This window comes from Vibrio sp. T11.5, assembly GCF_027587155.1.
In the GTDB taxonomy this organism is placed as follows: Bacteria; Pseudomonadota; Gammaproteobacteria; order Enterobacterales; family Vibrionaceae; genus Vibrio; species Vibrio neptunius.
This window is the reverse complement of sequence record NZ_JAPPTP010000005.1, coordinates 57,672-269,437: the sequence shown is the minus strand read 5'-3', so window position 1 is coordinate 269,437 and position 211,766 is coordinate 57,672. Positions and strand designations below refer to the sequence as shown.

At 44.6% G+C, this 211,766-nt stretch carries 173 protein-coding genes and 2 pseudogenes (1 of these 175 only partly in view); 102 read left to right on the top strand and 73 right to left on the bottom strand.

Annotated features, from left to right (window positions below):
• A partial coding sequence (locus tag OH455_RS08195) for a hypothetical protein (protein WP_269981027.1) occupies positions 1–652 on the bottom strand: 652 nt, incomplete at its 3' end.
• Between the two features lie 697 nt (positions 653–1,349).
• Between OH455_RS08195 and OH455_RS08190 the strand changes: the two genes are divergently transcribed.
• The 6 genes from OH455_RS08190 to OH455_RS08165 all read left to right on the top strand — a co-directional run bounded on the left by OH455_RS08190 (position 1,350) and on the right by OH455_RS08165 (position 7,201).
• Positions 1,350–2,078, top strand: a complete 729-nt coding sequence (locus OH455_RS08190) for a 4'-phosphopantetheinyl transferase family protein (RefSeq protein ID WP_269981026.1) — start codon at positions 1,350–1,352, stop codon at positions 2,076–2,078.
• A gap of 515 nt (positions 2,079–2,593) precedes the next feature.
• Positions 2,594–2,731: a transposase gene (locus tag OH455_RS08185; RefSeq protein ID WP_269981025.1), complete on the top strand. Its 138-nt coding sequence runs from the start codon at positions 2,594–2,596 to the stop codon at positions 2,729–2,731.
• A 1,141-nt stretch (positions 2,732–3,872) separates the two neighbouring features.
• Positions 3,873–4,856 (top strand): hypothetical protein, encoded by a 984-nt coding sequence (locus OH455_RS08180; protein WP_269981024.1) that lies wholly within the window; start codon positions 3,873–3,875, stop codon positions 4,854–4,856.
• Positions 4,853–5,464: a hypothetical protein gene (locus OH455_RS08175; RefSeq protein WP_269981023.1), complete on the top strand. Its 612-nt coding sequence runs from the start codon at positions 4,853–4,855 to the stop codon at positions 5,462–5,464. The genes OH455_RS08180 and OH455_RS08175 overlap by 4 nt, the downstream gene beginning before the upstream one ends.
• Before the next feature lie 399 nt (positions 5,465–5,863).
• Positions 5,864–6,475, top strand: coding sequence for a hypothetical protein (locus OH455_RS08170; RefSeq protein WP_269981022.1), 612 nt, complete (start codon positions 5,864–5,866; stop codon positions 6,473–6,475).
• A gap of 366 nt (positions 6,476–6,841) precedes the next feature.
• Positions 6,842–7,201, top strand: coding sequence for a hypothetical protein (locus OH455_RS08165; RefSeq protein WP_269981021.1), 360 nt, complete (start codon positions 6,842–6,844; stop codon positions 7,199–7,201).
• A 380-nt stretch (positions 7,202–7,581) separates the two neighbouring features.
• On the opposite strand, the gene OH455_RS08160 is transcribed toward OH455_RS08165, so the two are convergent.
• Positions 7,582–8,148 carry a hypothetical protein gene (locus tag OH455_RS08160; protein WP_269981020.1) on the bottom strand — a complete coding sequence of 189 codons (567 nt, stop codon included), beginning with the start codon at positions 8,146–8,148 and terminating at the stop codon, positions 7,582–7,584.
• A 485-nt stretch (positions 8,149–8,633) separates the two neighbouring features.
• Here OH455_RS08160 and OH455_RS08155 point away from each other — a divergent pair, with 485 nt between their 5' ends.
• A complete protein-coding gene (locus OH455_RS08155; RefSeq protein ID WP_269981019.1) occupies positions 8,634–9,446 on the top strand; it encodes a lysozyme inhibitor LprI family protein in 813 nt (270 codons plus the stop codon).
• A 122-nt stretch (positions 9,447–9,568) separates the two neighbouring features.
• On the opposite strand, the gene OH455_RS08150 is transcribed toward OH455_RS08155, so the two are convergent.
• The 3 genes from OH455_RS08150 to OH455_RS08140 form a co-directional block, all read right to left on the bottom strand.
• Positions 9,569–9,907 carry a cytosolic protein gene (locus OH455_RS08150; protein WP_269981018.1) on the bottom strand — a complete coding sequence of 113 codons (339 nt, stop codon included), beginning with the start codon at positions 9,905–9,907 and terminating at the stop codon, positions 9,569–9,571.
• A 263-nt stretch (positions 9,908–10,170) separates the two neighbouring features.
• On the bottom strand, positions 10,171–12,603 hold the full coding sequence (locus OH455_RS08145) for a ricin-type beta-trefoil lectin domain protein (RefSeq protein WP_269981017.1): 2,433 nt from the start codon (positions 12,601–12,603) through the stop codon (positions 10,171–10,173).
• 1,065 nt (positions 12,604–13,668) lie between these two features.
• The gene (locus OH455_RS08140) at positions 13,669–14,556 is read right to left on the bottom strand and encodes an NmrA family NAD(P)-binding protein (protein WP_269981016.1); all 888 of its coding nucleotides are present in this window, start codon (positions 14,554–14,556) and stop codon (positions 13,669–13,671) included.
• A 93-nt stretch (positions 14,557–14,649) separates the two neighbouring features.
• On the opposite strand from OH455_RS08140, the gene OH455_RS08135 reads away from it, so the two are divergent.
• Complete coding sequence (locus tag OH455_RS08135; protein WP_269981015.1) at positions 14,650–15,567, top strand: LysR family transcriptional regulator; 918 nt, start codon at positions 14,650–14,652, stop codon at positions 15,565–15,567.
• A gap of 81 nt (positions 15,568–15,648) precedes the next feature.
• Here OH455_RS08135 and OH455_RS08130 read toward each other — a convergent pair whose 3' ends face one another.
• The gene (locus OH455_RS08130; protein ID WP_269981014.1) at positions 15,649–15,921 is read right to left on the bottom strand and encodes a winged helix-turn-helix transcriptional regulator; all 273 of its coding nucleotides are present in this window, start codon (positions 15,919–15,921) and stop codon (positions 15,649–15,651) included.
• Between the two features lie 146 nt (positions 15,922–16,067).
• Between OH455_RS08130 and OH455_RS08125 the strand changes: the two genes are divergently transcribed.
• Positions 16,068–16,364, top strand: a complete 297-nt coding sequence (locus tag OH455_RS08125) for a YciI family protein (protein ID WP_045975623.1) — start codon at positions 16,068–16,070, stop codon at positions 16,362–16,364.
• A 355-nt stretch (positions 16,365–16,719) separates the two neighbouring features.
• Positions 16,720–17,187 (top strand): hypothetical protein, encoded by a 468-nt coding sequence (locus OH455_RS08120; protein WP_269981013.1) that lies wholly within the window; start codon positions 16,720–16,722, stop codon positions 17,185–17,187.
• A gap of 129 nt (positions 17,188–17,316) precedes the next feature.
• Here the strand turns inward: OH455_RS08120 and OH455_RS08115 are convergent, their stop codons facing one another.
• From OH455_RS08115 to OH455_RS08100, 4 genes are all read right to left on the bottom strand, one after another.
• A complete protein-coding gene (locus OH455_RS08115) occupies positions 17,317–17,808 on the bottom strand; it encodes a hypothetical protein (RefSeq protein ID WP_045975621.1) in 492 nt (163 codons plus the stop codon).
• A 222-nt stretch (positions 17,809–18,030) separates the two neighbouring features.
• Positions 18,031–18,597, bottom strand: coding sequence for an imm11 family protein (locus OH455_RS08110; protein WP_269981012.1), 567 nt, complete (start codon positions 18,595–18,597; stop codon positions 18,031–18,033).
• A gap of 271 nt (positions 18,598–18,868) precedes the next feature.
• The gene (locus OH455_RS08105; RefSeq protein WP_269981011.1) at positions 18,869–19,225 is read right to left on the bottom strand and encodes a hypothetical protein; all 357 of its coding nucleotides are present in this window, start codon (positions 19,223–19,225) and stop codon (positions 18,869–18,871) included.
• Complete coding sequence (locus OH455_RS08100; protein ID WP_269981010.1) at positions 19,222–19,779, bottom strand: imm11 family protein; 558 nt, start codon at positions 19,777–19,779, stop codon at positions 19,222–19,224. The genes OH455_RS08105 and OH455_RS08100 overlap by 4 nt, the downstream gene beginning before the upstream one ends.
• Before the next feature lie 653 nt (positions 19,780–20,432).
• Between OH455_RS08100 and OH455_RS08095 the strand changes: the two genes are divergently transcribed.
• Together OH455_RS08095 and OH455_RS08090 are read left to right on the top strand one after the other, a co-directional pair.
• Positions 20,433–22,598: a S9 family peptidase gene (locus tag OH455_RS08095; RefSeq protein ID WP_269981009.1), complete on the top strand. Its 2,166-nt coding sequence runs from the start codon at positions 20,433–20,435 to the stop codon at positions 22,596–22,598.
• A 290-nt stretch (positions 22,599–22,888) separates the two neighbouring features.
• Positions 22,889–24,703, top strand: coding sequence for a ricin-type beta-trefoil lectin domain protein (locus OH455_RS08090; RefSeq protein ID WP_045975617.1), 1,815 nt, complete (start codon positions 22,889–22,891; stop codon positions 24,701–24,703).
• 66 nt (positions 24,704–24,769) lie between these two features.
• Here the strand turns inward: OH455_RS08090 and OH455_RS08085 are convergent, their stop codons facing one another.
• The gene (locus OH455_RS08085; RefSeq protein ID WP_269981008.1) at positions 24,770–26,773 is read right to left on the bottom strand and encodes a M4 family metallopeptidase; all 2,004 of its coding nucleotides are present in this window, start codon (positions 26,771–26,773) and stop codon (positions 24,770–24,772) included.
• Positions 26,774–27,526: 753 nt separating this feature from the next.
• Between OH455_RS08085 and OH455_RS08080 the strand changes: the two genes are divergently transcribed.
• The 5 genes from OH455_RS08080 to OH455_RS08060 are packed head-to-tail and all read left to right on the top strand — an operon-like array spanning position 27,527 to position 33,152.
• Complete coding sequence (locus OH455_RS08080; RefSeq protein WP_269981007.1) at positions 27,527–28,660, top strand: efflux RND transporter periplasmic adaptor subunit; 1,134 nt, start codon at positions 27,527–27,529, stop codon at positions 28,658–28,660.
• Positions 28,653–29,924, top strand: coding sequence for a TolC family protein (locus OH455_RS08075; RefSeq protein WP_269981006.1), 1,272 nt, complete (start codon positions 28,653–28,655; stop codon positions 29,922–29,924). Before OH455_RS08080 ends, OH455_RS08075 begins: the two co-directional genes overlap by 8 nt.
• Positions 29,921–31,135: an ABC transporter permease gene (locus OH455_RS08070; RefSeq protein ID WP_269981005.1), complete on the top strand. Its 1,215-nt coding sequence runs from the start codon at positions 29,921–29,923 to the stop codon at positions 31,133–31,135. Before OH455_RS08075 ends, OH455_RS08070 begins: the two co-directional genes overlap by 4 nt.
• A 3-nt stretch (positions 31,136–31,138) precedes the next feature.
• Positions 31,139–32,422 carry an ABC transporter permease gene (locus OH455_RS08065; RefSeq protein ID WP_269981004.1) on the top strand — a complete coding sequence of 428 codons (1,284 nt, stop codon included), beginning with the start codon at positions 31,139–31,141 and terminating at the stop codon, positions 32,420–32,422.
• 25 nt (positions 32,423–32,447) lie between these two features.
• Positions 32,448–33,152 (top strand): ABC transporter ATP-binding protein, encoded by a 705-nt coding sequence (locus tag OH455_RS08060; protein ID WP_029236211.1) that lies wholly within the window; start codon positions 32,448–32,450, stop codon positions 33,150–33,152.
• A 27-nt stretch (positions 33,153–33,179) separates the two neighbouring features.
• Here the strand turns inward: OH455_RS08060 and OH455_RS08055 are convergent, their stop codons facing one another.
• From OH455_RS08055 to OH455_RS08045, 3 genes are all read right to left on the bottom strand, one after another.
• Positions 33,180–33,413 (bottom strand): hypothetical protein, encoded by a 234-nt coding sequence (locus tag OH455_RS08055; RefSeq protein ID WP_206371994.1) that lies wholly within the window; start codon positions 33,411–33,413, stop codon positions 33,180–33,182.
• A gap of 10 nt (positions 33,414–33,423) precedes the next feature.
• The gene (locus OH455_RS08050; protein WP_269981003.1) at positions 33,424–35,466 is read right to left on the bottom strand and encodes an NHL repeat-containing protein; all 2,043 of its coding nucleotides are present in this window, start codon (positions 35,464–35,466) and stop codon (positions 33,424–33,426) included.
• 368 nt (positions 35,467–35,834) lie between these two features.
• Positions 35,835–37,016: a lytic polysaccharide monooxygenase gene (locus tag OH455_RS08045; protein WP_269981002.1), complete on the bottom strand. Its 1,182-nt coding sequence runs from the start codon at positions 37,014–37,016 to the stop codon at positions 35,835–35,837.
• Between the two features lie 437 nt (positions 37,017–37,453).
• On the opposite strand from OH455_RS08045, the gene OH455_RS08040 reads away from it, so the two are divergent.
• The 6 genes from OH455_RS08040 to OH455_RS08015 all read left to right on the top strand — a co-directional run bounded on the left by OH455_RS08040 (position 37,454) and on the right by OH455_RS08015 (position 47,582).
• On the top strand, positions 37,454–39,337 hold the full coding sequence (locus OH455_RS08040; RefSeq protein WP_269981001.1) for a methyl-accepting chemotaxis protein: 1,884 nt from the start codon (positions 37,454–37,456) through the stop codon (positions 39,335–39,337).
• 179 nt (positions 39,338–39,516) lie between these two features.
• A complete protein-coding gene (locus tag OH455_RS08035; RefSeq protein ID WP_443088591.1) occupies positions 39,517–40,959 on the top strand; it encodes a trypsin-like peptidase domain-containing protein in 1,443 nt (480 codons plus the stop codon).
• 163 nt (positions 40,960–41,122) lie between these two features.
• Positions 41,123–42,643, top strand: coding sequence for a M28 family metallopeptidase (locus OH455_RS08030; protein ID WP_045975606.1), 1,521 nt, complete (start codon positions 41,123–41,125; stop codon positions 42,641–42,643).
• Between the two features lie 327 nt (positions 42,644–42,970).
• The gene (locus OH455_RS08025; protein ID WP_269981000.1) at positions 42,971–44,866 is read left to right on the top strand and encodes a methyl-accepting chemotaxis protein; all 1,896 of its coding nucleotides are present in this window, start codon (positions 42,971–42,973) and stop codon (positions 44,864–44,866) included.
• 27 nt (positions 44,867–44,893) lie between these two features.
• A complete protein-coding gene (locus OH455_RS08020) occupies positions 44,894–46,564 on the top strand; it encodes a pyridoxal phosphate-dependent decarboxylase family protein (protein ID WP_269980999.1) in 1,671 nt (556 codons plus the stop codon).
• Positions 46,565–46,646: 82 nt separating this feature from the next.
• The gene (locus tag OH455_RS08015) at positions 46,647–47,582 is read left to right on the top strand and encodes an ABC transporter substrate-binding protein (protein WP_269980998.1); all 936 of its coding nucleotides are present in this window, start codon (positions 46,647–46,649) and stop codon (positions 47,580–47,582) included.
• A gap of 13 nt (positions 47,583–47,595) precedes the next feature.
• Here OH455_RS08015 and OH455_RS08010 read toward each other — a convergent pair whose 3' ends face one another.
• From OH455_RS08010 to OH455_RS08000, 3 genes are all read right to left on the bottom strand, one after another.
• A complete protein-coding gene (locus tag OH455_RS08010) occupies positions 47,596–49,500 on the bottom strand; it encodes a tetratricopeptide repeat-containing diguanylate cyclase (protein WP_269980997.1) in 1,905 nt (634 codons plus the stop codon).
• 131 nt (positions 49,501–49,631) lie between these two features.
• The gene (locus OH455_RS08005) at positions 49,632–50,831 is read right to left on the bottom strand and encodes an outer membrane protein transport protein (RefSeq protein WP_269980996.1); all 1,200 of its coding nucleotides are present in this window, start codon (positions 50,829–50,831) and stop codon (positions 49,632–49,634) included.
• Entirely contained in the window at positions 50,828–53,131 is a 2,304-nt protein-coding gene (locus tag OH455_RS08000) for an Ig-like domain-containing protein (RefSeq protein ID WP_269980995.1), read from the bottom strand. Before OH455_RS08000 ends, OH455_RS08005 begins: the two co-directional genes overlap by 4 nt.
• Positions 53,132–53,760: 629 nt before the next feature.
• Here OH455_RS08000 and OH455_RS07995 point away from each other — a divergent pair.
• From OH455_RS07995 to OH455_RS07970, 6 genes are all read left to right on the top strand, one after another.
• Positions 53,761–55,431, top strand: a complete 1,671-nt coding sequence (locus OH455_RS07995) for an ABC transporter substrate-binding protein (RefSeq protein ID WP_269980994.1) — start codon at positions 53,761–53,763, stop codon at positions 55,429–55,431.
• A 135-nt stretch (positions 55,432–55,566) separates the two neighbouring features.
• Entirely contained in the window at positions 55,567–56,487 is a 921-nt protein-coding gene (gene oppB, locus OH455_RS07990) for an oligopeptide ABC transporter permease OppB (RefSeq protein WP_269980993.1), read from the top strand.
• A gap of 14 nt (positions 56,488–56,501) precedes the next feature.
• On the top strand, positions 56,502–57,404 hold the full coding sequence (oppC, locus tag OH455_RS07985) for an oligopeptide ABC transporter permease OppC (protein WP_004747469.1): 903 nt from the start codon (positions 56,502–56,504) through the stop codon (positions 57,402–57,404).
• Positions 57,405–57,451: 47 nt separating this feature from the next.
• Positions 57,452–58,423: an ABC transporter ATP-binding protein gene (locus OH455_RS07980; RefSeq protein ID WP_240457469.1), complete on the top strand. Its 972-nt coding sequence runs from the start codon at positions 57,452–57,454 to the stop codon at positions 58,421–58,423.
• Entirely contained in the window at positions 58,420–59,412 is a 993-nt protein-coding gene (oppF, locus tag OH455_RS07975; protein WP_006959108.1) for a murein tripeptide/oligopeptide ABC transporter ATP binding protein OppF, read from the top strand. Before OH455_RS07980 ends, oppF begins: the two co-directional genes overlap by 4 nt.
• A gap of 158 nt (positions 59,413–59,570) precedes the next feature.
• Positions 59,571–60,515, top strand: a complete 945-nt coding sequence (locus OH455_RS07970) for a glutathione S-transferase family protein (RefSeq protein ID WP_269980992.1) — start codon at positions 59,571–59,573, stop codon at positions 60,513–60,515.
• Here the strand turns inward: OH455_RS07970 and OH455_RS07965 are convergent.
• The 3 genes from OH455_RS07965 to OH455_RS07955 all read right to left on the bottom strand — a co-directional run bounded on the left by OH455_RS07965 (position 60,512) and on the right by OH455_RS07955 (position 65,076).
• The gene (locus tag OH455_RS07965) at positions 60,512–61,519 is read right to left on the bottom strand and encodes a GGDEF domain-containing protein (protein ID WP_269980991.1); all 1,008 of its coding nucleotides are present in this window, start codon (positions 61,517–61,519) and stop codon (positions 60,512–60,514) included. The two genes, OH455_RS07970 and OH455_RS07965, sit on opposite strands and share 4 nt — an antisense overlap.
• 95 nt (positions 61,520–61,614) lie before the next feature.
• Positions 61,615–63,759, bottom strand: a complete 2,145-nt coding sequence (gene pta, locus OH455_RS07960; RefSeq protein WP_269980990.1) for a phosphate acetyltransferase — start codon at positions 63,757–63,759, stop codon at positions 61,615–61,617.
• Positions 63,760–63,879: 120 nt separating this feature from the next.
• Positions 63,880–65,076, bottom strand: coding sequence for an acetate kinase (locus OH455_RS07955; RefSeq protein WP_206372268.1), 1,197 nt, complete (start codon positions 65,074–65,076; stop codon positions 63,880–63,882).
• A 349-nt stretch (positions 65,077–65,425) separates the two neighbouring features.
• Here OH455_RS07955 and yfbV point away from each other — a divergent pair, with 349 nt between their 5' ends.
• The gene (gene yfbV / locus OH455_RS07950) at positions 65,426–65,878 is read left to right on the top strand and encodes a terminus macrodomain insulation protein YfbV (RefSeq protein WP_206373776.1); all 453 of its coding nucleotides are present in this window, start codon (positions 65,426–65,428) and stop codon (positions 65,876–65,878) included.
• Between the two features lie 354 nt (positions 65,879–66,232).
• Here yfbV and ald read toward each other — a convergent pair whose 3' ends face one another.
• The gene (ald, locus tag OH455_RS07945; protein WP_269980989.1) at positions 66,233–67,357 is read right to left on the bottom strand and encodes an alanine dehydrogenase; all 1,125 of its coding nucleotides are present in this window, start codon (positions 67,355–67,357) and stop codon (positions 66,233–66,235) included.
• A gap of 174 nt (positions 67,358–67,531) precedes the next feature.
• Here ald and lrp point away from each other — a divergent pair, with 174 nt between their 5' ends.
• Complete coding sequence (lrp, locus tag OH455_RS07940; RefSeq protein WP_006959094.1) at positions 67,532–68,026, top strand: leucine-responsive transcriptional regulator Lrp; 495 nt, start codon at positions 67,532–67,534, stop codon at positions 68,024–68,026.
• A gap of 194 nt (positions 68,027–68,220) precedes the next feature.
• The gene (locus OH455_RS07935) at positions 68,221–71,145 is read left to right on the top strand and encodes a DNA translocase FtsK 4TM domain-containing protein (protein WP_269980988.1); all 2,925 of its coding nucleotides are present in this window, start codon (positions 68,221–68,223) and stop codon (positions 71,143–71,145) included.
• 361 nt (positions 71,146–71,506) lie between these two features.
• Here the strand turns inward: OH455_RS07935 and dsbB are convergent, their stop codons facing one another.
• A complete protein-coding gene (gene dsbB / locus OH455_RS07930) occupies positions 71,507–72,025 on the bottom strand; it encodes a disulfide bond formation protein DsbB (protein WP_206373773.1) in 519 nt (172 codons plus the stop codon).
• A gap of 92 nt (positions 72,026–72,117) precedes the next feature.
• Complete coding sequence (gene nhaB, locus OH455_RS07925; RefSeq protein ID WP_206369474.1) at positions 72,118–73,707, bottom strand: Na(+)/H(+) antiporter NhaB; 1,590 nt, start codon at positions 73,705–73,707, stop codon at positions 72,118–72,120.
• Between the two features lie 695 nt (positions 73,708–74,402).
• On the opposite strand from nhaB, the gene fadR reads away from it, so the two are divergent.
• On the top strand, positions 74,403–75,242 hold the full coding sequence (fadR, locus tag OH455_RS07920; protein ID WP_269980987.1) for a fatty acid metabolism transcriptional regulator FadR: 840 nt from the start codon (positions 74,403–74,405) through the stop codon (positions 75,240–75,242).
• Positions 75,243–75,305: 63 nt separating this feature from the next.
• On the opposite strand, the gene OH455_RS07915 is transcribed toward fadR, so the two are convergent.
• Positions 75,306–76,475 (bottom strand): DUF1887 family protein, encoded by a 1,170-nt coding sequence (locus tag OH455_RS07915; protein WP_045974573.1) that lies wholly within the window; start codon positions 76,473–76,475, stop codon positions 75,306–75,308.
• A gap of 146 nt (positions 76,476–76,621) precedes the next feature.
• Complete coding sequence (locus OH455_RS07910) at positions 76,622–78,613, bottom strand: methyl-accepting chemotaxis protein (RefSeq protein ID WP_269980986.1); 1,992 nt, start codon at positions 78,611–78,613, stop codon at positions 76,622–76,624.
• Between the two features lie 225 nt (positions 78,614–78,838).
• On the opposite strand from OH455_RS07910, the gene hinT reads away from it, so the two are divergent.
• The 7 genes from hinT (at position 78,839) to OH455_RS07875 (ending at position 84,956) form a co-directional block, all read left to right on the top strand.
• Positions 78,839–79,189: a purine nucleoside phosphoramidase gene (gene hinT, locus OH455_RS07905; RefSeq protein ID WP_045974571.1), complete on the top strand. Its 351-nt coding sequence runs from the start codon at positions 78,839–78,841 to the stop codon at positions 79,187–79,189.
• A gap of 105 nt (positions 79,190–79,294) precedes the next feature.
• Positions 79,295–80,689 carry a COG3014 family protein gene (locus OH455_RS07900; protein WP_269980985.1) on the top strand — a complete coding sequence of 465 codons (1,395 nt, stop codon included), beginning with the start codon at positions 79,295–79,297 and terminating at the stop codon, positions 80,687–80,689.
• Positions 80,686–81,075 (top strand): YcfL family protein, encoded by a 390-nt coding sequence (locus tag OH455_RS07895; protein ID WP_045974569.1) that lies wholly within the window; start codon positions 80,686–80,688, stop codon positions 81,073–81,075. The genes OH455_RS07900 and OH455_RS07895 overlap by 4 nt, the downstream gene beginning before the upstream one ends.
• A 73-nt stretch (positions 81,076–81,148) precedes the next feature.
• Positions 81,149–81,739, top strand: a complete 591-nt coding sequence (lpoB, locus tag OH455_RS07890) for a penicillin-binding protein activator LpoB (protein ID WP_045974568.1) — start codon at positions 81,149–81,151, stop codon at positions 81,737–81,739.
• Between the two features lie 18 nt (positions 81,740–81,757).
• The gene (locus tag OH455_RS07885; RefSeq protein WP_269980984.1) at positions 81,758–82,612 is read left to right on the top strand and encodes a phosphotransferase; all 855 of its coding nucleotides are present in this window, start codon (positions 81,758–81,760) and stop codon (positions 82,610–82,612) included.
• A 99-nt stretch (positions 82,613–82,711) separates the two neighbouring features.
• Positions 82,712–83,254: an alpha/beta hydrolase YcfP gene (ycfP, locus tag OH455_RS07880; RefSeq protein ID WP_045974566.1), complete on the top strand. Its 543-nt coding sequence runs from the start codon at positions 82,712–82,714 to the stop codon at positions 83,252–83,254.
• A gap of 412 nt (positions 83,255–83,666) precedes the next feature.
• Complete coding sequence (locus tag OH455_RS07875) at positions 83,667–84,956, top strand: NAD(P)/FAD-dependent oxidoreductase (RefSeq protein WP_045974565.1); 1,290 nt, start codon at positions 83,667–83,669, stop codon at positions 84,954–84,956.
• A gap of 130 nt (positions 84,957–85,086) precedes the next feature.
• Here OH455_RS07875 and OH455_RS07870 read toward each other — a convergent pair whose 3' ends face one another.
• The 4 genes from OH455_RS07870 to OH455_RS07855 are packed head-to-tail and all read right to left on the bottom strand — an operon-like array spanning position 85,087 to position 90,561.
• Entirely contained in the window at positions 85,087–85,635 is a 549-nt protein-coding gene (locus tag OH455_RS07870; RefSeq protein WP_269980983.1) for a GNAT family N-acetyltransferase, read from the bottom strand.
• Positions 85,636–85,693: 58 nt separating this feature from the next.
• Positions 85,694–86,467: a peptidoglycan binding protein CsiV gene (locus OH455_RS07865; RefSeq protein ID WP_269980982.1), complete on the bottom strand. Its 774-nt coding sequence runs from the start codon at positions 86,465–86,467 to the stop codon at positions 85,694–85,696.
• A gap of 55 nt (positions 86,468–86,522) precedes the next feature.
• Positions 86,523–89,984, bottom strand: a complete 3,462-nt coding sequence (mfd, locus tag OH455_RS07860; RefSeq protein WP_269980981.1) for a transcription-repair coupling factor — start codon at positions 89,982–89,984, stop codon at positions 86,523–86,525.
• 7 nt (positions 89,985–89,991) lie between these two features.
• Positions 89,992–90,561 carry a PilZ domain-containing protein gene (locus tag OH455_RS07855; protein WP_269980980.1) on the bottom strand — a complete coding sequence of 190 codons (570 nt, stop codon included), beginning with the start codon at positions 90,559–90,561 and terminating at the stop codon, positions 89,992–89,994.
• Positions 90,562–90,726: 165 nt separating this feature from the next.
• On the opposite strand from OH455_RS07855, the gene lolC reads away from it, so the two are divergent.
• Genes lolC through lolE form a run of 3 tightly spaced genes read left to right on the top strand, consistent with a single transcriptional unit; the run spans position 90,727 to position 93,860 of the window.
• A complete protein-coding gene (lolC, locus tag OH455_RS07850; protein ID WP_269980979.1) occupies positions 90,727–91,935 on the top strand; it encodes a lipoprotein-releasing ABC transporter permease subunit LolC in 1,209 nt (402 codons plus the stop codon).
• Positions 91,928–92,614, top strand: coding sequence for a lipoprotein-releasing ABC transporter ATP-binding protein LolD (gene lolD, locus OH455_RS07845; RefSeq protein ID WP_269980978.1), 687 nt, complete (start codon positions 91,928–91,930; stop codon positions 92,612–92,614). The genes lolC and lolD overlap by 8 nt, the downstream gene beginning before the upstream one ends.
• 1 nt (position 92,615) lies before the next feature.
• Positions 92,616–93,860, top strand: coding sequence for a lipoprotein-releasing ABC transporter permease subunit LolE (gene lolE, locus OH455_RS07840; protein WP_269980977.1), 1,245 nt, complete (start codon positions 92,616–92,618; stop codon positions 93,858–93,860).
• Between the two features lie 111 nt (positions 93,861–93,971).
• Here the strand turns inward: lolE and OH455_RS07835 are convergent, their stop codons facing one another.
• The gene (locus tag OH455_RS07835) at positions 93,972–94,502 is read right to left on the bottom strand and encodes a DUF2062 domain-containing protein (protein WP_045974557.1); all 531 of its coding nucleotides are present in this window, start codon (positions 94,500–94,502) and stop codon (positions 93,972–93,974) included.
• 317 nt (positions 94,503–94,819) lie between these two features.
• On the opposite strand from OH455_RS07835, the gene OH455_RS07830 reads away from it, so the two are divergent.
• From OH455_RS07830 to kdsB, 5 genes are read left to right on the top strand one after another with little or no spacing between them, the layout of a single operon-like run.
• On the top strand, positions 94,820–96,748 hold the full coding sequence (locus OH455_RS07830) for a DNA internalization-related competence protein ComEC/Rec2 (RefSeq protein ID WP_269980976.1): 1,929 nt from the start codon (positions 94,820–94,822) through the stop codon (positions 96,746–96,748).
• 32 nt (positions 96,749–96,780) lie between these two features.
• A complete protein-coding gene (gene msbA / locus OH455_RS07825; RefSeq protein ID WP_206369462.1) occupies positions 96,781–98,529 on the top strand; it encodes a lipid A ABC transporter ATP-binding protein/permease MsbA in 1,749 nt (582 codons plus the stop codon).
• 3 nt (positions 98,530–98,532) lie between these two features.
• Positions 98,533–99,540: a tetraacyldisaccharide 4'-kinase gene (gene lpxK / locus OH455_RS07820; RefSeq protein ID WP_045974555.1), complete on the top strand. Its 1,008-nt coding sequence runs from the start codon at positions 98,533–98,535 to the stop codon at positions 99,538–99,540.
• On the top strand, positions 99,521–99,700 hold the full coding sequence (locus OH455_RS07815; protein ID WP_038229582.1) for a Trm112 family protein: 180 nt from the start codon (positions 99,521–99,523) through the stop codon (positions 99,698–99,700). The genes lpxK and OH455_RS07815 overlap by 20 nt, the downstream gene beginning before the upstream one ends.
• On the top strand, positions 99,700–100,452 hold the full coding sequence (gene kdsB / locus OH455_RS07810) for a 3-deoxy-manno-octulosonate cytidylyltransferase (RefSeq protein ID WP_045974554.1): 753 nt from the start codon (positions 99,700–99,702) through the stop codon (positions 100,450–100,452). The genes OH455_RS07815 and kdsB overlap by 1 nt, the downstream gene beginning before the upstream one ends.
• A 28-nt stretch (positions 100,453–100,480) precedes the next feature.
• Here kdsB and OH455_RS07805 read toward each other — a convergent pair whose 3' ends face one another.
• The 3 genes from OH455_RS07805 to OH455_RS07795 form a co-directional block, all read right to left on the bottom strand.
• Complete coding sequence (locus OH455_RS07805; protein ID WP_045974553.1) at positions 100,481–102,019, bottom strand: SpoVR family protein; 1,539 nt, start codon at positions 102,017–102,019, stop codon at positions 100,481–100,483.
• A 10-nt stretch (positions 102,020–102,029) separates the two neighbouring features.
• A complete protein-coding gene (locus OH455_RS07800) occupies positions 102,030–103,301 on the bottom strand; it encodes a YeaH/YhbH family protein (protein WP_045974552.1) in 1,272 nt (423 codons plus the stop codon).
• A gap of 135 nt (positions 103,302–103,436) precedes the next feature.
• Positions 103,437–105,371, bottom strand: a complete 1,935-nt coding sequence (locus OH455_RS07795) for a PrkA family serine protein kinase (RefSeq protein WP_045974551.1) — start codon at positions 105,369–105,371, stop codon at positions 103,437–103,439.
• A 338-nt stretch (positions 105,372–105,709) separates the two neighbouring features.
• Here OH455_RS07795 and OH455_RS07790 point away from each other — a divergent pair, with 338 nt between their 5' ends.
• Positions 105,710–106,477, top strand: a complete 768-nt coding sequence (locus OH455_RS07790; protein WP_269980975.1) for a MipA/OmpV family protein — start codon at positions 105,710–105,712, stop codon at positions 106,475–106,477.
• Positions 106,478–106,542: 65 nt separating this feature from the next.
• Here the strand turns inward: OH455_RS07790 and OH455_RS07785 are convergent, their stop codons facing one another.
• The 3 genes from OH455_RS07785 to pflA form a co-directional block, all read right to left on the bottom strand.
• Entirely contained in the window at positions 106,543–107,043 is a 501-nt protein-coding gene (locus tag OH455_RS07785) for a YfbU family protein (RefSeq protein WP_045974549.1), read from the bottom strand.
• Between the two features lie 125 nt (positions 107,044–107,168).
• Entirely contained in the window at positions 107,169–107,834 is a 666-nt protein-coding gene (locus OH455_RS07780) for an energy-coupling factor ABC transporter permease (RefSeq protein WP_269980974.1), read from the bottom strand.
• Positions 107,835–107,903: 69 nt separating this feature from the next.
• A complete protein-coding gene (pflA, locus tag OH455_RS07775; protein ID WP_269980973.1) occupies positions 107,904–108,644 on the bottom strand; it encodes a pyruvate formate lyase 1-activating protein in 741 nt (246 codons plus the stop codon).
• A 226-nt stretch (positions 108,645–108,870) separates the two neighbouring features.
• On the opposite strand from pflA, the gene OH455_RS07770 reads away from it, so the two are divergent.
• Positions 108,871–110,751, top strand: coding sequence for a methyl-accepting chemotaxis protein (locus OH455_RS07770; protein ID WP_269980972.1), 1,881 nt, complete (start codon positions 108,871–108,873; stop codon positions 110,749–110,751).
• Here OH455_RS07770 and OH455_RS07765 read toward each other — a convergent pair.
• The 3 genes from OH455_RS07765 to OH455_RS07755 form a co-directional block, all read right to left on the bottom strand.
• Complete coding sequence (locus OH455_RS07765; protein ID WP_269980971.1) at positions 110,748–111,749, bottom strand: lipid A deacylase LpxR family protein; 1,002 nt, start codon at positions 111,747–111,749, stop codon at positions 110,748–110,750. The genes OH455_RS07770 and OH455_RS07765 overlap by 4 nt on opposite strands.
• 170 nt (positions 111,750–111,919) lie before the next feature.
• Positions 111,920–114,196, bottom strand: a complete 2,277-nt coding sequence (gene pflB, locus OH455_RS07760; RefSeq protein ID WP_045974544.1) for a formate C-acetyltransferase — start codon at positions 114,194–114,196, stop codon at positions 111,920–111,922.
• Positions 114,197–114,495: 299 nt separating this feature from the next.
• Positions 114,496–116,043, bottom strand: a complete 1,548-nt coding sequence (locus OH455_RS07755; RefSeq protein ID WP_269980970.1) for a DUF3360 family protein — start codon at positions 116,041–116,043, stop codon at positions 114,496–114,498.
• Between the two features lie 675 nt (positions 116,044–116,718).
• Here OH455_RS07755 and OH455_RS07750 point away from each other — a divergent pair.
• The 4 genes from OH455_RS07750 to OH455_RS07735 all read left to right on the top strand — a co-directional run bounded on the left by OH455_RS07750 (position 116,719) and on the right by OH455_RS07735 (position 119,876).
• On the top strand, positions 116,719–117,489 hold the full coding sequence (locus OH455_RS07750) for an ABC transporter ATP-binding protein (protein ID WP_045974542.1): 771 nt from the start codon (positions 116,719–116,721) through the stop codon (positions 117,487–117,489).
• 70 nt (positions 117,490–117,559) lie between these two features.
• The gene (locus tag OH455_RS07745) at positions 117,560–118,330 is read left to right on the top strand and encodes an ABC transporter substrate-binding protein (RefSeq protein ID WP_045974541.1); all 771 of its coding nucleotides are present in this window, start codon (positions 117,560–117,562) and stop codon (positions 118,328–118,330) included.
• Between the two features lie 124 nt (positions 118,331–118,454).
• On the top strand, positions 118,455–119,195 hold the full coding sequence (locus tag OH455_RS07740) for an ABC transporter permease (protein WP_045974540.1): 741 nt from the start codon (positions 118,455–118,457) through the stop codon (positions 119,193–119,195).
• A gap of 3 nt (positions 119,196–119,198) precedes the next feature.
• On the top strand, positions 119,199–119,876 hold the full coding sequence (locus OH455_RS07735; RefSeq protein ID WP_206373746.1) for an ABC transporter permease: 678 nt from the start codon (positions 119,199–119,201) through the stop codon (positions 119,874–119,876).
• A 59-nt stretch (positions 119,877–119,935) separates the two neighbouring features.
• On the opposite strand, the gene OH455_RS07730 is transcribed toward OH455_RS07735, so the two are convergent.
• Together OH455_RS07730 and OH455_RS07725 are read right to left on the bottom strand one after the other, a co-directional pair.
• Positions 119,936–121,618, bottom strand: a complete 1,683-nt coding sequence (locus OH455_RS07730; RefSeq protein ID WP_045974538.1) for an aspartate:alanine antiporter — start codon at positions 121,616–121,618, stop codon at positions 119,936–119,938.
• 189 nt (positions 121,619–121,807) lie between these two features.
• Positions 121,808–122,074, bottom strand: a complete 267-nt coding sequence (locus OH455_RS07725) for a GrxA family glutaredoxin (RefSeq protein ID WP_045974537.1) — start codon at positions 122,072–122,074, stop codon at positions 121,808–121,810.
• Between the two features lie 600 nt (positions 122,075–122,674).
• Here OH455_RS07725 and OH455_RS07720 point away from each other — a divergent pair.
• From OH455_RS07720 to OH455_RS07705, 4 genes are all read left to right on the top strand, one after another.
• Positions 122,675–123,025, top strand: a complete 351-nt coding sequence (locus OH455_RS07720; RefSeq protein ID WP_269980969.1) for a CidA/LrgA family protein — start codon at positions 122,675–122,677, stop codon at positions 123,023–123,025.
• The gene (locus OH455_RS07715) at positions 123,025–123,708 is read left to right on the top strand and encodes an LrgB family protein (protein ID WP_269980968.1); all 684 of its coding nucleotides are present in this window, start codon (positions 123,025–123,027) and stop codon (positions 123,706–123,708) included. Before OH455_RS07720 ends, OH455_RS07715 begins: the two co-directional genes overlap by 1 nt.
• A 281-nt stretch (positions 123,709–123,989) precedes the next feature.
• A complete protein-coding gene (locus OH455_RS07710) occupies positions 123,990–124,550 on the top strand; it encodes a hypothetical protein (RefSeq protein ID WP_045974536.1) in 561 nt (186 codons plus the stop codon).
• Between the two features lie 496 nt (positions 124,551–125,046).
• Positions 125,047–126,297, top strand: coding sequence for an iron-containing alcohol dehydrogenase (locus tag OH455_RS07705; RefSeq protein WP_269980967.1), 1,251 nt, complete (start codon positions 125,047–125,049; stop codon positions 126,295–126,297).
• Positions 126,298–126,332: 35 nt separating this feature from the next.
• Here OH455_RS07705 and OH455_RS07700 read toward each other — a convergent pair whose 3' ends face one another.
• The 5 genes from OH455_RS07700 to OH455_RS07680 form a co-directional block, all read right to left on the bottom strand.
• Positions 126,333–127,187: a MurR/RpiR family transcriptional regulator gene (locus tag OH455_RS07700; RefSeq protein ID WP_019276064.1), complete on the bottom strand. Its 855-nt coding sequence runs from the start codon at positions 127,185–127,187 to the stop codon at positions 126,333–126,335.
• A 278-nt stretch (positions 127,188–127,465) separates the two neighbouring features.
• Positions 127,466–129,112: a pyridoxal-dependent aspartate 1-decarboxylase PanP gene (panP, locus tag OH455_RS07695; RefSeq protein WP_045974534.1), complete on the bottom strand. Its 1,647-nt coding sequence runs from the start codon at positions 129,110–129,112 to the stop codon at positions 127,466–127,468.
• Positions 129,113–129,253: 141 nt separating this feature from the next.
• A complete protein-coding gene (locus OH455_RS07690; RefSeq protein WP_045974533.1) occupies positions 129,254–129,769 on the bottom strand; it encodes a hypothetical protein in 516 nt (171 codons plus the stop codon).
• 111 nt (positions 129,770–129,880) lie between these two features.
• Positions 129,881–130,786, bottom strand: a complete 906-nt coding sequence (locus tag OH455_RS07685) for a lysine exporter LysO family protein (RefSeq protein ID WP_269980966.1) — start codon at positions 130,784–130,786, stop codon at positions 129,881–129,883.
• A 30-nt stretch (positions 130,787–130,816) separates the two neighbouring features.
• Positions 130,817–131,737, bottom strand: a complete 921-nt coding sequence (locus OH455_RS07680; protein ID WP_045974531.1) for an HDOD domain-containing protein — start codon at positions 131,735–131,737, stop codon at positions 130,817–130,819.
• 348 nt (positions 131,738–132,085) lie between these two features.
• On the opposite strand from OH455_RS07680, the gene OH455_RS07675 reads away from it, so the two are divergent.
• Positions 132,086–132,673 (top strand): TfoX/Sxy family DNA transformation protein, encoded by a 588-nt coding sequence (locus OH455_RS07675; RefSeq protein WP_045974530.1) that lies wholly within the window; start codon positions 132,086–132,088, stop codon positions 132,671–132,673.
• A gap of 69 nt (positions 132,674–132,742) precedes the next feature.
• On the opposite strand, the gene OH455_RS07670 is transcribed toward OH455_RS07675, so the two are convergent.
• From OH455_RS07670 to OH455_RS07660, 3 genes are all read right to left on the bottom strand, one after another.
• Positions 132,743–133,297, bottom strand: coding sequence for a hypothetical protein (locus OH455_RS07670; RefSeq protein WP_269980965.1), 555 nt, complete (start codon positions 133,295–133,297; stop codon positions 132,743–132,745).
• Between the two features lie 172 nt (positions 133,298–133,469).
• Positions 133,470–133,967, bottom strand: coding sequence for a response regulator (locus OH455_RS07665; RefSeq protein ID WP_269980964.1), 498 nt, complete (start codon positions 133,965–133,967; stop codon positions 133,470–133,472).
• A gap of 9 nt (positions 133,968–133,976) precedes the next feature.
• Positions 133,977–135,914: an ATP-binding protein gene (locus OH455_RS07660; RefSeq protein WP_269980963.1), complete on the bottom strand. Its 1,938-nt coding sequence runs from the start codon at positions 135,912–135,914 to the stop codon at positions 133,977–133,979.
• 179 nt (positions 135,915–136,093) lie between these two features.
• Between OH455_RS07660 and OH455_RS07655 the strand changes: the two genes are divergently transcribed.
• Both OH455_RS07655 and serC read left to right on the top strand, forming a co-directional pair.
• Positions 136,094–137,362, top strand: a complete 1,269-nt coding sequence (locus tag OH455_RS07655; protein WP_269980962.1) for a DUF945 family protein — start codon at positions 136,094–136,096, stop codon at positions 137,360–137,362.
• A 124-nt stretch (positions 137,363–137,486) separates the two neighbouring features.
• Positions 137,487–138,569, top strand: coding sequence for a 3-phosphoserine/phosphohydroxythreonine transaminase (gene serC / locus OH455_RS07650; RefSeq protein ID WP_269980961.1), 1,083 nt, complete (start codon positions 137,487–137,489; stop codon positions 138,567–138,569).
• 52 nt (positions 138,570–138,621) lie between these two features.
• Here serC and OH455_RS07645 read toward each other — a convergent pair whose 3' ends face one another.
• Together OH455_RS07645 and OH455_RS07640 are read right to left on the bottom strand one after the other, a co-directional pair.
• Positions 138,622–140,634, bottom strand: coding sequence for a methyl-accepting chemotaxis protein (locus tag OH455_RS07645; protein ID WP_269980960.1), 2,013 nt, complete (start codon positions 140,632–140,634; stop codon positions 138,622–138,624).
• 167 nt (positions 140,635–140,801) lie between these two features.
• On the bottom strand, positions 140,802–143,081 hold the full coding sequence (locus OH455_RS07640; RefSeq protein WP_269980959.1) for a YgiQ family radical SAM protein: 2,280 nt from the start codon (positions 143,079–143,081) through the stop codon (positions 140,802–140,804).
• 212 nt (positions 143,082–143,293) lie between these two features.
• Between OH455_RS07640 and OH455_RS07635 the strand changes: the two genes are divergently transcribed.
• The 4 genes from OH455_RS07635 (at position 143,294) to OH455_RS07620 (ending at position 149,352) form a co-directional block, all read left to right on the top strand.
• Entirely contained in the window at positions 143,294–145,768 is a 2,475-nt protein-coding gene (locus OH455_RS07635; protein WP_269980958.1) for an EAL domain-containing protein, read from the top strand.
• A gap of 74 nt (positions 145,769–145,842) precedes the next feature.
• Positions 145,843–148,320: an EAL domain-containing protein gene (locus tag OH455_RS07630; RefSeq protein ID WP_269980957.1), complete on the top strand. Its 2,478-nt coding sequence runs from the start codon at positions 145,843–145,845 to the stop codon at positions 148,318–148,320.
• A gap of 80 nt (positions 148,321–148,400) precedes the next feature.
• Positions 148,401–149,081 carry a hypothetical protein gene (locus OH455_RS07625; protein WP_269980956.1) on the top strand — a complete coding sequence of 227 codons (681 nt, stop codon included), beginning with the start codon at positions 148,401–148,403 and terminating at the stop codon, positions 149,079–149,081.
• A 70-nt stretch (positions 149,082–149,151) separates the two neighbouring features.
• Positions 149,152–149,352 carry a DUF4250 domain-containing protein gene (locus OH455_RS07620; RefSeq protein ID WP_269980955.1) on the top strand — a complete coding sequence of 67 codons (201 nt, stop codon included), beginning with the start codon at positions 149,152–149,154 and terminating at the stop codon, positions 149,350–149,352.
• Between the two features lie 31 nt (positions 149,353–149,383).
• Here the strand turns inward: OH455_RS07620 and metR are convergent, their stop codons facing one another.
• Entirely contained in the window at positions 149,384–150,295 is a 912-nt protein-coding gene (gene metR, locus OH455_RS07615) for an HTH-type transcriptional regulator MetR (RefSeq protein WP_269980954.1), read from the bottom strand.
• A gap of 275 nt (positions 150,296–150,570) precedes the next feature.
• Here metR and metE point away from each other — a divergent pair, with 275 nt between their 5' ends.
• Positions 150,571–152,850 (top strand): 5-methyltetrahydropteroyltriglutamate--homocysteine S-methyltransferase, encoded by a 2,280-nt coding sequence (gene metE, locus OH455_RS07610; protein ID WP_269980953.1) that lies wholly within the window; start codon positions 150,571–150,573, stop codon positions 152,848–152,850.
• Positions 152,851–152,914: 64 nt separating this feature from the next.
• Here metE and OH455_RS07605 read toward each other — a convergent pair whose 3' ends face one another.
• A complete protein-coding gene (locus OH455_RS07605; RefSeq protein WP_206369435.1) occupies positions 152,915–153,337 on the bottom strand; it encodes an organic hydroperoxide resistance protein in 423 nt (140 codons plus the stop codon).
• A gap of 119 nt (positions 153,338–153,456) precedes the next feature.
• Here OH455_RS07605 and OH455_RS07600 point away from each other — a divergent pair, with 119 nt between their 5' ends.
• Positions 153,457–153,915, top strand: coding sequence for a MarR family winged helix-turn-helix transcriptional regulator (locus OH455_RS07600; RefSeq protein WP_206369434.1), 459 nt, complete (start codon positions 153,457–153,459; stop codon positions 153,913–153,915).
• 1 nt (position 153,916) lies between these two features.
• On the opposite strand, the gene OH455_RS07595 is transcribed toward OH455_RS07600, so the two are convergent.
• The 3 genes from OH455_RS07595 to OH455_RS07585 form a co-directional block, all read right to left on the bottom strand.
• Entirely contained in the window at positions 153,917–154,603 is a 687-nt protein-coding gene (locus OH455_RS07595; protein WP_269980952.1) for a DNA-3-methyladenine glycosylase I, read from the bottom strand.
• A 505-nt stretch (positions 154,604–155,108) separates the two neighbouring features.
• The gene (locus OH455_RS07590) at positions 155,109–155,708 is read right to left on the bottom strand and encodes a thiol:disulfide interchange protein DsbA/DsbL (protein ID WP_269980951.1); all 600 of its coding nucleotides are present in this window, start codon (positions 155,706–155,708) and stop codon (positions 155,109–155,111) included.
• A 67-nt stretch (positions 155,709–155,775) separates the two neighbouring features.
• Positions 155,776–156,132, bottom strand: coding sequence for a hypothetical protein (locus tag OH455_RS07585; protein ID WP_269980950.1), 357 nt, complete (start codon positions 156,130–156,132; stop codon positions 155,776–155,778).
• Positions 156,133–156,269: 137 nt separating this feature from the next.
• On the opposite strand from OH455_RS07585, the gene OH455_RS07580 reads away from it, so the two are divergent.
• The gene (locus tag OH455_RS07580; RefSeq protein WP_269980949.1) at positions 156,270–157,469 is read left to right on the top strand and encodes a hypothetical protein; all 1,200 of its coding nucleotides are present in this window, start codon (positions 156,270–156,272) and stop codon (positions 157,467–157,469) included.
• A 61-nt stretch (positions 157,470–157,530) separates the two neighbouring features.
• Here the strand turns inward: OH455_RS07580 and OH455_RS07575 are convergent, their stop codons facing one another.
• Positions 157,531–158,262: a substrate-binding periplasmic protein gene (locus tag OH455_RS07575; protein ID WP_045974510.1), complete on the bottom strand. Its 732-nt coding sequence runs from the start codon at positions 158,260–158,262 to the stop codon at positions 157,531–157,533.
• Positions 158,263–158,393: 131 nt separating this feature from the next.
• Here OH455_RS07575 and OH455_RS07570 point away from each other — a divergent pair, with 131 nt between their 5' ends.
• Both OH455_RS07570 and OH455_RS07565 read left to right on the top strand, forming a co-directional pair.
• The gene (locus OH455_RS07570) at positions 158,394–158,855 is read left to right on the top strand and encodes a carboxymuconolactone decarboxylase family protein (RefSeq protein WP_269980948.1); all 462 of its coding nucleotides are present in this window, start codon (positions 158,394–158,396) and stop codon (positions 158,853–158,855) included.
• Positions 158,856–158,877: 22 nt separating this feature from the next.
• Positions 158,878–159,624, top strand: a complete 747-nt coding sequence (locus OH455_RS07565) for an AraC family transcriptional regulator (protein WP_269980947.1) — start codon at positions 158,878–158,880, stop codon at positions 159,622–159,624.
• A gap of 371 nt (positions 159,625–159,995) precedes the next feature.
• Here the strand turns inward: OH455_RS07565 and OH455_RS07555 are convergent, their stop codons facing one another.
• Together OH455_RS07555 and OH455_RS07550 are read right to left on the bottom strand one after the other, a co-directional pair.
• The gene (locus tag OH455_RS07555) at positions 159,996–160,844 is read right to left on the bottom strand and encodes a sterol desaturase family protein (protein WP_269980946.1); all 849 of its coding nucleotides are present in this window, start codon (positions 160,842–160,844) and stop codon (positions 159,996–159,998) included.
• A 17-nt stretch (positions 160,845–160,861) separates the two neighbouring features.
• Complete coding sequence (locus OH455_RS07550) at positions 160,862–161,875, bottom strand: DUF2804 domain-containing protein (protein WP_269981030.1); 1,014 nt, start codon at positions 161,873–161,875, stop codon at positions 160,862–160,864.
• 149 nt (positions 161,876–162,024) lie between these two features.
• On the opposite strand from OH455_RS07550, the gene OH455_RS07545 reads away from it, so the two are divergent.
• From OH455_RS07545 to OH455_RS07535, 3 genes are all read left to right on the top strand, one after another.
• Complete coding sequence (locus OH455_RS07545; protein WP_045974506.1) at positions 162,025–163,053, top strand: AraC family transcriptional regulator; 1,029 nt, start codon at positions 162,025–162,027, stop codon at positions 163,051–163,053.
• Between the two features lie 90 nt (positions 163,054–163,143).
• On the top strand, positions 163,144–163,914 hold the full coding sequence (locus tag OH455_RS07540; RefSeq protein WP_045974505.1) for a substrate-binding periplasmic protein: 771 nt from the start codon (positions 163,144–163,146) through the stop codon (positions 163,912–163,914).
• Positions 163,915–163,989: 75 nt separating this feature from the next.
• Positions 163,990–164,298, top strand: coding sequence for a hypothetical protein (locus OH455_RS07535; RefSeq protein ID WP_269980945.1), 309 nt, complete (start codon positions 163,990–163,992; stop codon positions 164,296–164,298).
• A 264-nt stretch (positions 164,299–164,562) separates the two neighbouring features.
• Here OH455_RS07535 and OH455_RS07530 read toward each other — a convergent pair whose 3' ends face one another.
• From OH455_RS07530 to OH455_RS07520, 3 genes are read right to left on the bottom strand one after another with little or no spacing between them, the layout of a single operon-like run.
• The gene (locus OH455_RS07530; protein WP_269980944.1) at positions 164,563–167,370 is read right to left on the bottom strand and encodes an Hsp70 family protein; all 2,808 of its coding nucleotides are present in this window, start codon (positions 167,368–167,370) and stop codon (positions 164,563–164,565) included.
• A 55-nt stretch (positions 167,371–167,425) separates the two neighbouring features.
• Positions 167,426–169,345, bottom strand: coding sequence for an Hsp70 family protein (locus OH455_RS07525; RefSeq protein ID WP_269980943.1), 1,920 nt, complete (start codon positions 169,343–169,345; stop codon positions 167,426–167,428).
• Positions 169,345–169,977 (bottom strand): DUF2760 domain-containing protein, encoded by a 633-nt coding sequence (locus OH455_RS07520; RefSeq protein ID WP_045974501.1) that lies wholly within the window; start codon positions 169,975–169,977, stop codon positions 169,345–169,347. The genes OH455_RS07525 and OH455_RS07520 overlap by 1 nt, the downstream gene beginning before the upstream one ends.
• Positions 169,978–170,285: 308 nt before the next feature.
• Between OH455_RS07520 and OH455_RS07515 the strand changes: the two genes are divergently transcribed.
• Positions 170,286–170,816, top strand: a complete 531-nt coding sequence (locus tag OH455_RS07515) for a 3'-5' exonuclease (RefSeq protein WP_095560921.1) — start codon at positions 170,286–170,288, stop codon at positions 170,814–170,816.
• A gap of 246 nt (positions 170,817–171,062) precedes the next feature.
• Here OH455_RS07515 and OH455_RS07510 read toward each other — a convergent pair whose 3' ends face one another.
• From OH455_RS07510 to OH455_RS07500, 3 genes are all read right to left on the bottom strand, one after another.
• Positions 171,063–171,518, bottom strand: coding sequence for a tellurite resistance TerB family protein (locus OH455_RS07510; protein ID WP_045974499.1), 456 nt, complete (start codon positions 171,516–171,518; stop codon positions 171,063–171,065).
• Between the two features lie 78 nt (positions 171,519–171,596).
• Positions 171,597–173,504 carry an alkaline phosphatase family protein gene (locus OH455_RS07505; RefSeq protein ID WP_269980942.1) on the bottom strand — a complete coding sequence of 636 codons (1,908 nt, stop codon included), beginning with the start codon at positions 173,502–173,504 and terminating at the stop codon, positions 171,597–171,599.
• Positions 173,504–173,872, bottom strand: a complete 369-nt coding sequence (locus OH455_RS07500) for a hypothetical protein (RefSeq protein WP_045974497.1) — start codon at positions 173,870–173,872, stop codon at positions 173,504–173,506. The genes OH455_RS07505 and OH455_RS07500 overlap by 1 nt, the downstream gene beginning before the upstream one ends.
• A 117-nt stretch (positions 173,873–173,989) precedes the next feature.
• Here OH455_RS07500 and OH455_RS07495 point away from each other — a divergent pair, with 117 nt between their 5' ends.
• The 3 genes from OH455_RS07495 (at position 173,990) to OH455_RS07485 (ending at position 180,088) form a co-directional block, all read left to right on the top strand.
• Positions 173,990–175,315, top strand: a complete 1,326-nt coding sequence (locus OH455_RS07495; protein ID WP_443088590.1) for a MipA/OmpV family protein — start codon at positions 173,990–173,992, stop codon at positions 175,313–175,315.
• A gap of 246 nt (positions 175,316–175,561) precedes the next feature.
• Entirely contained in the window at positions 175,562–179,491 is a 3,930-nt protein-coding gene (gene hrpA, locus OH455_RS07490) for an ATP-dependent RNA helicase HrpA (protein WP_045974495.1), read from the top strand.
• 102 nt (positions 179,492–179,593) lie between these two features.
• Positions 179,594–180,088 (top strand): outer membrane beta-barrel protein, encoded by a 495-nt coding sequence (locus tag OH455_RS07485; protein WP_045974494.1) that lies wholly within the window; start codon positions 179,594–179,596, stop codon positions 180,086–180,088.
• 65 nt (positions 180,089–180,153) lie between these two features.
• On the opposite strand, the pseudogene OH455_RS23400 reads toward OH455_RS07485, so the two are convergent.
• Positions 180,154–180,231, bottom strand: a pseudogene (locus tag OH455_RS23400) (dicarboxylate/amino acid:cation symporter); the annotation flags it as partial.
• 420 nt (positions 180,232–180,651) lie between these two features.
• Between OH455_RS23400 and OH455_RS07480 the strand changes: the two are divergent.
• The 25 genes and pseudogenes from OH455_RS07480 to OH455_RS07360 all read left to right on the top strand — a co-directional run bounded on the left by OH455_RS07480 (position 180,652) and on the right by OH455_RS07360 (position 203,592).
• On the top strand, positions 180,652–181,941 hold the full coding sequence (locus OH455_RS07480; protein ID WP_269980941.1) for an ATP-binding protein: 1,290 nt from the start codon (positions 180,652–180,654) through the stop codon (positions 181,939–181,941).
• 143 nt (positions 181,942–182,084) lie between these two features.
• Complete coding sequence (locus OH455_RS07475; RefSeq protein WP_269980940.1) at positions 182,085–183,416, top strand: helix-turn-helix domain-containing protein; 1,332 nt, start codon at positions 182,085–182,087, stop codon at positions 183,414–183,416.
• A gap of 174 nt (positions 183,417–183,590) precedes the next feature.
• Positions 183,591–183,890, top strand: coding sequence for a RebB family R body protein (locus OH455_RS07470; protein ID WP_038162418.1), 300 nt, complete (start codon positions 183,591–183,593; stop codon positions 183,888–183,890).
• 50 nt (positions 183,891–183,940) lie between these two features.
• Complete coding sequence (locus OH455_RS07465; RefSeq protein ID WP_038162420.1) at positions 183,941–184,222, top strand: RebB family R body protein; 282 nt, start codon at positions 183,941–183,943, stop codon at positions 184,220–184,222.
• A 17-nt stretch (positions 184,223–184,239) separates the two neighbouring features.
• Positions 184,240–184,509 (top strand): RebB family R body protein, encoded by a 270-nt coding sequence (locus OH455_RS07460; protein WP_038162421.1) that lies wholly within the window; start codon positions 184,240–184,242, stop codon positions 184,507–184,509.
• Positions 184,510–184,601: 92 nt separating this feature from the next.
• Positions 184,602–184,868 carry a RebB family R body protein gene (locus OH455_RS07455; protein WP_038512346.1) on the top strand — a complete coding sequence of 89 codons (267 nt, stop codon included), beginning with the start codon at positions 184,602–184,604 and terminating at the stop codon, positions 184,866–184,868.
• Between the two features lie 136 nt (positions 184,869–185,004).
• Positions 185,005–185,211, top strand: coding sequence for a RebB family R body protein (locus OH455_RS07450; protein WP_045986920.1), 207 nt, complete (start codon positions 185,005–185,007; stop codon positions 185,209–185,211).
• 43 nt (positions 185,212–185,254) lie between these two features.
• The gene (locus tag OH455_RS07445) at positions 185,255–185,737 is read left to right on the top strand and encodes a RebB family R body protein (RefSeq protein ID WP_269980939.1); all 483 of its coding nucleotides are present in this window, start codon (positions 185,255–185,257) and stop codon (positions 185,735–185,737) included.
• 74 nt (positions 185,738–185,811) lie between these two features.
• Positions 185,812–186,165, top strand: a complete 354-nt coding sequence (locus OH455_RS07440; protein ID WP_038162432.1) for a hypothetical protein — start codon at positions 185,812–185,814, stop codon at positions 186,163–186,165.
• 21 nt (positions 186,166–186,186) lie between these two features.
• Complete coding sequence (locus tag OH455_RS07435) at positions 186,187–187,260, top strand: hypothetical protein (RefSeq protein ID WP_269980938.1); 1,074 nt, start codon at positions 186,187–186,189, stop codon at positions 187,258–187,260.
• An 8-nt stretch (positions 187,261–187,268) separates the two neighbouring features.
• Entirely contained in the window at positions 187,269–188,051 is a 783-nt protein-coding gene (locus OH455_RS07430) for a hypothetical protein (RefSeq protein WP_269980937.1), read from the top strand.
• Between the two features lie 60 nt (positions 188,052–188,111).
• Positions 188,112–189,698: a hypothetical protein gene (locus OH455_RS07425; protein ID WP_269980936.1), complete on the top strand. Its 1,587-nt coding sequence runs from the start codon at positions 188,112–188,114 to the stop codon at positions 189,696–189,698.
• A 104-nt stretch (positions 189,699–189,802) separates the two neighbouring features.
• Positions 189,803–190,003, top strand: a complete 201-nt coding sequence (locus tag OH455_RS07420) for a hypothetical protein (protein WP_045974486.1) — start codon at positions 189,803–189,805, stop codon at positions 190,001–190,003.
• Between the two features lie 235 nt (positions 190,004–190,238).
• Positions 190,239–190,694, top strand: coding sequence for an eCIS core domain-containing protein (locus tag OH455_RS07415; RefSeq protein WP_269980935.1), 456 nt, complete (start codon positions 190,239–190,241; stop codon positions 190,692–190,694).
• A 202-nt stretch (positions 190,695–190,896) separates the two neighbouring features.
• Positions 190,897–191,454, top strand: coding sequence for a hypothetical protein (locus tag OH455_RS07410; protein WP_269980934.1), 558 nt, complete (start codon positions 190,897–190,899; stop codon positions 191,452–191,454).
• A 1,106-nt stretch (positions 191,455–192,560) separates the two neighbouring features.
• Complete coding sequence (locus tag OH455_RS07405; RefSeq protein WP_269980933.1) at positions 192,561–193,115, top strand: hypothetical protein; 555 nt, start codon at positions 192,561–192,563, stop codon at positions 193,113–193,115.
• A gap of 58 nt (positions 193,116–193,173) precedes the next feature.
• Positions 193,174–193,965: a hypothetical protein gene (locus tag OH455_RS07400; RefSeq protein ID WP_269980932.1), complete on the top strand. Its 792-nt coding sequence runs from the start codon at positions 193,174–193,176 to the stop codon at positions 193,963–193,965.
• Positions 193,966–194,637: 672 nt separating this feature from the next.
• A pseudogene (locus OH455_RS07395) lies at positions 194,638–195,171 on the top strand (alpha-amylase family glycosyl hydrolase); the annotation flags it as partial.
• A 178-nt stretch (positions 195,172–195,349) separates the two neighbouring features.
• A complete protein-coding gene (locus OH455_RS07390) occupies positions 195,350–196,306 on the top strand; it encodes a transposase (protein WP_269980931.1) in 957 nt (318 codons plus the stop codon).
• A gap of 447 nt (positions 196,307–196,753) precedes the next feature.
• Entirely contained in the window at positions 196,754–197,635 is an 882-nt protein-coding gene (locus OH455_RS07385) for a glycoside hydrolase domain-containing protein (RefSeq protein ID WP_269980930.1), read from the top strand.
• 307 nt (positions 197,636–197,942) lie between these two features.
• Positions 197,943–199,199 (top strand): ATP-binding protein, encoded by a 1,257-nt coding sequence (locus tag OH455_RS07380; protein ID WP_269980929.1) that lies wholly within the window; start codon positions 197,943–197,945, stop codon positions 199,197–199,199.
• A gap of 254 nt (positions 199,200–199,453) precedes the next feature.
• The gene (locus OH455_RS07375; protein ID WP_269980928.1) at positions 199,454–200,476 is read left to right on the top strand and encodes a hypothetical protein; all 1,023 of its coding nucleotides are present in this window, start codon (positions 199,454–199,456) and stop codon (positions 200,474–200,476) included.
• A 258-nt stretch (positions 200,477–200,734) separates the two neighbouring features.
• Positions 200,735–201,835: a hypothetical protein gene (locus tag OH455_RS07370; protein WP_269980927.1), complete on the top strand. Its 1,101-nt coding sequence runs from the start codon at positions 200,735–200,737 to the stop codon at positions 201,833–201,835.
• A 27-nt stretch (positions 201,836–201,862) separates the two neighbouring features.
• On the top strand, positions 201,863–202,615 hold the full coding sequence (locus OH455_RS07365) for a hypothetical protein (RefSeq protein WP_269980926.1): 753 nt from the start codon (positions 201,863–201,865) through the stop codon (positions 202,613–202,615).
• A gap of 17 nt (positions 202,616–202,632) precedes the next feature.
• Positions 202,633–203,592, top strand: a complete 960-nt coding sequence (locus OH455_RS07360) for a hypothetical protein (RefSeq protein ID WP_269980925.1) — start codon at positions 202,633–202,635, stop codon at positions 203,590–203,592.
• Positions 203,593–203,680: 88 nt separating this feature from the next.
• Here the strand turns inward: OH455_RS07360 and OH455_RS07355 are convergent, their stop codons facing one another.
• From OH455_RS07355 to OH455_RS07325, 7 genes are all read right to left on the bottom strand, one after another.
• Positions 203,681–204,937, bottom strand: a complete 1,257-nt coding sequence (locus tag OH455_RS07355) for a dicarboxylate/amino acid:cation symporter (RefSeq protein WP_045974478.1) — start codon at positions 204,935–204,937, stop codon at positions 203,681–203,683.
• Positions 204,938–205,275: 338 nt separating this feature from the next.
• Positions 205,276–206,082 carry a tryptophan synthase subunit alpha gene (gene trpA, locus OH455_RS07350; protein WP_045974477.1) on the bottom strand — a complete coding sequence of 269 codons (807 nt, stop codon included), beginning with the start codon at positions 206,080–206,082 and terminating at the stop codon, positions 205,276–205,278.
• Complete coding sequence (gene trpB / locus OH455_RS07345; RefSeq protein ID WP_045974476.1) at positions 206,082–207,272, bottom strand: tryptophan synthase subunit beta; 1,191 nt, start codon at positions 207,270–207,272, stop codon at positions 206,082–206,084. The genes trpA and trpB overlap by 1 nt, the downstream gene beginning before the upstream one ends.
• Positions 207,273–207,362: 90 nt before the next feature.
• The gene (gene trpCF / locus OH455_RS07340; RefSeq protein WP_269980924.1) at positions 207,363–208,790 is read right to left on the bottom strand and encodes a bifunctional indole-3-glycerol-phosphate synthase TrpC/phosphoribosylanthranilate isomerase TrpF; all 1,428 of its coding nucleotides are present in this window, start codon (positions 208,788–208,790) and stop codon (positions 207,363–207,365) included.
• Between the two features lie 23 nt (positions 208,791–208,813).
• Positions 208,814–209,812: an anthranilate phosphoribosyltransferase gene (trpD, locus tag OH455_RS07335; protein ID WP_269980923.1), complete on the bottom strand. Its 999-nt coding sequence runs from the start codon at positions 209,810–209,812 to the stop codon at positions 208,814–208,816.
• 12 nt (positions 209,813–209,824) lie between these two features.
• Positions 209,825–210,430 (bottom strand): aminodeoxychorismate/anthranilate synthase component II, encoded by a 606-nt coding sequence (locus tag OH455_RS07330; protein ID WP_269980922.1) that lies wholly within the window; start codon positions 210,428–210,430, stop codon positions 209,825–209,827.
• 2 nt (positions 210,431–210,432) lie between these two features.
• A protein-coding gene (locus OH455_RS07325) for an anthranilate synthase component 1 (RefSeq protein WP_269980921.1) crosses the window boundary here: on the bottom strand, positions 210,433–211,766 show its 3' portion. The gene runs 232 nt beyond the window's last position; only the last 1,334 of its 1,566 coding nucleotides appear in the window; the start codon falls outside the window, past its right edge; the stop codon is at positions 210,433–210,435.

The window sequence follows — 211,766 nt, the reverse complement described above, 5'->3', positions numbered from 1 at the left end:
GTCCTTTAAGAACCTCTAAGTAGCAAGTTGCGAAACGCTCAAGTGTTTCTCGTTCAATCAATGTGGAATTACAACGCATCTCAACGATTATTTTCTGATGTTGTAGTTGCACAGAAAGAGTGATATCGAGCGATGTTAGTGTTTTATGCTCTGGAAAAGGGGCATCAAGCCCTACGAACAATGCTTGATAAATCGGGTGTCTATGACTGTCACCTACTTCAAGTTCTTTAGACAAACTAAAAATATCTGAGCATTCAGGTAATAATTTTCTAACTTGGTTTATACGTTTAAGTAAGGTCGAAACTATCAGATCTGATTCAATAATCTGCCTTATTGGTATCGAGGTAGCCCTATCTCTTTGTTCTCCAATCACGAGATCTTTTTCGCCCGTTTGAGTGGCGAGAAACACAAAGAAAGCGGTCAGAAAAATTTCGTCGTAAGATGTATTCAGCGAATCACATAGCAATGTCAATTTACTAGCTAAAGAGGGTGCTACCGATATTGATTGACATAACATGTTCTCTCTAGACTTTACATCGCCTAACATTTCAGTAAATAGGTTGAGATTTTGATGCCCTGTCAGATGGTCTCTAAGTATGTTTAAATTTCTGTCGCTACTGTCTTCACATGACGGAAAATAATGATTTTTCATGCCAAATCCTTGGAAGTAATTCATTGTGATCAAATGCTTAAAGTTAGATTAATCCTGGATCTCAGAGTTAACTTAAAACTTCTTAATTAGTGATTGTTAAATTTTGCTTAACGTGTGATTCAATATGAAAATTTAGATTGCTAGGTTCATACCTCACACCAAATATAAAGAATGCTATTTCGTTTATGGGTGAGAATTAAAGCAACTCAAATTGTTGGAGACGAATCAGCCTTTCTTTATTCTCAAATAAATAGACACACTTTTTTTGGGGAAGGTGAGGCGAGGCAATGAGGTGACAAGATCTATTGATCATTAATGGCATGGTTACATCCTAGCTACTATGCTTCTGCGTTATCTAAATTTACCGTTTTGATAACTGACAATATTGATTGACGTTATTTGTTATTTGTTATTTGTTATTTGTATGCTTTCTAGTGATCCAAAAATACTTTCAAGTGCATAGCATGCAAGTGCATGTGCAAAATAATTTATTGACATAATGAGATTAGCAACTAATTGCATTTAAAATTTTATGAAACTCTTACAAATTAGAGTAGTTTTATCAATGATTATGTTATTAAGTTTGATAATGATCACACTTAAAATGTGCAATTAACCTTTCCACCCAGAAAAAAAATTCACCTTGACTTAAAAAGGCATTACGCTACTTTTTTATTTCTATTTATAAGATTGGCTTATGTATCGTGATCTCTTGGTTGGCCCGCTGGACTTACCTGCAGTAGACCGTTTCCTTTCACGCATTGAGCTCTATGCTGCGATGAAAGGCAGGGCTTTCTTGTGTCAATGTGAATTTCATGTCATGAATAGTGGGGTTGCAGAAGAGCTGAACATTGCTATTCCTGAATCCATAAGTCAGAGCGTACAAAATAGACAGGCGGAGTTTATAGCTGGACGATACATGGCAAAATTGTGCCTCGAAGCATTATCGGTCGTTGATTTCGAGATTGGCATCGGCCCTCATCGTGAACCTTTGTGGCCTGACAAACTTGCTGGTGCTATTTCTCATGCTAGTAATAGGGGGATCGCGCTTGTTGCAGAAAGGACATCCTACCAATTCGTCGGAATAGATACTGAAGATTGGCTCGATGCAGAGACAGTCGAGCAGGTTTGGTTAGATATCCATAATGAAGGCGAGTTAACTCTTTTTAGAGAACAAGGAGTGAGCTTCAACATAGCAACATCGATTATATTTTCAGCCAAAGAAAGCTTATTTAAAGCAGTTTTCCCATACGTTGGTTGTTATTTTGGGTTTGAAAAAGCACGAGTGATTAGTTTTAATCAAAGTGAACAGTCACTGGTGTTGGTACTTGATAGTTCAATTTCCCAGCACGGTTTAGCGCAGCGGATTTTTAAGAGTCGATATTTTATGAATGAATCAGGTGTTACGACCGTAATTTTAAGTTAGCATTTAAAAATCCATTAAACTGATTTTGGCTACTGTATTGTTTAGCTTACTTCATCAATACTGCTCACCAAGTTAAGAAGTTTCTCACACTTGGAGTTGTCCATGAATTGTTTATTTTCAATGTTCGAAACTAATTATTGACCACTTGCGTACCGGCATGATTTGCGTTGATTGCAGCGGGAACAAGGTTGGTGGTTCTGTCGCAAATCTAGTTAGAGGTGCGACAGTCCCATCCGACAGATACAATTATGCAGCGAGTGGGTAAAATCGCTCAAAGGCTGTCTGGTCTTCAACATCGTCCATACTTCACGCCCATGTAAACTGGCCAAAGATCCTTCCGTTGACTTCCGACTTAGCGCTTGATGTGTTTTCTTCTTCACCCAGTGGTGACTCTGTTCAACGATATTGTTCAGGTATTTAATGTCCAAAATCTCTACCAATGAGAGCATGTAGTGGTCTAACGGAGTCGGACACTTAATTGAGAGACAATATTTGTCAGATCAATGAGGTGAAACATGACGGAGAAAAGAGCTTACAAACGCTACTCCAAGGAATTTAAAGAAGAAGCCGTAGCGTTAGTCCCAGAGCAAGGTTATAGCGTAACTCAGGCTGCAGAAGCTGTGGGTATTACATTTACAGTTCTCTACAAATAGAAGGAAAAGCTAGAAGCCCAGTTAGAAGGCACTGAGCTATCTGATGATGAACGTGATGAGCTCAAGCGACTACGTAGAGAAGTCAAAGAGTTACGTATGGAAAAGGAAATCCTAAAAAAGGCATCAGCCTTCTTCGCGAAAGAAATGAAGTAAAGTTTAACTTCATCAAAACTGAGTCAATCCGATACCCAGTAATCTTCCTTTGTCAGACGATGAGAGTAAGCCGCTCAGGTTATTACGACTGGTTGAAACGGCCAGCAAAAATGATCACTGCTGAAACGTTGAACTTTTATCGCCGGTTAATTATGAAAAGTCTCTAAAGAAAGTGTCTGGTTGGAATTGACCAGAACAATCCTTCCTCGTATTGCTGAGCGGTTAAAAGGTTTCGTCGAAACTTTTATTGAAGAGTTTCATTAATCGTTAGAGCTATATCGCCCACTTAGCAATAAGGCAGCCAACTAGGCTGCCTTATTTGTAACTGTTGAAAGCTACCCCACCAACCCCACTAGAGAAACTAAGGTCACTTCGTTTTGCGTGACTTCCTTTGCCTCAAATCAAGCTAGGATAACTTCAAATTAGTGGTACCAAGCGCATTTAATAAACCCAGCGAAAATAGCTTATAAAACAGCTTATGGTGCCTGTCCCTAAATCACTAGCGGGTTAGTGAGAGTAGGGCTGATAAATAATGTTAAATCATAATAATAATGGTTATGTAGCCTGAAACCGAATTGAACGATATTTATACAATTTAGCTCCATTTCTTATGTGAGCGAACTTAAATGCGTTATAAATCTTTTCCAGATGAGCCAGAAGAAAGGCAAGAAACCACCCGAGAATGAGCACAACGTCACCGTCAAGAGCGTAGAGCAGAATTAACTTATACCGCGAAAGATCGGCAGCGGTGGGCTGAAAATAGAGAGCGTGTTCTTGCCGAGCGCGAGGCAAATGGTACGAAAGACAGTTTAGATAAGTTTCATTTGCAGTTTTTCGCTAAGAACAGACAAACAACACAAACAATGATGTTGAAATCTTCAATATTGAAAGAGTCAAAACCTCTTAATCAGTTGGCGGAAGGCAATTTTCATGCTGTTAAACAAGGCGCTAGTGATACCGAAGAAATAAAGAAAATCCAACAGGCCTGATGGCAGTGGGTTTTGACTTGGGGAAATCTGGCGCTGATGGCGATTTTGGCCGTGCGACAGAAGGCGCAGTTAAACAGTTTCAAACCCACTATAAACCGACTCATACCACGCATAAAAGCTACCTATTCGTCGGCGTTGATGGGATTGTCGACAAAAATACCATTCTTGCTTTGGATGAGGCCGTTGTTGAAGAGTGGAAGTATTCGTTTAGGTTTACACTTGAGATGCTACAAGCAGTGTACCCAAGGGTAAGCAGTAGCAAGCAAAATCTGTTGCAAGGTATCGTGGATGAGCTCAATGACCATATTGAGTTTTATAAGCTTGATACCCCTTTGCGTAGGACTCATTTTTTTGCGCAGATAATGCAAGAGACGGGGCCCACTTTGAATATGGCAGAATATACCAATTACCGGACTACTGCGTTAGACACCTCTCAGTTCGAGACAGCTAGAAAGCAATACTATCCAGCAGATCATGAAGTTCATCCCGGCAAACGATATATTGATGTTCTGGGTATTGATAGAAAAGAAAATGGAGTTTTTGTAAAAAAAGATGGCACAAGGCCATCTGAAGATGATAAGCGCATGCTGTTTAATGTTATGTACGGAGGTAGGGGAGATTTAAAGAATGGTGACTACTTAACAACGGATGACGGTTGGAATTTTAGAGGTCGAGGGTTAAAGCAGTTAACTGGTCGTGGCAATTATACCGCTTTTAATGAATGGCATGCCGCTAACCAAGCGCGCTGGCCTGATGATATTATCGATGCAGTTAATAACCCGGATATACTGTTGGAGGTTAAGTATGCCACACGCTCGGCAGCGAACTTTTGGTTGGACAATGAATTATATCTGAAAGCAGATACTGGTTCAGATGAATCCGTAGTTAACTCGGTGACAAAAGAAGTTAACTACGGTACTGATAGTTATGGTTTGCGTAGGAATAATTTTAACAAGCTATGGGAAGCTGAGGTGTTTAAATGAGATTTAGAGCGTTACTTTTGGTTTTAATTGTTAAAATAATTTTATTATCAACGGCTTATGCTCATCCTTTAATAGTTGATAGGGAAGGTTCTTTGAATCGAACGCTATGTCAAGATGATGAAGATATCTATTTTAATGCCCAACTAGAAAATGGAAAAATAGCGTCTTTGTGTGCTTATCAACATTACAGCCCCGATACTGGCTACGTTAAATACCGCTATGGAGATGTAGGTAGTGTAGAGTTAGAGTTCCCAAGTGATAAAAAACCACCAAGAGGGCGTTTTTTAACTTATCACACCCGTTTGTCGCCTAGCTTGCAAGGGTATTGGGTCTACTTTTATATCAATGATTACCGATATTTACTCTCGTCATTTAATAATAATTGTCGTGTTAGTGTGGATGATGTGTCTTCAACTAAAAGCGTTGAATTATTTGGAGAGCGCTGTGAAAAAAAATCTAGGTTGAAAGGAAAGGATCTTAACTCTGGCGCGCTTCTTTATACAGCTGAAGTTTATGAGAAGTTTCCTGAGCAATCTCAAGACCCTACAGAGCCAGAGTTTCATCGCCCTGAATTTAATCGTATTTATGGTGAAAGGCAAAGTCTATAAATACCATTTTTATTGCACTTCGATGCTTTAGTGCGCAGTGGATTGTTTCGGTAGAACAATGATTCACTAAAGCTCGTGATAGCGGCCATTTTTTCACCTGATAGTAAGAAAAATGAGTGGAATAGACGATGAAAATGGGAAATAGAGACGCTATCAATAATTCTGGCTAACTTTGGGTTTACATATATTTAGTGAGTCAGTCTTCGAGCATAAGAAAGAGTCGAACCCAATAAATTTGAAGCGTGGAATTAGTTGTCTGCGTCAAAATATTTGGATACACACCAGTAAAAAGAAAGATAGGTTTACCAAATAACCTTGAGTTTTTTTCTTGTGAATCGCTATAACTATGGGTTTGCGTAGGAATAATTTTAACAAGCTATGGGAAGCTAAGGTGTTTGAATGAAATTGAGAAGGTTATTATTGGCTTTAATTGTTAACGTTGTATTTGTATCCACAGTTTATGCTCATCCGTCAATCGTTAAAGAAGATGACACTTTGAATCGGACACTCTGTCAAGATGATGAAGATATCTATTTTAATGCCCAACTAGAAAATGGAAAACTAGCGTCTTTGTGCGCTTATCAACATTACAGCCCTGATACTGGCTACGTTAAATACCGCTATGGAGATGTAGGTAGTATAGAGTTAGAGTTCCCAAGTGATAAAAAGCCACCAAGAGGGCGCTTTTTAACTTATCACACCCGTTTGTCGCCTAGCTTGCAAGGGCATTGGGTCTACTTTTATATCAATGATTACCGATATTTGCTCTCTTCATTTAATCGTGGATGTAGTGTTAGTGTGGATGATGTGTCATCAAATAAAAGTGTTGAATTATTCTTAGAGCGCTGTGAAAAACAATCTGAATTGAAAGTAGATAGACGCAGAACGGGGCTGCTTCTTGATGAAGCTGAAGTGTATGAGAAGTTCCCAGAACAATCTCAAGATCCTACAGAGCCGCAGTTTCATCGCTCTAGATTTAATCGTATTAATGGTGAAAGGCAACGTCCATAAAAACCATATTTTATTGCACTTCGATGCTTTAGTGCGCAGTGGATTTGTAGATGCAATTTAGTAATGTCCGGTTTGAGTCATTTTAGCGGCCTTTGCACTTACGCATCGTTTAGCCATGAGAGTCCAGTAAGACTGACGCAAATCGTTTGTATAAAGTCTTGGTCCCTGCGCTTCACGGTGCTTTAGAGTCAAACGTGCCTTTATCTGATCCACCAATGAAATCGCTGATTGAGGCGATTGCTGATTTACCGCCTTCTGGAGCAAGAGCACGTAATTTCAAGAAGAGGTATTTAAAAGACCGAGATTCTATGATGAGATTACCAAAAAATCCGGATAGCATTATGTATGGTTATTGGTGGTAATGACATGAAGTTTCAGTATTTCTATTGTATCTATGTTCTTGTAGTTCTGTATGTAGTCTCTACGTTGTTAGTTCTGACTGGTGTTGATATTTACGTTGACGTTACTTCTTTGATGACAGTCTTTCTTCCGTCATTTCTAGTTGGTGTGGGTAGCTTTCTTTACTCCAAAGACAAACTCTTTTCATCCGTATCCATGACAGCGTTGGTTTCTGGGTTCTTTGGTGGTATCGCTGGCATTATCGCTACTTTTTCCAATGTGCTTGATAATCAAGCCATATTTGCAGGCGTCGCAGTCTCACTGTTACCTCTCCTGTACGCCCTGTTCATTATCTTGCTAATCATCCCTGTTTGCCTAAGAAAATAACAAAGGCCGAAAATGCGTAAGCGCGTCATAAACCCCGCATTCTGCTCTTCTATCACAAATATTGGTGTAGTTCCTGAATAATGCATACAAAATATCAACACAAACTGCTGATTTTAAATCCTGTACAAATTTCTTATTTATATAAAGTTCATTTTAGTCGTCAAATACAAAGCGCAATCTTCTTTATGCTTACCAAAATCAAACTCAGTAGGCCAAAGTGTTACGCCCTCTAGCCATTTTTATGTAGACCGGATAACGCAGACCCCCAAAAAACCATTACTGAGTAGACACAAATGTTATGTATAGATCAGGGTAGGAAAAAAATATTACTTCGATTCTCCGAAAGTGCCTCTCTAAGGCTTCTAAAACCTTAGAGACATTTAAACAAACTCCGAATATTCGTCTACAGAAAAGAACTCAATACCTGTTACTCCTGCATTAATTACATTTTCTACAATAGACTCATGGTAGAATATTTTGTCTTTCCAACCGGGGTCTCTAAATATTAGTCTTTCTTTTTTGTCTACATTTTTAAGTATTTCTTCGTTAGTTACTAATCGATTCATTCCTGAAATAAACTCACCACTTTCGAACTCATCATAAAAATCAAATTCACTTTTTACTCTGTCTATAATTTTAATTTCATTGCATAGTTGAAGAGTTTTATATTTATGGCGGCCTTTATCAATGAGTATTATATCAACCCAGTTAACACCATAAACTTTATCTAAAGACATCTTTTGAAATAAGTCATGTCTGATGCTTAATGATGGAAATAAGAAAACATCTGCAATACTGTAATCTTCAATTACATCAATTTTTTTTACAAGTGGAATTGGTTGGGTTGGATACGTAAAAGCGTTTGAGGGCACAGAGTCACAAAACTCGTCAGGAAAATCATAAAAAGGAGTGGCAACGATCTCTCTTGAAAAGTAATAATGGCTCATTTTATAACCTCCAAATATTGGTTTTTAACTTTCATATCTTGATGATTAATAATTCCATAATATACTTGATATACACGATGAACACAATTATTTCATCTTGTTTATATAAAACAATATATACAAAGAAAAAATTTCCTTATTTAAAGGATGATAGTAAAACGTGGAATTAGCAAGTTTCTCTTTGAATAATTAATTAAAGAAATAGTCACTTTATATATTTGTTATGTCAAATGTTTTCAATATAAAAATACTTGGTAGCATATGATTAATTACAGAGATAATCCAAATAAAGGTATGTTTTGTCGTAATTTTTATATTTATTTCAGAATCTAGCTGTGATACCAAGTGATTTTTTATTATTATCTGAACATGTATTTTTAAATTGGTTAACCTATCAAGCGAAGAATTTATTTTAGAACGGTGACTTAGTATTACCTTATTTTAAATTATTGTATATAATGGGAAAAAACGATATAGGTAAATGAATGAAAATCCAGTTATTTTTGATGGCTTTGTTAGTCGTACCAAGTTTTTTCCTTGAAGCAGCAAGCTTTGATTGCACAAAAGCAGTTTCTTCTGCTGAGAAAATGATTTGTCGAGAGCCGATTTTAAACACATTTGATGAAATACTTGGTGCGAAATATAGAGATTTACGATCGCTCTTGTCTCCACAGCAACAAAAAATACTCAAGAAAGAGCAACTAGAGTGGTGGGAACAGCGTGATGGTCAGTGCTCTTATGGTGTATCTGAATGCATTCCTATCTATGGTCAACGTATTGGTGAACTACACCATCAGATTGCACTTGAGTCCCTCAAGCGTGAGCTTCCAAATGTTACGAGCATGGATCAACTTATTAATAATCCGAATTTTCTGGAGTTCTTGGCCGCTCGTTATAATCGACTTTATGATAGTGTTGTTGAAACTGAAGATTACGTACGAGAAATGGGATCGATAGGCGCAATGTATAGAGCATTAAAAGGGAAAGGAGACGATCTTGTATTTGAAAATGGGCTTCTTTTTGGTAGTGCATGCAGCAAAGTATCTTGCAGAGGAAAAAAGGGGTTTATCCTTGTTGATCCAGAGACATTAGATGCAGTTTTTGGTGCCATATCGTTTTATGATACGCTCGATCGATATTTTCCTGACAATCCGCAGTTGATATTGTTCTATAGCAATGATGAATTTTTTGAGCAGAATAAAAATTTTATAGTAAATAGAGTGAAGACAACGACTAAGGTTACAAAAGTAGTCCCTGTTCGAGCTTATGATTTCGAATACGATACATATGAATATTAGTCATTAAATTTATTGTACTCTTCAAGTCATGTTTGTGTAGTGGCATAGTGAATTTGGCCACCTGATTACAGGTGTTAAGATACACCTTATACATAACAGGTGGTCAACCCACTGGATAATCCTCAGTCCATTTGAGTAATAAAGGTTTGCTCGTCATCGACAAAAGCGACAAAGCTGCCGTGATAGATAAACACTCGACCACGCCCCTCGACTAGGCAGGCAAGCTGTGGATTCAAGTCTTCTTGGTCACCTTGGCGTTGAAAGGTGCCAGTATCAGTAATAATGCCGCTGAATGTGGGTAAATATCCATAATTGCGCTTGGCTTGATCAATCAGGCTCAGTTCGCTCGCAGCAGAGAAACATGAGGGGATCGTGCCAGCGTCTTCGATAAATAGAGGTTTCAGTTCTTCAAAAGCGGTAATCACCAACCAGTCGATGCCGTTAACGTGATGGATAAACATAGAGTATCTCGGTCATTCTAATGCGGGGATTGTATCACTATCAGCGAGAGAAGGTAGCAGAGATGAGGCGCTAAAAGGCGTTGATTATGCGCGATTCGAGGATAGTTAAGTGCCGATGTCAAACATGCAGGTAGACATTATAAACGTGACCAATAAAAACGCCGCTGTATTAGCGGCGTTTGCTATTTAGATCAATCGGTAGTCGTTTGACTGGAACGTATCCAAACACCGACTACGCCATCTCATTGGGTTCTATATGGTCACTAGATGGCTTTTCGAATAATCCTTTGCGCAGGATTGGTGCTACTGCATGTTTGTAAATCAAAGGAAATCACATTATTGATTTTAGTTGGCTCTAAACATTGTGCTGTGCCTTGAGCTTGTATACCGCCATCATTATTTAACTCCCATGCTTGGCTAGAGCCATAGTGGCAATTTTGTGGGCTGAGATTGCCATTTGAGTACTCTAAACATTGTCCATTTATCTTAATGCTGTTGTGTTGAGCTAGGGTAAATTGCTGGTTTGAATTCGTTTTGCTACAACTACCAGTGGTAACCGTGCCGCCATTTGCGACTATGCATTGGCCTTCAAACGTCGATTTGTGCAGAACCAGTTGTGCCTTTAATGGAGTGGCTGGCCGCGTAAACTTCTGTCTCACCTGGTTGGAATTACATATCTGCAATGTGAGGTTATTACCACTGCCATCCACTTCCAGACAGAGTGCCTCTCCTTTGGAGTTGTTCATAAAGCTCTGAACTAAACCATTGTTCTTCAACATCCATTTCTGGTTGAGACCGCCATGGCAGCCATAAGAGATGACTTTCTCACCGACAGCCGCATTTGCTTGGAAAACATCGAGGCACAAGCTACCAACCTTTAGTGTATCATTTGGACCAGCTTGAAATTGCTGAGTAGCATTATTTGAGTTGCAATGGGTCGCGATCAGGCGACTTAAATTGCGTATCGGACCATCTAGCGCCAGACATCGGCCTGTATGCATGGTCGAACTTAATGTCACTGGTGAGGCACTAGGATCACCAACCAAGCTGCGAGTATCCCATTGTGCAGACTGGTTTCCACAGTCTGTGGCGCTCAATTGTCCGTCATTGACCTTTAAACACTGGCCAGTGCTGCGGTTTTTGATCTGTTTCGCTCCTCCGGGCCACGATTGTGAGAACAACCAATGGCTGTCGGTGCTCGAACCGTCAGTACTGGTGGTAACACCCATAGCGTAGCTGTGCTTTAGGTATTGATTGCTTGGTGTGTGTTTTATCTGATAGGTATTAAAATTACCTGAGATGTCTCCGGATAAGTCGGCAGTGTATTGTGGTACTAACATGTAACCCTGAGGGAACTCGGGGTGTATCGAGTTGATATTGTAGGTTTTGAAAGGGGTGGCTTTACCCGCAAGTTCATTGACCGGCCTGATGTAATCCACTAGAGAGATGGACTCAAGCATAGTCTTGATAGAGTTGAGATAAGCTCGAACTTCACCATAGGCGACATTAAAACGTTGATTTCGCCATGATTCACATTCTCGGCGCAGCTGATCAACTTTTGACTTATAACGCCCCGTGCCTTCCATATCAGAGACATTAAACTTAACGGAACTGGCTGGTCCATAGTCTTCAGCGCTTGCCCACACACGAGTCCCTATGATGAAACTTCCGTGTCGATTCTTGCCTGATTGAAAATGTCTGAATCGAGTGTGGCACTGTCCAACGACACTTTTGCGGTATTGGTAAAGCTTTGAGGCCCCAACATTGTCAATCGAAACGGAAAGGAAGTTACTGTCTGGCCGTAGGGTGATGGTTAAACCGAGATTGGCAAGTGCTTCAGCCACTGTGCTAGTGCCAACTCGCTCAGCTAATAGATTCTTGAATCTAGAGTAGGCATCTCGGCCCAGTTCGCATCCTGATCTATTATTACGCCACGTCATCAAGTCTTCACTCGCCCATGATTGGTCTGCGGCGACTTTCATTGCAGCGTAATCCATTTGGCCATAGTTCGCGGCTGACGGAGTCGCCATCATGTTGATCGCGTTATTATTCCACGCATAACCGCCTCGTTGTGCACAATAGGCGTTGTATTCTAAGTTGTGGGCAAATGCGAGTATCTTAGAATGGAGCATGGCCACGACAGCGTCATTTTTAATCGCTCTGTATTTGTTGCCAGAACGACCAGAAGTGGCATTCAAAAAGTAGTTGATCGTCCCACCAAGCTTTTCAGCAACCGCATCGTATTTTCTATATCCTTCTTTATGTGCAGAATAGTCGCTTTGATCAATGATCTTAGTTTTGATGTAGTTTCTATTGTTATTAATTTCAATTTTTGCTTCACCAAACAAGTTGTACTCTTCAAGTGTCGATACTCTTTGATCAAACTCCTGCAAACATCCAACCAACTCGGCATCCGGTGCGTTGGTTTTCTCTTCGGTAAAACCTCTAAGCCACAGCGAAGCAAAAGGAAAAACCTTTTCAGCGGTCGAAAGCTGTAGCAGGGATAAACTGGTGGTAATAATCTGGTTGGCGGTCAGTATCGCGACACCACCGCCGTCATATCCCGTTGTGGGGTTAGAGCCAGCTTGGCGATTGACGTAGGCACCGCACTTATCTGATAGCTGAGCCATTGCTGGCGTAGACATGCTCAAGGCTAGCGCTGTTAAGCTAAGCGCATTTATATTTTTTTTATTCAAAGTTATGTTCCTTGATATTGTATTTTTCTGATGAGACTGCTCGTTTACTTCTTAAATTTCATTTGTTTAATTAATATTTGCCTCCTTTTTTTAGCTGAGAAAAACATCAGTAGTATGACGACATACCAGTACCTAGGGTGTGAATGAGTTATCGATAGATACTCATGTCGGCGGCTTTAAAATTTAAAGTTAGGGTGCGTCATTTAGTATGTTGTCTATGCGAAAAGCTTTAGAGTTATTAATTTATTCTCAGTTATAAGACTGTGGTTAATTAGATCTAAATTCAACTTGAAATAGCCATAATCTATCTAACGTCACATTTTATAAATTGGAATGATATGTTGTTTTCTTTATTTGCCAATTTAAGTCACTGGTCGGTCCAAAATATTAGTAGGTGTTAAATTAGTAATTGTTTTTAACTGGGTTTTATTAAATAGGATGAAGTGTTGATTATTGTCATGAGTATTGAAAAAGCATCGCCAGGTTAATAATAAGAGGCCATTATTGTCGACTTTTTAAGGCGCTGCATGTGCTCTAATGTGTAGCGACTAATGGTTTTACTTTATTCGGCTAATCAACAAGTAAGATAGAATTTATGTCTAAGATAATAGCGGATTAATAGGGTCACAGTCGTGTACCAAAGGGGGGCGCGGAACAATACACGCACATTCATCTCATCGCGAGACGACAGAACCCTTTATTTTTTGTAGCATAAGAATGAGATTCTTAATATGGCAAGCCATGATGTCATCAATTGTTTTAATGTTATTGTTTGTCTTGAATGCTTTCCGCATTGAACATGTATTTTTGTAATTGGCTGAAAGCAAATTGATCAAGTCGCGTTGGATGATTAGGCTATTCCCGATCAGTACTCAGATTATTGTTCAAGATGTTCATTGCTCGATGAGCTTAAAATACCCGATGCTTCGATTACAGTTATCGTTGTAATAAAGACGTTTGGTGCTCCATCGCTGCCGTTTTACCGACAGAATCACGAATTTTGGAGCAATTCAACTCAGTATTGGGACATGAAAAAAGCGAGCATCAAGCTCGCTTTGATAGTGATCAGCGGCCAACCAGTGAGTCAATCACTTGATGGAGACTGATGGTCCCGGAGATGTGCTCCAGTTGTGAATCTTCTGCAAAAGCAATGTGGCCTGAATTCAGCCCTTGTGTCATTTCAATGAATCCAGCTAAGGCTTGGGGGGAAAATTTGTTCTGTGACACCGCTTGTGGCCAATCGGATTCGGCAATGGTGGTTGCCTCAATCGGCACGCTCGTTTTGGTGGTTAAATGCGCTGCGACGTCATTTGGTGAATAGCTGCTAGGGCCTTCAAGATTGATCAATCGGATACCATTCCAATCTTCGCAAAGCGTGCAGGCGGCTATTTTGCCAATGTCAGAGGTCGCGATCATAGGCAACTTGCGATCTGTAGGAGAGAGAAAACTAGGCAATTGGCCTTGTTCTAAAGCGACGGTTAAGAGCGGTGCCCAGTTTTCCATGAAGTAGGCCGCACGCAAGAATGCTACCGCTGCGCCGCAATCTTTTAACGCCGTCTCGAGGAGGCGATTCATCGCGATCCAGCCAGTATTGGTCGGTTGGTCTGCACCGATTGAAGATAATACGACCAATTTTGGCAACTTAGCTTTGTTCACGGCTTGTGCAATACACTGCGCCATCAGTTCAGCCTGCTTAAACAGTGTGTGTGACTGGTATTGTGGCGGACTGACAATATAAGCTCCGTCAGCGCCGGTAAATGCCTGCGCGAGATCCGATGAGTTACTAAGATCAGCGACAGCGACTTCGGCTCCTAGGCTTATCCATTCTTGTGCTTTGGAGGCATCGCGTACTATGACTCTCACTCGATGATTGGCGTTTAGCAATGTTTTGGCAGCGGCCGAACCTGTGCGTCCAGTCGCACCCGTGACCACATATAACTTACTCGTATTCATAGACTTTTTCCTATTCAGTGTAACGTAGACTTTGATATAGGAATGGTATAGATTTGCCCAACATAATTAAAATGCATATAGGATATAATCAGTATGCAAAAATCGGATGTATACCAGGTCGATTTGAATTTACTCAAATTGTTTGATGCCTTGATCAAAGAAGGCAGCGTAACTCAGGCTGGTGCTCGACTTGGTTTGAGTCAACCTGCAGCGAGCCGGGGTTTAGGACGTTTACGTCATGTTTTAAATGACAGGATTATCGTACGAACGGCGAAAGGGTGGGAACTGACACCAAGAGCTTTAGCCTTATCGTCTCAGGTGGCTAAGTTGCTAGATGACGCACGTGCAATTGTTGTCCCTGCAGAGTTTTCACCAGAAACAACATCTGGCCAATTTAGCATCGCCACGGCTGATCACTTGGCATTTCTGTGGATGCCAGAAGTGATAAAAATGCTTGCTTGTTTAGCACCGAAAATGGATTTAATTGTCCCTCCATCAACGCGTGATAATGTTGATCTTATTGCTCAAGGAGCGGCCGATCTGGCAATCGGTCTGTTTGAAAATTTGCCAGCAAGGTTTTATAGCCGACGACTGTATGATGAAGACTACGTATGTGTTGTTCGTCAGGGGCATACTGTTGCTAGCCAGCCACTGACGCTAGATAACTACGTGGCTATGTCCCATGTGTCGGTAATTATTACAGGACACGGACACAGTGCTGTAGATGTAGCGTTAAAGCAGCATGGACTGACTCGAAGGGTAGTTGCTAAAGTCCCCCACTTTCTAGTGGCTTTTAACATCGTGGCCGAAAGTGACTTGATATTGACAACCCCCCGTCAGCTAGCCAACAAAATGGCCACAACAATGCCAATTGAACTACTTGAATTACCGATAAACCTACCTTCATTTAGCCCTACAATGATATGGCATGAAAAACTGCACTATGATCCTGCCCATGTTTGGTTGCGCAACAAAGTCTTAGAGCTCTGTCAGCAAACGGTTCAGGGTTAGCCGTTAAGCTGGCACACATCCTCGATCAAATCTACAGCCACCTAGGTTAATTGCAGGCAATGGTCAGGCTTGTTATGGCGGTTAATGCTTCAGTTCGTCTTCCCACGCGGCTGCCCAATCTCTCAAAGGGTCGAGTGTTTGCATCAGAGAGTAGCCGAGTGGTGTCAGTGTGTAGCCTTGTTCTGTTTTGCAGACGAGCTTTGCTTCTGAAAGCTGCTTAATTCTACTGTTCAAAACAGAAGGAGACATTCCTTCGCACTGGCTTTGCAACGCTCTAAAGGTTAAGGGCTTTGCGCTGAGTTCCCATAGAATTCTCATATTCCACTTCCTTCCGAGCAAATCAAATACAGCCATAATCGCTATACCAGATGTGGAGCCTCGAACCGGTGTGTTTGGTATTGGTGTCTTCATTTCTCTTGTGCTTCTAAATTAGTAGCGCTATAGTTTGCTACGAAATAAGTAGCATTTTACAATTTAACTCATCGTAAAGCGAGGCAGAGATGTATTTGGTTGATCTAAATTTCACAGACATGAGCAAGATTACTCCAGCGTTGACGGAACAGCATAAAAAATACTTGGAGCAGCAGTATCAGTCGAATCTACTGATGTTTGGTGGTAGAAAAGTGCCAAGAACTGGTGGTTTATTGATTTCGGCCCATCCAACCAAGGAAGAACTGGTCGACATATTAGCGTCAGACCCATTTATCCAAAGTGGTGCAGCCAGTTACGTTATTACGGAGTTTATTCCTGTAATGGCCAGTGAAAGATACGCCGATATCGTTGAGCAGGTGGGATAGCAAGGCCGTAATGACGCCTTCTATTATTGCGTGTATGGCTTGGTACTCATGTGCTAAGCCATCACAATCACAGCTAGGATCAACATCGTCAACGATTAAGCTTGATTGTGCCTACTAAGCTATCCCTTGTATAGCGTAGGTCGGGCATTAGGTATCTATATTGTAGATGCTCTATGGACTAAGTCGGGTATGCTCGACTTTAATGTGGAATGAGAAAATTAGAGAAAGATACAAGTTAATACTCAATTGATTCAGGCTAAATTTGAACGAATAACTTTATCTTGAAATCAAGATTGATATTAATATCATGTCAACGAATGGTGTAAATTGGGAATGCTCTAAGAGCGAAGTTTTTATGATTAATGTCAAGCGTTTTACTTTCAATGTTGATTTTATAGTGAGAAAAGAAATAATTTCAAGCTACGTCTTAGAAGAACAGTACTTGGATATAACTTTAAAGGATAGTAGAGTTGTCACACCATATTTAAACTTTACATCAATTAGCGAAAGCATACCCAATTTTTATGCAGAGGATATGGTTGAAGGATATATTAATGATTGTTTTAATGTAGTCGATTGTGATGTTAAAAATTCTGAAGATGAATTGTCATTTTATTTGACTTTTACTATTGATTTTGATCCATCTTGCCAAGTTGAGTTTGATGACGCAACGCTAGTATATCATCAAGGTGATGGTGATTATAAATATATAATTGAGGGAGCATTTACTGATATTAACGCTCCATCATTAATACATTGTGTAGATGTTGATTCAAGCATATCTATGAGGATTAAAGAAAGTGTTGTTAACAGGTTGATATAATATTTAGTCAATCTAATAAGTTTGAGTTTACATCAAAGATATCTAGCTCAATTTTTAGCAAGACGTTATGAAGGCGTAAGCATAGTTTCTCATTAATATAAATGAAAAACATGGCAAAAGAGACTTTATCTACACGTCTCTAATCCAAACGCTTTTGACATACTTCATAAGAAGATCAATAACACTCTGGTGAATAAAAACTAATCCAAAATCTTCCTCTAGTTTAAATATCAATCGTTCCTCTAGAGGAACACTTTCAAGTTTGGAGAAGTCAAACTGTATGGAAGTCGCGTTTAACCAGTTCAACTTACCATACTGCTTTTCTTTGTCCGTTAACCTGTAGGTTTGATGGATATATGGCATACGGAAGTTTTCGTAAACTTTTAGTTGGTCATCCGAGGGTTGACTCGGCGAGCAATCAACACGAGCATCTACCCATTCCACACCATGTTGTACCCATTGCTCTATTTTTGAGGCGATATCTTTAACAATAAATAGCTTTGGTGAAAAGGTCAGTTCCAATAGTAAGTCTGGTTCCCCTGAAAACATAGCTATCGAGGTTGGTTGAAAAGGAAAGCTATCTAAGGTTTGTTTGGTGAGTATCAAGTATTGTTCTTTCATATCCGTTTTCTAGTACTTCTTCGTCACAGTTCAACTTGAACATTTGAATATCTTAAAATAGTGAGTTTTCACTCGTAAGATCATACATTTAGTTAATACAGATCGTTGCAGTTTCTGCACCTTTTACTCTGAACTACACTCTCTTATGAGTGGTATTCAGTGATTTTTGCTATTATTTATAGATAGGATACTCGCCAAATTAGGGCTATTAAGGCAGTATGTCTAGATTCTTGGTGTTTCTTCTGATGTATCAAATGAATAAGCTATAATACTAGTATTTATCTTACCCTCCATACCTAAACGTACAAGAGCATTAAACAATTCTATTGAAAAGAAAGTTTTAGTCATTCCAATTGGTTTAAAAACATGCCTTTTACATTCTGGAAGTTTTTTGATTTTTTCATCAGATAAGTAAAAACGAGTGGTTACGTCCGTTACTTTAATGCTCTTGTCAAAGTCAACTACATCAACCAGATTATCTACTGCTAATATGTAGCGTTCTGTTTGTACCCCATTTCCAGCACATGTTAACTTTGCAGGATAAAATTCCACACCATAGGGATCAAAGCTCATAATCAACTCTGCTATAGGCCTAGTTACATTGAAAGCGCCACATTTGATTAAATCTAATGCTTCCAAATCAGAGATATCACTGTCTGACCAAATTAGCTCGTTGATACAAGAAGTAGGAGTATAATCATTGTCATCATAAAATGATGAACGAACGTCAACGGTTCTAAAAAATGATTCACCCTCATTAAAATCTTCATTTATGTACGCTATATCCATATGTCTTCTATCTCCAAACAATACATACTTTGATTATTTTCGCTTTTTCGCTTCTAAGTTCGCTTCTGTTTTGGGGAGGCATTATTTTCGTATTGTGCAGCGATATTATCAAGCCAATTATCTGGTCAAAGCTATTTCTGAAAGCCGTTACTATGATTGATACCGTTAGATTAGGGCCGTTGGTCTGGCTAGTGTGCTCAATCTATTTTGAACCTTATCAGATCATAAATTACTGACAATGAGTATATTTTATCGAAATCGTTAATTTAGCTTAACCAGAGCGATGTTCAATAGGCCCTGTCACTTGGTCTACTAATGCATGAATTAATGCTGGTTCGAACTGCAGTTCATCTTTGCGATAGACAATGCCAGATTGATTACTTCCAGCATCGTATTGACTTGGTAAAACCGCAGGCAAGAAAACGTACATTTCTGAATAAGGCTCCGCGTCAGCTTCATAATATACTGTTGCTTCGGCTTTGAATTCATCAGGTATCGTGAGTGTATTTCTTACAAATACTCCTGGAGATGGGAAAAACACCAACACCAAATCAGCCATTCTAGGGAATAAAGGGTTTGCCTCTGTTTCTGCTAACAAGCCAGGTTGCTGAAATTTTTGTTCTATCATGAAAATTCCATCGGTATAAATTCTATTCCAGTAACGCCAGCGACTACCAATGCGTTTTTGACCTTTTCGCTAACATAGTAAGGGTCTTTGTATGTTGATAGAGTAAAACAGTCATGCTCGATAATTGTCGATCTAAATTTTTCAATATCTAGAACTTCTTCCAAAACACTGGTATATCCGCCTAGTGTTTTACTTAAGTCCTCTGCCTCAGAAGCAACGGGATCGAGAAAATCATAATGTGCCGTTGCATTGATAAATGCATACTCACTTGAATCACCGTCATTTCTAATATCAACAGGGACGAATTGAATACCACTGAACCCATTTTCAAAAAAGATTTGCTGTACTTTTTTACTTGCTAGCATGCCTACGCCAACTTTCAGAAAATCAGACATACCTCGTTCTTTGTAGTCTTCATTGATGGCTAGGTACGGGCGTTTCTTAAATAATTTGCTTTGTGGGGTATAAAAATTAAGCACTTGACACCACGGCTGTTGAATAGTGAAAATTCCTTCGCCATCCTCGAATTTTTCGAATAATAAGTAGTAATTCACTTTGAGAGCCTAGTTTGGATATTCAACACCATAAAAAGATACCTTAAAATTTTCGTTGTTAATACCCGTTTTCCACACTCTTTGCCTCGATGAACTATTTGATAGTTAGGCAACGCCATTATTACTTAAACCGTAAGTATGTTGCCAAGCACCATTACCGGATAAAAATACTTCGAGTTGTCTGCATGGGTATACATAGCAGGTATCAACTGGAGTTGATGAAGGTCTTGGTATTCTGGTACTTGTTTCACCGCTGTAAAATCATTGGCAAAACATCAAGTGCCATGCGTCAATAAGAGAAGCGCGCTTATCAGGCTCTGCGGGCGGTCCGCCAATTGCGCTAAGTCCATTTGCGTTAACTTTTAGCCTCATGATGCACTTGAAGTTATTGTAAAGAGAGAGGAGTAATGAAGTTCAATAGTATGCATATCAGTTTTGTAGCTTGTCAGTGATTGCTCACCTTCGACACAATAACCCTTAATACTATTTGAACCTTGAATGTATGTTTGATAGCGTAACCGACTGTTAAATATAAGATATTGGAGTTCTTTTGCTGAGTTTTATAACAGTAGCGCTTCACTATCTAAGCTGTTTTACCGATGTGTTCACTGAGTGGGATAAGTCAGCTTAATGGACGTTTAAAGGATCGATAGATGCGTTTTCCCCTAACTATAGTAGCTGTATCTGTGGCGCTTGTTGCCGGGTGCAGTTCCCAAGGAGTGCAAACTGTGGCTCAACCTTCTCAATTAGAATTTGCAGTACAGCAAGTTCCGGCTCCCGTTGCTAAAAAAGAACCTTATGTGCTTAATCATCACGGCGAGCGTCGTATAGATAATTACTACTGGATGCGTGACGATGAACGAAAAGATGCCGAGATATTGGCGCATCTCGAAAAAGAAAATCAATACACGGATTCGGTGTTAAAGCACACTGAACAGCGGCAGGAAAAGTTATTCCAAGAGATTAAAGGGCGTATCGCAAAAGATGACAGTTCAGTGCCTGTAAGAGAAGGAAGTTATTTCTATTCGAACCAAGTATCTGGCGACAATGAGTACCCTATCTACCAGCGTGCCAAAGATTTCTCAGGGACAGATAAGACCGTCATTTTAGACGTTAACGAGTTGGCGAAAGAGCATGAGTTTTTCAGCACTGGCGGTTTGTATGTTAGCCCGAATGAGAATTTGCTGGCGTATGGAGAAGATACCTTAAGCCGCCGTATTTACACTATTCGAGTCAAAGATATTGCCACAGGCGAGTATCTCAATGATGAAGTGGAAGGGGCATCGAGCGGTGTGGCTTGGCAAAATGACAACCAAGCGTTTTACTATATTAAGAAAGACCCTCAGACGTTGCTGGGTTACCAAGTTTATCGACATGTGTTAGGAACGCCACAAAGCAGCGATGCGTTGATTTATCAAGAAGATGATAGTGCGTATTACATGTCGTTAGGCAAGAGTAAAGATGGCGACCAAGTCTATATCTTCCACTCAAGTACGGAGACAAGCGGGGTTTCTGTTATTGATGCCAATGATCCCGAAGCTAAGGCACAACCTTTCTACCCAAGAGAAGAAGGCATTGAGTACAGTATCGCCAAGCTCGGCGACTGGTACTATATCTACACCAATTATCAGGCTGTGAACTTTCGTTTAATGAAGGTACATAAAGATCAGGTTAATGACCGTTCAAAATGGCAGGATGTTATTGCCGCAGATAATCAAACTCAACTGGTCGATTTCACCTTGTTTAAAGACCATTTAGTGTATGAGCAGCGCAAAGAGGGCTTAACCACGGTTAAGGTGCGTCAGCTTTCCACGGGCAAGGAGTTTCCATTAGTGTTTAACGACACAGCCTTTGCCGCTTATATGACTGGCAACCTAGAGCTCGATAATTCAAAAGTTCGGATTTATTACAGTAGCCTTACCACGCCAGGCACTTATTATGATTTTGACCTTAACTCCGGTGAATCTGCAATCATGAAGCAAACGCCAGTGCTGGGTGATTTTGATGCTGATGACTATCAATCAGAACGTATTATGATCACCGCTCGAGATGGTCAGCAAGTGCCGGTTTCGCTGGTTTACCGCAAAGATAAATTCAAAAAAGACGGCACGAATCCTATCTATCAATACGGTTATGGTTCATACGGTCACACCATAGATCCTACGTTTCGCTCAGCGCGGCTGAGTTTGTTGGATCGCGGATTCGTCTATGCCATTGCCCATATCCGTGGTTCAGAGATGTTAGGAAGACCTTGGTATGAAGACGGTAAAAAGTTAACCAAGCAGAATACGTTTAATGACTTTATCGATGTCACCAAAGGTTTAACGGAAGCTGGCTATGGTGCAGAAGATAAAGTGTTTGCTGTCGGTGGCTCCGCGGGAGGCCTACTGATGGGGGCGGTTATCAATCAGGCGCCTGAGCTGTATCGAGGTATCGCTGCTCATGTTCCGTTTGTCGACGTGGTCACAACCATGCTGGACGAGTCTATTCCACTGACAACCAATGAATACGACGAATGGGGTAACCCGAACGACAAGCAATACTACGATTACATGCTGAGCTACTCACCTTACGATAATGTCAAAGCGCAGAGCTACCCGAACATGTTAGTGACAACAGGCCTGCATGATTCGCAAGTTCAGTATTTTGAGCCAATGAAATGGGTGGCGAAATTGCGTGAATTGAAAACGGATGACAACGTGCTGCTGTTTAAAACAGACATGGAGGCAGGTCATGGTGGTGCATCTGGTCGCTTTAAGCGTTTACGAGAAGACGCATTAGAATACGCGTTTTTCTTAGATTTGCTCAGCGAAGAGTAAAAATTGACCAAGTCATCGAAATGCCCGCGCTACGCGGGCATTTTTGTTCGCACAGCAAAGTTAACAAAAATAGGGCATTGCAACTAACCTTCTCATATATAAACAAAAATAGTTCTAGATAAACACTGAATTACCCAGCCTGTTTTTTGTTGGAATTATTCACGGTTCTGATGTTTGGTTGATTTTCTCGATTGATTTACGGAACAAAGATCACCACTCTACCTGCCGCCAAGAGTAGAGGTATCACTCTGGCTGATAAAACACGAAAACTAACAACGTAGAGTTATATAATGAAAAAAATCATCACCTTGTTGTCTATCTCGGTGCCTTTGACCGCTATTGCGGACAATACAGGCATAGATGCGTTTATGACGGATTTTCACGCCAATCCGCAAAAAGTCATGGATGCGTTACCAGAGAAAGAAGGAGACGAATATCAAACCATGAGCGCTGAGGATCTTGAGCGTTTCAGAGATCAAATGCGCGAAACGGTTATGGAAAGAGCGGAGCCAGTTATTGCTCCTCGATTCTCTGCAAACCTCAACAACGACAACCCAGCTCGTTTGGTTGATGTCGGTAATGCGCTGATTCGTAATCTGGTTGAATTGGATAACGCTGCACCAGATTCGAAGTATCTGGATGTTCAGCCTTGGTCTGATACTTACTGGCCTCTGTACTCTGGTGCAGCGGCTTGGCGCTACTCTGACCGTGAACTTTATGCGTCAGATTGGCAGGAATACTACGACTTTTCACACACTATCAAACCGCTAGAGAGTTACTCGAATGAGCAGCGCCACTTACTATCTCCAGCAGAAAAGTATGATTTGTTGGTTGGCGATAAAAACTTTACGCTGACCAAGCGTTCGTGGGATTCAGGTAAAGGTTACTATGAGTCTCAGGGCAAAGTAGAGCGCTGGATGGGGCTTTGTCATGGCTGGGCAGCCGCGGCTTACATGCTTCCTCGTCCTGAAAAGTCGATTACAGTGCCTGATGCAAACGGAGAGATGCTCAAATTCTATCCGTCAGACGTCAAAGCTCTAGGCACACTGCTTTGGGCAGAAGCGCCGTTCAATACACGTTTTATCGGTGGTCGCTGTAATATTAAGGATCCTGAAAAAGACGAAAATGGCCGTGTTATCGAACCTGACTGTGTCGACAACAACCCGGCAAGCTGGCACTTATCCGTACTAAACCAGATCGGTATTACTGGTCGTAGCATGATTATGGATGCGACATACGATTACCAAGTATGGAACCAGCCTATTCTTGGTTATCAGGTTAAATACTTTAACCCAGAGACCAACCGTTCATCAGGCAATCCAGCCGATGTGACTATCGCGATGGCGGACTACAAAAAAGATAAGTTCACCCAGTATCGTGCATCACGTGCTGTCTCAGTCGTTGGTGTACAGATGGTAGTTGATTACATGGTAGAGACGAATCCAACTCATCGAAACTACGACAAGCCTAAGCTTGATGGTGTCTCGCGAGTGACGTATTACTACGACCTAGAAATTGACGCGCAAGGCAATGTCATCGGAGGCGAGTGGTATCAGAATCGTCATCCTGATTTCCTTTGGACACCGACCCCTGAAGCGGTAGCGAAGTCTTATTATGATGGCAGTGGTGAATGGGATGTGACTCAGCCAATTCCACAGAGCTGGCAAGACCGAGCGCCTAAAGCGTCTCGTTACACTCAACCTATGACTTCTGTGGTTTCAGCTTTGTTTAGCGCGGCTTCAGGCGACGAACAACCAGCCGAGCAATGGAAGCAAATTGCTACTCAGGGTAGCCAGTGTCTTGACGTTGAAGGAAGTTCTGCGACACCAGGAGCACGAGTGTATGGCTGGAGCTGTCACAGCGGTGACAACCAATTATGGCAGTTGACAGCTGAAGGCAAGATGATCAGCAAGGTAGCACCAGGTTTGTGTCTGGATCAGCAAGGGACAAGTATCACTATGGAAACTTGTAGCCAGCGCCCGAATCAGACATGGAGAATGGAAAATGGCCAGCTGAAAAATAGTGTTGATAACGCTTTGAAATGGAATTCCAATAGCTGGTTGGTCCAAGCTGATGTTGACGGCAGTCAGTGGTCTTGGAAATAAGATACTAAAACAGTAACTATGTTCTCCTGACTAAAGAGCCCGCTTGCGGGCTCTTTTTTTATCCGCTTATTGTAGGCAGCTGCCTTCAAATGACCAGTACCAATAGTTACTGTAAGGATCGGCGCCCCAGTTGGTTTGGGTAGCGATAAAGCGGTTCCCGTAGGACTGCACCTGAGTGCCTTGTGGGTAATAGTAATACGGTGACCATTCTTCTAAGTTAGCACACAAGTCCTGTGGTTCTGGTGTCGGTTGTTCGAGATAGGCACTAACGCCAACATAAGCATCTGAAGCGCTACGCGCACCTGTGACCATCACATAAACATCGGCATTCGCGACACCGCTGAAACCACAATATTCGTTGTTATCACGGTTGGTGGACGCACAATCATGATCCGACAGTGAAGCAGGACGATTTATCGCGACATACATATCAACATTGCCATAACCGTTATAGGTTTGTACCCAGATATCCTCAGATGGGGCATTCTTCAGTACGAAGTGTTGCACGTCATTACCCGCTGATTGAATCGCACTTGGCGTATTGATTTGTAGACTAACGATATCGGGATTTGGTGTCGGTTCAGGATCTGGGTGTCCAGCCGAACATTGTGTCACCTGAATCCCCACCTGAGCGAACGCATGGCTTACCGCCGAAGTGTCGTAACCCAGCTCATTAGCTGCTTTACAAACCCCTTCTGCACCTTGCTGAAAATCAGAGTTTGGTCGCCAGTAAAGTTGGTTAGCTGTGGCATAGGCAATAAACGCTTTTTTGATGTCCCAGTTTGAGCTGGTGGCAAGATGATAAAATGCCTTGTTGAAGACACCAGAGCTGTGGTGGACGTCGATACCATTGTAATACTGGTTGATATGGTCAATGGAGACGCCGTCTTTGCTTGGCTGAATAAAGTAACGCATGGCATCAGAGTACTTCATGACATGTTCGCCCATTTTCCAGTTGAAGCTACCGTGCACGTACTGGCTGAGTGCGGCCGCAGCGACATCAGAAAAGGACTCATTCATCCCACCCGACATACCACGGTATTCCAGCCCAGAGTTTTGCTCGGTAAAACCATGGCTGACTTCATGCGCAATCACATCCCAGGTGGCGAGTGGATACATTGATTGGTTACCATCACCAAAGGTCATTTGGCGACCATCCCAGAACGCGTTGCCGTAGTTGGAGCCATAGTGCACACGCATGGTCAGTTTCTGGCGAATAGGTCGGGTGTTGAGCCAATCCATGTACATATCGAAAACGCGCTGACCGAAGTAGTGTGCATCATTCATCGGTGCATAGGCACCGTTTACGCTACGGTAGTTGTTGACGTTACAGTCAAACTGATGAACTTGCCCACCGTATTGCTGGTTGTTCATGTTGAGTGTGATGACATTTGGGCTATCCATTTGGCAGTATTGGTTTACTTCAAAGCCGCCATATTGGGTTTTAGGTCCGAAGTAGTAACGGCCACTTTTCCTATTGCCGCCCGGTCCTTCGGCTTCAATGAAAGCAATCCCTTCCCATCGATCAAGCACGTCACCAGATTTGGCATCGACAAGTGTAATCGGCCTTGAAGGGCCCATTCCACTCATTTGAATAAAGTCCACTTTGTAGACCAAACGAGCGATATCTTGCTCATCTTGCCAGATCATGAGTTCTGCGTTTGGGTCGCGAATCGCTTGAGAGGCAAAACCTTTGCTATTGCCTTTTGCCAGCTCTATCGCTTGCTTCGCGTTGAGCATGGGTAAGGTAGAACCAATATCGGCGTCAATGTCGGTCAGGACTGAGCCATCAACCGGTGTCACTGTACCTTGAGCGGAAACCTGAGCAACTAAAGACTGGCCGTAAACTGGTACACCATAATGTAGTTGTTGTTTGCGAAGTAATGTTTGTGGGCCCGCTTTAACACGACTGGCATCCTGATAAGCCAGAGGCTGGTTAGGTGCTGAAAATGCCCGAGCAGTTGGCGGATTGAGGACCTGAGAAAGGTCAACTTGCGAGTAGTCAACAACGTTGGCAGCTTGAGAAGCGAATGCCATTGGAAACAGCATAAGTAAATTAGCGTTACGCATACTTCACCTTTGGAATTGTTTTTTAATTGATTGGGGTAAAAAGTGCGTGCTTAGAGTAGTGACAGTTCGCTAAAAACGTAAATGCAATTGATTTTATATGATGCTTGCATGCAAAACATTTAAACGTTTCCTAGGTAAATGAGATGCCGATTCGAGAAATGATCATTTCCATTTTATGTTGGGTGTTATTTGGTCGTGTATGGCAGGTTCCAAAAACAAATATCCCAATCAAGAACTTCATACTTAACCCTTTAAATTCAGCACCTTAATCTTAAAAGAATCCTTTTTTTTGTTTTGTGTCGATTGGCTACTTATCCCTGTTTCAGGTTACTCACAGACTCACTTTGCTGTTCAGGGTATGCAATTAATGAATGAGGCAAGGAGATAAGTGGAGGACTGATACTGTTCAATGTACCGGCGATGATCTGGGGAGTGACAGATCGGGTGATTTAGCAGATAGGTTCGTTCAGGCCGTCTACCTAGCAATCCGATCTGGCACAACAAGGTTAAGAGCATCGTTGGGCAATGACATAAAATGTCGTTCATGATTTGTCAGAATAGATTTAGATTAATTTACTTTCTTGTCGCTCAACCTAGGTGTATTACTTAGGCTGCTTTTTATTGTCAGGACAAGCCGACAAAGTCATACAATCTGCGGCTGTCTTTGGTGAGTCAGTACGTTGTATGATTTTCGGAACTTAATAACCTCAGCGTAGTCAGACGGCTACACATAATAATCATTGGAAATAAAGCATGGCTAAACGTTGGCTGTTGCCTGTTGCGAGCATCGCACTGCTCGCTGGTGGCACGTATTTTTATCTGCAATCTTCTGCTCAGCCAGAGGTGATACCTACCTTGGTTGTGGAGAAAGGTACTATCGAGAAGGAAGCCGTGGCGGTAGGTAAAATTGTTCCAGCACATTCGGTGTCTATTAAATCGCAGATCGACGGTATTGTTGGAGAGATTTACGCTCAGGTCGGAGAGAACGTCAAGCAGGGACAGGCACTTATTAAAGTGCGCCCAAACCCTACGCCAAAAGCACTTACCGATGCGTCTACAGAGTTGATGAGCAGTGAGGCGGCGTTGGAGTCAGCGAAACAAAAGTTGGTTAACTTAGAAAGTCTGGTTAAGCAAAATATTATTCCAAGCAACTACGATGATTACGTCAGTGCACGATCAGACGTCAAATCGGCACAAGCAACGGTGCTACAAAAACGTCAAAACCTAGAGCTGATTCAAAGTGGTGAAGCATCGATAGGTGATGCTCGTCTGACTTCGACCATTTATGCGCCGATTGATGGCACGGTGTTAAACCGAAAAGTAGAAGTAGGCGAGCCAATTATTTCGACTGAGTCGAGTCAGGCTGCAACGGAAATGATGTCTATCGCGGACATGAATAGCTTGATCTTTAAAGGTAGTGTCAGTGAGCATGACGCTGCGCAACTGACCTCGGGTATGCCGGTTCTGATCACCGTAGCGCCTTACCCTGATCTTCAAATTGAAGGGGTACTGACTAAGGTGGCCATTCAGTCGGAAAACCTAAACTCCCCACAGGACACGTCGACTGCCAAAAGTTTTGATAACGGCTTTGAAGTTGAGGTGGGTGAGTTAAACATTCCCCAAGACGTTATGTTGCGCTCCGGGTTTTCTTCAACCGCAAAAATTACGTTGAAGAGATCTGAAAACGTGCTGACTTTGCCTGAGCGAGCACTGCAGTTTGAAGGTGACATGCCAAATGTATTAATCCCTGATGACTCTGAGAGCGGGTACCACAAACAGCAGGTCAAGCTTGGCTTATCTGACGGTATCAATGTTGAAGTTTTGCAAGGTGTTGAACTTGGAGAAGCTATTCTCGATAGCAGTATGGTGGGAGCCTCTCATGGTTAAACGTCACCTGTCATTGATTGGTTGCAGTTTACTGTTGACGACCTTGAGCTTCCCTAGCTCTGCTATTTCGATTGAACAAGCGTGGAAGCAAGCGAAACAGAGCGATCCCGATTACGAGAAAGCCAAGATTGGTGTTCAAATCGGTGAGGTCGGGGTTACTTCCAGCCGCAGTTCGTTACTGCCTTCTTTGAGTGCGACCGCGTCATCAAACTGGAATGAAGACAGTGACAACACGAACACCTACGGAGCAACGTTATCTCAAACATTATGGGACAGCAGCCTTTGGTCTGACTTAGATGAAGCACAAGCTAACTACCTGACAACAGAGTTGGAGTTATCTCAGGCTCACAATGAATTAGCTCAGAAGCTATTGGCTACCTATCTTGATCTGGCGAGTGCGCAAGGCGATCTTCAATTGGCGAGAAATAAGCTAGAAGAAGGTAATAAGCTGCTGAAGATTATAGAAAAACGCTATCAGGCCGGTAAGGTAAAATCGATTGATGTTGAGGAAATTCGTGCCACTCTGGTGACGGATAAAGCCGGTATCCTCAGCGCGCAGGCACAGTTAGAAGAGAAAAGAGCAGAGCTGGGGGCACTCATCAATCAGATGCCCGAGCGTGTTGATCAAATTCGTACCGACAACCTGATTCAGCCTCCAATGTTAGTGGATTCCAAGGAGCAATGGCTCAAGTTGGCGAAAGACAGTAGCCCAGAGTTGTTAGTCGCTGCGCAAAAAGTCAAGGCGAGCGAATTTGCGCGCCAATCAGCGCAAGGCGGTTATTACCCAACGGTAAAAGGAAATGTGGGCTACAGTGATGATGACAAATATTCTAACGGAGAGTTTAGTGCCGGGCTCACCTTGAGTGTACCGATTGATCTCAATGGTGCGACGCGCGCTAAGGTCGACCAAGCGTCTCTGAATATATTGAGTGCGAAGCAGGACTTGCGCAAGGTTGAAATTGATATTCAGAAACGCATTGTTCAGCAGTTTACTCAGGTTGATATCAACTGGAATCAGGTTCTGATGGCCAATGAGGTGGTTGCGTCTCGAGCTAAGGTGCTGAAAAGTAAAGAAAAACTCTACGATGCGGGACTTTTGGATGCGTCGGAAGTGATTACGGCTCATAACAATCTGTTCGATGCGAAAAACCGTTTGCAAAACAACCTGTATAACTACTGGCGTCAACGAGTGAGTTTGCTGCAAACGGCTGGTAAGCTCGATGATAATACGATGACGCTCATATCGCAGGCCTTTCATTCATGAGTAGCTTGCTCCAGCAAACCTGGCAGACGCTGATCGCGCATCGGATGAAAAGTATTCTGGCGATCATTGCCATCGCTTGGGGTGTGATCTCTGTGGTGGTGTTGATAGCACTTGGTGAAGGCTTCTACCGCCATCAAAGCCAGTCTTTTTCATTTATGGTCAATAACGTGCAGGTGGTTTTCCCGTCTCAAACCAGTAAACCTTGGCAAGGGTTACCAGCGCGTCGTGCAATCGCTATTCCACAGGATAAAGTCGAAATGATTAAGCAATCGGGCTTTGTTCACGACGTCGCATCTGTGTATGCCAAGTGGGATGCCAGTGTCACCAACATCAAAGGGCAAAACTTAGCTCGCGCCGTGAGTGGGATTGACCCTTCTTACTTTACTCTTGCGCAGCGTAAGCTTCAGACGGGCTCTCGCAATATTTCACCGAGTGACATTGCAAGTCACACTCGTGTTGCTGTTTTGGGCGATCAGATTGCTCAAATGGGTGGTATTGGGATTGGTGAGGAGGTCAAAGTTAATGGCATTCCATTCTTGGTCATTGGTGTACTCAGTGATGAGGACTCCGGCATTTCTTTTGGTGATAGTCGCAGAGTTTTCATCCCGCAAACCACCTATCGCGATCTATGGAACGCTAAACCTTGGATGCTGTTGATGAAACCGGTTGATGGTATGGACTCTGCCACATTTCGAGAGCGTATTGTGCGCTTTTACGCTAAGCAGCTTCACTTTGACCCAAGTGATAAAGATGCCGTGTACTTGCCTGATTTTAGTGAAGGGGCGGCCGTAATCAGTGGTATTCTTCGTGGGATTCAAATATTTCTTGGCGCTAGCGGTGCGATGACGATGGCGGTGGGAGCGCTTGGCGTGGCGAATATTATGTTTTTGTCTGTTACCGAGCGCACCCGAGAAATCGGTGTGCGATTGGCGATAGGGGCTACTCAAGCATCAGTACTGAGCCAGTTTATTATCGAAGGGTTAATACTGGTCGCCGTTGGAACGGCTATAGGCTTAACCATTTCGTTTGCATTGGTTGCGCTGTTGGGCACAGTGACTTTACCAGAGTGGATTGGCTCACCAGTGATTACTCCCGATTCGATTGCATTATCGTTACTGGTCACTGTGATTTTGGCGCTGATGGCGTCCTACTTTCCCGCAAGAAGAGCATCGCGTCTAACGCCGGTGTTAGCGCTGAGTGCGAGGGCTTAAATAATGTTGCTTCCAATGAGACAAATTTTTCAGGAAATGGCAGCAGAGAAGCTGAGACTGGGGCTAACAATCCTAGCAGTTGCTTGGGCGACTTTGTGTATTGCTGCTATGTTGGCTGTGGGAGAGGGCATTCGCCAAGGAGTGTTAAAAACTGCGCAAAATGGTAATGGCAATCTGATATACCTGACGGGCGGTATGGCAACGGTAGATCATGGCGTGTTCCATCAAGGTAAGCCACTAACGCTCAAAATCGATGATTCCGATGTGGTTAGCGCGCTACCAGAAGTTAATGCTGTAGCGCCGACGGCATTATGGGACGAGCGTATTACGGTCGGCGATCGCGGCACATGGCGAGAGCCACTTGCCGTCACTACAGATTTTCAAACTATGACCAATCTTGTCCCACTTCCAGGGGGGCGCTGGCTCAATTCGCTTGACCAAAAAGAACAACGCAAAGTCGTGGTGCTCGGGTACTTATTGGCGGCTGATTTGTTTAACCCTGAAGATGACTTTAATTGGTTTGCGACCGTGACACTGAAAGTCAATCCGGTTGGGCAAAAGGTTAAAATTGGCAGTGAAGAGTTTACCGTAGTGGGTGTACTGAAAAAAAATAGTGCAGATATCGAGCAGGATGAGCCAATCAATTACTCCAGTTTTGTCCCGCTCTCCACCTGGCAGCGTTTCCATATGACTGGCGACATAGCTGGCATCAATGTTCAACCCAAAAGTGGTGTCGATAGAGTTAAGTTAGCGGAAACGATTCGTCAGGTCATTGCACGCAAGCATGGGGCTAGTGTGACTGATCAACAGATTGTTCAAGTAGAAGATATGTTTTTAAAGCAGAAAAGCATGCAGCAGTTTCTTGTTGGCTTGCAGAGCTTTCTTGGCATCATTGGTTTTGTCACACTCGCGGTAGCGGGAGTCGGTATTGCCAATGTGATGTACGCGACTGTGAAACGTTCTACCCGAGATATTGGTGTGCGAATGGCTGTGGGCGCGACACCGACGGCGATTCGGCTCCACTATTTAGTTCAGTCGCTGATGACGATGGTGATGGGGGGAGCGCTGGGGCTTACCGTCACTTACGCATTGGTATCGGCGATTGGTTCTGTCAGTCTAGAAGGCAATGTTTTTTATGAACGTTTAGGCAAACCTGTTCCAGAGCTTTCTTGGATTGTGGTGGCAATTGTGATTGCTACTCTGGTTGTCATAGGCGTGGCGTCAGCGTGGTTGCCAGCGAATCGCGCCGCTAAGGTGACACCTATGGAGGCGTTACAAAGTGAATGATGTGAGCAAAAAATCAGGAGTCATTATGTCAGATAATGCATTGGTTCAACTGACGAATCTTTGTAAGTATTACTCAAGCGGTGAGGTCGAAGTTCGTGCATTAGATGGCGTAGAACTGACGATTGAGCAAGGGGAATTCCTCTCCATTCTCGGCCCTTCAGGTTCGGGAAAGTCGACTCTGATGAATATGCTCGGCTGTTTAGATAAACCAACCGATGGTGACTATTTGCTTGATGGGCAGAACGTAGCAGCACTGAGTGCCAATGAGTTAGCTGGAATACGCAACCAGAAAATCGGGTTTGTTTTTCAAAGCTTCAACCTGCTTGAATACGCTACGGCGCTTGATAATGTCGCGTTGCCTTTAGTCTATTCAGGTATAAAAGCCAAAGAACGTCGTCAGCGCGCGGCCAAACTGCTTGAGCAGGTTGGGCTGGGCGATCGCCTCGATCATAAACCGAATCAGTTATCCGGTGGTCAAAAACAGCGTGTTGCGATTGCGCGAGCACTGGTGAACGATCCGCAGATTATTTTGGCAGACGAGCCAACCGGTGCTCTCGATTCCAAGTCAGGTGCTGAAATCGAAGCTTTGTTTAACCAGTTACATGCGGAAGGACGAACCTTGATTATCGTTACGCATGACAATGCGCTTGCTGAACGCACCAAACGCATTATTACGATTAAGGATGGTAAGGTCATATCAGATAGGCTGCCAGTTTCAGAAGTTGCATAAAAAAGCGAGCCATTTGGCTCGCTTTGCTTAATTTTCATGTGGTGGAGATAAGGTGTGATTAATGGCATGAGCCTGATGAGCGCTGTGCCATTCCTCAAGCTTTTTACGAGTTTCCTTCGAGGAAGGCTGATTGAGGCAGTGCTCAGTCACACACTGATACTGCTGAATGAGCTTGTCATTGGCTTGCACTGATTGTTCAGAAATGTCGGTTGTCGCTTGCTTCAGGCGTTTGGTCTTCGCTTTGTCGAATACTGATGTCATGGTGCTCTCCTTAGCTGATTTTATACACGTTGACGCGATTCAAAGCGCAGTCAGGTAGGTAAAGGGTTTGATTGTGCGCATGAAGAAGGTAGGGCATCCACAGTTCGCCTTTGCTTGGGTCAGCGCCAAATCCACTAAAGCTATCGATAAACTGACCTTGTTGATCGAAGACTTTAATCGCGCGGTTGACCAAATCTGATACAAACAATTTACCCTCATCAAAATCGATGCTGGTTGGCAGCAAGAAGTTGTCGTTATCTGTGCCGTAACCTTGTTGGCCAAAACTGCCTACGTATTTGTCATGACGGTCATAAATGACGACTCGATTGTTGTTCTGATCAGTAATGTATTTTTGTCCGTCTGCCGTGATAGTGATGTCGGTTGGAGTAAAGAAATCGTGGTCACCATGGCCTTTTTGACCAAAGGTACTCACTAGGCCAGCAATTCCCTGAGCGTTTAATCGCCAACGGCAAATACGGTTGTTGCCAGAATCGGCGACGTATATATCTCGGCTGATCGGATCCACCGCGATCCCTTGAGGTTTAAACAGTTGCCAGTCGGCGTGACCTAACCCCCCAAAGTAGCTGAAAGGCACCAATTCGCCGATCAATTCGTTGTATTGGTAAATGGTAATAATACCGCTGATATAGTTACTTACAACCAATAAGGGTAGCTCAGGGTTAAGCTGTCCAATTAAGGGCTTGGCAGGCGTAAGCGAGCAGATACCCAAAGAACCAGGAAGAAGAGGTAAGCTGCCCGGTCTTGCCGCATCGGGTTGGCTGCGCTCAGTAGCCTGAAGTTGATAGTTACCGGCATCTACTAACCAAAGCAGTTGGTTTGGGTCATCGAATTTGTCACCAAGGAAGATACGTACCCAGGTTTGCTGCCATCTTTGCGTCCATTCGATCTGCGTGCTCAATGTCATCGATACCCAGGATGGTGCATCGAGTTGATGGATTGAGTTGAGCCATTTATCTTGCTGCTGGAAGTGTTGATCCCACCATTCACTGACTATAGGATACTGGCTGGTGTAGCCCCCTTGAGCGATTGGTGAGGTGTCACCAGCAACCGAAGTCACAAAATGAAGCTGGCCTTTTCGATCCCGCTCATCACCTAACTGGTCGATTACTAACGTTGTTGTTGGCTGCTCTGGTGATAAGTCCGACCAATTCACTTTATGAATTTGGAGTGAAGCGAGAATGGGCTCTGTGATCAGCAATACGTCCTGATGCATCTTGGTGACCTGAATCGGTGAGAAGAATCCACTCAAACTGCCTGAGAAGTGCCCGTCGATATCGTAAACCGCAACGGAGTACTGCTTCGCCCCCGGTATGAGTATGCGGTTGTCGATGATTGACACATCACGAGCAAGGTCGATATCGTCTAGGTACGTTTTTCCGCTGGAAAATGGGATTGGGTTTCCATCCCAGTCACAGCGAACCACAGTAGAGAACCCAGTATTCGCAACATATAAGTATCCATTGTTATCGCAGCTAAGGCCCTGTGGCCACAGGAAATGCACTGGTTGCTGTGCATTGACGACGTCAATATTTTTTAGCCAGTTGCCATTTTCGTCGAACACGACCAAACGACTTTCGTTGTCAGGCCCTTCGTAAAATTCATCAGCGACACATAGTTTCCCGTCATAAAACGCTAGTCCATTAGGCCCTTCGAGGTGAACGGGGTCACCGGCACCGAAGCGGTGAATGGAATGAATGTTGAGCGCTTGATTGTATTCAAGGATATGGATGCGTTTGTTGGCGATGTCACTGACATAAATCCATGGTTTTTCTGGATGAGGAAGAAGGCGAAAAGGCATATTAAACTGTTGGCTGCCACTTCCCACCGAGCCGAAACTGGCGAGTAACTTTTTCATTTTTCTATCAAACACCAACACACGATTGTGTGCCGTGTCTGCTAGCCAGATGCGGCCGAAGCGATCGATGCAATTGCCTACTGGTGTACTAAGAGAAACATTGCCTGCCGTTCGGCAGGGAAGATTGGGCAAGTGGGTGACCTGCTTGCCAATATAGGTATGATACGCGATTCCCATGATTCTAGCCTTTTGACGTGATTGTTATGTAATCAAATTAATAACTCTAGCAGTCAAAAATGACAGTTCCACATTATGATTTACATTACCGATTGGTCTTGTAATTGGAGTAATGTTTTTGCAGGTTAGGTTAAATTGTGCTCAGAGTGTTGCATATTGGTTGCGGAATAAGTTGCTATAACACTTATGGTTGTTACCTTTACATCAGGTATCCGTCGCGATGGCGACGTTGCAAACAATTATCAGCGGAGAAAGAGAGGATGAAGCGCAGAGGGGGGTACTCAGCCTCTCTGTGGCTCCTCGATAAGCCAGCGTCCCCGAGGCGTCCTCGGGGATGAGAATAAGTACCAAAAAAGAGTAAGGTTAGACTAGCGCCAGACTCCCCAGTCGCCTGTTGTGCCGGGCTCTTCACCACGTGTCCACCACTGTGCGGTCCATGCGCGGCCTTTGTGAGTCACTTGCTCTCCCTCAGAATAAGCCCGCTGAGCTGACCAAGCGTTATCGGGCTGTGTTGGAGGAGGCGTATCCCCTTTGACTAAAGATAACTGATGGTTGAAGTTCGCCGCTGGAGCATGAACTTGATTCCTGTAGATATTGGATGAGTCGAACATGTAGTGGTTCATTTCATCATGCCAGATTCCAATAAACCAAGATCCATTGGTGACGCTGTTAAATTGACCAGCCAGTTCTGCTGACCAAATCTCTTCACTGGTATTGTTAGCCGTGATTGCCAACGAGATGTCTTGCTGCTCACTGCCGTTTTTATCAAAAGTACGAAAACGCACAGTGTCGCCAGACTCCAGAGGCCCAAACCCTTGTGGAACGAAATACCCTAGTGCGGAAAGATCGTTACCCGGAGCGGTGGGGTCGGTTGGCTCAGTCGGTGTGCTGCCATCGCCACTGAAGGTAATGTCGCTACAATTGTAGAATCCCTCACCTGCGGGGTCTTCACGTTGCCAGCGGGTATAGAGAACGGCATGCCCGTTTCTATCAGCGGGTAGAGTAACCGTAATGCGGTACTTTTGATTTGCATCGACGGCGACATTACCTGCAGTATCAACCAAATCTAAGTCTGCCCATGTGAGTGGCTGGCTGTTGTCGTATTCGGGCTTGCTCAGATAAAACTCCCAGTACGACGGGTTGTGTGGCGCTGTGGCGTTAAACACCAATTCAAATTGATTGCTGGTATCTAATGACAGCGCTGTTTTCTGCCAATGCGGTGAAGCAACATCGAGTCCAGCTTTCGCATTATCTCCGCCACTACAAAGTGTTCCGTCTCTAACGATGGCTTGTACGTGGGCCATATCTCGGTAGTTGGCGACATTTGCAGCCACCTCATTTCTCTGAACGAAGGGATAAGCACCAGACTGGTCGAACGCGGCCTGACAGGCTGAATTTGGGATACGATCATCCCAGAACCCACCATCAAGATAGCAAATATTTTGACGCGCGTTTGGGTACTCAACCCAGCCATGAGCGGCGACATTGACTGAAGAGAGGGCCGTCAGACAACCCAAGGTAGCTAAACTGACATTCAAACAGGATTTCATAACTTTTCCTTGTAATAGTGGTAGAACAATTGAAAGCACTTGTAGCGTGCTAACAGCGATCTCAACCTAGCAAGTAATTTATAAATTCGTGATGTAAAGTGGCTAATTATTGGGCGCTTTGATGTCAAATTGCCGTATTGTTCGCATGGATAAGTAATGTATTGTTGAACGTAGGTTTTCTTTTCGAGTCACTTCAAACAATGTTGTTGTTGTTTTGAATCATGAATCGTCGCTGAGCCTTAAACCGTTATTACTTCAATAACGACAGACCGTATCTTGTTTTATTTTAAAGTGTGAAATAAATCCGTGATAAGCATACAAAGAATGGCTCTTGAAGTAGGGTGCACAAAGCAGGTGAGTTATCTTTGCATTTGTGTAGGTGAGCAACTAAAGCTTAGTACTACATGGTGATAAAAATAATCAAACAAGGTTGTTCTATGTTTAAAAACTTGTCTTTAAAAAATAAACTGGCATTGTCAGCCAGTGTTGCCATCATAGTGGGTGGTTTGTTGGTAGAGCTGCTGTCCTTTCGGGCGTCATTACAACGCTTAGATATCGAAGTGACTCAACGACTAGAAAGTTCTACTGCTTCTTACAACCAGTATGTGTCGGATTGGATTGAATCTAAAGAACGAGCACTCACCTCAATCGTACCGGATGCCAATATGGCGTCGATAGTGAGCAATCTCAAACAGGTGAAAAACTCTGCAGGTTTAGACAATGTGTTTCTCGCCTACCCTGACGGCTCTCAGGACAATGCTAATGGTGTCGTCCTCCCTCCAGGGAATGATGATCCGCGCAAATGGGGGTGGTATATCAATGCGATGAAAAATCCATCAAAGGTCTTTATGGACAACCCAACGGTAGCAGCGGCAACGGGGGCTAATGTTGTCTCTTTAGGTAGTGTTGTCAGCCTAGGTGGTGAAAACGTGGTGTTAGGAGCTGATGTTGAAATTACCGATATTATCTCCGGGCTAGATAAGGTAATCCTACCAGGTGAAGGGTACATGTTTATTGCTAATCAGCAAGGCAATGTCTTTACTCACAAAGAGACTAAATTGCTTAACCAACCTGTTCAGCAGCTTGGTTTAGACTTCGGTGTTATCCAGCAAGCGATGAGCTCTGGCAGTGATGTTTATACAGACGTGAATGGCGAGTTAAGTGTTGTTTACGCTGCGCAAATTCAAGGTACTCCGCTTATCACAGTCACTGTATTGAACCGCGAGTCGTTAGTGGCGCCTTTATATAGCGCAGTGTGGGGGCAAATCGCAGTGACTATTGTGGTGGTGATTGTCTGTACTTTCCTATTTAACATGCTGTGTGGCATCTTGTTCCGCCCACTAACCAATGTCTCAAACGCGCTCGAACAGATTGCGCATGGCAGTGGCGATCTTACGCAGAGACTAAAAGTAGACAGTAACGATGAAGTCGGCCAGCTCGCCAGTAATTTCAACACTTTTGTTGGTAGTATGCACCAGCTCATTGCGCATATCCGTGAACAATCACAGCAGTTATCACAGCAATCAGAAGTCAGTAACCAGCGTTCGAATCGAAATGTCGATGAGATAAACCACCAACAGCAGGAAATCACTATGGTGGCAACGGCTGTTACTGAGATGGCGTCTGCTACTGCCGAAATTGCTTCCCACGCAGAGCAAACCGCACAATCTGCACAAGGTTCGGCGAAAAGTACGGAAAATGGACGTACGGTTGTGCTTGAGAACAAAAACTCGATTAACCGTCTTGCTAACGAGCTGCAAGAAGCGAGTAATGTCGTCGGAGAGTTAAACCGCCACTCTCAGGATATTTCTACGGTTCTGGCAACTATTCAGGGTATTGCTGAACAAACCAACTTGCTGGCATTGAATGCGGCTATTGAGGCTGCACGTGCTGGTGAGCAAGGGCGAGGCTTCGCGGTTGTCGCTGACGAAGTGCGAGTGCTTTCACAAAGAACACATGATTCAACCGAAGAAATTAAAGCGACAATCGATACATTGCAAGTCACAACCGGTAGTGCGGTTAAATTGATGGAAAACAGTTCTGCTCTGGCCACGCATTCTGTCGAAGATGCCGATAAAGCGAGTGTGGCACTGGAAGAAATCAATACGGCAGTGCGGACCATTAGTGACATGGCGACACAAATCGCGACGGCGGCAGAAGAGCAAACCCATGTAACAAACGAGATCACACAAAATATTACCTCGATTAAAGATGTCGCTGATCAGTTAGTAAATAGTGCTCAGGAAAGCTCTCAAGAAGCGGGCACAGTGAAGGGGCTGTCTAGCGAGTTAATGGCTAAGGTTTCGACATTTAAGCTCTGATATATCAATAAATTACATCTTGACTAAGGCACTCATTGAGTGCCTTTTTATTCAAATTTACAACGCGACCTGTTCAATTTTCTTTACTCTAAAATTATTATGCAATTGATTGCTTATTTGTTTTTTCGGCATATGTTTGTTTTTGGGACCACACAAATAAACAAAAAAAGGAATAAACAATGAAGACAAATTTATGCAACGTTGGGTTGGCTATCGCATGTTTCTTCACTCCCATCGTGATGGCAGATACAGCGTTGCCCGTCATTGCTGATGAAGTGAAGTTCACTATGTCAGATGCAGAATTGACGGGTATCTCGAGTCAGCACTTGAGTCAGATAGTGAAACATGAAGGGGCTGAATTCATTAAATTGCACTTCAAAAAACTCTCACTTCCGAAAGGGGCGATTCTACGACTTACATCTGCCACTACGGATGAAGTCGTTGAGTATAGTGACAGTCAGCTAGATTGGTTTGCACAATCTATCTCAGGCGATGCACTTGTTATTGAACTGATAGCGAATGAACAAGGCCTGCAAGGACAGTTTGAACTCGATTATTACATGGCGGGTAAAGACTCGGCTGAGCAGGAAATGTCGACCCTATCCACTTGTGGAGTTAACGAACGAAGAGATGTGGCGTGTTGGCAGGACTCGCATCCAGAAAAAGTAGCATGGACAACCCCAGTCGCGCGATTGTTGATCAATGGCCGTAGTCTATGTACTGCATGGCGGGTAGGCCCAGACAACCGGATGTTTACCAACAACCATTGTGTGGATAGTGAAACGGAACTAAAAAACACCGAGGTCTGGTTTAACTACCAACGCACAACGTGTAATGGTGCGATGTCGACCACTGTTAAAGTTATGGGTGATCAGATACTTAGTACAGATTATGAGCTGGATTATACGCTGTTTACCGTTGCTGATTTTGCCAAAATTGCTTCGTTTGGTTACCTAGGTTTGGACGCTTCTGAGCCGACCTATGGCGATGGTATCTATATTCCTCAACACGGTTCAGGTAACCCGAAAGAACTTGCTATTGAAAGCGATCAAAATGGGTCTGGACTTTGTCAAATCGATGTTGCTTCAGCCAATGGCCGTGGAGCCAATACCGATACAGGTTACTTTTGTGACACCATAGGTGGCTCTTCAGGCTCCCCTGTGCTTAAAGCCAGCAGCAATAAAGCGATTGCGCTGCATCACTTTGGTGGCTGTGAAAATCAAGGAGTGAAAATCAGTAAAATCTGGCCGAAAGTCGCGAGTCACTTTAACAACACTCTGCCCGATGGCATGGTTGAGCAACCTGGAAGTGATATTACTGAGCTGAGTTTAGATACTCCGTTGTCAGGTCTGACACTAGCAAAAGGTGAGCAGAAAATGTATGTCCTGCGCTCAGATAAGAGAACGTCTGATGTTACTGTGTCGATTGCCTCGGGAACTGGTGATGCTGACCTTTATGTTCGTTCAGGACTTCAACCAACCAGAAGTGCCTACGATTGCAGACCATATCGCTCAGGTAACACGGAGTCGTGTGACGCAGTGAAGGCAGGTGAAGACCTCTATATCATGCTCAATGCTTACAGCAATTTTTCGGGTGTGACTTTGTCAGTCACGGCAAAATAGTCTGAGTCAAGATAGGGGCAGTTCTTTGCCCCTATTAACCAATTCATGTATTGATAAAAAGATGACAACCTATTGTTACGCTTTGGTATAAGACGAATAATTCTCAAAATGTAAATAAATATCCTAAGTTTTGGTGATTTTATAAAACTCCATGGAGGAGAAAATGAACTGCACTAAAACGCTTTTGGCGATGACACTTTCTACGGTTGTCATCCAAGTACATGCAGAAGATAAAGTATGGATATCAATTGGTGCTGATGCCTCTAAAACGGTAGCGAAATCAGGAGCACAAGCTGTACTACCGCATTCACTGGCTAGCGGTGGTGAGGTTTGGGTCGGTCAGGTCGATGAAACTGAACTGGCTGAATTATCTCACAACATGCATGAAGAACATCATCGTTGTGGCGGATACATGGTTCATGCTTCAGCGCAGAGTGCGATGGCTGCGAGTGCAATGCCCTTAGTCCTCAATACTTTTTCAGCGCCCGCTATTTCTCAGCAAGCTACTGTTAATGCTTGGCTACCTCAGGTTAACCCAGCACAAATCACTGGTACCATCAATTCGCTGACGAGCTTCAACAACCGTTTTTATACCACTACTTCTGGTGCTCAGGCTTCTGATTGGATTGCCAATGAATGGCGTTCTTTGGTTTCAGGGATTTCCAATGCCAGTGTTGAGCAGGTTTCTCACGCAGGTTATAACCAGAAGTCTGTGATTTTGACTATTCAGGGCTCAGAAAACCCTGATGAATGGGTGGTACTTGGCGGTCATCTAGACTCGACGATTGGCTCACGAACGGATGAACATACGATTGCCCCAGGTGCCGACGATGACGCTTCGGGCATTGCAAGTGTGACGGAAATCATTCGTGTATTAGCTGAAAACAACTTCAAGCCTAAACGCTCAATGGCCTTTATGGCATACGCCGCTGAGGAAGTTGGGCTGCGTGGTTCTCAGGATATCGCCAACGCCTATAAGTCTCAGGGCAAAAATGTTGTGTCTGTCTTGCAATTGGATATGACGAACTATCAAGGTTCTGCACAAGATATTGTCTTTATTAACGATTACACCGATAGTAGTCTGACTCAGTTCTTGGCCAATCTACTCGATGAATACCTTCCATCACTGAGTTATGGCTATGATCGTTGTGGTTATGCGTGTTCAGATCACGCTTCTTGGCACAACGCAGGGTATTCTGCCGCGATGCCTTTCGAGTCCAAATTCAATGACTACAACCCTAAGATTCATACGCCTCATGATACTCTGGAGAATTCGGATCCAACGGGGGCTCATGCAACCAAGTTTACCAAGCTGGGCCTAGCTTACGCCGTTGAGATGGGCAGTGCTTCTGGCGGCACACCGCCCCCTCCGACCGATAACATTCTAAAGGATGGTGTTCCAGTTGCTGGTCTATCGGGATCAACAGGTAGTGAAGTTGCTTACCGTTTTGAGCTGACGTCGACAAAAACACTCGACATCAAAACATCGGGTGGTTCGGGGGATGTGGATTTGTATGTCAAGTTTGGCTCAGCAGCCAGTAAACAGAATTGGGATTGCCGACCATACCGCTATGGAAATAGCGAAACTTGTACATTTAGTAACGCGACTCCGGGGACGTATCATGTGTTGTTAAACGGATATTCTTCATTTAATGGTGTCACGCTTGAAGCTTCTACTCGCTAAGCGCAAATAATGAATGGCTCGCTGTTGAGCCATTCTTGTCCAATATTTATTGTTAAGGTTTTGAATATATGAGGTAAATAGTGCGAATTCTCCCGCTTTAATCCTCTTTTTCTCCGCTAACAATATAATAAATTTATATAATAATGGTTGTATATATTTGTGATATCAAGCTAAGGTAATTAAGTTGGCTGGGTGTAAAGACGGTTTGAAGGTGGGCACAAGCTCACGATTTGCCGATTATTCGGCAAGCCATATACGAATTAAAATGCAAACCGGAATTCATCCTTACGTTCTTTATATCGCTCGTTCAAGCAGTGAGGAGGCGTAATGAATATAGGTTTTAAAACGCGTATCTATCTTGGTGTTGGGTTGCTAGTGACGATTTCTCTGATTGTCCTTGGCACGCTCAATATTCTATCCATGAAAGAAAAAATGGTCACGTCTTTGGTCAATGAGACTGAAAACAAACTGAGTTTTCATGTGACCGAACTCGAACAGTTGATGCAGTTCCGTATCAATGCAATAGCCACTGGAGCAGAGCAATTTACTCCTGACCTCTCTGACTCTGAAAACCAGAAATTGGTCAATTTACTTGCCAAAAGCACTGGGATTTCCAATGTCATCATGACCTATGAGGACGGACGGAACTATATGTCTGTCGAGAGTAGTAATCGATTCGACTTCAGGACCCGTGATTGGTACAAAGCCGCCAAAACAGCTTCTTCTGTGGCGTTGAGCGATATTTATCAAGATAAAGTCACCGGAGAAAAAGTCGTCAGTGCCACTATGCCAGTGAAACAAGGCGGTCAAGTTGTAGGCGTTTTGCTCGGTGATATCCAGTTAGGTGAAATCATCAGTACAGTGAGTAACATGCGTTTTGCTGGTGGTGCAGCAACGCTGACCGACCAAAATGCGGTGTTTTTTGCTAGTGATGATCCCAATGATATTGGTCGGACACCATCTCAGGTTAGCCCGAACTTTATTGCCATGGAGCGGATGTTTAGCTCTCGGCAAAATGGCCATCTAAACTTCCCGTACCTTGGCATTCAGTTTGATGGCTATTTCCAGCGAGTGAATCTGACAGATAATATGTACTGGACTCTGATGGTGTTCGTTGACCAAGCGACCGCATTGGCACACGTTGACAAAGCTGAGCAAGAATCGATCATTACCGGTTTCCTACTGTTTCTTGTCAGTTTTGGCGCAATTTTTGTCATTCTTCACTACGCCTATAAACCACTGCTCGGCCTAAAGTCAGCGGTATTGGATTTGTCTCAGGGTAATGGGGACTTGACCCAGCGTCTTGAGATAGCCAGTAATGATGATCTTGGACAGATCAGTCTGGGTTTCAATCAGTTTGTAGAAAACCTTCAGCAGATGATGTTGCAAATTTCAAATGCTAGTGAAAGTATCTCGTCTAGCCTAGTTCAGCTTGGTCAAACGGCGAGAGAGAACGAGTCGAAGCTTCTCAATCATTCTAGTGAAACAGAGCAGGTTGTGACTGCGATCACTGAGATGAGTGAAAGTGCACGCAGTGTGGCTGAAAACGTTCATCAGTCCAATCGTATTACTGAAGGCGCGAGCGGCGAGGCACAGTCTTCCTTGAATATCGTCAACAATGCAGTGTCGACGGTCAGTGCTTTAGTCACGGAAGTTGATGATATGTCAAACCGAATTGTCAGTATGAAGCAGGATGCCAATCGTATCAGCGACGTATTGACAGTGATCGGTGAAATCTCAGAACAGACCAATTTGCTGGCATTGAATGCGGCTATCGAAGCGGCTCGAGCAGGCGAACAAGGTCGTGGCTTTGCTGTCGTTGCCGATGAGGTGAGAGCGCTCGCAGCTAGGACACAGAACAGTACGACTGAAATTTCCGATATGTTGAGCCAACTACTTGATGGTACCGAAAGCGTCGTTCGCGCCATGGAGGCAACGAAGGAGCAGTGTGAGACCACCGCGAAGAAAACGTCAGAGGTGTCTGAAAGCCTCGGTATGATGACGGTATCCGTCAAAGAGATTGACGATGTCAGTACACAGATCTCAGCGGCAACCGAAGAGCAAAGCACGGTTGCTGAAGAGCTAAGTCGCAATATGCTCTCCATCAGAGAGATTGTTGAATCGCTAGTGACCAGCGGTCAACAAACTGTCTCAGCAACGGAGTCGCTCAGTGAATCCAATCATGAACTAGAAAGGTTAGTCGCCAACTTTAAATTACGATGACACTTTTAAGCCACCAGGAGGTGATGTATGAATCATGCAGCAACACTCAAGAAAGATGGCTTAAAAGCGAACGCGTTATCGCCTTATTATGTGGAGAAATATAATGAGGTGATACGCCGTTTCTTTAGTCGCGACAAACAGTTATGGCCTCTGTTTTCTTGTCCGGAAGTGAGTATGCTGGCGAGTAGAAAGTCACCATTTTCTAATGAAGACTACCGTCAGTTGGTAAAAGCTTTGTGTCAACGACAAGATATTCCCGAGCTAATGAATGCTCCGACGGAAGCATTTGACCCGCTTGCTTTGTTTGTCGCCCATCATAGTAAAGATTGGCAAGATCCAAGGTCAGTGGAAAATGTTATCTCTACCCCCTGTGACCCAGCGATTCACGGAGCGATGTTGGCAACAATCAAAAACCCCAATTTGGTCTATAGCGAATACGCCGGTATGGCTATAGAGTTGGAGAGAATGGTTGTGCGTCAGATTGCTCAACTAGCAGGCTATGATCCCCAGACTGCTGGCGGTTTGTTTACCCAAGGCGGTACTTTTTGCAACCTATATGGTTACCTGTTTGGCATGCGTAAAGCATTCCCAAAATCGAAATCTGAAGGGGTGGCGGGTCGGCGATTTTGTATGGTCAACTCCGAATCAGGTCATTACTCGAACATGACTAACTTGTCTCTTCTGGGGATTGATCTCGAAAGGCAGGTAATTCGGGTTCGTATTAATCGTAACAACCAGATCTGTCTCAACGACTTAGAGCGACAGTTAGAAACGTGCTTTAAGCAGGGCATTGCTGTTCCTACAATTATGCTCACCTGCGGTACGACTGACACGTTTGCGATTGATGATGTTCAGCAGGTGCGCCAGTTGTCTGAACGCCTGTGTCGTAAGTACGAAATTATTCGCAAACCCCACATCCACGTGGATGCAGCAGTTGGCTGGAGTTTGCTATTTTTTCTCGATTACGATCTTCAAGGAAATCCCTTGGCAATAAATGAAGCGACTCTCACTAGTCTACGCTATTTAAAGAAGATGATGGCAGGCCTAAAAGAAGCTGATTCATTTACCGTTGATTTTCAAAAGTGGGGCTATGCGCCCTACACCTCTAGTCTATTGATGGTGCGAAACAAAAATGATTTTGAAGATTTAAGACAGGAGCCAAGCTACTTTTCTTACTTTGAAACTCAACTTCAACAAAAGACGCATCTTCAGTCTACGATAGAGTGTTCACGTGGTGCGGTAGGCGTGTTTTCTGCCTATTCGGCATTACAGTTTTTGGGGAAAGAAGGCTATCAGGTCGTGCTTGCCCATGGGCTACAAAATGCCAACTATCTGCGTATGAAATTGAGGCAGATGCCGGGGTGTAAGGTTGTTTGTTCTGGTAATCATGGACCTTCAGTCGCGTTGCGACTTTACCCCAAAGATACGACCTCAGTCCTACACCTTTATGAAACAGAGCTCGCGATTAAGCAAAGCGACTCTGCCGTAGATGATTTAGTTAAGAACACGCTTTACCACAGAAATCACTTTCTTAAACGACAAGGGCAAGGGTTGAATACAAACTGGGTCGAGTCAATCGCTCATACCGATTACGATTACCAAGGACACTGCATAGCGTTACCTGGCGAGAAGGCGGTGTTTCTTAACCCGTATACCTCCCGCAAGCATATTGATGATTATTGCCGTTTATTTGGATAGAAATTCAGAGAATGAATGATTTGCACACTGCGGCTGACAGATGAACTAATCTTTATTTATGAAGGTTTGTTCGTCTGTTGTTATGAAGATAAATACTGCAAAAGTAATTATTGGCTTAACCTGCTGTTTTTCCTCCAGTGTGATTGCTGAAACCGTTCGGCTTCTTGAGCTGGATTGGTCTAGCCAGCGAGTGCTTACGCACGTATTGGCAGAGATCTTACAATCAAAGCACGTCGATACTGAAGTCATTGCCATTTCTTCAACGCCACAATGGATGTATTTGAGTACAGGCAAAGCGGATATTCAGGTGGAAGTTTGGGAAGGGTCAATGGGGCCTCAATACCGAGAATTGCGAGACAAATCTTTGATTGAAGAAGGTACCACCCATCAAGCAAAGACACGAGAGGAATGGTGGTATCCAGATTATGTTGAAACCTTGTGCCCAGGGCTCCCGGACTGGAAGGCTCTAGAGTCATGCTTTTCCCTGTTCGCAGAAAATGGCGAGCAGGTAGGGACCTTTTATACAGGGCCTTGGGAGAAACCCGATAACGCGAGGATCCGAGCTCTTGACCTCAATTTCAAAGTGATTGTGCTACCCAGCGGGCAAGCGATAAATGAGAAAATTCATCAGTATGTGACACAAAAAAAGCCTCTGCTTATTTTCAATTGGACACCCAACTGGGTAGAGTCTGTCTACGCAGGAAGCTTTATTGAGTTCCCTGCCTATACATATGAATGTGAAGAAGATCCTTCTTGGGGGACAAACCCTAAATACTTGTGGGATTGTGGTAACCCATCCGGTGGCTGGCTGAAAATCGCCATCTCTAATCAGCTTAAAAGTCGTTCTCAGTGCGCTTACGAACTGGTGCAACGCTTTCAACTTAACAATAGAGATATCGCGATGGCAGCCACATTAGTGGATGTTGAGAATCTTGATGTTCAAGGGGCTGCGAAGGCTTGGATCGAACGCAATTCAGAGTATGTTCAACAGCTGCTGGGGTCGGTTAATTGCCAATAAGTGTTTGTTTGCATCAGTGTTGGCAATCAAATGTGATACATCGATTGCGCCCACTTAGCTTCGCTTGGTAGAGTGCTTTGTCGGCGCTTCTGAACATACCATCCCAGTCTTCTTGAATGTCTTGGTAATGGCAAAGCTGAGTTCCGATCGAAATAGTCACCGCAAGGTTTTTCTCTCCTACATTAACGCTATGATCTTCAACACTTTTCCTGACTCTCTCTAAGGTTTCTTCAACGCTATGTGCGCTATCGATAGGAATGATTAGGACAAACTCCTCTCCGCCCCAGCGAGCGACAATATCGTGGCCACGGGTATTTTTCTTTAATTGTTGTGCTGTGGCCTTGAGTACCGTATCACCCACATCATGGCCGTGAGTGTCATTGAATTGCTTGAAGTGGTCAATGTCGATAACACTCAGAGCGTAATAGTCACTCTTTTTTACTCTTTCAGATTGAGATAACCAGTATTCAATATAACGTCGATTGGCTAAACCAGTTAGTGAGTCCGTCGTGTTTTGATTTTTTAGCTCTTTGGTAATCCGCTTCATCTTCGACAGACGTCGACTAACTAGGTAAGCTAATGCGAAGAAAAAGATAATAAACAAAACTTCACGAGTACGTTGAGAACGCAGATTGGTTTGCTGCAATTCATTTTGTGCTTCTAGTAACTGTATTTCACTTTTGTTTAATTGCCTTTCAAGTGCGTTTTTTTCACTCAATATTTCAGCATCGTACGTCTGACGGTAGAAGTTTTGACGTACCTGTGATAGCAATTTCATGTAAGCCAAAGCTTGTTGATAATTCTCCTGTGCCTCATAGGCTTTGACTAATGTGTTGAGAGTTTGAATTTCCCAAACAACTTCGCTGCTTTCTGAGGTGTGCAATGCGTCAAGAACCCTTTTGGCGTAATCGATACTGCTTTGGTAGTCTTGAGCAACGAAACTTGCCTCTGAGTAGGCTTCGTAGCAAGTCGCTAAGGTGAGGTTTGACTGGGTATCGAGAGCCTGACTTTCTTCAATACATTGCTTGGCGAGTGTGAGTGCTTCTTGTGAATTTCCAACGTCACTGTATCGCTGTGACATATTTGATAACGTAGAAAACTTAATCTTATCTGACCCTGTATTCTCTGCTTCTTTGAGTGCCATTAGCATGTATTGTTCAGAGCGCTCTTTTTTGCCCATAGCAAAATCAATGGCACTGACATTGGAGTACATAATGGCTTCAAACAAGCTGTTGTTATAACCTTGTTTCTGATACAGCTCTAGTGCGCGAGTGATGTATGTGTTGGCACGCTTCCACTCGTCTGACTGCATGTAGACAGTCGCGATATTGTTGAGTGTCACGGTCGTTTGAAAGTCATCTCCGATTTCTGTCATTATCTCATAGGCGGTTTTATAATAATTGAGGCTGGATTTAAGATTTGAGCGCTGAGCCTTAACGTTTCCCAGCCAACGATAAGTGCGACCCAGCAACCTCTTATAGCCAATATCCCTAGCAATTGGAATCACTTCGTGGAGCAGAAATTCACCTTCTAAAAGTAGATCTGACTCAATCAAGTGAATGGCTTTGTTTAGCGTCGCTTCTGCACTAATCCACTCAATTTGGCTGTTTTCACCGAGTTTAAGCAGTTCAGGAATCTTGGGTGTTCTTAATCCCTCGTATTTACGGAGATTTTTGAGGCCGAAATAATAAAGGGCTTGTTCAGATACTGATGCGTTCGGTGGCAATTCAATATGTGAAAGTTCGACTTCTCCTGGTTTGCAAAGTGAGTCGTAATAAAAGGTCAACAACGCTTTATGTTCAGTATTCGTGTGTAAGTAAAGATAATCGTTATCCGTTTGGATATGACACGCGGCCAAAGCGGGTAAGGGGAAAGTGAAAATAAGAATTGTGACAATTAACACAAGGTTCGTGGGCATTATTCACCGAGTCAAAAGATACCGATAGCTCATGGTTAAGTTTATCACTATCTATATAGTCTGCCTAACCGCAGAAAAGAAAAAGCCAACTCTTTTGAGCTGGCTTTAGGTGTTGATGTAAAACTAGCAGCTTAAAAAGTGTAGTTTAACTGAGCACCAACCAACCAAGCACGGGTATTGACCGTCGCTTCGATATTGTACTCATCAACAACAGTTTGCGATTCATTAATTGCGGTCTGCATTCCGGTTAAATAACCGATAGACAAATCTAGCTTTAGCTGATCTGTCGCTGCGTATGACCCTCCGAATGTAAACCAGTGTCGATCAGTGTCAGGTATTGACAGTGAACTGATCTGATCGACAGGTGAAAGGTCATACATATAACCTGCCCGCAACTCAATATCTTTGTTTAGTTGGTGTGTAATACCAACAGAAACATGACCGGCATTCTTCCATGCATAATCTTTAATTGATGCGCTGTAATGTTCCGAGGTCAGTTTAGCAAACTCAGACCACGCAACGTACTGTAGGCTGTAGTGTGCGGCCCATTTTGTGTTGAGTTTGTGGTAGCCGGAGAACTCAATGGTGTCAGGGAGAGGAATATCGATACTATTCGTTTTCCCTTGCTCCCAGGCATACACATCTCCATCGGCTGTTAGCTCAGGACTGTATCGATACGACAATCCAAATCGGTTGTCTTCATCAACAAGATAGGCAACACCTAGATTAAAGCCAAGTCCTACACCATTTGCATCAATCCGAAGAGGGGTAGCACTGTTCGGTGTCCGAGATATCTCGCCCTCTCCGTATATAAGATCGATACCGCCACCAAGGGACCAAGATTCATTCAACTGGTAGGCTGCAGAAAAGCCTCCATTAATGCTGCTAAGGTAAGTCTTACCGCCAAAAATAGGGGCCTCAAAGCTATCTTCAAATTCAACGTCGGTACCGAAGTTTGAATGAATCGTCGCGCCTAGTGTCCAGTCTGTACCCTCTAGTGGGTACACCAGATGAGCATTAGGAATAAAGGTGTTGTTGTCCAGCCCTGTATCGCCAATTGCCTGTGTGGAAGAACTAGGCGTAGTGTAGCGGATATTGCTGAAGTCTACTTGGCTGGCAATATTCACTGCACCAATAGAGAACATCGGCTTATCGATTAAACTCATCGCCGCCGCGTTTTTCGCTACAATCGATGCATTATCCGCAATGATTGCATCACCCGCGAATGCGCGCCCTAAACCGGTTGCCGATTGAGCATTAAGTTGAAAGCCTGCGGCATGTGCTTGTAATGTTGCAGATAGAGCTGTGAAGCCAAATATGATTTTTTTCATTCTTCAGCCTCGTCGTTGTTATCTACAATATTGATAAAATCATTATCATCGAGTGTTATAACTTTGCCCTTTGTTTGAATCATTTCTAAAACGGCATCTTGTTGTGTTTGACGAGAGTCCTCTACTGCTTCTATCTCTGAGAAAGATGGCAGCCCAGTTTCATCCATTGGGCCTTCATATGGGAATAGGAACGTGCCGTGACCTCCGACCGTTGCCTTAATGACCCCCCGTATTCCATTTGAATCGCTTGTGGTATCCAAGATCGAGTTGAGTCCAAGAGCGATAATCAAAGGGTCAGTACCCGTCATGACATTGTTATCGGCATTGTTCGGAACGACGGTATCTGGCATGTACTCTCCGACTTCACACTGGGTACCACAATCACCAACGGCTTCAATAAGTAAAGTTGGCTGTTTAGCTTCGCGTTGGCGAGCGACCTTTCCAGCGGGTTCGGAACCATCAATTGTTTGCTGGACGCCATGTTTTAAAACTGGAATTAAAGCGTCAAAGATCTCGTCTTCCAACATTTCAATGCTGTCGCTTAACGGGCCACTGTGATTATTGAGTTGAGTAATACATTCTTCATTGCTTGTATCAGCCGTACATAAATTAGGTATCAAGGTTTCCGCGATGGCGCGTTGAACATCCGCTGATTTTTTCACGGACGCTTCCATTTCCGATCCAAGTGTTAAAGATGACAGAGTCAGGTTAACTAGGCCTTGGCCCGGCACTGCATAGTTTGAGGTTTCTAATTCTAAACCTCTGATTTGACGGCTATCTTGATCATATGTCGCCTCTGTGGTCATCACCGACATAATTCCACCCAGAGAAACGCCTACGAGATGTGCCTCGCGATTAACGTTTGGGTTGCCGAAGTTCATTGCCCATCTAAGGCCAATAAAATCGCTAACCGATTGGTGCAGGTTAGAACGTAAAGTTAAAGGGGAAGTTATATTGATAAAATAGGATTTGTCTGCACGGGCGCTAATAGGTTTTCCCCCCGTTGGGCAGTATGCATCTTCTGGATCTATATAGTCAGAGGCATCACATACCACCCTCTTTCCGTGATAAGGCATATCTATTGCGGCAAAAATGTATTCTTGGCCGTCCTTGACATATTTTTTACTTACTAAGGATGCATCGTCTTTACTGCCCGTTATACCGTGAATAAAAAGTACGGTTGGATTCGATGTATTTTCAATGTAATCGATCGCATCATCTTTGGTCGTCGTTTTACCTGTGATGAAAGGTAAATAAAAGTCAACAGGTATGATGGTAGAGTTGTCGTTGTGTATGGCAATCTTCTCTGTCCAGCTAGTCTTGGAAAAGTATTGTTCTGTTAGGTGTTCGCCATTGACTCCTGTCATCCATTTGTACATTGATGGGCAGTTAGATATAGGGTCATAGCGGTCGAGTATGCAGTTTTTATCAACGGCAGTATCCTGCGTTAATGGCAAATAATAGTTAGCAATCAAGTGAGCTCGGATTACAATATATCGATCCTCTGGATCCGCGGTAGGAAGTCCTTTCTTTTCATATTCGACTGCGCTCCAATCAATAGAGGGTTTATCTATTAGTGTTTGAGTAATGACGTTGTCTATAACCGAGTAGCTATTTTGAGTGGTAAATTTAGCGGCATAAACGAGGTCGTGGTGATTGTCCATTGCGTGGTAAATATCGACAGCCTCTTGGGTTGTGCTTTGCAGCCACTTCTCATGCTCATCTAGCTCACTTGGATCCGCAGTAAGCAGTTGAGTGAATCCACTCGAAGGTTGCAATGGTTTGCCTTGAGTGGTTTTTACTCCATTGGTTACCGCGAGGTAATAGGGAGTACTAGGTTGCAGTGCGGCACGACACTGGATAGTCAACTGACGGCCATCACTTGTCAGTTTTGTGTCGTTGATTTCATTTCCCGAACTATCCAGTAGTAGTATGTTACCCTCCAGCGAAGAGGAATCTATGGCAGGTACTTGACCCGAATTGACGCTATCAAGTGGAATCACGATAGGTTCAACACATAGCCCCCAACCATCAACCGCAGCAAGACTGGTCTCAAAACTCTGGTAGTAGGCCTCGTATTCTTCGTTGCTCGAATAGCTCAGAGGAGATGCAGGTTCATCGGGTAGAGAGAGGGAACCATCGTCATCGTATCCATAGCCATCATTTGGCATTGGAATGCGATTTAATGCAAAAGGAATTTCTACCGCAATGTTTTCTGTGGTGCTTTCTTCACCATCGCAACCAGTGAGTACAAATACGGCAGAGAGTAATGCTGCTAGTATATGGAGCTTTCTCATCATAGAGGTGCCTATACAGTTGTGGGGGGTAGCGGTATATCAATGTGCATACGGCTCGCTCACAAATGATTAAGCTTAAAAAAAGCTAAGAAAAAACTAAAAAACCATATTTTTCATTTGGTTGGCTTATGTTGTCGGTGTGTTAATTATTTGGGGAGGTTGGTTGAGGGGCTGAGTCCAAAATGGGGCATAGAGCACATTGCTTGTGCAACAGAGTGATTAACCTCACAGAATGCTATTTTTGTAAGGGCAATGTAGCTAAATGTTAGGTTGCTTACATAACTTTTGTTAAAATTTCTGCAAAATATTCAGAATAAGATGCTAAAAAGTTGCAGCTTATCAGATAAATAGGCACTTCAATCTGAACCTAAAGAATTTCTTATTCAAATACACTGGTAATCATTTCTTTAGTAGTGTTTTTTACCAAAATGTCGCACTGATCGGAGAATTAAACGATTTTTCGCTACATTTTTATGGCAAATTAATCCAATGATTGATAATGTGTGCCGCAATCTTTGTGCGATTTTAGATTTTTATGCTTAAATTTTGAGCTAAACAGATCTAAATCACTGTCCGTTCTAGTACCGTGCAAAGAAGTCATGGATGCAAATGAAAAACTTGGAGTTTTACACATGTATAAGAACAAAATTACGCGCGCTCTATTTGTTGGCGCGGGCCTCTCTTTAGCTTTAACTGGTTGTGGCGACAAGCCAGAAGAAAAGCAAGCTGCACAGCCAGTACCTACTCCTGAAGCGAAATCAGACTCTCAGAAAGCTGAACTTGCTGACGTACAAGAAATTGTCCGTGGTAACGGTACCGAAGTGGCGACAATCGACCCACACAAATCTCAAGGTGTACCAGAGTCTCACGTCATTCGTGATCTTCTAGAGGGCTTAGTGAACCAAGATGCTGATGGTAATACAGTTCCTGGTGTTGCAGAATCTTGGGAAACAACAGACAACAAAACTTTCACTTTCCACCTACGTAAAGACGCAAAATGGTCGAATGGCGATCCTGTTACGGCTGGCGATTTTGTTTACAGCTTCCAGCGCGCAGTTGATCCAAACACAGCTTCTCCATACGCTTGGTACATGGAATACACCAAGATGTTGAACGCAAAAGACATCGTTGCAGGCAAAAAAGATAAGAGCGAATTAGGTGTTAAAGCAGTCGATGACCACACGCTGGTTGTTGAACTAGATACCGCTGTTCCTTACTTTGTAATGATGATGGGTCACACAACAGTGAAACCTGTTCATAAAGCAACAGTAGAGAAGTATGGTGATCAGTGGACGAAACCAGAACACTTTGTTGGTAACGGTGCGTTTGTTGTTGACAACTGGGTTGTTAACGAGCGCTTGGTACTTAAGCGCAATGAACAATACTGGGATAACGCAAACACCAAGCTAAATAAAGTAACTTTCCTACCTATCGAAAACCAGGTAGCTGAAATGAACCGCTTCCTTGCTGGCGAAATTGATGTTTCTTACGAATTACCTGTTGAACACTTCAAGCGTCTTAAGAAGGAGCACCCAGAAGAAGTATCGGTGACGGGCAACCTATGTACTTATTACTACAGCTTCAATACTAAGAAACCACCATTTGACGATGTTCGCGTTCGTAAAGCCATCTCTTATGCTATTGACCGTAACATTGTAACTGACGCGATCTTAGCGCAAGGCCAAAAACCTGCTTACTTCCTAACGCCTGAGATCACCGCTGGATTCAACCCAGAAATGCCAGCTTATGGTCAAATGACTCAAGCAGAACGTGATGCAGAAGCGGCACGTCTTCTCGCTGAAGCGGGCTATGGTAAAGACAACCCACTGAAATTCAATCTGCTTTACAACACTTCTGAAAACCACAAGAAAATCGCGGTTGCACTAGGTTCAATGTGGAAGAAAACACTGGGTCTAGAAGTTACTCTAGAAAACCAAGAGTGGAAAACTTACCTATCTTCCAAGGACTCAGGAGACTTTGAAGTTGCTCGTGCAGGATGGTGTGGTGACTACAATGAAGCGTCTTCATTCCTAACACTTATGAAGAGTAACAACACTACGGGTGGTGTTCACTACGGCAGCAAAGAGTATGATGAAATCATGGCTAAAGCGATTGCATCGACTTCAGAAGAAGAGCGTCAAGCACTTTATCTAGAAGCGGAAAAGCTACTAGCGAAAGATATGCCTATCGCCCCTATCTACCAGTACGTGAAATCACGTCTACTTTCTCCTAAGGTTGGTGGCTTCCCAGCAAACAACCCAGAAGAGAAGATCTACTCTAAAGATCTCTACATCGTCAAGTAACTCTTGAACTGATCGAACTATAAAAATATAGGCCTGCATGTGAGAAATGACATGCAGTGCCTTTCTGCAATCTGAATTCGTAGAAATTCGGTTGTTTCTTCATTTTTAACTGTCACAGACTGAAAGAGTGAGTTTATGCTTAAATTCATCGCGAAAAGGATATTTGAGGCGATCCCAACTATGTTGGTTTTGATCACTATATCTTTCTTTCTTATGCGTTTCGCACCGGGTAACCCATTCTCGAGTGAACGTCCATTACCGCCAGAAGTTATGGCAAACATTGAAGCTAAATACGGTCTAGATAAGCCTGTATTTGAGCAATACACCACGTACTTGACTAACGTTGTCCAAGGTGACTTTGGTCCGTCGTTTAAGTACCTAGATTACTCTGTAAACGAGCTCATCTCGGTCGCGCTACCGGTATCGGCAAAGGTAGGTTTTATTGCCTTTATTTTTACCGTTATTATGGGAGTCACCGTCGGGACTATCGCAGCACTTAAGCAGAATACTTGGGTAGACTACACCATCATGTCAACCGCCATGTTGGGTGTCGTGATGCCTTCATTTGTGTTAGCACCAGCACTTATCTATTTGTTCTCACTTCATTGGAACCTATTTCCTGCGGGAGGGTGGCAAGACGGCAGCTTGAAATTTCTAGTGCTACCAGTCATTGGCATGTCACTGCTCTACGTAGCGACATTCGCTCGTATCACGCGTGGTTCGATGATTGAAACACTGAACAGTAACTTTATCCGTACCGCTCGTGCGAAAGGTCTAAGTTACCGCTACATCATTGTAAAGCATGCTCTTAAACCAGCACTTCTCCCTGTTGTGTCTTACATGGGCCCAGCATTCGTAGGTATCATCACAGGTTCGGTAGTTATTGAAACTATCTTCGGTCTGCCAGGTATCGGTAAGCTTTTCGTTAACGCTGCATTTAACCGTGACTACTCGCTAGTAATGGGTGTAACCATCTTAATTGGTTTCCTATTCATCTTATTCAACGCGATTGTAGATATCTTACTTGCAATGATTGACCCGAAAATTCGCTACTAACAGGACGTTTGGTTATGTTAACGAAAAAAGAAAACCTAGAAGCGATTGAAAAGTTCTCTGAAAATTTAGAGATCGAAGGTCGCAGTCTATGGCAAGACGCTCGTATCCGCTTTATGCGTAACAAAGCGGCGATGGTGAGCTTGTTTATCCTATTCTTAATGACGCTAGCGGTAATCGTTTTACCGACTATTGCGCCATTCACTTACGATGATACTGACTGGTACGCAATGCACGTTGGTCCGAACGCAGAGCACTGGTTTGGTACCGATAGCTTAGGTCGTGACCTTTATGTTCGTACCTTAATTGGTGGCCGAATCTCACTCATGGTCGGCGTGATGGGTGCGTTTGTCGCGGTATTGATTGGTACGCTTTACGGTGCAGCTTCTGGCTTCATCGGCGGTAAAGTAGACCGAATCATGATGCGTATCCTTGAGATCCTTTACGCAGTGCCGTTTATGTTCCTAGTTATCGTACTAGTTACATTCTTTGGTCGTAATATCATTCTTATCTTCGTCGCTATCGGTGCGATTGCATGGCTAGATATGGCACGTATTGTTCGTGGTCAAACCCTTAGCTTACGCAGTAAAGAGTTCATCGAAGCTGCACACGTTTGTGGTGTGAGTAAGTGGAAGATCATCACTCGTCACATCGTTCCAAACGTACTGGGTATCGTAGCGGTTTACTCAACGCTTCTAATCCCAAGCATGATTCTGACTGAATCATTCCTATCATTCCTTGGTCTTGGTGTTCAGGAACCAATGACAAGTTGGGGCGCACTTCTTCAAGAAGGTGCACAGACAATGGAAGTAGCAATCTGGCAGCTAGCATTCCCTGCAGCGTTCATGGTTGTGACTCTATTCTGCTTCAACTACGTTGGTGACGGCCTGCGCGATGCGCTGGATCCAAAAGACAGATAAGTAAAAAGCAATAAATTATAAAATCTATAAAGATTAAGGAAGCAATGATGAGCTTATTAGATGTCAAAGATCTGCGTGTCGAATTTACCACTCAAGACGGTATTGTTACCGCAGTCAACGATCTAAACTTTTCTCTGAACCAAGGCGAAACTCTCGGTATCGTGGGTGAGTCTGGTTCAGGAAAATCGCAAACAGTATTCTCTATCATGGGTTTATTGGCGAAAAACGGCATTATCTCAGGTAGTGCCAAGTTTGAAGGTAAGGAAATCCTTAACCTTCCAGAAAAAGAACTGAATAAAGTGCGTGCTGAGCAGATCGCGATGATCTTTCAGGACCCAATGACGTCTTTGAACCCATACATGAAAGTCAGCGATCAGCTTATGGAAGTACTGATGCTTCATAAAGGTATGGGCAAAGCGGAAGCGTTTGAAGAGTCGGTACGCATGCTTGAAGCCGTGAAGATTCCGGAAGCACGTAAGCGTATCACTATGTACCCGCATGAGTTTTCAGGCGGTATGCGCCAACGTGTAATGATCGCGATGGCACTACTATGTCGACCTAAATTACTGATTGCCGATGAACCGACAACCGCACTGGATGTTACCGTTCAAGCGCAGATCATGGATTTGCTTAACGAGCTGAAACATGAATTCAATACAGCCATCATCATGATCACTCACGATCTGGGTGTGGTTGCTGGGTCATGTGACAAAGTTCTTGTTATGTATGCTGGCCGTACCATGGAATACGGTACTGTCGATGAAATCTTCTACAAACCAAGCCACCCTTATGCTGAAGGCCTACTCAAAGCTATCCCTCGTTTAGATACGGAAGGTGAGATTTTGCCGACGATTCCGGGTAACCCGCCAAACTTACTACGCCTGCCAACTGGCTGTCCATATCAAGAGCGTTGTCACCGTGTTATGGCTCGTTGTAAGCGTGAAGCGCCAATCCTGACACCATTTGGTGATGGTCGTCAGCGTGCATGTTTTTCAGAATGGGAGGCTTGGGAAAAATGAGTGCAGATAAAAAATTAATTCTGGATGTTTCGGATCTTAAAGTTCATTTCAGCATTGCGTCTAAGTCCGCTTGGCCTTGGTCTAAGCCATCGAACCTGAAAGCCGTTGACGGTGTTAATGTGCGCCTTTATGAAGGTGAAACATTAGGTGTGGTAGGTGAATCGGGTTGTGGTAAATCGACGTTTGCGCGTGCCATTATCGGTCTAGTTGAAGCGACCGATGGTGAAGTGGTTTGGCTGGGTCAAGACCTGACTAAGATGCAAGATGTGCAGCGACGTGAAACGCGTAAAGAAATTCAGATGATCTTTCAAGATCCGTTAGCATCACTTAACCCACGTATGACGGTTGGGGACATCATCGCTGAACCTCTGGAGACTTTCTATCCTGAGTTGTCAAAAGAAGAAGTAAAAGACCGCGTTAAAGAGATGATGGCTAAAGTTGGTCTTCTGCCTAACGTAATCAACCGCTACCCTCATGAGTTCTCAGGTGGTCAGTGTCAACGAATTGGTATTGCTCGTGCACTTATACTCAAGCCTAAGATGATCATCTGTGATGAGCCGGTTTCTGCTTTGGATGTGTCTATTCAGGCTCAGGTTGTCAACCTTCTCAAAGAGTTGCAAAAAGAGCTAGGGTTATCTCTGGTCTTTATTGCACACGATTTATCAGTAGTTAAACATATCTCTGACCGCGTATTGGTAATGTATTTGGGTAATGCTGTTGAACTGGGTGAAGCCGAATCGCTATTCGCTGATCCTAAACACCCATATACACGGGCTTTGATGTCAGCGGTGCCAATTCCTGATCCGCATCTTGAACGCAATAAGCAGATCGAAATGCTGGAAGGTGATCTACCATCTCCAATCAGTCCGCCGTCTGGTTGTGTATTCCGTACTCGTTGCCCTCAGGCAACAGAAGCGTGTGCTAATACGAAACCGTCTATACAGGGCAGTGATGTTCATGCTGTATCTTGCCTGCATGTCAGTGTCTAGCCGATTCAGCCTGTGACGGGCTTAAGCGCGGCGTCCTTCGGGAGTCGCGCTTTTTTTACTTCAAATATTTCGAACAACAAAGCCAACTTATTCTGCTTTAGAGTAAGCTGGCTTTTTTTATACTTAGTCTATCGATATTAATCAGTTGAGAGTGTGATATGGGCAAGTTAGTAGAAGGTAAATGGCAAGACGTTTGGTATGACACGAAAACCAGTGGCGGCAAGTTTGTCCGAGAACATGCTGGGTTTCGACAACGGGTAGAAAACAAGCCTGATGCGAAATTTCAGCCTGAATCAGGCCGCTATCATTTGTACGTATCGCTCGCTTGCCCTTGGGCCCATCGCACCCTCATATTCCGAAAACTGAAAAAGTTAGACGCGCATGTTGATGTGACTGTGGTATGTCCGGATATGATGGGAGAGGGATGGCAAATGGGCTTGCCTGAGCCTTTATTTGGGCACACTCGGATGCACCAAATCTACACTCAAGCTAAGCCAGATTATACAGGTCGCGTTACGGTGCCGTTGTTGTGGGATAAAAAGCACAATACGATAGTGAGCAACGAGTCTTCTGAGATTATCCGCATGTTTAACTCAGAGTTTAATGAACTTACGGGCAACCAAGATGATTATTACCCCAATGAATTGAGAGCGTTGGTGGACGAGTGGAACGATTACATCTATCCCAATGTCAACAATGGCGTATATCGTTGTGGGTTTGCGACGGCTCAAGAAGCCTACGAAGAAGCTTACGATAACTTGTTTGAAGCGCTTGATCGGATCGATACATACCTAGCAAGCCACCGTTATCTTGCAGGTGATACTATCACGGAAGCGGATTGGCGATTGTTTACAACATTGATTCGATTTGATGCTGTGTATGTCGGCCACTTCAAATGCAATAAGAAACGCATCGTCGACTTTCCAAACTTGCACGGATATATGAAAGAGTTATATCAGGTCGAAGGGATTGCAGAAACGACCGATTTTTATCACATCAAACGTCATTACTACTTTAGCCACACAGGAATCAACCCAACGCAAGTGGTGCCCAAAGGACCCGAGCTTGACCTAGAATCTGCTCATGGCCGTGGGCACATTTAAATAGCAATAACCTGATCACGGCCCTGTGATTTCGCTTGGTACAGGGCCGCATCTGTTATCTTCATTGTTTCGTCAATTCGGACGATTCCTTCCTCGACCACCAATTCGCATAAACCTCCACTCAGCGTCACTTGTAGAGTTTGATCTCCAATCGATATGGGTGTTTTACTTAACTTTTCTCTCAGTGCGTTGGCAACGCTAAACGCGCTTGTTTTATCGGGCGCTGAAAAAATCGTGCAAAACTCTTCGCCGCCGACTCGATAAAACGCATCTTGGTGGACTTGCTGACCGACGATTTGAGCGACCATTTTTAATACAGTGTCACCTGCTGCATGGCCATAGTTGTCGTTGACTCGTTTAAAGTGGTCGAGATCAAAGTGCACAAGGTAGTGATTGTGAGCTAAATCCGGATTGTTTGACGTATCAGCTTCAAGCGCCAAGCGATTTTTTGCGCCGGTCAATGGATCGAGGAGGGCAGCATCACTAAGCTTGCCTTTGATCTTGGTTTGCATATCTTCATGAACAAAAGAGATTGCCCAAATTAGAAAATAAGGAATGGTGAAGTTGACCAAGGTATAGGGTGTCGAGTTGATTAAAGGTGGGTAAGAGGCAAGGATAGAAATCGCAACTAAATAGAAGCCGAATGTGATGGCTGAAGCGATATAACGGTTAAAAAATATATGGTACAACGCGGGAAAACAAAATGCCCAAAAAACCAAAACAGAGTAGCCATCTGCCACTGCCATGCTGTAGATAAGTAGGGCAGTGAGGCCTGAAATTACTAGCGCAGAATGCCAAGGCCTGTAATGGCCGAACTCGATTCTCAAATACACATAGATGCAAATAGCAGTATAGATAGAGTCGATAACACCGAACTTTGGTAAGTCCCAGAAAAAAAAGTTAACAATCGTAAAGCCTGTGCCGGTGAACGCCAGAAAAAAGCTGGTGATCTTCAGAACATTTTGTTCGAGTGAGGCTTGTGATGAAAATAGCTTTACTGACATTTGAAACCCAAGCATGACGTTTGGGGTAAGTGTAGCAATAAAAAAAAGCAGCGGTAAAATACTGCTGCTTTTTCATTAACATAAACCAATAACGCTTAGTTTTGCTCTTGGTCCGCCTGAATGGCGGTCAGTGCGATTGTGTAAACAATATCGTCGACTAGTGCACCGCGAGACAAGTCGTTTACGGGCTTGCGCATACCTTGCAGCATTGGACCGATAGATACTAGGTCTGCTGAACGTTGTACCGCTTTGTATGTTGTGTTGCCCGTGTTTAGGTCTGGGAATACAAATACGGTCGCTTTACCTGCCACTGGAGAGTTTGGTGCTTTAGAAGCTGCCACGTTTTCCATGATAGCCGCGTCGTACTGAAGAGGACCATCGATGACAAGATCAGGACGCTTCTCTTGAGCCAGTTTCGTCGCTTCACGTACCTTATCAACGTCTGCACCCTTACCAGATTCACCGGTAGAGTATGAGATCATTGCAACACGTGGGTCGATACCAAATGCGGCTGCAGAATCTGCTGATTGGATAGCGATTTCAGCAAGCTGTTCCGCTGTTGGATCTGGGTTGATTGCACAGTCGCCGTAAACCAGTACTTGATCAGGCAGAAGCATGAAGAATACTGAAGATACAATAGACGCGTTCGGTGCAGTCTTGATGATCTGGAATGGCGGGACAATCGTGTTTGCTGTTGTATGGACAGCACCAGAGACCAGACCGTCAACTTCGTTGTTCTCAAGCATCATAGTGCCTAGGAATACAGAGTCTTGTAGCTTCTCACGAGCAACAACTTCAGTCATGCCTTTCGCACCACGTAGTTCAACTAAACGAGCAACGTAGTTTTCGCGGATAGCGTCAGAATCAATGATCTGAACACCTGCGCCAAGTTCAACACCTTGCTGTGCGGCAACACGTTTGATCTCTTCTGGGTTACCCAGAAGTACACATTCTGCAATACCGCGCTCGGCACAGATAGCCGCCGCTTTTACTGTGCGAGGTTCATCACCTTCAGGCAGAACGATACGTTTACCTGCACGACGAGCGAACTCAGTAAGCTGGTAACGGAATGCTGGTGGGCTTAGACGGCGTGATTTTTGAGTGCCTTCCGTCATAGACTCAATCCAGTTGCCATCGATGTGGCCAGCAACGTGTTCGTTGATGAACTCGATACGCTCTTTATCATCTTCAGGTACTTCAAGGCTGAAGCTCTGTAAGTTCAGAGATGTCTGCCAAGTGTTGCCCTGTGCTTTGAAGATTGGAAGGCCAGTATCGAACGCTGGCTTACACAGACCAACGATTTCTTCAGGAATGTCGTAACCGCCAGTCAGAAGTACTGCACCAATATCGACACCATTCATTGCTGCAAGTGCTGCTGCAACGATGACGTCTGGACGGTCCGCAGAGGTTACCAACAAAGAGCCATGCTTAAAGTGCTCAATCATGTTTGGTAGTGAACGTGCACAGAACGTGATGCTCTTGATACGACGAGTGTCGATATCACCTTCGTTGATGATGTCAGCATTAAGGTGCTTCGCCATATCGATTGCACGAGTTGCAATCAGGTCGATGCTCCATGGCACACAACCAAGAACGCGGATTGGAGATGTGTTAAAGATCTCCATCACTTTCATTTCGTTTTGCTTCGCGCTGTCTGCATCATCAAAGATTTCTGACAGGTCTGGGCGAGTTCGGCCTGCTTCATCAACTGGAGCGTTAAGCTTGTTGATGATAACGCCTGAGATATTCTTGTTCTTAGTACCGCCGAAGTTCGAACATGCGACTTCGATACGCTCTTTAAGCTGTGCAGGGTTATCTGTACCTGGTGTCGCAACAAGCACGATCTCTGCGCCAAGTGTTGCCGCGATTTCTGCGTTCACTTGGTTCGCAAACGGGTGCTTACGAGTAGGTACAAGACCTTCAATCAATGTAACGTCTGCGTCTTTATTGATCTGATTGTAACGCTCTACTACTGTTTCCAGCAGCTCATCCATGTTGTCATTACCAATAAGGCTTTCAGCGATAGACATCGCCAAAGGTTCACCGATCTTCATATCGCTGTTATGACCAACGATCGTTGAAGTCAGATCGGGCTGATCGCCACCTGAACGTGGCTGACAAATCGGTTTGTAAAAAGAAACCTTAACGCCTTTGCGCTCCATAGCGCGAAGAACACCCATGCTTACACTAGTAAGACCAACACCAGCGCTGGCAGGGATAAGCATAATAGTACGAGACATTCGTAGAGTACCTTTAGCTATTTTAGATAAAAGCCCAACTTCGTATTCCCTGCAATGGAATAGGAGTTACGCCCCTTAGTAAGAACACCGGCTGACTTACAAGTCAGCCGGTTGAGTCCATTAAAGACCTGCTAGACGTGCAGTGTCTTCTGCGATAACAAGCTCTTCGTTAGTAGAGATAACCATCGCTGGGATGCGGCTGTCAGATGTAGTGATAGTACCTTCGCCGCCGAAACGTGCTTTCAGGTTGGCTTCACCGTCAACTTCGATACCGAATACGCCCAGACGGTTAAGAACCATCTCGCGGATTGGACCAGAGTTTTCACCGATACCACCAGTGAATACGATCGCATCAAGACGGCCTTCTAGAGTCGCCGTGTAACCAGCAACGTATTTCGCTAGGCGATGGCAGAATACATCCATAGCGCGAGTTGCTTCTTCTTTCTCACCATAGTTGTCTTCAACGAAACGACAGTCAGAGGTCACTTCAGTCAGACCAGCAAGGCCAGATTCTTTAGTTAGCATGTTGTTGATTTTCTCAACTGAGTAACCAAGAGTATCGTGTAGGTGGAAGATGATCGCAGGGTCAATGTCGCCACAACGCGTACCCATTACCAGACCTTCTAGAGGAGTCAGACCCATTGAAGTGTCTACAGATTTACCGTTTTTAACCGCACATACAGATGCACCGTTACCTAGGTGACAGTTGATGATGTTAACTTCTTCAACTGGCTTACCAAGGATATTAGCAACTTCACGAGTGATGAATAGGTGCGAAGTACCGTGCATGCCGTAACGACGGATACCGTGCTCTTTGTACAGGTTGTATGGAAGAGCGTATAGGTAAGACTCTTCAGGCATTGTTTGGTGGAAAGCAGTGTCAAACACAGCAACGTTTTTCAGTGCTGGGAAAGATTTTTGCGCTGCTTTGATGCCGATGATGTGAGCAGGATTGTGAAGAGGTGCTAGAGTTGCACAGTCTTCGATACCTTTAAGAACGTCGTCAGTAATAAGTGCCGACTGAGTGAACTTCTCCCCGCCGTGTACAACACGGTGACCGATTGCTGCTAGGTTCTCAGAAAGCTCTGGCTTAGAAGCAAGAATAGTTTCTACCATGAACGCTAGAGCTTCTTCGTGAGCTGCGCCGTTGCCTAGTTGAGCTTCGTGCTTACCGTCAAGTTTCCACTTGATACGAGCTTCAGGAAGGTGCAGACATTCTGCAAGGCCTGTTAGATGCTCATCACCGCTTTCTGCGTCGACAACAGCAAATTTAAGAGAAGAACTACCGCAGTTTAAAACTAAAACTAGCTTAGACATGAGTGACTACCTGTAATAATCAATTAGGATAAAAAATTAATCACAAGAATAGACGAAGCTCACAGGCTGCGTACTAGTCTTGGTCAAAAAAGCTTCAAATTCCGTATGAAAAGACAGCAGCGATTCCCAATCACTGCTTATGCATCCGCTGCAGAAAGGTCCCGAAAGTTGCTTAAATTGTAAATAACAGCAACAATGAGATTGTGGGCCCGCAGAGGATAGCGATAATAGGTAATAATAACAAAAAAATTTGAAAGAATATTAACTTTCATCAATTTTTTACGCTGAAATTTGAATCTTTCAACTTATTTTTAGTTTTACAGGCCTGAGACTGGAGTGAGAGAGTCCTATGAGTAATAAAGTCGGTTTAGTTCACAACCTTCGTGATGGGCAAAAGTACATGGAAATTTGGCCTACGCGCAAAGAACTCAATTTGCTGTTCCCAGAGCAACGCATTATCAAAGCCACCAAATTTGGTGTAAAAGTGATGCCCGCGATCGCCGCGATTAGTGTCCTGACCCAAATGGCCTTCAATAACTATACAGCGATGCCTCAGGCGGTGATTATTGCCTTGTTTGCTATTAGCATGCCGATTCATGGTATGTGGTGGCTCGGTAATCGTGCGAACACCCAGCTTCCTCCAGCGTTAGCGGGTTGGTACCGTGAACTTCACCAAAAAATTGTTGAGAGTGGATGCGCGTTAGAACCGCTGAAAAGCAGACCTCGTTACAAGGAGTTGGCGCAGATCCTAAACCGTGCTTTTCGTCAACTGGATAAGCATGCTCTAGAGCGGTGGTTTTAGGGGAGGGAACGGACTTCGTCCTTCGGGATTTTGGAACGGGCTACGCCCTACAGAACGCTCTGCTTCGAGAATCGGGAACGGACTTCGCTGTTCTAGAGAAGAACGATGCAATATGCCGTCATTCCCTAGACTGACGAAGGAGGGAGTAGGGAATCTCCATAAGCTTGCGACTTTCGTTAGAAGATCCCCAACTCGGTCGTGCCACCCTCTCGGGGATGACAGTTTAATTTATTGAAATAAAGAGTTGAACGACGTACCAACCCTGCATAGTTTTCCCGCATCCCGCATCCCGCATCCCGCATAAAAAAACGCTCACCGAAGTGAGCGTTTTCTCTTATTTAATACTATTCAACATTAGTTGAACATTGCGATAGCGTCAGCTGGGTTTACGTAATCAAGATCGAAGCTTTCTGCTACTTCTTTACACGTCACTTTGCCATGGATTACGTTCAAGCCTTCTAGGAAACCATTATCTTCCAGTAGAGCTTCACGGTAACCTTTGTTCGCTAGCTTAACAATGTAAGGAAGTGTTGCATTGTTTAGAGCGAATGTAGAAGTGCGAGCAACAGCACCTGGCATGTTAGCAACACAGTAGTGAACTACGTCGTCAACGATGTAAGTAGGATCTGCGTGAGTCGTTGCGTGTGAAGTTTCGAAACAACCGCCTTGGTCGATGGCAACGTCAACAACTGCTGCGCCTGGCTTCATCTTAGCGATGTGCTCTTTAGTCACTAGTTTAGGAGCAGCAGCGCCTGGGATAAGAACTGCACCGATGACGAGATCAGCATCTAGAACATGCTTCTCAATAGCATCTTCTGTAGAGTAAACCACTTTTGCGCGGCCTTGGAATTCTTCGTCAAGACGGCGTAGGGTATCAACATTACGGTCCAGGATAGTTACGTCAGCGCGCAACCCAACAGCCATACGTGCGGCGTTTGCACCTACAACACCGCCGCCAACAACAACAACTTTAGCTGGCTCAACACCTGGTACACCACCTAGTAGTAGACCACGACCACCGTGAGATTTCTCTAAAGTTTGTGCACCTGCTTGAATAGACATGCGACCTGCTACCTCAGACATTGGAGCAAGTAGTGGCAAGCGACCCATATTATCTGTTACAGTCTCATATGCTATACAGACAGCTTTGCTCTTGATTAGCTCTTCAGTTTGTGGAAAATCTGGTGCTAGGTGCAAATAAGTAAATAATATTTGTCCCTCACGAAGCATAGCTCGCTCAACAGCTTGGGGTTCTTTGACCTTTACAATCATTTCTGCTTGCGCGAAAACGTCAGCAGCGGTAGGAAGAATGGATGCGCCTACAGCGATGTAATCATCGTCTGAAAAACCAATGCCAGAACCGGCCTTGGTTTCTACAAAAACTTGGTGACCTTGAGATACTAGCTCGCGAACGCTGGCTGGGATCATGCCAACACGGTATTCGTGGTTTTTGATTTCCTTAGGTACGCCAATGATCATCCTGACTCCTCATTTTATTTTGGTTGTATAAACTATATTGGTTGTATTAACTGTATGTAGGGTAATTCTATCGAATTAATATCTAGTATAGATACGATTGAATAAAATTTGATACTGAATATTAAAAAGTTGTAGTATATTTTTTTGCAAGGAAGTAATAAGGTGGAATAAAAAATGGCAGACAACAATAAGAAGCCGTCTAAGGATCTAGACCGTATCGATCGCAACATTCTAAACGAACTGCAGAAAGACGGTCGTATTTCAAACGTTGAACTGTCTAAACGAGTTGGTCTTTCACCAACACCGTGTTTAGAACGTGTTCGTCGTCTGGAACGTCAAGGGTACATTACGGGTTATACAGCTTTGTTAAACCCTCAGTTCCTTGATGCCTCACTGCTGGTTTTCGTAGAAATTACGTTAAACCGTGGTGCTCCAGATGTGTTTGAACAGTTTAATGCAGCAGTGCAGAAGCTCGATGATATTCAAGAGTGTCACCTAGTATCAGGTGACTTTGATTACCTATTGAAGACTCGAGTGTCGGACATGAGTGCATATCGAAAGCTCCTAGGCGATACGCTTCTGCGTCTTCCTGGCGTTAACGACACGCGTACGTACGTCGTTATGGAAGAAGTGAAGCAAACAAACCAGCTAGTTATCAAAACGCGCTAAACTTTGCTTAATAGCGTAATACCTTTCGATATTCTGACTTAAGGTAATTGGGTTTTAAGTCCTGATATGGTTAAATCAATAGTCCGAGTGGCATAGCTGCTCGGACTATTTTTTTCCTTACTGATTAGCCGGATGGATGTTCTGCCATACGAGCTTTAGCCGGCAATCAGTATTACGCAGTTGATAAGTCGGTTATGTTCAAAGAGAACAAAAATAAAGTTGAAACAATAATCAAAACTGGAGAAGAGCCTCACTCCTCTCGTCTTGATGGGCCTCAGCGTCTTAAAGAGTGCAGTCTGATTGTGGTTGTGCTGTTTTCTATATTATTGTCCGTTGCATTAGTCACCTTTAATCCCGCTGATCCTTCATGGTCCCAAACGGCTTGGGGAGGTGATATACATAATGCAGGAGGGCTCGTCGGGGCATGGGTTGCCGATACACTATTTTTCACATTTGGTTCTCTTGCATATCTGATACCCCTTGTTATGACTGTTACGGCTTGGGTGATGCTAAGGACTCGAGAAGAAAACGAGTCAATTGATTTGATGCTTTGGGGTACTCGTTTTCTCGGATTAGCGATACTTATTCTGACCAGTTGCGGCCTAGCAGACATTAACTTCGACGATATCTGGTATTTCTCGTCCGGTGGTGTCATTGGCGATGTGTTGACCAGTCTAGCGCTGCCCACTCTCAATATTTTGGGCACGACTCTGGTATTACTGTTTTTATGGGGCGCAGGCTTCACCTTGTTGACTGGGATCTCTTGGCTCAACATTGTCGATAGGATTGGGGAAGTGGCGATTAATCTTATCACTAACCTTGTTAACCGAGCGCGCCGAGAAAAAGACGAAATCCTTGAACCTGAGTTGATGGTGCCTGAAGAAACCTCCCCGCAGGCCGTTGAGCAAACTAACCAGGATGAGGTGTTGTTTGTTTCGGAGTCAGAGAAACAGCCACGCCGTTTCAATATCCACATGCCTGAAGTGCGTCAAGAGGCCAAAGTAAGCAAGCCTGTCAGTGAGAGTGTCGAGGTAGACAATGCAGTGGTTGAACCTAATGCGTCAATACCCATCTCTGAGCCCGCCCCCATAGAGGAAGTGACTGCTACCCCTCATACTCAAGCGTTTGACGAAACAATTCAAGACGAGCGCTTAATGCAACTGGGCTCAACGATAGAAGAGCTGGATGCTGTGGCTCAAAGTGAAAATGATTTTGCCACCCAAGATCGCCGAATTGAATCAACAAACAACCCAGAACCTGAGGAAGAAAACGTCATTGTTGACGAGGCCGAAGTTGTCGATGATCCTGTGAAAGGCATGCCATGGAGCGTCGAACAGAGTGATGAAGAACAGACCCTTGTTCAACCAAACATTGACCCTGTAGCACTTGAAAGAATTTCAGATGCTGTTGAACCTGAAAACGCTCATCAGCTACCCAATATTTCAACATTTGATGTTGCGGATGAGGAAACCAACGATAGCGATCTTGTTGAAATCGAAGAAGTGAATCAAGATGATGATGTTGCTGCGTTCCAAAACATTGTTGCTGATGCTCAGGCAAAAGTAGTAGCTCAGCAGAACCCATTCCTTGTCCAGCAAGATACTAACCTTCCGATGCCAAAAGAGCCGATGCCAACATTGGAGCTTTTATATCACCCTGAAAAGCGCGAAAACTTTATTGACCGCGCTGCCTTGGAAGAAATAGCCCGCTTGGTTGAAGCTAAGCTTGCCGACTACAAGATTAAGGCTGAAGTGGTCGATATTTTCCCTGGTCCTGTCATTACTCGATTTGAGTTAGATCTAGCACCAGGGGTGAAGGTGAGCCGTATTTCAGGTTTGTCGATGGACTTAGCCCGCTCATTGTCCGCGATGGCGGTTCGTGTTGTGGAAGTGATACCGGGTAAACCATACGTGGGGCTTGAGTTACCAAATATGAGCCGACAGACCGTATACTTCTCAGATGTTGTGGGGAGTCAGCACTTTATTGACGCTAAATCACCGACAACGGTCGTACTTGGTCAGGATATCGCAGGTGAAGCAGTTGTCGCAGATCTGTCGAAGATGCCGCATGTGCTTGTCGCGGGTACCACGGGTTCAGGTAAGTCAGTGGGTGTTAACGTGATGATCTTGAGTATGCTGTACAAAGCGACTCCCGAAGAAGTGCGTTTCATCATGATTGACCCGAAAATGCTTGAACTATCGGTATACGAAGGTATTCCACATCTTCTCTCTGAAGTGGTTACTGACATGAAAGACGCGTCGAATGCGCTGCGTTGGTGTGTGGGTGAGATGGAACGTCGTTACAAACTGATGTCCGCACTTGGCGTACGTAACATCAAAGGCTTTAACGACAAGCTTAAGATGGCCGCAGAAGCGGGGCATCCGATTCACGACCCATTGTGGCAACCGGGTGATAGCATGGACGAAACTCCACCATTGCTTGAGAAACTGCCTTACATTGTGGTTATTGTCGATGAATTCGCTGACCTGATGATGGTTGTAGGCAAGAAGGTCGAAGAGCTAATAGCCCGTCTGGCTCAAAAAGCGCGTGCTGCGGGTATTCACTTAATTCTCGCTACCCAACGTCCATCTGTTGACGTCATTACTGGCTTAATCAAAGCTAATATTCCAACTCGTGTTGCGTTCACCGTATCAACCAAAACCGACTCTAGGACCATTCTAGATCAAGGTGGTGCCGAATCATTATTGGGTATGGGTGATATGCTTTATCTTCCACCGGGGTCGAGCCACACGGTGCGTGTTCACGGTGCCTTTGCTTCAGATGACGATGTTCATGCGGTGGTAAACAATTGGAAAGCGCGGGGTAAGCCCAACTATATTGACGAAATCACCAATGGTGACCAGGGCCCAGAGGCACTGTTACCAGGCGAGAAGCCAGAAGGTGAGGAAGAGATGGACCCATTGTTTGACCAAGTTGTGGAACACGTTGTACAGTCACGCCGTGGTTCTGTATCTGGTGTGCAGCGGCGCTTTAAAATCGGCTATAACCGTGCAGCTCGTATTGTTGAGCAACTAGAGGCTCAAGGGATTGTGAGTGCGCCTGGGCATAATGGAAATAGGGAAGTGTTAGCGCCAGCACCCGGTCGAGAGATGAACTAACGGTAAAGCCGTTAGGAACGGGCTGCGCCCTGCGAGATAAGACAAAGCAGGGTGCTCTGAATCGAGATTGGAATGCCTCTAAGAGATAGGCCGTCATTCCATAGACCGACGAAGGAGGGAGTAGGGAATCTCTATGGTCTCTTAGCTTACTTTGGGAGATCCCCAACTCAGTCGTCTCTCCCTCTTGAGGATGACATGTGTTTAAGCAAAGGTTGATGCTGTGTCCGCCTATCTAGTTTTCCATAACAAAGTCCGTTCCCGCATCCGTTTTCCATAGCGAAGCGTTCCTGCCTCATTCCAAATCCAAAAGGGCTGACATCATATGTCAGCCCTTTATTTTTTTGTGTGCTTTCGCCTCTCGCTACTTGCTCTTCGCAAATTGCGCAATAACGATCACCGCTAATGTCGCTAGATTTGCTGCGAAGATGACCACCAGCCACTGTGGCATCGAAAGTGACAGAAACTGCCACACAACTTTGCTGCAGTCGCCAAAGGCTTCGAACATCCATGGCACCCATTTGTTTAGAGGTGCCCAATCGGGGAACGTAACAAACAAATCACAGGTTGCAAACGGAGAAGGGTTGAATTGGTAATCAACGTGCTCCAAAGCTAGCATTAAGCCTTTATATGAACTTGCTCCCCATGCCGCGAGTCCTAAACTGCGTAACGCTGTGCTGTTTGGTGCTATCAAACCGACTAAGGCCGCGGCACCGATTCCAAGCATAGCGACGCGCTCGTAGATACACATAACACAAGGCGCGAGCAGCATGACATGTTGAAAATATAACGCTGCAACCTCAAAGAAGATGACAAAAGCTAATAGCAGTAACCAAGACAGGCGTGATTGGGAAAAAGACTTAATGGTAGAAAGAATGTTCACAGAGATATCCTGTTATAAAAAAGCTCTGACTAATCAGAGCTTTTTATCGTGGAAAAGTTTCGGTTTCAACGAAAACTTTTGAGTTTTAGTGATTAATGTCCGCCAGATATCGTTTGAATAACGTCGCCTGTGTGTTGTGAAATCCAACCTAAGTCATAGAACCATGCTGTCATAGGTTCAACCAGAAAGATGATGCCAGCCAGACCAACAAGCGCAAGGACGATGGTGTAAGGGAGAGCCATAATAACCATGCGGCCGTATGACAAACGAATCAGAGGTGCAAGCGCTGATGTTAACAGGAATAAGAAGGCTGCTTGGCCATTTGGCGTTGCGACTGAAGGAAGGTTAGTACCCGTATTGATTGCGACTGCGAGTAGGTCGAATTGGTCGCGAGTGATCACTCCCTCGATCAGTGCTGTTTTCACCTCATTGATGTAAACCGTGCCGACAAACACATTATCTGACACCATAGAAAGTAGGCCATTAGCAATGTAAAACAAGGCCAGTTGGGCGCCCTTGTCTTCGACGTGAAGGACGGCGTCGATGACAGGCTTAAACAGTTGCTGGTCTATGATGACGGCAACGACGGCAAAAAACACCGCGAGCAGTGCAGTAAATGGCAATGCCTCCTCAAACGCTTTACCCATTGAATGCTCTTCAATAACACCAGTAAATGCAGTCGCTAGGATGATGACAGAAAGGCCAATTAAGCCAACTGCCGCTAGATGAAGCGCTAGGCCGACAATTAACCAGACCGCAATGGCACCTTGAATCCATAGCTTGGCAACGTCTTGTTTAGTACGAGTTTTTCGTTCTGCATTGTCAAAATCGACTAAGATCTGGCGAACATTATCAGGTAAGCGAGCACCGTAACCACATATTTTTAGCTTTTCGACAAGCACACAAGTGATTAAGCCACAAACAAATACGGGTGCTGTGACCGGAAGCATTCGAATAATAAACTCTCCGAACAGCCAGCCTGCCTGATCAGCGATGATTAAGTTTTGCGGTTCTCCAACCATGGTCATGACGCCACCCAATGCGGTGCCGACGCCAGCGTGCATCAATAGAGAGCGTAGGAATGCACGGTAGTTTTCTAAGTCATCTCGTGTTAACTCACAAAGGTGATCATCCTGAGTATGGTCGTGTGAAGCTGTAGAGCCTTTGCCTGAGGCGACTTTGTGATAAATCGCATAGAATCCAACAGCCACACTGATGACTACTGCAATGACGGTGAGTGCATCAAGAAACGCTGATAGAAAGGCTGCGGCAAAACAAAATGCCATAGAAAGCAAGCTTTTTGAGCGAATGCCAAGCAGTATCTTGGTAAAGATAAACAGCAGCAGCTGTTTCATGAAGTAAATACCCGCCACCATGAAAATAAGGAGAAGTAGTACTTCGATATTGGCGACGAGTTCGTGTTTGACTTGCTCTGGACTCGTCATTCCAATAGCAATGGCTTCTATGGCTAGCAGACCACCAGGTTGAAGAGGGTAGCATTTTAATGCCATTGCCAGAGTGAAGATAAATTCTGCGACTAATAGCCAGCCCGCTACAAATGGGTCGATAAGAAAAAATACAATCGGGTTGATGACAAGAAATGAAAGGATGGCAACTTTATACCAATCTGGAGCTTTACCTAAGAAGTTCTTAATGAAAGCATTCCCGAGTGACATCGGCATGATACTAATACTCTTTAATGTTGTAATGAATAGACACTGCGCGTGCTTGCATCTATATATCTGAGCTACACTTGGCTTGGGTTACCGCCAGCGGTGGGGTAGGTAACCGACAAAATCAAATGCTAAAACAGACCTGATTCAACAGTGACTTAGAAAAACAACATAGAGAAATATGTTATGTGGTCTTGCCAAGTCACTCCCTGAGAAAGACAAGCACTCCGTACTTTGGTCGCAACTCTACTCCACAAGTTAATTTAGTCAATAATAAAGTTTATATTGATAAATTGCTCACTGAACTTTTGTTTAAAAACGCGATCCGAGTGGCGATAAAACGGATTGAGAGTTGTGAAAAAAAACAATTCATGGCAGCTAATGGGCGAAAAGGTCGAATAAGATAGATTATGTTATTATATTGCATGGAAATGACGTAAGTATATTGCAAATATAAGAACTTAAATTTTGCTGTCTAAGTCAATAAAAATAAGGGCTAACAAAGGTTATATTTTTATTAAACTCATAATATACAAGCTTTGACTCAAAGACATAATAACTCAATATCTCAGTTCAAATTAGAGCTGTTGCTCTATGTGGTGTTTACAGCACGTTTACTCTAGGTTTGTTTCCGATACTTGAGAACTAGTGGTATGATGAGTTCTATGAGACCCTATAAATAAGAATATTGGATAGCTAAATTAATGGTAATTAAGGCAAAGAGCCCTGCAGGTTTTGCAGAAAAATACATCATTGAGAGTATTTGGAAAGGGCGCTTCCCTCCAGGTTCTATTCTTCCCGCTGAACGCGAGCTCTCTGAACTCATCGGAGTCACCAGAACGACACTACGTGAAGTGTTGCAGCGCTTGGCTCGTGACGGTTGGTTAACCATTCAACACGGCAAGCCGACAAAGGTTAACCAGTTTATGGAAACGTCGGGGTTACATATCCTCGATACACTCATGACACTTGATGCGGACAATGCGACATCTATTGTTGAAGATTTACTTGCCGCACGTACTAACATCAGTCCTATCTTTATGCGTTATGCATTCAAAGCTAATAAAGAGAATGCAGAGCGTACGATCAGTGGCGTTATTGAGTCTTGTGAAAGCCTTCTCGCAGCTGAGTCATGGGATGCTTTTATGGAATCTTCTCCATACGCTGACAAAATTCAACAGCATGTCAAAGATGATGGTGATAAAGATGAGGCTAGGCGCCAAGCTAACTTGATCGCCAAGACGTTCAATTATTATGATTATATGTTGTTCCAACGTTTGGCGTTCCATTCAGGTAATCAGATCTACGGTTTGATTTTTAATGGACTTAAGAAGCTTTATGATCGTGTTGGTAGCTACTACTTTTCTAAACCGGAAGCTCGCAACCTAGCTCTGCAGTTTTATCGTGATTTACTTGAAGTTTGTGAAACTGGCAATCGGGATCGCATTGTAGTGGTCATTCGCCACTACGGCATGGAAAGTGCGCAAATCTGGAATGAGATGAAAACGTCCCTGCCAACCAGTTTTACAGAAGACGACGGTTAATTCATACAATATACAAAAAGAAAACCCGCCAATAGGCGGGTTTTTGTGTTGTTGGAAAAGCCTCTAGTAGATGCCACTGTCGTCATAACCACCAGCTTCTTTAAACCAATTGGTGAGGTGTGTTTTGAGATCTTTCAACTCGTCGGGCCCAATTAAAGCGAGGCCTAAATCTTCGGCGCGAGTAATATCGTTGTAGCGTAGTGGTCTGAAGCTAACCAACATCGCACGAGCTTGTAATCCACCGAGTAAATCTCGCAGCGACTCAAGCTTGTACAAAGTGTCATCGCCATCGTCTCGCATACCTTTTGTCTTACATTCGATGATATGAAGCTTGTTATTCGCGACTGAAGCGACGTCCAGTTCATTACGTACTTCACGATCGCCCAACTGGCGATAGACTTGAACGTTGAGTGAGTGGTCTTGAATGGTCGGCATGTCCTTTTGAATTTGACGAACGGTGCTGTGAACCAAAGTTTCCAACCACTCTCCGTTAGAGAAGCGTCGTGCATCCTCATCGACAAAAGTCAGAATACCATTTTCGTAATGGGCAATTTCTGCCTCAACCAGATCACTGAGCAACATGTTGAGTTCGCGATAGCCTTGCTGTTTTTCAGACAAAGCCACGTCCAATTTTTGCTCTTTACGACATGTAGTGGCGAGGTAATTCAGCGTTGCCAAGCCGGGGCCTAACTCAAGAGCGTTGCTGGCCCAGCGCTCTCCTAGCTCATAGAGTTTTTGATCAAGCTGAGGGGGTAGCTGCTGATCATTGAACTCACCGCGTGCACCAAACACGGTAAGATAGTCGTCAATGGTAATCCTATCTTCTACTTGCGTGTCTTCTTTGCCATCGGGATACAGCCAGCAAAGACGGTCGCTATTGGGTTCGACAACAAAGATAGGCCAGTGGAAAGTACGAAACACTTCATAAACAGAGAGCAGGCGGTGACGCAAACCACAACTGGCGTTGAGTTTGACATCCTCACCACGAACGTTGAGGTCATCAGCGAGTATCCCCACTGCACGCTTGATCCGTGATGTGTTTGCGACGTTGGGAATCTCAAAAAACTCGGACGTTATGTCTCTTTTGGCCAGAACACTATGTAACCGATGGTACATCTCTTTCTGGCTTTTCACGCCTATAAAAACGATATGATCACTGACGGTTCGGTTATCCAGAAGCGGAGTGACTAAACGAATTGGGTCCTGATCAATGATGCCAACATGAACTGCCATATACCTTCCTCATGCATGGCTTGCGAAAATTAGAATTTATAAGTGGGCAAGCCTCAATAATCATATAACGACAGCACATATAAAAAACAAGGGCGATTAGTGAAATTAACCGCCCTGAGTGAATAATTTGCATTGTCTTTACAAAACTAGAGTTTAAAGCGATGCACGAGTTCACCTTGTTGGTTAGCTAGTTGGGTTAAATCGGTACTGGTTTGTGCTATCTGAGCCATTGCTTGATAGCTAGAGTCAGCAATCTGATTGATTTCATCGATGTTGCGGGCAATCTCTGCGGTTGTTTCGTTTTGTTCTACGGCTGCTTGAGATATGTGTCCACTCATATGGCTAATCTCTATGATTAAGGCTTGAATCTCTTCCATTGCACTATTGGCATTCGAGGCTTGAGCCACGGATTGGTCCATATCGTCCATACAGCTTTGAATAACCTTATTGGCTGATGAGGAACTACCTTGCAGGTTATTGATCATGTTCTCGATTTCCGTGGTGGATTCAGTGGTTCGTTGAGCAAGAACCCTGACTTCATCGGCGACCACTGCAAAACCACGACCTTGTTCACCGGCGCGCGCTGCCTCGATGGCGGCGTTGAGCGCCAGTAGGTTGGTTTGTTCGGCAACATTGCGAATGACATCTAAAATTGAGCCAATTTGGCTGCTCATGGTTTGTAGGTCTTTGACTGCATCAACGGATTGCGTCAAGCGTGTTTCGAGTTGGTTTATGGTCGTAATGTTGTCGTTCATAATTTGACGACCGGACTCCGATGCCGCCTCAACTTGCTCGACCATTTGCTGAGAGCTCTGTGCACTTTGTGCGACTTCTTGAACCGAGTGCGCCATCTCAGTCATGGCTGTCGCGACACTCGCTGTTTGCTCTCTCTGTTGACTCAACTGTAACTGGGCTTGAGAAGAGGTTTGTTGATTAGTACTGGCAGTGTTGGTCAAATTATCTGACGCACTGTTTAATTTCTTTAATATGTCGTGTAGGTTGTCCGCTAGCGAATTGATATGGCCACTTACGCGACTAAATTCGTTGGTGTAACGAATCTCAATTCGTTGCGTCATGTCGCCTTGCGTCAAACTCTCTAGAGTGGAGAGAATACGTGTCAGTGGAGAGCGAACACTATGAGCAACTTGATGGCCAATACCAATCGCTAAAGCAATCACCAGTACACCGAGTGAGACGGCGTTGATGACTCCTTGGTCATACACATCACTCGCTTCGGCGAGAGAAGCGTAAAGGCCGTTTTGTGCTTCTTCACTAAAAGACGTCAATACCGCCATGGTGTTATCTACTTCCAATGTGAGATTGGCAATGTTGGCATAAAGAGCGGCCTTGGCCTGCAGATAAGAGGCGTGTTGGTCAAGTACCCCTCCTTTTTTTCCGATATCTGTCGTGAATTGTTCAACGGATTCATCGAACACTTTTTTGATCTCAGGCATCTGTGTCGTGAGGCCACGATAGGCATAGTTGAGGTGGGTTACCGCCTTCTTGTTTTTGGCGACGGCTTTATTGACTAACACTAGATTGTTGCTCGCGAGTGCATCGGAAGTAATGACTTCAGCATCTCTGAGTTTAATAAAATAACTTTTCGCCATTACTTTAACAGAGATACTGCTCTGATCATCGACATATTCTTTCATGCCGATACCGAGTTCTGAATGAAGACGCTGGAAGCGGCGAGATGATTTCTGCACCTCTGCTTGAGCGACAAACATGTTGCGATAATTGTCCATCGCAGCGTCAGCTTCGGTAAAGTAACGCACTTCCATATCTTTGAGCTTTTCTATACTGGCAAGTAATTCGGTGTTTCCGTCACTTGCTTTGGCTAAGTCCTGCAGCGCTTGCGCGTAGCGATTTTTTGCCTCTTCAAATTGACCTCGAATTTCTCCCATACGTTCTGGGCTCTGCGTGGTCAAAAAGTCTTTAAAAAGTTTATCCGCAGAAAGAAGGTAAACGCTAGTCTGGTTTGATTGTGATACCAAAGGTAGGGCTGTATTCGATACACTGCCGAAGTTGGTGTGAATTTGTTGCATTCCCCGCATTGTCATAATGGTTGAAATAACAAACATTATGATGATCAAGGCAAACCCAGCGTACATACGCTTGATCACTGAGCCTTTCATAGATCTCTCCCTAAATACTGAATTGTCTTAAAAAATTAACAAAAAGAGCGTTATTGTATTGAGGGTGAGACACGCATTTTATGACGCATAATACAAATTTAACTATCTACTATTATCAGTACGGTGTATATGTTAAGTGAACACTGTTTTTTATTGTGATCTGAGCCAGCTTAGCGCATACTCCGTGGAAACGATTAACAATAACAACACTTAATGGAGTGCTTCATGGCTGAAGAAACCATTTTCAGTAAAATTATTCGCAAAGAAATTCCTGCTGATGTGGTGTACCAAGATGATCTTGTTACCGCATTTCGAGACATAAATCCCCGTGCGCCAACTCACATTCTGATCATTCCTAACAAATTGATTCCAACAACCAATGATGTTGAAGAGGCGGATGAGGCAACCATGGGCCGTATGTTCATCGTTGCGCGTAAGCTCGCGAAAGAAGAAGGTATCGACGAAGACGGCTATCGTTTGATTGTGAACTGTAACTCTCACGGTGGGCAGGAAGTTTATCATATTCACATGCATTTGGTTGGTGGTCGCCCACTTGGCCCAATACTAATGGGTTAAAGATAATACGTTTATTGGAGTGACGGTATTCATGCAAACTTTTTATCAATACCGTTGTCCAACCGCGACGATGATGAAATTCTAATAACTAATTCGGAGTACGAAGTGCGTAAACACGTTCGACTCGCATTCGTGATATTCAGCTCTGCTGCTCTTTCTGCATGTGCCAACCTCTCTGCTGGAAATTTGTTTAGCCACTACAGCGCTCAGAACAGTGACGTTTATCAGTCAGTGAAAGATGGCGAATATCAAAAGGCAGAGGAAGCCCTACCTGAAAACGTTGCTGGTGATATTCTTGATAATTTCGAGAAAGGTCGAGTCTATTTACTTAACCAGCAATACGCAGACAGTAAGTCAGCGTTTGAAGCGGGTGACAAAGCGGTTCGTGTTCAGCAGGACAAAGCGACAATATCGCTGACTGAAACGGCAACAAGCGTAGCTGCCTTGGCGGTTAACGACAACTTGGACATATACGAACCCGCTGATTACGAGCTAGGTTTTTTGCATCTGTATCTGGGATTGAACTACCTCAGGGAGAATAGTCTTGAAGGTGCATTGATAGAAATGCGTCGTGCCAATCAGGTACAAGAGCAAGCGCGTAAAGCGCGAGAAAAAGAGTTAGAGTCTGCTCAGAAGGATATGCAAAGTCAGGGACTAACACCGAACCTCGGTAGTGTTTTGTCGAGCTATCCAGATGCTGGCAAAACACTTCAAGCGATACAAAATGGTTATCTGTTGTATTTATCGGCTTTGCTTTATGAAGCCGACAATTCGTTGAATGATTCCTATGTGGATTATCGACGTGCATTAGCAGTGATGCCAGACAATACACAAGTGATTGAAGGTACAAAGCGAGTCGCAAAGCGTCTCGGTATGCGCGAAGATCTTGTTCAGCTAGAAAAACGCTATGGTAAAGCAAGCTATTTGGGTACCGACGAAGCAAGGGTGATCGTTATAGAAGAGCAGGGTGTGGTTGAGGCTATGCAAGGCTGGAAGCAGTCTCTACCTCTATACGATAGCGGCGGAAATGGCGCGTTGTACTCGATTGCACTTCCTTATTACCCACAGCAGGTGAGTCAGTCTTTTGTTCCCATGCAACTCAATAATGAGAACATGCAGAGTGACTTGCTGACGGATGTGAACTTGATGGCTGAGAGAGATTTATCTGAACGTATGCCAGCAATCATCATTCGTCAGGCTTTACGAGTCTGGGCTAAGGACGAGATCCGTAAAAGTGCTGCAAAAGATGATGAGCTAGGTAATGCTTTGCTCAATATCTGGAATACATTGACAGAGCAGCCGGATACTCGCAGCTGGATAACGTTACCCAGAGAGATCCGCAGCAGTAGTGCTGTTGTTCAGCCTGGTACTCAGGTAATTCGTGTTGCTGGTCAAGACTACAAATTTGATGTAGAAGAAGGGCGAACAGCTTTAGTTTGGGTCTCTCGTCAGGGAGTCAGTGCTACAATTTGGCATAAACAGTTAGGAAAAATTCGATGAAAAAATGGCTTATGGCAGCGATAGCTGCTTTGGTGATGGTTGGTTGTTCTAGTAATACCGCTGGGTTACGTATTGACGGTCAGTCGCAAACCGTCTTGTTTGGTGACAACGTTCTATCAGGACGCTTACAAATTGAAGACATTTCAACCGCGCAAGTAGATGGCCGTGCTCGAGGCATTGTTCGACTGGCGAGTCAATACAAAGGCGATCAGCATATTCAGTACCGCTTTTACTGGTACGACGACAACGGTCTTGAAGTGAACAACAAGCTGGGCCCATGGCGTCAGGCGATCATTCGAGGTATGGAAACGATCGCTCTTTCTGAAGTTTCAGTGAATCCGAATGGCACGCAGTTCCGCGTTCAGATTCGCGAAAATGATAACTAAATCGAACTAAAGTGCACTAACTTTAGTCATACATTCATAACACAAGATTCTATAAAGATTTGAGGAACCAAGAATGAAAAAAAGTGTTATCGCATTACTTGGCTTGGCTGTCATCCTAGGCGGTTGTTCTAATAAAGTCAGCTACGGTGATGCACAGGCGGTTGAGACTACAACGATTGATTTTGGCTCAACAGATCTGCAAAAAATCGCTGGTGAAATGGTCGACAGCATGATGATGTCTGGCTCGGTATCTGCGATCACTCGTGACTCTCGTCCAATTGTTTTTGTTGAACGAATCAAGAACAAGACAAGCGAGCACATTGATACTGAATCCATTACCGATACTATTAGCACTAAAATGCTCAATTCAGGCAAGTTCCGCTTCGTTGATATGGACCGTGTAGAGTCTGTTCGTGATCAACTTAACTTCCAAAACAATGACGAACTAGTGAACCAGAGCACAGCGATTCAGTTTGGTAAGATGGTTGGTGCTCAGTACATGCTTTATGGCAACCTAGCAAGTATCGCTAAAGCAGGCGGCAGTGATAAGGATGTATACTACAAAATGACTATGCGTCTTATGGATTTAGAAACAGGCCTAATTGAGTGGGCAGATGAAACTGAAATCCGCAAACAAGAGTCTAAGAGCTTCTTAGGTCTTTAATCTTTAGAGGAGTGATTTATGGCAAGGATGTCGTGGCATGAGGCATGTCAGCTAGACGGTTCGTTAAAGTCATTAGATCACTTCTTTTCTCTCTCTCCGGACTACGCTCAAACGCTGACTGGAGGCCTTACTAATCGCTGCTGGAAGGTTGTCACCCAAAGCGGCGATTGTTTTGTCTGGCGCCCCAACACCTCGATAACCAAAGCTTTTTCCATTTCCCGTTTTCAGGAATATCAAATTCTGACAGCGATAGAAGATTCCCATCTTGCACCCAAAGCTCTCCATATTAACGAACAAGGGTTGTTGGTTGAATGGATTGAAGGAGAGTCGTTGAGTAATGAGTTGCCTTTTGACTCGTTGTTAAAAATGATGATCAAAATCCACCATTTAGATACGACAAGAGTGCCTGTCGCTCCATTTAACTTTACAGCACGTGTTGACCACTACTGGATGCTACTCCGTGAAGAGTTAAGGTCTGATGACTATCTTGCCATTTACCAACAATGGCGTGGCGTTCCAAGCTTGGCGGATGTCGGTAATACGTTGTGTCACTTTGATTTGGCGGGTTATAACATGGTCAAACACGCTGACGGAAATCGAGTCATAGATTGGGAGTATGCTGCGATTGCTGATCCTAGGTTAGATTTGACGCTGAGTATAGGAGTGGTCGATGAAAAGCCCTTGGAGTCGGTTTACCGCTACTGCCAACTGAGAGAGATTGAAGGTGTGGATGACTGGGTCGAAGGCGTCATTGCTTGGCAACCTAGAGCAACTATGATGGCAATGCTTTGGTATTTGTTGGCCTTTCAGCTTTGGGGAGATGAGCATTATCTTACTCAAGCACAAGCTTTGCGTGACACATTTTGTAGTTGAGATCACTGTTTGAATGACGTAAACAGTGAATTCTAGTCGCTGACTTTAAAACCTTACAAATCATGGTAGATTAAGCTAACAAGAATTGAGGGTGATAGAATGATTATTTACTTACATGGTTTCGACTCAACGAGTCCGGGTAACCACGAAAAAGTGCTTCAACTGCAGTTTATCGACGATGATGTCCGTTTTATCAGCTACAGTACTTTACACCCCAAGCATGATATGCAGCACCTACTCAAAGAGGTCCACAAAGCGATAGAGCAATCTGGCGACCGTGAAGCCATTGTTTGTGGTGTCGGTCTGGGGGGATATTGGTCGGAGCGTATTGGTTTTTTGTGTGGTATTAAGCAGGTGATTTTTAACCCTAACTTGCATCCGGAAAACAACATGCAAGGACGGATAGATCGTCCTGAAGAGTATGAAGACATAGCCACAAAATGTGTCGAAGAATTTCGTAGCAAAAACAAAGACCGGTGTTTGGTGATCCTATCTAAAGATGATGAGGTGCATGACAACCGCCAAACGGCTCAGGCACTTGAGAAACATTACCAAATTATCTGGGATGAAAATGAGACTCATAAGTTTAAGAAAATCTCTCAACATCTGCAGACCATCAAGGCGTTCAAAGCAGATAGCTAAACTTCATTTCTAACTCAGTTTCTTGAAAAGCGACGTCAATAGAGCACGTCGCTTTTTCGTTATGCATCTAAATAGACATTAAGGAAAAATTAAGTGTGATTCGCGCAATATATGGTTGCGCGGTACATTCCGGCCGATATAATGAATCAACTATAAATTTGTTGATAAATATCAAAAAAAATTGAGAGCGAATCTTAAAATTCGCCCATTTAAAGCTAGAGCCTGAGCTCGATAGCTTGGAGTCATCAGACTGTTATTCTAATTTTCGCGCTGTATTTTACGAATAAACCTCTACTGGCCCATTTAATCCTAAGACTGAACCTAGTTCAGCAGATTGGCCAATATTACACAATTTCATCGGGGCGAACTCTTCGACTCGAAACCTAGTTTTTATCTTTAGAGGAAAGTTGTTGTGACTCGAATTATCGTAATAGGCGGTGGTGCAGGCGGACTTGAGCTTGTGACCAAACTTGGTCGTACACTGGGTAGAAAAAAGAGAGCGAAAGTGACACTGGTCGATCGCAAGGCCAGTCACTTGTGGAAACCTCTATTGCATGAGGTAGCGACAGGGTCATTGGATGAGGGCGTCGACGCCCTTAGCTATCGTGCTCATGCAAAAAACCATCATTTTGATTTCCAAATGGGGAGTCTTGAAGACATCGACAGAGAACGTAAAGTGATCAGGCTAGGCGAACTCAGAGATGAGCATGATGAGCTTTTGATGCCAAGCCGTGAGCTTGAATACGACATCCTTGTTATGGCGTTGGGCTCGACTTCTAATGACTTCAATACCCCGGGCGTCAGGGAGCACTGTATTTTCCTCGATAGTACAGAGCAAGCTTATAAATTTAGAACTGAGATGAACAATGAGTTTCTCAAGCTGCATGCCAAACATGGTCATGGTACGGTGGATATTGCTATCGTCGGTGCTGGTGCGACTGGCGTTGAACTCTCCGCAGAGCTTCATCATGCAGTCAAAGAGCTTCGCACTTATGGTTTTGGTGACCTTGACTCTAGCAAGCTTAACGTCAACTTAATTGAAGCTGGTGAGCGAATTCTTCCCGCTCTGCCTCCAAGAATCTCCAGTGCCGCGCATCATGAGCTGACGAAGTTAGGGGTGAATGTGCGTACCACCACTATGATCACTGAAGCTGGTAAAGATGGTCTTATTACTAAAGAGGGTGAAAAAATCCCTGCTCAAATTATGGTTTGGGCTGCAGGTATCAAAGCACCAGACTTCGTTAAAGATATAGGTGGCCTAGAAACGAATCGTATTAACCAGCTTGTGGTGAAAGATACGTTACAAACGACACTGGATGACGATATTTTTGTCATCGGTGACTTAGCTCAGTGTACACAAGCTGATGGCTCATTTGTGCCCCCACGTGCTCAGGCTGCTCACCAAATGGCAAGCTGCGCATTTTCCAATATCGTTGCTAAATTGAATGGTCGTGAAATGAAAGCCTATATCTACAAGGATAAAGGCTCCTTGGTTTCCTTGAGCCAGTTTTCAACAGTAGGTAGCCTGATGGGTAACTTAACTAAAGGCTCAATGATGGTGGAAGGACGCATTGCCCGAGTGGTTTATATATCCTTGTATCGTTTACATCAAATGGCGTTGCATGGCGTGTTCAAAACCGCCTTGATTATTTTGATGGGGCGGATAAATAGGGTGCTTCGTCCAAACCTTAAACTGCACTAATCAAAAAGCGTTAACAATGAAAAGAGCACTGTAGAGTGCTCTTTTTTGCATGTTCTAATTTAGTAAGTTGATGAACATTGCATAATGATACTTTGCAACCTTGGCCAAAGGTTCTTGATGGCTATTACAATTATGAGTTGTTGGTCGGAATTATGGAATAGACTAGCCCTTGCTTGGGTTGCCCATTGAACAAATAGCGGTTTTCAGCACTTACTTCAAATTGCGCGCCACAGGATTCTGCCAGTTGCTGACTTGGAATATTGTCGGGGTCACAAACGATTTCAATCCGCGTGATCTTAAGCTGAGCGAAGCAAAATTCTATCAAGGCATCCAAAGCTTCTTTCGCATAGCCTTGTTTGTGATATGAGTCATGCAGCCAATAACCCAAACTGGCCATATTAAAGGTGTGGTAGAACTCGTTGATTGCCACCATACCAATTAGCGCATGGTCACTACGACGATAAAGACCGAAACCGTAAGCTTCCGATTTGACCCAGTTCAAGCGAGTGGCGAGAATAAAACGCTCTGCCTCTTGAGTCGTGAACTTGTCATGGCACCAATCTATCCAGCGGTGAAGGCTGGGAGATTGAAGGACACATTGAGCCAGTGTTTTTGCATCTTCTTGAGGTATCAGTTTTAAAACCAACCTAGGTGTAATGATGTGGTAATCCGGACCCATAACGCTCCTTTATCAAAAAACAGCCCTTAAAGGGCTGTTGACTGTGACTTATTTCAGATTATTGCGCGACACGGCGCACCTGAATGATCATCCCAAGCAAAGGGTGATCTAAGAAGTGGGTTTCTGTGCTGCGCATACGGCGCTTTTGGTCCATGCGGTAACTCTTTAGAAACTCTTCGGTGTGTACCATCGGCGTCACATCTTCCATTAAGCCGACTTGAACCGTGTTTTCGGCAGTTACGTCGTTAGTTGGAGTAAACTCAAGAGGTTTTGCTTCGAATGTTATATCCCTTACACTTGGTGCTTTCAAATCCAGCTTAACATCTGCATACAGGTAGTGCTCGACGTAAACTTGCAATTTGCCATCCAATTCATAAAGTGGCGATGCAATGCTTTCTTCAGTAACTCCGTTAATGACTTCTGCACTAGTCTCTGATGCTCTTTGAGAACCGTCAGGCATGAATTGGCCTGAAAAGTCTCGACCCGCTTGAATATGGAATGTCGGGGCGACATAGCGATTACCGTCTCCTTGGCGCCATGCGGTGTGCAGCAGAACTTTGAACCCCGCATGATTTTTCAATTTTCGAACTTGAGGGTTAAGCTTGTATGAAGACGCTGGCAGCAGCGAGACTCCTTTTTGAGCGCGGTAGCCAGTATCATTCAAGTTTCCGACTCTCTTCATTGAAATCTCAGGGACTGCGTTTGGCCAAGATTCAGCAGTCTGTTCTGGATTAACCGCGCGCTTAAAAATGATCACTTCTATATCAAACTGGCGTTTTGCCCAAGATGGCATAGCGACAACCAGAAGTAGCAGTGGGATCAACTTTTTCATTACAACTCCATCGTAAGGTGGTTACACCTTGGAAAATTAGTTAAGCCTGAGTTGATCAGGCTTGTGGTAATAGGTTTTGTTGGAACTCTCCCAACATGTCACCAACAAATTGAATTCTCTTACGCCTGTCAACCAATGGTACCGTAAACTTGAACTTAGTTGGGCCTTCCATTGCGAATTTTTGTGGTTGAGATTGCAATAGTTTAACCAAATAGGCCGGATTTATGTCAGCGTCAGGATAGAACTCAATGAATCCACCTTTGTCATGTGCTTCGATTTTCTTTACTTTAATGGCGCCCGCTTCAAGCTTTATTTCTGATACAGATAGAAGGTTTTTGGTTGCATCTGGTAAAAGCCCAAAGCGATCGATCAGTTCGATTTTGAGCTCGTCCAGCTCGGTCTTGTCTGATACGCTGGCGATTTGCTTGTACATGGATAGGCGAGTGTTGATGTCCGGAATGTAATCATCAGGCAGTAGAGCGGGTAAGCGCATCTCGACTTCTGTTTGCTCTCTGAGTAGTTCGTCTAGAGAAGGCTCTTTGCCTTCCTTCAGTGCCTCGACGGCTTGCTCAAGCATTTCCATGTACAAAGTAAACCCAACTGACTGAATTTGCCCGCTTTGCTCGTCACCGAGAAGCTCTCCCGCCCCACGAATTTCAAGGTCGTGAGTCGCAAGAGTAAAGCCTGCACCTAAATCTTCCAATGAAGCAATGGCATCAAGGCGCTTAATAGCATCTTTCGTGATGGCTTTTGGATGAGGTGTTAGCAGGTAAGCGTATGCCTGATGATGAGAACGTCCTACGCGACCGCGTAACTGGTGCAACTGAGCAAGACCGAGGTTATCCGCTCTGTCCATAATGATGGTATTAGCGGTTGGCACATCGATACCTGTTTCGATGATAGTGGTACACACCAGTAAGTTAAAGCGCTGGTGGTAAAAGTCATTCATGATACGTTCGAGTTCTCTCTCGCGCATTTGGCCGTGGGCTACGGTCACACGAGCCTCTGGAATGAGCTTCTCCAGATCGGCAGCAACTTTCTCTATGGTCTCAACTTGATTGTGCAAGAAGTAAACCTGACCACCGCGCATAACTTCACGTAATACAGCCTCTCGCACGACTGCATCATCACTCTGTCTGACAAAGGTTTTGATTGCGAGACGTCTTGCTGGTGGAGTGGCGATGATCGATAAGTCGCGCATACCACTCATCGCCATATTTAGAGTTCGTGGGATTGGCGTTGCGGTGAGCGTTAAAATATCGACATCAGTGCGCATTGCCTTCATTTTCTCTTTTTGCCGGACCCCAAACCGGTGTTCTTCATCGACAATTAGCAGGCCAAGGTCTTTGAACTTGATGTCATTAGACAAGAGTTTGTGTGTACCGACGACTAGGTCGACTTTGCCATCTTCAATATCTTGTAATATTTGCTTTTGTTCCTTGGCTGTTTTGAAGCGTGAGAGTACTTCAACGCGAATGGGTAGATTAGCAAAACGGTCTCTGAAGTTTTCGAAATGTTGCTGAGCGAGTAAAGTCGTCGGCACTAGTACTGCGACTTGCTTGCCATTGTCTGTGGCAAGAAACGCAGCACGCATCGCGACTTCTGTTTTACCAAAGCCCACATCACCACATACCAAACGATCCATCGCTTTAGCCTGACACATGTCAGACATAACGGCGTTGATCGCCATTGACTGGTCATCTGTCTCTTCAAATGGGAAGCCAGCTTTGAATGTTGCGTACTGCTCGCGATCAAGGTCGAATTTATAACCTGGCTTAAGTTCTCGTTTAGCGTAAACATCGAGCAGCTCTGCGGCGACATCTCGTACTTTTTCTGCCGCTTTGCGACGTGCTTTCGCCCAAGCTTCTCCACCAAGTTTATGCAATGGTGCGGATTCTTCTGCACCACCTGAGTAACGGCTGATGAGGTTCAATGCCGCAACCGGAACATAGAGCTTAGCGTCATTCTGGTATTCTAGCGTGACGTATTCGGTAGTCATCCCACCGGCTTCCAACGTTTGCAGGCCGATATAGCGGCCAATACCGTGATCGATGTGAACGACAGGCTGGCCGGGTTTAAGCTCAGCAAGGTTGCGTATCACGGCATCGCTATTGGTGACTTTACGATCTTTACGACGACGCTGAATAACTCGGTCGCCAAGTAAGTCACTTTCGCAGATCAAAGCTACCTGATTGTCACCAAAAAGGAATCCGTGCTCTGAAGCACCAAGTACTAAGGTAAATTTATCGCTGCTTTGTGTCGCTGCAGAGAAACTTATGTGTTCAATTGGGCGAAGCTTAATACTTTGAAGAAGCTCAAGTAAGGCTTCACGGCGGCCTTCAGACTCGACTGAGAAAACGACTTTGCCATTAAAGTTTTCGCTAAACTGGCGAAGCGCCGACATGGGTTCCTTGCTTTGGTGCTGAACAGCCAACTCTGGCAGAGGTTGAACGACTGGGTTAGTACGCCCTAGTTTTTCTGTCACCGAATCAGCAGAAAGTTGCACCTGAGGCAGTGATTTAAAATGACGGAATAGCTCGTCTTTTTTCAACCATAATTCTTCTGGCGGCAATAGAGGCCTGAGTGGATCCACTTTGCGTTGGTCGTAACGATAGTCGACATCGGTGAGAAAATGATCGATGGCGCCTTCTAAGTCACCAATTGTAATTAATTGGCTGTTATCGGCAATGTAGTCGAACAAGGTTTCGGTGCAATCGAAAAATAACGGTTGCCAGTACTCGATGCCTGCAGGCCACGTACCTTTAGAAACCTGCATGTAGATTGATTCGGGTTCTCGTCTCGTTTCAAACCGTTGACGCCAGCGGATACGAAAATCTTCAATAGCGCTGTCTGTGGTTGGAAATTCATGGGCGGGTAGTAGGCGAATATCTTCAACGTCTTCAATAGAGCGTTGGTTTTCTGGATCAAAAGTACGAATCGTATCGATCTCGTCATCAAAAAAGTCGATTCGGAATGGGTCATTTGCCCCCATTGGAAAGAGATCAAGAATCGAACCGCGGCTGGCGTATTCGCCCGGGCCAAACACTTGATCGACGTGTCGATAGCCGGATTTTTCTAATTGAATACGCAATTTTTCGAGTGAATACTGGTCGCCCACTTTGACCATTAATGTGTGTTGCAGTAAGAATTCTCTTGGAGACTGTCTTTGCAACAGGGTATTCACTGGAATGATGGTAATACCACTGGATTGAGTCGGTAGCTGATACAAGCGAGCAATTCGGTCAGAAATGATTTCCTGATGCGGAGAAAAATTGTCGTAGGGTAACGTTTCCCAGTCGGGAAACAGCGATACGTCTTGATCCGTAAATTGCTCGACTTCTTGAAGCAGCTTTAGCGCTGTTTGAGGGTCAGCGACAGCGACGAGTGTGTGGCTGGTATGTTGATTAGCAAGTTCAGCAATTGCAAGTGCCAAACTGGCTCCTTGCAGGTTACCGACCTGTTTCTTGTCTCCGGAACCCGTTGGGTTAGCCAGATTTAAAAGCGATGTAATAGGCATAATGAAACTATTGTTTGTCGCGTTGTAATGAACGCTGACGAAGTAATTTTTGTTGCTGATAGAGAGCGGCTTTAATCAGAAGATCCTCGTCCTGATCGCGCAATAGGTCGTACTTTAAGGTAACAATGTATCGATCATCTTTCAGATCACAGTTTTCAACGTGACCGTAGCAGTAGATAGCTGCAGGGGGATGATCCATAAACATTTTTACACGTGCTTTTGCATTCAATGGAAGTTTTCCTTCAGCAACGTAGCTAAATTTACTAGCGCCAAAAGAGAGGGTTTGATGTCGGTATTTCTCATCATCTTGCTGCGACAGCATAAAAGTCAGTAGTAAATTGAGTTTTGCGTTTTGAGTGTCCAGTAACTCAATAACATGCCGGAAGTCATTATTCTTTAACTCAGTCCTGGCGTTGTCATTGAGAAGATCGAGGTGGCTAAACTCACTGGCGACTAAAAAAGGGGCTGGAATTTCTCCTTCAAACTGTTCAAAACTTGGCAATGCTTCATCTTGAGCCAGCGGCTCTACGTTGACGGTCATTTTGTGGTGAACAGTGAAGTATTCTTGATCAGACATGCGAAAATTCCTTTAAATTATCCTTTGATTATCGCCATAAGAAGCAACTAATCAAGGTATGTCATTGTTTAACACACATTTTGACGTCTAATTAGCAATTAGGGACTACAACCCACAGCTATAAATCGTTACAGTATCGCCTATCAAACGTTATTGGTTTTATATATGTACCATCCGATTTCCACTTTTATCGGTTTGCGCTACCTACGCGGTCGTTCCGGTGATAGGTTCAGCCGTTTTGTCTCTTATATGTCTACCGCAGGTATCACAATTGGTGTGATGTCTTTGGTTACTGTGCTATCTGTCATGAATGGCTTTGAAGCACAGCTAAAAGGTCGAATTCTTGGTGTTTTACCACAGGCCATTGTTTCAGAGGCGGATGGTAAAACACTTTATACCGATCAAGCGCCTGATTTCGCTGTGGCACTATCGACAGCCGCGTCCCCACAGCCCATCGTTCAAAGTGAAGCTGTGATTCAAAGCTCGGACAATCTGTCTGCTGGTTTGCTAATCGGTATCACGCCTAGTGACAAAGACCCGATCCAGTCGCATTTGATTGCAGGTCGATTATCTTCCTTACAGTCTGGTAAGTATCAGGTGTTCATTGGCCATACTTTGGCTAGAGCAATGGATGTCTCGCTCGGCGATAAGGTACGTTTAATGGTCACTAATGCAAGTCAATTTACGCCACTTGGTCGAATTCCGAGCCAGCGGATTTTTACGGTAGCTGGAATTTACAACACAGGCTCCGATGTTGATGGTCAACTTATGTTAACTCATATTGACGATGCAGCGCGTTTACTGCGTTTCAAGCAGGACACCATCACTGGTTGGCGTTTGTTTTTCGATGATCCGTTTGTGGTGGCGGAGCTGAGTAAGCAGCCATTATCTGAAGGTTGGCAATGGCAAGACTGGAGAGATCAACGAGGTGAATTGTTTCAAGCTGTTCGAATGGAAAAAAATATGATGGGCTTGATGTTAGGGTTAATTATTGGTGTTGCTGCCTTCAACATTATTTCCGCTTTGATTATGGTCGTGATGGAAAAACAGTCTGAAGTAGCGATTTTAAAAACTCAGGGAATGAAAGATAGACAAGTTCTGGCGATATTCATGGTTCAAGGGGCCAGTAGTGGTGTGATAGGCGCCCTATTTGGTGGTGTGTTAGGCGTGCTACTGGCGAGCAATATCAACGCACTACTTGAAAGTGCGGGCATTGCTTTGTTTGCTGTTGGCGGTGAACTACCGATTGTGATAAACCCTGCCCAAATCAGTATCGTGGTTGCTCTGGCTGTCTTACTCAGCCTACTAGCCACACTTTTCCCTGCTTATCGTGCATCTTCCGTAAAACCAGCTGAGGCTTTGAGATATGAGTAACCTGCTTCAATGTCATAATATATGTAAAACATACCGCGAGGGTTCTCTTGATACTCAAGTACTTAAAGGGGTGAGTTTCGAACTGAAAAAAGGAGAGTTGGTATCGATTATTGGTTCTTCAGGATCAGGAAAGAGCACTTTGCTCCACATTTTAGGAGCGTTAGATGATACCACTCAGGGTGAAGTAACTTTCCTTGGCCAACATCTCTCTCATCTGAGTTCGAATAAACAAGCTAAGCTTCGCAACCAACATTTGGGTTTTGTTTATCAGTTTCATCACCTTTTGGCAGACTTCAGTGCCTTAGAGAACGTTGCCATGCCGCTACTTATTGGCGGAACTAAAGTAGCTAAGGCGAAAGAAGCAGCAAAAGCGCTTCTGGATAAAGTTGGCTTGAGTCATCGTATTGATCATCGTCCGTCTGAGCTGTCTGGTGGTGAACGTCAACGTGTGGCTATTGCCCGCGCATTAGTGAACAACCCAGACTTAGTGCTAGCCGATGAGCCAACCGGCAATTTAGACCATAAGACTGCATTGGCCATCTACGACTTGATGCGCGAGCTCAATGAACAGTATGGAACCGCGTTTTTGGTGGTTACGCATGATGGAGAATTGGCGAGCAAAATGGATCGCCAACTGCATATGCAAGATGGTCTGTTGTTAAACGTTGAGGAGGCGTAATTTGTTCTCTTCACTCTCTCTATTTATTGGTGGCCGTTTTAGCCGTGCTAAGCAGCGCAATAAAATGGTGTCGTTCATCTCACTGTCTTCCACGATTGGTATTGCAGTCGGAGTGGCGGTGATCATCATTGGCCTGTCGGCAATGAATGGATTCGAACGTGAACTCAAAGATCGTGTTCTGTCAGTGGTTGCCCATGGTGAGTTTGAGGGCGTTCGTGGACCACTGGAGGATTGGCAGTCTGTCGTTGAGCAAGCTGAAAAGCACCCACAAGTGGAAGCGGCAGCCCCATATGTAAAGATGACAGCGTTAGCTGAGAAAGGTTCGCAGCTTAAAGCGTTGGAAATCCGGGGTATTGAGCCAAAGCAAGAGTCAACGGTCTCCAATATGAGCCAATACATTGATGCAGATGTGTGGAAGCAGTTTAAAGCTGGTAAACAGCAGGCCATCTTAGGTCAAGGGGTTGCAGAGGTATTAGGCGTGTCTCAAGGGGATTATATCACCCTGATGATCCCAACGGCGGGGTCGACGACGAAGGTTCAGGCACCTAAACGTGTTCGTGTTAGAGTTGCTGGCCTGTTGAAGCTCAATGGACAGATTGACCATAACCTTGCTTTGGTTCCTCTGAAAGATGCTCAGCAATACGCAAAGTTAGGCGAAGCTGTTACGGGTGTATCGTTGAGAGTCTCTGATGTTTTGAATGCGACACAAATTGTGCGAGAAGCTGGTAATACACTCAATGTGTATGTCTATTTACGCAGTTGGCAGCAAAATTATGGTTTCTTGTATCGAGATATACAGCTCGTCAGAACAATTATGTATTTGGTGATGGTGCTGGTGATTGGTGTTGCTAGCTTCAATATTGTGTCGACGTTGATGATGGCAGTGAAAGATCGTGCATCGGAAATTGCCATACTGAGGACGATGGGGGGAACCGATCGACTTATTCGACGGATTTTTGTCTGGCAAGGCGTTTTTTCAGGTGTATTGGGCAGTGTTGTGGGTAGTGTTGTGGGGGTTTTGATTGCTGCAAACCTTACTCAGCTCATCAAAGGACTAGAGAGCTTAATTGGTCATCAGTTTTTATCAGGGGATATTTACTTTGTTGATTTCCTTCCTTCGCAGATCAATCTTTCCGATGTTGCATTGGTCTCAGGAACGGCGATCATATTAAGCTTATTAGCTACTTGGTATCCTGCATCGCGAGCGAGTAAACTCAATCCTGCCACTGTACTCAGCGCGAAATAAAAGTATTTAAATATTCAATAAAAAAGGACCGTTTCGGTCCTTTTTCACTATGAGTCGACATGACAGTTACACAGCCTAGTCAGTCTTCCCGAAATCTTATTCACGCAACATTTACTTTTTAAGTAATCCGCCTAATCTAATTTTTCGTTGTTGCCAACTGCGGACAACAGAATATCTCCATAAAGCTTTGATTCCAAAATAGCCGGCAATTGCAGATACCAGGCCGCAAATCATGCAGCCAAGTAGAAAGGGAGGGCCTATAGTGCTCATTTGGTGAAGAATAAATTCCCATGACAACTCAAAATGAAAGGGTTGAGGAGGAATGTGCATAACCCAAGCCCCTACTTTATAAGCAAAATAGAACAGCACTGGCATAGTGATAGGATTACTTACCCAAACTAAAGCTACCGACAGAGGGAGATTAACGCCGCAAAGAATGGCTAAGCCAGCAGACATGATCATTTGGCTGGGTAACGGGACGAAAGCCATAAACAGGCCAACAGCAAATGCCCCAGACGCGGAACGGCGGTTGAGGCACCATAGATTGGGGTTGTATAGCACATTGCCAAAAACTTTGAGTGCTTTCTGACGCTTTATTACTTCATGGTCAGGCATAAAGCGTTTGATGAATTTTCTTGGCATAGGGAAATATGACTCTCTACTTAAATTACTGGACGCTTATCTCGTTCTCATTCCTTATATCAACCGCTCAGTTCTGGTGGTACATGCCATCATGGGAGTGGTTGTTTCCCTGTTTATTGGCCTTGATACTCAGTATAAGGTCAAAATCGCTAAGGTGGTGTATTGGTCCTGTGTTCGCATGCCTGATAATCGTCATACACAGTCACCTTTTACGCCATCAGCGGGCAATGCTTTTCCAAGCAGGTCAGGATATTACCATAAATGCTGAGGTTGACAGCTTTTTTAAGCAAATAAGTCACGGGTTTCAAGGTGAAGCCGTGGTGAGATCAATCAATGGTGAAGAATTGCCCACTTTTGCCCAGCCGCGAATATGGCTTGTCTCTCCTATTTTGCTTTCTCCCGGAGATCAGGTTGGGGCGAGAGTCAGGCTTAAGCCTATTGTGGGTGTGCTCAATGATGTGGGCTTTGATGTCGAAAAGTACGCACTTCAGCGGCGTGTAGTCGGTAGAGCTAACGTGGCAATCAAAACACCCTACCGGGTTCGTCATTCTGGTTCTATGCGCTACGAGTTGTACCAGAAAGTGTCTAAATCCGTGGAGTCTCTGCCGAGTAAAGGTTTGATTTTAGCACTGACATTTGGCGTACGAGATAGCCTATCACTCGAACTGAAAGAGCAGCTCAAAGCGAGTGGCCTGAGTCATCTTATCGCGATATCAGGTCTGCATATTGGCATTGTTTTTTTTCTTGGTTGGTGCCTAGGAAAACTATTCCTCAGGCTTTTCCCTAATGCATTTACCGTTCCGTTCGTTATCGCGATAATATGCGCTTGTTGCTACGCTTGGTTAGCGGGGTTTTCTGTCCCGACTCAGCGAGCATGGTGGACATGCTGTCTAGCCGCGTTGTTGACGATCTCTTTTAAACACCTCCCTGCAAGCTATAAATGGCTTCTTATCCTATCTTGGCTTTTACTGTTGGATCCGTTTACTGCCGCTTCTTCAGGTCTTTGGCTATCTATGTGGGCTGTTGCGATCATTTTGATGTTTTCATCATTGCAAAGTCGGTCATCGTCAGCTTGGGTACATGTCCTTAAACTGCAACTGGCTCTGGTTATAGGGATGACACCGATAGTCGCCATAGTATTTCAGGGCCTGAGTGTTGCCAGTTTTGTATACAACCTTATTTTTGTACCTTGGTTTAGCTTTGTCGTTGTGCCGTTAAGTTTATTGGCGTTGATGGCAGATACTATGTTGAATGTATCAGTACTTTGGCATTGGGTTGATATCACTATCGCCCCCGTTATTTATGTACTGCCTTTTTCTGGCACTAGTTGGCTTCCATTAAGCCACTCCCTAGTCATCTTTTCCGTCGCGGGGTTGTTGTTGCTGTTGTCCTCTACTGTGCTTAGTCGCTACGGGAAAGCCTTATTTGTATTGTGCGCGCTGGTGTACTTCGTTGATTGGAAAGATAAGCCCTTGTGGCAGGCCTTTGTTTTAGATGTAGGTCATGGCCTAGCCATTATCGTAAAGCAAGGTTCGCAAGCTTTCATCTATGATACTGGAATAGCCTGGCAGGGGGGGAGTATTGCTGCCCAGGTGATTACGCCTTTTCTTCGGTATCACGGTGTGAGTAAGCTAGACATGCTAGTGATATCTCATACCGATGGTGATCATGCAGGTGGCCTAGAGATGTTGTTGCGTGACTGGCAACCAGAACGTCTAATGGCTAGCCAAAAACTGACTCGAGCTCAAATGTGTTCAAAAGGAAATGCCCTCATGTGGGGCCAGTTAACATTAGAGTTTTTGTGGCCAGTTGAATCGGTACGCCGGGCTTACAACCCTCATTCGTGCGTAGTGAGAGTGTCGCATCCGGAATACAAGCAATCGATTTTGTTGCCTGGAGATATTGAGGCGATTGTTGAATGGCTTCTTGTAAGGGAGCCCAAAGCTCTTCGCAGTGACATTTTGATTGTTCCACATCACGGTAGTAAAACGTCATCCACGCCTAGGTTTATTGAAGTGGTGAGCCCTAAGGTTGCCATCGCTTCATCGGCATTAAATGGGAAGTGGCGATTGCCCGATCCCAATGTGATGACACGTTATACCGGTCGAGGCGTGCAATGGTTTGATACGGGAGAAGACGGTCAAGTTAGTATTAGTTTCTATGCAAACCATTGGAAAATTGATGCCATGAGAGAGTGGAAAGGGCTGGCTTGGTATAGGCAGATGCTACGGAAGGGAGTAGAATAGTGCGATTATTGTAAGAAAAAATAAGCAGTTCTATGTCTCTTAATCAAGATGAAACAACCTTGCAGACTTTCAAGCGTCTCTGGACCTATGTTCGTCTTTACAAAGCTGGTCTCGCTGTTGCCGTCGTTGCTCTCATTATTAATGCGGTTGCCGATACATACATGGTGTCGCTACTCAAACCTTTGCTTGATGAAGGCTTTGGGGATAGCGAATCTAATTTTCTTCGCGTTTTGCCTTTCATTGTGTTTGGCATGATGGTTGTTAGAGGGTTGAGTGGATTTGTTTCTTCCTATTGTTTGAGTTGGGTGTCAGGTAACGTTGTGATGCTGATGCGTCGACGTATTTTTAGCCAATTCATGCACATGCCAGTTTCCTATTTTGATAAAGAATCCACAGGTGGGTTGCTGTCTAGGATTACTTACGATTCGGAACAGGTAGCGGGTGCGACCAGTCGTGCATTGGTGAGTATTGTACGCGAAGGCGCAAGTATTATTGGTCTACTCGTTCTGATGTTCTGGCACAGTTGGCAGCTTTCATTAGTCCTTTTCATCGTAGCACCTTTAGTGGCTTGGGCAATTGGGGTTGTGTCGAAGCGTTTCCGCAAGATCTCTAAGAGTATGCAGGATACTATGGGGCATGTGACTGCCTCTGCCGAGCAAATGCTAAAAGGGCACAAAGTCGTACTAAGCTATGGCGGTCAGAACGTTGAACGTCAGCGTTTTGATGACGTGAGCAACCAGATGCGTCAGCAGTCGATGAAGTTAGTTGCTGCACAAGCTATTGCTAACCCAGTGATTCAGATCATCGCTTCTATCGCTTTAGTTGTGGTGCTGTTCTTGGCGAGTGTGGACTCAATCAAAGAACATTTAACACCCGGTACCTTTACTGTTGTGTTCTCTGCGATGTTTGGCCTATTACGTCCATTGAAAGCGCTGACTAACGTTACGTCTGAGTTTCAGCGTGGTATGGCGGCAAGTCAGACTTTGTTTGCGCTAATGGACCTAGAAACCGAGCAAGATAACGGTAAGTACGAAGCGAAGGCTGTTCGCGGTGACGTTGTCGTTAAAGACGTCACATTTACCTATCAAGATAAAGAATCACCAGCGCTGCGTAATGTCAGCTTTGATATACCTAGAGGGAAGACAGTTGCGCTTGTCGGTCGTTCGGGTTCGGGTAAAAGTACGATAGCCAATCTATTTACTCGATTCTACGACGTTGATTCAGGTAGCATCGAGCTTGATGGACACGATGTGCGTGACTACAAACTGACCAATCTTCGCAGTCATTTCGCTTTGGTGTCGCAAAATGTCCACCTATTTAACGATACCATTGCCAATAATATCGCCTATGCCGCTACGGATGAATACAGCCGAGAGCAGATTGAAAAAGCCGCTCGGTTGGCTTATGCGATGGACTTTATCGACAACATGGATCAAGGCCTAGATACTGTTATTGGCGAAAATGGCACCAGCTTATCTGGAGGTCAGCGCCAACGAATCGCTATCGCCCGCGCTTTACTGCGAGACGCGCCAGTTTTGATTCTGGATGAGGCAACGTCTGCACTCGATACCGAATCTGAAAAAGCGATTCAATCTGCTTTGGATGAATTACAGAAAAATAAAACGGTACTCGTTATTGCGCACAGGCTATCGACGATTGAAAGCGCCGATGAAATTTTGGTGGTTGATGAAGGTGAAATCGTTGAGCGTGGGGACCACAGCACTTTGATTGAGAAAAATGGTGCCTATGCACAGTTGCACCGAATACAGTTTGGTGCTTAAGCTGTGATTGAAAAAATCTGGTTTGAAAATCATCCTCTACGCTATGCTCTGTGGCCACTACTGTGGCCGCTTAGTTTGGCGTTTGGAATGATCAGTCGTTCAAGACGGCGAGCATTCATGTCTGGTAGCAAAGCCAGTTACCAAGCACCTGTCCCCGTTATTGTGGTCGGAAATATTACGGCGGGCGGTAATGGAAAGACTCCTGTCGTCATTTGGCTGGTGGAGCAACTACAATCCCTGGGGTACAAGCCAGGTGTGGTGTCTCGTGGATATGGTGCCAAAGCGCCGAGCTATCCACTCATTGTTGAAGAACACACGCCGACCAAGCATTGTGGTGATGAGCCCAAGTTGATTTTCAAACGTACACAAGCACCCGTTTCGGTGTCTCCGGTACGCAGTGATGCTGTCAAAGCCTTGTTACCTCTTGGCGTTGACATTGTTATTACCGATGACGGCCTACAGCACTATGCACTCCGAAGAGACATTGAAATCGTCGTGGTGGACGGTAACCGTCGCTTTGGTAGTGAAAAATTGATACCACTTGGGCCCTTACGTGAGGCGCCCAGTCGGTTGAACGAGGTCGATTTCATCATAACTAACGGTGGACGAGCTCACGAGAATGAAGCGGCTATGACTTTGACACCTAGCTTGGCAGTGAATCTAAAAACCAGAGACAAAACTCCAGTTAGTGAGCTTGAACAGCTGGTGGCGATGGCGGGTATTGGTCATCCACCAAGGTTTTTTAAGACATTGGAAAAACTTGGCGCGAGAACAGTCGTCACTCAAGGTTTTCCCGATCATAAAGACTTTGAACCGTCAGAGTTGCAAACCTTGGCTAGCCGTGGACAACATCTGATTATGACAGAAAAAGATGCAGTAAAATGTGCGAGTTATGCAGAAGAAAATTGGTGGTACTTACCAGTAACTGCTAGCTTTAGTCCCGAAGATGAGACGCGCATTTTAAGTAAGATTAAAGAGGTTAAAGAAAAATATGGACCACCGACTGCTTGAGATCGTCGCTTGCCCAGTATGTAAAGGTAAGCTTACCTTCGATAAAGATAAACAAGAGCTGATCTGTAAGTTGGATCGTCTCGCCTACCCGATTAAAGAGGGCATTCCGGTTCTCCTCGAGCCTGAAGCGCGCCACATGAGTATGGAAGAGGGACGATAATGGCCTTTACCGTCGTTATACCTGCACGCTATCAGTCGACACGTTTGCCGGGTAAGCCACTCGCCGACATCAGTGGTAAACCAATGATTCAATGGGTCTACGAACAATCATTGCAGGCAGGCGCAGAGAAAGTGATTGTCGCAACCGATGATGAGCGTGTTGTGAATGCCGTCAAGAAGTTCGGTGGCGAGGTTTGTATGACCTCTGCTGACCATGATTCTGGTACAGAACGCTTAGCGGAAGTTGTCGAACTCATGGGCATTCCTGAAGATCATGTGATCGTTAATGTGCAGGGCGATGAGCCACTGATCCCGCCTGCGATTATTACGCAGGTCGCAAATAATCTAGCGAATAGCCAAGCTCCTATGGCAACGCTAGCGGTTGAAATATCTCATGAAGACGAGGTGTTCAACCCGAACGCGGTTAAAGTGCTGACAGATAAAGACGGTTATGCGATGTACTTTAGTCGAGCGACTATCCCTTGGGATCGAGACCATTTTGCCAATGGCGGTAAAGTGATTGCCCAACCATTGATGCGCCACATCGGTATCTATGCTTATCGCGCTGGATTTGTGAATACTTATATAAACTGGGCGCCAACGGCCTTAGAGAAAATCGAAAGATTAGAGCAACTTCGAGTGCTGTGGTACGGTGAAAAAATTCATGTTGAGGTGGCGGAGCAGGTTCCACCTGCTGGCGTTGATACACTAGAAGACTTAGAAGCAGTGAGAAAGCTCGTTGCCAATCAATAAAAAAGGCCCGTTAGGGCCTTTTTTATTGCTATATCTTGCCATCGTAGTCGTTGCGTTTTGGACATGTACCGAGAATCTCGCGTCGCCCTGACTCTTTAACTTCTTCTAAAATGACGTCGAATCCCCATAGTCGGTAGAGATGCTTCAGCACTTCGTCGTAGCTATTATCGAGCGGAATACGATCATGTGGGACATATTGAAGAGTCAGTGAGCGGTCACCTCGCACATCAACATTAAACACTTGAATATTAGGTTCTAAACTACTGAGATTGTATTGACCAGCAAGCTTCTCTCTGATGCTCCGGTAACCGATATCATTGTGGATAGCCGTGACTTCGATATAGTTTTTCCTGTCGTCGTCAGTAATGGCAAAGAGTTTAAAGTCACGCATTAGCTTAGGAGAGAGGTACTGGCTGATGAAGCTTTCATCCTTAAAATTTTTCATCGCAAAATGAACGGCTTCCAACCAATCGGTGCCCGCTAGCTCTGGGAACCACTCTTTGTCTTCATCCGTCGGCTCTTCACAAATCCTACGAATATCACGGAACATTGCAAACCCAAGTGCATAAGGGTTGATGCCGCTGAAGTAAGGACTGTTGTAAGCAGGCTGCGCGACAACGCTCGTATGGCTGTGTAGAAACTCAAGAATGAAACGTTCGGTCACCAATCCTTCATCATACATATGGTTGAGGATGGTGTAGTGCCAAAATGTCGCCCAACCTTCGTTCATTACCTGAGTTTGTTTTTGAGGGTAGAAGTACTGACTGATTTTACGCACGATACGTACTATTTCTCGTTGCCATGACTCAAGCAGTGGCGCATGCTTTTCAATGAAATATAAAATATTTTCCTGAGGCTCAGAAGGGAAACGAACCTTTGCTTCTTCTTGTTCAACTTTACCTTTAGGGACGGTTCTCCATAGATCGTTCACTTGGGATTGGAGATAAGCTTCTCGTTCCTCCTGACGCATTTTCTCTTCTGCGATGGAGATCTTCTCCGGGCGTTTATATCGGTCTACGCCAAAGTTCATCAAAGCGTGGCAGGAATCCAGGAGCTCCTCCACCTCTTTGACGCCATATTTTTGCTCGCAATCTGCAATGTATTTTTTGGCAAACAATAGATAATCAATGATAGAGCTGGCGTCGGTCCAGGTTTGGAACAGATAATTGCCCTTAAAAAATGAGTTGTGACCATAACAGGCGTGTGCCATTACCAATGCCTGCATGGTGACCGTATTCTCTTCCATCAGGTATGCGATACAAGGGTCGGAATTAATAACGATCTCATAGGCTAAACCCATTTGACCGTGTTTGTAGCCTTGTTCGGTCTGAATAAACTTTTTGCCAAATGACCAGTGATTGTAATTGATTGGCATACCAATGCTTGAGTAGGCATCCATCATTTGTTCGGAAGTAATGACTTCGATCTGGTTTGGATAAGTATCTAAACGATAGAGCTCAGCCACTCGCTTGATTTCAATGTGATAACGTTCGAGAAGATCAAATGTCCAATCTGGGCCATCTGGCAGCGTCTTCTTCTTGGTTGCCTTTTTCGTTTTCGTTGCCATAGCAGCCTCCCTAAGCGGTTTCTTTTTTGAATAGCTCTCGGAATACTGGGAATATGTCTTCAACACTACGAATGTTTTTCATTGCGAAGTTGTCAAAGGCATCTTCCAGCTTCTCGTACTCATGCCATAGGGTCTGATGAGAGCGGCGAGTGATTTCGATGTAGGAGTAGTACTGACAATTGGGTAATAGGTTTTTGGTGAGTAACTCACGACAACGTGGAGAATCATCGGCCCAGTTATCGCCGTCGGACGCTTGCGCGGCATAAATATTCCATTCACCGACAGGATAGCGATCTTCAACGATTTCCTTCATTAGTTTTAGAGCGCTTGAAACGATAGTCCCGCCCGTTTCTTGTGAGTAGAAGAACTCATGTTCGTCTACTTCTTTTGCTTGAGTGTGATGGCGAATGAATACAACATCAACGTTCTCGTAAGTGCGAGTTAAGAATAAGTAGAGGAGTACGTAGAAACGCTTAGCGATATCTTTTGTTGCTTGATCCATCGACCCTGATACATCCATCAAACAAAACATGACAGCTTGACTGGATGGAATAGGGCGGCGTTCGTAGTTTTTAAATCTTAAGTCGAAGGTATCGATGAAGGGAACCGTGTCGATCTTTCTTCTAAGGTCCTTAATCTCCTTTTTGAGTCTTTTTTCTTCTAGTAGCTGAGCTGGCTCACTCATTTTTACTTGATCGAGCTCTTCTTCTAATTCTCTCAACATACGTTTTTTACCCGCGGTCATCGCTGTTCGACGTGCAAGAGATTGCTGTAGAGACTTTACAATGGCGATGTTAGCGGGCACACCTGCGGTTTGATAACCAGCGCGGTGAGTTTTCCACTCTGTAATTTTGTTGATTTGACTTTTTTCTAAATTCGGCAGCTCTAAGTCTTCGAACAGGATATCCAGATACTCATCTTTTGAAATCTGAAAAACAAATTCATCTTGGCCTTCGCCATCTGGGCTAGCGTCGCCTTCACCGGATCCGCCGCCTTGGCCTCCGCCTTTTGGACGTTCGATTTTATCACCAGTAATAAACTGATCGTTACCTGGGTGGACTCGCTCTTTCATCCCCCCTTTCCCTTGGTGAAAAATAGGCTCTTTGATGTCTTTATGAGGAATCGCGACATCCTCGCCCGTTTCTGTATTCGTGATTGAACGGCGATTGACTGCGTCTGCGACAGATTCTTTGATTTGTTCTTTGTGACGACGTAAGAAACGCTGACGGTTTACCGCGCTCTTATTCTTCCCGTTCAGTCGTCGGTCAATAAATTGCGCCATGAGTCACCCCTCTTGTGGTACATGCACTTATTAAGCGCATGCATCTTGTTCGCATCCAATCTCCTGCCAGAGATTCACTCTGGCAGGTAATTCATTGGCTTTCCTCTATCGTTCAGAGGAAGGTTGTCTTAGCTATTAAGATGATTTACGTACTCGTAAATACCATTCCGATAGCAGGCGGACTTGCTTCTCGGTATAGCCTTTCTCCATCATACGAGCGACAAAGTCGTCGTGTTTCTTCTGATCCTCAGAAGAGGTTTTCGCATTGAAGGAGATAACGGGTAATAGTTCTTCCGTATTTGAGAACATTTTCTTCTCAATCACAGTACGAAGCTTTTCATAACTAGTCCAAACTGGGTTTTGCCCGTTGTTATTAGCACGCGCACGAAGAACAAAGTTGACTATCTCATTACGAAAATCTTTAGGGTTACTGATGCCTGCTGTTTTTTCTATTTTCTCAAGTTCGTTGTTTAACGCTGAACGGTCAAATAGCTGGCCTGTCTCTGGGTCACGATATTCCTGATCTTGAATCCAGAAATCAGCGTACGTGACGTAGCGGTCAAAGATGTTTTGACCATATTCAGAGTAAGACTCAAGGTAAGCGGTTTGAATTTCTTTTCCGATGAACTCGACATAGCGCGGAACCAGATAACCCTTCAAAAATTCCAAATACTTCTCGGCGGTTTCCTGAGGGAACTGCTCACGTTCGATTTGTTGCTCAATAACGTAGAACAAGTGAACTGGGTTTGCTGCGACTTCGGTTTGATCGAAGTTGAAGACTCGAGACAAGATCTTAAACGCGAAACGGGTGGATAGACCCGACATACCTTCATCAACGCCAGCGAAATCTCGATACTCTTGGTAACTTTTCGCTTTAGGATCGGTATCTTTCAGAGTTTCACCGTCGTAAACGCGCATCTTGGAGAAGATAGATGAGTTTTCAGGTTCTTTAAGGCGCGATAGAATACTGAATTGAGACAGCAGCTCAAGCGTACTAGGAGAGCACGGTGCTTTTGCCAGTTCAGAGTGATCCAATAGTTTTTGGTAGATCTTCACTTCTTCTGCAACTCGCAAACAGTAAGGCACTTTGACGATGTAAACGCGATCGAGGAAGGCTTCATTGTTCTTGTTATTGCGGAAAGTTTGCCATTCTGACTCGTTTGAGTGAGCCAGTATCATACCATCGAAAGGCAAGGCTGAAAGGCCTTCGGTACCGTTGTAATTTCCTTCTTGAGTTGCGGTTAATAAAGGATGGAGCACTTTTATTGGTGCCTTAAACATCTCAACGAATTCCATCAAACCTTGGTTGGCACGGCACAGGGCACCGGAGTAGCTGTATGCATCTGGGTCGTCCTGAGAATAATGTTCAAGCTGACGAATATCGACTTTACCCACCAATGAGGAAATGTCTTGGTTGTTCTCATCTCCTGGTTCTGTTTTCGCAATGGCGACCTGATCCAAAATAGAAGGACGAACTTTCACGACTTTAAACTTAGTAATGTCGCCACCGAACTCATGGAGACGTTTGGCTGCCCATGGCGACATAATCGAACGTAAATAGCGCTTCTCGATGTCGTATTCTCGTTTGAGCAGTTCACCATCTTCACCGACGTCGAACAAGCAGAATGGATGGTCGTTTACTGGGCTTCGTTCACCGTTCGCAGAGAGCACGTAAATAGGCACTTGTTGCATAAGCGCCTTGAGCTTTTCAGCCAGCGAAGATTTACCGCCGCCCACAGGTCCAAGTAAATAAAGGATCTGTTTACGTTCTTCTAAACCTTGTGCTGCGTGTTTTAGGTAGGAAACGATTTGTTCAATCGCTTCTTCCATACCGTAGAAATCTTTGAAGGTTTCGTATCGGGAAATGACCCGATTTGAAAAAATTCGGCTTAAGCATGGATCTTGCGCAGTATCGATTAGCTCTGGTTCGCCGATAGCCATCAGCAAACGCTCTGCAGCATTAGCGTAAGCACTTTTATCATCTTTACATAGCGTCAAGAATTCCTGTAAAGATAATTCTTCATCCTTGGCAGCTTCGTAGCGCGCTTGGTAATGGTCGAAAATACTCATAATGAATTCCCCTCTGAACTTGTCTTTGTAGACAATCAACCCGCATAGAAAAAACAAATCCTTTCCTAGTTAAGACTAGTTGGTTTTTAGAATTCTGCTTAAAAAATATGTGTTTATTTGCAAATTGTGATGTTTGACCGATTGTCGGCTATTGGCTGAAATTGAGCGGCTCAAAGTGCAAATAAGTTGATATCTTCAGTATGAATGTGTTTTCTTACTGGTATAGTTAATGCTCATAAAAACAGGTGATTAATTGGTTAGAGAGATATTGTTTTAAGGTGTGTCATTCCATATAATATGTTCGGATGTCAATCCCTCCCATAACTTAGGTGCGAAAATTGAAAACCTCTTGGCTTAAACTTGTAATGACCACGGCTTTGCTCACCCCTCCGGTTGTTAATGCAAAGATTTCTCAATGGTCTTTGGGTGTCGCAGCTTCTTATTCCCCTGCTGTGTACAGAGATACGCCGTCTAATGAAACGGTGATCCCTTTAGTGGGTTATGAAGGTGAACACTTGTTTTTGCGTGGCTTTAATGCTGGCTATCGTTGGTTCCCCGCCGGTTCGCCACAAAACATCATCTTCCGCGTGGCTTATGACCCAAGAACGTTAAAACCGAGTGATTCTGATAACCGTGCTATCCAGCAAATGGACCAACGCAAAGCCACAGTTTTAGGCGGAGTCAGCTACCAGTTAATTACGTTAGCGGGCGTACTTGAGGCTACCGCTGGTACGGATCTAGCTGGCAGGCATAATGGTCTATACGCTGAAGCTGCTTGGCGGTTACCTTTTCGTCAAAAAGGGTGGGGAGTAACTCCTTCCATTGGATATGCGTACAACAGCGACAAAATCAATGACCATTTATACGGTGTCAGTGAGGCAGAAGCGGCACGAGCACAGATATATGACACGACTTTTAGGGCATTTGAAGCAGATTGGGATGGCCAGTATTTCATTGGTGTTTCTGCTTATGTGCATATTACGCCGAGTGTTCGATTTACGGGTGGAGTTCGCTATACCAACCTAGAAGGAGCGATTGAAAGCTCCCCACTTATTGAAAGTGGTGTGTCAACGTCCGCTAACATTGGTATCGCTTACGTATTTTGATGAAAGAGAGTAGGAGTAAAAAAGGGTTACTTTTGCGTAACCCTTTTTAGTGTTTTGCGTAATGGCTACGCATTGAAAATCTGTTTCAGTTCGGTGTTGCACAGATGGTATTGACGAGGGCAGGCACGCCAGGTGTTCAGCATACGTCGGTACTTCTCCAGCATTGGCATCTGGGCGTTAAAATGATGGTCAGCTTTGTCAAACTGTGGGTATAAACCTTCAGAGTCGACAAGGAATCGTACGTAATTAACATGCTGGGCTTCTGTGGCAATGTCGAATCCCAAGAACATCAGGCGGCGTTGATCGACGTCGGCTTGTTCCGTTTGAGATAGCATTTTGCACGACTCTTGCATTGCGTGGAACATTTCCATTATATCAATAATTTCTCGACACTCTGTTTCTTGTAAACAGCCAAACTCTTTATCTAGCTCTCGAATCTGAAGCCCGTAGCCGCGTTCAACGATCGTTTGTAAACGACGGTATTTTGCCGCATTTTCTGGGTCCATTTGAGACATCAAATAGTACTGGTTAGATAGGATCAAGCGCTGAGCGTTGGTCATTTCCATAGTGGCCTCACTAAAACAATCTAATACATCTTTAATGTGCTTAGGTTATCTTTTCATTACGCACTGAAACATGATCTCAACACATGTTTATCGTTAAAAATATAAAGAAATTTCAGTTTGAATAATCACTTCTTATGGTAGTGGTTATAGATGTAATCACGGTCGGAGAAAACGCGCAACCACTCCGGTTTGAACACCGCAAACATTGCCATCGTCATCCCGTTGAGCAAGCCTTCAGGGAAAGCCAGCAGAGGAATAAACACCATATAATTGTCGAATATGGTTAGCCAATCGTGGGTACCCTGAACAATATGGTAGATAGAGTTAATGGTGAGGTGAACACTGCCTGTAAAAGCCCCGTTGAAGAATCCGGCAATGAAGATGAATACAAAGATGTTCCTCGGTAAGTATTGATAACTCAGCAGAAAAACAGAGTAGCTGACTAATATAGGAATCAAGCAGGAGAAAAGAATGTATTCTGGCAATTGGCTGAAGGTTAACTGGCCAAAAGAGGCAAGCAATAACGAAACGACGATTGAAAGCGCGTAAGCACTTCGCCAGCCATACATTAACGTTGCGGACGTCAAGGCTAAAAAGTGGATGGATAAACCTTCTTTAACGCCTGCTTGTGCTGACCACAAAGCGAACAGAGCAAAGATAGCTGCAAATGTAAGGTGTTGAAAGCCTCGTTCTGCCATGAGTTTTGGAAGTAATACTCGCAATACGTCTTTCCATATAAAACTCATTGAGAGCAGTATAACGAGTAATGCGAAAAGTTCGGAAAGCAGCACAATAGCCTCTCAAAAAAATACCAACCTCGGTCCGGTTGGTATTTTTTCTGAAATGTTCGCCAGATGGTATCAATATTTTACATTTGAGTGATACCGCTCAAGGATCGAGACGATATTATCCATGGTTTCTTTCGACGGTGGATTGACGCCTTCCAGAGGATAATCCAGACCGAGCGCTTCCCATTTGTGGGCTCCCAACTTGTGATATGGTAACAGTTCAAGCTTTTCAATATTGTCCATATCTTTGATGAACTCGCCAAGCATATGCGCAGATTCATCATCATCAGTATATCCGGGTACTACGACGTAGCGAATCCAAGTCTTTTGTCCGATACGGTGCAAGTAGCGGGCAAAGTCTATGGTGCGTCGATTGGACACACCGATAAAGTCATGGTGAACCTCATCTTTCATGTGCTTTAGATCGAGCATCACCAGGTCTGTCGCCTCAAGCACTTCATCGATGACCTCAGTGTGTTTGCGAATGTAGCCATTTGTGTCGAGGCAAGTGTGGATACCTTCTGCTTTGGCAGAGCGAAAGAAATCGCGCACAAACTCGGGCTGTAGCATCGCTTCACCACCTGAACAAGTGACTCCACCGCCAGAAGCATTCATAAAGTGACGATAGCTTTTGGCTTCGTTAATGATTTCTTCAACGGTCACTTCCTTACCACCATGAGTGTCCCACGTATCGCGATTGTGACAATACATGCATCGCATTAAACATCCCTGCATAAAGACAATAAACCGAATTCCTGGGCCATCAACTGTTCCACAGGACTCGAAAGAATGGATACGACCGGTTGCTGACATGTGCACATCTCTAATTAGTGATTTGTTCGTTATTTTATTACAAAAAGTAGGGTTTAAATAGCATTTCAGGTTTTTATACTCAAGATTTTACTGACTAATAAAAAAAGCGCACATAGACTAAAATGTATGTTATAAAAATGTTGCCAAATAAGGTTTTTATAATAATTAATAAACAAACTGGCTAGGCAAGTTTTAGTTGCATCCGACTGATGTTTAAGGATTTCTTATGGATATGCTTGCGCTATCACAAAAACAGAAAGTCACACTGTTTTTAATTGTACTGACAATGGGATTTGTCATGCTCGCAGTGTTTACCTCTTCCAGACTCACTCAAATGAGTGAACAGTATCATTCCAGCGGTGATGTCTCTTCTGGTTCCATTTCAATTTATCAGACCCAAAGTAAAATTCTGACCTTGAGTAGCGAGTTGGACAACCTAGAGGGCGCTCAGGTTGCGAAGGCAAAACAAGATATCAGCGATATTGTAGAAGCGGTTACCAATGATGTTGCTTTTCTCAATGTTTTAAATCTAAAGAGTTATTCCACAGGATTGAAGCAAAGTATCGGAGACTTTCAAGCGGCAGTTAATCCTTGGTTAGAGCTCAAGCAAGAACTCGGTTTTAACATCGACGAGGGTAAGTTGGGGGAGTTAAAAAAGCTCGCTAATATTATCGAACAGAAAATTGCTGAAACTGGGATGGTGACGCTCAACTCTGATTTTCAGGCCATGGTTAAATCACAGCAGAATTATTTACTCCAACCGAACGAAGAAAATCTGAAACTGTTCAATCGTGCCATGGGGGCTTTTGAAAGTATGTCCAACGTTTATGCCATGTTGGATTTATATGAAAAAGAGATAGAGCAATACAAAGCGACATTCGTTCGAGTGAGTGAGCTTTCTAAGGAATTGGGTAGTGTTGAACAGCAGCTAATTTCAACCAAAATGCAGTTGACCCAACTGATTGCGGCAGTAACAAGCGAGCTGAGTGGAATCAGTTCTCAGTATCAGCTTTCTGCTGAGAAGTCCTCAGAGCAAACATTATGGTCCATCTTAGTCGCCTGTATTGTTCTGGCTGTGTTGACCATTGCCATTTTCATTATGCAGAGTACCTCCCTGTCGCGCTCTCTGAACAAGACTCGTGAGATTTTACACAATGTATCGGCTGGTGACTTGTCGAAACGTATGACATTGACGGCAAACCGCAATGACGAATTCAACCAATTGGCGCTCAGCATTAATGATAGTTGTGAAAATTTGGGTGAACTGGTCTCAGGTGTACAATCCAGCGGTCAGGCTTTGTCTGGAAATGCTGTCGAACTTAATCAAGGTCTCGACAGGTTGGCTCATCATCAGTCTGAAGTGTTGGGGCAGACTCAGGTATTAGCTTCAGCGACAGAAGAAGTGAGTGTGACGACACAAGAGGTGTCCAATTCACTGGAATTTGTATCAGAAATCAGCCGCTCCTCTACGGAATCGGCAGAGAAAGGGGCGCAAATTATTGGAGCTGCGATTGGTTCGCTTGAAGAGGTGAGTACCATACTCACATCTGCGGCGGGGCATATTCAGCAGTTGGAAGAAGCATCTTCGAAAGTTGACTCGGTGATGGATATTATTAATGGTATCGCCGAGCAAACCAACCTTTTGGCTTTGAATGCGGCGATTGAAGCGGCACGAGCAGGTGAGCAGGGGCGTGGATTTGCTGTCGTGGCAGATGAAGTCCGTAGTTTGGCGGTGAGAACCGTGGATGCAGTAGCAGAGATTTCTGAAACCATAGACACAATGAAGAAAGAAAGTTCTGAAGTTATCCAGTACATTGGTCAATCTGAAACATCGATGCGAACCGGGCAGGAAAAAGGTCATGAGGCGATGCAGGCGCTACGTACTATTACAGAAAAAGCCGATGAAGCTTCTCATCAGACTGATGTCATCTTTGCTTCCATCAAAGAGTTGGCAACGACCAGCCAATCAATGGCTGACAGCATGACTCAGATTTCGAGTGCCATGAAAGAACTAGAAGAAAACAATGAACAACTGCGTTCCATCAGTGAGGTAGTAGAACAAAGGGCTGGCAGCCTGAACAATGACTGCCAGAGGTTTACTATTTAGAAGAATGCATACAATGCGAGGCCACCCGTACCGTACATTGAATCTTTTGCTTCTTTGTAGTCAGGAGTTTTTGCTGTCGCCGTAATGGTCGCGCCAAAATGTTGGTTATACCAAGCAAAGCCAGCCACTGCGCTGGCTTGCTTTTCTTCTAGCGTCACATCATAGATACTCGGGTTTTCACCGTTGCGTTGAGCATAATCAACGACACCTGGCCGGTCCCCTTCAATGGTAATATCGTTAAATCGATAGCGAGCTTCAATACCCCCAAAGATAAACCAACCAGCTTGTGACGCCCCCAGCATACCTGCGCGGAATGGGTTTTCATTATCAATGTTTGCTGCTCCCATATTTCCTGCCAAGTCCTTGCCCCAACGGAGCATAAAGCCCGTTGAAACATCACTGCGGAAATTGCCGGCATTCACTTCAGAAACGTTTGAGATTTCCCAATCGGTATTAGCAATGGCTCGATCGCGCCAAAGATTGAAGTGACTAAGGTAGCCAAGGCTGCCGACAAATTCATCATCTACCTGATAGGCCCAACCGCGAGGTTCGTCGGAACCGGTAATACCGTGGACGATATCTTGTGCTTGATCGGCAAGTGAACTCTCACCTGTTGTACCCAATGTCAGATTGAAACGCTGTGCCTGCTGAGGATGAAGACTGATGTAGTTAAACTCAGCGTGCAGGTATCCTGCATAAGGCCTATCGTTGATTATTGGTTTGGTGGCCTCAATATCGGACGGTGTATACATTTTGTGGCCAAGTGTGAATTCGTATTTGTCTAGAGAAGCGCCCCCCCAGAATGATAAGCTCATTGGGTTGGTTAACCAGTTGGGAGTAATAGCGCCAGAGGTATAGGTGAGAAACAGTCCGTTGGTATAATCCTGATCGACACCAAATACGCCATCATTGTCAATTGAGAACGAGACAGTCGAACGCTCGGAAGCAACAGCAGTTGAGGCCAACAATATCAAGGGAAGAGTGCGTAATAGGTTCATTTAAATACATCATTTCTGAATGGAGTCTAGATATTACTCCATATCTTATTCATCAGAGAGCAAAGAAACAAAATTGAAATATAAATGTGGCTTGAGTCTAACTTTTGTTTTGCTTGGCAATAAAAAAGCCCCGCTCAATGAAGCGGGGCTTTCAAGTCAATCAAGCAATCTTATAGTGATTCGGTGAAAGTACGTGCGATAACGTCTTGCTGCTGTTCTGCCGTTAGAGAGTTAAAACGTACAGCGTAACCAGAAACACGAATAGTGAGCTGCGGGTATTTCTCTGGGTGCTTAACAGCGTCTTCTAGAGTATCGCGGTTAAGTACGTTGACGTTTAGATGCTGACCACCTTCGATACCTGCTTCGTGGTGGAAGTAACCATCCATCAGACCAGCAAGGTTAGCACGCTGTGAAGTCTCTTCTTTACCCAGTGCGTTTGGCACGATAGAGAAGGTATAAGAAATACCATCTTTCGCGTGAGCAAACGGCAATTTACCGACAGAGGTTAGAGACGCAACTGCCCCTTTTTCATCACGACCGTGCATTGGGTTTGCACCTGGAGCAAACGGAGCACCCGCGCGACGACCGTCTGGTGTATTACCTGTTTTCTTACCGTATACAACGTTAGATGTAATCGTAAGGATAGACTGAGTAGGAACAGCATCGCGGTAAGTGTTAAGCTTACGGATCTTGTTCATGAACACTTCTACTAGCTCACAAGCAATGTCATCTACACGAGCATCGTTGTTACCAAATTTAGGGTAATCGCCCTCGATTTCGAAGTCGATTGCAACACCATCTTCATCACGGATCGGTTTCACTTTCGCATGTTTAATTGCAGATAGTGAGTCAGCCGCAATAGATAGACCTGCAATACCACAAGCCATGGTGCGGTAAACGTCACGATCATGCAGAGCCATAAGCGCAGACTCGTAAGAGTACTTGTCGTGCATGAAGTGGATGCTGTTTAGGGCAGCAACATACTGCTTCGCTAGCCAATCCATGAAGTGGTCTAGGTTGTTCCACACTTCGTCGAAGTCTAGTACTTCTGAAGTGATCTTAGGCATTTCTGGACCAACTTGCATCTTCAGCTTCTCATCAACACCACCGTTGATTGCATAAAGCATAGTTTTCGCAAGGTTAGCACGAGCACCGAAGAACTGCATTTGCTTACCAACAACCATTGGAGATACACAACAAGCGATTGCGTAGTCGTCTGACTCCATGTCTGGGCGCATAAGATCGTCATTTTCGTACTGGATTGAAGAAGTATCGATAGAGACTTTCGCACAGAACTTCTTGAAGCCTTCTGGTAGCTGCTCAGACCATAGAACAGTGATGTTCGGCTCTGGAGAAGGACCCATAGTGTATAGAGAGTTTAGGAAACGGAAGTTAGTACGAGTCACTAGCGTACGACCGTCAAGACCCATACCACCCATAGATTCTGTTGCCCAAATTGGATCGCCAGAGAATAGGTCATCGTACTCAGGAGTACGTAGGAAACGAACCATACGCAGTTTCATTACGAAGTGGTCGATCATTTCCTGAGCTTGTTCTTCAGTGATCTTACCTGCAGCGATATCACGCTCGATGAAGATATCTAGGAACGTAGAAGTACGACCTAGAGACATAGCCGCGCCGTTTTGAGACTTAACAGCAGCTAGGTAACCGAAGTAAGTCCACTGGATAGCTTCTTGAGCAGTTTCAGCAGGACGAGAGATGTCACAACCGTATTTTTCAGCCATCACTTTCATTTGGCCAAGTGCACGGTGCTGCTCAGCGATTTCTTCACGAAGCTGCATAGTCATTTGAAGATCTTCGCCATTCTCAAATTTCTCTTGTAGAGAAGCGAATTGAGCTAGCTTGTCTTTAATTAGGAAGTCGATACCGTATAGAGCTACACGGCGGTAGTCACCAATGATACGACCACGACCGTACGCATCTGGAAGACCAGTCAGAACACCAGATTTACGACATTTTAGGATGTCTGGAGTGTAGATATCGAAAACACCCGCGTTGTGTGTTTTACGGTAATCTGTGTAGATTTCTTTGATCTTAGGATCAAGTTCACGACCGTAAACCTTGCAAGAACCTTCCACCATACGAATACCACCGTTAGGGATGATAGCGCGTTTTAGCGGGGCGTCAGTTTGAAGACCAACGATCGTTTCTAGATCTTTGTTGATGTAGCCTGCATCGTGAGCAGTGATGGTAGAGATAACTGAAGTATCAAAATCAACAGGTGCGTGAGTCGCGTTTTCCTGTTTAATACCTTCCATTACCTTTTCCCAAAGCTTATTCGTTGCTTCAGTACCTTCAGAAACAAGGAAAGATTCGTCGCCTTCATAAGGTGCATAGTTCTTTTGAATGAAATCACGAACGTTTACTTCGTTTTGCCAGTCACCCTCAGCAAAACCTTCCCAAGCTTTAGCAAATTGCTCTGCCATGACATACCTACCTTTTTAGTAGAAAAAACACGTACCTTTCTAACTATTGAGCTCGTTAGTTTTCCTTTTCAGGAGCGGTACACTCTTAATGAATAACAATATGTATAGTCTCTAAAATCGATTTCTGAGCGTGTTTTAAACTATAAATATTGCCACTAAGTTTTTGATGATTTCTTATTAACTTGGTTTCAAGGTTAAACTAAAAAAAAGTTGCAAACCTTAAACTAAATCAATAAATCCTCAATAAAGTTGATAAAAAGAGGGTGACATAGCTTGCCACCCACAAATTATTTTAATTTCTACAGCCAGGCTTTAATGCCGTATTGACCTTCAAGCATACCGACCGCCAACATAGCAATCAGACAAATAACCAATACGCCAACTGGAATGATGATTTTATCGACGAAAGACAAGCGAGATGCGCGTTCTTTATCACCAATCAAGCCATTATTATCCAGCAGCATGGTTAAGGCCCAAGCAAGTACGGGGTTAACGACAGCGGAACCAAAGATACAAATGCCAGCTGCTTGGGAATCTTTCGAGTCTTTCACCATCTGCATGCCGGCTTCAAGTAGAGGTAACGATACACCAACTAATAATGCGACACGCATGACAGGTGGCCACACTGCGATGTCCATAGGGAAACCAAGGATAGCGATGATCATCACTAATAGACCAAGAAGGATTGCACCGCCTGGGATAGGGCGCTTCGCAATTGCTGCCGGGATCATGTAAGTGCCCCATGATGAGGTAATATTACCGCCACCCACGGCAGTACCCACCATCTGACGAACAGAACACATGGTCATGGTGTCGTCCACGTCCATCAGTACTTTTTCCGTCTTCTTAGGATAGTTTAGTTCTTGGAAGATACGATGACCTAAGAAATCAGGTGACCACATGGCGACAGCGAGAATGGCGAAAGGTAGTGATGCAATAAAGTGCTCCATGTTTGGTAGCCCAAGCATCCAGCCTTCTTCAGTACTACCCCACCAGTAAACCGGGTTCAGGTTCGGTAAGCCTGTTTCTGTAACGAATTTAATGTCGAAGCCAGCCCCAAGCAGGAGTGCAATCGCTAAGCCTGTAAATGCACAAACGGGAATAGCAAGCCAACGTTTATTAACTTTTGCCAAGAACGCATAAAGCGCAATGGTGACGGCCAAGACAATCAGGCCTACATAACCCATGCTGCCCGCAGCAATTGTGTCTGATTGAAGACCTACAGCCCAAGCTTGGATCGAATTTATCTGACTCATCGTACCGGTGAGGCCTAAGAATATCAGCAATCCACCTGCAGTACCTTGTGATGTGAGGTTAACTAACTTGGAGCCACCTTTCAGGAAGCTGAGCAGTAGACCGAAAACACCGATCAGGATAGCCAAGGCAAGAGGGTGTGCGCCAGCTAATGCGATGGTGCCGATAAGAGGGATCATTGGCCCGTGGTTACCTGCGAGGTTTGCTTTCGGGTTGATAAAACCAGATGCCAATACACAGAATAGAAGGGCTGGGATGAGCATTTCTACTCGTGCTACCTCAATGGCGAAGTCTTTGCCTAGGTTGATGTGATCCCAAGCTGCGGTCAGGCCCTCAGCCCAAGACAGCATTACCGCGGAGTACATTGCGATAATGCCGATAGTCCCAGCTAGTGCGGGTACTAAGTCTTCGAGCTCGAAACGGAAGTCACGACCGGGTAAGTTTAAACCGAAGCGACGAGGCTTCATGATCTGAAGTTCATGATCTAGATAATCTGAACGGCTCTCAAATTCGGAAGCTGGACGGTGCAGCTCACGATAGCTCTTGTTTTCGATATCCGAATCAGAGTGCGACTTATTGACTGCGTCTGACATAGATTCCTCATAATTCTAAAAGTTAATGATTCTTCGAAGAGTCGCCGTTAGTTATTGTGGTTTGGCGATCTTATAAAAACCTGACTCAGCGTCCTGCATTTTGGTCCTTGAGCTATCGTCTGTAGAGCGTCTTTCACGTGCTTAAGCATAGACGATAGAAAAGACAAAAATTTGCTTATTGAGGCTTTTATCTTTGACGCGAGTGTAACTCGCCCCCCTAAAGGAGTGATTGATTTAGATCACTTTATGAAAGAATGTGAAAGAAAACTACACAGCTAAGGCCGTATAAGCGAGTCGTTGAAATATAAAGTGAAAATTATTTTCACATTGTGAGTTTTATAACTTCTGTTTGGAGGGACAAGCGAGATCGAATGGACACTATTGAGAGAATTGTTGAGATAGATCTGGTTTTTATAAAAATGTTAAATTGCTACATCGATAGATAATATGTTTGTTAAAATGATTTATGCGTATTATGGAGCGAATTACTCTATAAAATGAATGTTTAGTCATATAAAGTGGCTATATATCCCTAAATTGAAGGTTAATAATTTGTTGCATGTTAGTCTGGGGAGTGCTAGTTTGTAGCAAAATGTGGGTGGAACCCAGCAATTCGCCGGCGATAAAGCCGTTTGTTAAGTCGGCAATTATAATAAAAACAGGGAGTATTAGCGCATGAATGATGTACCGGCGCTGGACATTAAGGAACTGCACAAAACATTCGGACAAAATGAAGTCCTTAAAGGTATCTCGCTTGAGGCACACAAAGGTGATGTTATCTCCATTATTGGTTCATCAGGTTCAGGTAAAAGTACCTTCCTAAGATGTATCAACCTTCTTGAAACACCGACTGAAGGTGAAATTTGGGTTAATGGTGAGTTGATCCAAATGAAAAACAATCGCCTCGGTGAGGCCGTTCCTGCCAACGAAAGACAAGTACAGCGTATCCGTTCCAGACTTGCAATGGTATTCCAAGGTTTCAACCTCTGGTCTCATATGACGGTGCTTGAAAATGTTATAGAGGCCCCTGTGCATGTGTTAGGCGTACCAAAAGCTCAGGCTTTGGAAAACGCTGAATTGTTGCTCAAGAAAGTAGGACTTTATGAGCGTAAAGATTACTACCCAGGACACTTATCTGGTGGACAGCAACAACGTGCAGCGATTGCGCGTGCATTGGCTGTCGACCCCGAAGTTATGCTATTCGATGAGCCTACCTCTGCACTTGATCCTGAGTTGGTCGGTGAAGTGTTAGGTGTAATGCGAGATCTCGCTGAAGAAGGTCGAACTATGCTAGTTGTAACGCATGAAATGGCGTTTGCACGCGATGTTTCTAACCACGTCATGTTCTTGCACCAAGGTCTAGTGGAAGAGCAGGGAGACCCTGCTAAGCTCTTCACTAATCCGGACTCAGAACGTCTGCAGCAGTTCATCTCATCTATTTATTAAGCTTGCACTTAAACGAGTTAAAGACAGACACAATTTATAAGATAAAAATCACAATCACAGGAGTATGGAAATGAAAAAGTGGTTACTAGTTGCAGCTTTAGCTGCTACAGCAGCAACAGGTGTAGCTCAAGCGAAAGATTGGAAGACAGTTCGCTTTGGTATTGAAGGTGCATATCCTCCATTTAGCTGGACTGAAGCGGATGGTTCTCTTAAAGGCTTCGACGTAGACATGGCAAATGCTCTATGTAAGGAAATGCAGGTTAAGTGTAAGATTGTTGCACAAGACTGGGATGGCATTATCCCTTCTCTACTGGCGCGTAAGTATGATGCCATTATTGCAGCAATGTCTATTACTGAAGAGCGCAAGAAGAAAGTGGATTTCACGGGCAAATACGCTCTGATCCCTAACAAATTCATCGCGAAAAAAGGCGCAGGTCTAGATTTTGACAACCTAGATGGTAAAAAAATCGCGGTTCAACGTGCAACCACTCACGATAAGTACTTAACTGACAACTACGGTGACAAAGTTGAGATCGTACGTTACGGTTCTTTCGACGAGGCGTATCTTGATCTAGCAAGCGGTCGTGTTGCCGCTGTTCTTGGTGATGCATCTGCACTGGAAGAAGGCGTACTCAATAAAGCAGGTGGTGAAGCTTACGAATTTGTCGGCCCGTCACTAACGGATCCAAAATGGTTCGGTGAAGGTTTTGGTATCGCAGTGCGTAAGCAAGACAAAGATCTGACGAAGAAGCTAGACGCTGCCATCCTATCTCTACGTGAGAAAGGTGTTTACCAAGAGATTGCTGCTCAGTACTTCAACTACGACGTTTACGGTCAGTAAGTATCAGAAAGCGACCGCTGGTTCTAGTTCCTAGAAGTCGCCAGCGGTCGAATTATATCTATGGCTTGTTGATTGCTATTGAGTCAGTAAGCAAGCTTTGAGTTTAGGGATCAGGAACTCACCTATGCTAGATTTACAAGGATACGAAGCCTCTATATTTAAAGGGGCCATAGTGACCATAGAAGTAGCGCTACTTTCACTGCTGCTTGCGATGGTTTTAGGCATGCTGGGCGCATTGGCAAAGATGGCGCCATACCGCTGGGCACGCGCAATTGCAACCCTTTACACCACAGTGATCCGTGGTATTCCCGATTTAGTTTTAATGATGCTGATTTTCTTCGGCGGACAAATTCTTCTTAACAACAGCTTGTACGCCATCAATGAATCATTGAATGAGTGGTTTGCTTCAAGTGACCCAAATCATGAGTGGACGTCTTATCTACCAGATTACATTGATGTGAGCCCATTCATTGCAGGTGTTTTGACCATTGGCTTTATTTTCGGTGCCTATATGGCGGAAACGTTCCGTGGCGCAATTATGGCGGTAGATAAAGGTGAACTGGAGGCGGCCAAAGCATACGGTATGAGCCCAGTGTTGGCATTCCGACGTATATTATTGCCGCAGATGATTCGCCATGCACTGCCTGGTTTTGGTAACAACTGGTTGGTGCTGCTTAAGACGACTGCATTAGTTTCCATTATTGGTTTGGAAGATATGGTGCGTATGAGCTCTCTCGCTGCAGGTTCAACAAAAATGCCATTCACTTTCTATATGGCTGTAGCGATCATTTTCCTTTTCTTCACCAGCGTTTCAACAGGTCTACTCAAGCTAGTCGAACGCAAATTTAGTATTCATGCGAGGTAAGAAATGGACTTTTCACTGATTATCGAAAGTTTACCGATTTATCTTGATGGGCTCTGGAGGACGGTATGGCTGGTGGGCTTAGCTTTGATCATTGGCTTGTGTGTCGCAATCCCTCTAGGTGTAGCGCGCAATAGTACTAATTACTTTATAAATGGGCCGAGTTGGGCATTTATCTACTTTTTCCGAGGCACACCATTACTGGTTCAGCTTTACCTAATTTACTATGGTATGGATCAGTTTTTCCCAGTGAAGGATACTTTGTGGGAGAACGCATGGTTCTGTGCGCTTGTGGCGTTTGTGCTTAACACCTCAGCGTATACAGCAGAAATTATCCGAGGTGCGATAAATGGTTTACCAAAAGGCGAGGTCGAAGCCGCTAAAGCCTATGGTATGGGAACGTTTATGACCTATCGCCGTATCATTTTGCCGAGTGCACTACGTCGTGCATTACCAGCGTACAGTAATGAAGTCATTTTTATGCTTCACGGTAGTGCCGTTGCAGGTATCGTCACGATTGTTGACCTTACGGGGGCTGCTCGCTTGGTAAACTCTCGCTATTACGCTCCGTTCGAATCTTTCCTCACTGCAGGTCTTTTCTACATGGCACTGACGTTTATGATTCTCTGGTGCTTCAAGTTAGCCGAGAAGCGGTTCCTCGCGTACTTAAGACCGCTTAGCTGATCGAGCTTCAAAATCTAAAAAGGCTTCCAATTGGAAGCCTTTTTTTGTCTAGGTATCCTTTAACTGAGGATAATCAACACGGTTCCCGCAAGTGTCATCAGAATATTCGCGATAGCGTAAGTGCCCGCATAGCCGAGTGCCGGAATGGTCGACTTGGCATAGTCGTTAACGATATCCATCGCTGGGGCGCAAGTTCTAGCACCGATAATGGCACCGAATAGTAGTGCTCGGTTCATCTTCAAAATATAGGCACCTACAAGGTAAGCAAGGGCGACAGGAACCACGCTCACAAGGAATGACAGACCAATAACCTGTGGGCCGACCTGTGCTAAGTGTTCAAACATCTTACCGCCTGCACTTAAGCCAATCCCGACCATAAAGAACATCAATCCGAGATCTTTAACCATATTTAGTGCGCCCTGAGGAACATAGCCGAACGTAGGGTGATTAGCTCGTAAGAAGCCTAGCGTGATACCAGATAGTAGAAGGCCAACCGCGTTACCTAAGCCAAACGAAACTTGTCCAAAGGTCATGGTGATAAGGCCAAACATAATGCCAAGGATGAAGAAGCTGCAGAAAGCCAGTAGGTCTGCCATCTGACTGTGAATGGAGATGAAACCGATTTTTTCTGCTAAGCCGTGAACGCGACTCTTTTCTCCACTGACCTGCAGTACATCGCCTTTAGCTAGAACGATGTCTAGATCCATCGGCATTTCTATCTGCGCGCGTACTACTCGGTTAAGAAAACAGCCATATTCGGATAAGTTAAGATCTGACAGGCGTTTGCCTGCAATAGAGTCACTTTTTACGACGATCTCTTCTTCGATAATCCGTAAATCTAAAAGATTGCGATCGAAAACTTCTTTACCGTTCCTAAAACTAGGGTCTAGTCGCGCATGGCTATCGGGGAAACCAACCAGTGCAATTTCATCACCTTGTTGGAGAATCGCATCTCCATCTGGGTGGGCAAGTATGCCGTTTCGACGAATACGCTCGATATAGCAGCCAGTCTGTCGATAGATGCCAAGCTCCCGTAGGTTCTTGCCATCAATCCAATCGATCAATTCTTGACCGACGCGATAAGCTCGAATGATTGGCAAATAGACCTTTCGCTGCCCGGTACTACCTAACCCACGCTCCTGAGCAATTTGCTGAGCGGAATCGGATAGGTTTTGCTTTTGAAGTTTTGGTAGCAGCTTGGCGAATGTGATCATACTAATCAAGCCAATCAGATACGCCATAGCGTAGCCAACGGACAAGTTTTCAATAACCTGTGAAAAATCCATACCACGTGGAGTGGTGGCTAAGCCGGAGTTGAGAGCATCTTGCGCGCCTACTAATACAGGGGTTGCTGTGAGGGCTCCTGCCATCATCCCTGCCGACAAGCCAAAATCTAATCCCATGCTGTGGCTAGCGAAATAAGTGATACATACAGCGGTTGTAAGCACCACCATGCTTAGGATGAAGTAGTGTTTACCATCTCTGAAGAAAATACCGAAGAAGTTTGGCCCTGCCTCGATACCAACACAGTAAATGAAGAGCATAAACCCAATGGTTAAAGCATCGGCATTAAATGTAAAGCCAAGGTGTCCCATGATTAGAGAGGTAAGTAAAACGCCTATTGAGTTGCCAAGCTGGAGATTTCCAAAACGAATTTTTCCAATAGCTAAGCCAATAGCGAGAACTACAAAAATGAGGAGGATGGGGTTTTGCTCAAGCAAATTTACAACGTCGATGTTCACGGGGCAGCTCTTATGTCAGTGCCAGAGGATAAGTTAAGTGTGCGAATTGTATCTGAATATAGAAAAATGATAAGTGAAAAATATGATAATTTACTATTCGCTGACTTAGGGTAAGAAATTACAATATTGATTTAATTTAAAGCAAAAAAAAGCCGCTTATAACAGCGGCTTTTTTTCAATTCGGAACGCTTACTCGTCGAAAAGACCCAGATGCTCTTTGGCGTACGCTTCGAAGTCATCACAGCCACCGATGTGGTCTTGATCTACGAAGATTTGAGGCACAGTTTCAACTGGCTTACCTACTGTTTTTTCGAGGTCAGCTTTTGAGATACCTTCCGCGTGGATATCAACGTAGCGGTAGTTGAAGTCGTCACGTTTTGCTTTTAGTGTTTCGGCGTGCTCTTTTGCGCGCACACAATATGGGCAAGCTGGGCGACCAAAGATAACTACGAACATATTGTTTTTCTCCTTCATTTTGTTACGTGCAACTATGCCCGAATCAAAGTCGGAAATAAAGTCGCAATTGCCTGTTGCTTTGATAGGTAAAATCTATTGAGGTGTTTTTGCTCGGATTCTGTGCAAGTTTGCCAAACAGTAGGTATAGTATCTTTAGCTCGAGGGCTTACTATATAACCTCACTGACTAAATTTATCATCTCAATTTTTACTTCGTCTATGCTGCTCTGTAGTGGTTTAATGTTCAACTGCCCTGGATTTGAAATTAAAACTGAGAGCGCTACCTACCAAACAATGAGAAGAGATACCTGTCAGTGTCTGAATCTTAATTTTGGTCACGTTATAGTTAACCTGAGACTATGGCACATAGAATCATAGAATCATAGAATCATAGAATCATAGAATCATAGAATCTAATGAAGAAAATATGACTCAAACCTCTATTTGACAGGTTTGGGCCAGATGGATGTTTTTGAAGATCAATTTTGTTTCATGTAAGTTTTGTGTCGTATGTTAGATAAGCGGCCATGATGCGTTTAAATTTGTGCGACAACGATGATAGATTCTTTGCCTTGAATGTTCAAATATTAGGAATGTAGTATTGAAAAATATCCTCTATTCAATCATTTGGGTTTTGGTGTCATTAGTGTTTGGTCACGTTGTTATTTCTGTCAGTGATATGCCGATACCTGAAGGTATTATTGGAATGATGGTATTACTGGTTTTCTTGGCGACAGGAATATGCGATTCTAATCGAATGTCATTCACTAGCAATTTACTAGTAAGACATATTCCATTGTTGATTACACCAGTATCTGTCGGGTTAATGATTAAATGGGACATAGTTGAGTCGAACTTGAGCATACTTTTAGCTAGTGTGTTTGGTGGAACCTTACTGACGCTAATTGTCATGGCATTTTTAATCAATATATTAGAACGAGATAAAAAGTAATGTGGTTAATTGTAACTTTGATTACCTATGTCACCGCAGTAAAGATATGTAAGAGGTTCGGACACCCACTTCTTAATCCTCTGTTGTTGGGTGTTTCATTTGTCATTGCCGTCTTACTTGTATTGGATGTACCGTATTCAGAATATTACGAGGACAATCTAATATTGAGTTATTTGTTACAGCCAGCAATAGTAGTGATGGCTTACCCAATATTCTGTCAGCTAAGTATAATAAAAAAAAAGGCACTATTAATATTAGGTTCTTGTTTTTTAGGGGCCTTGTTTTCGATGTTGTCAGGCGGAATAATAGCATTATCACTTGGTGCAGATGTTTCACTAGTGGTTAGTGTCTTAACCAAGTCAGTAACTGTTCCAATCGCAATGGCAACAACCAACCGATTAGATGGTGATGTTGCTGTTAGCGCTATCCTTGTTTTGTTTGCAGGCCTAGTAGGTGCAATGGCCGCTTACCCAATTTTCCATTTTCTGAAGATTAAAGGAAAAATAGCGAGGGGTCTCACAATAGGGGCCGCTGCTCATGCGCTAGGTACCGCTCAAGCTTTAGATAAAAGTCCCGAAGATGCTGCGTATAGTTCTCTAGCGCTTGCATTATGTGGCATTTTTACAGCGATATGTGCTCCAGTAGTAATGGTTTTGATAGTTATGATTTACCAAGGAGGTTGACAGCTTATCAACTAGGTTCATTTGAACAAAGGCTCTCTTTGCTGAGCCTTATGTAGTGGTTTAATTATCCTTGACACCAAATTAGGTGTTCAATGACAAAACGACGACGTACATTCTCTTCTGAGTTCAAAGTAGATGCCGCAAGCTTGGTTTTTGCCACTCTCACGGTATAACTTCTCAATAAAACAACTAACGCATAATAAAGTTTGATTATTTAGCGTGGATGATATTTATTATTGATTACTGGATCGCAATTTGTCCCGTTTTGTATGGAGGTTTTTATGGGTTTATTCTCTCGCTGGAGAAAGTCCTCAAGAAGAACGAATAATATTGTTGATGAATATGTAATTCGTAGTTTGATTGATAAGCATTGGTCATGCCGCTCTTTTCAAAAAGGAGCGTTAAGAGGAACTGCTTTATACCGTGGTATTGTTTACAGGGGCGACCCAGGATGGGCGAATAACAGAATGCAGTACTTTTTCGATAACGGATTTACCCAACAAAATGAGCAAAACGTTGATTGGGAGAAGTTTTCAGGAAAGTTTGCTGGAGGACACACAGGGAAAGTTGGCATATCGACCACGACTGACTACGACTATGCGGCGAATTGGTGCCCGACAGACGTCTACGTTATTGACCTTAGCCGACATCCTTTTGCCTATGATGTGAATAAGAGTGGTCTCGCAGCGCCAAATCCAGTAGACCGATATCATGTTGAACCCGTTCAGTGTGAAATAAACGTTGCTAACTGGATAAATGCAGAAATGGTATTTGGTCATTACAATCGAAACACCAGAGTATTCACCAAAAATCCAAAGTATGAAGGTGCCTTGGTACTTTAACCGTTACCTTAAAGCTGGTTGGGAGTCATCATCTGATATTCATAAGACAGTCATGCTCCCAGCATTTACGCCACTGATTCAATTCGTTAAGTCCATCAATCATCGGCAGGCGTGTCAACGTTGTAATGTTTAACCTGCCCAACCAGTCATTTATTTGGTTGAGATAAGGTGATGATCGAATAAGATCAAACCTCTCTTCGACAATCCGGCCTGCTAGCTCGATGGCATCAAAGATAACAATGCCGTAAACCACTTAGTAACAAGTCAATACTCAAAGTATGCGCTGTAAGTCGTACTTTTGATAAGTCACTTTCCAAGAAGGCTAACCTGATGACATAAGACAATAAAACTAAACTAAAATCATGGTGTGCTGTGACGTGTGATGAACGTAGTTAGAAATCCGTCGCCTTTTAGTCGCTATTTTTAATTTTGTACTTTGGTTTTCTTTCTAAGTTTCTGAAAATTGACAACTAATTTTAAGAAAGGAGTCTTAGATATGTTCCAGTTTATGACCTCCACTCGAATTATTTTTGGTGAAGGTTCCCTAAAGTCCTCGCTTTCAATTCTCAATCAATATGGTTACAGCGTTTTACTTGTCTCTGGCCAAAGCTTAGTGAGAGCACAAGTTTTAGTTGATTACCTCAAATCTCAATCGATGCGCTACCAACATGTTGCGATATCCGGTGAGCCAAACATCACAATGATCGAAGAGACAGCGTTAGTCGGACGCAAATTCAAACCCGATATGGTGGTGGCAATAGGTGGCGGAAGTGTTTTGGACATGGGTAAAGCATTAGCGGCTATTATTCCTAATCAAGGCGACGTATATGACTATGTTGAAGTAGTAGGACGCAGTGTGCCTCTCAAGGCCAAACCGATTCCATTTATCGCGATTCCTACCACGGCTAGTACAGGGTCAGAAGTGACTCGAAACGCGGTTTTGCGTTCAGGTCAAGATCAAGTCAAAGTGAGTTTGCGAAGTCCTGAAATACTTGCGGATGTTGCAATCGTCGATCCGACGCTAACCTATGGCACTGATATTTATAAGTCAGGTAGAGGGGCGATGGATGCCTTTACACTATTAATGGAAGCTTATGTCTGTGGTGAACCAAACCCACTCACCGATATGATATGTGAGGAGGGGCTTCGTAGATTAAGCTCCTCGATTCTTTCTGGCTGTCTTGACGACAATCCGCAGGCCCGCTCTGATTTGTCTTTCGCTGCCCTGTTAGGTGGAATGGCGAGTTCGAATGCCAAGTTGGGAGCTGCCCATGGCCTAGCTTCGGCGCTTGGTGGCAAGCTGAGAGCGCCGTACAGTGTGATTAGTGCTCGTTTGGCGCCACATGTGATGTCAGAAAACATCAAAGCTGCAAAAAGAATGGGTAGGCATGATGTCCTTGAACGCTACAGTAACATAGCCAGAATTCTGACAAGGCGAACCAATGCAAGACGCGAAGATGCGGTTCTTTGGGTTAATATGATGCTGGAGAAACTGCGCTTACCCATGCTAAACGAATTTGGTGTCTGCAGTACTTCATTTGAAGAAGTTGCATTAAATGCACTTAAGTCGATAGCGATTAAAGGGAATCCTTTGCCTCTGACTCAAGATCGATTGATTTATATTCTTAAGCAAGTTTGTCGTTGTCAGAACGATTGTGCCCAGGAGAGTATTGCTCAAGTAGATGCGATTGCTCGTGTTATAGGTAGTAGCGATGAGCGCCCAGAAACGAAATTGCAAAGTTCTTAATTTGGTGAGTAAAAAAGGAGCCTGCGGCTCCTTTTTTAAAATTGGGATAGTTTGTCGTATCGAGAATCTTTTAGTGCGTCTTTTACGCGTTTTAAATTCTCTCTGAAGCCTGAGCCACGACGAAGTGTAAAACCTGTCGCTAGTACATCAATCACGGTCATCTGTACAACACGGCTTGCCATCGGCATGTATACATCCGTATCTTCGGGGACATCCAAGGAGATTGAAAGGGAACTAGCCTTATCCAGTGGAGAGTCTTTAGCGGTAATAGCAATAACCGTTGCACCATTTTCACGTGCTAAGTTTGCAATTTCTACCTGACTCTTAGTTCGGCCAGTATGAGAGATCAATACAATGACATCGTTGTCTGTACAGTTGATACAACTCATACGCTGCATAACTATATCTTCAAAACAGGTGATGGGAATATTGAAGCGAATAAATTTGTTTTGTGCGTCGCGAGCAACAGCAGATGAAGCACCAAGACCAAAAAACGAAATACGTTTTGCTTGGGTAAGCAAATCGACAGCACGGTTTATCTGCATTGAATCTAGGCTATTTTTTGCCACATCGAGACAGGCCATAGTTGACTCAAAAATCTTGTGCGTATAAGCGTCAGGCCCGTCGTCTTCTTCAACGTTACGGTTTACATAAGGTGTACCGTTTGCGAGGCTCTGTGCCAAGTGAAGTTTAAAGTCGGGGAAACCTTTGGTATCCAGACGCCGGCAAAAACGGTTAACTGTTGGCTCACTGACATCCGCCATTTTGGCTAGAGTGGCAATACTAGAGTGAATAGCAGTCTGAGGTGATGCCATAATAACTTCGGCAACTTTACGTTCAGATTTGCTAAAATTCTCTAGGTTTTTTTGAATTTTTTCTAATGTATTCATAGTGTTCACGTGGGGTATAGAGAACAACTCACTGGATATACCTGTTGGTTGAAAGGTTACAAGTCGTCACCTAAAGGCAATCACTATCCAGCGCCATGGCTCCAGTATAAACCTAAGAAAAAGGTTTCCAGTAATTTTTATACAGTTCAATTGGTGAGAATATGACAAGCCTCAAACTAACCTTTACCAAAACTACATAAATGATGAAAATATGCAAAGGTTCCCGAGAGTTTAGGCTATCAATGTTCGCCAAATTACAGCTTTTACGAAAGAAATTTTCAGATTTCTTTGATTTGTTGAGCTTTTGATTTGATTTTGGCCATCAGGTTCGGGGCTTGTTGAGCAATTTCTCTTTGTTCATCCAGAACCATACTCAAAATGTCCACCCCTGTCAGAGGATTAGCCAACACAACTCGGAAAACTATCGTATTTAATCTGCCCCAGTGGTCAGGGTTTAATCGAGTTCGAGAAACAAAGGATTTACCTGTCTCCCGCTGTCGTTTCTGGATGAACTGAGTCAACTCATTCAGCAAGTCATTAAGTTCAGACTTTTGCTCAAGATTTGCTTTTTCTAGAGCATTGCGAATATCTGCAGGAATATAACGATAGGTGAGCAGACATAGCTCTGGCTCAGAAACCAATTCGAAATCATCCTGTTGCTTAATGAGATTGGCAAAGTACCTCGCTTTCTCGATACTTTGATCAATCAGCAATTCGTAACCCGGTCGGCTGATAATGTGCATCGCGGCATAAACCAACATCGCCATCCCAGATCGAGAACCTTCAAGTGTATGGCTGCCAAGATCCTTAGATCCCTTGCGCAAAATATATTGCGCATGGTGTTCTATGGATTTCATTGCCTCTGGATCCTTGAACAGCACCATACCAGCACCCATAGGAATGTAGAGCTGCTTGTGGGCATCAATGGTGATGGAATCGGCAAGCTCTACGCCATCCAACAGGTGGCGATAATTGTTAGACATAAGCGTCGCACCGCCCCAAGCAGCATCAATGTGGAAATGACAGCTTTCACGCTGGCAAATAGCAGCAATATCTGCGATTGGGTCGATCGAGCCCGTTTCCGTCGTACCTGCAACACCAACCACTGCAAAAGGCTTGATGTTTTGTTGTTTTAGCTGAGATATTTTCTCCTGCAGCGCGTCAGGGCAAATACGGTTGTTGGCATCTGTTTTGATGGCGACTAGACCTTCCTGACCAATGCCAAGTACGTCAGCCGCCTTTTTTAAGGAATAATGACCGCGTTCCGATACCAAAACCGCTAAACCTTCGTAGCGGTAATGTTTCATCGCTTTGAACAGGCCCTCTTTCTCAACACCTTTAAAGTTGCCTTGAGCTCTCAGAGCATTGTTTCTTGCCACCCATAGAGCGGTGATGTTAGCGATGGTTCCCCCTGAGCAAAAAGCACCCAGTGAATGATTTGCGCTGTGCATCCATTGAGAGTAAAACTCATCCTTTCGACCATAAACTAAACGATGAAGCATGCCGAGAACTTGGCGTTCAAGAGGAGTGAAGGCTTTAGATGTCTCGATTTTCACCAAGTTTTGGTTGAGCGCGATCATGATCTTTGAGAGCGGCATCAAGAAGTAGGGCAATGCTGAGGTCATATGCCCAATAAAACTTGGTGCTGAGGTATGCACCGATTGGGAAACTAGAGTGTCAAGCAAGTGTTGGGTATGTTCGGATACGAACTCTGGCTGCTCAGGAAGCGTTGCGTTAGAGAAATCTTTCTCGATTTCCCTAAGTGGTTTTTCTTCCGCGACAATGTGTTCTCGCAAAAACTGATTCAGGTTTCGCGATAACTTCTCTTCAATTTTGGTTAGTGTTGAGTCTGGCCCTTCTGGGACTGTGAAGATTCGGAGTAAACTCTCGAAACTCACGTCAGCCGTCTTGTGTTCCGATACCATACAGCTACGTTGCTCTTATCTTTTTTGTTGCAGCGGGACAATCTAAACGAAAACGGGCGCAAAGTCCCGTCTTAATTGTTTGAACTTAGATACTGTGATTGGGGCATTACCGCTGAGCCAAAGGTCCAGCGGTAATGTGCACTAGGTATCACATGAAATAGTTTCTAGATCTTTAATCGCTGCATTGTAGCGCTTGAGTGCGCCATCTATTTTAGTTGGATGACTCAATAGATCGGCAAATGCGGAGCGAAGGTCGTAGTTCTTGTCATGAGGTTTAGATTGACGATCACTGAAAGTAACTTGGGCTAATCTGCCCAATTCATCGCTGCGTGAAGACAAAGTTTTGATGTCTCTTTGCTCTAGCTGTAGCCAAGCTTCTACAGGTTGACTGGTTGCGATCTTAGATGGGTCGTTTTCAAGGTAATAGTGGACCGCAGCGCGATTCAACTCAAAATGGTTTTTTCGACCTTCCAGAAACCACTCGCTAACTTCTTTAAGGTCAGGGTATTGCTCAGAAGTAAGCTTTGCGAGATCTTCGTACCAGTGTAGAGAAGCATCAACATAGGCGTCGTATTTCTTGGACAAACATGCATTATCAGCGGCAGCAACCATTGTCGAGGTCGCTCCCAGCAGCAATGCAATCAGTAGACGTGTCATAATGTTTCCTTTTGAAGAATAGTTATTATAACCGCACTAAATTAGCAAGAGCTAAATTATAATGTGTGGTTGAGCCCTAATATAGTGAATCTGAAGATAAAATCATGCGATCTAGCCTACAAGAGAGACAAAGAAAAGCATCAATACGGGCACTAAAAGGCTTAATATAAATCCACTCACTATTGCAATTGGTACGCAACGTACCCCACCAGTGGTTTGGATCACGGGTAACGTAAAGTCCATCGCCGTTGCACCAGCATAGCCAATCGCAGTACAGGGCTTAGTGCGGATAGCGAGTGGAATCAATACTAAGGCAACCAGTTCACGTAGTAGTTCAATCATAAATGAGGCTCCACCATAGACAGGGCCGAAAGCATCACCCATCAGAATTCCCGCTAAAGAATACCAGCCAAATCCTGATGCCATTGCCAAGCCACGGTAAAGATCGATGTCTAAAATCATGGCTGCAATTGCGCCGCCGAGCATCGATGTTGCAAGAATCAATAGGGCGATGATCATGCCATGCTTGTTCAGCAGTATTTGGCGAAGCGTGAGGCCACTGTTGCGTAGCTGAATTCCAATGAAAAATAGCAACGCAAACAGAATCCATTCACTGGCTGTGTCTACCCAACTTAAATCAATAGGAAGCATCAAGCCCGCTATTAATCCGCCGCCAACAACCATGATCAGCTTGGCAGATTCCAAGGCCATACTAGATAAAGGCAGCTTGGTTTGCTTTGCGTCTGTTTCAATAGGCAGAAGTTTGTCGACAAATGGGAGCGCTGCTAAGTTACTCAAACTGATACAAACAAAGAAAATGGCGACATATTGAAGGATAAGCTGTAGGTTTTGGCCCAGATTATCGAGTGCCGCGAGGCTCAGCCCCATTAATGCCAGAATGACATAGATAAGGTTAGAAGTCGTGGCGTTAATTTTGTCTAGAACCGATGGCTTGGAAATCGATATCATATACCCGACAACGAGTGGGGCAAAGATGAATATCATCCCTGAAAACATGTGGCTTCCTGTGTTCTGGTACGTATAGCGCTACAGTCCGCTTGCGCTAATTAAGTCACTGATTTGTGTATTGAACTCAATATCACTTAAATTACTGAGTTTGTACAGTATATCGGCACCAGTTAGGTCAAATTCAACGGTGTGCTCGTCGATTTTGTCATCTTGTCTACGGAACATCAGAATATGATTGGCGATTCGAGCGATGTCGAGATAGCTGACATCAACACTCTGTCTTTGAGTGGCTTGATTGGTTGCTACTTCAAGAAAGTCGCTATCAAACCCCCAATGTTCAAGGACGAGTCGGCTCGCATTGGAGCATTGGTTGTTGAAAATTTGGAAAGCAATATCCTCATCGAGATAATTTCCTTGCTCAAGATACATGTAGTATTCGTTCACGATACAAAACAGGCCGATGTCGGCCAGTAGGCCTGTCAATAGGGCTTTGTCGGTTTCGAGATTACTGTATCTTGGGTCGTTGGCATCTTTGAAGCCTTTCACGACCATAACCATAGTGGCAGCCAGTTCTCGCGAATTGTGAGCACTGTTTATCAGCACTTCATTGCAGCTACGGCTTAAGTTGACAGAGTGCTTAAGTTGCTCAATTGCCTGGGCGGTCACTATATCTCTGACTCGGAGAATGCCTAGGCGAGAAACCGCAGTGACTAGGTCAGTACAGGTGATGTTACGACGATTGAATATCACAGAGTTCGCCACACGAATGACGATAGCAGCAAGGCCTGGATCTTCAAGAAGACTATCCGCAACATCTAACACTGTGGTTGAGTCTTGAGTACATAATTTTTGGATTTTCAAAACGACATCGGAGATCGGTGGCAGAGTAATTTTGCCCGAGTTAATGGCGTATTCAACTAACGTTGAGAACTCAGACTCGATGCCTTTAACTAAAAGTTCGTTGTTTTCTGGAAGCCAATAAAAGGATAGATGGTTCATGCATGATCTGCTATAGATTCTACTGCTGACAGTTTAACTTCCCTTACTATTGCTATGCAAATTATTGATAAGTTAAATGCGAGTTCTTACTCGGTGTATTTTGGCTAGTTAAGTATGGAATTTTTGCATGTGTGATGTTACTCCCGAATATCTATGAATTTAGTTTTGTTGGTGTGAGCTGTGCATAGACTTATTTTTTTGCGTTAACTATCATTTATTAGTCATTGCAGTCGGTATGCTGATAAAAATATAAACCGTAGTTTTTCCGGCTGATTGACATTTTTTCGCTTATAGCTGCTGCTATCTGGTGATCGAAAATAATCGGGGTTTTCTAGATTAGAAGGATCAATGGATATGACAGAGCAACAATTTATTAATTATGTCAACAAGTTTGGCAGTTTCCAAAGACGTTCAATGTTTGGCGGGACAGGTCTCTTCAAGCAAGAAGCTATGTTCGCGCTCATGAGTGCTGATAAAGTGTTTATTCGAGGTGGAGAGCATTTAGACGACAAATTGGCGACACTGGGTTGTATTAAGTACCGTCATGTGAAGAAACAGACAACAGCAACAGTCAATTACTACGATATTACTCGGCTAGTTGGTCAACAAGGTGAGTTATTGGATGAGATTGTAGAGCATTCTATTAAGTTTTCGGTTTCTCAACGATACCACAAGAAATCATCATCAAGTCGTCGTTTACGTGATTTACCCAACATGCAATTGACTTTAGAGCGTATGGTAAAGAAAGCGGGTGTCGATGACGTTGATACCTTTCTGAAGCTGGGTGCTCCGAAAGTTTTTTCAAGAGTTAAAGCCATTTATGGCAATGACGTTGACATCAAGCTGCTGTGGAAATTTGCGGGTGCTATTGATGGTGTGCATTGGAAGTTAATTCAAGAGCCGCGTAAGCGCCAATTATTGGCGAGCTGTATGTAAGGCTAAAGATTATAGATTGAATTAAAAAAGCCGAGGTTGACCCTCGGCTTTTTAGTATCTGATGCTTTGTTAGAACTTAAAGCGAGTAGTGAACATTAACTGATCGCCATAGAAGTCATTGATGCGTGCTTCACCACCAATAGAAAAGAGTTCAGTTGAATGGAAACGAACATACGCTGAACCAATCCAATCATCATTGTCTTCAATAGAGACATAACCGGCTTTACCACCTACTTCGAGCTGTGGACCTAACCATTGACGTACACCAAGGTTGAGTTCCATACCTGAATCGGTCCCTTTGCCACCTTTACCACCAAAATCAACTAGGCGGAACAACATTTCACCTGTGAAGTCAGCCCAATTGTTAATTGGCGCATGGAAGCCAAAACCAGCTGCTGTGTCGTAGTCACCTTCGAACTCTGAGTCAACTCGACCAATAACGTGAGCGTTAGGGTGGATAGATTTGCTTACAGCTGCGCCAAAGGTCACAGGACTTGCACCAATACGAGCTTCTAAGTAATCGTAGCTGAAGTTACTCATTACGGTTGGGCTGTTTGGGTCGGTCTCTGCAAGAGTTTGACCAGATGCTAGCACTAGTGCTGCAGCTAAGATTGTTTTACGCATACGAAAGAAAAACCTATTTTTGTTAATTTCCTTGGTTAGGTGCGACGGAGCGCTGCCATATTGGGATATCATAATGCATTGCCGTCGTACTACACTACCAAAAATGCCATTGTTTTGTCGCTATTTACATATTTAAGCAATCAATATGCCAAAATACACATGATTTAGTGATCTATTCCCCAAAATTGACTCGGTTTTTTGCGACAGCATCTAAGATTTTTTCTGTATCGAGAATGGCGGCCCAAGGCAGTAAATCAGCGTTGTTCTCTATCATGTAAAAGGTAAGCTGCTTTTTGATGACATCACGTAAGCTCTCCCCTCGCCAAGGTTTGGCCATGTAAAAGTGGAGGCTAGAGTGATTCACAGCCTCTACCGTATCTTCCAATCCAGCTTGGCCAGTTAATAACACCTTTCGAGCTGGTTGAGTTGAAGCGCTATCGTTCAGCTCGATCAAAAAGCTGATACCGGTTTGTTCTGGCATGACGTGGTCACAAAGAATGAGTGCGAGCTGTCCGCCTTCTTGCTCTATTTCTTCGATAATTGATTTTGCTTCGCTAACCGATTCTGCGGCTTCGAGCATGAAGTGCTCTTCAAAGCAGTGAAGGTCTTGAATAACGCTATCTAGTACTTCTCGCTCATCATCGACACATAAGATCAGATATTTAGTCATGTTTTTTCCTCATGATGATTGCTGCGTTTTAAAGGGTAACCAAACGGACATCCGCGTATACTTTCCTGCTTGAGACTGAACATCAATTCGGCCCCCGTGGTGGTGCACTATTCGTTCGCTAATCGATAAACCGATACCTAATCCGAAGTTCCCTTCCTTTTTGGTGGTAAAATTGAGGGTAAAAATTTGACGCTGTAGGTGTTTTGGTATGCCTATCCCATTGTCTTGAAATGATACCACCAACCATTTGTTTCCGTGCAAGCATCGAGTTTCCGAGCGGATTTGTAGCTTCCCCTTGTCTGGTAGTGCATCAATAGCGTTGGAAATCAGGTTAGTCCAGACTTGCTGGAGAGCTGCAGGCATACAGAGTATTGGTGGTATTTCACAATACTCTTTTTCTACCTTATGCACCTTTAATTTGTTCTCGAAGATCACGAGAGTATCTTCGATACCTTCATGGATATCGGATAAACGAAAGGTTTCATCGTCGGGGCGTGCGTAACCTTTTAGACTTTTGACCATATCAGCAATACGCAGGGCACAAACATTGATAGATCGTAACGTAGCGCCTGCTAAGTAATATTTTTCGAGAGCCGCCAGCTCTTCAAGCGCTTTTGTCGGGGTGTGGCTAAGATGGGTTAGCCATCTTTGGTTCTCTTCTAACCCAAGCTTCACGAGTTTTTTAGCAATACGCCGGTCTCCAACCAGAGATTCAATGCTTCTAGCCAGTTGACGTTCTTCTGAAGTCGACCTTGGCTTCGATGTAAGCGAATCTGAGAAAATATTGGCTCCTAACTCAGTCAACGGTTGGTACTTATTGTCGTCTACTAGCGTTTTAATGGTAGTCGTCATGGTCTCCGTACCGCGCAAAATAGCCGCTATCGGGTTATTGAGCTCATGGGCAACTCCCGCCACTAGTTGGCCTAGCATGGCCATCTTTTCCCTTTCGAGCAATTGCTGGTGCGCGGATTTCAGTGACTCAAGGGTTTTCTGCAGTTCAAGCTTTGTATTGATACTACGTTGCAAGCGGCGATTAAAATGTCGCAAAAGAAGGTTGGTAAAGAGTGGCAGCAAAGCCGTATTTGAATGCATGACTTTTGCGAACACATCTCTATCGAGTTTAATAACTTCAGTCTTTTTCAACGTTATGGCAGTAGAAAAAGAGGGCTCGCCTGTCACAAATGACATCCCGCCAACTAGATTACCTTTTGTATGACGAACGACTTCCCGTTGCACACCTTGGTCATCTTTCTTATATAGAGCGACTTCGCCTTGAGTGATGAACCAAAGGAATCGATTTTCTTCTCCTTCTTCGGTGAGCAAGTGTTGTGAGGAGTATGTCCTACATGCACCAGTATCATCAGTATCTAAAAAAAACTCATAAAGAGCAGAGATAACTTGTTCTGCCAGCTCATGGTCTGACAAGGTGTGTTGGTCTGTGATGAAACCTTCTCGATAGCTGCGCATCTGTAGTTCAATATGCGATCGAAGCAAGCGCTGCTGGTCGAGAGTTTCACTGTAGGCGAGCAGATTGTCTTTGTCATTTTCTAGAACGAATGTCGTCAGTTCTTTTTTTACTGTGGTATACACTAAGTTATCTTGCAGTGGTTTGGTCAAACAATGATCGAGCCGCCCTTCATTGACAGCGGACAAGATCGCTTGGATGTCTTGTCCGCAACTGAGTAAGATTTTACGAGCGCTTTTTGTGTGAGGGTTTTTATCGAGCTGAACCAAGAAATCGGCGCCGTTAAAGCTTTCATGATGGCTAGCGAGAACGAGTGCCACGGGTTGTTGACTTTCTTGGCAATAATCAAGCACCGCATGAGCATCTTGAAGTGTGTCAGCGGTATGAACATCGAACCTAGCAGAAAATTGACCGAGCTCTCGTCGTAGTTGCTCTATGCTGATAGGATTGTTGTCTAAACAAAGTAAGGCGTAATGATTCACGATTTCCGTTTGTCTCTTTCTTAACCCACTGATCTGATTTCACTCTAACAAGGAATTGTCAGATTGACTGAGACACAGGTTTTAGATTCCCCTACGATTTGTTAATAAAGCCAATAGTCTGATTTAACTCAATGTTTTTTGGTGTAAACTGCAATAAATACCTAAGTGAAGATAAATACATGCATCAGTTGAAAAAATACGGCGCTATTGGTGGCGCCATCTCTCTGGCTTTTTGTTGGCCGTTGGCTGTTGGCCAAATCGGGCATCACGTTATTAGTGATGGTATTGCCCATCTTAATAGTGGCTCTTTGAAAGCTGAAATCGTTTCCTACGAACGTGGTTACCTTTCATCTGAGGTGCAAACTCGATATACCGTAGCGGACCCTGAACTTGCTAGCCAACTTGAGCTTGACGGTCTGCCTGCTGAATTTTTGGTCAACAGCCATGTCAGTCATGGATTGATTAGTCTGAAAGCGACGTCGACCTTAGACAATGTCGAAACTTTCCCTCTAACATTAACCACGATAACTCAGTTAAACGGAAATACTGACTACACACTAGCGATGGATAATTGGCATCAATCGATGGAAGGTGATGGCGGCGCAATGGTGTCTGTTACGCCTTCTACATTGAAAGGCCACGTTACTGTGCTTGGTGAAGTAAGCTATGACCTTAATATTCCCTCAGTTGAGATTGATTTTAATACTGGCGAGAAGATGCTGCTTTCCAATATGACTGGCTCAGGTCAGGGAAGGAAGCAAAACAGCTTCTGGCTGGGGGAGCAGGAAATCAATATTGCAGATATGTCAGTATTCGATTCAGGTCAAACCTCACTTTTTACAATGAAAAGTGGACAGTACAAATTTTCTTCTTCTCTTGATGATGCTTCAAAACGTGTGAATAGTCAGCATGTTGTGAGTGCGACTAAACTACTTATGCCGGAAGGTGAAGCAGATAATCTCATTGTGGATCTAGAATTTGGTGATTTAGACAGTCACTCTTTTGAACAGTTGGTGAATATGTATCAGAACAACCCAGTTCTGACGGCGGCTGACGTCCAAGCTGCGATTCCTGATGTTGAGACATTGTTTTCGAAAGGTTTCTATCTTTCAATGAACAAGATGGCGGTCACTTTGGATGATAAGGGTCAATTTGAGAGTACATGGAAAATTACCGTGCCAGAAGGAACCAGCAACGTCACACAGAATCCGGCTATGATTCTGCCTGCATTGACGGGTAACCTTGACACCTTTTTTTCTAACGGCTTAGTTGAGCAGTACCCGTTTATCAAACAAGGTATCGATGAAGCGATGGCGATGGAGTTTATCAGCCAAGATGACAAAGGCTATCAAATTCGTGCCGAATTAAAAGATGGTAATCTGGTCTTTGAAAATGGTCAGAAGATTCCTTTGATGGCAATCTTGCTTCCTGCAATGATGCAACCATAAGTTAGTTTTTCTAACACTGGCATGAAAAAGAGGTCTTAAGACCTCTTTTGTTGCTTTTTATACGTACGAAAACGTGTTATTAATCCTGTCAATCTCTATTGAAATGTGAGCAAGGAAACTCGAAATGGACAATGTTTATAACTTTAGTGCAGGCCCAGCAGGTCTGCCTAGAGCTGTAATGGAAAAAGCACAGGCTGAATTCATTGAGTGGAATGGGCTGGGTACATCCGTGATGGAAATTAGCCATAGAAGCAAAGAATTCATCAAGGTAGCGGAAGAGGCTGAACAAGATCTTCGTGAGTTGCTCAATATTCCAGATAACTATAAGGTTTTGTTTTGTCAGGGTGGCGCACGTGCTCAATTTGCGGCTGTTCCTCTGAACCTGCTAGGCCAAGCGAAAAAAGCAACATATATCGACGCTGGCTATTGGGCTGAGAGCGCAATCAAAGAAGCCCGAAAATATTGCGAAGTAGATGTTTTCAGTGCCAAAATTACAAAAGATGGCCAATTAGCGGTCGCAGACACATCAGATTGGAAGATTGACCCTCAAGCGGCTTATGTACATTTTTGCCCAAACGAAACCATCGATGGTGTTGAAATCTCCGACTTGCCAAAGACTGACAAACCCATCGTCGCAGATATGTCTTCCAACATCCTTTCACGAGAGATAGACGTTTCTCAATATGGCGTTATTTACGCCGGTGCGCAAAAGAACATTGGTCCAGCTGGGATTTGTATCGCCATTGTCCGTGATGACTTGCTCGATCTTGCACATGAGCTTCTACCAAGTTTTATCAATTACAAAACTTTGGCAGAAAAAGACTCTATGTTCAACACGCCCCCGACTTTCGCATGGTACTTGTCTGGCTTGGTGTTCAAGTGGTTGAAAGATCAAGGCGGGGTTGCCTCTATCGAGCAGGTTAATCGCGAGAAAGCAGCGATGCTGTACGACTACATCGATAGCTCTGATTTTTATGAGAACAATGTACATCCACAGAACCGTTCACGTATGAACGTACCTTTTCAGTTGGCTAAGCCAGAGTTAGATGCGTTGTTCATCGAGCAGGCAGAGCAACAAGGGCTGGTGTCGTTGAAAGGTCATCGCGCTGTTGGTGGTATGCGTGCTTCCATTTACAATGCAATGCCCGTAGAAGGTGTAAAAGCTCTGGTTGAATTTATGAAGGAATTTGAAGCGTCAAACGCGTAATCCGGAGATAGAAAGTAAAGGCTTAGCCAGTGAGGCTAAGCTTTTTTATTGTCTAAAGCCTGAACCGTGCGACAACTTGTTCCAACTCTTCTACTTTTCGATAAAGTTGGCTAACTGCCTGAGCGCCATCTTGAGTGGTGCGTACTGAGTTGTCGGCAATTTGGCTTATCGTATTGATATCACGCGACATCTCCTGTGCTGCAGTGGCTTGTTCGTTACCTGCTGTCGCGATCATATCGATCATCTTGTTGACGTCTTGAGCACGTGACACAATTTGCGTCAGGGCATCACCGGCAGAATTAGACTGGGTCACGCCTTCTGCGACCAAGTGAGTTCCTTCACTCATACGCTCAACAGCCTGACGAGTTTCATTTTGAATTGAGCTGATCAAACCGCCCACTTCTTCTGTCGCTTTTGAGGTTCTCTCCGCTAAACTTCGAACCTCATCAGCAACGACGGCAAATCCTCGACCAAGTTCACCAGCTCGTGCCGCTTCAATGGCTGCATTGAGCGCGAGCAAGTTAGTTTGTTCGGCGATGTCATTGATGACTTTGATTACGTTACCGATCTCTTCTCCACGTTTACCTAAACTGTCGACCGTTTCCGCCGTTTCGTTAACAACTTCGGCGATCCTATTCATGCCAGTTACCGTCTCTTGCATCAACCTACCACCGTTGGTCGCTTCTTCGCCAGCTTGACGCGAACTTTCAGCCGCGTCAGTACTTTGATCAGCGACCCGATTGACAGTGACAGTCATTTCTTCGACGGCGCTAGCGATCAGTGTGGCTTTGTCTGCTTGTTCTTCAATACCAGAAGCAACAAGTTTACTCGTGTCCTCGACCATTTGTGTGTTACTGGCAACTTCTGAGGCAACACTCGTGATGTTAGATAACACACTTCTAAGCGATTGCTGCATAGCGTCAATGGCTCGTGCAAGTTCGCCCAATTCGTCTTTATTGGTTTCGTTGATTGGCGGTTCTGATAGATCACCATCGGCGATGGATTTTGCTTTTGCAGCAATTACGTCCAGTCTTTGACGGATCATGTTCGATAGGCCCCAAGCTACGACAACGCTCACCACCAACACCACTATGACGTTTACGGTTAGCCATAGGATAATAGTCGACATGTTGTCATTCAATTCTGCTAGCGCTGTAATCGAGTCGCTGGTTTCTTCGGTGGCGGATGTATTGAGCAAGGTTTCAAGCGGCAAGATAATGGATTGTTTTAGTTCACCCACCAATGCGTTTGCTGATTGTTTTCCTGAAGGATCATACCCATCAAACACTTCTTGTGCGATACGGATAATATCGTAGTAATACTGCTCCACCTCATCGATTTGACTGGATGCTTGAGGGTCTGGCTCTAAAGGACGAAGCTTATCTAAATAATCGGCAAAGGCACCGGCATCGTTGTTAAATGTTTCACGTGCGGCTGGATCACCCATAATGTAGGCATTGAGCGTAGCGATCATATCGCCAGCTTCGTCAACAAGCTCAAGGTAATAGCGGATACTGGGCAAATCCTGATTGAGAGAACGGCTCAGGTTGGTGCTTTTGTAAGCTTCGGTAAAACGTTTATCTGCCAACTTATCGAGTAGCTCTTCTAATGGAGCACCGACGTCTTTAGTCAGTCGGTTTATTTTCTGGATCGCTTGTTGTTCATCGGCAGGGTTGTATTTAGTGAAAACGTTTTGATTGACTTGGTCTATGTATTGATTCGCTAAGCCTATGATGCGATCCATTTTATTTATATCAGACGTTTTGGCTGATTCTAGAGAGCGCAATTGCGAATAGTGTTTCTGGAATTCATTAGCATTCGCTTCAAAAGCATTGCGTTGTCCTGCATCGCCATTAAGATATTCCAGAGCGTTAGTTTGTAGGTTCCCAATTGCATCTAGTACGTTGAAATAGGCCAACACGCCGGGTACGTCATCAGACTCTATTTCCTGTGAAACGGTGGCAGATTTGTTAACAAGAGACCAAACGATGAAAGCTAAAATCAGAGTGGTGATGATGATTATTGAGAAGCCCATATAGAGGGCATGGGACAGACGAACGTTCATCTCGATCTCTCCATCGGGAGTTGGATTCCAATGAACTAAGTATGGAGCCTATGAACCAAGGTGCAAATAATTAATAGATTTATCTTTAGTGGGTGAGTTAAAGGTTCTACAGAGAAACAAAAATCGCAGCTTGAGCTGCGATTTCAAAAAACTTGAGAACCTATCGGTTATCTGCGTTTCGGTTTACGTCCTGATGCAGGTTTTCCACCTGCTGATGGCTTATTGTTTCCTTGACCACCCGACTTACCAATTCTCCCACCGGTTGGCTTGCCACTATTGCCTGAGTTGCGGCCATTGCTTGGCTTTTTCTGTCCAGAGCCGTTCATCTTTTCAAATCCTGGCTGACTTTTTGTGTGTTTAGTCGCGAAACGGTTTGAGCCATGACGACCAGACTTTCTACGCTGAGCGGGAGTCTGGGCTTCACTATCTTCTGCTGGTACCAGACAGCTCTGTTTGTCACCAATTAAGTGTTTTTTGCCCATGCTGATGAGCGCCTCGCGAATCAAAGGCCAGTTAGCTGGATCATGGTAACGCAGTAGAGCTTTATGCAAGCGGCGCTGGCGCTCTCCTTTCGCTACTGGCACTTCTTCACGTTGTTTGTACTTAACACGCTTGAGCGGATTGGTTTCCGAGTAGTACATCGATGTGGCGTTACACATTGGTGATGGGTAGAAGTTTTGTACCTGATCACACTCGAAGTTGTTGTTCTTGAGCCATAGCGCTAAGTTCAGCATGTCTTCATCTTCGGTGCCCGGGTGCGCGGAGATGAAGTAAGGGATCAGATACTGTTTCTTACCTGCTTCTGCACTGTACTTTTCAAACATTTCTTTGAAACGATCGTAAGTGCCCATGCCAGGCTTCATCATTAGGTTTAGTGGACCTTTTTCTGTATGCTCTGGTGCAATCTTCAGATAACCGCCAACATGGTGAGTCACTAGCTCTTTAACGTATTCAGGTGATTCGATGGCCAAATCGTAACGAACGCCAGAAGCTATCATCACTTTTTTCACACCTTCCACTTTACGTGCTGCGCGATACAAATCGATAGTGTGCTTGTGGTCGGTGTTCAGCTTGTTACAGATCCCCGGAAAAACACATGATGGACGGCGACAGTTTGCTTCAGCTTTCGGATCGCTACAACCGAGTCGGTACATATTTGCAGTTGGACCACCAAGATCGGAAATGGTACCAGTGAAGCCAGGTACTTTGTCTCGGATCTCCTCAAGCTCGTTAATGATCGACTCTTGAGAACGGTTTTGGATGATACGACCTTCGTGCTCAGTAATAGAACAGAAAGAACAGCCACCAAAACAGCCACGCATAATGTTCACGGAGGTTTTGATCATATCGTAAGCAGGAATCTTGGCTTTACCATATTTCGGGTGTGGTACACGTGCGTAAGGCAGGCCGAAAACGTAATCCATCTCTTCCGTTGAGAGAGGAATCGGAGCTTGGTTAACCCAAAGTTCTCGATCACCGTGACGTTGAATTAATGCGCGCCCAGAATAGGGGTTAGTCTCAAGGTGCATAATACGGCTGGCATGAGCATAGAGAATTCGGTCATTATTCAGCTTTTCAAAATGGGGGATACGAACCGCAGTTGTTGCAGCATCATGACGAGAAGGGCGAATAGCGATAGGTTTCGCTTCAGGCTCTTCAGTTTTCGCCTTGGTGTCACACTGCTCTTCTACTGCATATGGGTTTGGTGGGATAAAAGCTTCTTTACGCGGTTTTTCAATACGTGAAGAGTCAATAATTTTGTAGCCTTCTGGCTCTGCTGGCAGGCTGACAACGGTACCGCGAATGTTAGTCATTGTACCAATTTCTTCGCCATCAGCCAGTCGGTGAGCAACTTCAACCAGTGCGCGCTCTGCGTTACCAAATAGTAGGATATCTGCTTTTGCATCAAACAAAATAGAGCGACGAACTTTATCTGACCAGTAATCGTAGTGAGCTAAGCGACGTAAGCTAGCTTCGATACCACCTAGCACAAGCGGAACACCTTTATAGGCTTCACGACAGCGCTGTGAATAGACCAATGTGGCCCGATCAGGACGTTTACCGCCTTCATTGTTAGGTGTGTACGCATCATCATGACGCAGCTTACGATCAGCGGTATAGCGGTTGATCATTGAGTCCATGTTGCCAGCGGTGATGCCGAAGAACAGATTGGGTCGACCTAACTGAGTGAAAGCCTCTTTATTGTGCCATTCAGGCTGCGCAATGATCCCCACACGAAACCCTTGAGCTTCAAGCAGGCGACCGATGATTGCCATACCAAAACTTGGGTGATCGACGTACGCATCGCCAGTGACGATAATAATGTCACAGCTGTCCCATCCTAGGGCATCCATTTCCTCACGACTTGTCGGGAGAAAAGGCGCATTACCAAAGCATTCTGCCCAGTATTTTTTGTGCTCATGAATAGGGGTGATATTGCTGTACATATTTTGTTCTCTGTTCCACGGAGCGCGAATTATAGCGGCTTGAGAGCGGACTATCTACCTCTACATATCCCTAGGTTTTTTATGCCTAATGGAAGTCCTATTAGTTATGCATCTGGTTGTTTTTAGTTGTGTTAGCTATATAACGGATTACGCTGTCATATGGAGCTAATATTATAGGGTGGTGATGAATATTAAACTTGAGGTGGGTGCTTATGCATGGCACAGATGCGGATCTAGCTGTAACAGAGTGTGTTTCTGCCAGTCGTCAGCGAAAATACCGGACCTACACTTGGCAGTTAGACCTTATTACTCAAGAGTTTAGCTGTGAGCCTGAAGCGATGAAACAGCTTTTTGGCTGTCAAAAGCTCACCATTTCAGCCAAGGAGTTGCTCAAGCTGCTACCGACGACTCAGCGTCGGATGGTTCGCACTATGTTTAAGTCAGCCTTGGCTTCCGACAAAACGCATTCATTTCACTGCTGTTTGCTGACTCCCAATAGCTTGTTCACTTACGTAGAATTCACCATCGAAGCAGAAAGTGAGTTTTTGCTAAAAGGAGCGGTAACACCTTGTTTGGTTATTCCATCGAGAATGGCGGCAGCGGATATTTTTTACTCTGTTTTTGAGAACAAACATCATGGCGTGTTAGTGACAGATTCAGAAACCCGAATCCTTGCATGCAATCGTCATTTTGAGCGAATTACTGGCCACCAGCTGGAGGACATTCAAGGCTTAAAAACCAATATTCTGAACGCAGAAAAACTTAGCGCAGATTATTACCGTGACCTTTGGCACAGCATTGAACGGCATGGTCACTGGAGTGGTCCTATGCTTACCAAAAAAGCAGACAACTCAGTTTTCCCTCAAGAACTCACTATTCATAAGATTGAACCGGGAAATGGAGAATCATACTTTTTGGGGCTTTGCGCAGACCTATCTGATCAGCTGCACCGAATTGACGACCGAGAAACGGGCGGCGTTGATTTACTGACTCAATTACCATCCCCTGAGCGCTTTTTAGAGCAGTTAGAGCAGGAGTATGGGGATAACCAAGGTGAAGGTTTGCTGATAATGCTGGCGTTGCAACCGCAGTTTCCGTTGGCGAATGAGAAAGAGATTAAACGTCAGTTCGCAAGCTATATTGCAGAAAATGTCTTGGTTCCTTACGCCAGCTATATCGGTGATGGACGCTTTGCGGTGACATTGAACGTCGAAAACTCGCAGGGTAATGAGAATGTTCGTTCCATCAGGAAGACGATAAAGGCCTTCTTTCACAGTTTCAAACATGCTCAGGGAACGGTTGCTCAAGCGCTAAAATTCGGTCTCACAGGGGTATCAGTACTGCACTCAGATGCTAAATCACCTAAACAACTTCTGTCTCATGCTTTGCAGTCATTGTTGGAGCTACATTCAGGAGAAAGCAAGAGAATTGCGTTCTATGATCGTGAGATCCACGAGCAAGTGGAGTGTAAAAAACGGCTAGAGAATTGGGTTGAACAAAGTATATCCGCAGAGACAATAGAGGTCTATTTCCAACCAATTATCGATCTTAAAAAGAGTCGAATCGATAAATTTGAGGCCTTGTGTCGTTTTCCTGCCAATGAAGCGGCGAACGCTTCAACACAAGAGCTTATCAATGTTGTTGAAGACCTTGATCTGATTGTCAGCTTGGATGATGTTGTTAACCGAAAAGCCATGTCTGTGTTACCTGAGCTTCAACAACTGTTTGGGGAGCATGTCGGTCTGTCTGTCAATCGCTCTTTCAATTCAAAACGAGATATTGCCGAGATACTTCGACATAGTGCTCAGTTGATTGAGCAAAGTGGCATTGCTCCCGATAAATTGACGATTGAGTTTACCGAGAGTGCTTATTTTGATGGGGACAGTTATCAGGAAAAGTTGCTCGCCGCTATTCGACAAGCCGGAGTTTCTATCGCAGTCGACGATTTTGGTACAGGATTTGCCTCTTTTGACTATCTCAACAAAAGCTACTTTGATGTGTTGAAGATTGATCGAAGCTTTGTCCAAGGTATTCGCCTTGCTAGTCGGCAATATCATGTTGTGACCACCATTATTCAACTAGCTCAGAAACTAAAACTCAAGGTAGTGGCAGAGGGCGTTGAAACAAGGGATGAATACGCAACGTTGCGAAGTTTGGGTGTGGATTGCATTCAGGGATATTATTTTTCCAAGCCATTGCCAATTGAAGCGTTGAGAGTTGCCAAGGACTATTGCCTGCTACCAAAAAGCAGTGAGGTGGTAAAAGGCAATGCAGGGACTATTGCAGAACTGATGACGGAACAAGTCCCCCACATTGACCCAGGCGAGCCCCTTTCCTTGATACATATTTATTTTAGCAATGAGAACATCAATATTGTCCCAGTGATTGAGTCACAACATTGTGTTGGTGTTATTGATAGAGCTGTGCTGAATCTCCATATGACACCAAGTATGGGCACCGATCATGAAACCAGTAAAGAGCGCAGTATGTGGTATAAGTCAGCTCATCGTATGATGCTTCCCCCTAAGTCATTGCTGTCTTGGCACACATCCTTAACCGACGTGGAAGACTTGTTGATGAGAGCGCCATTGCCTTGGATATTGGTTGATGATGAATCACGATTTAAAGGCATTGTTGAACACCAACGGATTATTCAATATTTGCTCGGGGTGACAAATAAAAAATAATACTATCAATAATCATGGATTAACCTAAATTTATAAATGATACCGTACAATACAGTGCTTTTAGGTGAGTCTTGATGTTAGGAGATCTCAATTCCAGTGGTTCGATTGAATCGTATGTCAAAGGTAAAGCTGAGCTAAATTCTATTGCGTGGCAGTGGGAGGTAAAATCTCACTACTTCTCAATAGAGCGCGATGAGTGTGTGCAGTTGTTTCAGTCTGACTTTCCTAATCTGACCAACAACTTTTTACTATCTTGCTTGAGCTATCAAGACCAGTCAGCACTTGTTAAACAGTTCGAAGAGGCTCATAAATCACTTCAAAAGAGACGATTTAGTTGTTGCTTAAATCTAGAACAGGGCAAGATCAGCTATGTCGAGTTTACTTTTAATGGTGATAAACAAGGGCGCGTTTTCGGTCACTTGGCTCCGTTGGTCACTTTTGACAAAAACAGTGACTTCGTAAGTCAATTGTTTGAGCAACTTTTTGATAATCCTCACCATGGTGTCGTAATCGCCAATTCTGAAAAAAACGTTATTGCTTGCAATAGCTATTTTCAAGAGCACACAGGGTACTCGCATCCCGATTTGGCAGGAAAAAATCTCGACAAACTGGATTCGGGTAAGCACAGCAAAGACTACTATCAAAATCTCTGGAAAGAGGTCGCGCGAACAGGTTTTTGGTCTGGTGTTATTCTTATTAAAACCAAATCAGGCAGCACGATCCCGCAAGACTTAACCGTTCAAAAGTTCTCTTTAGGCGAAAATATTTTTTATGTGGGTTGGTATTTAGATCTGTCTAAAAACCTCTATCGGGTGGCGGATGTCGAGCATGGTGGGGTTGAGCTTTTGACTCAGCTCCCTACTGAGCAGCAGTTTACTCAATCAGTGGCGAGCCGATGGATGGACGAAGCCGAAGAGCATATAAGTATGGTCGTCGCTTTTGTGCCTAAATTTAATAGTGAGGATGATTTTGAGCACAAGTCAGTATTGTCAGAACATCTAGCGAGAAATCGCAATGCTCAACAGGTCGGTTATATTGGTAACAACCACTTTGTCGCTTGTTTAGAGTGTGAGAAACGGCCTGGTCCTTCTCAGGTGAGAATTATTCACCAAACCATCCGACGTTTCTTTAGTTCACTGAACCAAAAGGCAGGCAAAGAGATCCATTTGGCAATAGTTCACGGCAAAGTAGGTGTCTCGGTACTGGGCCATGATACACACAACCCTAAATTACTTGTATCGCACGCTGTACAAGCGATGCTAGAACAGCAAAATGATGCTCGGGGACTCATCACTTTTTACCATGGTGCCATTCACCGAGAGGTATTACGTCGTAAGGAGCTAGAAGAGTGGGCCGTTAAGCTGATTCGCTCCAACGCTGTAGAAGTGTATTACCAACCTATCGTCGATGTTAAAACGTGGGATATTGTTAAGTTTGAAGCGTTAAGCCGTTTTAAAGCTCCCAATGGAAAAATACTCAATACCCAGGAAATGGTCACTGTCGCAGAAGATCTAGATCTAGTATCGGACTTAGATTGGTGCGTGGGAAGAAAAGCGTTGGAAGACTTATCCGTGATTCAAGAGCGGTATGGTGAAAAGTTAGGGATGACGATCAATCGCTCTCTTAACACTAAGCTAGAAACGGATGAAGTGCTGCAGAGCGCTGATGATTTGGTGCATCAGTTCGCTAAAACTCCTGAACTCGTAACAATTGAGCTGACAGAAAGCGCTTACTTTGATAGCGAGTCAGAGCAATCTTCTTTGATCAGAAACATACGGCGAAGAGGTGTCAGCGTTGCGATAGATGATTTTGGGACGGGTTACAGTTCCTTTAGTTACCTCAGTGACTGTAACTTTGATCTATTGAAGATCGATAGAGAGTTCGTCACAGGTTTAAGAATTGGGACTCACAAGTACCATATTGTAAAAATGATCACGGAGCTGGCGCACACTTTGAATGTTAAAGTAGTAGCAGAAGGTGTGGAGACTCGACAAGAGTTGGAGGTCATTTGCAGTGTTGGTGTGGATTACATTCAAGGCTACTTTTTCTCAAAACCTTTGCCAATTGATCAGCTTGAAAGCGCCTGGAGTTATTGTGAAAGGCTGGAGGAGTTTCTCACCAGAGCGTCTAGTATGCGGCAAGTTGGGATCCTCAATATCACACAAACTTATATACCGACCTTAGAGCCTCAAGACACATTAGAAGCCGCCAGAGACCTTTTTGACTCAAAACAGTACAATCTCGAGGTTATCCCTGTTGTTGATGGCACCACTTGCGTAGGGGTAGTAGGTAGAGAGGAATTAAATCATCACCTCTCGACCACTCTCGGCACAAAGTTGGAAACGCCTAAAGATTTGCTTGCCTTGAAGAGAAAACTCAATCAGGTGATGAGGCGTGACATCCATCGTGCTTCATATCAGATAAAAATGTCTGAAGTGCCTGAATTGATAAAAAGTGGTATCAAGCCCCCTTGGTTGGTGGTCAACGAAACCGGACAATATTTAGGAGTGGTCACAAGTCAGGATCTTCTCAGCCATTTTGCCAACGAGTAGGTAAGAATCGCTGGTGGCACTTATCCAACCAAGTCTGCTATTATCCGCTTCCATTAAAAACAATAGTGATAGCTCACACCATGGTTCAGCAATTGTTAGCAGTGTTTCCTCCTATGCTTCTGGGTGCTCAGTTGATTTTGACGCTTATTTTAGTCAAAGGAGATATTTGTCCAGGCCAGCGAGGTCGTATTCATAAAGTTCTCCCTGTTCTCGCCATTATGTGGTTGGCTGTCGCTTCATTGAGAATCGAAGCCATGATGGTGGTGTTTGCGATTGCTTATTTTTACTCACAAGTTCAAACCAAAAAAACTCGGGTACAAGGCCCATTGTGGGTACTGTACCTAGCCAATGGGTTGGCGCTGTCTTATGTCGCGATTGGTATTGGTGAACAGCCTGATTTAGCGGCCGGTATAAACGTATTCGTTCAGATCATTCTTCTTGGCGCTCTGTTTGCTCATTTGCTGCTCACGGTCGCTCGCACTAGGCTGCAGGCTTTTCATCGTATTTTGCCGGTAACGGGCGTTATTTCTGCGATGTTGATGAGCTTAGCGATTCTTTTAAAAGCCATTGGCCTAGAAGAAGACACCTTAACTCAGGCGACTCAACCTTTATTGATAGGTTTTGCACTTCTGATTACTTCAGTTCTCATCTGGTCTTGGCACATCATTGTGTCGAAAACCGTCAACAAAGTTCAGTTAGCAGTAGCATTACTGACGTTAGTTTCAGCCACAACGTTTAATCAAGGCTTGTTCGTTCTTTAGAAGCGACTCACTTTAAATTTGAGGATTTGAAGCTACGCTTGTGTTAGGTGATCAGCACAGGAGTGTGGCTATGGATCTAAGTAATGTTGGAAGATTAGATAGCGTCATATTGCTTGGTATCGTTAACGAAAAGCTGAGATTGGAATGTCACAGTTTTGAGGAGCTTGTGACCATGTATGAAATGGATATCGAAATTGTGATTGGCAAGCTCGATGTCCTCGGTTATCAGTATGATCCTCTCACCAATCAGTTTAAATCTTACGACAGATAACATGTAAAAAGGAGGCTGAATGCCTCCTTTTTCATACTGTTTTTATCCCTTCTAAATGGCTCTTCGATTGTTGTCGTGCGGTATTAAAAAACGCCTGAAGGTAACGTTTATCTTTGTCTGAGTTGCGAGTCGCGGCAAAAAGGCGTCGCCATAAACCATCACCAAGCGAAATACTGGTTATTAACCCCTGACGAGAGAATTCGCTGATGGCCCAATTTGGTAATGCGGCGACTCCCAAGCCTGCTGAGACCATTTGGACTAGCATCAGAGTATTGTCAGCCTGTTTCCATTTTGCTGGTTCAATGCCTGCTGGGTGGAGAAAATGTTTCACCACATCAAGTCGGTTTTTTTGTACCGGATAAGACAACATGGTTTCGTTTTCCAAATCACTTGGTGCGACAGATGTGTTTGCCGCCAATGGGTGATTGGTCGCGGTGACAAGGCGCATTTCAAAATCAAATAAGGGTTCGTAATGGACTTCTGACCTAGGCTGGATATCCGAGGTAATGACTAAATCCAACTCGCCACTCATCAACGCAGGCAGAGGCTCGAAACCAAATCCCGATGAGAAGTCCAGAGTCACGCTTGGCCAAGCAACTTGGTACTCTCTCAACGCAGGCATTAACCATTGGAAGCATGAGTGACATTCAATTGCCATGTGCAGGCGTCCATTAACGTCTTCTTTCAGGCTGGCAAGTTCATTCTCTGCTCGCGCTAATCGTGGCAGCACTTGATCCGCCAAACTCAGAAGAATCTCGCCTTCAGATGTGAACCTTACCGGGCGTGTTTTGCGCAGAAACAACTGGCCGCCAATTCTGGCTTCGAGATCTTTTATTTGATGAGACAAGGCTGACTGAGTCAGATGTAACGTCGTTGCGGTGGCGGTTAACGACCCCGTATCTCGTAACGTTGCTAATGTTTTCAGATGCTTAAGCTCGATCATGAAATCCCTTCAACCGTAATCACTGATGATGAATATAGCTAACTTACCTGCATTTTTTAGGGGTGTAAACATCTAGACGTCTAAAATTATAAATGATTTTAATATAGAGCTTTTACATGTAGAGCATAAGTAACATGAAATAATCTAATAAACAGGTTGAATAATTGGAACTTGTTCCGTCACTAGGTTAGCGAGATAGTTTAGCCATCCAGACGCCTTTCATGTCGTTTGAACAGCACATGCATCTACGATTACAAACCAGAAGGATTAGGGCTATGACAACAACTCATATTTTGGGATACCCAAGAATTGGTGAAAAGCGTGAACTTAAGTTTGCGTTGGAGAAATACTGGCGTGGTGAAATTGAACAGGCTGAGCTAAAGGCCATTGGTGCCGAGCTCCGTAGCAAAAACTGGCAGACACAATCTGATGCCGAGCTGAGTTTCGTTACTGCCGGTGATTTCGCATGGTATGACCATGTACTTACCACGACTTTATTGTTGGGCCACGTGCCTAAACGCCACCGAGATGGCTTCCCGGATCTGGATACCTTGTTCAAAGTGGGACGTGGGCAGTCGCAGGTGAGTTGCGATTGTGATGGTTCTGCGGCGTCAGACATGACCAAATGGTTCAACACCAATTACCATTACATTGTGCCAGAGTTCAGTGAAGATGATAGCTTTGACGTCAGTTGGCCGCAGCTGTTTGAAGAGGTGAATGAAGCAACGAAAGCAGGTCATAAGGTGAAACCTGTTCTACTGGGGCCCATCAGCTATCTTTATCTTGGCAAAGAGGTGGATGAAGGGTTTGACCGCCTAACCCTGTTACCGCGCCTTCTTACGGCTTATCAGAACATCTTATCAAAGCTATCTAAGCAAGGGGTTGAGTGGGTGCAGATAGATGAGCCCGTCTTGTCACTAGAACTCGAAAAACCTTGGTTATCTTCATTCAAACTCGCCTATCAAGTGATTCGCAGTGATATTAAAGTGCTACTGACAACGTATTTTGATTCTGTCGATGACACATTAGATAGGATTGTTGAACTCGATGTTGATGGTTTGCATATTGACCTAGCGGCCGCACCTCAGCAACTGAGCACCGTAGTATCTCGTTTACCCAAAGAGTGGGTACTGTCCGCAGGCGTGGTTAATGGACGAAACGTTTGGCGCGCTGATCTCAGTACACAGCTTGAGCTTTTGCAGCCTGTTAAACAGCAATTAGGTGATAGGTTATGGGTCGCGAGTTCATGTTCATTACTGCATAGTCCGGTTGATTTAGATTTTGAACCAGAGCTGTCCGAAGAAGTTCGCAGCTGGTTCGCATTCGCCAAACAAAAGGTGCATGAAGTTGCTTTGTTAGGCAAAGCACTGGACGGCAACCAGCAAGCCATTAAAGAATGTGTTGTCTATAGTGCTCCAATTGAGGCTCGAAAAACCGCAACACATGTCAACAAACCTCAGGTGCAGGAGCGATTAAATCAAATCACCCAATCGCTGGCAGAGCGTAGCGCACCCTATGAGGAACGCGCAGAGTATCAAAGTGCCGTGCTAGGTTTACCACTTTTCCCAACAACGACTATTGGCTCATTTCCTCAAACTGACGAAATACGAGTTCAGAGAAGTGCTTACCGTACTGGTCAATTGTCTGACTCTGAATATGTAGCAGCCCTAAAAGGGCATATCGAAGACGCCGTGAAGCGACAGGAAGCATTGGATCTCGATGTGCTGGTTCATGGCGAAGCTGAGCGAAATGATATGGTTGAGTACTTTGCAGAGAACTTGGCCGGTTTTCAAACCACAAAGTTTGGCTGGGTTCAGAGTTACGGATCTCGCTGTGTGAAGCCTGCGATTGTCGTTGCAGACATTGAACGCGAGAAGCCCATTACCGTTGAATGGTCGACCTATGCAAAATCGCTGACGTCCAAACAAATGAAAGGGATGTTAACTGGGCCTGTCACCATCCTTTGCTGGACGTTTTCTCGTGAAGACATCTGTCGCAAGGAGATCACCAATCAACTAGCGCTTGCATTGCGTGATGAAGTGTCTGATCTGCAGGAAGCAGGCATCAATATTATCCAGATTGATGAGCCTGCGATTCGCGAAGGTTTACCACTCAAGAAGCGTGACCATGCAGAGTATTTAGAATGGGCGGTGGATGCTTTCAAAATTTCCGCAGCCAGTGCAAAACCAGAAACCCAGATACATACGCACATGTGTTACTCAGAGTTTAACGAGATCATCGACTCAGTCGCAGCATTGGATGCAGATGTGATTACGATTGAAACATCGCGCTCCAATATGGAGCTCCTTAAAGCGTTTGAAGAGTTTAATTACCCGAATGAGATTGGTCCAGGTGTCTACGATATTCACTCGCCTAACATCCCAAGTGAGGAGTGGATTGAAGGATTGATCAACAAAGCAGCAGAGAAAATTCCAGCGAAAAGGTTATGGGTGAATCCAGATTGTGGTTTGAAAACACGAAATTGGGCTGAAACAGAAGAGTCACTAGCCAACATGGTGTCGGCGGCAAAAAAACTGCGTAAAGAGTTTGCTTAACAAAGGGACGCTGCGGATTTAAAAATGCCGATCGATAGATCGGCATTTTTGTGTTTGGATAGAGTTAGATAGATTCGCCATTCACGGTTACTTGAACATCAATATTACCGCGAACGGCATTAGAATATGGACATACCTGATGAGCAACGCGAGTCAATTCCAGAGCCTGTTCCTGAGGTAAATCAATGTCTGCAGCTAGGCTAACTGTCAATGCAAATCCGCCGTTATCATTTGGGCCAATACCAACTTCTGCAGTGACAGGTGCTTGACTGATCGCCACTTTCGCTTCGCGAGCAACGTGCAAAATGGCATTTGAAAAACAGGCAGAATAACCAGCCGCAAATAGTTGTTCTGGGTTGGTCGCTGCGCCACTGCCGCCCATTTCTTTAGGGTAAGCAAGTTCTAGATCAAGTAAACCATCGTCAGTTTTCACTTGGCCGTTACGACCTGCGAGCGCTTTAGCTGAAGTTTTGTATAGAGTTGTCATATTATTTTCCTTTCATTTAGGTTGCGCACAATTCAATTGCCTACAATATTAGATCGAAAATTATCTGGAATGCAACTATATTGTGCGCAATTTAAATATTTTTATTTGATAGGTGTCGAATGAGTAAGTGCCAAAATGTCGAAAAGATGACGGATGAAGAGAAATTATTGCTGGATAATCAGCTATGTTTTCCACTTTACAGTGCGGCTAATGCGGTAATTCGTGCTTACCGACCTATGCTTGAACAATTGGACCTTACTTACTCTCAATACTTGGTGATGATGTTGCTTTGGGAGAAAGATGGAGCCAGCGTAAAAGATTTGGGAACAAGACTCCATCTTGATTCAGGCACATTGACACCATTGCTTAAAAGGCTCGAAGTGAAAGGGTTTGTTGCCAGAGGAAGAAGCCAAGAGGATGAGCGTGTAAGAGTACTTAACCTGACCAATGCTGGTCAGGCGCTCAAGGAGTCAGCGAAATTAGTGCCCAACGCAATGCGATGCAGAATTGATCTTGAGGTCGATGAACTGGTTACGCTTAAGCAATTATGCGAGAAAGTTCTGAATAATCTAGTTTAGGTTATACGCGATTATCCCCTGAACTAAAGGCTATTGTTTGGCTGATGTGAGTCAGGCTGCGCCCACTTTGTTGTTGCCATTCGGCGAATGCTTTATTGGCAGCATCCAGAGAGCGTTTGGTGTCTCTGCCACCTTCAATAATTTTGCAGTTTCTCAGGTAGGCTTCGACGTCTCCAGACATAATAAAGGTGTCGACACCCATTTGACGAAGGCTATATGGGCCGGTGTTGCCTCCCAGTCGGCTCCCTTTCTTCTTCAGGAAACTCCATAATTCTGTAATAGTTTCGCTTGGCCATTCGGCGATCATTTTGCCGAAAGAGCCATGTTCCAGAGATGCTTCATGAATCATTTGTGCGTTAGAGTGTATGGACTTCACTTTAGCATGATGGCGAATAATGCGTTTATCCGCCGCTTTGGTATCCCATTGCTCATCAGACAACATCAATAGTGATTCGATCTTAAAACCGAAGAAGACCTCTTCAAAGTTGGGCCATTTGTTTCGAACCACAGCCCATGAAATGCCACTTTGAAATACCTTCATACTGAATGCAGATAACCAGCGATCGCTGGGAATGGCTGCGATTTCTGCTTTGCTGAGAGGGTTAGAAAGCAAGGCTTCCAGCTGGTCTTCGCCACCTTTGCGTTCTGCTGCTCGTTGATAGATATGTTCAAATTTTTCAACTTTCATGTGCTGTGTCCTTTTATTTTTCGCTATCATATCAGCCTGTTATGCCTTATCTCAATTGACCTTGTCGGCAATTATTAAGGATGCAATCGGCAAAGGTCCGATTTTTCAAAGAGAGTCGTTTGCTCTTGTACAGCAAATGATAGATTTGGGATCAAGCACGTTTTGTTCGAGAATCTATTAGCTGACCATTAGTGAGATGGTCGACAAAGACTGGATGCAGGTTTTAGCTCGCCTTGATCTGGATAGCAATCTTTGTGAATCTTGTGCGTTAACTCTTTTCAGTGGTGTACTTCAGCCGAAGATCATGGGGTCATGATTTTGGGTAGTGAAGGGGCGCAGACGTTCGATTTATCCTTTGACTGGAGACCTAAAGCAACCCGTTCAGTGTGGCAGTGTATAAAAATGTCACAGCGACAAGTCGAGGCAGCGGAACAAGGGGGGATGGCTTTTAAACAGGCAATCTCAGAATAGTAAAAGGCCAGAGCAACAGCCCTGGCCTTTGTTGTTACAGTGTCAGTAGGTAATTGACCAGCTCATTATACTCTTCAACAGAGCCAATTTTATCGGCGTTAACGATGTATTTATCATTTACTAACACGCCTGGTACACCAGTCAGCGTGCTTTGCTTAAATTGCTTGTCGAAACGCTTTTGCATCGAGTTCACCACAAAGCTGTTGTACGTTGAGTCAAACTTTTTGGCATCAACGCCATTATCGATAAAAATTTGGCGAAGTGCGTTTTCATCTTTGGGTGCGCTGCGACGCTCGTGAATTTGCTTAAACATAGCCGGTACCAAGCTCTTTTCGACATCCAGTGCTACCATGGTCGCATAGGATTTAGCCATTGGTATCGCCATATCATTGCCCATAAAGGCTACGTGAACTTTCTCGAACTTTGCGTCTTTTGGAAGTGAAGCCTTGAGGCGATCGATCACAGGTTCAAAGTTATAACAGTGTGGGCAGTAGAAAGAGAAAAACTCCGTGACTTTCGGCGTTTTTGACTTATCCGTTTCGATCACTTTGTAATGTGTCCCTTCTTCGAACTTAGCGGCGTTAGCGGCGAGTGAAAATATCAAGGTGGCAAATAGGGCGAATAGTTTTTTCATTGTATTAATTCCTAATAGATACAGTTAGTTGCCGGTAAATAACCGGAGTGAACGTGAACATTAAGAATTACGCAATAGGAGGGCGGAACAGAGCCTGAATACGAGCCACTGCTTTTTCGGCCTTATCTTGATTGATAAGTGCCAGTGAAGTAGGGATTGCATCTGCAAAGATCAGTTCGGAGATATAAGGTACTTTCAGCAGGCAAACTGAGGCACAGCAGTGATGCGATGACTGCCCCTCACTGTGGTTGGACTTTGGGCATTCTATTGGATGAACCTGAGAGAGGCTGTCGAGATTTAGTGTACAGTGAGTCGACGCTATCGTTGCTTTTTCACCAGCTGCTACGCCCACCGCTACACCCATAAAAATTAGTGCAAGAGTGAGAAGAAAAACAATAGCTAATGAACGATTTTGTAACAACACAATCAACCCAAAATGAAATTGAAATTAGCTTAACTGATTTGCCAGTAATGATAAATATTCAGTTTTTCTTTTTGTTGGTCGAACTTTATTTGTGTGGCGGATGTCCTACCAAACAAGTTTGCTAACTCTATAAATTTATGTCTAGTTTTAAAGATATTTTGCTATTTGGTACCTTGTTTGTCTCTAGCGGCGTATTTGCTAATTCCTCTCTCACCTATCAATTGTCGATTGACCCCGACGATGCAGACAAAGTCATCGTCAATGTAGACACAAGTGGCCTAGAGCAAGTCAAAGTATCACCTGCACGCACCTTAACCCATAGTGACCAGCCAGTAATATCCTGCCAAACCGCTTCGGGCATTATCACGGTTTTAGATGTTTTGCATTCTCAGAAATGCCAGCAGATTGAATGGTTTTTGAAAATGAAACACACACCTGATCACGGTATGGATATCTCACAACAAATTGATAGTCGAAGCGTTGATAAGGGTTGGTATTTTATTAGTGAGTGGGATTCTTTGCCACGTGTCGAAGGGAGTCGTAATATTCGCGTCTGTACTCCGGAGCAAAATTGCCAGGAGATGCCGGAGCTATCAGAGCCTCCCATGTTTGTTGTTTGGGGAATGAAAAGTACAGAACTAAACATCAATGACAACAAAGTGACCGTTTTCAGCGATGCCCCTCAAGTGATGAAGCAAGTAGAGCAATGGAAACCGGTATTAGAAACGTCACTATGTTACTTGAACAGCGTATTCTCGAATACACAGCGACGAGACTGGCAGATGGCCTTTTTCAAAAAGGACCGTTCGTCAGGGAGCTTAAGTGGAGCCGCCGGTCAGAACATGATTTTGATTAATGCCTGGTTAGAGCAAGGAATACTCACACCAGTTTCATTAAAGATGCTTCTTAAGATTGCTGCGCATGAGTCAGTCCATGTGTTAGATTCAGCCAGCAGGCCGACTTGGGCAGCGGAAAGTCTTGCAGAGTACTACGCGATAAAATCTTTACAAACTACGCCTTATGCTGCGGATAACCCGATTCATTTCTGGCATGGCTTTGCTCAAAAGTTCCCTTTCTCGAACACAGGGCTTATTGAAGCAAACCGTCTCTTCAGTGAACAGGGAGCGGGGCAATACTATCCGTTGTTTTACTTTAAAGGCTCTGCGTTTTGGTATGAACTGGATGCAGCCTTGAGTCACACAGGTTCAAGTCTAGACAGCTTGATGAGTCGATTGAACTTTGAAACTGATGGAAGCTTATCTATAAAGTTTGTTAGTGCAGTAACTGAGAAAATAGGTGATAAGGAATGGACAGCGATCAGCCTTCGTTATTTGTGATTCTGTTCGGTATGCTCAGCAAATGGGAACCTTGCTCCCATTTGCTTATGTCATACAAGCATTATTGATTGAAGTAGTCAGCCATAATTTTATTGGCGTCGATCTTTTTCAACCCTTGATCAATGATCGATTTCCATTTCATGCCGGTTTCGTCGTTAGCAAATGCAATGAACAATTCTTTCTCTTCCAATAGTTTAGAGTTCATCTGCAGTTGGTTCTTCGCTCCTGCGAGGGCCTTATCACTGGCGAGCAAATAGCTGAGAACGTTACTGTCTATAACGGCGAGAGGAATTCGTTGTCCTGAAACTTTTTTCAGATTTTGGCTATCACTAGTTACCGCTTCCGATTGAAGTGCACCACTGGCAATCATGCTGTCGAGTTCCTCGGTATTCACATAACCACGAACCACGCCGATTTTGGTTGATTTTAAATCTTGCAAGTTGCTCCACGATATTGGGTTCGCTTTATTCTCGACGAAGCCAAGAGGGCCTGTTCCTATGGGCTCTGAAAAGATTAGATCGGATGCCTCAAAGTGGTATTCAGGAAAGTAACCTGCATACTTGGTTTGATTTTTTGCAAGGTGAACGGCTCGTTCCCAAGGGTAAAACTCAACAGTTAACTCATGTCCCATTGCTTCAACAGCAGCTTTGACAACGGCTACGGAAGCACCTTGAGAGTCGAGGCTTCTTCCTGCATAAGGGGGCCATTCCAGAGACGTTAAGGTGAGGACATCACCGCGAACTGGCAACGCAATTAGCATTAGACTCAAAAGCATCAGTGTCAGGTTGTGCATTCGCTTACTTCCTTGTTGTTGATAGTGTATTAACAGCATAGACAACATTGGTCGGTAGAGATGTCGAAAATCTTCAATCTTTGGTTTTTTACTAAAGGTAATCTAATGATAGAAACTAAGGAGAACCGCAGATGAAAACTAGATTGAATTACTTCAATGCCGCCCCTGAAGGCATCCAGATTTTGATGGCGCAGGAAACCTACCTTCGTAGCCAGTTCGAGCAACAAGACACGCTATCGATCACCATCTGGGAGCTGATTAAGCTTCGTGTATCGCAGATCAACCAGTGTGCGTTTTGTATTGACATGCACAGCAAAGAAGCATTGAAACAAGGAGAGTCATACTCTCGTCTCATTGGGCTCAATGCTTGGCGAGATACGCCCGAATATAGCGATGAGGAAAAAGTTGCGCTACATTGGTCTGAATGTATCACAAAATGTAGCGATGTCGACGAAAGTGCTTATCAGGCAACACTGAATACGTTTGGTGAACAGGGACTCGTTATCCTCACGCTGGCTATCAATGCAATTAATAGCTGGAATCGTATCGCCAAAACGTTCAAGCCTGAAATTGGTAGTCTTTCGGCAGACTAACGGCAGGAGTAACACTCAACAAATGGATTTTGAAATAGTCAATCCAGATGGTCTACTAGCCGATCATATTCAGGCAATATGGTCGGCTAAAGTGTCTGTTGGGCAAGCCATCTCCAAACCTCTATACTGTGATGGAGGCTCTGGGGTGATGTTTGTACTAAAAGGGCAGGTGAGTTTAGAAGGCAGAGCATATAGTCAAAACGCGGTGTATCATCCATATAGCATAGTCACCAAGAACATCACTATGTCTTGTGAGGCCGAGCTTTGCGGGGTCCGCTTTCACCCTGGTATGCAGTTTTCATTTTTGGACGAGCTCATTGAAGCCAGCAAAGTAAACCGTCAAGATGGGTTTTGTTTCGAACCTTCAAAGGCTTTGGTCACGCAATTGTCCGAGCAGCAGAATCATAGCAAGCGAATAGCGCTGTTGATGAATTGGTGCTCAGAATACGTGTCTCAACATGACGTGGATGAAGACAGAGCTAAGCTGATTCATCTTGCGCAGGATGGCAAGATAGGCGAGAGCTTTGGCGAAAGCCAAAGGCAAGTTGAACGCAAATTCAAACATTGGGTGGGAATGAGTCCAAAGTACTTCCAACGTCTTCGTCGAGTTCATGCCAGCATTCAAAACCTGAGAGACAACCCTCAACTCTCTTTAGCCGAACTGGCTGCCTATCAAGGTTTTTCCGATCAAGCTCATATGACGAGAGAGTTCAAAAATTTCGTGTTGATTACTCCAGGACAATTCAGTCGCCGGCTAAAACAAAAATAGCTCGTACTCTCAGATTACTCGCCACTATCTTATTTGAACGGCTTTCGATATTCACTGACCAGTTTTGATATCTTCCTTCCATGTACCTGATTGACGACCTCCAATATCTGCATAGCAGGATCGCAGACTATGCGAGATAATTGTTGCAGCGTCAGTTCTGGGGCTGGATAAAGGGGTCTTTATAGGGTGTTTTCATTCAACAGTGATGTGATTTCCCTGCTCTATGTTCGACATAACAGGTTGAGGGACTGAGAAGGTTTTGCCCTCAACTCCAGAAGGCGTTGGGTTTCTTGGCTAATCGGTGATATATGCAGTGAGCTTTGCCAATAATAAAGACCGAAGCTAGCGCTTCTATCAGGAACAAGTGTTCTTTAGTCTTTAGGTGGGGAGAATAAAAGGCGCAGTTTTTGCCAAAAAGATAACTGCTTCTGACGTATATCCTGCAAGAGGTCTCCCCATTCTTTAAATGTCACTACCAGTGGATTGAAGCTGTTGATGGGTTTAGTGACACCGTAGCGTACGGTTTCAACTTCAGGTTCAAAGGTACCGAACAGTTTGTCCCAGATAATGAGTACACCAGCGTAGTTTTTATCGATGTACTGAGGGTTACGACCATGATGCACTCTGTGATGAGAAGGGGTATTAAATAGATATTCCAATGGGCCAAGTGTTCGAACCCACTGAGTGTGAACGAAGAACTGCAAACCCAAGTTTAACAGTACGGCAAAAATGACCCATTTAGGCTCGAATCCTATGATCACAAGCGGCACCCAGAATAGCCACATCCCCGCAATGGGGTACATTAAGCTTTGTCGAAAAGCCGTGCTGAAGTTCATGCGTTCAGAGCTGTGATGAGCAACGTGCGCAGCCCACATCCAGCGAGTGCGATGACTGGCGCGATGAAACCAGTAGTAGAAAAAATCTTGCAGTATGAGCAGAATAATAAAGCTCGCAGCACCCATTTCTATGTCCATCAGTCGCCAGCCAAACAGCCACATGTAAAGCTGAATGATTAAAAGCCCAGTTAACAGGTCCGCTAGTTGATGCATACCCGCGAGAGTAAAGTTACATAATACTTCTGGAAGAAAATAGGATGAGTTTTGTGGAAGATGACCGCGTTTTTGGCCGATGAAGTATTCAGCCAACATCAAACCAATGAAAAGGGGGGCTAATAGCATCAGAAGCCATTCAGGGTTGTCGATAAGAATACTGAAATTCATACAAAGCTCCGAAAATATTACCAGCGAGCGAAGTGATCTTCGGTTAAACCAAGTTGCTGTTCTACTGTGTGATGGACACCATTGTCATCTTTGATGACACCTGAAAAGTGGCCGATAAACTGACGAAAATTGCTTTGTAGAACCCACAAGTTGAGTTTTTCACTTCTGTTGTTTAGTGGTGTAAAAGTCAAATCGACTCGACCATCATCAGAGAAAATACGCCATTTCTTTTGGATCGCTTGGCGATCAAAATGAAAGTGGACAGCACCGAGTAGATGCCGAACCTCATCAACCCATAGAGCATTCTCATGACTGCCCGTTTCGTTAACCCCTGCAGCTAAGTTGAGGCCAAGCTTGCTCTTGTCACTGAAACCATTGATGCTTGCCCATCGCCAACTTGTTTCGCGTCGCATATAGCCCGCTGAAAAGTCATAGCCACCCAACGCGAGAGAAGTGTCAATCTGGTTGCCACCTACCGTAATATTTCCCTTAACGGCCAGCGCGTTGTGCTTTTTGGTGTAGGTCCAGCCGTTATAGCCAGTAGGCGTGCAAAGTGATAGCGGCAAGCTGCTGCTTGGTGGTTGGAGCGAAACATCGAGTTGCAACAAATCAGTGCTGGCTTTGACCTGCCAATTAGGGTAGGCAATCTCAAACGCTAGTTTTTTGGCCGCGATGTGACTGGATCCTTGATATGGAGATGGGGACATTTGTTTGTCGATGTTTAAAGGTCTTAACCAGCTTTGCTCTACCAGAGTGTCGGTTTGGACGTCGTAAACATAACAAAATGCAGATCCTACATAGCGAATATCTGCGATGGCTAGGCCAATCACGTAGCGTGGTGTCATGATGCTGATAAATTGAAACTGCTTGTAGTGAAAGTATTTTTTCAGCCTACCGACTTTGCGATCCATGTTATTGCAGTATGCAAAGCGGTGGATTCCCAATTGTTTTGGTACGCCATCAAAATGACCGAAACAGGGCTTTCCATTCGACTGGATAAGGTATTCAGGGGCAGCTTGGCTCATCATCATGATAACCTCACAATCCAATAACATTTCCATCAGTGTTGCGTGTTTGGTTGAGATTAAACAGGTCATTTTCGGCCATAAAGTTAACTAATATCACAATTAAAGGGAGTGAACTCCGTTATCCTGAAGATTAGGTCGAACGAGGAATAGGCATGGCGATCATCGCACAATATCTGCCGGTTGATCATCGATATCAGTTGGGGGTATTAGATATCTCTTTGCTGCTTAGTGTCGTGCAAGAATATGGCCTCGATGTGGATAGCTTACTCAACCAAGCAGGTTTACGGTCCATAGACTGGCGCAGCCAGGAAAGTCATATCAGCTATTCAGACAAGTTGTTGATATTTCGATACGTACAGAGATTCTTTCCCAATATCAGTTTGGGATTGTTGCTTGGTGAGCGAGCGACGCTGAGCCATTTTGGTATCCTTGGTTACGCTGTTTTGAGTAGTCGAACTGTCTTTGAAGCGATTAAAGCAGGGTTTAAATATCTGGATCTCAATGGCCCTATTTTTTCTGTAAGAGTATGTCGCGATGCTGACACAGCCTCCATTGAGATTGAAAATGATTTGGAGATTGGTCAACTACTTCCTTTTTGTACTGAGTACTTTTTTAGTTCTATAACCTCTTTATTTTTTGAACTGACTGGGCAGCGCTTGATGATAGATAAGCTGGAACTGCCATACCCAAAACCTGACTACGCCACTCACTATACAGAGCGTTTCTGCTGTAGAGTGTTGTTTGAACAACCACGCTGCGCGCTGACTTTTAATGCCAATGTTATGGATTGGAAGTTAGCTAGCCACAATTCAGATTTACTCAATACCTATCTCAACTCCTGTGAGTCTGTGATGGCAGTATTGCAATCACCTACACGATTAAGTAATCAGATCAAAGCCTTTCTCTATCAGAGTGTTGGTATGTTCCCTTCTATTGATGACATTGCCGTCCAACATGGATGTTCGGTTAGGACTTTAAGAAGGCAACTCAATCAGGAGCAAACCAGTTATAGAGAGCTTGTGGATGAAGTACGCTTCGAGCTCTCTAAAGAATTTTTGCTAAGAACACACTTGACTACAGAAGAAATGGCTTTTCGGCTTGGATACAGTGATAGCGCCAGTTTCAGGCGGAGTTTCAAGCGCTGGTCAGGTACGGTGCCCAGTTCTTTCAGAGCATTATGAAGTTGTATTAACAAGCTCTAAAGCACGTATCACCATCCATTGTTTAGATTGCAACTACAATTAATATTATTTATTGATATTTGTGTTTTTATGAACCTTGTAAGACTCATCTCATTACTGTTTTCACTGTGTGTATTTTCATCGTTGGCCAATGATAAGACGGTTCGGTTTGCCGTGGGAGATTGGGAACCTTACACCAGCTCTCTGTCTGACCCAGAATTGAAAATATCGGAAACTCTGGTGCGAAGAGCATTCGAAATTCGCGGATATGCTGTCGAGCTAGAGTACTACCCTTGGGTTCGATCTTATCAATACGCGATTCGAGGTGAATTTGATGGTTCTTTTCCTTGGATGAAAAATGAAGACAGAGTGAAAGACTTCATCTATTCAGAGCCATTTTTTAGTCAACGTGTACAGTTCTTTTATCACTCAGACATACCATTTTCTTGGCACGATGCAAAAGATCTAAACAAATTTCAAATTGGTGCTACCCAAGGCTATCAAGCTACCCACTTTATGGAGCAATTGGGTGTCGACTTTGAAGTGAACAACTCGGAAGAAACCAATTTTCAGAAAATGGCGAAAGGGCGATTAGACGCTTATCCAACGGGTGTTGAACGGGGCTTGTACCTCATTAAACACTATGTGCCCGAAGCACTTAGACCCTATATAAAACTCCACGCCAAACCCTTGCTTGAAGACGACATGTTTGTGATCTTCAGTCGATTCAATAGTCAACGCAGCCGTTTATTGGTGAGTGAGTTCAATGCAGGTTTAAAGCAACTGATGGAAACGGGTGAATATAAACAAATAATGCAATCGGAGGCTGAGTTTTTGCAAATGATACAGAGAAACGACTAATTCTTTGGTTGGATATGAATGAGTATGGTCAAAATGATTACCTTATTTACGGCTAATCATGCCTAGGGCGTAACAATGTACAAGCGTATTAAGATAACTCTGGTCACCGCCGTTTTTCCCATTTATGCCTTAGCCGCTATTAACATGGCTGAAGTTAACGCTTACGCCTATGAAGGTCTAGCGGAAATATGTGCCAACTCGAGGAACATTCTCGGCTCAGAGCTGAAAGAGATAAAAGTACTCTATCTGAGCAAGAAACGCTCTAGGCAGGCAATGTTTCCCGCTGACCCGAATTTTGCCTATTACGCGGCTAAGCAACTTTGGGACATCGGAACAGGTGATCATCCTTCTTTTGATGAATGCGTGTCGCTACTGAGTAAGTAATGAACATTAATTGATTCGCTTCGCTTCGCTGCTTTCCCAGTCAGCTTGTTGATCTTATTGACGGCATCACTGATCGGCCCAAGCACTTCCGTCGTGTCATCACAATAAATTGTGATGTCAATCCCATCAATTTTACAAACTGAGAATGTTGCTGTAAAAGCCAAAAGGAGCCGTTGCGACTCCTTAGCGTTAATCTGAAACTCAGTGATTTTTCCCCATTCATTAGTGCGCCTAGCGCAATGGCTGGTGAATAGCACCAAGCCATTAGTTGTGAACGAGCGTTAGACCACTTGGCAGCGCATCACCAAAGACGCGCTTCGATTCGCTCTCAGATAGTTCTTTGACTTCTTCAACCAGCGAGACCCAAGATTCTGGAACCTTACTTTGTTTTAGCTTAGTTAGAACTTGCTCGCGGTAATCATCAGAGATATCGAATAAACGGTCACCTGTCTTACGACAAATCATCACGGTGGCGAATGCAATCATCGGTTCTTTGAGCCAGTTTTGTTCTAGCAGTTTAGGCAGCCACTGCTCAGCCTGTTCACGAGGAATCACACTATGCTGGCTACCGTATAAAGGAGTTCGTGACGCTAGGCGACCCAACGCCCACCAATGAGCCTGTTCAAATTGATTGTGGTTGATGGCTTTGCTTAAGAACCAGCTGGCTAACAGCACTTTATCTTCCACTTCAAGGTGCTCAAGTGATGCCGATAGTCGAACCATAGACTCGTAACCCATGTCTTGCGCTGCTTTGGCTGACTGAGGGTTCTTCATCGCACCTGGGTGTAAGTATTTGGCAATATCAGCCAACAGTGTTTCTTGTTGCTCCTGACTTAACCCGCCCGCGATGCGACGCCAGAACACCCACCAGTCTGTCCAGCCCTGATGGTTTTTGAACTGAATACCTTGCTGATATAGGCCCCACACTTGTTCGATTCGCCAAGAGTCGGTGGCATCGCCAAAGCCAGGTCGCAGTGAGAAGCCTGCTAAGCGAAGCCAGCTTTTCTCATGAGCTTCTGAGCGGCGACGGCGTTTACGGCCTTGTGCAAAAGCATCGAACAAATGACGTAAGGTTCTAAAATCCCAGTTGTCTCGTTTACCTAACTTTCTTTCTAAGTCTTTTGCGAGTGTCTTGATTTCTTTTGCGTCGGCGCTTTTCTTGTTGCCGCTGTAGAGGCGGGAGATGAGCTCTTTAGACTCAGAAAGGCGCGGGTGCAGTTGCTCTTGCTCTGTGTCGTCCGCTTGCTGATTGCGAACTTCGAATTCCAGCTCCCAGCGTTTGTTGTCATCTTCAACGCTGACACATTCCATTTTTAGCGTGCCAACTTCAGTTAGCTGGCAGGCCAGTTGCACCTCAACACGTTCTTTCTGGTTAGCTTGAAGATCAGTCCCTTCACTTTCCAGAGTTGAAATATATGGAGGAAGAGGCGAGAAGATATCTGGGTCTACTTCGACCATCACTCCGTTTTGAATTTCGGTGTTGTGAGTCAGAGTGTCGTGGGTAGACGTTAGCAGGTTAAAGCGAACTGGCTCACCCAGCGTTAAGGAGAATCGACGTCCACTTAAGCGAATCTCATGCCCTTCGTCCGTTCCTTTCGCCAGAAGGCAAAGAGCTTTGCCCATCTTGTTTTTTTCCTGTAAATGCAGGAAGTAAGAACGTGCAGCACCGCCACCAATCTTGAGCTGAGCGCCACGGCGAGCTTTACCAAATGCAACGGCACCAAGAGCGACTGACCAATCCGGATGTGGGTTGTCGAGCACAGTTACGGGGGCACCGCGCCAGTTGCCAAGTAGGTTGGTTACTCGCTCGGTAACCAGCTCGCTATTAAATACACCACCGTTGAGCAACAGGCCAACAGGAATGGCTGGCGTTGATATGTCTTCCTGACCTAGTGCGGAGTAAGAGACTTGTTGATGCTGATTAAGAAACTCTGCAACGTGCTTACTGACCGCAGGGTCTGCAACATATGGCAATCCAAACTCGACCATCGCGCTGCGGCGTTTGTCTGGCACTTCACTGAAATCGGAAAGTGGGAAAAAACCATCCAGAGCAATTTGATGGACCTCTTGTTTGCTGAGGCCAATACTCTTTGTCCCGCCAAGTAGCTTAGACCCGCTGCCCAGCATGGTGATTTTTACCTCGTCAGGCGCGCTCATTGACAGCAAATCTTCTTTTGCTTTACGAGTTTGTTGAATCAGTTTAGTTAGGCTTGCTGCGGTGAGTTTCTTACTTTGATTAAAGCGGCTTTCCGCGAGATGTGCTAATGCCAAGTCGAGGTTGTCACCACCAAGCATTAAATGCTCGCCAACACCAATTCGATCCAATGCCAATTCATCATTGTGATACTTTGCTTCAATCAAACTCAAGTCGGTGGTACCACCGCCAACATCGCAGACCAGAATCAGCGGCAACTCTTTGAGCTCGTCAGCAGCTGTTTTCTGGTGGCGCGCATACCAGTCGTAGCATACCGCTTGTGGTTCTTCGAGTAAGACGATCTTCTTCAAGCCCGCCAGTTCAGCGGCTTCCAGAGTGAGCTTACGAGCGGTCTCATCAAACGAAGCAGGAACAGTTACGACGACGTCTTGATCTTCTAGCTTGTTGCTTGGGTAACGATAGTTCCAAGCTTGGCGAATGTGGTTGAGGTAACTTGCGCTAGCAATGACAGGCGAGACTTTGTCGACGTCTTGCGCACCAGCCCATGGAAGGATATCTGAGCTGCGATCCACCGCTTGGTGTGATAGCCAGCTTTTGGCACTGGAGACTTGTCGGCCTTCTACCTTCGCGCCTAATTCACGTGCCCATTCACCAACGATGACATTGTTAATGTCGCCAGAAACGGGTTCGCTTTCCCAAGGAAGTGTTAGGTCAGAAGGGGATATTTGACCAACGGCTGGGTGGTAGCGGAAAGAGGGCAGCAGTGGCTTACGAACCACTTCACCCGGACCAATCAATTGGTCGATATCAAACAGGGATACTTCGGATTGTTCAAGGTTGTCGGTGATTTCACAGTAGGCTACCACAGTGTTTGTGGTGCCAAGGTCAATACCAACTAGAAAACGAGGAGATGCCATACAAACCTTCGTGTATTTAAAAACGGCACCCGATTGGATGCCGTTTAGTTTTTATTTATTCTTCTTCGTTTGAGTCGCTTTTTGCGTCTTCGCGTACATCAAACTCAACATGCCATTTTTGACCGTTATCTGCGGCAATGGCTTCTAAGTAAAGCGTACCAAGTTCTGTCACGCGAGAGGCTAGGGTAACTGGCACTACTTCACCTTCACGGCGACCTTCAGAGACAGGTAGAGTAACCTGAATCTCTGGTAGCTCCTCCAATTCATCAGGGCCCCAGTGGTCAAGGTGTGTACCTGCGGCGTCTTCACGACGGACTGTTGAACCAAAGAACTGGAAGTTTACTGGTTGGCCGATGATAAGACCAAATTCCTGACTTGGTACTTCAACCGCAGAGCCTTCTTCCATACCAAATGGTGCCACACACAGAGCTTCCATTGGTGGAGCCATGCCCGGAATGGCTGGCATAGCACTCTCGATGCCTACATAGTAGCTTGATGCAATGCCACCGCGAATTCGCACACCTTGGCCGCGACGTACAGAGCCATAGTAAGAAGCGCCACTTGCCACCGCCAGATCCAAATCCACACCCGTTAGACGTTGAGCCATTTCAGCATTAGCGTCTATCAACCACTCATTGATGGTTTCTTCAAGGCGATTCGCCAGCAGGTCAGATTTTAAAACGCCACCGTTGAACAAAATGGCTGTTGGCTTGATAAAGTCGGCTGAAGGTGCTTCAGCGCCGCCCATGCCTGGCATTCCAGCAAATGGATTGAACTCGGTTGAAGCGCTTTCTCCACCTTGAGCATTAGCCTGCTTTGCAAGGAACGCAGCGATGTGTCGTGTAATCCCTGCATCTTGCGCATACGGAAGACCCATTTGAGTCAGAGCGCCGCGATTACGCTGAACTGGATGCTCAGTAACGGCAACTTTCGGGAAGAAACCGTCCACCAGTGTTTGCTGAACTTCTTCTTGCGTCAGTTCCGTCTTCAAGGTTGCGCCAAGCAGTTTAGAGCCGCGACTTGGTACTACGATTGGCACTGACTGAAGTTCGCTGTCGTTCAATAGTGCTTCTTTAGCGTCACGACAGGCGTGCGTCATGGCCTGAACTTGCCATGGTTGTAGCTCTTTACCATCTTGCGCTAGCTTCATCTTCAAGCGGTACGCAAGGGCAAGGTCCATGTTGTCACCGCCGAGTAGGATGTGTTCACCTACTGCGATACGGTTTAGTGTCAAGTTACCTTCATCTTCAGTAACTTCAACTAGAGAAAGGTCCGTGGTACCGCCACCGATATCGACAACCAGCACGATGTCGCCAACTTCGACTTCATCACGCCATTTGTCATCGCTATTGTCGATCCAGTTGTATAGAGCCGCCTGAGGTTCTTCTAACAGTGTTAGATGAGTTAAGCCAACATTGCGTGCAGCTTCAGCGGTTAAATCACGAGCCGCAGGATCAAAAGATGCCGGTACGGTAATTGTCACGTCTTGCTCTGAAAGCGGGTCGCTGGGATGAGTGTGGTTCCACGCATCTTTGAGATGTTCAAGGTACAGCTCTGTTGCGCGAAGCGGAGACACTTTCTCTACTTCTTCCGGGCTGCCAGCAGGAAGGAACGCATCACGTCGGTTGACACCAGCGTGGCAAAGCCAAGACTTTGCACTTGCTACAAGGCGGATCGGAGTTTTTGAACCAAGGTTGCGAGCGATTGCACCCACTAGGGCTTTAGGCTCAGATGACCAAGGCAATACACGAGCTGAAGGGTTCATCTCGTGCTCGTGTGGTTGATACAGGAACGAGCCTAGCTGGTTGCGAGTTTCTACGGTGCCCGGTGCGGTCAGCTGAGAAATCGACATGACTTCAACACGCGAGTCTTCGTTCGATGTATCCACGTAAGACAGTACGCAGTGTGTGGTACCTAAGTCGATACCAACGCTAAACTTTGGCGTTTCAGCCTGAATGGTGTTCAGGTTTTCCATTACAGCTCAACCTCAGCAGGCGCAATGACGGTAGCATCGTAGTTTTCAGCCAGTTTTGGAAGGTTCATTTCGCGCGCTTTCCAGCCTTTATGAACCAGAGTGCCATTAAATGGCGCACTGCCTGTCACGTTACCCGTTAAGCGAACCTCTTGCGAGTTAAAGCCTTCTTCAATAGTAACGCGTGTTTCTTCATCCTCATCACGGATGTGCTCAAGGCTCACGTAGTCGTTCAGTACCTTCTGACCGCCGGTATGAATAACACGCGCCGCAGCGCCGACATCTTCGTCTGAGAACGATGTCAGGTCTTCTTTCAGGAAGTCAATCAGGCGAGCTTCTTGCTGCATGATTGATAGTAGCTGCATGGCTGAGTCGGTAGAAGCTGTAGCAAGCTTTGATTCCACTTCCACGACTTTCTCAATCACTTTTTCAACTTCGACCACTTTCTCTACTTCAACGATCTTCTCGACAGGCTTTTCAACTTCGACGATTTTCTCAACAGGTTTCTCAACCACTTTTTCGACGACTTTAGATTTGCGCGAAACCGCAATCAGAAGTAAAAGGACGCTTGAAGCCGTCAGGCCAGCGTGCAGCATATCGAACGTTTGAGGGATCATTTGTAAATCGAACGTCATGAGATTTCTCTTAATTGATGGAAGAAATAGCAGTCACACTTTTACTGCTATTGTCGTAATTATTGGGTTAAATTGGGGCAAATATTATCACATTCAAGTCTACAGGCCTTCAGAAAAGAGCCGCTAACAGGCCTGATTGATTTGTTTTTAGTCACTTTTAGTCACACTATAGGTAAGTTAACCAAATGACTGGGCAGTTTGACAGAAAATTGCAGAAGATCTGCTCAATCAATTCAGTGGTATTCGAGTTTTGATCTCAACTGAGGTAGAATTCGGCGCTTTATCAAAATACTAAACATAGGCGAACAATGAACCATAACCGTATAGTTTGTTTCGATCTGGAAATGTGCTGTTGGAATGAAAACGGTGTCGGTACTACGGGTGAAATCATCGAAGTCGGGCTGGCAGAAATCGATCTTGTGAAAGGTGAGATCGTCAAGCGTGCCCAGTACTATGTCAAACCCGAACAGGATGAAGTCTCCCTGTTTTGTTCGCAGCTCACCGGCATTACGCCACGTAAAATTGAAAAGCAAGGCCGCCCGCTTGAAGAAGTATTGAAGTCGATGATCAAGAACTTTGGCGGCGCGAATAAGATTTATGCATCATGGGGGCGGGATGATCTTATCTTGGCGCAAGAATGCCAAGACAAAGGTATTGAGATGCCGTTTAAAGAATTCATCAACTTAGCCACTTTGTATCGCGTTCAACACCGCCTCAAAGATAAACGCATTGGCCATAAAGCCGCTCAGGAAGCGCAAAATATTGAGTGGGAAGGGCGGCAGCATTCTGGGTACGTTGACGCGTATAACCTCGCCAAATTAGCATTGACGATGCTGTGATAAAAGAGAGATGTAAAAAGGGAACTTAGGCTCCCTTTTTTGACTTTAGAGCCTTTCTGATAGCAGTGTACATTATCGAAGTTTTATGACTAAGCTCGGTGTGATGTTGAAGTTGTAATGTCCTAGAGAGTATGAAGTAAAGCTTATTGGATTCGGCTGATTAAACTAAAGGTGACAGTCAACGTATCCTTTTTCGTTTCACAGGTAGAACTGGAGAGAAAATAAATTCACCCTATGAAAAGAAAATTACTCGCTATTCCCTTCAACTATCTGCAATTTGGCACGAATAAATTCACTATGATCGACATACAATAGTTCTGCTGTTTTGCGAATGACGGCCTCTTCCAATGGGTCAATCTCGCCGTCGGCATGAGCAACCTCCCACATGGCTTTGATTAAATCGAAGCGGGTTTCTTGACCAAGTTCTCTCAGTTGAGAAGTGAATTCATAAAGGGAGGCGGACGCTTTGCTCTTTGCTTCTGCGCGCTCAAGTAGCGCTGCGGCTTCTTCGTTGCTTAAAAGCAGCAATTTTGTCATGAGCAGCAGTTTGGCTTCAGTCTCTGCTTGATGGATTTGATGGTCTGCTCCGGCGACTTCGCAAAGCAAACAAGCGATGGCGAGATTTGGATCGCTGCCCACGTGGTTTCCTAGATCCTGACCATCGATGAGTTGCTTAAACAGAGTAGTGATTGAATTCAACATGTGATGCGCCTCAAAATTTGTTCCTATTTCTATAGATAGTGATTCTATGAAGCGAGCACAAGTGTTTTTACAAAAAGATTACTTTTCCTTTATGGGTGGGAAATCAATTTCTCTACCGTCACCCGTCAATATAGATATGCGTACAGGCTTTCCATGGTTGTCAAGTTTCAGCTCGCCAATCGCACTGGTATTGACCAAACGGCGTACTCCTTTCGTGTTGGGATCGCGCTTTTTGATTTTCAGGCGCTTTCGTTTGGTCAGAAAGTTAAGGACAGAGCGAGGTGAGTAAAGCAATCTATCCATATGATCACATATTGCCAAAAGTGGCTCAGGAAACTGGTTCTTGAACCCGCTCGATGTGATCTGATAGATGTTGGGGCTGGAGCGTCGGAAACGCAATTTAATGTCATAAGCAAACGAATAATGCACGTCACCTGACAAAATCACAAAGTTGGTCGGTGTTTTGGTGTGCGTGAAAATACTCAGGAGCGTGTTCGCGCTCCCAGGGTGGGCCATCCAGTTCTCTGCATCTATCACCAGTGGTTGACCGAGATTTGTCATGCCTTTTTGCAGCGCTTCGATAAATTTGACACCGAACATCGGTGCGGCGGACACTACAATGACTTTGTCTTGATGCATCAGTTCTTGTTGAAACTCAATCAGAGCTTCCCAGTCCATCAGGCCAGATGGTTTGTTCATTCGGGATTCTGAGCGCCACCTTCGAGTTCGGGTGTCCAACACGACAACCTTAGGCGAGGTATGAATCGTATAGTGCCACCTTTCAAAGCTGTAAAGATATCGGATGAAATCATCTTGGTGTTTTGCTGTGGGGTTGATGAAATACTCAAGAGCGACAGATAAAAATTCATCATTGAAGTTATTCGGTTCATTCCCCCAGCCTTGACATAACCAGTAAGCAATTAACCCGTTACCAATAATTCGGTTGGAAAACGGATTGCTGTATGCCGCTTTTTCCCACCCGACCGTCAGGTTCCAGTCATCTGTGACATCGTGATCATCAAAAATCATGTAAGTCGGAACGTGGGCAAATAGTCTCTGAACCTGTGGTAAGCCCTCAATGAACTCATCCAGTATGTGCTTTTCTTCGCGCCATTGTTGTTGCCATTTGGGCGACAATACTTTGCCACTGTGGGTGAACGCCTTGTCGAGCAAGCGTGTCAGGTTGAGACACGGCCAGAGTGTTGGCGACCAAACCAGAATGTACATGGCGAAAAACTCAGCAAAGGTGATCAGGTGGTTTTCACTCTCTCGAGAACTAAAAATTGGCGCATGCCGCTTGGGGAACAATTTGGTTAACCAATAACCGTCATCCACATAGTGGGGTAATATTGTATCCCGCCCGTAGAAACATTCTGGATGCGCGTACAAGTCTTGTGCGGACTCAATCGGCGCGTTATTGAATGATTCACAAGGTAAGCCAAGCATATCGATGGTTTGAAGGATAACGTCCAACATAGGACCTGCAACATGATCGGCATAGATCTGATCGCCGCTCATAACCAACATGTCTGGTCGGTCATCTAGTGACTGAGCCGCTATTTTTGTATCCATGCTGACTAGTGCGTCTTTACTTGGGTGGTGTGGATTACGACAGGAGCCATGCAGGACGTAATCTGCTTTAGTTGAAATCTTAAACGTGAGTTTTTCTTCATCCTTGTACAGCAAATGTGGACACAGCTGACTAAGCGGGCCTAGCTGAGTTTCAAATTCGTAACTGAGCGCAACGTCAGATGGGAAGTTATGTTTGAAATGTGCCAAGGTGACAAAACAGCGACTTCCGACCTGAATTTGATGGCAGTGGCTGAGGTTGTCCTGAAATATCACCCCATGGTCTGGTTCGTGATGAAGGACAAATTGGCCTTCAAGAGGACGACTTGTGACCAGCCAGAAGACAAGCTCTTTGGTAGTGGATTTTCTTAATATCGGGCCAGCAAGTAGGAAGGGGAGTTCAGGAGTCAGTTTCATTAGTTGTCTGTTGGATCCTTAGGCACTTCAGGGTCTTCCATGATTTCGATAATTTCAGAGCTCGACATTTCATGGCCCATAAGAAAGAGCGCCAGCATAGCATCTGCTTTGGTTTTTGTATCGGAGCTTTCGTCAAGAATTTGTTCGAATCGTTGACGAATCATAGCAATTTCATGCTCAACAAAGCCTCGACCTTCGTCTTCACCTTGGGTTTCTTCTGGGGCGTTATCAAACTCCAAGAACAGCATCTCATCATCGAGGTGCGTGTTGACCAGCCGTTCAGGCAGCCATTCTTCACCCGTGACAATGTTAGGGTTCTGGTCTTCAGGTAGCGCGTCGAGTAGTTTCTTTAAATCTGATGCTTTCACAATTACTGGATTTAGGCGAACATATACTCTTATATTAACGGTGAATTGAGCTTAAAGATAACTATTAACTTTATCGATTGGTGAGAATTTGCGTCGTTCAGTCAGTTTTGGACAAAAATGAGTAACATAAATAGACAGTTGGCACTGATGATGTTGGCCGCGAGTAATATCAGTTTTTCTGCGCTAGCCGAAGAAGAAACCAGTATCAGTGAACAGGATTGGGGTATTGCGGCTGTGTATCGTATGGCCTCTATCCCTTTTTACACGGGTAACAATGACCAGACAGTTGGTACCTTTGTTCCTATGATGTTCTTTCAGAACGAGCATGTATTTGTCGAAGGCTTGCAGGGCGGAGCTTATCTTTATAAGCCAGAGGATGAAGCTATTCAGCTCAGTGCGTTGATGCGGCTTCGTTTCGTAGATATTCCTTCTTCAGAGCAAAACTCTAATGGGGGGGATGCGGTCGATTTTGGTGGTCAACTACGTTATTTCTTCGATGAGAATTGGTATTTCGATGCTGAATTGATGGCTGATGATGAATTTCGTTTTCACAGTAATTTACGTATCTCAGGGGAGCTTGAATACGGAGACTGGGCACTGAAGCCTCATGTCCGCCTACGCTATAAAGAGGCAGACTTCAATAGCCAGTATTACACCTTCTCAGACATTACTGGCGAAAAGGTCGGTGGTGGTGTGGACCTTAATCTGGGTATCGATGCTCGTTATCACGTCTATTCTAATCTCTATCTGCTCGGTGCTACCAGCGTAACGCGTTTGGATAGCAATACTTACCATTCAAGGACGGTTGAAGAACGCTATCAAGGTGAATTTTATATTGGTTTTGGTTTCTTCAATGATCAATCTAAAGCTCCAAAGTCTGAGCTCAAGAACAAACGTTACTTCAGAATAGCGCACGGCTGGGCAACGCCGTCAAACATTGGTGAAATCATCAACCTCAACACACAGAAAGACCCATACAATAACCAGATGACGTCTTTCTTTTATGGACACCCATTGACCGATGAGTTGTTTGGTGTGCCGTTGGACATCTATTTTACACCAGGTATTGTTCATCACTGGTCTTCAGAGGTGCAATCTGCCGGTACAGAATATGTTGCGGCGATAAAGGCTTATTATACTTTCGACTGGCCAACTCAATGGCGATTTGGCTTCGCAGAGGGTATGTCGTTTATTGATAGCATCACCTATATCGAGCAAACTGAGATGGACTCGAAAGGCTACAATGCGAGCAATTTACTCAACTATCTCGATTTCTCTTTTGATGTGAATGTTGGTGATTTAATAAACAACCATGCTTTGAACAATATGTGGATTGGGTACTCACTGCATCACCGCAGCGCGATCTTCGAGCAAGCTTCTCAATACGGACGTATTAAAGGGGGCAGTAACTACAACAGCCTCTATGTGCAGTTTGCTTTTTGAGTAAAGCCGCCAGTTTGTTGCAAACTGGGGCAAAATGAGTATTTTCTTCTACTCCAAAGTTCATAAAATACACTGTATTGGCCCCATTGTTGGGGTTAATGCTCGTGTGTTGATGGTTTGAGTGCACTTGTATTTTAGCAAGGGCTTTTTCTCAAGAAAAATTTGCATTTTGCATTGAGACATTTGCTATAGCGACTGTGATACAATCGGTGACAGTTTTATGTAGTGAAAAGAATAGGTAACGCTTTGACTTCGTCACAGCCAGAAAAAAATCCCGTCGCCGAAGATAAAACGCAGGCTAACAACGCCGCCTCTCTTCGCAAGGCATTGAATCAGTGTATGCTCAAGGACAGATTTCGTTTGAGCAAGCGTATTTCGGGCGCGAGCAAAATCAAGAAAGAAGCCTCCCGTCATGCGGTATTTGATGAAATTGCACTCGATATTGCCAAGTCTATGATGGATGTAGAGCAAAGAGCCAGTTATAAACCCACCATTGAATACCCAGAAATTCTGCCTGTTAGCCAGAAAAGAGATGACATTGCACAGGCGATAGAAAACAACCAAGTGGTTATCGTTGCCGGTGAAACTGGCTCAGGTAAAACGACTCAACTGCCAAAGATCTGTGCTGAACTTGGACGTGGTCAGTATGGCTTGATTGGTCATACTCAACCAAGACGTTTGGCGGCGCGTTCGGTGGCGAATCGTATCGCTGAAGAAATGGAAACCAAGTTAGGTGAGTTTGTTGGCTATAAGGTTCGATTTAACGATCAGATCTCAGACAATACCCAAATTAAACTGATGACCGACGGTATTTTGTTGGCTGAAATCCAGCACGATCGCTTCTTAAATCAGTACGACACCATCATTATTGATGAAGCGCATGAGCGCAGCCTCAACATCGATTTCATTCTCGGTTACCTCAAAGAGCTTTTGCCGCGTCGCCCAGACCTGAAAGTGATCATCACTTCCGCGACCATTGATCCCGAGCGATTCTCGAAACACTTTAGTGATGCTCCTATTATTGAAGTGTCTGGTCGTACTTATCCAGTAGAGACACGATACCGCCCGCTGCGTGGTGATGATGATGTCGATCGCGATCAGCTAGAAGGTATTTTTGAAGCGGTTGATGAACTGTGTGATGAAGGCTTGGGCGATATCCTGATCTTCATGAACGGTGAGCGAGAAATTCGAGACACTGCGGATGCATTAGCAAAACGCAATCTCAAAAGCACTGAAATTGTTCCTTTGTATGCACGCCTCTCAGCGGGTGAACAGAATAAAATATTTCAGCCTCATGCTGGGCGGAGAATCGTATTGGCGACCAACGTTGCTGAAACCTCTCTGACAGTACCGGGCATCAAGTATGTTATTGACCCGGGTACAGCACGTATCAGTCGCTACAGCTATCGAACCAAAGTACAACGTCTGCCGATTGAACCTGTTTCTCAGGCGAGTGCCAACCAGCGTAAAGGTCGTTGTGGTCGTGTTGAGGAAGGTATCTGTATTCGGTTGTATTCGGAAGAGGATTTTGAATCTCGCCCAGAGTTTACGGACCCAGAAATTCTTCGTACTAACCTAGCATCGGTTATTCTCCAGATGACAGCGCTGGGTTTAGGCGACATTCAAGCTTTCCCGTTCGTTGAAGCGCCCGACAAACGCAATATTCAAGACGGTGTGCGACTGTTGGAAGAGCTGGGAGCGATCAATGAAAATGCGAAAGATCCTAAAAAGCGTTTGACGTCGATTGGTCGCCAGTTGGCCCGCTTACCGATTGATCCGCGTTTAGCTCGTATGGTTCTTGAAGCGCCAAAATATGGCGCATTGAAAGAAGTGATGGTTATTGCTTCAGCACTGTCGATTCAAGATCCAAGAGAGAGGCCGAGCGATAAACAGCAGTCGTCAGATGATAAACACAAGCGTTTCTTCCATGAAGAGTCTGATTTCCTGACGTTTGTTAACTTGTGGGATTACGTTCAGAAGCAGCAAAAGGCATTAACAGGCAATCAGTTCCGCAAACAGTGTAAGCAAGATTACCTAAATTATTTGCGGGTGCGTGAGTGGCAGGACGTCTATTTCCAGATTCACCAGTCTATGCGTGAAATGGATTTCAAGCTCAACGATGAGCCCGCCAGTTATCAAGCGACTCACAGCGCGATTTTGGTCGGTTTGCTCTCTCATGTTGGTATGAAAGACCAAGAGAAAAATGAGTACCAAGGGGCGCGCAACGCAAGATTCCATATTTTCCCTGCATCAGGCTTGTTTAAGAAACAGCCTAAATGGATTGTGTCGGCCGAGCTTGTGGAAACTTCTAAGCTATGGGGACGTATAATTGCCAAGGTCCAACCTGAATGGGTTGAACCGCTGGCGAAGCATCTCATTAAACGTAGTTACAGTGAACCACACTGGTCGAAAAAACGTGCTGCCGTTATGGCACACGAAAAGGTGATGCTGTATGGTATTCCGATTGTGCCTAAGCGTTTAGTAAACTATGGCAGCATTGATGCGTCAGTGAGTCGAGAGATTTTTATCCGCAGTGCCCTCGTTGAAGGTGAATGGGATACCAAGCATGCCTTCTTCAAACAGAATCGCAAGCTTCTCCAAGAAGTAGAAGAGCTGGAACACAAGTCCCGTCGGCGTGATATTTTGGTTGACGATGACGAGTTGGCAGACTTTTATGACCAACGAGTTGGGACAGAAGTAGTCTCAGGCCGCCATTTTGATACTTGGTGGAAGAAGGCGTCCAAAGAGAACAGCGAACTACTGAACTTTGAAAAAGAGATGCTGTTTAAGGGTGACGCGAGCCATGTTACGGATCTGGATTACCCTAACTTCTGGCACCAAAATGGTCTTAAATTGAAACTGAGTTACCAGTTTGAGCCGGGTGAAGATAATGATGGTGTGACTGTTCACTTACCTTTGCCTATATTGAATCAGGTTGAACAAGCTGGTTTCGACTGGCAAATTCCAGGACTGCGTCATGAACTGGTTGTTAGCCTGATCAAATCACTGCCGAAGACGATTCGTAAGAATTTCGTGCCTGCGCCTAACTATGCAGATGCGTTTTTAGCTCGTGCAACGCCAATGGAAGCGCCTTTACTTGATGCTTTAGAAAAAGAGCTTCGTCGGATGACGGGCGTGGAAGTGTTGCGTGACGATTGGAATCTCGATCAGGTTCAAGATCACCTTAAAGTGACATTTCGGGCTGTCGATCACAGAAATCGAAAGCTCAAAGAAAACCGCGATCTTCATGAGCTAAAAGAGAGCTTGAAAGACAAAGTGCAGGAAACCCTGTCGAAAGTGGCGGATGACGATATCGAGCAACAAGGTCTTCATACTTGGAGCTTTGGTGAGTTGCCAAAAGTGTATCAACAGAAACGTGGCGGCTATGACGTGAAAGCGTATCCGGCGATTGTAGATAGCAAAGACAGCGTCGAAATAAAGCTTTACGAGACAGAGCAAGAACAGGTTTCAGCGATGAAAGCGGGTCAGCGTCGTTTGGTTTTGCTTAACGTGCCGTCTCCGATAAAATATCTACATAGTAATTTGCCGAACAAGTCTAAGCTGGGTCTTTACTTTAACCCTTATGGCAAAGTACTCGACTTGATTGATGACTGTATCGCGTGTGGCGTCGATAAGCTTATTGAAGAGAAGGGTGGGCTAGTATGGCAGCCTGAGCAGTTCGAGCAGCTTAAAGAACACGTGCGTGCTGAGCTCGGCGATACTGTTGTTGATATTGCAAAACAAGTTGAGACAATTTTGACGACTGCGTTCAGTATTAATAAAAAGCTAAAGGGTAAGATAGATTTCACCATGGCTTTTGCTTTGTCAGATATCAAAGCTCAGATTGAAGGACTGATCTTCAAAGGATTTGCAACGGAGTGTGGTTGGAAGCGTCTTCCAGATATATTGCGTTACATGAAAGCGATTGAGCGTCGTATGGAGAAATTGCCGATCGATCCGAATAAGGATCGTCTGCACATGCTGAAAATTGAATCGGTGGCCAATGACTATAAAGAGTTACTCAACAAAATTCCGAAAGGAATGGCTGTACCAGATGACGTCAAAGAAGTACGCTGGATGCTTGAGGAGCTGCGCGTGAGCTATTTTGCTCAGCAGTTAGGCACACCATACCCAGTATCGGACAAACGCGTGAAAAACGCGATTGACGATTGCTAGGTATATAAATTGCATTAGAATTTAGACATAACAAAATTTTGACTGGAATTGGCAGAGGATTGCCGCGGTAGCCTCTGCTAAGCGAAAACAAAGAAGGTTAATATGAAAAAGACACTACTCGCACTAGCATTATTAGGTGCATCAGCAACAGCATCAGCAGACTCATGGATCTACGGCAGTGCAAGTGTAGGTCAAGGCGACTTAGGGGGTGAGTCAACAACGACATATAATGTACATGTCGGTACAGGTATTTTGCCTTTTATCGGTCTCGAGGCTGGCTATCAAAACCTCGGTGATTATGACCGTGTGGATTATTCAGGTATTAAAACTAACCTAACGGGTTCTTCCATTTACTTCGCAGCGAAGCCAAGTCTTGATTTTGGCCCGTTGCATGTTTACGCAAAAGGCGGACTTCATTCTTACGATCTAAAAGCCGATGGCGGTTTTAATGAGGATGAAATCGACGTAATGTACGGTGTTGGTGCGGAGTATTTCGTTATGGGCCCAATTTCTCTCGGTGCGAGCTACAGCGTATTCAATATGAAAGAAGACGATGTGAAAAACTTCTCGCTAAACGCGACATTCCACTTCTTGTAATAGACACATCACCAAAAAGCCCGGCTAGGTTACTAGCCGGGCTTTTTATTACCTGAAATCAGCGCTTAAGCTTGCTGCTTTTGTAGCTCAGCTTCTCTTGATTCTTCTTCAATCAGTGAATCAACAATCACAGCACAAGTGGCATAACTTCCGGTTTGAATCCAGGCAATATTGTAATCGCTTATCTAGCGTAAACTGTATGCGTACTTTTTCGATGAATCCCATTCTTAAATGAAGTTATTGTCTTGGTCGAGATATTTCGAGTAAGGCAGTTTTGTCATAGAGTTAATGTTAGGCTTTGAAATTTGTTAACGGCATTGATTAGTAAGAAAATTATATTATGCCGAGAGTCAAGCATCCATGTAAATAAATGAAATCTCAGTTGCATAATTGTAATGGTAATATGCAACTATCACCATTATCGCCTGTTTCAGTTGTGTCGATTAAATAGGTGAAGTTTTATATCAATTTTGATATTAACTGGATGATATAAATGAATAAAACACAGTATGGTCGGGTGCCATTAAATAGCCTTTTATTAAAGCAATTAAGAAAAAAATGGATTGAGCCAAGAGAAATTAGCTGACAAGTGTAGAGAGCGTCGGCTAGCCGTATCGATTGGTTCAATAAAACGAGCGGAAGCTGGGAAGAACATTTTATATAGAACAGTTGCAAGCTTAGCTTGTTTTTTCAATGTGACGGTAGGAGAACTGCTTGATGACGTGTCGCCTTCGCTTTTGGAATACACTGTTCAGAATTATCCTGAAGTTTTCCCTTGTGTCGGCCGTACCCATGAGCTGAGCCAACTTAGGTTTGTGCACCATTTAGCTGCAGAGCGAGGACAAAGTGCGTGTGTGTATGGAATGCAAGGGGTGGGGAAAACAAATTTAATCTCTCACTTTTTACGTAGCATTAATGTCGATAAAAAATGCAATTTATATATAAGTGTAACGAACGAATCCCAGCTCTTTGAGCAGTTGATTCGTGCGGTTTTGCACCTGCCACAAGAATTGGATAGCGACGTTATTCGATCAAACCTCAAAAAAGTTGTTAAGAGCCCTATAGTTTACTTTCATATGTTACGGCTGATGGGGTTGTATTTAAGTAGAGCAGAATCCGCCGCATTAGATGGACTATCAGACTATAGACGTAACGAAGTTGACGTACTGGTTTTAATGGTTCTTATTCAGCGCTTAAAGGAAACAGGAACTTCAATATTGGTCATTGACGGGCTACAGAGTCTTGGATCTCGTCAGGCCTGTGTCGTCCAGCTGTTAATAGAGCACACACAAAACCTCCCTATATTTATCCTTTTGGGAGTGACGTGCTCCTTACACTTTTCAACAGCCCCCTATCAATTACCAGGAACATACTTAATTCCGCTAACATTGTTAGATCACTCGAACCTAGTCGCCTTGGCAGATTCGATATCACTTAGTCAACCGAAAAAGGTTACATCTCCTTCACACAAATCGATAGCGATTTCTCGTTCAGAAGGTAACCCTCGAATACTAAAAGCCCTACTCACATCCCAATGTTCCAATGAAACAGTGCCATTCGAAGTGATTGAGTGGGTTCAAAGAATGATGGAGCTTCTCGATACGATTGAAACCAAACTTCTCTACTTTTTAGTTGCTATTGGTTTAACCATCGAATTGGATGAGATTGATCAGTACTTAATGAGTTGTAAGGTAACCGGAATTCGGCAACTACAAAAATTAGTGTCTGTTGGTTTTCTTCATCCATTAACCGATTCCTACAAGTTCCAACATAAAATTATATGGGAAGCACTCCAGATACACGTAACTAAAGAGAGGCAAGGTGAGTTCAATAGTCTCAGTCAGGTGTCGTAACTGATCCGAATGTGATCCGTTTTTAATCGCTCCACTTGGTTAATTTTTTCCCAGAGACGTAATGCAGTTGGTTTATTTAACGCTCTGGCAGAATAAACACGTATTGCTTCTCCAGTAACGAATACAATAATGGAGAAATAACCATGAATGGAATGAAAGTAAAAACAGAAGAATACCTATCTTTCAATAGCTTATGGGTTGGCGATAGCGCATTTATACAGTTGACTAATCAGCGCATAGCATCAATGGCAGCAAGTCAAATACCGGTCCTTATACTTGGACAGAGTGGTACGGGAAAACGAATTGCTGCCAAAGCATTACACGAAAGTAGTGAGAGAAGAACTGCTCCATTTGTTTGTGTATGTTGTAAGTTATTAAATGATGAAAACCTCACCGACAAGTTAGACGAACAGGTCAAAAAAGCACAAGGGGGGAGTGTCTACATTGCCAATGTTGACGCGTTAACCAACGACAACGCACGTGCATTAAAAGCTGCATGGCAGCGCTTTGATAGCTTAAATACCAATGTACGCCTTATAGCGAGTACAACAGAATTACCTTTTTTAGAACAGGATAACGGAGGAAGAGAAAGTGACAGAGACGATAACTTATTACTGAGGTGGTTGCATTACCATTGTTTAAATATTCGATTGCCCACGCTGGCTGAAAGAGAGCAAGATATAGAAGCCTTGGTGCAATACTATCAACAATCTGATCCTCAAATTGAGCGCTTGTCTATTCAGGAGAGTGCATGGCAGGTTTTAAATAACTACGCCTGGCCAGGTAACGTAAAACAGTTAAAGCGATGTCTAGATAAATTAGCGATACAAGCTGAGTCAACCATTATTAATCGTGAGGTATTACTCAACTGTTTTCCGACTATGGTTAGCGATGAGCCGACAAGCGAAACTTCAACTACTGTTACTACCATAAATGGAAGAGCGCGTAAGCCTTATTTAAAAATTGATAATCAAGCCCGTATCAACGCGCAGGCACCACTTTTGACTGACAGTTCATTTAACATAAATGAAAATACCAACGAAACTCAGCTTGAAGGGAGCCCCAAAAGCCACCCTGGCCTAAACAAAGCGATAAGCCACCTTTACCATAACTTCAAAACGCCGCTAACAATGGAAGAGTTGGCAGGGCATGCCTGTATGAGCCCTTCGCACTTGTCATATCTGTTCAAAGTGTATTTAGGTATGTCATTTAAGCAAGTACTGCTTCGATTACGAATAGTTAAGGCGATGGAAATTCTTTCAGAAAACCCCAATAGGCACGTAACCCAAGTATGTGACGACGTCGGATTTTCAGACCTTAGCTTTTTTGTGCGCAAGTTCAAAGCCACTGTAGGCGTGAGTCCCGGAGTCTACCGAGATCAGTTTCACCATGACCAATCTAGCCCAGAACTTTTAGCATTGGTGGACGATCTCTCGCATCCATTACTGCATACAGAAACGCGTTTAATCCCGTAAAAATAGATTCTACCAATGGTTGAATGCTTGCTACCAAACGGAGCATAAGCTTGACCAATTTTATTTGTCATCGGGCGATTAACCTATTCATATCGTTTGAAATTACAGCGGCATTCAATTTCAAACGCGCAGTAAACACAGTGAAGATTGAACAAACAAAGCGAGGCAAACAATATGGCTTTTCCGACAGCGGTTAACGACCAAATCACAGACTCAGTCACACAGGCGAATGTGAAGGTATTAGGTGATGCACCAGCAATGTCGATGGGTAACCTTTTTCAGGCGACATCACAGGCATTAGGCAATGCGGCACACAATGCCACACTAGCTCAGCAACAATCTGGTATCACGTCGCAAGCGGCGACAACGATGGGTGTAACAACGCTCTACTCGATCGATACCGCCAGCACCGCAATGGGGACAAAAGCAATTCTTACTCCCCGTAAGAAACCCGTTGCCGGGCTAGGTTCTTAACCCTAGTTTGTTAGCGAACTATCAGTAACACCATTGAAAAGGATAGCACTATGGCATTCCCAACCGCAGTAAACGACCAAGTCACAGATTCGGTCACACAAGCAAACGTTAAAGTACTTGGCGACGCACCAGCCATGTCGATGGGCAATCTATTCCAAGCGACTTCACAGGCATTGGGTAACGCAGCTCACAACGCCACTATGGCGCAGCAGCAAGCAGCAATTACCGCACAAGCTGCAACCACAATGGGCGTCACAACCTTGTACTCCATTGATACGGCATCAACAGGCATAGCAACCAAAGACATCCTAGACAGCTTAAAGCAGAGTTAAGGGTAAGGAGATCTTAAATGGCGTTTCCAACAGCAGTTAATAGCCAGATCACCGATTCGGTAACTCAGGCGAATGTCGAAGTACTTGGTACAGCCCCAGCAACAGCAATGGGCAACTTGTTCCAAGCAACTTCACAAGCACTTGCTAATGCGGCACATAACGCAACGGCAGCGCAGCAACAAGCAAACATTACTGCGCAAGCAGTCACGACGGCAGGAGTAAATTTACTTTATACCGTCGACACCGCGTCCTCGGCTGTAGCGACGAAGAAACTATTAGGCGCTTGACGGAGCAACCCTGAAAGGTTCAACGACGCGATAGGCGGACAAACTTGTGGCTAGTCAGCCACATACTTTAAATAGTTAAAAAGGAAGATATTATGGCATTTCCAACGGCAGTAAACAGTCAGATCACAGACTCAATCTCACAAGTAAACACAAAAGTACTGGGTGACGCACCTGCAGTGGCAACAGGTAACTTTATGTTAGCGACAAGCCAAGCTCTATCTAATGCTGCGCACAATGCGACAACTGGCCAGCAAAACAATGGAGTAACAGCTCAAGCTGCTCTGGTTCAAGGCGTTAACACCATGTTTGCTATGGATGTTGCAGCGGCAGCTGTCGGCTCAGAGCGAATCTACCGCTAGGGCGATTCGTAATGGCGATATTGGCAATATACCTGTGCCAATATCGCCAATTAAAGGTGATAGATTGAATTTCTAGAAAGCCTTTCCCCAAGCACTAACCTGGCATGTCGGAAACGTGCCCACATGGGGGAATGAGATGGAAGAAGAGAGCATAGATTCGGCACCCGCATTTGCAATGGCCGTCACTGATGTCGTCATGGCGAACACCATTGGGCTATTGATGGAAAATGCAGTGCATAACGAAGCGCAATGCCAACTGATACAAAATGCGAGTGTCAATCAATGTTGCGCAATGATTCTCGCAGCGGCAGCGGGTAAGCCTCCAGCAGCAGGAAAGCTCTAGGCAGCAGAGTAGCCAAAATAAAGTCAAAAACTAGGAGAAGACAATGAGCTCAGTTAACGATCAAGTCACCGACTCGGTGAGCCAAATACATACCCTCTTAACAGGGGGCGCACCTTCACAGGCAATGGGTATGTTAGACGTAGCAGGAACCGAAACCCTTGGCATGACAATGTTCAATGCCGTGACGGCTCAACAAAACTCGCAAACATCGGCAGGTGCCGCCCTAAACGCAAGCTGTGCCCGAATTCTGAAAACCGAAACCGTTGCGCCGCCATCTAAGACGAAAGAAGCGCTTGAACTAGAGCTAAAAACAATGCAACTCGCTGAGGAAAAGCTAAAAAACGAAGTGGAATTTGCATTGATTAAAGAACTAAGAATGTCCAACAAATCGATTACCAAAACCTTGATTGACGAAGCGTTGGTTAAAGCGGTGGAAGAAGTGGCAAAGAACATCGAAGCGAACGAAAAAGCACTACTTGAAAACATCGCAAAAGAGCTGAAAACCAAGTTCGATAACTTGGTGTAATCAAACGTTAGGCGTTCGGTGCTCAGCATAAATCAACAAGAGCCATCAAATAGGATCCAAACAGGGGAATCACAATGAAAGATGAAAGTGTGAATACTCAAATTGTCGAAACGGTCAAACAGACCCAAGAGGCAACATTAACCGGCAACGTGATTAAAGCATCGGGCGCAGGTAAAGCGCTTCAATCCATATCGCAGTCTTCGGCCATAGCGGTGCAAGATGCCACAGACAACCTAAGAAACATCAACACCATGGCGACAACGGCTATGGGGGTGGCACTGTCTAAAATGCTCGCAACCGGAGAAACCACGCCCTATGCAGAGATTCTGACTCAGGTGAACACCATGGTAGAGCAAAGTACCACCAACTTTGCCAACGTCGGTGAAAAGGCCAGCAAGGTAATTCAAGATTTTTCAGACAGACTCTAGCCAAAGGACAGGAAGTGGGACATGACCATAAAAATCGAAGGGACAGAAATGCAGTCGTTTAGCCAGTTAACGCCACGCAATCAAGAGCTGGTTGGCATGCTTCCGAATGCACTACCCTGGATCAACATCAATATTGCTAATACAACGAATACTTTAGCCTTTGCCAATGAAGATGGGTTTATGGAGCAAATTGGGCTAGGGCTGTCGGGTACCTCATATGTGGCGTTGCCTAATATTGACCTGACACTAGACATAAAAAAACTGCTCGATGTCGATACACAAGACGTGCATACCCTGAGCACAGAAAACAAAGCGCATCAAGCGTCGGCCAGCCAAGTTAGTGACGTACTAAACCGCAACCATTTGGTGACCGACAGTGAGCTCACCAAAGTCGCTTCCTTGTTTGAACACGGTAAGTCGTCGGTGCCTTTTTCTTGGAATAGTGGATTGCAAGACAGCATTAACTGCTACAACAGTTTGATGTACATCGAACGATACATTCCGGCAAAACAGAGCATAAAAACGCAAGCCGCGAATTGGGCATTAACAGGTTCGCGAACACTGACAGGCTTTGGGTTGAACTACGCCGCCTACTTGCATGTCGCGACACATATCGACTCAAAGCACCACACGGTAGAAGACGCGCTCGCTACGCTCAATCAGATCGCCTTGAATAGGCTTGACTGTCCCCTAGTGACATTCGAATTGGATCAAACCACCCTGCAAAATGCGTTTGTTCAGTGGGGTGACGCGGGCAACACCTTGGGCTTTAGCAGTATTGCCGCTGGCGTGCTTAGCATCGCGTTAAACATTGATTGGCGAGCAAAAGGGACATTGGAAGAAAAGTCTAATGCCTACATAACTCAGCTACAGGGCGTATTGTGCGAGCAATTGGCAACGGACAGTTATGTGAGCCAAGCGGGCCAGTATCGTCACTACCTGTATTCATTACCGGAACGACAAATCATCGTCAACGTCGATGAAGTGGGCTGTTTAAGTGTGTATAGCGATTTGCCTATCCCCAAAACAAAAGCAGGCAAAGTGGGCATTGCAGACGGGCACACCAACAAACCGCACACGCTGTCAATCAATTGAGGTGAACCATGAACAATAACACCCAGCCACGCCCCTTTGGCCAATCATCCGCAGCAAACAAAACCCAAAACATTGGGAGTCGTGTGAATGAAAAAAAGGGTAGCGACACGCTAAATGAGACATCAGCCTTTGATAGGTACGATGCAATGCGGAGGTTAGCTGAAATGTCATTGCCCGTGGATACCAACACGATAATGAAAAATGTCGACAACGTAATCGCAGACGCCATGCAAGCGATTAATCATTCGTTGAAACAGTCGTCGGATTACATCGACGGCGAACGGCAAAAATTGATGCAGCAGCACCCGTCACTATCGCAAGCTTACCAGCAGCAAGATCTGGGTAATGATATTTCAGAGTTTGATCAAAGCCCTCAACCCACTCAACCCATATTGGGCAAAGAGGGAAAAGATGGAAAAGGGCGAGATAATGGGCAAGGTACACCTAGCTCGAACTTAAGCAGCTCAAACCCACTTAGCACGCTCAATAGCCAGGCAGCGGAAACAATGTCAAACATCGCACAGGGTTACGAAAGTAAGCTCATGGCAACACATCAAAACAAACAGCAGCAAGTGATGAACAAACAAGCCTCGTTAACACAGGCCGCGTTCGACATGCAGCAGCAAATGATGGAAAAGCAGCAAACCTATCAGCAGCAATTATTGAGTATGGACGATCCCGCGTTGAATGTTTTAACCGCAGAAGCCAAGCCACACTCTATGAGTCAGCCAGAAGCTATGAATCAGCAAGAGCCAGTGGATCAGCATCCCCCTCATGGGGTAAGTGAATAACCATTCTGCAAGGACAAAAATGGTCGAATAAGGCAAAAAGACAACCAAGTAGGCAACAGTATGATTAAATTAGACAAACTTAACGTTGAGTTAAGCGCTGATTTGAGCGTAAAACAGGCAGCTGCAAACAAGCAGATGAAAGAGCTGGTGGAGCGGCTGAGCCAAGCACCCAAATACCACACGCTAACGAAACAAGATCGTCAAGTGTTATCAAAAGAAGGGTACGCGCCCGATCTGGCAAATAACTTAGTTCTGATCACACAGCGTGATGGCAGTACGGGCTCTTCAGCGCAAGACACACTGCAAGTGGGCTTTACTTACGCAGCGTTTGATCCGGCACTATACGCTAGCCGTGATGTTCATACGGCGTTAGAGCGCTTATCACATTGCTGCTGCTGTTACTGCGAAAGCTTCTTAATGCCAACAGGGGCAGGGGAAGTTGGGCACTTTCGTCCCGTCACCTTGTTAGATACTGATGCCAGCCAAAGTAGTGAAAAACGCCACTCTTGTTCGCCTTACTACTTGCATGCGTACGACCAATCAAACCTAGTTTATAGCTGCCCAGAATGTAACAGTGACCAAAAAGCAGGCCAGTTTCCAATTGTGGGTGAGCGCAACGCACAAGATGTCACCCAGGAGAAGCCACTACTGGTTAACCCCTATCAAGAAGACCCGCGTGATTATATCCGCTTTAATCCACATAACGGCCACGCTTACGCTTTTGATCAAGTGTGCCGCTTTTACCAAGCCAAACATGATCGAACGCCAGCGCAAGTGGAGGTGCTGATGTGGCAAAAGCCCGCCAGTATTCCAAACCAGTTCACCACCAGTGGCGAGCTGCTTACCGATAGCCAAACGCAGCAGCAGTACGAAGATTGGCGAGCGCATAACGATAAACCCAGCAAAGGCGAGCAGACCATTCGCGTACTTGGGCTAAACCGAACGCCCTTAGTGCTGGCGAGGTTAGCAATGGCAAAATCGTTAATGGCAGGCTACAAAGCCCACCAACAAGCAGCGCCTGCAAAAACTGATGCCAAAGGGGCGAAAGCAGAGGTTGAACACGACAGCATTGCATACCGAAGCATGGCAATAGACATAATACAAACCTTAAACCAGGCAAGGTCAAGCTCATTGAACACAGAAACATCGAAATCAGGCCGACAGAACACTGCGCCAGTAGGCAAGTCATATAGGAAAGCAACAAATCAACAAACAGCGAAACCAGATGCGGTAAACAAACAGTTAGTGAGTAAGGAAGGCGGGCAAGTAAAGGTTTCGAATGCGTTAGCATCTCAGGTACTAGCGTCTAAGGCCGTCAGCTCAAAAGAGCCTCAAACCATAGCAACTTGGCTGCGATCTTGTCTTAGTTACCTGGTATTAGAATCGGAACTGACGCAAACCAATAAACGACGATTAGTCTGCTTGTCGGCAGAAGACAAAGTATACGGTGGCACCGACACCGAAAAATGTGTGTTTTTGCCCATAGACTGGAAGCGAGATTTACATAACGTCATAAAGGTTAAATCGAACCGCAATATATGGGAAGCCAGCTTTTTAGAACTGGCACATTCACGGCCACACGAGCTTATAAACCTGTTCGCCAATAACGACGTATGGGTAGAGGGTGAATTTTCACCACTGGCTTAACCAAATAACACATCCGTAGCCAACAAGCATTTCAACGTTGTCTACCCATGTTAGGACTTGTAACACAAGGCAAGAAATAGCGAAATTAACCAAGGAGAAACATCATGAGCCAAAGAAAACAATCTGACAGCACACAAGAGTTCCATGCACAGCAAGAGGTGATCCATCAAGAGCAAGTCGCCAGCCATAGTGTTGCTTACACTGATGAGAGTGTCGCTAGGCAAATTTACGGAACCAATAATGTTGCCCAAGCCGTAAAAGATGCCGAGCAACAAGCGCTAAGTGCAGTTGCTGCAACCGAATAGCCTGTAACGGCTAGCCAACGAGTCATCCGTACCCAGTGTATTGATGGCTCATTTCAACCGCCTCTTCACACCTCAGGGCAAGGCTATTTGTGAAGAGGTTTTTTTAACATTTGACAACTCACCCTAACCTTGACTTTACCAACGACGGCATCGGTTATACCAAGTCGCCAAGTAAAAACCAGCATAAAGTAAAGATATAGCAAAGTTAAAAAGGCAAGCAAGGACGGTAACGCCAATGAAAACGCAGCCATACTTAAAACGGACAAGCTTAAAACGGATAAACCCGCCACTGTTTGGCGTGAAGCACCACAAATGGTTAGCGCAGCGTGCGGCAAGTAATGCGGCTTCGCCATGCGTTAAAGTGGCAACGAAGCCTTTGCCTGTTAGCCTGCGCCAAGGCATGGAGCGTATATCGGGTGTAAATCTGCAACGGGTGCGCGTGCACTACAACTCACACAAGCCAGCCCAAGTTCAGGCTCACGCTTACGCACAAGGGGAAGACATCTACCTCGCCCCAGGGCAAGAAAGCCACCTACCGCATGAGCTTGGCCACGTAGTCCAACAAAAAATGGGCATGGTAGAGCCAACCATTGAAGTCAATGGTGTAGCAGTAAACGACGACCCAAGGCTAGAGCAACATGCCACCGAACTTGGTGAAATGGCGGTAAGGGTGGGGCAAATGGGGGCGTAACTTTGAACATGCCAGTTAGTCCACAGCAAGGCTTTAACAGTGCGCTTGGACGTGAGGTTAAAGGGTTCATTGGCGGCTTAATGGAGCCATCAAGGTTAAAAAGATTGTCAAGGGAAAGTCCATGGTGGCTTTGCCACCATGTTATAGGCAATGAAGACAGCCAATAACAATGAATAAAATCCGATTTAAAAAGGTTTGAGATATGTATGCACAAGTTGAGAAACTAAAAGCGAATAAAAATGGGACAGTCAGTAATTCGATTGCTCGGGCATATTGGGAAGCGAAAAACATCTCTAGAGCACCAAGCTTTCGAAGGAACCAATCACTTAGCTCAAACAACAATACTAAATCACCCCCTCTAAACATGATTACACAGAGGATGATGGTAGATAGAGTAGGGATAGGCGCGCAAGTTGTTTTAGCAAACGGAATACTGTTATCGCCTGACTTCAAGGGACGGCATATAGCGGTTAATGAATGGGATGCTGAGACGAAAGCTATAGAAAGAGGAGATGGGCAATGGAGTTATACCACTGAAGATATCGTGCTTGATGCGATTATTAGCTCACCGAATATCTATAGGGCTAATGGTTACTACGAAATTGACACTCCTAATGACGTTCCCTATTGGCAGTTTAAGATTGATGATGATGTGGTATTTAACAATAATCACCAAAGACGAGGGAGGTTAAGGATCGGCTTCAATGTAGATATAAATAATTCTCCTTTTATAGAAGTTGTTCATATGGCACCTGTGTGAAACCGCGGGGAGTAAATCAAAAACTTCACTTCATACCTTAAAGCAATCTATTGTGACTCATTTGTGAGAGCGGTGCACTTAGCGTAAAGGTAACCGAGATCTATACGTACATAATGACACTTTAACCGCTAGACAGGTTATTAAAGAGCTATCTATGTTAATGAAAAACTCAATAAGGTGATAAGGTGGTTGGACAGACACCCTAATAGGCCTTAGATATCACCTGGCATGGTTTGGGCACTCCAGCTCAAAGGCTACCGAGAACGATACGCACTTGATGAGAAAGGGTTTGGAAATTTCTGTTCGCCATCGGGGGTGATGGATCGTTTGAAAATAAAGGTGTGGGTCATTAACAGCTAATAAGATGTTAAAGAGCCATAAATGTTAATGAGATAGTCGAATTAAAAGGTAGAAAAATTAGTGGGACAGACACTCTAAGATTACATTGTCACACACGGAGCACCAACAGGCATTATAGGATTCAATGATGCTGGCGTATTACCTCAAGAGTGGACTAGAAAGAATCTTACAAATAAAACCCTATCAAAAATAGTTTTGGTAGCTTGTTCTACAGGGAGTGGTTCTACCGGGCTTGAAAAGATTTTTGCACTCAATTTAGCTAAGGAAACAGGAGTGCACGTATTCTAATCCAGTAAGCCTATTAGTGTTCATTACAGTATCCGCGGAACTAATAATGTTGTAACTCCCACACATTTTACTATTGATGATACAGAAGTAAAAGTTGTCAACGGGATTGGAATGAAGGTTTATAAGCCGTCGGACAATGAGCAGAATCAATCTCTACATTGAAACAGCATAGTTGTTATCTAACTCGATTTCGCTCAAGGAATCCCAACAACAAAACCTAAGAGTAAAATAAGAGAGGCTTGATAAATATATTCTTATGTTGGAAAGCTAAAAAATAGTAAACAAAGGTCGGCTGTTAATTCTATCGCTAAAAATAATGGTGGTACAAGTGAAGTTGTTGAGTTTTTATGCAAACACTCAACCAGTGTTGAATATCAGAAAGTCAGGTATTAATGGGACAGACAGTCTAATTTTCTAATTTAGCGTATGACAAGTGACAAATTAAAAGGTTTTAAACTATGTATACAGAAAAACGAAAGGAAAAAAACAGTGTAGTCCAAATAAAGGGTAACGTGGCCCATCGGAGCTCGACCAGAAGGTCACACAAACTTATTAATGATTACAGGGGTAAAGGAATTGTTCTCAATCATTACATAAGTGGGGTGACACAATTAGCAACAGAACTACAAACAAAGGGAACGCAACCAGCGAAAAAGCTTTGGCCTAACGAGGTGAATTTTGATCAAGACTTCGTTGATAAACTCTTAGGCATAGCGGACCTCGGAGTCGAAGTGAGTTATGATGGAACACACAATATGGATAAAAAAACACCACACTGTGAGATTTCAATTACGACGAAGGGAGAAACAGAACTAGCCCGGGAATTCGTAGACGCGCTTGGACTAGGAGCTAATATGACTCATAAGTTCGAGACCAGTAACTTAGCATGGGCAACAACAAAACAGTTTTTGCAAGACTACAACAAATATCACCTAGTGGCTGATGGAGACGCAATTATGCGGGGGGAAAATAATAAGCGGAAATTCGAGGAGGTTGTAAGAAATAGATACTGACGAGAAGTGGAGAATACCAGCGAAGAACAAGCCGAGAAAGTACAGCGAGGAGTAGCGTATGTATGAAATAGTATATGGAAAAAAAATAGAGAGACCGGAAAGAGAAAAAAGGGTGACAATAAGCCCGATGAAAATAAAATCACCGGACAAAATAAGGGGATTCAAGGGAAAGGATGTTGTTGAAAAAAAGGACATTAAAGTAATTCCATGCATTACAACAAATCGAAAGATGGCAATACAAATGGGCAAAGAAAAGAAAGGGGACAACGGTAAACAAAAGGGCAACGATAAACAAAAGGGCAACGATTACTGTAACAATATATCAAAAGCATTTCCGAAAATATTTGAGAATTTACCATCATTTTTAGACGATGCTTCTATTCAAGAACTGTTTAATATAATAAATCAAAATAGAGCACTCGCGACGGCCGAAGAGAAAGAGGTAGAAGGTGCAGACACCAATCTCGTAGCATTTCCGAAGCTAAAAGATGAGCTTACAGCTATAAACGATAGCCTTGGAGCCATCCTTCAATTTGGGGATAATAAAGAACTTGCTGGGTTCATAGCGACAAACAAAGATAGGCTAAGGGACTTGCTAAATAGTATACCTGAAGCATGTGTCGATTCCAGGGTAAAGGACGCAATAACTAGTGGGGACAAAAATGAGAAAAAAGATGCTTTACAGGGACTACTAAAATTAGATGATGCATTGAAAACGTTAGTGGAGAAGATAAAGCTAAGATATCCCGCATATATAAAATATATGCGGGACCCAAGAAAAAACACCAATAATGACAATAATAACCAAGGTGGGAATGGGGGAACAGGAAGCGGGGGGATAGTTGCATAAAAATCAGAAAATAAGAAAATAATTAGTGGGACAGACACCCTAAGAAACGTCTTTCGATAACTAACAAACCAATCGATTACATCTAAAAAGTAGGGAACTCTTGAAACAAGAATGTGGGCTTTTCTAAGCTAATGGTGTGAACTAAAGTCAGCGTATGACAAGAAGGAACACGCATGACAACTGCACATAGCCAACAAGTTAGCTTAGAAGCCACACCCTATTATCATTGAGTATCGCCTTTCCTGAAAACCTAAGGCTATGAGACGCTCATTTCTGTGTGGTTATAACGCCAACGATAAAACGAATTACGTTCATCACGATCGACTACTTGCCGGTTTCCACTGAATATAACCGTGTAATGTTACCCCATGGTCTTGAAAATGTGAGTGGGCCTCGGTGTAAAAGTGATCGTGGATAACACAAGCCACCACTTTAGCTTTTGCCTGTGAATAGTCACGTCAGGTAATGGTGCTTGATGCGGCAATAGTAAAATCGTTTTGACGCTCGAACCCAAACAAACATAAATGGGACAGACACAATAAGAAACGTCTATCAATAACTTATAAACCAATCAATTACATGTAAAAAGTAGGGAACTCTTGAAACAGGAATGTGGGCTTTTCTAGGCTAATGGTGTGAACTAAAGTCAGCGTATGACAAGAAGGAGCACGCATGCCAACTGCACGTAGCCAACAAATTAGCTTAGAAGCCACACCCTATTATCATTGCGTATCTCGCTGTGTGAGACGCTCATTTTTGTGTGGCTATGATGCCACCACCCAAACTAACTACGAACACCGTAAAGGGTGGGTAGAAACTCGTATCAAAGCGGTAGCCAAGGCATTTTGCATCGATGTGTGCGCCTATGCAGTAATGAGTAATCATTACCATATTGTGCTGCATGTGAACCGTGGCAAAGCTCAAGCATTAACGCAGCAGGAAGTCATTGAACGATGGACATCCTTTCATTTGGCTCCCGTTATGGTTCAAAGAAAATTACGCGGAGAAAAACTGACCAAACCAGAATTGCGGGTGTATCAGGGCATCATCGAAACTTGGCGAGAGCGATTGTATTGTGTTAGTTGGTTTATGCGCCTAATCAATCAGTTTATTGCAAGCGAAGCCAACAAAGAAGACAGCTGCACGGGGCACTTTTGGGAAGGGCGATTTAAAAGCCAAGCGCTACTTGATGAAAAAGCCCTTGCCAAATTACTGGGACAGACACTTTAAGAAACGCTGGGACAGACACTTTAAGAAACGTCTTTCGATAACTAACAAACCAATCGATTACAACTAAAAAGTAGGGAACTCTTGAAACAAGAAAGTGTGCTTTTCTAAGCTAATGGTGTGAACTAAAGTCAGCGTATGACAAGAAGGAACACGCATGCCAACTGCACGTAGCCAACAAATTAGCTTAGAAGCCACACCCTATTATCATTGCGTATCTCGCTGTGTGAGACGCTCATTTCTGTGTGGCTTTGATGCCACCACCCAAACCAACTACGAACACCGAAAAGGGTGGGTAGAAACTCGTATTCAAGCGGTAGCCAAGGCATTTTGCATCGATGTGTGCGCCTATGCAGTAATGAGTAATCATTACCATATTGTGCTGCATGTGAACCGTGGCAAAGCTCAAGCATTAACGCAGCAGCAAGTCATTGAACGATGGACATCCTTTCATTTGGCTCCCGTTATGGTTCAAAGAAAATTACGCGGAGAAAAACTGACTAAACCAGAATTGCGGGTGTATCAGGGCATCATCGAAACTTGGCGAGAGCGATTGTATTGTGTTAGTTGGTTTATGCGCCTAATCAATCAGTTTATTGCAAGCGAGGCTAACAGAGAGGACAATTGCACTGGGCACTTTTGGGAAGGGCGATTTAAAAGCCAAGCGCTACTTGATGAAAAAGCCCTTGCCGCAGCCATGGCGTATGTCGACCTCAACCCAGTGCGAGCGGGAATTGCCGATACGCCAGAGAACTCAAGCCATACCTCGGTGCAGTTGCGCATCCAATCGGTTGGAGGACATCGAGTTACGCCGCCCAACCTATTTCCATTTACGGGCTACCCGAGGAAAAACCGACCCGAAGGTTTGCCGTTTCGGCTTATGGATTACTTAGAGTTGGTAGATTGGACGGGGCGGCACATTCGCAAAGGTAAAAAAGGGGTGATTCCCAACGCGATGCCACCCATACTGGAGCGGCTTGGGTTTAATTCCCACACTTGGCTTAATAGCTGTTTCAATATTGAACGTGGCCAAATGGTCGGCAGTGCGAGTAGCATTAGTACAGCGCTACCAAAATTCAAACGCCAGCGCGGAACTGGGGTAGTAATCCCCTAGAAAGCGGATCGGATAGGCAGAAATAAATTCGAATTAATGGGACAGGCACCGTAAGGAACGCACTCTATTATCATTGCGTATCTCGCTGTGTGAGACGCTCATTTCTGTGTGGTTATAATGCCAACGATAAAACGAATTACGTTCATCACGATCGACTACTTGCGGGTTTCCACTGAATATAACCGTGTAATGTTACCCCATGGTCTTGAAAATGTGAGTGGGCATCGGTGTAAAAGTGGTCGTGGATAACACAAGCTACCACCTTAGCTTTTACCTGTGAATAGTCACGCCAGCTAATGGTGCTTGATGCGGCAATAGAGGGTATAGGACAGGCACTTTTTTGGAAAACCATAGAATATTCCAAGTGAAACACTGTTTTTCCTATTAATTTTATTTGGCGTGATAGGTGCGCAAGCAATACGACAAATACAAGATAGGAAGAAAAATATGCCAAAAATGATCGATGCGTCATGTGATACAACGAGTAACATCGAAGCGCTGAAAAAAGCAGGGGTGACTCATATTGGTCGATATTATAATAACGGGAACTCACCCGAATTACCGACCAAATGCTTAACAAAAACGGAAGCGACGGCACTTTCGCGTGCTGGATTACACATCGTTGTTGTTTTTCAGAAGGCACAAAATTCGATTTCAGATTTTAACGCAAGTGAAGGCAGTGCAGCCGCGCAGCAAGCCCTGCAGTGTGCGGCTGATGTAGGGCAGCCCCCAGGGAGTGTGATTTACTTCGCGGTCGATTTCAATGCAAATACAGCCCAAGTGAATAACGAAATTAGTTGTTACTTTACAAGTGTGAACAAAATCTTAGATGGTAAGTTTGAAGTAGGTGTGTATGGTTCGGGAATGGTTTGCACTTTGTTATATGAGGCCGGATTATGCCAACATCGATGGCTGTCGTGTTCAACGAGTTATGAAGGCACCGAGCAGGCAATAGAGAACAGCGCTTATGATATTCGGCAGTTAACGATGGATGGAACAAAAGCGCGCTCGGGACAGCCAGAGATAAAGGGGGCAAAAGAAGTCTACCAAGTCACATCCGATAAGATTGGAACCTTGTCGGTCGATTATGATGAACTTGGGGCAGTAGGGCCATTCAGGTTAGGTGTTTCAACGTATAGGGTAAACGTGTCAGATAGGAGTAACTTGAATTTACACGCAGCTCCTTCCCTTTCTGCTCCTGTCATTGGCAAACTTTCTGCTAGACAAATAGTGACAAAACAGTTCTCGACTAATGACTGGGATTATATAAGAGCGGATGACGGCCAAACAGGTTACGCCAGTCCGAAGTATTTGGAGCTAATAGACTAGCCTCCCATCGCAAAGCGCGGAACTTCGATCCGCGCTTTTACTTACCACATCAATGATTATTCCAAGACGACAAATACAACACAGTGGATACTGAGCATTAAATCCCCCCGTTAACTGCGGAATTTAGATGATCAACTATAATGTCATTTCATATAAAAACAAAAAGTTAGATTCACCTGTGAATATTGGTTTAGGGCGCAAAGAAGCCAGTAACGCTTCCTTAATTACCGAGTATGCCCACTGGTGTGAAACCCTAATTCAAACGCGGCTGCAGCTCTATTTTGGACAAGAGTGCCCTTATTCATGCGTGCGCGATATTCCCCCGCCCGAGGTGACGATTTACGAAGGAACGTTAGCCACGTTCGTTGCCAGCCATCAGCTGGATTTCGACGCGCAACTTTTATTGGCACTGGCACTGATGCCCACGGTAAAGCCGCAAGTGTTAGATGTGCTTATGATGCGCAACGACAACATAGAGCGCCCCTATACCGAATTTGGCGGTGCAGAAGCAAACGGGGCAGTGGTAGCCAACGGCGAAACCCTTGCATTTCTTTTAGGGGGAGAGTGTATTGCTACCCGCTTAAACGTGCAGCACTGGTTAAGCCATGCCTTGTCGGGGGATGTGAATAGCCTAAGTCAGGGGCAAGCTGCGGTTGCTGCTGAGTTAGAGCAGCCCGAATTTACCCTAACCAACCCATTAAAACTGCCACTGGTATTTAATGCCAATCACAACGCTCTGCTTACTTTAGGAACGTCTGCTAAAGCGGCAAAGGGGGTAGGTTTTCCTGCTCAGTTGGTCGAGCCCAAGCATCACATTGAATCCTTAGTGCTGCCCGATGCCGTTCTAAAACATTTGGATGATATTCACGCCTGGGCGCAGCACGGGCATACACTGGCCAATGAATGGGGAATGGGGGCGCACATTCGACCCGGCTATCGCGCGCTGTTTTATGGCCCCTCCGGCACAGGGAAAACCATGACAGCAGGCTTACTTGGCCAGTTACTGGGTAAAGATGTGTATAAAGTGGATCTGTCGCAAATTCACTCTAAATACATTGGCGAAACTGAAAAGAACTTAGCGCGGGTGTTTGCCCTCGCCGAGCAAAATGACTGGGTACTGTTTTTTGATGAGGCCGATGCGGTGTTTGGTAAGCGTACCCAAACCAGCAGTTCAAACGATCAGTTCGCCAACCAAAATGTCGCCTATTTACTTCAACGCATTGAATGTTTTACCGGGCTAGTGATTTTGGCATCCAACTACAAAGACAACGTCGACGATGCCTTCTTTCGCCGCTTTGAAACCGTGGTGGCGTTCCCGAAACCGGAATCGGACCAGCGCCTAGCCATGTGGAAAAATGGATTCTCTGCCAAAGCTGAGCTGGCACCAGATGTCAATTTAAAGCAGATAGCCCTGCAATATCCCCTCTCGGGCGCATCGATTATGAATGTAATTCGTTATGTGTCGCTAAAGGCCATCGCTCAATCACGCAACGTGATCAGCTTAAGTGACTTGCTGGAAGGGATCGAAAAAGAGAACGGTTCAACCAATCAAACGCGCTGGTAATGTCGGTTATCAGCGCCTTCAATCATGCCTAATACCCTAAATACCCTAAATACCCGAGTGATTTTGACATCGGTACAAAGAACTTCCCACGCCGCAATAGGTTTTACCAACCTCCTCCGAATTAATCCCATTTAAGTGCCAACATCTGCCAAGTTGGTAGTTTCTACGCTGCATATAGTTAACTTAGCAAGCCAAGGTAAATAGCTTGTTTTAATTCGCAATTGTGCGGAAACAACGACAGAGGGGAAAGGATTATGGCGGCGAATATAAACGTGACAGGATTAACAACAGAAGAGCTATCAAAGGCCATTGCAGACGCAACCGTAGCTGCGACCACAGCAGTGGCAAAAGCGACCACAACCGCCAATGCCAGTTTAAAACTGAAAACGGAAAACGCATCGGCGAATGCAAACGGTTTTAAGGCTGATCGGGTAGTAACAGAAGGGTATTTGCAAGCCAACTATGCCAAAGCACATGACTATCAGTTTTGTTTAAGGGAAATAAGTTTTGAGGCTGATGACCAGGATCTATCGGCATTTAGTGTTCAAGAGTTAGCTTCAATATTAGATCCCAACGGCTGTGATTTGGCAATGATGCCGTTGATTAAATTTGCCGAACATACAGAGAGTAAGTGGTTAGAAGCGATGGAGTCTTTAGCTAAAGCAATTATGGACGTAGTGATTATTGAGGGATGGAGTCACCTTACGAAACCAAAGACAGACAATGACATTAACACAACTAGTCTTCATGAGCATTTAAGCAACATAATATCCGATCATCAATGGATATCAGGAATCTTAAGCTGGACCCTCGGTAGTGATGATCCAGTTTCAACTCTTTGTCAGCGTATTATTGAGGAGGGAAATAAGGTTAAAGGAAAGTTCACTAATAATTTCAGGCATGAAATAATGGCAATTCTGCATGATATCTTTCCTAACTATCGGCCACTAAAAGTGACTGCGGCCAATATAATGCATAGGCTCAAGTCTCTTGGCCTTCCGATAGATGTGACTATTTGGTTTGATAATGAAAACCTCAAACAGAGCGTGAGAGATACTAAGTTTATTAGTGAACTTACCGATGCAGGGTATTCAGTTGGCTACTTTGGCGGCGGCGATTGTGCTTGCCCACAAGGTAATGGCAACGTGCAAAATGGAGCTATCGTGTTAGATAACGTTCAATGCGGCCCAAAAACCGAAGCCGGTGGTGGCATCCAAACCTTTACCATTGGTGATAACAGCGGCGCTTGCAAAATCCGCTGGATCAAGCCGCAATAACCCACTTCACTCGCAGGCCCAAGGTTTGTCTCGCTTACTTGCGGCCTGCACCTTAGCGTTTTTCACGTCAGTGTTTGTCTTGGGTGTATGTACTCATTCTTACCTATCTTTACCTAGGTCTTACCTAACCAACCTTAGCTTCAACCAATTCAATTTGCCTTCTAATCGGTAGAGTAAAGCTATTCGTTATTTCGTGATGATTTGCCCATCGCCCCTTTTTTGGCGTCGCTTGGGTCATACAAAAGGGAGAAGCTAGGTATGTCACCATCAGAACAACTTGAGCAATTAATACCAGCAGAAGACGCCTCGGTAACCGAAGGGCTCAATACAGCAGCGCACGCAGAACCAGAAGCGGAGCCAGCCGCAGATCTAAGTCCTCAGGCGGCAAGCCAGCATACCAATGGCAAAGAAATGCTTGAGCCAGTAGAAGGCCATGATCAATCGCAAGGCGATTTAGGATCATCACTTGTGCCTAACGCAGAGCAGAGTGTCAATTCCGATGAGCCCGAAGCGGTAATTCAACGCCAGTATCGTAGCCGTGACAACGACTATGTGTATGCGGTCGGGGTGCTAAAGCCTGAATTCCCAAATCAGGGCTTGCTTGAAGCCTTCTACAGCGCAGCTCAAAACCTTAATGTGAGTGAATACGACTATTACGCCGTGCTTAACCATGTTGAAGGTAACAACCATCGCCCATACTTCTACATTGCCGAGCAGATCAAGTGGGTGCTCTCTATTCACGATAAAGAGACCTATCAGTTGCAGCCACGTTCAAAAGCGGAGTTAATGTGCTTTATTCAGGCTCTAAAACCGCCAGAGAACAGTTTACTTTCGGTGCTCTCGACTGTGGTTGGTGTGGTTGATGACGGCGCCAGCGCTACGGGCAGTGATAACGAGGAAACGGGGTTAACCAAAGTGGTGTGTAACCACCTGTTTAGCCAAACCTTAGACAGCTTGCACGATATGCTGCAAAAGCAAACAGGCGTTAACACATCCGTGATTCAAGATGTATTGAAGGGACTGGAGTATCAGCCTAATCAAGGCCGCAGTGATTTCAGCCGCGCCAAGAACTACCTTGCGTACCGCTACCCTGAGCTTTATCTGACCACTCATACCATGCAAAAAGACGAGGGTACCAGTGTCGCTGGCTACTTTTTGCAAGATGTTAACGCCAGTTACAGTGATTTGGCTTCGCCACATGTCATTGTGGATTTGACCTTCAGCTACAAAAACAAGGGCAGAGACAACGGTCACCCGCCAGAGGTTTATTTTCATTGCAGTGTGGATGTAACCCACCAATTTCCGTTTGTAAACACGCCACTGCAAAAGTATATGCCATTTACGTTAATGGCAGGCTAATGGCTAACAATTATTAAGGAGATACACATGGGTATGAATACCTTTAACCAAATTATGGGCGGGTCGTATGTGTACGCACTGGGATCGATTCGCCCCTACTTATGCCGCGACTTACAAAAAGAGTTTGACGCGGCTGCCAAAGCACTGGGCTTAGCTGACGACGACTATTATGGCGTATTCAGCTACAGTGAAACCACCAGTAACAACCAAAGTATCACTTTTCGCCCGTATGCCTACATCGCGGAAAAAGCCAGCTGGGTGTTTACGATAAATGACGTCGACACTTATATGGTTGTGCCAAAATACACCAACGAATTGGATGCCTTGATTGCGGCGTTAAATCATAGCGTGGTGGGGGACACGGTAGCGCTTATTGGGACAATGGTGACAAGTACTAAGAATGAGGGAAAGCTAAAACCGTCAGACAGCGATCTACAGCTGCCAAGTGTGGTATGTAATCACGTTATCACCCAGTCTGCCAAGCAAACGCCGCCGATTGTTATTAAGCACAACGATGGGTTTAGTGCTTCTCGCCGCGCCTTGAACTATTTGGTGTTTAATTTTAATTCGCTGATTAAAGGCAAACTCGATCTGTCTGGACAACTTATTGAAATCCAGTATCAACCTTATACCAAGGATTCCAACCGTTTATTGATAGAGATGATCCTCACCTATAAGAGTCAGAGCTTAGAAAGTTTCTATTCCTGCGGCATTGATGTGACAGATGAATACCCATTTGTTGATTTTCCACTAAGAAATTATGTGCCAAAAGCGGCCTAAAGGGGAGGGATATAACAATGCAAACCCAACACACCACAAGCAAACCGTTTGAACCCGTTAATTCTCAGAGTGTGAATGCCCAAAACGTGAATACCCAAAGCATAACGGCCCAGCGCGCTATTGGGACACTCGATGAGTCGAAAAGTACGGATATCAGCCCACTAGAGCAAATCAATTACCCGCCCACGCAGGAGTATATTTATGTGGTGGGCCATGTGAACGCGCATTTTCCGAACTTAAGTGTCGAGAAAGAGTTCTATCAAGCTTGCGTATTGTCGCAAGTAGATGTATCGAGCATAAAATCCGTCGACGATGATGTAGCGCTTGCCAAGCTCAATCAAGATGCCAAACTCACTCCTCTGCTATTTAAAGGGTTAGGGCTGCCTGAAAACGAATATGTGGCACGCGAGATGAATTGGCTACTCAGCAATGTGGATAACGATGAAGTGTATACCTTAATTACTGACTCAGATGATAGGATGCGCCAGTTCGTTGCAGCGCTTGGTTTAGAAACGCAACCCGTAATTTTGATTGGGCAAATGATGCAAGATGGTCGCGTATTAGTGAGCAACCTGATCCCTTGTAATTCTACTCCAGTAAATAAAGACCATTTAGAGTCTCAAAACACGAACATGAAAGAGCTGGTAGAAGAGATCCGTTCACTCAATAGTAACAACGGCATACGGAATGAAGACAGAGCGCTTAACTATACGTTGTATAACAACAGCAAGGTGTTCAGCGAGTCGTATAACTTATGTTACAACCCCAACCCAAGCGGCCCAAACCCTAATGGCTACCAGTTGGTGAATGTGGAAGTGGTGACCGATTGGAGCGGCGATAGGTTGGTGTCTAAGCTGATATTTAATTATCAGGGCATTAATACTGGCGCGAAGCAGAGCTGGTATTCAACGGTAGATGTAACCGGGGAGTATCCGTTTACCCTAACCGAATGGAAACGGTTTTTACCTCGCTATTAGAGGGATTTCATGCAGAGTTTTTAGGCGAAGCTGAACGGTATGCTTGTCGTTCAAGAAAGGGCTACTTGTAAGTAGCCCTTTCTTAGTTTTAAGCTTCTTGCTGATTCATTTCTTCTCTTGCTTCTTCTTCAATCAGTGAATCAACAATCACAGCACAAGCGGCGTCACCGGTGATGTTCAATGCAGTACGGATCATATCGAAGATACGGTCAAGAGCGAACAGTAGAGGCAGACCTTCGATAGGGATACCCGCTGCTAGAAGAACAGCAACCACTAGGAACGAAGGGCCAGGTACACCTGCTTGGCCAACTGCTCCAAGTGTCGAGGTAATAATGATGGCAATGTACGCGCCCATACCAAGATCGATGTTGAACAGTTGTGCGAAGAAGATCGCGACCAAACCGTAGTAAATTGCGTTACCTGACATGTTGATCGTTGCGCCTAGCGGGAGAACGAAAGACGCTGTCGAGTTTCTTACACCCAGCTCATGCTCACAGGTATCCATCGTGACTGGCAGAGTTGCCATTGATGAAGCGGTAGATAAAGCCACGGCTTGAGGCTTCTTCATCGCTGTCAGGAATTTCTTCGCAGAGGTCTTAGTGAAGATGTGAACCATAAGAGGGTAGGCCACGAAACCAAAGATAAGAATTGCAGCGATGTAGACAACAAACAGTTTGAATACCACCATTAAGGCGCCAAAACCGAAGGTCCCCACTGCTTCTGCCATCAGGCCAAATACGCCTAGCGGAGCAATGATCATAACCTTGTTGATCATCCAAACCATGGCATCAACAATGCAATTTACGCCGTTAATGATTGGGTCACGACGCTCTTTGGCCTGCTTAGAAATCGCAATGCCAAAGAACATACAGAATACTAGGATTTGCAGTATGTTTGCTTCATTCAGTGACTGGAAAACGTTTGTTGGGATCATACCTGTGATGGTTGCCCAGAAAGAAGGTAGTTCACCTTTAGAAGCGTACTCAGAAGAGAACATGCCTTCGATGCCTGAAACATCGATACCCATGCCCGGTTTGAATACTTCGCCCATAAATAATGCTAGGGCGACGGCAAGTGCTGACGTTAAGCCAAAGTAACCTAAGGTGACTATGCCCACTTTACCAGCAGATTGGCTATTACCTAAGCCCGCAGCACCTGAGATCAAGGCTACGGCGACCAAAGGAATAACCAGCATTTTAATTAAATTGATAAAAATCGCGCCTAGTGGAGCGAAGATGGTAGCGCTGTCTCCCATGAAGGCACCCACGGCAGTACCTACAATCATGGCGATGACAACCTGAACGCCAATGTTGCTTAGTAAACTCTTTTCTTTTAACACTTCCATAACCTCTGTGCTAACAAAATTTAAATTCCCAGAATTACCATCTAAGTTAAATATTTTAATTAGATAATAATTTCGCCTCGCTTTTTACACGTTATTTTTACATTTAGCAATAAGGTGAAAAGTCAATCGAGCCAATTAAAACCACTTTCATTGATGAGTGATAATTTTTTAGTCAATTGCAAACGGTTGCTATTGGTTTGGGGGATGAGTTTGTGTTTTGTGATACATTGTGTGATTAGGAGGTGGGGTGGAGGAGTTACACTGATATGTTAAAAAAAAGATCGGTTTCTCTAATGATTTAAGAAACCAATCTCATAGATGTTTAGACGGCTAATCTGTTACTTTTGCGTCGCAGCTTTCATCGGTGAAACAAAATTAGCGAGCTGATTTAACATTTCTTGCGGAGATTCAACGTTCGATTCGATGATTTTTACGATGGCAGAGCCTGAAATCGCACCAGCAGCACCAGACTCAATAGCTTGCTTAACCTGCTCTGGTTGAGAGATGCCAAAGCCCAACAGTGATGGTGGAGCATCGTATTTATTGAGCTTATCGAGCAGGTCACTTACTGGCATGTTGGCCTTTGTTTCTGCACCGGTTACACCAGCACGCGAGAGTAGGTAGGTATAGCCGCCACCTAGTTCAGCAACTGATTTTAGTGTCTCTTCTGACGCCGTTGGCGGTGCAATGAAGATAGGCTCAATGCCGTGCTTCTTAGCAGCCTCAACAAACTCTTGGCTTTCATTGGTTGGTACGTCAGCAATCAACACAGAATCGATACCGGCATTCGCACAACGCTGGTAAAAACTATCGATACCGCGCGCGTAAACAAGGTTTGCGTACATCAGAAGGCCGATTGGGAGTTCTGGGTATTTGGCGCGGATTTTTCCAATCAAATCAAAGCAGATATCTGGAGTTGCTCCAGAATCCAGTGCGCGAATGTTCGCTCCTTGAATAGTAGGGCCATCCGCAAGTGGATCCGAAAACGGAATACCCAGTTCAAGTGCATCGGCACCCGCTTCAACCAGTGTCTCCATAATTTTCAGGGACTGCTCTGGGTTTGGATCGCACACGGTTACGAAAGGAACAAATGCACCTTGGTTTTTCTCGTTCAGGCGCTCAAACATAGACTCATAACGGCTCATTAGATAACTCCTTTTTCTTCTAGAATGGCGTGAACAGTAAAGATATCTTTGTCACCACGACCTGATAGGTTTACCACAAGTAGTTGCTCTTTGTCTGGGTTCTCACGAGCCATACGCAGTGCGTGAGCCAATGCGTGAGACGACTCTAGTGCCGGAATAATACCTTCACTGCGAGCCAGCTCTTGGAATGCGTCCAAAGCCTCATCATCGGTTACGTTGTCGTATTCCGCGCGGCCAATCGCATTCAGGTGAGCGTGTTGAGGTCCAACTGAAGGGAAATCAAGGCCTGCAGAAACAGAGTAAGACTCTTCAACTTGACCATTTGGATCTTGCATCAATGGCGCTTTCATACCAAAGAAGATGCCGGTTTTACCGTGCTTAAGAGGAGCGCCATGCTGGTCGGTGTCGATACCTTTACCTGCTGGCTCAACACCGATCAGGCGAACCGTTTCCTCTTCAATAAAGTCAGCAAACATACCGATTGCATTTGAGCCACCACCTACACAAGCGATGACTGCATCAGGAAGGCGACCTTCACGAGCCAGAATCTGGTTTTTTGTTTCTTCGCCAATCATGCGTTGGAAATCACGCACTATGGTCGGGAATGGATGAGGACCAGCAGCGGTACCCAGCAAGTAGTGAGCTTCTTCGTAGCTTGCTGACCAGTCGCGTAGAGCTTCGTTACAGGCATCTTTAAGAGTTGCGGACCCCGAGTGAACAGGAATGACTTCCGCGCCCATAAGTTTCATACGGAACACGTTCGGGCTTTGACGTTCTACGTCTTTGGCACCCATGTACACGCGACATTTTAGACCGAGCAATGCACAGGCCAATGCAGTTGCCACGCCGTGCTGACCTGCACCCGTTTCCGCAATGATCTCGTCTTTCCCCATACGTTTGGCCAACAGTGCCTGACCTAGTACTTGGTTAGTTTTGTGTGCGCCGCCGTGCAATAAATCTTCGCGCTTGAGGTACAGTTTGGTTTTTGTACCTTTGGTCAGATTGCGAGTCAGTGTTAGCGCCGTAGGGCGACCTGCGTATTCTTGCAGCAGGGTCATAAACTCGCTGCGAAACTCTGGGTCTTCTTGCGCATCGATAAACGCTTGTTCTAGTTGTTCCAGTGCAGGAACGAGAATTTGCGGTACATACTGACCACCGTATTCGCCAAAGTAGGCATCAAGTTTTGCCATGGTTCTATTCCTTCAATTCGGTTTGGCATTGCTGTCTAGCACACCAAAAAAATTATTTAATTATGAGTCATTTATCTTTAATAAATCTGTTTAGTAGTTGCGGATCTCAGCAAATGTCTGCTGCAACTTTTCTGCATCTTTTTTGCCGGGAGAAACTTCAACACCTGAGTTTAAATCCAGACCTAGGCAGCCTTGTTGGGCCGCTTTCTGAGCGTTGAAAGGGGAAATGCCACCCGCAAGCATTACTTTTGACCTATCACCAATCAAAGACCAGTCGAATACAAGACCTGTTCCTCCAGTTTGAGAACCAACTTGGCTGTCGAGTAGGTGGCGACTGACTGGAGCGTCTAGCAATGCTGGCGAACTATCAGCCACACCGTAAGCTTTCCAAATTTCAACGCGATTACCTAGTTGCTCATGGATCGCAGTAGCAAAGTTTTGGTCTTCATCTCCGTGCAGTTGAACGGCGTCTAGGCCAAGCTCTTGCGCAATACTAACCACAGTGTCGACATCGTGATTTTGGAACACGCCTACATATTTCAAAGGCGCACCAGACATGGTTAGGCGAGCGGTTTTTAAATCCACACAACGCTTCGACTTAGAGACAAAAATCAGCCCACCAAATACAGCGCCCGCTTGGTAAGCTTTTGCTGCATCATCTGGGTGAGTTAGACCACACACTTTGTTTTCACCTAGGATAACTTTACGCGCTGCCAGCTCTAGGTTTTCTTCTGCCATTAAGGAGCTGCCGATAAGGAAACCGTCGGCAAAACCGGCAAGGTCGCGTACTTGCTGATGGGTATAAATACCTGACTCTGAAATGATGGTTGCATTGGGTGCAAGCTCACGAATGGTCGGTGCCAGCGCTTTGGTGCGGTTCAAGTCTGTTGTTAGGTCACGTAAATTGCGGTTATTGATACCAATCACTCTCGCGCCTAGTTTTACTGCGCGATGTAACTCTTCTTCATTGCTGACTTCGGTCAAGATGCCCATGTTGAGTGAGTGAGCGACTTCTTCCAGTGCTTTATACTCGGCGTCATCAAGCACAGATAGCATCAGAAGAATCGCATCAGCAGAGTAATGGCGGGCGAGATAAACTTGATAAGTATCAACCATAAAGTCTTTGCACAGAATGGGTTGAGAGGTTTGCTTTCTCACTTGTGGCAGGAAATCGAAGTTGCCCTGAAAGTATTTTTCATCGGTGAGCACTGAAATCGCATCAGCGTGATTATTGTACACGGACGCGATGTAATCGAGGTCAAAGTCGTCACGAATTAAGCCCTTGGACGGAGACGCCTTCTTACATTCTGTGATGAAGGCAGTTTTTTTACTGCTTACAGCGTCATAGAAGCTACGATCAGACGGAGTGAGCGCCTCTTTAAACTGCGCTAAAGGTTGAGAGGCTTTACGTTCTTCCACCCAGGTGTATTTATCACGAACGATTTTTGCTAAGACTTCTGCCATTTGCGCTTCTTTTAGAGACACGTGCTCTGAAAGTTTATCTTGCGTCTGAGTCATCTTTTGTTCCTTCCTTCAGGTGCTTAGGCGTGAGCTGCTAGCTGATTAACCAGCTCAAACGCTTTACCAGAGTTCATAGCCTCAATCGCTTGCTGAGTATTGGCCTTGAGATCTTCATGACCAAATAAACGCATGAGAAGCGCAACGTTAACCGCTACCGCACCCAGCTGGGCATCGCTGCCTTTACCCGTAAGGATATTGGTAATAATGGCTTTGTTCTCTTCAGGATCGCCGCCTTTAATCGCTTCAAGCGGATGCGCTGTCAGGCCAAAGTCTTCTGGAGTCAAAGTGTATTCAGTAATTTGCCCATCTTTGATTTCTGCCACTGTGGTGTTGCCATGAATAGCAACTTCATCTAACCCGCTACCGTGCACTACTGCAGTGCGCTTCATGCCCATCTTAAGCATGGTTTCAGCGATCGGACGGACCAATTCTTCGCTGTACACTCCCATAAGCTCAATATTTGGACGAGCAGGGTTAATCAGCGGGCCTAAAATGTTAAAAATGGTGCGAGTTTTCATGGTCTGACGCACAGGCATCGCGTGGCGAACACCACTGTGGTATTGCGGCGCAAACAAGAAAGCGACGCCGAGTTTATCTACCGCAGAGCGTGTATCCTCTGCGCTCATGGCGAGGTTGATACCAAATGAATCAAGCAGATCAGAAGAGCCGGATTTACTTGATACACTGCGGTTGCCGTGTTTGGCTACTTTCAAACCACAGGCAGCTGCAACAAAGGCGGCTGTGGTCGAAATGTTGATGGTATTGTGGCCATCGCCACCTGTGCCCACGATATCGGCAAAATCATAGTCAGGGCGAGGAAAGGGCTTGGCATTAGCAAGCAGTGCTTTTGCTGCACCAGCGATCTCATCCGGTGTTTCGCCTTTAATCTTCAGTGCTGTCAGCGCTGATGCCATAAGGATTGGATCAAGGTCACCGCGAATAATGATATCGAAAAGATGCTGGCTTTCTTCCTGAGTGAGCGGTTGTTGTTCATAGAGTTTATTAATGATCGTTTCCATTTTCTCTTCTCCTTATTGCTGCACTGACGTTAGATTGGAATCTTGTAAAGCCCACTCGATCGCATTGGCTAACAGGGTTGCGCCATGGGTAGTCATGATGGACTCCGGGTGAAATTGGAAGCCACAAATTTTATCTTGCTCATGGACCACAGACATGACGAGGCCATCGACTTCTGCGGTTACGGTAAGTGTTTCCGGTACCTGTGTGGCTACCAATGAATGGTAACGCGCAATGGCAAGTGGTGAAGGCAGGTCAGCATATGTTGGATGACTTTGGTGCTCCATCATCGACACTTTGCCATGGACAATTTCACCCGCGCCAGCAACGGTACCACCATAGGCTTCAACGATGGCTTGATGCCCAAGACAGATACCGATCATCGGCACTTTACCTTTCAAGCGCTGGATGACTTCTGGCATAGAGCCTGCTTCGGATGGTGCCCCTGGGCCGGGAGACAATAACACAACCGGATTGTCTAGTTCGTTGACCGCACTTTCAATCACTGCTGCAGCGATGTGGTTACGGTAGATTTTGACGTCATGTCCGAGTGAACGAAACTGGTCGACTAAGTTATAGGTAAACGAGTCAAAGTTATCGATAAATACAATGTTAGCCATCTCTACGACTCCTTATGCGCTGACTGAATTGCGGAGATAACGGCTTGTGCCTTACCACGAGTTTCATCTGCTTCGGCTTGTGGTTCTGAATCAAACACCACACCTGCTCCCGCTTGAACTTGAGCGATGCCATTCTCAACATAAGCAGAACGGATAACGATACAAGTGTCTAATGTGCCTTCACCAGTGAGGTAACCGACAGCACCGCCATAGCTACCACGGCGTGCTCCTTCGACGTCTCTGATAAGTTGCATTGCACGAATTTTCGGTGCGCCTGTCAGTGTTCCCATGTTCATGCAAGCCTGATAGGCGTGCAGAGCGTCCAGGTCGTCACGAAGCTGACCAACCACTCGGGATACTAAGTGCATTACATGGCTGTAGCGGTCGACTTTAAGCAAATCTGCAACGTGGCGAGAACCCGCTTGGGAAATACGAGCAACGTCGTTACGCGCGAGATCCACCAACATCATGTGTTCGGCGTTCTCTTTCATATCAGTACGCAGTTCAAGTTCAATACGACTATCTAGATCGAAATCGATAGCGCCGTCTGAGCGTTTGCCACGGCGACGCGTGCCTGCGATTGGATAAATCTCGACTTGGTTAGTATGGGTTTCGTATTTAAGCGCGCTTTCAGGTGATGCGCCAAACAGAGTGAACAGCTCATCTTGCATGTAGAACATGTAAGGACTTGGGTTACTCAGCTTTAGTTCTTTATACGCAGCGAGTGGTGATGGACAAGGCAGGGTGAAGCGGCGTGACGGAACAACCTGAAAGATATCGCCTCGCACTACGTATTGCTTTAGATCTCGAACGATTTGGCAGAAATCTTCATCTGAAACGCTTGGCTGCGGAGATACGTCGGTTAATTTGGTCGCTTGCGGTAAACGTTTCAGGTTAGCGCACTGTGACTGAATGCTATCAATGCGTGCTTCCAGCGTCGATTTTTCTTCGCTATCCGCAAACAATGTCGCTTGTAAATCACAAGACTCGCTCTGATGGTCTACCACGAGCAGAGTTTCTGCGACGTAAAAAACGTAGTCTGGGCATTGGTTTGATGCTTCAGCATCACCTAAAGGTTCAAAGTTCGCCACCATGTCGTATGCGAACAGACCACCAAGGAAAACGGCGTGTTGCTGATGTTCAGTAAGGTCAAAACTGTGCTGGACCAGACGCAACGCATCAAAAGAAGACGCTTCTCGTAAGCGAGAATCTTCATCGAGTGTATCGCAAGGCGCTTCAAACTCTAGTGTCAGTGTTTGACCATCAAATGAGTGAGCCACATTGCTATGAATGTTGTAGGTCAAATGAGAAAGCAGGTGTTTACCGTTATTGGTCA

Coding starts and splice junctions, on each gene's coding strand:
- OH455_RS08190 (WP_269981026.1), top strand. CDS start 1,350: ATGTATCGTGATCTCTTGGTTGGCCCGCTGGACTTACCTGCAGTAGAC.
- OH455_RS08185 (WP_269981025.1), top strand. CDS start 2,594: ATGACGGAGAAAAGAGCTTACAAACGCTACTCCAAGGAATTTAAAGAA.
- OH455_RS08180 (WP_269981024.1), top strand. CDS start 3,873: ATGGCAGTGGGTTTTGACTTGGGGAAATCTGGCGCTGATGGCGATTTT.
- OH455_RS08175 (WP_269981023.1), top strand. CDS start 4,853: ATGAGATTTAGAGCGTTACTTTTGGTTTTAATTGTTAAAATAATTTTA.
- OH455_RS08170 (WP_269981022.1), top strand. CDS start 5,864: ATGAAATTGAGAAGGTTATTATTGGCTTTAATTGTTAACGTTGTATTT.
- OH455_RS08165 (WP_269981021.1), top strand. CDS start 6,842: ATGAAGTTTCAGTATTTCTATTGTATCTATGTTCTTGTAGTTCTGTAT.
- OH455_RS08160 (WP_269981020.1), bottom strand. CDS start 8,148: ATGAGCCATTATTACTTTTCAAGAGAGATCGTTGCCACTCCTTTTTAT.
- OH455_RS08155 (WP_269981019.1), top strand. CDS start 8,634: ATGAAAATCCAGTTATTTTTGATGGCTTTGTTAGTCGTACCAAGTTTT.
- OH455_RS08150 (WP_269981018.1), bottom strand. CDS start 9,907: ATGTTTATCCATCACGTTAACGGCATCGACTGGTTGGTGATTACCGCT.
- OH455_RS08140 (WP_269981016.1), bottom strand. CDS start 14,556: ATGAATACGAGTAAGTTATATGTGGTCACGGGTGCGACTGGACGCACA.
- OH455_RS08135 (WP_269981015.1), top strand. CDS start 14,650: ATGCAAAAATCGGATGTATACCAGGTCGATTTGAATTTACTCAAATTG.
- OH455_RS08130 (WP_269981014.1), bottom strand. CDS start 15,921: ATGGCTGTATTTGATTTGCTCGGAAGGAAGTGGAATATGAGAATTCTA.
- OH455_RS08125 (WP_045975623.1), top strand. CDS start 16,068: ATGTATTTGGTTGATCTAAATTTCACAGACATGAGCAAGATTACTCCA.
- OH455_RS08120 (WP_269981013.1), top strand. CDS start 16,720: ATGATTAATGTCAAGCGTTTTACTTTCAATGTTGATTTTATAGTGAGA.
- OH455_RS08115 (WP_045975621.1), bottom strand. CDS start 17,808: ATGAAAGAACAATACTTGATACTCACCAAACAAACCTTAGATAGCTTT.
- OH455_RS08110 (WP_269981012.1), bottom strand. CDS start 18,597: ATGGATATAGCGTACATAAATGAAGATTTTAATGAGGGTGAATCATTT.
- OH455_RS08105 (WP_269981011.1), bottom strand. CDS start 19,225: ATGATAGAACAAAAATTTCAGCAACCTGGCTTGTTAGCAGAAACAGAG.
- OH455_RS08095 (WP_269981009.1), top strand. CDS start 20,433: ATGCGTTTTCCCCTAACTATAGTAGCTGTATCTGTGGCGCTTGTTGCC.
- OH455_RS08090 (WP_045975617.1), top strand. CDS start 22,889: ATGAAAAAAATCATCACCTTGTTGTCTATCTCGGTGCCTTTGACCGCT.
- OH455_RS08085 (WP_269981008.1), bottom strand. CDS start 26,773: ATGCGTAACGCTAATTTACTTATGCTGTTTCCAATGGCATTCGCTTCT.
- OH455_RS08080 (WP_269981007.1), top strand. CDS start 27,527: ATGGCTAAACGTTGGCTGTTGCCTGTTGCGAGCATCGCACTGCTCGCT.
- OH455_RS08075 (WP_269981006.1), top strand. CDS start 28,653: ATGGTTAAACGTCACCTGTCATTGATTGGTTGCAGTTTACTGTTGACG.
- OH455_RS08070 (WP_269981005.1), top strand. CDS start 29,921: ATGAGTAGCTTGCTCCAGCAAACCTGGCAGACGCTGATCGCGCATCGG.
- OH455_RS08065 (WP_269981004.1), top strand. CDS start 31,139: ATGTTGCTTCCAATGAGACAAATTTTTCAGGAAATGGCAGCAGAGAAG.
- OH455_RS08060 (WP_029236211.1), top strand. CDS start 32,448: ATGTCAGATAATGCATTGGTTCAACTGACGAATCTTTGTAAGTATTAC.
- OH455_RS08055 (WP_206371994.1), bottom strand. CDS start 33,413: ATGACATCAGTATTCGACAAAGCGAAGACCAAACGCCTGAAGCAAGCG.
- OH455_RS08050 (WP_269981003.1), bottom strand. CDS start 35,466: ATGGGAATCGCGTATCATACCTATATTGGCAAGCAGGTCACCCACTTG.
- OH455_RS08045 (WP_269981002.1), bottom strand. CDS start 37,016: ATGAAATCCTGTTTGAATGTCAGTTTAGCTACCTTGGGTTGTCTGACG.
- OH455_RS08040 (WP_269981001.1), top strand. CDS start 37,454: ATGTTTAAAAACTTGTCTTTAAAAAATAAACTGGCATTGTCAGCCAGT.
- OH455_RS08035 (WP_443088591.1), top strand. CDS start 39,517: ATGAAGACAAATTTATGCAACGTTGGGTTGGCTATCGCATGTTTCTTC.
- OH455_RS08030 (WP_045975606.1), top strand. CDS start 41,123: ATGAACTGCACTAAAACGCTTTTGGCGATGACACTTTCTACGGTTGTC.
- OH455_RS08025 (WP_269981000.1), top strand. CDS start 42,971: ATGAATATAGGTTTTAAAACGCGTATCTATCTTGGTGTTGGGTTGCTA.
- OH455_RS08020 (WP_269980999.1), top strand. CDS start 44,894: ATGAATCATGCAGCAACACTCAAGAAAGATGGCTTAAAAGCGAACGCG.
- OH455_RS08015 (WP_269980998.1), top strand. CDS start 46,647: ATGAAGATAAATACTGCAAAAGTAATTATTGGCTTAACCTGCTGTTTT.
- OH455_RS08010 (WP_269980997.1), bottom strand. CDS start 49,500: ATGCCCACGAACCTTGTGTTAATTGTCACAATTCTTATTTTCACTTTC.
- OH455_RS08005 (WP_269980996.1), bottom strand. CDS start 50,831: ATGAAAAAAATCATATTTGGCTTCACAGCTCTATCTGCAACATTACAA.
- OH455_RS08000 (WP_269980995.1), bottom strand. CDS start 53,131: ATGATGAGAAAGCTCCATATACTAGCAGCATTACTCTCTGCCGTATTT.
- OH455_RS07995 (WP_269980994.1), top strand. CDS start 53,761: ATGTATAAGAACAAAATTACGCGCGCTCTATTTGTTGGCGCGGGCCTC.
- oppB (WP_269980993.1), top strand. CDS start 55,567: ATGCTTAAATTCATCGCGAAAAGGATATTTGAGGCGATCCCAACTATG.
- oppC (WP_004747469.1), top strand. CDS start 56,502: ATGTTAACGAAAAAAGAAAACCTAGAAGCGATTGAAAAGTTCTCTGAA.
- OH455_RS07980 (WP_240457469.1), top strand. CDS start 57,452: ATGAGCTTATTAGATGTCAAAGATCTGCGTGTCGAATTTACCACTCAA.
- oppF (WP_006959108.1), top strand. CDS start 58,420: ATGAGTGCAGATAAAAAATTAATTCTGGATGTTTCGGATCTTAAAGTT.
- OH455_RS07970 (WP_269980992.1), top strand. CDS start 59,571: ATGGGCAAGTTAGTAGAAGGTAAATGGCAAGACGTTTGGTATGACACG.
- OH455_RS07965 (WP_269980991.1), bottom strand. CDS start 61,519: ATGTCAGTAAAGCTATTTTCATCACAAGCCTCACTCGAACAAAATGTT.
- pta (WP_269980990.1), bottom strand. CDS start 63,759: ATGTCTCGTACTATTATGCTTATCCCTGCCAGCGCTGGTGTTGGTCTT.
- OH455_RS07955 (WP_206372268.1), bottom strand. CDS start 65,076: ATGTCTAAGCTAGTTTTAGTTTTAAACTGCGGTAGTTCTTCTCTTAAA.
- yfbV (WP_206373776.1), top strand. CDS start 65,426: ATGAGTAATAAAGTCGGTTTAGTTCACAACCTTCGTGATGGGCAAAAG.
- ald (WP_269980989.1), bottom strand. CDS start 67,357: ATGATCATTGGCGTACCTAAGGAAATCAAAAACCACGAATACCGTGTT.
- lrp (WP_006959094.1), top strand. CDS start 67,532: ATGGCAGACAACAATAAGAAGCCGTCTAAGGATCTAGACCGTATCGAT.
- OH455_RS07935 (WP_269980988.1), top strand. CDS start 68,221: ATGTTCAAAGAGAACAAAAATAAAGTTGAAACAATAATCAAAACTGGA.
- nhaB (WP_206369474.1), bottom strand. CDS start 73,707: ATGCCGATGTCACTCGGGAATGCTTTCATTAAGAACTTCTTAGGTAAA.
- fadR (WP_269980987.1), top strand. CDS start 74,403: ATGGTAATTAAGGCAAAGAGCCCTGCAGGTTTTGCAGAAAAATACATC.
- OH455_RS07915 (WP_045974573.1), bottom strand. CDS start 76,475: ATGGCAGTTCATGTTGGCATCATTGATCAGGACCCAATTCGTTTAGTC.
- OH455_RS07910 (WP_269980986.1), bottom strand. CDS start 78,613: ATGAAAGGCTCAGTGATCAAGCGTATGTACGCTGGGTTTGCCTTGATC.
- hinT (WP_045974571.1), top strand. CDS start 78,839: ATGGCTGAAGAAACCATTTTCAGTAAAATTATTCGCAAAGAAATTCCT.
- OH455_RS07895 (WP_045974569.1), top strand. CDS start 80,686: ATGAAAAAATGGCTTATGGCAGCGATAGCTGCTTTGGTGATGGTTGGT.
- lpoB (WP_045974568.1), top strand. CDS start 81,149: ATGAAAAAAAGTGTTATCGCATTACTTGGCTTGGCTGTCATCCTAGGC.
- OH455_RS07885 (WP_269980984.1), top strand. CDS start 81,758: ATGGCAAGGATGTCGTGGCATGAGGCATGTCAGCTAGACGGTTCGTTA.
- ycfP (WP_045974566.1), top strand. CDS start 82,712: ATGATTATTTACTTACATGGTTTCGACTCAACGAGTCCGGGTAACCAC.
- OH455_RS07870 (WP_269980983.1), bottom strand. CDS start 85,635: ATGGGTCCGGATTACCACATCATTACACCTAGGTTGGTTTTAAAACTG.
- OH455_RS07865 (WP_269980982.1), bottom strand. CDS start 86,467: ATGAAAAAGTTGATCCCACTGCTACTTCTGGTTGTCGCTATGCCATCT.
- mfd (WP_269980981.1), bottom strand. CDS start 89,984: ATGCCTATTACATCGCTTTTAAATCTGGCTAACCCAACGGGTTCCGGA.
- OH455_RS07855 (WP_269980980.1), bottom strand. CDS start 90,561: ATGTCTGATCAAGAATACTTCACTGTTCACCACAAAATGACCGTCAAC.
- lolC (WP_269980979.1), top strand. CDS start 90,727: ATGTACCATCCGATTTCCACTTTTATCGGTTTGCGCTACCTACGCGGT.
- lolD (WP_269980978.1), top strand. CDS start 91,928: ATGAGTAACCTGCTTCAATGTCATAATATATGTAAAACATACCGCGAG.
- OH455_RS07835 (WP_045974557.1), bottom strand. CDS start 94,502: ATGCCAAGAAAATTCATCAAACGCTTTATGCCTGACCATGAAGTAATA.
- msbA (WP_206369462.1), top strand. CDS start 96,781: ATGTCTCTTAATCAAGATGAAACAACCTTGCAGACTTTCAAGCGTCTC.
- OH455_RS07815 (WP_038229582.1), top strand. CDS start 99,521: ATGGACCACCGACTGCTTGAGATCGTCGCTTGCCCAGTATGTAAAGGT.
- kdsB (WP_045974554.1), top strand. CDS start 99,700: ATGGCCTTTACCGTCGTTATACCTGCACGCTATCAGTCGACACGTTTG.
- OH455_RS07805 (WP_045974553.1), bottom strand. CDS start 102,019: ATGGCAACGAAAACGAAAAAGGCAACCAAGAAGAAGACGCTGCCAGAT.
- OH455_RS07800 (WP_045974552.1), bottom strand. CDS start 103,301: ATGGCGCAATTTATTGACCGACGACTGAACGGGAAGAATAAGAGCGCG.
- OH455_RS07795 (WP_045974551.1), bottom strand. CDS start 105,371: ATGAGTATTTTCGACCATTACCAAGCGCGCTACGAAGCTGCCAAGGAT.
- OH455_RS07785 (WP_045974549.1), bottom strand. CDS start 107,043: ATGGAAATGACCAACGCTCAGCGCTTGATCCTATCTAACCAGTACTAT.
- pflA (WP_269980973.1), bottom strand. CDS start 108,644: ATGTCAGCAACCGGTCGTATCCATTCTTTCGAGTCCTGTGGAACAGTT.
- OH455_RS07770 (WP_269980972.1), top strand. CDS start 108,871: ATGGATATGCTTGCGCTATCACAAAAACAGAAAGTCACACTGTTTTTA.
- OH455_RS07765 (WP_269980971.1), bottom strand. CDS start 111,749: ATGAACCTATTACGCACTCTTCCCTTGATATTGTTGGCCTCAACTGCT.
- pflB (WP_045974544.1), bottom strand. CDS start 114,196: ATGGCAGAGCAATTTGCTAAAGCTTGGGAAGGTTTTGCTGAGGGTGAC.
- OH455_RS07755 (WP_269980970.1), bottom strand. CDS start 116,043: ATGTCAGACGCAGTCAATAAGTCGCACTCTGATTCGGATATCGAAAAC.
- OH455_RS07750 (WP_045974542.1), top strand. CDS start 116,719: ATGAATGATGTACCGGCGCTGGACATTAAGGAACTGCACAAAACATTC.
- OH455_RS07745 (WP_045974541.1), top strand. CDS start 117,560: ATGAAAAAGTGGTTACTAGTTGCAGCTTTAGCTGCTACAGCAGCAACA.
- OH455_RS07740 (WP_045974540.1), top strand. CDS start 118,455: ATGCTAGATTTACAAGGATACGAAGCCTCTATATTTAAAGGGGCCATA.
- OH455_RS07735 (WP_206373746.1), top strand. CDS start 119,199: ATGGACTTTTCACTGATTATCGAAAGTTTACCGATTTATCTTGATGGG.
- OH455_RS07725 (WP_045974537.1), bottom strand. CDS start 122,074: ATGTTCGTAGTTATCTTTGGTCGCCCAGCTTGCCCATATTGTGTGCGC.
- OH455_RS07715 (WP_269980968.1), top strand. CDS start 123,025: ATGTGGTTAATTGTAACTTTGATTACCTATGTCACCGCAGTAAAGATA.
- OH455_RS07710 (WP_045974536.1), top strand. CDS start 123,990: ATGGGTTTATTCTCTCGCTGGAGAAAGTCCTCAAGAAGAACGAATAAT.
- OH455_RS07705 (WP_269980967.1), top strand. CDS start 125,047: ATGTTCCAGTTTATGACCTCCACTCGAATTATTTTTGGTGAAGGTTCC.
- OH455_RS07700 (WP_019276064.1), bottom strand. CDS start 127,187: ATGAATACATTAGAAAAAATTCAAAAAAACCTAGAGAATTTTAGCAAA.
- panP (WP_045974534.1), bottom strand. CDS start 129,112: ATGGTATCGGAACACAAGACGGCTGACGTGAGTTTCGAGAGTTTACTC.
- OH455_RS07690 (WP_045974533.1), bottom strand. CDS start 129,769: ATGACACGTCTACTGATTGCATTGCTGCTGGGAGCGACCTCGACAATG.
- OH455_RS07685 (WP_269980966.1), bottom strand. CDS start 130,786: ATGTTTTCAGGGATGATATTCATCTTTGCCCCACTCGTTGTCGGGTAT.
- OH455_RS07680 (WP_045974531.1), bottom strand. CDS start 131,737: ATGAACCATCTATCCTTTTATTGGCTTCCAGAAAACAACGAACTTTTA.
- OH455_RS07675 (WP_045974530.1), top strand. CDS start 132,086: ATGGATATGACAGAGCAACAATTTATTAATTATGTCAACAAGTTTGGC.
- OH455_RS07670 (WP_269980965.1), bottom strand. CDS start 133,297: ATGCGTAAAACAATCTTAGCTGCAGCACTAGTGCTAGCATCTGGTCAA.
- OH455_RS07665 (WP_269980964.1), bottom strand. CDS start 133,967: ATGACTAAATATCTGATCTTATGTGTCGATGATGAGCGAGAAGTACTA.
- OH455_RS07655 (WP_269980962.1), top strand. CDS start 136,094: ATGCATCAGTTGAAAAAATACGGCGCTATTGGTGGCGCCATCTCTCTG.
- serC (WP_269980961.1), top strand. CDS start 137,487: ATGGACAATGTTTATAACTTTAGTGCAGGCCCAGCAGGTCTGCCTAGA.
- OH455_RS07645 (WP_269980960.1), bottom strand. CDS start 140,634: ATGAACGTTCGTCTGTCCCATGCCCTCTATATGGGCTTCTCAATAATC.
- OH455_RS07640 (WP_269980959.1), bottom strand. CDS start 143,081: ATGTACAGCAATATCACCCCTATTCATGAGCACAAAAAATACTGGGCA.
- OH455_RS07635 (WP_269980958.1), top strand. CDS start 143,294: ATGCATGGCACAGATGCGGATCTAGCTGTAACAGAGTGTGTTTCTGCC.
- OH455_RS07630 (WP_269980957.1), top strand. CDS start 145,843: ATGTTAGGAGATCTCAATTCCAGTGGTTCGATTGAATCGTATGTCAAA.
- OH455_RS07625 (WP_269980956.1), top strand. CDS start 148,401: ATGGTTCAGCAATTGTTAGCAGTGTTTCCTCCTATGCTTCTGGGTGCT.
- OH455_RS07620 (WP_269980955.1), top strand. CDS start 149,152: ATGGATCTAAGTAATGTTGGAAGATTAGATAGCGTCATATTGCTTGGT.
- metR (WP_269980954.1), bottom strand. CDS start 150,295: ATGATCGAGCTTAAGCATCTGAAAACATTAGCAACGTTACGAGATACG.
- metE (WP_269980953.1), top strand. CDS start 150,571: ATGACAACAACTCATATTTTGGGATACCCAAGAATTGGTGAAAAGCGT.
- OH455_RS07605 (WP_206369435.1), bottom strand. CDS start 153,337: ATGACAACTCTATACAAAACTTCAGCTAAAGCGCTCGCAGGTCGTAAC.
- OH455_RS07600 (WP_206369434.1), top strand. CDS start 153,457: ATGAGTAAGTGCCAAAATGTCGAAAAGATGACGGATGAAGAGAAATTA.
- OH455_RS07595 (WP_269980952.1), bottom strand. CDS start 154,603: ATGAAAGTTGAAAAATTTGAACATATCTATCAACGAGCAGCAGAACGC.
- OH455_RS07590 (WP_269980951.1), bottom strand. CDS start 155,708: ATGAAAAAACTATTCGCCCTATTTGCCACCTTGATATTTTCACTCGCC.
- OH455_RS07580 (WP_269980949.1), top strand. CDS start 156,270: ATGTCTAGTTTTAAAGATATTTTGCTATTTGGTACCTTGTTTGTCTCT.
- OH455_RS07575 (WP_045974510.1), bottom strand. CDS start 158,262: ATGCACAACCTGACACTGATGCTTTTGAGTCTAATGCTAATTGCGTTG.
- OH455_RS07570 (WP_269980948.1), top strand. CDS start 158,394: ATGAAAACTAGATTGAATTACTTCAATGCCGCCCCTGAAGGCATCCAG.
- OH455_RS07565 (WP_269980947.1), top strand. CDS start 158,878: ATGGATTTTGAAATAGTCAATCCAGATGGTCTACTAGCCGATCATATT.
- OH455_RS07555 (WP_269980946.1), bottom strand. CDS start 160,844: ATGAATTTCAGTATTCTTATCGACAACCCTGAATGGCTTCTGATGCTA.
- OH455_RS07550 (WP_269981030.1), bottom strand. CDS start 161,875: ATGATGATGAGCCAAGCTGCCCCTGAATACCTTATCCAGTCGAATGGA.
- OH455_RS07545 (WP_045974506.1), top strand. CDS start 162,025: ATGGCGATCATCGCACAATATCTGCCGGTTGATCATCGATATCAGTTG.
- OH455_RS07540 (WP_045974505.1), top strand. CDS start 163,144: ATGAACCTTGTAAGACTCATCTCATTACTGTTTTCACTGTGTGTATTT.
- OH455_RS07535 (WP_269980945.1), top strand. CDS start 163,990: ATGTACAAGCGTATTAAGATAACTCTGGTCACCGCCGTTTTTCCCATT.
- OH455_RS07530 (WP_269980944.1), bottom strand. CDS start 167,370: ATGGCATCTCCTCGTTTTCTAGTTGGTATTGACCTTGGCACCACAAAC.
- OH455_RS07525 (WP_269980943.1), bottom strand. CDS start 169,345: ATGGAAAACCTGAACACCATTCAGGCTGAAACGCCAAAGTTTAGCGTT.
- OH455_RS07520 (WP_045974501.1), bottom strand. CDS start 169,977: ATGACGTTCGATTTACAAATGATCCCTCAAACGTTCGATATGCTGCAC.
- OH455_RS07515 (WP_095560921.1), top strand. CDS start 170,286: ATGAACCATAACCGTATAGTTTGTTTCGATCTGGAAATGTGCTGTTGG.
- OH455_RS07510 (WP_045974499.1), bottom strand. CDS start 171,518: ATGTTGAATTCAATCACTACTCTGTTTAAGCAACTCATCGATGGTCAG.
- OH455_RS07505 (WP_269980942.1), bottom strand. CDS start 173,504: ATGAAACTGACTCCTGAACTCCCCTTCCTACTTGCTGGCCCGATATTA.
- OH455_RS07495 (WP_443088590.1), top strand. CDS start 173,990: ATGAGTAACATAAATAGACAGTTGGCACTGATGATGTTGGCCGCGAGT.
- OH455_RS07485 (WP_045974494.1), top strand. CDS start 179,594: ATGAAAAAGACACTACTCGCACTAGCATTATTAGGTGCATCAGCAACA.
- OH455_RS07475 (WP_269980940.1), top strand. CDS start 182,085: ATGAATGGAATGAAAGTAAAAACAGAAGAATACCTATCTTTCAATAGC.
- OH455_RS07470 (WP_038162418.1), top strand. CDS start 183,591: ATGGCTTTTCCGACAGCGGTTAACGACCAAATCACAGACTCAGTCACA.
- OH455_RS07465 (WP_038162420.1), top strand. CDS start 183,941: ATGGCATTCCCAACCGCAGTAAACGACCAAGTCACAGATTCGGTCACA.
- OH455_RS07460 (WP_038162421.1), top strand. CDS start 184,240: ATGGCGTTTCCAACAGCAGTTAATAGCCAGATCACCGATTCGGTAACT.
- OH455_RS07455 (WP_038512346.1), top strand. CDS start 184,602: ATGGCATTTCCAACGGCAGTAAACAGTCAGATCACAGACTCAATCTCA.
- OH455_RS07450 (WP_045986920.1), top strand. CDS start 185,005: ATGGAAGAAGAGAGCATAGATTCGGCACCCGCATTTGCAATGGCCGTC.
- OH455_RS07445 (WP_269980939.1), top strand. CDS start 185,255: ATGAGCTCAGTTAACGATCAAGTCACCGACTCGGTGAGCCAAATACAT.
- OH455_RS07440 (WP_038162432.1), top strand. CDS start 185,812: ATGAAAGATGAAAGTGTGAATACTCAAATTGTCGAAACGGTCAAACAG.
- OH455_RS07435 (WP_269980938.1), top strand. CDS start 186,187: ATGACCATAAAAATCGAAGGGACAGAAATGCAGTCGTTTAGCCAGTTA.
- OH455_RS07430 (WP_269980937.1), top strand. CDS start 187,269: ATGAACAATAACACCCAGCCACGCCCCTTTGGCCAATCATCCGCAGCA.
- OH455_RS07425 (WP_269980936.1), top strand. CDS start 188,112: ATGATTAAATTAGACAAACTTAACGTTGAGTTAAGCGCTGATTTGAGC.
- OH455_RS07420 (WP_045974486.1), top strand. CDS start 189,803: ATGAGCCAAAGAAAACAATCTGACAGCACACAAGAGTTCCATGCACAG.
- OH455_RS07415 (WP_269980935.1), top strand. CDS start 190,239: ATGAAAACGCAGCCATACTTAAAACGGACAAGCTTAAAACGGATAAAC.
- OH455_RS07410 (WP_269980934.1), top strand. CDS start 190,897: ATGTATGCACAAGTTGAGAAACTAAAAGCGAATAAAAATGGGACAGTC.
- OH455_RS07405 (WP_269980933.1), top strand. CDS start 192,561: ATGTATACAGAAAAACGAAAGGAAAAAAACAGTGTAGTCCAAATAAAG.
- OH455_RS07400 (WP_269980932.1), top strand. CDS start 193,174: ATGTATGAAATAGTATATGGAAAAAAAATAGAGAGACCGGAAAGAGAA.
- OH455_RS07390 (WP_269980931.1), top strand. CDS start 195,350: ATGCCAACTGCACGTAGCCAACAAATTAGCTTAGAAGCCACACCCTAT.
- OH455_RS07385 (WP_269980930.1), top strand. CDS start 196,754: ATGCCAAAAATGATCGATGCGTCATGTGATACAACGAGTAACATCGAA.
- OH455_RS07375 (WP_269980928.1), top strand. CDS start 199,454: ATGGCGGCGAATATAAACGTGACAGGATTAACAACAGAAGAGCTATCA.
- OH455_RS07370 (WP_269980927.1), top strand. CDS start 200,735: ATGTCACCATCAGAACAACTTGAGCAATTAATACCAGCAGAAGACGCC.
- OH455_RS07365 (WP_269980926.1), top strand. CDS start 201,863: ATGGGTATGAATACCTTTAACCAAATTATGGGCGGGTCGTATGTGTAC.
- OH455_RS07360 (WP_269980925.1), top strand. CDS start 202,633: ATGCAAACCCAACACACCACAAGCAAACCGTTTGAACCCGTTAATTCT.
- OH455_RS07355 (WP_045974478.1), bottom strand. CDS start 204,937: ATGGAAGTGTTAAAAGAAAAGAGTTTACTAAGCAACATTGGCGTTCAG.
- trpA (WP_045974477.1), bottom strand. CDS start 206,082: ATGAGCCGTTATGAGTCTATGTTTGAGCGCCTGAACGAGAAAAACCAA.
- trpB (WP_045974476.1), bottom strand. CDS start 207,272: ATGGCAAAACTTGATGCCTACTTTGGCGAATACGGTGGTCAGTATGTA.
- trpCF (WP_269980924.1), bottom strand. CDS start 208,790: ATGACTCAGACGCAAGATAAACTTTCAGAGCACGTGTCTCTAAAAGAA.
- trpD (WP_269980923.1), bottom strand. CDS start 209,812: ATGGAAACGATCATTAATAAACTCTATGAACAACAACCGCTCACTCAG.
- OH455_RS07330 (WP_269980922.1), bottom strand. CDS start 210,430: ATGGCTAACATTGTATTTATCGATAACTTTGACTCGTTTACCTATAAC.